Source organism: Seohaeicola nanhaiensis (assembly GCF_042654245.1).
GTDB classification, from domain to species: domain Bacteria; phylum Pseudomonadota; class Alphaproteobacteria; order Rhodobacterales; family Rhodobacteraceae; genus Seohaeicola_A; species Seohaeicola_A nanhaiensis.
The window spans coordinates 110,617-335,821 of sequence record NZ_JBHSGI010000034.1; the positions used below are offsets into that span (position 1 = coordinate 110,617).

At 66.6% G+C, this 225,205-nt stretch carries 216 protein-coding genes, 3 tRNA genes, 1 other RNA gene and 2 riboswitches (2 of these 222 running past the window's edge); of the genes, 109 read left to right on the plus strand and 111 right to left on the minus strand.

Annotated features, from left to right (window positions below):
- From ACFO5X_RS24510 to ACFO5X_RS24530, 5 genes are all read right to left on the minus strand, one after another.
- Positions 1-356: the beginning of a DMT family transporter gene (locus ACFO5X_RS24510; protein WP_380722578.1), read on the minus strand. Its footprint begins 538 nt before the window's first position; only the first 356 of its 894 coding nucleotides appear in the window; its start codon is at positions 354-356; its stop codon lies off the left edge, out of view.
- 28 nt (positions 357-384) lie between these two features.
- Positions 385-1,254: a DMT family transporter gene (locus ACFO5X_RS24515; protein ID WP_380722581.1), complete on the minus strand. Its 870-nt coding sequence runs from the start codon at positions 1,252-1,254 to the stop codon at positions 385-387.
- A complete protein-coding gene (locus ACFO5X_RS24520; protein WP_380722583.1) occupies positions 1,251-1,532 on the minus strand; it encodes a putative quinol monooxygenase in 282 nt (93 codons plus the stop codon). Before ACFO5X_RS24520 ends, ACFO5X_RS24515 begins: the two co-directional genes overlap by 4 nt.
- Positions 1,523-3,085: a glutamine-hydrolyzing GMP synthase gene (gene guaA / locus ACFO5X_RS24525; protein ID WP_380722585.1), complete on the minus strand. Its 1,563-nt coding sequence runs from the start codon at positions 3,083-3,085 to the stop codon at positions 1,523-1,525. Before guaA ends, ACFO5X_RS24520 begins: the two co-directional genes overlap by 10 nt.
- Positions 3,086-3,176: 91 nt before the next feature.
- Positions 3,177-3,965: a delta-class carbonic anhydrase gene (locus ACFO5X_RS24530; protein ID WP_380722587.1), complete on the minus strand. Its 789-nt coding sequence runs from the start codon at positions 3,963-3,965 to the stop codon at positions 3,177-3,179.
- Positions 3,966-4,157: 192 nt separating this feature from the next.
- Between ACFO5X_RS24530 and ACFO5X_RS24535 the strand changes: the two genes are divergently transcribed.
- Positions 4,158-5,705 (plus strand): trimethylamine methyltransferase family protein, encoded by a 1,548-nt coding sequence (locus tag ACFO5X_RS24535; RefSeq protein WP_380722589.1) that lies wholly within the window; start codon positions 4,158-4,160, stop codon positions 5,703-5,705.
- A 2-nt stretch (positions 5,706-5,707) separates the two neighbouring features.
- On the opposite strand, the gene ACFO5X_RS24540 is transcribed toward ACFO5X_RS24535, so the two are convergent.
- A complete protein-coding gene (locus tag ACFO5X_RS24540; RefSeq protein WP_380722591.1) occupies positions 5,708-6,007 on the minus strand; it encodes a DUF6477 family protein in 300 nt (99 codons plus the stop codon).
- 262 nt (positions 6,008-6,269) lie between these two features.
- On the opposite strand from ACFO5X_RS24540, the gene ACFO5X_RS24545 reads away from it, so the two are divergent.
- Complete coding sequence (locus ACFO5X_RS24545; RefSeq protein ID WP_380723235.1) at positions 6,270-7,391, plus strand: DUF6456 domain-containing protein; 1,122 nt, start codon at positions 6,270-6,272, stop codon at positions 7,389-7,391.
- Between the two features lie 47 nt (positions 7,392-7,438).
- Positions 7,439-8,365: a hydrogen peroxide-inducible genes activator gene (locus ACFO5X_RS24550; RefSeq protein WP_380722592.1), complete on the plus strand. Its 927-nt coding sequence runs from the start codon at positions 7,439-7,441 to the stop codon at positions 8,363-8,365.
- On the opposite strand, the gene ACFO5X_RS24555 is transcribed toward ACFO5X_RS24550, so the two are convergent.
- Positions 8,362-9,261: a hypothetical protein gene (locus tag ACFO5X_RS24555; protein ID WP_380722594.1), complete on the minus strand. Its 900-nt coding sequence runs from the start codon at positions 9,259-9,261 to the stop codon at positions 8,362-8,364. The two genes, ACFO5X_RS24550 and ACFO5X_RS24555, sit on opposite strands and share 4 nt — an antisense overlap.
- 121 nt (positions 9,262-9,382) lie before the next feature.
- Between ACFO5X_RS24555 and lipA the strand changes: the two genes are divergently transcribed.
- A complete protein-coding gene (gene lipA / locus ACFO5X_RS24560; RefSeq protein ID WP_380722596.1) occupies positions 9,383-10,336 on the plus strand; it encodes a lipoyl synthase in 954 nt (317 codons plus the stop codon).
- Position 10,337: 1 nt separating this feature from the next.
- On the opposite strand, the gene ACFO5X_RS24565 is transcribed toward lipA, so the two are convergent.
- Together ACFO5X_RS24565 and ACFO5X_RS24570 are read right to left on the minus strand one after the other, a co-directional pair.
- Complete coding sequence (locus ACFO5X_RS24565) at positions 10,338-11,213, minus strand: cytochrome c (RefSeq protein WP_380722598.1); 876 nt, start codon at positions 11,211-11,213, stop codon at positions 10,338-10,340.
- 59 nt (positions 11,214-11,272) lie between these two features.
- Positions 11,273-11,758, minus strand: coding sequence for a c-type cytochrome (locus tag ACFO5X_RS24570; protein ID WP_380722600.1), 486 nt, complete (start codon positions 11,756-11,758; stop codon positions 11,273-11,275).
- Between the two features lie 96 nt (positions 11,759-11,854).
- Between ACFO5X_RS24570 and ACFO5X_RS24575 the strand changes: the two genes are divergently transcribed.
- Complete coding sequence (locus ACFO5X_RS24575) at positions 11,855-12,712, plus strand: LysR family transcriptional regulator (protein ID WP_380722602.1); 858 nt, start codon at positions 11,855-11,857, stop codon at positions 12,710-12,712.
- On the opposite strand, the gene ACFO5X_RS24580 is transcribed toward ACFO5X_RS24575, so the two are convergent.
- From ACFO5X_RS24580 to ACFO5X_RS24625, 10 genes are all read right to left on the minus strand, one after another.
- The gene (locus tag ACFO5X_RS24580) at positions 12,709-13,059 is read right to left on the minus strand and encodes a DUF6614 family protein (protein ID WP_380722604.1); all 351 of its coding nucleotides are present in this window, start codon (positions 13,057-13,059) and stop codon (positions 12,709-12,711) included. The genes ACFO5X_RS24575 and ACFO5X_RS24580 overlap by 4 nt on opposite strands.
- A gap of 66 nt (positions 13,060-13,125) precedes the next feature.
- Complete coding sequence (locus tag ACFO5X_RS24585; protein WP_380722606.1) at positions 13,126-14,418, minus strand: ArgE/DapE family deacylase; 1,293 nt, start codon at positions 14,416-14,418, stop codon at positions 13,126-13,128.
- 10 nt (positions 14,419-14,428) lie between these two features.
- On the minus strand, positions 14,429-15,082 hold the full coding sequence (locus ACFO5X_RS24590) for a 3-oxoacid CoA-transferase subunit B (RefSeq protein WP_380722608.1): 654 nt from the start codon (positions 15,080-15,082) through the stop codon (positions 14,429-14,431).
- The gene (locus ACFO5X_RS24595) at positions 15,066-15,761 is read right to left on the minus strand and encodes a CoA transferase subunit A (RefSeq protein ID WP_380722610.1); all 696 of its coding nucleotides are present in this window, start codon (positions 15,759-15,761) and stop codon (positions 15,066-15,068) included. Before ACFO5X_RS24595 ends, ACFO5X_RS24590 begins: the two co-directional genes overlap by 17 nt.
- A complete protein-coding gene (locus tag ACFO5X_RS24600; protein WP_380722612.1) occupies positions 15,758-17,098 on the minus strand; it encodes an aminotransferase family protein in 1,341 nt (446 codons plus the stop codon). The genes ACFO5X_RS24595 and ACFO5X_RS24600 overlap by 4 nt, the downstream gene beginning before the upstream one ends.
- Before the next feature lie 7 nt (positions 17,099-17,105).
- A complete protein-coding gene (locus ACFO5X_RS24605; RefSeq protein ID WP_380722614.1) occupies positions 17,106-17,876 on the minus strand; it encodes an amino acid ABC transporter ATP-binding protein in 771 nt (256 codons plus the stop codon).
- A 17-nt stretch (positions 17,877-17,893) separates the two neighbouring features.
- The gene (locus ACFO5X_RS24610) at positions 17,894-18,550 is read right to left on the minus strand and encodes an amino acid ABC transporter permease (protein WP_380722616.1); all 657 of its coding nucleotides are present in this window, start codon (positions 18,548-18,550) and stop codon (positions 17,894-17,896) included.
- A gap of 11 nt (positions 18,551-18,561) precedes the next feature.
- Positions 18,562-19,209: an amino acid ABC transporter permease gene (locus tag ACFO5X_RS24615; RefSeq protein ID WP_380722618.1), complete on the minus strand. Its 648-nt coding sequence runs from the start codon at positions 19,207-19,209 to the stop codon at positions 18,562-18,564.
- Between the two features lie 11 nt (positions 19,210-19,220).
- The gene (locus tag ACFO5X_RS24620; protein ID WP_380722620.1) at positions 19,221-20,012 is read right to left on the minus strand and encodes a creatininase family protein; all 792 of its coding nucleotides are present in this window, start codon (positions 20,010-20,012) and stop codon (positions 19,221-19,223) included.
- Positions 20,013-20,067: 55 nt separating this feature from the next.
- Entirely contained in the window at positions 20,068-20,853 is a 786-nt protein-coding gene (locus tag ACFO5X_RS24625) for a transporter substrate-binding domain-containing protein (RefSeq protein ID WP_380722622.1), read from the minus strand.
- 147 nt (positions 20,854-21,000) lie between these two features.
- Between ACFO5X_RS24625 and ACFO5X_RS24630 the strand changes: the two genes are divergently transcribed.
- The 10 genes from ACFO5X_RS24630 (at position 21,001) to ACFO5X_RS24675 (ending at position 31,456) form a co-directional block, all read left to right on the plus strand.
- On the plus strand, positions 21,001-21,954 hold the full coding sequence (locus ACFO5X_RS24630; protein WP_380722624.1) for a LysR family transcriptional regulator: 954 nt from the start codon (positions 21,001-21,003) through the stop codon (positions 21,952-21,954).
- A gap of 89 nt (positions 21,955-22,043) precedes the next feature.
- On the plus strand, positions 22,044-24,140 hold the full coding sequence (locus tag ACFO5X_RS24635) for a cation:proton antiporter (RefSeq protein ID WP_380722626.1): 2,097 nt from the start codon (positions 22,044-22,046) through the stop codon (positions 24,138-24,140).
- Positions 24,141-24,322: 182 nt separating this feature from the next.
- Positions 24,323-25,342, plus strand: a complete 1,020-nt coding sequence (locus ACFO5X_RS24640) for an ABC transporter substrate-binding protein (protein ID WP_380722628.1) — start codon at positions 24,323-24,325, stop codon at positions 25,340-25,342.
- A complete protein-coding gene (locus ACFO5X_RS24645; RefSeq protein ID WP_380722630.1) occupies positions 25,342-26,151 on the plus strand; it encodes an ABC transporter ATP-binding protein in 810 nt (269 codons plus the stop codon). Before ACFO5X_RS24640 ends, ACFO5X_RS24645 begins: the two co-directional genes overlap by 1 nt.
- Positions 26,148-26,963 (plus strand): ABC transporter permease, encoded by an 816-nt coding sequence (locus tag ACFO5X_RS24650; protein WP_380722631.1) that lies wholly within the window; start codon positions 26,148-26,150, stop codon positions 26,961-26,963. Before ACFO5X_RS24645 ends, ACFO5X_RS24650 begins: the two co-directional genes overlap by 4 nt.
- Positions 26,964-26,979: 16 nt before the next feature.
- On the plus strand, positions 26,980-27,693 hold the full coding sequence (locus tag ACFO5X_RS24655) for a GntR family transcriptional regulator (protein WP_380722633.1): 714 nt from the start codon (positions 26,980-26,982) through the stop codon (positions 27,691-27,693).
- Entirely contained in the window at positions 27,690-28,589 is a 900-nt protein-coding gene (locus ACFO5X_RS24660; protein WP_380722635.1) for an Ldh family oxidoreductase, read from the plus strand. Before ACFO5X_RS24655 ends, ACFO5X_RS24660 begins: the two co-directional genes overlap by 4 nt.
- Before the next feature lie 40 nt (positions 28,590-28,629).
- Positions 28,630-29,940 (plus strand): acyl-CoA thioesterase/BAAT N-terminal domain-containing protein, encoded by a 1,311-nt coding sequence (locus ACFO5X_RS24665; RefSeq protein ID WP_380722637.1) that lies wholly within the window; start codon positions 28,630-28,632, stop codon positions 29,938-29,940.
- Between the two features lie 32 nt (positions 29,941-29,972).
- The gene (locus tag ACFO5X_RS24670; RefSeq protein ID WP_380722639.1) at positions 29,973-30,851 is read left to right on the plus strand and encodes a DUF1684 domain-containing protein; all 879 of its coding nucleotides are present in this window, start codon (positions 29,973-29,975) and stop codon (positions 30,849-30,851) included.
- A gap of 209 nt (positions 30,852-31,060) precedes the next feature.
- A complete protein-coding gene (locus ACFO5X_RS24675; protein WP_380722641.1) occupies positions 31,061-31,456 on the plus strand; it encodes an Imm7 family immunity protein in 396 nt (131 codons plus the stop codon).
- A gap of 390 nt (positions 31,457-31,846) precedes the next feature.
- Here ACFO5X_RS24675 and ACFO5X_RS24680 read toward each other — a convergent pair whose 3' ends face one another.
- Together ACFO5X_RS24680 and ACFO5X_RS24685 are read right to left on the minus strand one after the other, a co-directional pair.
- Complete coding sequence (locus tag ACFO5X_RS24680) at positions 31,847-32,185, minus strand: hypothetical protein (protein WP_380722643.1); 339 nt, start codon at positions 32,183-32,185, stop codon at positions 31,847-31,849.
- Between the two features lie 707 nt (positions 32,186-32,892).
- Positions 32,893-33,831 carry a LysR substrate-binding domain-containing protein gene (locus ACFO5X_RS24685; protein WP_380722645.1) on the minus strand — a complete coding sequence of 313 codons (939 nt, stop codon included), beginning with the start codon at positions 33,829-33,831 and terminating at the stop codon, positions 32,893-32,895.
- Positions 33,832-33,943: 112 nt separating this feature from the next.
- On the opposite strand from ACFO5X_RS24685, the gene ACFO5X_RS24690 reads away from it, so the two are divergent.
- The 4 genes from ACFO5X_RS24690 to ACFO5X_RS24705 all read left to right on the plus strand — a co-directional run bounded on the left by ACFO5X_RS24690 (position 33,944) and on the right by ACFO5X_RS24705 (position 37,794).
- Positions 33,944-34,864 carry an SMP-30/gluconolactonase/LRE family protein gene (locus ACFO5X_RS24690; protein ID WP_380723237.1) on the plus strand — a complete coding sequence of 307 codons (921 nt, stop codon included), beginning with the start codon at positions 33,944-33,946 and terminating at the stop codon, positions 34,862-34,864.
- Positions 34,865-34,896: 32 nt separating this feature from the next.
- Positions 34,897-35,940, plus strand: a complete 1,044-nt coding sequence (locus ACFO5X_RS24695; protein ID WP_380722647.1) for a TRAP transporter substrate-binding protein — start codon at positions 34,897-34,899, stop codon at positions 35,938-35,940.
- An 82-nt stretch (positions 35,941-36,022) separates the two neighbouring features.
- A complete protein-coding gene (locus ACFO5X_RS24700) occupies positions 36,023-36,526 on the plus strand; it encodes a TRAP transporter small permease (RefSeq protein WP_380722649.1) in 504 nt (167 codons plus the stop codon).
- Positions 36,526-37,794 (plus strand): TRAP transporter large permease, encoded by a 1,269-nt coding sequence (locus ACFO5X_RS24705; protein ID WP_380722651.1) that lies wholly within the window; start codon positions 36,526-36,528, stop codon positions 37,792-37,794. Before ACFO5X_RS24700 ends, ACFO5X_RS24705 begins: the two co-directional genes overlap by 1 nt.
- Here ACFO5X_RS24705 and ACFO5X_RS24710 read toward each other — a convergent pair.
- Positions 37,791-38,684: an NAD-dependent epimerase/dehydratase family protein gene (locus ACFO5X_RS24710; RefSeq protein ID WP_380722653.1), complete on the minus strand. Its 894-nt coding sequence runs from the start codon at positions 38,682-38,684 to the stop codon at positions 37,791-37,793. The two genes, ACFO5X_RS24705 and ACFO5X_RS24710, sit on opposite strands and share 4 nt — an antisense overlap.
- Positions 38,681-39,442 (minus strand): SDR family NAD(P)-dependent oxidoreductase, encoded by a 762-nt coding sequence (locus tag ACFO5X_RS24715; protein ID WP_380722655.1) that lies wholly within the window; start codon positions 39,440-39,442, stop codon positions 38,681-38,683. The genes ACFO5X_RS24710 and ACFO5X_RS24715 overlap by 4 nt, the downstream gene beginning before the upstream one ends.
- 149 nt (positions 39,443-39,591) lie before the next feature.
- On the opposite strand from ACFO5X_RS24715, the gene ACFO5X_RS24720 reads away from it, so the two are divergent.
- The 3 genes from ACFO5X_RS24720 to ACFO5X_RS24730 are packed head-to-tail and all read left to right on the plus strand — an operon-like array spanning position 39,592 to position 42,602.
- Complete coding sequence (locus ACFO5X_RS24720; protein WP_380722657.1) at positions 39,592-40,566, plus strand: tripartite tricarboxylate transporter substrate binding protein; 975 nt, start codon at positions 39,592-39,594, stop codon at positions 40,564-40,566.
- A gap of 56 nt (positions 40,567-40,622) precedes the next feature.
- Entirely contained in the window at positions 40,623-41,102 is a 480-nt protein-coding gene (locus tag ACFO5X_RS24725) for a tripartite tricarboxylate transporter TctB family protein (protein WP_380722659.1), read from the plus strand.
- Between the two features lie 21 nt (positions 41,103-41,123).
- The gene (locus ACFO5X_RS24730; RefSeq protein ID WP_380722661.1) at positions 41,124-42,602 is read left to right on the plus strand and encodes a tripartite tricarboxylate transporter permease; all 1,479 of its coding nucleotides are present in this window, start codon (positions 41,124-41,126) and stop codon (positions 42,600-42,602) included.
- Here ACFO5X_RS24730 and ACFO5X_RS24735 read toward each other — a convergent pair.
- Entirely contained in the window at positions 42,599-43,000 is a 402-nt protein-coding gene (locus ACFO5X_RS24735; protein ID WP_380722663.1) for a hypothetical protein, read from the minus strand. The two genes, ACFO5X_RS24730 and ACFO5X_RS24735, sit on opposite strands and share 4 nt — an antisense overlap.
- A gap of 94 nt (positions 43,001-43,094) precedes the next feature.
- Positions 43,095-43,443, minus strand: a transfer-messenger RNA (tmRNA) gene (gene ssrA / locus ACFO5X_RS24740).
- Between the two features lie 170 nt (positions 43,444-43,613).
- Between ssrA and ACFO5X_RS24745 the strand changes: the two genes are divergently transcribed.
- The 14 genes from ACFO5X_RS24745 (at position 43,614) to ACFO5X_RS24810 (ending at position 58,826) form a co-directional block, all read left to right on the plus strand.
- A complete protein-coding gene (locus ACFO5X_RS24745; protein ID WP_380722665.1) occupies positions 43,614-44,399 on the plus strand; it encodes a DUF2182 domain-containing protein in 786 nt (261 codons plus the stop codon).
- 6 nt (positions 44,400-44,405) lie between these two features.
- Entirely contained in the window at positions 44,406-45,110 is a 705-nt protein-coding gene (locus ACFO5X_RS24750; RefSeq protein WP_380722667.1) for a DUF1326 domain-containing protein, read from the plus strand.
- Entirely contained in the window at positions 45,107-45,607 is a 501-nt protein-coding gene (locus ACFO5X_RS24755; protein ID WP_380722669.1) for a DinB family protein, read from the plus strand. The genes ACFO5X_RS24750 and ACFO5X_RS24755 overlap by 4 nt, the downstream gene beginning before the upstream one ends.
- A 44-nt stretch (positions 45,608-45,651) precedes the next feature.
- Complete coding sequence (acuI, locus tag ACFO5X_RS24760; protein WP_380722671.1) at positions 45,652-46,647, plus strand: acryloyl-CoA reductase; 996 nt, start codon at positions 45,652-45,654, stop codon at positions 46,645-46,647.
- Between the two features lie 248 nt (positions 46,648-46,895).
- Positions 46,896-47,312 (plus strand): universal stress protein, encoded by a 417-nt coding sequence (locus tag ACFO5X_RS24765; protein WP_380722673.1) that lies wholly within the window; start codon positions 46,896-46,898, stop codon positions 47,310-47,312.
- A gap of 44 nt (positions 47,313-47,356) precedes the next feature.
- Complete coding sequence (locus ACFO5X_RS24770) at positions 47,357-49,000, plus strand: BCCT family transporter (RefSeq protein WP_380722674.1); 1,644 nt, start codon at positions 47,357-47,359, stop codon at positions 48,998-49,000.
- 75 nt (positions 49,001-49,075) lie between these two features.
- Complete coding sequence (locus ACFO5X_RS24775; RefSeq protein WP_380722676.1) at positions 49,076-50,299, plus strand: aminotransferase class V-fold PLP-dependent enzyme; 1,224 nt, start codon at positions 49,076-49,078, stop codon at positions 50,297-50,299.
- Between the two features lie 50 nt (positions 50,300-50,349).
- Complete coding sequence (locus ACFO5X_RS24780; RefSeq protein WP_380722678.1) at positions 50,350-51,774, plus strand: cryptochrome/photolyase family protein; 1,425 nt, start codon at positions 50,350-50,352, stop codon at positions 51,772-51,774.
- Between the two features lie 58 nt (positions 51,775-51,832).
- Positions 51,833-53,041, plus strand: a complete 1,209-nt coding sequence (locus ACFO5X_RS24785; protein ID WP_380722680.1) for a class I SAM-dependent methyltransferase — start codon at positions 51,833-51,835, stop codon at positions 53,039-53,041.
- 12 nt (positions 53,042-53,053) lie between these two features.
- Positions 53,054-53,494, plus strand: a complete 441-nt coding sequence (locus ACFO5X_RS24790; RefSeq protein WP_380722682.1) for a TrgA family protein — start codon at positions 53,054-53,056, stop codon at positions 53,492-53,494.
- Between the two features lie 29 nt (positions 53,495-53,523).
- Positions 53,524-54,657, plus strand: a complete 1,134-nt coding sequence (locus ACFO5X_RS24795) for an NUDIX domain-containing protein (RefSeq protein ID WP_380722684.1) — start codon at positions 53,524-53,526, stop codon at positions 54,655-54,657.
- A 52-nt stretch (positions 54,658-54,709) separates the two neighbouring features.
- Positions 54,710-55,744 carry a cysteine synthase A gene (locus ACFO5X_RS24800; RefSeq protein ID WP_380722686.1) on the plus strand — a complete coding sequence of 345 codons (1,035 nt, stop codon included), beginning with the start codon at positions 54,710-54,712 and terminating at the stop codon, positions 55,742-55,744.
- A gap of 2 nt (positions 55,745-55,746) precedes the next feature.
- Complete coding sequence (locus tag ACFO5X_RS24805; protein ID WP_380722688.1) at positions 55,747-58,113, plus strand: DUF3772 domain-containing protein; 2,367 nt, start codon at positions 55,747-55,749, stop codon at positions 58,111-58,113.
- On the plus strand, positions 58,110-58,826 hold the full coding sequence (locus ACFO5X_RS24810; protein WP_380722690.1) for an alanyl-tRNA editing protein: 717 nt from the start codon (positions 58,110-58,112) through the stop codon (positions 58,824-58,826). Before ACFO5X_RS24805 ends, ACFO5X_RS24810 begins: the two co-directional genes overlap by 4 nt.
- A 74-nt stretch (positions 58,827-58,900) precedes the next feature.
- Here the strand turns inward: ACFO5X_RS24810 and ACFO5X_RS24815 are convergent, their stop codons facing one another.
- The 17 genes from ACFO5X_RS24815 to gyrA all read right to left on the minus strand — a co-directional run bounded on the left by ACFO5X_RS24815 (position 58,901) and on the right by gyrA (position 77,652).
- Positions 58,901-59,923 (minus strand): transketolase family protein, encoded by a 1,023-nt coding sequence (locus ACFO5X_RS24815; RefSeq protein ID WP_380722692.1) that lies wholly within the window; start codon positions 59,921-59,923, stop codon positions 58,901-58,903.
- Complete coding sequence (locus ACFO5X_RS24820; protein WP_380722694.1) at positions 59,920-60,786, minus strand: transketolase; 867 nt, start codon at positions 60,784-60,786, stop codon at positions 59,920-59,922. Before ACFO5X_RS24820 ends, ACFO5X_RS24815 begins: the two co-directional genes overlap by 4 nt.
- Positions 60,783-61,775 (minus strand): ABC transporter ATP-binding protein, encoded by a 993-nt coding sequence (locus ACFO5X_RS24825; RefSeq protein ID WP_380722696.1) that lies wholly within the window; start codon positions 61,773-61,775, stop codon positions 60,783-60,785. Before ACFO5X_RS24825 ends, ACFO5X_RS24820 begins: the two co-directional genes overlap by 4 nt.
- Positions 61,772-62,740 (minus strand): ABC transporter ATP-binding protein, encoded by a 969-nt coding sequence (locus ACFO5X_RS24830; protein WP_380722698.1) that lies wholly within the window; start codon positions 62,738-62,740, stop codon positions 61,772-61,774. The genes ACFO5X_RS24825 and ACFO5X_RS24830 overlap by 4 nt, the downstream gene beginning before the upstream one ends.
- Positions 62,737-63,579: an ABC transporter permease gene (locus ACFO5X_RS24835; protein WP_380722700.1), complete on the minus strand. Its 843-nt coding sequence runs from the start codon at positions 63,577-63,579 to the stop codon at positions 62,737-62,739. The genes ACFO5X_RS24830 and ACFO5X_RS24835 overlap by 4 nt, the downstream gene beginning before the upstream one ends.
- Entirely contained in the window at positions 63,576-64,592 is a 1,017-nt protein-coding gene (locus ACFO5X_RS24840) for an ABC transporter permease (RefSeq protein WP_380722702.1), read from the minus strand. Before ACFO5X_RS24840 ends, ACFO5X_RS24835 begins: the two co-directional genes overlap by 4 nt.
- 6 nt (positions 64,593-64,598) lie before the next feature.
- Complete coding sequence (locus tag ACFO5X_RS24845) at positions 64,599-66,164, minus strand: ABC transporter substrate-binding protein (protein WP_380722704.1); 1,566 nt, start codon at positions 66,162-66,164, stop codon at positions 64,599-64,601.
- A gap of 27 nt (positions 66,165-66,191) precedes the next feature.
- Positions 66,192-67,460 (minus strand): aminotransferase class III-fold pyridoxal phosphate-dependent enzyme, encoded by a 1,269-nt coding sequence (locus ACFO5X_RS24850; RefSeq protein WP_380722706.1) that lies wholly within the window; start codon positions 67,458-67,460, stop codon positions 66,192-66,194.
- Between the two features lie 245 nt (positions 67,461-67,705).
- Complete coding sequence (locus ACFO5X_RS24855) at positions 67,706-68,347, minus strand: TetR/AcrR family transcriptional regulator (RefSeq protein WP_380722708.1); 642 nt, start codon at positions 68,345-68,347, stop codon at positions 67,706-67,708.
- Positions 68,348-68,387: 40 nt separating this feature from the next.
- A complete protein-coding gene (modC, locus tag ACFO5X_RS24860; RefSeq protein ID WP_380722710.1) occupies positions 68,388-69,482 on the minus strand; it encodes a molybdenum ABC transporter ATP-binding protein in 1,095 nt (364 codons plus the stop codon).
- The gene (gene modB / locus ACFO5X_RS24865) at positions 69,482-70,174 is read right to left on the minus strand and encodes a molybdate ABC transporter permease subunit (RefSeq protein ID WP_380722712.1); all 693 of its coding nucleotides are present in this window, start codon (positions 70,172-70,174) and stop codon (positions 69,482-69,484) included. Before modB ends, modC begins: the two co-directional genes overlap by 1 nt.
- Before the next feature lie 8 nt (positions 70,175-70,182).
- Positions 70,183-70,947 carry a molybdate ABC transporter substrate-binding protein gene (gene modA, locus ACFO5X_RS24870; protein WP_380722714.1) on the minus strand — a complete coding sequence of 255 codons (765 nt, stop codon included), beginning with the start codon at positions 70,945-70,947 and terminating at the stop codon, positions 70,183-70,185.
- A 66-nt stretch (positions 70,948-71,013) separates the two neighbouring features.
- Positions 71,014-71,388 (minus strand): winged helix-turn-helix domain-containing protein, encoded by a 375-nt coding sequence (locus ACFO5X_RS24875; RefSeq protein WP_380722716.1) that lies wholly within the window; start codon positions 71,386-71,388, stop codon positions 71,014-71,016.
- A gap of 48 nt (positions 71,389-71,436) precedes the next feature.
- Positions 71,437-72,984, minus strand: a complete 1,548-nt coding sequence (locus ACFO5X_RS24880; RefSeq protein ID WP_380722718.1) for a DHA2 family efflux MFS transporter permease subunit — start codon at positions 72,982-72,984, stop codon at positions 71,437-71,439.
- A gap of 1 nt (position 72,985) precedes the next feature.
- Positions 72,986-74,113 carry an HlyD family secretion protein gene (locus ACFO5X_RS24885; RefSeq protein ID WP_380722720.1) on the minus strand — a complete coding sequence of 376 codons (1,128 nt, stop codon included), beginning with the start codon at positions 74,111-74,113 and terminating at the stop codon, positions 72,986-72,988.
- Positions 74,110-74,553 (minus strand): MarR family winged helix-turn-helix transcriptional regulator, encoded by a 444-nt coding sequence (locus ACFO5X_RS24890; RefSeq protein WP_380722722.1) that lies wholly within the window; start codon positions 74,551-74,553, stop codon positions 74,110-74,112. The genes ACFO5X_RS24885 and ACFO5X_RS24890 overlap by 4 nt, the downstream gene beginning before the upstream one ends.
- Positions 74,554-74,910: 357 nt before the next feature.
- The gene (gyrA, locus tag ACFO5X_RS24895) at positions 74,911-77,652 is read right to left on the minus strand and encodes a DNA gyrase subunit A (protein WP_380722724.1); all 2,742 of its coding nucleotides are present in this window, start codon (positions 77,650-77,652) and stop codon (positions 74,911-74,913) included.
- A 213-nt stretch (positions 77,653-77,865) separates the two neighbouring features.
- On the opposite strand from gyrA, the gene ACFO5X_RS24900 reads away from it, so the two are divergent.
- Entirely contained in the window at positions 77,866-78,135 is a 270-nt protein-coding gene (locus ACFO5X_RS24900; RefSeq protein ID WP_380722726.1) for an usg protein, read from the plus strand.
- On the opposite strand, the gene ACFO5X_RS24905 is transcribed toward ACFO5X_RS24900, so the two are convergent.
- Entirely contained in the window at positions 78,132-79,085 is a 954-nt protein-coding gene (locus ACFO5X_RS24905; RefSeq protein WP_380722728.1) for a radical SAM protein, read from the minus strand. The genes ACFO5X_RS24900 and ACFO5X_RS24905 overlap by 4 nt on opposite strands.
- A gap of 185 nt (positions 79,086-79,270) precedes the next feature.
- On the opposite strand from ACFO5X_RS24905, the gene zwf reads away from it, so the two are divergent.
- The 4 genes from zwf to ACFO5X_RS24925 all read left to right on the plus strand — a co-directional run bounded on the left by zwf (position 79,271) and on the right by ACFO5X_RS24925 (position 84,344).
- A complete protein-coding gene (gene zwf, locus ACFO5X_RS24910) occupies positions 79,271-80,737 on the plus strand; it encodes a glucose-6-phosphate dehydrogenase (protein ID WP_380722730.1) in 1,467 nt (488 codons plus the stop codon).
- Positions 80,734-81,405, plus strand: coding sequence for a 6-phosphogluconolactonase (gene pgl / locus ACFO5X_RS24915; protein WP_380722732.1), 672 nt, complete (start codon positions 80,734-80,736; stop codon positions 81,403-81,405). The genes zwf and pgl overlap by 4 nt, the downstream gene beginning before the upstream one ends.
- A gap of 4 nt (positions 81,406-81,409) precedes the next feature.
- A complete protein-coding gene (gene pgi, locus ACFO5X_RS24920) occupies positions 81,410-83,029 on the plus strand; it encodes a glucose-6-phosphate isomerase (RefSeq protein ID WP_380722734.1) in 1,620 nt (539 codons plus the stop codon).
- Between the two features lie 112 nt (positions 83,030-83,141).
- Positions 83,142-84,344, plus strand: a complete 1,203-nt coding sequence (locus tag ACFO5X_RS24925) for a calcium-binding protein (protein WP_380722737.1) — start codon at positions 83,142-83,144, stop codon at positions 84,342-84,344.
- A 1-nt stretch (position 84,345) separates the two neighbouring features.
- On the opposite strand, the gene ACFO5X_RS24930 is transcribed toward ACFO5X_RS24925, so the two are convergent.
- Positions 84,346-84,822 (minus strand): acyl-CoA thioesterase, encoded by a 477-nt coding sequence (locus tag ACFO5X_RS24930; RefSeq protein ID WP_380722739.1) that lies wholly within the window; start codon positions 84,820-84,822, stop codon positions 84,346-84,348.
- A gap of 99 nt (positions 84,823-84,921) precedes the next feature.
- Here ACFO5X_RS24930 and ACFO5X_RS24935 point away from each other — a divergent pair, with 99 nt between their 5' ends.
- The 4 genes from ACFO5X_RS24935 (at position 84,922) to ACFO5X_RS24950 (ending at position 88,295) form a co-directional block, all read left to right on the plus strand.
- Positions 84,922-86,541, plus strand: a complete 1,620-nt coding sequence (locus tag ACFO5X_RS24935) for a long-chain-fatty-acid--CoA ligase (protein ID WP_380722740.1) — start codon at positions 84,922-84,924, stop codon at positions 86,539-86,541.
- Positions 86,542-86,622: 81 nt separating this feature from the next.
- Positions 86,623-86,696, plus strand: a tRNA-Gly gene (locus ACFO5X_RS24940).
- Between the two features lie 225 nt (positions 86,697-86,921).
- Complete coding sequence (locus ACFO5X_RS24945) at positions 86,922-87,527, plus strand: MT-A70 family methyltransferase (RefSeq protein WP_380723239.1); 606 nt, start codon at positions 86,922-86,924, stop codon at positions 87,525-87,527.
- A 3-nt stretch (positions 87,528-87,530) separates the two neighbouring features.
- Positions 87,531-88,295 carry a BglII/BstYI family type II restriction endonuclease gene (locus ACFO5X_RS24950; RefSeq protein ID WP_380722742.1) on the plus strand — a complete coding sequence of 255 codons (765 nt, stop codon included), beginning with the start codon at positions 87,531-87,533 and terminating at the stop codon, positions 88,293-88,295.
- 3 nt (positions 88,296-88,298) lie between these two features.
- On the opposite strand, the gene ACFO5X_RS24955 is transcribed toward ACFO5X_RS24950, so the two are convergent.
- From ACFO5X_RS24955 to ACFO5X_RS25000, 10 genes are all read right to left on the minus strand, one after another.
- Positions 88,299-89,486, minus strand: a complete 1,188-nt coding sequence (locus tag ACFO5X_RS24955) for a DNA methyltransferase (RefSeq protein WP_380722744.1) — start codon at positions 89,484-89,486, stop codon at positions 88,299-88,301.
- Positions 89,487-89,601: 115 nt separating this feature from the next.
- Entirely contained in the window at positions 89,602-90,909 is a 1,308-nt protein-coding gene (locus ACFO5X_RS24960; RefSeq protein ID WP_380722746.1) for a T6SS phospholipase effector Tle1-like catalytic domain-containing protein, read from the minus strand.
- Positions 90,910-90,975: 66 nt separating this feature from the next.
- The gene (locus ACFO5X_RS24965) at positions 90,976-91,821 is read right to left on the minus strand and encodes a class I SAM-dependent methyltransferase (RefSeq protein ID WP_380722748.1); all 846 of its coding nucleotides are present in this window, start codon (positions 91,819-91,821) and stop codon (positions 90,976-90,978) included.
- A 12-nt stretch (positions 91,822-91,833) separates the two neighbouring features.
- Complete coding sequence (locus ACFO5X_RS24970; protein WP_380722750.1) at positions 91,834-93,864, minus strand: ASKHA domain-containing protein; 2,031 nt, start codon at positions 93,862-93,864, stop codon at positions 91,834-91,836.
- A 115-nt stretch (positions 93,865-93,979) separates the two neighbouring features.
- Positions 93,980-94,714, minus strand: a complete 735-nt coding sequence (locus tag ACFO5X_RS24975) for a hypothetical protein (RefSeq protein WP_380722752.1) — start codon at positions 94,712-94,714, stop codon at positions 93,980-93,982.
- Positions 94,715-94,849: 135 nt separating this feature from the next.
- A complete protein-coding gene (locus ACFO5X_RS24980) occupies positions 94,850-96,364 on the minus strand; it encodes an aldehyde dehydrogenase (NADP(+)) (RefSeq protein WP_380722754.1) in 1,515 nt (504 codons plus the stop codon).
- A gap of 79 nt (positions 96,365-96,443) precedes the next feature.
- Complete coding sequence (locus ACFO5X_RS24985) at positions 96,444-97,757, minus strand: TRAP transporter large permease (protein WP_380722756.1); 1,314 nt, start codon at positions 97,755-97,757, stop codon at positions 96,444-96,446.
- Entirely contained in the window at positions 97,750-98,247 is a 498-nt protein-coding gene (locus ACFO5X_RS24990) for a TRAP transporter small permease (RefSeq protein ID WP_380722758.1), read from the minus strand. Before ACFO5X_RS24990 ends, ACFO5X_RS24985 begins: the two co-directional genes overlap by 8 nt.
- A 62-nt stretch (positions 98,248-98,309) precedes the next feature.
- On the minus strand, positions 98,310-99,329 hold the full coding sequence (locus tag ACFO5X_RS24995; RefSeq protein ID WP_380722760.1) for a TRAP transporter substrate-binding protein: 1,020 nt from the start codon (positions 99,327-99,329) through the stop codon (positions 98,310-98,312).
- A gap of 118 nt (positions 99,330-99,447) precedes the next feature.
- A complete protein-coding gene (locus tag ACFO5X_RS25000; RefSeq protein ID WP_380722762.1) occupies positions 99,448-99,924 on the minus strand; it encodes a MarR family winged helix-turn-helix transcriptional regulator in 477 nt (158 codons plus the stop codon).
- A 155-nt stretch (positions 99,925-100,079) separates the two neighbouring features.
- Between ACFO5X_RS25000 and ACFO5X_RS25005 the strand changes: the two genes are divergently transcribed.
- From ACFO5X_RS25005 to ACFO5X_RS25040, 8 genes are all read left to right on the plus strand, one after another.
- Positions 100,080-101,018: a PDR/VanB family oxidoreductase gene (locus ACFO5X_RS25005; protein WP_380722764.1), complete on the plus strand. Its 939-nt coding sequence runs from the start codon at positions 100,080-100,082 to the stop codon at positions 101,016-101,018.
- Between the two features lie 11 nt (positions 101,019-101,029).
- On the plus strand, positions 101,030-102,352 hold the full coding sequence (locus tag ACFO5X_RS25010) for an aromatic ring-hydroxylating dioxygenase subunit alpha (protein WP_380722766.1): 1,323 nt from the start codon (positions 101,030-101,032) through the stop codon (positions 102,350-102,352).
- Positions 102,349-102,822, plus strand: coding sequence for an aromatic-ring-hydroxylating dioxygenase subunit beta (locus ACFO5X_RS25015; protein WP_380722768.1), 474 nt, complete (start codon positions 102,349-102,351; stop codon positions 102,820-102,822). The genes ACFO5X_RS25010 and ACFO5X_RS25015 overlap by 4 nt, the downstream gene beginning before the upstream one ends.
- Before the next feature lie 61 nt (positions 102,823-102,883).
- On the plus strand, positions 102,884-104,506 hold the full coding sequence (locus ACFO5X_RS25020; RefSeq protein WP_380722770.1) for an AMP-binding protein: 1,623 nt from the start codon (positions 102,884-102,886) through the stop codon (positions 104,504-104,506).
- Positions 104,503-105,669 (plus strand): thiolase family protein, encoded by a 1,167-nt coding sequence (locus ACFO5X_RS25025; RefSeq protein WP_380722772.1) that lies wholly within the window; start codon positions 104,503-104,505, stop codon positions 105,667-105,669. The genes ACFO5X_RS25020 and ACFO5X_RS25025 overlap by 4 nt, the downstream gene beginning before the upstream one ends.
- Complete coding sequence (locus ACFO5X_RS25030; RefSeq protein ID WP_380722774.1) at positions 105,666-106,913, plus strand: SDR family NAD(P)-dependent oxidoreductase; 1,248 nt, start codon at positions 105,666-105,668, stop codon at positions 106,911-106,913. Before ACFO5X_RS25025 ends, ACFO5X_RS25030 begins: the two co-directional genes overlap by 4 nt.
- Entirely contained in the window at positions 106,910-107,689 is a 780-nt protein-coding gene (locus tag ACFO5X_RS25035; protein WP_380722776.1) for a cyclase family protein, read from the plus strand. The genes ACFO5X_RS25030 and ACFO5X_RS25035 overlap by 4 nt, the downstream gene beginning before the upstream one ends.
- Entirely contained in the window at positions 107,686-108,411 is a 726-nt protein-coding gene (locus tag ACFO5X_RS25040) for an SDR family NAD(P)-dependent oxidoreductase (protein ID WP_380722778.1), read from the plus strand. The genes ACFO5X_RS25035 and ACFO5X_RS25040 overlap by 4 nt, the downstream gene beginning before the upstream one ends.
- Here the strand turns inward: ACFO5X_RS25040 and ACFO5X_RS25045 are convergent.
- From ACFO5X_RS25045 to ACFO5X_RS25070, 6 genes are read right to left on the minus strand one after another with little or no spacing between them, the layout of a single operon-like run.
- Positions 108,408-109,313, minus strand: coding sequence for a sugar kinase (locus ACFO5X_RS25045; protein ID WP_380722780.1), 906 nt, complete (start codon positions 109,311-109,313; stop codon positions 108,408-108,410). The two genes, ACFO5X_RS25040 and ACFO5X_RS25045, sit on opposite strands and share 4 nt — an antisense overlap.
- A complete protein-coding gene (locus ACFO5X_RS25050; protein ID WP_380722782.1) occupies positions 109,310-110,173 on the minus strand; it encodes an SMP-30/gluconolactonase/LRE family protein in 864 nt (287 codons plus the stop codon). The genes ACFO5X_RS25045 and ACFO5X_RS25050 overlap by 4 nt, the downstream gene beginning before the upstream one ends.
- The gene (locus tag ACFO5X_RS25055; protein ID WP_380722784.1) at positions 110,170-111,303 is read right to left on the minus strand and encodes a fumarylacetoacetate hydrolase family protein; all 1,134 of its coding nucleotides are present in this window, start codon (positions 111,301-111,303) and stop codon (positions 110,170-110,172) included. Before ACFO5X_RS25055 ends, ACFO5X_RS25050 begins: the two co-directional genes overlap by 4 nt.
- A gap of 12 nt (positions 111,304-111,315) precedes the next feature.
- Positions 111,316-112,236, minus strand: a complete 921-nt coding sequence (locus ACFO5X_RS25060) for a dihydrodipicolinate synthase family protein (RefSeq protein WP_380722786.1) — start codon at positions 112,234-112,236, stop codon at positions 111,316-111,318.
- Positions 112,237-112,250: 14 nt separating this feature from the next.
- Positions 112,251-112,844 (minus strand): LysE family translocator, encoded by a 594-nt coding sequence (locus ACFO5X_RS25065; RefSeq protein ID WP_380722788.1) that lies wholly within the window; start codon positions 112,842-112,844, stop codon positions 112,251-112,253.
- Positions 112,838-113,875, minus strand: coding sequence for an L-idonate 5-dehydrogenase (locus tag ACFO5X_RS25070; protein ID WP_380722790.1), 1,038 nt, complete (start codon positions 113,873-113,875; stop codon positions 112,838-112,840). Before ACFO5X_RS25070 ends, ACFO5X_RS25065 begins: the two co-directional genes overlap by 7 nt.
- Positions 113,876-113,988: 113 nt before the next feature.
- Here ACFO5X_RS25070 and ACFO5X_RS25075 point away from each other — a divergent pair, with 113 nt between their 5' ends.
- Positions 113,989-114,750, plus strand: a complete 762-nt coding sequence (locus ACFO5X_RS25075; protein WP_380722792.1) for an SDR family oxidoreductase — start codon at positions 113,989-113,991, stop codon at positions 114,748-114,750.
- A 104-nt stretch (positions 114,751-114,854) separates the two neighbouring features.
- On the plus strand, positions 114,855-115,745 hold the full coding sequence (locus tag ACFO5X_RS25080) for a phytanoyl-CoA dioxygenase family protein (RefSeq protein ID WP_380722794.1): 891 nt from the start codon (positions 114,855-114,857) through the stop codon (positions 115,743-115,745).
- On the opposite strand, the gene ACFO5X_RS25085 is transcribed toward ACFO5X_RS25080, so the two are convergent.
- Positions 115,746-116,450 carry an RraA family protein gene (locus ACFO5X_RS25085; protein WP_380722796.1) on the minus strand — a complete coding sequence of 235 codons (705 nt, stop codon included), beginning with the start codon at positions 116,448-116,450 and terminating at the stop codon, positions 115,746-115,748.
- Positions 116,451-116,562: 112 nt separating this feature from the next.
- Here ACFO5X_RS25085 and ACFO5X_RS25090 point away from each other — a divergent pair, with 112 nt between their 5' ends.
- From ACFO5X_RS25090 to thiE, 5 genes are all read left to right on the plus strand, one after another.
- The gene (locus ACFO5X_RS25090) at positions 116,563-118,344 is read left to right on the plus strand and encodes an IlvD/Edd family dehydratase (RefSeq protein ID WP_380722798.1); all 1,782 of its coding nucleotides are present in this window, start codon (positions 116,563-116,565) and stop codon (positions 118,342-118,344) included.
- 10 nt (positions 118,345-118,354) lie between these two features.
- Positions 118,355-119,092: an SDR family oxidoreductase gene (locus ACFO5X_RS25095; RefSeq protein WP_380722800.1), complete on the plus strand. Its 738-nt coding sequence runs from the start codon at positions 118,355-118,357 to the stop codon at positions 119,090-119,092.
- Positions 119,093-119,255: 163 nt separating this feature from the next.
- Positions 119,256-119,378, plus strand: a riboswitch (TPP riboswitch).
- 98 nt (positions 119,379-119,476) lie between these two features.
- Positions 119,477-121,279 carry a phosphomethylpyrimidine synthase ThiC gene (gene thiC / locus ACFO5X_RS25100; protein WP_380722802.1) on the plus strand — a complete coding sequence of 601 codons (1,803 nt, stop codon included), beginning with the start codon at positions 119,477-119,479 and terminating at the stop codon, positions 121,277-121,279.
- Positions 121,276-122,085, plus strand: a complete 810-nt coding sequence (gene thiM / locus ACFO5X_RS25105) for a hydroxyethylthiazole kinase (RefSeq protein ID WP_380722804.1) — start codon at positions 121,276-121,278, stop codon at positions 122,083-122,085. Before thiC ends, thiM begins: the two co-directional genes overlap by 4 nt.
- Positions 122,082-122,720 carry a thiamine phosphate synthase gene (thiE, locus tag ACFO5X_RS25110; RefSeq protein ID WP_380722806.1) on the plus strand — a complete coding sequence of 213 codons (639 nt, stop codon included), beginning with the start codon at positions 122,082-122,084 and terminating at the stop codon, positions 122,718-122,720. The genes thiM and thiE overlap by 4 nt, the downstream gene beginning before the upstream one ends.
- Here thiE and thiD read toward each other — a convergent pair.
- The gene (gene thiD, locus ACFO5X_RS25115) at positions 122,709-123,533 is read right to left on the minus strand and encodes a bifunctional hydroxymethylpyrimidine kinase/phosphomethylpyrimidine kinase (protein ID WP_380722808.1); all 825 of its coding nucleotides are present in this window, start codon (positions 123,531-123,533) and stop codon (positions 122,709-122,711) included. The two genes, thiE and thiD, sit on opposite strands and share 12 nt — an antisense overlap.
- 33 nt (positions 123,534-123,566) lie before the next feature.
- A riboswitch (TPP riboswitch) is annotated at positions 123,567-123,688 on the minus strand.
- A 370-nt stretch (positions 123,689-124,058) separates the two neighbouring features.
- On the opposite strand from thiD, the gene ACFO5X_RS25120 reads away from it, so the two are divergent.
- Genes ACFO5X_RS25120 through ACFO5X_RS25130 form a run of 3 tightly spaced genes read left to right on the plus strand, consistent with a single transcriptional unit; the run spans position 124,059 to position 125,746 of the window.
- Positions 124,059-124,544 carry a hypothetical protein gene (locus tag ACFO5X_RS25120; RefSeq protein ID WP_380722810.1) on the plus strand — a complete coding sequence of 162 codons (486 nt, stop codon included), beginning with the start codon at positions 124,059-124,061 and terminating at the stop codon, positions 124,542-124,544.
- On the plus strand, positions 124,541-124,852 hold the full coding sequence (locus tag ACFO5X_RS25125) for a hypothetical protein (protein WP_380722812.1): 312 nt from the start codon (positions 124,541-124,543) through the stop codon (positions 124,850-124,852). Before ACFO5X_RS25120 ends, ACFO5X_RS25125 begins: the two co-directional genes overlap by 4 nt.
- A 21-nt stretch (positions 124,853-124,873) precedes the next feature.
- Positions 124,874-125,746 carry a transglutaminase family protein gene (locus ACFO5X_RS25130; protein WP_380722814.1) on the plus strand — a complete coding sequence of 291 codons (873 nt, stop codon included), beginning with the start codon at positions 124,874-124,876 and terminating at the stop codon, positions 125,744-125,746.
- Positions 125,747-125,842: 96 nt separating this feature from the next.
- On the opposite strand, the gene ACFO5X_RS25135 is transcribed toward ACFO5X_RS25130, so the two are convergent.
- Both ACFO5X_RS25135 and ACFO5X_RS25140 read right to left on the minus strand, forming a co-directional pair.
- Positions 125,843-125,917: transfer RNA gene (locus ACFO5X_RS25135), tRNA-Asn, on the minus strand.
- 81 nt (positions 125,918-125,998) lie between these two features.
- Entirely contained in the window at positions 125,999-126,910 is a 912-nt protein-coding gene (locus tag ACFO5X_RS25140) for an MBL fold metallo-hydrolase (RefSeq protein ID WP_380722816.1), read from the minus strand.
- 106 nt (positions 126,911-127,016) lie between these two features.
- On the opposite strand from ACFO5X_RS25140, the gene ACFO5X_RS25145 reads away from it, so the two are divergent.
- Entirely contained in the window at positions 127,017-128,336 is a 1,320-nt protein-coding gene (locus tag ACFO5X_RS25145) for an ATP-binding protein (protein ID WP_380722818.1), read from the plus strand.
- Here ACFO5X_RS25145 and ACFO5X_RS25150 read toward each other — a convergent pair.
- Positions 128,333-129,457, minus strand: a complete 1,125-nt coding sequence (locus ACFO5X_RS25150) for an aromatic ring-hydroxylating oxygenase subunit alpha (RefSeq protein WP_380722820.1) — start codon at positions 129,455-129,457, stop codon at positions 128,333-128,335. The two genes, ACFO5X_RS25145 and ACFO5X_RS25150, sit on opposite strands and share 4 nt — an antisense overlap.
- A 326-nt stretch (positions 129,458-129,783) precedes the next feature.
- Here ACFO5X_RS25150 and ACFO5X_RS25155 point away from each other — a divergent pair, with 326 nt between their 5' ends.
- Complete coding sequence (locus tag ACFO5X_RS25155) at positions 129,784-129,948, plus strand: hypothetical protein (protein ID WP_380722822.1); 165 nt, start codon at positions 129,784-129,786, stop codon at positions 129,946-129,948.
- A 111-nt stretch (positions 129,949-130,059) separates the two neighbouring features.
- Here ACFO5X_RS25155 and ACFO5X_RS25160 read toward each other — a convergent pair whose 3' ends face one another.
- The 3 genes from ACFO5X_RS25160 to ACFO5X_RS25170 all read right to left on the minus strand — a co-directional run bounded on the left by ACFO5X_RS25160 (position 130,060) and on the right by ACFO5X_RS25170 (position 132,157).
- Complete coding sequence (locus tag ACFO5X_RS25160; protein WP_380722824.1) at positions 130,060-131,028, minus strand: glycosyltransferase; 969 nt, start codon at positions 131,026-131,028, stop codon at positions 130,060-130,062.
- Between the two features lie 295 nt (positions 131,029-131,323).
- The gene (locus ACFO5X_RS25165; protein WP_380722826.1) at positions 131,324-131,878 is read right to left on the minus strand and encodes a VPLPA-CTERM sorting domain-containing protein; all 555 of its coding nucleotides are present in this window, start codon (positions 131,876-131,878) and stop codon (positions 131,324-131,326) included.
- Between the two features lie 203 nt (positions 131,879-132,081).
- A tRNA-Ile gene (locus ACFO5X_RS25170) sits at positions 132,082-132,157 on the minus strand.
- Between the two features lie 148 nt (positions 132,158-132,305).
- On the opposite strand from ACFO5X_RS25170, the gene purM reads away from it, so the two are divergent.
- The 3 genes from purM to rnd all read left to right on the plus strand — a co-directional run bounded on the left by purM (position 132,306) and on the right by rnd (position 135,203).
- Entirely contained in the window at positions 132,306-133,352 is a 1,047-nt protein-coding gene (purM, locus tag ACFO5X_RS25175; protein WP_380722828.1) for a phosphoribosylformylglycinamidine cyclo-ligase, read from the plus strand.
- The gene (gene purN, locus ACFO5X_RS25180; protein WP_380722830.1) at positions 133,349-133,945 is read left to right on the plus strand and encodes a phosphoribosylglycinamide formyltransferase; all 597 of its coding nucleotides are present in this window, start codon (positions 133,349-133,351) and stop codon (positions 133,943-133,945) included. Before purM ends, purN begins: the two co-directional genes overlap by 4 nt.
- A 100-nt stretch (positions 133,946-134,045) precedes the next feature.
- Positions 134,046-135,203 carry a ribonuclease D gene (gene rnd / locus ACFO5X_RS25185; RefSeq protein WP_380722832.1) on the plus strand — a complete coding sequence of 386 codons (1,158 nt, stop codon included), beginning with the start codon at positions 134,046-134,048 and terminating at the stop codon, positions 135,201-135,203.
- Between the two features lie 114 nt (positions 135,204-135,317).
- On the opposite strand, the gene ACFO5X_RS25190 is transcribed toward rnd, so the two are convergent.
- Positions 135,318-137,780 (minus strand): penicillin acylase family protein, encoded by a 2,463-nt coding sequence (locus ACFO5X_RS25190; protein WP_380722834.1) that lies wholly within the window; start codon positions 137,778-137,780, stop codon positions 135,318-135,320.
- Between the two features lie 120 nt (positions 137,781-137,900).
- On the opposite strand from ACFO5X_RS25190, the gene ACFO5X_RS25195 reads away from it, so the two are divergent.
- Both ACFO5X_RS25195 and ACFO5X_RS25200 read left to right on the plus strand, forming a co-directional pair.
- Positions 137,901-138,773: an NAD(P)-dependent oxidoreductase gene (locus ACFO5X_RS25195; protein ID WP_380722836.1), complete on the plus strand. Its 873-nt coding sequence runs from the start codon at positions 137,901-137,903 to the stop codon at positions 138,771-138,773.
- 104 nt (positions 138,774-138,877) lie between these two features.
- Complete coding sequence (locus ACFO5X_RS25200) at positions 138,878-139,471, plus strand: hypothetical protein (protein ID WP_380722838.1); 594 nt, start codon at positions 138,878-138,880, stop codon at positions 139,469-139,471.
- A 67-nt stretch (positions 139,472-139,538) separates the two neighbouring features.
- On the opposite strand, the gene ACFO5X_RS25205 is transcribed toward ACFO5X_RS25200, so the two are convergent.
- Positions 139,539-140,114 (minus strand): lipid-binding SYLF domain-containing protein, encoded by a 576-nt coding sequence (locus ACFO5X_RS25205; protein ID WP_380722842.1) that lies wholly within the window; start codon positions 140,112-140,114, stop codon positions 139,539-139,541.
- 208 nt (positions 140,115-140,322) lie between these two features.
- Positions 140,323-141,321 carry a porphobilinogen synthase gene (hemB, locus tag ACFO5X_RS25210; protein WP_380722846.1) on the minus strand — a complete coding sequence of 333 codons (999 nt, stop codon included), beginning with the start codon at positions 141,319-141,321 and terminating at the stop codon, positions 140,323-140,325.
- 119 nt (positions 141,322-141,440) lie between these two features.
- Between hemB and ACFO5X_RS25215 the strand changes: the two genes are divergently transcribed.
- Positions 141,441-141,962 (plus strand): component of SufBCD complex, encoded by a 522-nt coding sequence (locus tag ACFO5X_RS25215; RefSeq protein WP_380722848.1) that lies wholly within the window; start codon positions 141,441-141,443, stop codon positions 141,960-141,962.
- Between the two features lie 33 nt (positions 141,963-141,995).
- Positions 141,996-145,448: a transcription-repair coupling factor gene (mfd, locus tag ACFO5X_RS25220; protein ID WP_380722852.1), complete on the plus strand. Its 3,453-nt coding sequence runs from the start codon at positions 141,996-141,998 to the stop codon at positions 145,446-145,448.
- Between the two features lie 6 nt (positions 145,449-145,454).
- Here mfd and ACFO5X_RS25225 read toward each other — a convergent pair whose 3' ends face one another.
- From ACFO5X_RS25225 to ACFO5X_RS25240, 4 genes are all read right to left on the minus strand, one after another.
- On the minus strand, positions 145,455-147,131 hold the full coding sequence (locus ACFO5X_RS25225) for a hypothetical protein (RefSeq protein ID WP_380722855.1): 1,677 nt from the start codon (positions 147,129-147,131) through the stop codon (positions 145,455-145,457).
- A gap of 52 nt (positions 147,132-147,183) precedes the next feature.
- Positions 147,184-148,380 (minus strand): multidrug effflux MFS transporter, encoded by a 1,197-nt coding sequence (locus ACFO5X_RS25230; RefSeq protein WP_380723243.1) that lies wholly within the window; start codon positions 148,378-148,380, stop codon positions 147,184-147,186.
- Positions 148,381-148,491: 111 nt separating this feature from the next.
- Entirely contained in the window at positions 148,492-149,145 is a 654-nt protein-coding gene (locus ACFO5X_RS25235; protein ID WP_380722858.1) for a DsbA family oxidoreductase, read from the minus strand.
- Entirely contained in the window at positions 149,142-150,662 is a 1,521-nt protein-coding gene (locus ACFO5X_RS25240) for a class I adenylate-forming enzyme family protein (RefSeq protein ID WP_380722866.1), read from the minus strand. Before ACFO5X_RS25240 ends, ACFO5X_RS25235 begins: the two co-directional genes overlap by 4 nt.
- Positions 150,663-150,727: 65 nt before the next feature.
- On the opposite strand from ACFO5X_RS25240, the gene ACFO5X_RS25245 reads away from it, so the two are divergent.
- The gene (locus ACFO5X_RS25245; RefSeq protein ID WP_380722868.1) at positions 150,728-151,351 is read left to right on the plus strand and encodes a helix-turn-helix domain-containing protein; all 624 of its coding nucleotides are present in this window, start codon (positions 150,728-150,730) and stop codon (positions 151,349-151,351) included.
- Between the two features lie 2 nt (positions 151,352-151,353).
- On the opposite strand, the gene ACFO5X_RS25250 is transcribed toward ACFO5X_RS25245, so the two are convergent.
- Both ACFO5X_RS25250 and ACFO5X_RS25255 read right to left on the minus strand, forming a co-directional pair.
- Positions 151,354-151,599 carry a forkhead box protein gene (locus tag ACFO5X_RS25250; RefSeq protein WP_380722870.1) on the minus strand — a complete coding sequence of 82 codons (246 nt, stop codon included), beginning with the start codon at positions 151,597-151,599 and terminating at the stop codon, positions 151,354-151,356.
- Positions 151,600-151,726: 127 nt separating this feature from the next.
- Positions 151,727-153,544: an extracellular solute-binding protein gene (locus ACFO5X_RS25255; RefSeq protein ID WP_380722872.1), complete on the minus strand. Its 1,818-nt coding sequence runs from the start codon at positions 153,542-153,544 to the stop codon at positions 151,727-151,729.
- A gap of 310 nt (positions 153,545-153,854) precedes the next feature.
- On the opposite strand from ACFO5X_RS25255, the gene ACFO5X_RS25260 reads away from it, so the two are divergent.
- Positions 153,855-154,628, plus strand: a complete 774-nt coding sequence (locus tag ACFO5X_RS25260) for a 3-hydroxybutyrate dehydrogenase (RefSeq protein WP_380722874.1) — start codon at positions 153,855-153,857, stop codon at positions 154,626-154,628.
- A 12-nt stretch (positions 154,629-154,640) separates the two neighbouring features.
- A complete protein-coding gene (locus tag ACFO5X_RS25265) occupies positions 154,641-155,621 on the plus strand; it encodes an aldose epimerase family protein (protein ID WP_380722876.1) in 981 nt (326 codons plus the stop codon).
- On the opposite strand, the gene ACFO5X_RS25270 is transcribed toward ACFO5X_RS25265, so the two are convergent.
- Together ACFO5X_RS25270 and ACFO5X_RS25275 are read right to left on the minus strand one after the other, a co-directional pair.
- The gene (locus ACFO5X_RS25270; protein ID WP_380723246.1) at positions 155,618-156,409 is read right to left on the minus strand and encodes a tryptophan 2,3-dioxygenase family protein; all 792 of its coding nucleotides are present in this window, start codon (positions 156,407-156,409) and stop codon (positions 155,618-155,620) included. The two genes, ACFO5X_RS25265 and ACFO5X_RS25270, sit on opposite strands and share 4 nt — an antisense overlap.
- A complete protein-coding gene (locus ACFO5X_RS25275) occupies positions 156,406-157,107 on the minus strand; it encodes a GntR family transcriptional regulator (RefSeq protein ID WP_380722878.1) in 702 nt (233 codons plus the stop codon). The genes ACFO5X_RS25270 and ACFO5X_RS25275 overlap by 4 nt, the downstream gene beginning before the upstream one ends.
- Before the next feature lie 111 nt (positions 157,108-157,218).
- On the opposite strand from ACFO5X_RS25275, the gene uxaC reads away from it, so the two are divergent.
- From uxaC to ACFO5X_RS25320, 9 genes are all read left to right on the plus strand, one after another.
- The gene (uxaC, locus tag ACFO5X_RS25280; protein ID WP_380722880.1) at positions 157,219-158,625 is read left to right on the plus strand and encodes a glucuronate isomerase; all 1,407 of its coding nucleotides are present in this window, start codon (positions 157,219-157,221) and stop codon (positions 158,623-158,625) included.
- Between the two features lie 31 nt (positions 158,626-158,656).
- A complete protein-coding gene (locus tag ACFO5X_RS25285) occupies positions 158,657-159,634 on the plus strand; it encodes a TRAP transporter substrate-binding protein (RefSeq protein ID WP_380722883.1) in 978 nt (325 codons plus the stop codon).
- Positions 159,635-159,704: 70 nt separating this feature from the next.
- Complete coding sequence (locus ACFO5X_RS25290; protein ID WP_380722885.1) at positions 159,705-160,232, plus strand: TRAP transporter small permease; 528 nt, start codon at positions 159,705-159,707, stop codon at positions 160,230-160,232.
- 1 nt (position 160,233) lies between these two features.
- Positions 160,234-161,514, plus strand: a complete 1,281-nt coding sequence (locus ACFO5X_RS25295) for a TRAP transporter large permease (RefSeq protein ID WP_380722888.1) — start codon at positions 160,234-160,236, stop codon at positions 161,512-161,514.
- 17 nt (positions 161,515-161,531) lie between these two features.
- On the plus strand, positions 161,532-161,843 hold the full coding sequence (locus tag ACFO5X_RS25300) for a cupin domain-containing protein (protein ID WP_380722890.1): 312 nt from the start codon (positions 161,532-161,534) through the stop codon (positions 161,841-161,843).
- 11 nt (positions 161,844-161,854) lie between these two features.
- The gene (gene kduI / locus ACFO5X_RS25305) at positions 161,855-162,679 is read left to right on the plus strand and encodes a 5-dehydro-4-deoxy-D-glucuronate isomerase (RefSeq protein WP_380722892.1); all 825 of its coding nucleotides are present in this window, start codon (positions 161,855-161,857) and stop codon (positions 162,677-162,679) included.
- Positions 162,676-163,419 (plus strand): 2-dehydro-3-deoxy-D-gluconate 5-dehydrogenase KduD, encoded by a 744-nt coding sequence (kduD, locus tag ACFO5X_RS25310; protein WP_380722894.1) that lies wholly within the window; start codon positions 162,676-162,678, stop codon positions 163,417-163,419. Before kduI ends, kduD begins: the two co-directional genes overlap by 4 nt.
- Positions 163,397-164,845 carry a mannitol dehydrogenase family protein gene (locus tag ACFO5X_RS25315; RefSeq protein ID WP_380722896.1) on the plus strand — a complete coding sequence of 483 codons (1,449 nt, stop codon included), beginning with the start codon at positions 163,397-163,399 and terminating at the stop codon, positions 164,843-164,845. The genes kduD and ACFO5X_RS25315 overlap by 23 nt, the downstream gene beginning before the upstream one ends.
- 108 nt (positions 164,846-164,953) lie before the next feature.
- Positions 164,954-165,715, plus strand: coding sequence for an HpcH/HpaI aldolase family protein (locus tag ACFO5X_RS25320; protein ID WP_380722898.1), 762 nt, complete (start codon positions 164,954-164,956; stop codon positions 165,713-165,715).
- A gap of 18 nt (positions 165,716-165,733) precedes the next feature.
- Here the strand turns inward: ACFO5X_RS25320 and ACFO5X_RS25325 are convergent, their stop codons facing one another.
- A complete protein-coding gene (locus tag ACFO5X_RS25325) occupies positions 165,734-167,278 on the minus strand; it encodes a helicase HerA-like domain-containing protein (protein WP_380722900.1) in 1,545 nt (514 codons plus the stop codon).
- Between the two features lie 437 nt (positions 167,279-167,715).
- Here ACFO5X_RS25325 and ACFO5X_RS25330 point away from each other — a divergent pair, with 437 nt between their 5' ends.
- Positions 167,716-168,384 (plus strand): invasion associated locus B family protein, encoded by a 669-nt coding sequence (locus tag ACFO5X_RS25330; RefSeq protein ID WP_380722902.1) that lies wholly within the window; start codon positions 167,716-167,718, stop codon positions 168,382-168,384.
- A gap of 56 nt (positions 168,385-168,440) precedes the next feature.
- Here the strand turns inward: ACFO5X_RS25330 and ACFO5X_RS25335 are convergent, their stop codons facing one another.
- From ACFO5X_RS25335 to ACFO5X_RS25350, 4 genes are read right to left on the minus strand one after another with little or no spacing between them, the layout of a single operon-like run.
- On the minus strand, positions 168,441-169,649 hold the full coding sequence (locus ACFO5X_RS25335; RefSeq protein WP_380722904.1) for a beta-ketoacyl-[acyl-carrier-protein] synthase family protein: 1,209 nt from the start codon (positions 169,647-169,649) through the stop codon (positions 168,441-168,443).
- A 17-nt stretch (positions 169,650-169,666) separates the two neighbouring features.
- Entirely contained in the window at positions 169,667-169,924 is a 258-nt protein-coding gene (locus ACFO5X_RS25340; RefSeq protein ID WP_380722906.1) for an acyl carrier protein, read from the minus strand.
- A gap of 34 nt (positions 169,925-169,958) precedes the next feature.
- Complete coding sequence (gene lpxD, locus ACFO5X_RS25345; RefSeq protein ID WP_380722908.1) at positions 169,959-171,050, minus strand: UDP-3-O-(3-hydroxymyristoyl)glucosamine N-acyltransferase; 1,092 nt, start codon at positions 171,048-171,050, stop codon at positions 169,959-169,961.
- 37 nt (positions 171,051-171,087) lie between these two features.
- Entirely contained in the window at positions 171,088-172,701 is a 1,614-nt protein-coding gene (locus tag ACFO5X_RS25350; RefSeq protein ID WP_380722910.1) for a L,D-transpeptidase family protein, read from the minus strand.
- A gap of 343 nt (positions 172,702-173,044) precedes the next feature.
- Between ACFO5X_RS25350 and ACFO5X_RS25355 the strand changes: the two genes are divergently transcribed.
- The gene (locus ACFO5X_RS25355) at positions 173,045-173,614 is read left to right on the plus strand and encodes a peptidoglycan L,D-endopeptidase MepK (protein WP_380722914.1); all 570 of its coding nucleotides are present in this window, start codon (positions 173,045-173,047) and stop codon (positions 173,612-173,614) included.
- A 70-nt stretch (positions 173,615-173,684) separates the two neighbouring features.
- On the opposite strand, the gene ACFO5X_RS25360 is transcribed toward ACFO5X_RS25355, so the two are convergent.
- The 7 genes from ACFO5X_RS25360 to ACFO5X_RS25390 all read right to left on the minus strand — a co-directional run bounded on the left by ACFO5X_RS25360 (position 173,685) and on the right by ACFO5X_RS25390 (position 180,237).
- Positions 173,685-174,449, minus strand: coding sequence for a helix-turn-helix transcriptional regulator (locus tag ACFO5X_RS25360; RefSeq protein WP_380722916.1), 765 nt, complete (start codon positions 174,447-174,449; stop codon positions 173,685-173,687).
- A gap of 83 nt (positions 174,450-174,532) precedes the next feature.
- Positions 174,533-175,867 carry a branched-chain amino acid ABC transporter permease gene (locus ACFO5X_RS25365; protein WP_380722918.1) on the minus strand — a complete coding sequence of 445 codons (1,335 nt, stop codon included), beginning with the start codon at positions 175,865-175,867 and terminating at the stop codon, positions 174,533-174,535.
- Positions 175,864-176,874, minus strand: coding sequence for a branched-chain amino acid ABC transporter permease (locus ACFO5X_RS25370; RefSeq protein ID WP_380722921.1), 1,011 nt, complete (start codon positions 176,872-176,874; stop codon positions 175,864-175,866). The genes ACFO5X_RS25365 and ACFO5X_RS25370 overlap by 4 nt, the downstream gene beginning before the upstream one ends.
- Positions 176,875-177,249 (minus strand): hypothetical protein, encoded by a 375-nt coding sequence (locus tag ACFO5X_RS25375; RefSeq protein WP_380722925.1) that lies wholly within the window; start codon positions 177,247-177,249, stop codon positions 176,875-176,877.
- A 2-nt stretch (positions 177,250-177,251) separates the two neighbouring features.
- Positions 177,252-178,076: an ABC transporter ATP-binding protein gene (locus ACFO5X_RS25380; RefSeq protein ID WP_380722931.1), complete on the minus strand. Its 825-nt coding sequence runs from the start codon at positions 178,074-178,076 to the stop codon at positions 177,252-177,254.
- Between the two features lie 85 nt (positions 178,077-178,161).
- On the minus strand, positions 178,162-178,944 hold the full coding sequence (locus ACFO5X_RS25385; RefSeq protein ID WP_380722933.1) for an ABC transporter ATP-binding protein: 783 nt from the start codon (positions 178,942-178,944) through the stop codon (positions 178,162-178,164).
- A gap of 102 nt (positions 178,945-179,046) precedes the next feature.
- The gene (locus ACFO5X_RS25390; RefSeq protein WP_380722935.1) at positions 179,047-180,237 is read right to left on the minus strand and encodes an ABC transporter substrate-binding protein; all 1,191 of its coding nucleotides are present in this window, start codon (positions 180,235-180,237) and stop codon (positions 179,047-179,049) included.
- Between the two features lie 168 nt (positions 180,238-180,405).
- Here ACFO5X_RS25390 and ACFO5X_RS25395 point away from each other — a divergent pair, with 168 nt between their 5' ends.
- Complete coding sequence (locus ACFO5X_RS25395; RefSeq protein ID WP_380722942.1) at positions 180,406-181,497, plus strand: PQQ-dependent sugar dehydrogenase; 1,092 nt, start codon at positions 180,406-180,408, stop codon at positions 181,495-181,497.
- Here ACFO5X_RS25395 and ACFO5X_RS25400 read toward each other — a convergent pair whose 3' ends face one another.
- Positions 181,498-182,502, minus strand: a complete 1,005-nt coding sequence (locus tag ACFO5X_RS25400) for a GlxA family transcriptional regulator (protein WP_380723248.1) — start codon at positions 182,500-182,502, stop codon at positions 181,498-181,500.
- Positions 182,503-182,662: 160 nt separating this feature from the next.
- On the opposite strand from ACFO5X_RS25400, the gene ACFO5X_RS25405 reads away from it, so the two are divergent.
- Entirely contained in the window at positions 182,663-184,033 is a 1,371-nt protein-coding gene (locus ACFO5X_RS25405; protein WP_380722944.1) for a class II 3-deoxy-7-phosphoheptulonate synthase, read from the plus strand.
- Positions 184,034-184,162: 129 nt separating this feature from the next.
- Here the strand turns inward: ACFO5X_RS25405 and ACFO5X_RS25410 are convergent, their stop codons facing one another.
- Complete coding sequence (locus ACFO5X_RS25410; protein WP_380722946.1) at positions 184,163-184,882, minus strand: PAS domain-containing protein; 720 nt, start codon at positions 184,880-184,882, stop codon at positions 184,163-184,165.
- A gap of 245 nt (positions 184,883-185,127) precedes the next feature.
- Between ACFO5X_RS25410 and ACFO5X_RS25415 the strand changes: the two genes are divergently transcribed.
- The 5 genes from ACFO5X_RS25415 to ACFO5X_RS25435 all read left to right on the plus strand — a co-directional run bounded on the left by ACFO5X_RS25415 (position 185,128) and on the right by ACFO5X_RS25435 (position 189,527).
- The gene (locus ACFO5X_RS25415) at positions 185,128-186,006 is read left to right on the plus strand and encodes a YicC/YloC family endoribonuclease (protein WP_380722948.1); all 879 of its coding nucleotides are present in this window, start codon (positions 185,128-185,130) and stop codon (positions 186,004-186,006) included.
- A 3-nt stretch (positions 186,007-186,009) separates the two neighbouring features.
- Positions 186,010-186,651 (plus strand): guanylate kinase, encoded by a 642-nt coding sequence (gmk, locus tag ACFO5X_RS25420; protein WP_380722950.1) that lies wholly within the window; start codon positions 186,010-186,012, stop codon positions 186,649-186,651.
- Positions 186,648-187,169, plus strand: a complete 522-nt coding sequence (locus ACFO5X_RS25425) for a gamma carbonic anhydrase family protein (protein WP_380722956.1) — start codon at positions 186,648-186,650, stop codon at positions 187,167-187,169. Before gmk ends, ACFO5X_RS25425 begins: the two co-directional genes overlap by 4 nt.
- A gap of 159 nt (positions 187,170-187,328) precedes the next feature.
- Positions 187,329-188,516: a trans-sulfuration enzyme family protein gene (locus ACFO5X_RS25430; RefSeq protein WP_380722960.1), complete on the plus strand. Its 1,188-nt coding sequence runs from the start codon at positions 187,329-187,331 to the stop codon at positions 188,514-188,516.
- Between the two features lie 3 nt (positions 188,517-188,519).
- Positions 188,520-189,527: a sensor histidine kinase gene (locus ACFO5X_RS25435; RefSeq protein WP_380722962.1), complete on the plus strand. Its 1,008-nt coding sequence runs from the start codon at positions 188,520-188,522 to the stop codon at positions 189,525-189,527.
- Here the strand turns inward: ACFO5X_RS25435 and ACFO5X_RS25440 are convergent.
- The gene (locus tag ACFO5X_RS25440; protein WP_380723250.1) at positions 189,524-190,435 is read right to left on the minus strand and encodes a LysR family transcriptional regulator; all 912 of its coding nucleotides are present in this window, start codon (positions 190,433-190,435) and stop codon (positions 189,524-189,526) included. The genes ACFO5X_RS25435 and ACFO5X_RS25440 overlap by 4 nt on opposite strands.
- 96 nt (positions 190,436-190,531) lie before the next feature.
- On the opposite strand from ACFO5X_RS25440, the gene ACFO5X_RS25445 reads away from it, so the two are divergent.
- The 7 genes from ACFO5X_RS25445 to ACFO5X_RS25475 all read left to right on the plus strand — a co-directional run bounded on the left by ACFO5X_RS25445 (position 190,532) and on the right by ACFO5X_RS25475 (position 198,663).
- Positions 190,532-191,764, plus strand: coding sequence for an acyl-CoA dehydrogenase (locus ACFO5X_RS25445; RefSeq protein ID WP_380722964.1), 1,233 nt, complete (start codon positions 190,532-190,534; stop codon positions 191,762-191,764).
- 194 nt (positions 191,765-191,958) lie between these two features.
- The gene (locus tag ACFO5X_RS25450; protein WP_380722966.1) at positions 191,959-193,710 is read left to right on the plus strand and encodes a class I adenylate-forming enzyme family protein; all 1,752 of its coding nucleotides are present in this window, start codon (positions 191,959-191,961) and stop codon (positions 193,708-193,710) included.
- Positions 193,707-194,999, plus strand: coding sequence for a 3-hydroxyacyl-CoA dehydrogenase (locus ACFO5X_RS25455; RefSeq protein ID WP_380722968.1), 1,293 nt, complete (start codon positions 193,707-193,709; stop codon positions 194,997-194,999). Before ACFO5X_RS25450 ends, ACFO5X_RS25455 begins: the two co-directional genes overlap by 4 nt.
- A complete protein-coding gene (locus ACFO5X_RS25460; RefSeq protein WP_380722970.1) occupies positions 194,999-195,778 on the plus strand; it encodes an enoyl-CoA hydratase-related protein in 780 nt (259 codons plus the stop codon). The genes ACFO5X_RS25455 and ACFO5X_RS25460 overlap by 1 nt, the downstream gene beginning before the upstream one ends.
- Before the next feature lie 23 nt (positions 195,779-195,801).
- Complete coding sequence (locus ACFO5X_RS25465; protein WP_380722972.1) at positions 195,802-197,112, plus strand: acyl-CoA dehydrogenase family protein; 1,311 nt, start codon at positions 195,802-195,804, stop codon at positions 197,110-197,112.
- A gap of 8 nt (positions 197,113-197,120) precedes the next feature.
- Positions 197,121-197,885: an SDR family NAD(P)-dependent oxidoreductase gene (locus ACFO5X_RS25470; protein WP_380722974.1), complete on the plus strand. Its 765-nt coding sequence runs from the start codon at positions 197,121-197,123 to the stop codon at positions 197,883-197,885.
- Positions 197,886-197,895: 10 nt separating this feature from the next.
- Positions 197,896-198,663, plus strand: a complete 768-nt coding sequence (locus tag ACFO5X_RS25475; protein ID WP_380722976.1) for an SDR family oxidoreductase — start codon at positions 197,896-197,898, stop codon at positions 198,661-198,663.
- A 79-nt stretch (positions 198,664-198,742) separates the two neighbouring features.
- Here ACFO5X_RS25475 and ACFO5X_RS25480 read toward each other — a convergent pair whose 3' ends face one another.
- The 5 genes from ACFO5X_RS25480 to ACFO5X_RS25500 form a co-directional block, all read right to left on the minus strand.
- Entirely contained in the window at positions 198,743-199,789 is a 1,047-nt protein-coding gene (locus ACFO5X_RS25480; protein WP_380722979.1) for an amidohydrolase family protein, read from the minus strand.
- The gene (locus tag ACFO5X_RS25485) at positions 199,786-200,664 is read right to left on the minus strand and encodes an acyl-CoA thioesterase (protein WP_380722981.1); all 879 of its coding nucleotides are present in this window, start codon (positions 200,662-200,664) and stop codon (positions 199,786-199,788) included. Before ACFO5X_RS25485 ends, ACFO5X_RS25480 begins: the two co-directional genes overlap by 4 nt.
- Positions 200,657-202,627: an acetoacetate--CoA ligase gene (locus ACFO5X_RS25490; protein WP_380722983.1), complete on the minus strand. Its 1,971-nt coding sequence runs from the start codon at positions 202,625-202,627 to the stop codon at positions 200,657-200,659. The genes ACFO5X_RS25485 and ACFO5X_RS25490 overlap by 8 nt, the downstream gene beginning before the upstream one ends.
- Positions 202,624-203,865, minus strand: coding sequence for a serine hydrolase domain-containing protein (locus tag ACFO5X_RS25495; RefSeq protein WP_380722986.1), 1,242 nt, complete (start codon positions 203,863-203,865; stop codon positions 202,624-202,626). Before ACFO5X_RS25495 ends, ACFO5X_RS25490 begins: the two co-directional genes overlap by 4 nt.
- A gap of 134 nt (positions 203,866-203,999) precedes the next feature.
- On the minus strand, positions 204,000-204,737 hold the full coding sequence (locus tag ACFO5X_RS25500; RefSeq protein WP_380722988.1) for an enoyl-CoA hydratase/isomerase family protein: 738 nt from the start codon (positions 204,735-204,737) through the stop codon (positions 204,000-204,002).
- A 137-nt stretch (positions 204,738-204,874) separates the two neighbouring features.
- On the opposite strand from ACFO5X_RS25500, the gene ACFO5X_RS25505 reads away from it, so the two are divergent.
- From ACFO5X_RS25505 to ACFO5X_RS25515, 3 genes are read left to right on the plus strand one after another with little or no spacing between them, the layout of a single operon-like run.
- Positions 204,875-205,480, plus strand: coding sequence for a glutathione S-transferase family protein (locus tag ACFO5X_RS25505; RefSeq protein ID WP_380722990.1), 606 nt, complete (start codon positions 204,875-204,877; stop codon positions 205,478-205,480).
- Positions 205,477-206,211 (plus strand): SDR family NAD(P)-dependent oxidoreductase, encoded by a 735-nt coding sequence (locus tag ACFO5X_RS25510; protein WP_380722992.1) that lies wholly within the window; start codon positions 205,477-205,479, stop codon positions 206,209-206,211. The genes ACFO5X_RS25505 and ACFO5X_RS25510 overlap by 4 nt, the downstream gene beginning before the upstream one ends.
- On the plus strand, positions 206,211-206,807 hold the full coding sequence (locus ACFO5X_RS25515; protein ID WP_380722994.1) for a 2-hydroxychromene-2-carboxylate isomerase: 597 nt from the start codon (positions 206,211-206,213) through the stop codon (positions 206,805-206,807). The genes ACFO5X_RS25510 and ACFO5X_RS25515 overlap by 1 nt, the downstream gene beginning before the upstream one ends.
- A 184-nt stretch (positions 206,808-206,991) precedes the next feature.
- On the opposite strand, the gene ACFO5X_RS25520 is transcribed toward ACFO5X_RS25515, so the two are convergent.
- From ACFO5X_RS25520 to ACFO5X_RS25570, 11 genes are all read right to left on the minus strand, one after another.
- On the minus strand, positions 206,992-207,696 hold the full coding sequence (locus ACFO5X_RS25520) for an ABC transporter ATP-binding protein (RefSeq protein WP_380723252.1): 705 nt from the start codon (positions 207,694-207,696) through the stop codon (positions 206,992-206,994).
- Positions 207,693-208,451 (minus strand): ABC transporter ATP-binding protein, encoded by a 759-nt coding sequence (locus ACFO5X_RS25525; RefSeq protein ID WP_380722996.1) that lies wholly within the window; start codon positions 208,449-208,451, stop codon positions 207,693-207,695. Before ACFO5X_RS25525 ends, ACFO5X_RS25520 begins: the two co-directional genes overlap by 4 nt.
- Positions 208,448-209,740 carry a branched-chain amino acid ABC transporter permease gene (locus tag ACFO5X_RS25530; protein ID WP_380722998.1) on the minus strand — a complete coding sequence of 431 codons (1,293 nt, stop codon included), beginning with the start codon at positions 209,738-209,740 and terminating at the stop codon, positions 208,448-208,450. The genes ACFO5X_RS25525 and ACFO5X_RS25530 overlap by 4 nt, the downstream gene beginning before the upstream one ends.
- On the minus strand, positions 209,737-210,693 hold the full coding sequence (locus ACFO5X_RS25535) for a branched-chain amino acid ABC transporter permease (protein WP_380723000.1): 957 nt from the start codon (positions 210,691-210,693) through the stop codon (positions 209,737-209,739). Before ACFO5X_RS25535 ends, ACFO5X_RS25530 begins: the two co-directional genes overlap by 4 nt.
- A 103-nt stretch (positions 210,694-210,796) precedes the next feature.
- Positions 210,797-212,041: a branched-chain amino acid ABC transporter substrate-binding protein gene (locus ACFO5X_RS25540; protein WP_380723002.1), complete on the minus strand. Its 1,245-nt coding sequence runs from the start codon at positions 212,039-212,041 to the stop codon at positions 210,797-210,799.
- A gap of 474 nt (positions 212,042-212,515) precedes the next feature.
- The gene (locus tag ACFO5X_RS25545) at positions 212,516-213,541 is read right to left on the minus strand and encodes a phosphotransferase family protein (protein ID WP_380723004.1); all 1,026 of its coding nucleotides are present in this window, start codon (positions 213,539-213,541) and stop codon (positions 212,516-212,518) included.
- Between the two features lie 8 nt (positions 213,542-213,549).
- Complete coding sequence (locus ACFO5X_RS25550; protein ID WP_380723006.1) at positions 213,550-214,200, minus strand: histidine phosphatase family protein; 651 nt, start codon at positions 214,198-214,200, stop codon at positions 213,550-213,552.
- A complete protein-coding gene (locus tag ACFO5X_RS25555; RefSeq protein WP_380723008.1) occupies positions 214,200-215,396 on the minus strand; it encodes an acetyl-CoA C-acyltransferase in 1,197 nt (398 codons plus the stop codon). The genes ACFO5X_RS25550 and ACFO5X_RS25555 overlap by 1 nt, the downstream gene beginning before the upstream one ends.
- 28 nt (positions 215,397-215,424) lie before the next feature.
- On the minus strand, positions 215,425-216,351 hold the full coding sequence (locus tag ACFO5X_RS25560; protein WP_380723010.1) for an SDR family NAD(P)-dependent oxidoreductase: 927 nt from the start codon (positions 216,349-216,351) through the stop codon (positions 215,425-215,427).
- A 30-nt stretch (positions 216,352-216,381) separates the two neighbouring features.
- Entirely contained in the window at positions 216,382-217,497 is a 1,116-nt protein-coding gene (locus tag ACFO5X_RS25565) for an acyl-CoA dehydrogenase family protein (protein WP_380723012.1), read from the minus strand.
- Positions 217,498-217,501: 4 nt separating this feature from the next.
- Entirely contained in the window at positions 217,502-218,683 is a 1,182-nt protein-coding gene (locus tag ACFO5X_RS25570; RefSeq protein ID WP_380723014.1) for an acyl-CoA dehydrogenase family protein, read from the minus strand.
- Between the two features lie 135 nt (positions 218,684-218,818).
- Here ACFO5X_RS25570 and ACFO5X_RS25575 point away from each other — a divergent pair, with 135 nt between their 5' ends.
- Positions 218,819-219,814: an NADPH:quinone oxidoreductase family protein gene (locus ACFO5X_RS25575; RefSeq protein ID WP_380723016.1), complete on the plus strand. Its 996-nt coding sequence runs from the start codon at positions 218,819-218,821 to the stop codon at positions 219,812-219,814.
- On the opposite strand, the gene ACFO5X_RS25580 is transcribed toward ACFO5X_RS25575, so the two are convergent.
- The gene (locus ACFO5X_RS25580) at positions 219,811-220,467 is read right to left on the minus strand and encodes a histidine phosphatase family protein (RefSeq protein ID WP_380723018.1); all 657 of its coding nucleotides are present in this window, start codon (positions 220,465-220,467) and stop codon (positions 219,811-219,813) included. The genes ACFO5X_RS25575 and ACFO5X_RS25580 overlap by 4 nt on opposite strands.
- 56 nt (positions 220,468-220,523) lie before the next feature.
- Here ACFO5X_RS25580 and ACFO5X_RS25585 point away from each other — a divergent pair, with 56 nt between their 5' ends.
- The 5 genes from ACFO5X_RS25585 to ACFO5X_RS25605 all read left to right on the plus strand — a co-directional run.
- The gene (locus ACFO5X_RS25585) at positions 220,524-221,345 is read left to right on the plus strand and encodes an enoyl-CoA hydratase-related protein (RefSeq protein ID WP_380723020.1); all 822 of its coding nucleotides are present in this window, start codon (positions 220,524-220,526) and stop codon (positions 221,343-221,345) included.
- A gap of 11 nt (positions 221,346-221,356) precedes the next feature.
- Entirely contained in the window at positions 221,357-222,358 is a 1,002-nt protein-coding gene (locus ACFO5X_RS25590) for an NADP-dependent oxidoreductase (protein WP_380723022.1), read from the plus strand.
- A 24-nt stretch (positions 222,359-222,382) separates the two neighbouring features.
- Positions 222,383-222,856 carry a MaoC family dehydratase gene (locus ACFO5X_RS25595; RefSeq protein ID WP_380723024.1) on the plus strand — a complete coding sequence of 158 codons (474 nt, stop codon included), beginning with the start codon at positions 222,383-222,385 and terminating at the stop codon, positions 222,854-222,856.
- 152 nt (positions 222,857-223,008) lie between these two features.
- Entirely contained in the window at positions 223,009-223,764 is a 756-nt protein-coding gene (locus tag ACFO5X_RS25600; RefSeq protein ID WP_380723026.1) for a LuxR family transcriptional regulator, read from the plus strand.
- Positions 223,765-224,208: 444 nt separating this feature from the next.
- On the plus strand, positions 224,209-225,205 hold the 5' portion of the coding sequence (locus ACFO5X_RS25605; RefSeq protein WP_380723028.1) for a flavin monoamine oxidase family protein. It continues 236 nt past the right edge of the window; the window shows 997 of its 1,233 coding nt (coding positions 1-997); its start codon is at positions 224,209-224,211; its stop codon lies off the right edge, out of view.

Consider the following 225,205-nt stretch of genomic DNA (forward strand, 5'->3'; position numbering starts at 1 on the left):
AAGACCAGCGCGGCGACGATGACCCCGAAGACCGCCGTGGCGGCGTTCAGGATCGAGGTGAGGCCGCTTTCGATGTGCAGCTGGCCCCAGGCCATCAGCGCGAAGGGGATCACGTTGTTGAGCAGGCCCATCACCAGGAAGGCGCCCCAGGTGGCCGCGTCGCGCGGGATCGGCAGGCGCATCCAGAGCACCGCGCCCCAGAGCACCAGCATCGCCCAGAAGGTGCGGTGCAGCACGGTGGTGACGAAGGGCAGTTCGTCCAGGGTGACGCGGACGGCAAGGAAGACGCCGCCCCAGATCAGGCCGAGCAGGAAGAGCTCGGCCCAGGCGCGGGGGGTGAGGATTTTCTGGTTCATGGGGCGCAGCTAGACCCACACGGGCGGGTCAGGCGACCCGGTTCCTGCGGGTTTCGACCAGCACGTTCAGATAGTTGGCGCCGAAGATCAGCACCGCGCCGACGATCACCCAGAGGTCGATCTGTTCCTTGTAGAGCAGCCAGGCAACGATGGCGACGGTCGGCAGGCGCACGAAATCGAAGGGCGCGACCACCGAAGCGGGGGCGATGTCGAGCGCATTGGCGAAGCAAAAATGCGCGATCAGCCCGGCGAGCGCGATGACGATCACGAAGGGCAGGGCGGTGGCATCGGGCAGGGCGATGTCGCCGTCGTAGCCGGCGCAGACGAGGCCGAGGATCAGCTGGAGGAAGGTCAGCCAGAACATGATGCAGCCGATGCTGTCGGTCCGGGTCAGGCGTTTGGTCGACATCGTGGTGATGGCAAAGAAGATCGCGGCGCTGGCGGCGGCGACGATGCCGATGCTGAGCGTGTCCGGCGTGGGACGGGCGACGATCAGGATGCCGATGAAGCCGACCAGCGCACTGAAAGCGCGCATCGGGGTCATCCGTTCGCCCAGCACCAGCGGCGAGAGCACGATCACCCAGAGCGGCATGGTGAATTCGAGGGCGAAGACCTGCGCGAGCGGCGCGACGGTAATGGCGAAGAACCAGAGGTTCTGGCCGGTGAAATGCACCGCGTTGCGCAGCATGTGCAGGCCGATCCGGCGGGTCGGCACCACCGACCAGCGCCGCGTCGCGGTGAGCACGGCCGAGACGATGACGAAGCCGACAAGGCTGCGATACATCATGATCTCGAAGGTATCGAGCGTGATGCCGGCCTCGCGCCCGGCGACGGCCATGGAGGTGAAGGAGACGATCGCGCCCATCATCCAGAGGGCGGCGCGCAGGGTCGGGCTCATGGTTCGAGTCCGGTGACGTCGTAGGTGCGGGGCAGGCCGGCGGTGACCTCGGCCCAGGGCGATCCGGCGGTGCGGGTCTGGTGGGAGTGGAAATCGGCCGGGGTGGCGAAGGCCTCGTCCACCAGCAGGCGGCCGGGTGTGTCGGGGCTTTCGATCACGTCGAAGCGCAGGCAGCCCGGCTCGGCGCGGGTGAGGCGGATGTGTTCGGGCAGGGCGGCCAGCACAGCCGCGCGCCGTTCGGGCGGCACGTCGACGTGGCCGGTCAGGATTACTCCCACTCGATCGTGCCTGGCGGTTTCGAGGTGATGTCGTAGGTGACGCGGTTGATGCCCTGCACCTCGTTGATGATCCGCGTTGCGGTTTCGCCCAGGAAATCGTGGGAGAAGGGGTAGTAGTCGGCGGTCATGCCGTCGACCGAGGTGACAGCGCGCAGGGCGCAGGCGAAATCGTAGGTGCGCCCGTCGCCCATCACGCCGACGGTGCGCACGGGGAGGATGGCGACGAAGGCCTGCCAGATGTCGTCGTAGAGGCCGTGGCGGCGGATCTGGTCGATGTAGACCGCATCGGCCTTGCGCAGGATTTCGAGCTTCTCCCGCGTGATCTCGCCCGGGCAGCGGATCGCGAGGCCGGGGCCAGGGAAGGGGTGGCGGCCGATGAAGCTGGGCGGCAGGCCAAGTTCGCGCCCAAGCGCGCGGACCTCGTCCTTGAACAGCTCGCGCAGCGGTTCGACCAGCTTGAGACCCATCTTTTCGGGCAGGCCGCCGACGTTGTGGTGCGACTTGATGGTGACCGAGGGGCCGCCCGAGAAGCTGACCGATTCGATCACGTCAGGGTAGAGCGTGCCCTGGGCGAGGAAGCGGGCGCCTTCGATCTGATCGGCGTAGTGCTGGAAGACGTCGATGAACAGCCGGCCGATGGTCTTGCGCTTGATCTCGGGGTCGCTGACGCCGTCGAGGGCGGAGAGGAAGCGCTCCTGCTCCTGGGCGTGGATGACTTGGAGGTTCATGTGATCGCGGAACATGCCGACGACCTCTTCGGCCTCGTTCAGGCGCAGCAGGCCATGGTCGACGAAGACGCAGGTGAGCTGGTCGCCCACCGCCTCGTGGATCAGGGCCGCGGCGACCGAGCTGTCGACGCCGCCCGAGAGCGCGCAGATCACCTTGGCGTCGCCGACCTGCTCGCGGATCCGGGTGACCATCTCCTCGCGGTAGGCGGCCATCGTCCAGTCGCCGGTGAAACCGGCGAGGCGGACGAAGTTCTCGTAGAGGCGGGCGCCGTTCGGGGTGTGGTGCACCTCGGGGTGGAACTGCACGGCGTAGAAATTGCGCGCGGGGTCGCCGGTGATGGCGAAGGGCGCATTCGGCGAGGTGCCGTAGACCTTGAAGCCGGGGGCGATCTTCGAAACGTGGTCGCCGTGGCTCATCCAGACCTGTTCGCGGTCTGCGGCGAACCAGCCTTCGAGCAGCGGCAGCCTGTCGGTGGCCGGGGTGACGAAGGCACGGCCGAATTCGGCGGTGCCGTGGCCGCGTTCGACATGGCCGCCGAGGTTGTGCATCATCACCTGCTGGCCGTAGCAGATGCCAAGGATCGGGACGCCCAGATCGTAGACCGATTGCGGCGGCATCGGCGCGCCTTCGGCAAAGACCGAGGAGGGGCCGCCCGAGAAGATCACCGCCTTGGGAGCGAACTCCCTGAGAAAGGCATCGTCCACGGTGTTGAACGGGTGGATTTCGCAATAGACCTTCAGTTCGCGCAGGCGGCGCGCGATCAGCTGCGTCACCTGGCTGCCGAAGTCTATGATGAGGAGGCGGTCGTGATGGGGCTGGCTCATGCCTCGCTGATTAGGCGCGCGCCGGGGCGGAGGCAAGAGGGATGCTGTGCCGCGCCCGGCGCAATGCGCCGCGTCTGATGGTCAGCGCCGCTCAGTTGATCGGAGAGAGCAGTTCGGGCGCGGTGACCAGCTGGCGCACGCCGTGGCTGTGGTTCTCGCCGAAGACATTGCCGCGCAGGCCCCAGGCGTAGAGCGACGAGATGTCGAGCCGCAGGCAGGCGGGACGCACGCTCCACGTCACCTGGAGCGGCGAGCAGACTTCCTGCGTGTATTTCGGGCCCGTGGTGGAGCCGCCGAAGACCACCGGCGTGCCGCTGCCTTCGGGCAGGGCGCGGGGCTGAGGATGGCCGTCGACTCGGCTGCCGGTATAGTTGAAGTCGGCGAAATCCAGCGCCTCCGGGTCGTTCACCAGCAGGAAGACCTGCGATTCGACGCGCAGCTGGGGGTTGGCGCAGGTGGCGGGCACGCAGGATTCGAGACCGGGGCCGGGGAAGACCTCGCAACTCGAATAGACCCAGTGCACCTCGATCGTGTCGCCGGGTTTGGCGCCGTGGAAGCCGCCGTGGCCATGCGAGGGGTCTTCCAGTTCCGCGGGTGTCAGCGCATCGGTGTCGTTGCACTTGTAGCCGCCATGTTCGCCCTCGCCCGCGAAGACGCTGAATCCCGGGCCCTTGTGTTCGGCATTGGTATGCGTGTGGATGTTGCAGAGGTTCATCGACGACGCGGGCGGCGCTGGCGAAAAGACGCGCGGATTGCTGCCTGCGCGCTGGGCGATGTCGCGCGGGGTCTGGGGGCCGAATCCGACGCAAAGTTCGCCTTCGGCATGGGCCGGCAGGGCCAGCACGGGGATAAGGAGCAGGGGAAGGAGGGCGCGGCGCATGGGGCGGATCCTTTCAAGAGGCGTTTCGCGCATAAAGAAGGCCCCAAGCCGTAAATTTCGCGCTAACGACGCGGGGTCTCCGGCACGCCCCAAATGTCGTATTTTCACCAGATGCGACGTAATCCTTCCCGGAGGCGGGGCGCGGCTGCGCTATTGCACGTGCCAGAGGCCGGTCAGAACGAGGGACGTGACATGTCGGATACAGCACCTACTCAGCGGCGCGCGCGCGGTGGCGGCGGCGCGGCCCGGCGGGCCGAGCGGAGCGCGGTCAGCTTCGAGACCGCGCGTTTCATCGAGCGCAACATCCCCAATTTCGAGGTGCTGAACGACGAGGCGCTGGAAATCATCGAATACAACGCCGAGACGGTGTTGCAGGAGGTGGGCGTCAAGTTCGTCAACAACCCCGGCGCGCTGGAGCTGTGGCGGGCGGCCGGGGCGGATGTGGATGACGAGCGGGTGCGGATTCCGCGCGGGCTGGCGCGCCAGCTGTGTTCGACGGCACCGTCGGTCTATACCCAGCACGCGCGCAATCCCGAGCGCAACGTGGTTGTGGGTGGCCGAAATCTGGTGCTGGCGCCGGTCTATGGCCCGCCCTTCGTGCGCGATGTCGACGGCGGACGGCGCTATGCGACGATGGCCGATTTCAACAACTTCGTGAAGCTGGGCTATATGTCCAAGTGGCTGCACCATTCGGGCGGCACGGTCTGCGAACCGACCGACATTCCGGTGAACAAGCGCCACCTCGACATGCTGTTCGCGCATATGACCCTGAGCGACAAGCCGTTCATGGGATCGGTGACCGAGCCCAGCCGGGCGCAGGATTCGGTCGACATGTGCGGCATCCTCTTCGGCGAGGACTTCGTGCAGCAGAACACGGTGATGACCTCGCTGATCAACGTCAACTCGCCGATGACCTTCGACGACGTGATGATGGGCGCGATGGAGGTCTATGCCAAGAACAACCAGGCCTGCATCCTGTCGCCCTTCATCGTCGGCGGCGCGATGGCGCCGGTGTCGGTCGCGGGCACCCTGACGCAGGTTCTGGCCGAGGTGCTGGCCGGCATCGCCTACAACCAGCTGGTGCGCAAGGGCGCGCCGGTGATTTTCGGGGCCTTCGTCGCCTCGATCGACATGAACAGCGGCGCGCCGACCTTCGGCACGCCGGAGGCGTCGCTGATCACCTACGGCGCGGGGCAGCTGGCGCGGCGGATGGGGCTGCCGTATCGCTCGGCCGGGGCGTTCTGCGGGTCGAAGCTGCCGGATGCGCAGGCGGCCTATGAAAGCGCCAATTCGCTGAACATGGGGCTGCTGGGGGGCGTCAACTTCATGCTGCACGCCTGTGGCTGGCTGGAAGGCGGACTGGTGAGCTCCTACGAAAAGTTCGTGATGGACGCCGATCAGCTGGGCATCCTGCACGGGCTGGCCAAGGGTGTGGGCGTCACCGAGAACGATCAGGCGATGGACGCCATCGCCGAAGTCGGTCCGGGCGGGCACTATCTGGGCTGCGCCCATACGCAGGCCAATTTCAAGAACGCCTTCTGGCGGACCAACCTGCTGGATTACAAGCCGTTCGAGACCTGGGACGAGGAAGGCGCACGCGACACGCAGGCGCTGGCGGCGATCAAAGTGCGGCAGATGCTGGACACCTATCAGAAGCCGGCCATCGACCCCGCGGTGGAAGAGGCGCTGAGCGCCTTCGTTGCCGACCGCAAGGCTTCGATGCCCGACGCCTTTATCTGAGATCAGCCCTCGGGCGAAGGGCGGGTCGCGGCGACAAGCTGTGCCTCGCCCATCATCGCGATCAGAAGATCGAGATGGCGGGAGAGCGAATAGCCGGCGTCGTCCTGGCGGCGCCGGTCATCCAGATCGCGTTCAAGATCCATCAGGCGCAACAGGGCGGAGGCCGGGCGGGGCAGGGTGGTGTAGCCGAGCAGCCGCCTGAGGTGGCGGTCGCGGGAATACTCGCGCGCCCCGATCCGCGCGGCGCGGATCAGAAGGCGGGGCCGGCGGAGCCGATTGAGTATCGTCAGGATATCCTGCATGGAACTGTCCTTTCCCTGCGTTTCGATCCTTCTCTCTATTGCACAACCATTCCGGGTGTTGCGGAACCGAACCGGACAGCGTTCGGCGGATTCAATTCAATTTATGCTTCTGCAAAGATGCTGGCGGGACCACGCAAATTAACCTTGCGGTAACCAAGTCTCCCCAAGGTTGTGGTTAACAATTCGTGAATTCAGAGGGATTTCAGGTCTGGATACGGAGCCGCATTTCGGGAAAGCGCCAGAGACAAGGGCGACGAGCCGGCTGGGCTGGGTTCCGGACGAGGCGCGCCGCTACCTTGCGCATACCGAGGGGCGGCTTTCGATCCGGGACATCGCCCGGTCGTCCGGCTGCCATGCCTCGACCGTGCTGCGCCAGATCCGCCGGATCGAGACGCGACGCGACGATCCGCTGATCGACGCCGCACTGACTCGGCTGGCGCGCTCGGTCTTGCCCTCTCACCGTTTGAGGAAAACTGCCCTGGGTGCGGGCGCCTATGAGACCAAGGATTTCTTTTCGATGAACATGCTGCAAAAAACCGGGACCGACGTGATCGATGCTGCCGTGCTGAATCGCGAGGCGGCACGGATCCTGCGCCGCCTTTGCGAAACGGGGGCCGTGCTGGCGGTGGCCGAGAACATGGAGAAGGCCGTTGTCGTGCGCGATGACGACGGCGGGGCGACCCTGCGGACGGCGGTGGTGGACACCGGCGTGGCCGAGGCGATGGCGTTGAAGGACTGGATCGCCTGCGAGAAGCCGGGGCGGGTGTCGCGCTATCGGATCACCGCGGCGGGCCGCGCGGCGCTGGGGCGGCTGCTGGCCGAACAGGAGAACCTGCGGCGCAGCGTGACCGAAGCGGGGTTTGCCGAGGCGCAGGGGGCCTATTGCGACCCGGGCGGCGACTGGGAGGCGAGCGGTGCGGGCGAGGGGGGGCCGCGCCGCCGGACCCGCTATGGCGTGGCCGAGAGTCCGCTGACGGCGCTGGCGCGGCGCAGGGATCGCGACGGGCGCGCCTTTCTGGACGATTCGCTGGTGCAGGCCGGCGAACGGCTGCGCGAGGATTTCGAGCTGTCGCAGATCGGGCCGAGGGTCACGCAGAACTGGGACCGGTTCATGACCGCGGGGGTGCGCGGCACGGGCCATGGCCAGGGCGCCGACCGGGGGCCGGCGGCGGCGCGCGATCGGGTGGCGCGGGCGCTGCACGACCTGGGGCCGGGACTGAGCGACGTGGTGCTGCGCTGCTGCTGCTATCTGGAAGGGCTGGAAACAGCCGAGCAGCGCATGGGCTGGTCGGCGCGGTCGGGCAAGATCGTGCTGCGCATCGCGTTGCAACGGCTGAAACGCCATTACGAGGGGCAGTCCGATCGTGAGCGGATGATCGGCTGATCATAGGCGGGACTGGCGCATTGTGCGATCCGCGATAAGATGCGGTTATGTCGTTCACCCTGCGCCAGCTCACTTATTTCCGCGCCCTTGCCGAACAGCGCAACTTTGGCCGCGCGGCGGCCGTCTGCAATGTGTCGCAACCGGCGCTGTCGGTGCAGATCCGGGCGCTGGAGGACATGATGGGCGGTGCGCTGGTGGAGCGGCGGGCGCGCGATGTGCTGCTGACACCGCTCGGCCGCGAGGTTCTGGCGCATGGCAAGGAGGTTCTGGACGCGGCGGCGCGGCTTGAGAACCTTGCCCATGCGCGCGACGGGGCGCAGCGGTCGCTGTCGCTGGGGCTGATTCCGACCATCGCTCCGTATCTGCTGCCGGGCGTTCTGGCCGCGCTGCGGGCGGGCGATCTGTCGCTGTCGGTGCGGGTGCGGGAATCGCTGACCGAACAGCTGCTGGAGGCGCTGCTGGCGGGCGAACTGGACGCAGCGGTTCTGGCGCTGCCTTCGGGCGCGGCGGGGCTGGTCGAGGTGGAGCTGTTCCGCGACACCTTCCTTCTGGCCGGAACCGGCGCGCGGCTGGCGGGGCTGGGTGCCAAGGCGCGGACGCTGTCGCCGGCGGATCTGGAACCCACGCAACTGCTGTTGCTGGAGGACGGCCATTGCCTGACCGATCAGGCGCTGGCGGCCTGCGGGCGGGAGAAGTCCGCGCCCGGGATCAACATGGGCGCCTCGTCGCTGGCCACGCTGTCGCGGCTGGTGGCGGCCGGGTTCGGGTTCACGCTGATGCCGGAACTGGCGGCCGAGGCCGAGCGCACCGCCGCGCCGGGGCTGGAGCTGCGGCGCTTCCCGACGCCCGAGCCGGCCCGCACCATCGGCCTGGTGCGGCGGGCGAGCACGCCTGGCGCGGGGTGGTTCGACGAGCTGGCCGCGCTGATCCGGGGCGTGGGCGAGGGGATCGTTGGGGCGACGCGCGCGGGTTAGGCGGCCTTCTTTACCGCCTTTTCGCTATCCGACTTCAGCCGCTTGCAGCTGGCGAGGAAGTCGGCGACCAGATCGATCAGCTGCATGATCTCTTTCTTCTCGGGTGAGGCCTCGATCTCTTTCTTCTGCTTCTTCAGGGCGTCCTGATAGGTCTTGTCGAGCTTGGTCAGCTTGTCGAGCATCCCGTCGGCGAGCTTGATCTTTTTGCCGGCTTCCTTCGGATCGCTGTCGGCGGCGGTCTGGGCGTCGTCATAGGCATCGGCGATGGCGTGGGCCAGCTTTTCGACCTGCTTTTCGCCCTTCTTGCGCGCGCCGGCTTCGAGGATCTTGGGCAGGTCGGTGCCCGAGGCCTTGGCCAGCGTCTTCTTGAGGATGACCTGCATCGTGGCATCTTCTTTGGCGGCGTAGAAGAGTTCGACGAATTTGACCGTGCCATAGACATTGGCGGTAGCGGTCAGCGAATCGACCTCGTCCTTGACGCTGGCGAGGAACTTCTCGGTCTCCTTCTTCGCGGCGCCGGCGGGTTTGTCCTTTTTCACCTCTTTCTCGGCCTTTTCGAGCCGGCCTTTCAGGTCATCGCGCAGCTTTTCGGCAGCGCCACAGAAGTCGTTGAGCGCCTTGACCTGAGCCTTGTGGTCGGCGGTGGCCTTTTTCCAGCTCTTGAAGGCCTTCGAGAAATCACCGCTGGCTTCGAAATCGGCCAGTTTCTTGCCTTTCTCGCCCTCTTCCACCGCCTTGGCGATCGCCTCGCGCACCTCGGACTCGCGGTCCCAGGCGGCGTTCAGGGCGGCAATCAGCGCCTTCTTGATCTTCGCGGCGGCGGGCTCTGTATAGGGATTGAATTTTGGCTGGAGCTTCTTGAAGTCGGTTCGCAACTTGTCGAGGTCTTTCGCCATCCGTCGCTCCCTGCCGTGAGGCCCCCTGTGCTGGGCGCAGAGCGGCTTTGCGCCGCTGGCGCTTTCGGGCCTGCGTGGTTATGTTAGGGTATCCTGGAGCACGAACCAAGGATTGATGCCCGTGCGCGACCTCAAGATTCCCTCTCAGCGTCACCCCGAAAAGGCGCATCGCCCCGATAACGTCCAGCCCAAGAAGCCGGCGTGGATCCGTGTCAAGGCGCCGGGCGGCAAGGGTTATGCCGAGACTGCCAAGATCATGCGGGACAACAAGCTGGTCACCGTCTGCGAAGAGGCCGGCTGCCCCAACGTCGGCGAATGCTGGAGCCAGGGCCACGCCACCATGATGATCATGGGCGAGGTCTGCACCCGCGCCTGCACCTTCTGCAACATCGCGACCGGCAAGCCGCCCGAGGCGCTGGACGCCTTCGAGCCGGGGCGGGTGGCGCATGCGGTCGAGAAGCTGGGGCTGAACCATGTGGTCATCACCAGTGTGGACCGGGACGACGTGGAGGACGGCGGCGCCGAACATTTCGCCCAGACCATCCGCGCGATCCGGCATCGCAGCCCCACGACGACCATCGAGATCCTGACGCCGGATTTCATCCGCTGCGATCCGAAGGTGCTGGACGTGGTGGTTGAGGCGCGGCCCGACGTGTTCAACCACAATCTCGAGACTGTGCCGGGGCTGTACCCCGAGGTGCGGCCTGGCGCGCGCTATTTCCATTCGCTGCGGCTGTTGCAGCGGGTCAAGGAACTGGACCCTTCGATGTTCACCAAGTCGGGCATCATGGTGGGGCTGGGCGAGGACCGGCAGGCTGTCATTCAGGTGATGGAGGACATGCGCGCCGCCGACATCGACTTCCTGACCATCGGCCAGTATTTGCAGCCGACGCCCAAGCACCACAGGGTGGACCGGTTCGTGACGCCTGAGGAATTCGCGAGCTACGAGAAGGTGGCCTACAACAAGGGCTTCCTGATGGTCTCGGCGACGCCGCTGACGCGGTCGTCATATCACGCGGGCGACGATTTCGCGCGGCTGCGGGCGGCGCGACTGCAGAAGCTGTCGCGCGCCTGAGTTACGGCACTGCCTTGATGTAGGCCGCGATGGCCGCCCGGTCCTCGGGCGGCAGGTTGGCGATGTTCTTGACGACCTGGGCCATCTCGCCCCCGGCGCTGTCGTAGTCGGGGGTGAAGCCGGTTTCGAGGTAATAGACGATGTCCTGCGCGGTCCAGGCGAGGTTCGCCGCGTTGATCGCGGGGATCGTGCCCTTGCCCGAGGGGTTCGGGGCGCCCTGCATCCAGCGGGTGGTGTCGAGCGCGCCAAGCGCGTTGCGCGGCGTGTGGCATTCGGCGCAATGCCCCAGCGCCTCAGCCAGATAGCGGCCGCGTTCGAGTTCGGGCGTGTCCGCGGGGCGGATCCAGTCATCGTTCAGGAACAGCAGTTTCCACAGGCCCAGGCTGCGGCGGATGGTGAAGGGGAAGGTCAGGTCGTGCGGCTGGCTCGCCACGTCGGAGGGCGGCAGCGTGTCCATGAAGGCCTTGAGATCGGCCACGTCCTGCATCGTCATGCGGGTATAGGTGCCATAGGGCAGCGCGGGATAGTAATGCGCGCCCCCGGGCGAGACGCCGCGTTTCAGGGCGTTGGCGAGGTCGAGCGTGCTCCACCCAGCGATGCCCTCGGGGGCGGGCGAGATATTGGGGGCGACGAAGGTGCCAAACGGGCTTTCCATGCGATAGCCGCCGGCGAGTACCAGCCGGGCCTCACCCTCTGCGCCCGGTGCGGCGTGACAGGCGGCACAGCCGCCGGCCCAGAAGACCATCGCGCCGTGCTCGGGGTCGCCTGTCAGCCCGGCGACGGCGTCTTCGCCCAGCGGTCTTGGGGCCGAGAGGATCCAGCCGGCGGCGGCGGCGATCACGGCCAGGGCGGCCAGGGTCAGGAGCAGTTTGCGCATGGTACCTCACAACGAAACGGGCGGCCCTGGAGCCGCCCGCCGGGTTCAAGGGTCAGACCTCAGTTCGATTTCGCACGATAAAGTTCGTGGCAGGCACCGCAAGACTTGCCGACCGGACCCATCGCGCCGCGCAGCGACTCGAGCCCGCCGCCGGCGGCGGCTTCGAGCGCGGTGGCCGCTTCGCGCAGGGCGCCGGCCTTTTCGCCGACGGTGCTGCCGGATTCCCAGATCGCGGGCAGGGCGTGGGTCACATCATCGCCCAGCGTCGCGTTGTCGGTGCCGGGCAGCCAGGCCGCCATCTGGTTCATCGAGGTGAGTTTGGCTAGGTTGCCGGCCGCGGCGCTGGCGGCGTCGGCGTTGTATTCCACCTCGCCCTTGGCCATCGCGCCCAGCTGGCCGAGGTTGAAGGCATAGAGGTTCATCGTGGCCTGACGCGCCTTCACGGCGGCCAGAGCCGCCTTGTCGACATGGCTGTCGCCGATTGCGGCGGTGCCTGCGAGCGCGGCCAGTGCAAGTGCGGCGATCACGGTCATCTTGGTCGTCATGAAAACAGTCTCCCTGGATTTCGACCCAAACAGGTTCAGTATACGTGTGAGAATTTAGAGATATACTGGCCAAAATTGCAAAGGGGCTGCCGGAAAGTGCACAACGCCAACTGGGATAACCTGCGATATGTACTGGCGGTCGCGGATCGCGGGTCGCTGAGCGCGGCGGCGAAGACGCTGGGCGTCAACCATGCAACGGTTTTGCGCCGTGTCGCGGCCTTCGAGGAAGAGCACGGCGGGCCGGTGTTCGAGAAGACGGCCTCGGGCTATCGGGTGCTGGCTGATCGCGCAAGAGTGATCGAGGCGGCGCGGGAAGTGGCAAATGCGATGGTCTCGGTCGAGCGTCTGATGGACGGCGCGCGGGCGCCGGTGCGCGGCGTGGTGCGGATCTCGTCCACCGATTCGCTGTGTCAGGTGGTGCTGCCGTCGTTCATGGCCCGGATGCAGGCGGCCCTGCCCGAGCTGCGGCTGGATTACTTCAGCTCGAACGCGCATCTGGATTTCGCACGGTTGCAGGCGGATATCGCGGTGCGCCCGGCCGAGCGGCTGCCGGACGAGCTGAGCGGCGAGACCAATGCGCAGCTGACCTTCCGCGCCTATAGCGCGCCGTCGCGACCCGGCGGGTGGGTCGGCATGGCGGGGCCGCTGGTGCGCTCGGCCCCTGCGGCCTGGATGGCGGCCAATGTGGAACCCGAGGCGATTGCGGGCGGGGCCGACAGTTTCGTGGTGCTGCGCGAGCTATGCCGCGCCGGAGTGGGGGTGGCGATCCTGCCGGTCTATCTGGGCGAGGGGGTGCCCGGGCTGGTGGCGCGGCCCGAGCTGATGGCGGACATCCGCGTGCCGGTCTGGGTGGCGAGCTATACCGAGCTGCGCGACGTGCCGCGCATCCGCATCGTGCGCGAGCATCTGCTGGCGCATCTGGCCGAACAGGCCGACCTGCTGGGCGGGCGCTAGATCAGCGCCATCCGCTCGGCCCGCTCGGGGTCGGGGAACGGACGGTAGAGGCCGAAATCGGCCTGTCCGACCAGCGCATTGACCGCGCGGTAGAGCGATTCGATGTGTTCGTCTTTCTGGCCCGATAGCCGAAAGGCGCGGTCGAGCTGGGAGAGGTCGTCAACTTCGATCTGGAGCAGGAAGTCGCGCTGCGTGCCGCTGGTCAGGTTCAGCTTGCGCCGCAGAAGCCGCCAGTCGGCGATGACGCCGCGCGACTTGAGGAAGGTCATCCAGTCATCCACCGCCTTGGCGAAGGCCAGCGCCTTGGCGTCGTGTTTGAGGTCGATCTGGCAGCTGTAGAGGTTCATCGGGCAGGCTCCGCCGGGGCTGACCGGCCGAGACTGCACCAAAGCGCGTTACTGTGAGGTGAACGCCTACAGAGTTTCGAGGCCGCACCAGTCGGCGATGAAAAGCGCGGTGGCCTGGGTGACGCGGCGCATGCTTTCGAGATCGACGCGTTCGTTGAAGCCGTGGATCGCCTCGGCGCGGGGGCCGTAGACCAGCGCGGGAGTGTCGGCGTAGAGGCCGAAGAAGCGCGCGTCGGTGGTGGCGGTGATCGCCACCTTGTCGAGGTCCGCGCCGGTTATGGCGCGGTGGGCGGTTTCCAGCGTGGAGATGGCGGTTTGCGCGGCCTCGCCGGTGTCTTCTCCCAGCGCGTAGCCCTCGGCCAGGAAGCCGTTGTAGACGATCTCGGGCAGGTTGTTGCGCAGGAAGGCGCTTTGCCGGGCGGCGTTGTTGAGCGTGGCCTCGATATCCTCGCGCGCGGCCTGCATGTCCTGGCCGGGGTAGAGGCCCATGCGCACGTCGAAGATGCACCATGCGGGGACCGAACTGGTCCAGTCGCCGCCCTGGATCTTGCCGACGTTCAGGTTCAGCGGGTGGTGCACATGGGCATAGGCGGCGGGCTTGGCCTGTTCGGCGTTCCAGCGCGCCTCCATCTCGTGCAGGGCGGCGATGAGCGGCAGGGCGGCCTCGATCGCGTTGGAGCCAGAGCCGGCATAGGCAACATGGGTGGGCAGGCCGCGCAGGTGGACCTGGAACCACATGACGCCGACCTGGGCCATGACCAGCGTTTCGGCGAAGGGTTCGGGGATCAGGGCGGCTTGAGCGGTATAGCCGCGTTGCAGGCAGGCCAGCGCGCCGTTGCCGGTGCATTCCTCCTCGACCACCGACTGCACGAAGACATCGGCCGCCGGGGCGAGGCCGCAGGCGCGGATCGCGTCGAGCGCGAAGAGGTTGGAGGCGAGGCCCGCCTTCATGTCGCCGGCGCCGCGGCCATACATCCAGCCGTCATCGACGCGCGGGTCGTAGGGCGGCGTGTCCCACATGTCGTGCGGGCCTTCGGGAACCACGTCCATGTGGCCGTTCAGGATCAGCGAGCGGCCCCTGGCGGTGCGGGCGCGATGGGCGCCGACGACGTTCACCGCGTTCTCGTAATTTCCGACGACGGGGGAGAAGCCGGGCAGGCCCTGTATGTCGGCGACGTCGATGGTCCAGCGGTCGGTGGCGAGGCCGCGGTCCTCGAAGGCTTGGGCCATGTAGTCCTGCGCGTCCTGTTCGTTGCCACGGGTCGAGGGGAAGGCCACGAGCTCGGACAGGAAGGCGGTCTGGTCGTCGAACAGGTGGTCGACGGCGTTGCGGAGGCGGGTCTGGGTTTCACTGTCCATTGGGAGGCCTTCAGAAAGTCGGGATTTCGCCCGGGGGCAGAGACAGGGGCGCGCCGGTGGCGGCGGCGACATCGGCGGCGGTCAGCCCCTCGGCGATCTCGCGCAGGGCAAAGCCCTGCGGGGTCACGTCGATCACCGCCATTTCGGTGAAGATGCGCGCCACACAGGCGGCGGCGGTGAGGGGCAGGGTGCAGCGGTCGACCAGCTTGGGACTGCCCGCGCGGTCGGTGTGGGTGGTCAACACCACGACACGGCGGGCCTTCTGGGCCAGCTCGATGCCGCCGCCGGCGCCGGGGGTGAACTGGCCGGGGATCTTCCAGTTGGCGAGGTCGCCGTTCTGGGCCACCTCGAAGGCGCCGAGCATCGTCAGGTCGAGCCGGCCCGAGCGCACCAGCGCGAAGGAGGTGGCGCTGTCGAAGAAGGCGCTGCCGGGCACGGTCGAGACATAGGCGCCGCCGGCGTCGATCAGGTTGCGGTCGGCGCGCTCGTAAGGCAGCGCCGGGCCGATGCCGCTGAGGCCGTTTTCGGTGTGCAGGCAGACGGGGAAGTCGGGCGGGATATGCCCGACGACGCGGGTCGGCAGGCCGATGCCGAGGTTGACCACCATGCCGGGCGCGATCTCTTGTGCGGCGCGGGCGATCATGCGGCTACGCGCGGCGGACAACGCCATACTCCTCGGTCAGGGCTTCCAGCGCGACGACATGGTCGACGAAGGGGCCGGGGGTGTGGATCTGGTCAGGCGGCAGGGCGCCGGGGGGGCCGATCTCTTCGGCCTCGGCGATCACCAGATCGGCGGCCATCGCCATGAGCGGGGCGAAGTTGCGGGCGGTGGCGACATAGGCGAGGTTGCCGAAGGTATCGGCGCGGGCGGCATGCACCAGCGCGGCATCGCAGCGTAGCGCGAGTTCGACCACGGCGGTGTCGCCGCCGATGTCGAGCCGCGGCTTGCCCCGGGTCAGGTCGGTGTCGCGGCCGATGTCGGTGACGATGGCCTTGAGGCCCGCGCCGCCCGCGCGGATGCGCTCGGCGAGGATCCCTTGGGCGCAGAATTCGACCTCGAGCGTGCCGGCGTTCATCATCGCCACCGCGCGGGGGTTCAGGCCGATGTGGGTGGTGATCAGCCGTTTGACCCGGCCCTGGGCCAGAAGGTGGTCGACGCCCATGCCGGTTTCGTTGGCGTCGTTCTTGATGACGGTCAGGTTGTCCTGGCCCTGGCGGATCAGCTCGTGGATCAGCGCGAAGGGGGTGCCGGGCACACCGAAGCCCGAGATCATCACCGTGGCGCCCGAGGGGATGCGGGCGATGGCGTCGGCCATCGCCGTGGTCTTGTCGGGGAGTTTCACGCCACCGGCTCCGCGCCGAGGCGGGTCTCGGCGGCGAAGGTGTCGAGCGAGGCGGTGAGCTTGGTCATCAGCTCGTCGATCTGGTCTTCGGTGACGATCATCGGCGGGCAGACCAGGAAGTGATCGCCCGAGGTGCCGCCGCGGGTGCGGCGGGAATAGATGATGAGGCCGCGTTCATAGGCGATGTCGACCAGACGCTGGAAGGCTTTCATCGAGGTGGGCAACGGCTCCATCGTGGTGCGGTCGGCGACCAGTTCGAAGGCGAGCAGCAGGCCCTTGCCGCGCACGTCCCCGATGAAGGGATAGCGGTTCATCAGGCCGGTGAGGCGCGATTTCAGCAGGTCGCCCATGCGGGCGGCGTTGTCGATCAGGCCGTTCTGTTCGATCTGGTCCAGCACGGCGAGGCCGGCGGAACAGGCGAGCGGGTTGCCGGCGTAGGTGTGGCCGTGCTGGAAGCCGCCGTCGGCCATGACGGCCTCGACCATGTCGCGCCGGGCGATCATCGCGCCAAGCGGGACATAGCCGCCGCCAAAGCCCTTGGAGATGGCGATGATGTCCGGCGTGGTGCCCCAGTGGTCGGCGCCCCAGAACCTGCCGGTGCGGCCGCCGCCGGTCATGACCTCGTCATGGATCAGCAGGATGTCGTAATGGGTGCAGATCTCGCGGATGCGTTCCATGTAGCCCGCCGGCGGCACCAGCGCGCCGGTGGAGGCGCCGCCGATCGGTTCGACGATGAAGGCGAGGACGGTTTCGGGGCCTTCCTCGAGGATCTTCGCCTCGAGCATGTCGGCGTAATGCAGGCCGGTGGCCGGGTCGTCGGGGTTGAGCCCGTCGAGATAGGCGCGGGGCGCGGGGATCTTGGGCATCGCCTGCATCATCGGCTCGAACGGCCGGGTCAGCGGGTCATAGCCGGTGATTGCCAGCGCGCCGAGAGTGGAGCCGTGGTACGACGGCATGCGCGAGATGACCTTCCAGCGGCTGGACTGGTCGATGGCGAGCTTGTACTGACGGGCAAGCTTGATGGTGCTTTCGGTCGCCTCGGACCCGCCCGAGACGAAGAACACCCGGTCGAGCCCCGGCGGGCAGAGTGCGGCGGTGCGGGCGGCCAGCGCCTCGGACGCCTCGGTCTGGAAGTGCAGGCGGTAGCCGAAGGTCGATTTCTCCATCTGCGCACGCATGGCGGCCAGCACGGCAGGATTGGAGTGGCCGATGTTGGACACCATCGCGCCCGAGGAGCCGTCGAGATAGCGGGTGCCGTCCTTGCCGTACATGTAGACGCCCTCGCCACGGTCGAGGAAGGGGCGGAAGGCGCTGGTCTGATAGAAGAGATGGGACATTTCAGGGTTACCGGTTGGCGTTCGCGAGATGCTTGCGCAGGAAATTCTGGGTGCGTTCGTTGACGGGGTTACGGAAGATCACCTCGGGCGGGCCTTCCTCGACCACGACGCCCTGATCCATGAAGAGGACGCGGTCGCAGACGCTTTCGGCGAAGCCCATCTCGTGGGTGACGATGATCATGGTCATGTGTTCCTCGGCCAGCTTCTTCATCACGAGGTTGACCTCTTCGACCAGTTCGGGGTCGAGCGCCGAGGTGGCTTCGTCGAAGAGCATGACCTTGGGCTTCATCGCCAGCGCGCGGGCGATGGCGACGCGCTGTTTCTGGCCGCCGGAAAGCTGCGAGGGGTAATAGTCGATCCGTTCGATCATGCCGACCTTTTCAAGCTGTTCCTCGGCCAGCTTGTCGGCCTCGGCGTCGGAGATGCCCTTGAGCATCTTCGGAGCGAGCTTGATGTTGCCGCGCACCGTGAGGTGCGGGAACAGGTTGAAGTGCTGGAACACCATGCCGATGTCCTGGCGGACCTGATTGATGTGTTTCTCGTACTGGCGGTGCGGCAGCTTCTTGTTGACCTGCGTGTCTTCCAGCCAGACCTCGCCGCCGGTCAGCGGGTCGAGATCGTTGATGGCGCGCAGCAGCGTGCTCTTCCCCGACCCCGAGGGGCCGATGATGGCGACGATCTGGCCGCGCTGGACCTGAAGGTTGATGTCCTTGAGCACTTCCAGCGAGCCAAAGCTTTTCTGGGCGTGGCGGATGTCGACAAAGGGTTTCTCGGTCATGGGGGGCTCCTTCGCGGTTACCGGCTGGCCTGGATGCGGCGTTCGATACGGCGCAGGACGGCTTCCATCGCAAGGTTGATGACATAGTAGAAGAGGGCGGCGACGAGGTAGAACTCGAAGGGCCGGTAGGTGCGGCCGATGGCGAGCTGCGCGGAGAGCGTGAGCTCGGCCACGCCGATCACCGAGACGAGGGCAGAGTCCTTGAGCAGGGCGATCATGTTGTTGCCGATGGGCGGGATCACGTCGCGCACGGCCTGGGGCACGACCACCTTGCGCAGGGTCTGGGTGCGGGAGAGTCCGAGGGTGCGCGCGGCCTCCATCTGGCCGCGGTCGACGGCGAGGATGGCGGTCTGGATCAGTTCCGAGTTGTAGACGGCGAAGTGCAGCCCGAGGCCGATCACGCCGGCGACGAAGGCGGGCAGATCGATGCCGATCTGGACGAGGCCGAAGTAGATTAGGAACAGCTGCAGCAGCAGCGGCGTGCCCATGAACAGCCATTCGAAGGCGCGCATCGGCAGGCGGACGGCCCGGGGCGCATAGAGCGCGATGACCGCGAAGAAGATGCCGCCGACGAAGCTGAGCAGCGCGGCCGCGACGGTGATCGCGATGGTCCAGAGCGCGCCGAGAAAGATGACGTCGAGATATTTCGGGACGACGGAGAAATCGAGACCCATGGCGCCCTCCCTCAGACGATCCGCGCGCGCCGGTCGAGCCAGGTGATGGCGCGTCCGGTGACGTAGATGATGATCATGTAGAGAACCCCGGAGATCAGGAACATTTCAAAGGGCTTGTAGGTCGATCCGATGAACCGCTGGGCGGTGTAGGTCAGCTCGACGACCGAGATGGCGGCGACCAGGGCGGTGCCTTTGATCAGCGCGTTGATGTTGACACCCAGCGGGCGGATCATCAGGCGCGCGGCCTGCGGCAGGATCACGTAGCGCATCGCCTGCCAGCGGCTCATGCCCAGGGTACGGCCCGCCTCGCGCTGGCCCTTGTCGATGGCGATGATCGAGCCGCGGATGGTTTCGGTCATATAGGCGCCGATGTTGACGCCGAGGCCGATCACGCCGGCCTCGAAGGCGTCGAGCTGGATGCCGATCTGGGGACCGCCGAAGTAGAGCAGGAACAGCTGGATCAGCGCGGGCGTGCCGCGGAAGAAGCTGACGTAGGCGGCGCCGAGGAAGCGGAAGACGGCGAGGCGCGAGAGCCGTGCGGCCGCGCCAAGCGCGCCGCAGGTCAGGCCGAGGATTGTGGTCAATACCGAGAGCTGGACGGTGACCCAGGCGGCCTCGATGAAGAAGGGATAGACCTTGAGGATGAGGGCAAAATCCAACGTCCCGGCCCCTAGTGGTGGTCGCGGCGCTGCAGGATCGGCAGCGCCCGGATTTCGCGCACCAGCGCGGTGGTTTCCTCGATGGCGGCCTGGAGGAACTTGCCACCGGTCTCGGCGTCGGCCACGGTGGGGTCGCCCATCGTGCCCTCGGGCGAGACCTCGGACCACCAGCGCATCAGCATGGCCTTGCCGCCGCCCTTGGCGAGGTCGAGGTTGAAGAACTTGCTGCCGGGGTTGTGCAGGTTTTGGTTGGTGGCCTTGGAGAGGTCCACGTGTTCGGGATGCAGGTGCATGTACATCGCCGCCTCGAACTCGCCCGCGTGGGCGATACCGCCGATGTCGGATTTGCGGTGTTCGTTGATGCGGTCGTTGCAGAGGTTCCAGTAGGACGCCGAGACGCAGATGATTCCGTCGCGGATCACCGTCTTTCGCGCGGCGAGGTCGAGCACTGGGTGGTTCGAGCCGTGCGAATTGAGCAGCAGGATGCGCCGGAACCCGTGATGGGCCAGCGAATGGGTGATGTCGGTGACGAAGGCGATCAGCGTTTCGGGCTGGATCCAGATGACGCCGGGAAAATCCTTGTGGTGTTCGTTGAAGCCATAGGCGACGGGGGGCATCACGAAGACCTCCTCGGGAGCGGCCTTGGCCACGCCGTTGGCCACCGCCATGCCCAGCACCGTGTCGGTGTCGAGCGGCATGTGGGGTCCGTGATCCTCGGTTGCCGAGACGTTCAGGATCACCACGCGGTCCTTGTCGGCGTCGCGCACGTCTTCCCAGGTCAGCTTGCCGTAGTCGGTCGTCATTCCCATCCCCTGTCGGAAGAGCCCGCCGGTTGATCCGGCGGACGTTTTTGTGGTCTCAGCGAATGTCGCCGCCGACCCATTTGTTGGCGATCTCGAGATAGGTGCCGTCATCCATCATGGACTGCAGCGCCGCCTGCATCGCCTCTTTCAGGGCAGGGTTGCCCTCGCGGATCGCGATGCCCGCACCGATGGCGTCGGTTTCGAGGTCGGGCAGGGCGACGAAGTCGTAGTTGCGTTCCTTCATCGCGAGAATGGCGGCGATCGAGTCGTTGATGATCACGTCGACGCGGCCATTTTCCAGTTCGAGCAGCAGCTCGGGCAGGCCCTTGTAGGTGCGGATGTCATAGCCCTGCTCGCGCGCCCATTCCTCGTGGGTTTCGCCCAGGGTCACGCCGACCTTGGCGTCTTTCAGCTGGGCTACGCTGGTGATGCCGCTGTCGGGCTTGGTGAAGATCGCGCGCTTGGTGGTGTAGTAGGGGCCGACGAAATCGACGACCTTGTCGCGCTCTTCGGTGATCGACATCGAGCCGACGATGGCGTCGTATTTGTTGGCTAGCAGGCCGCCGATGATCCCGTCCCAGGCGGTGGTCACGATCTCGACCTCGAGACCCATGCGCTTGGCGATCTCGGCGCCGATGGCCGGGTCGAAGCCGACGACCTTGTTTTCTTCGTTGACGAAGTTGAAGGGCGGGTAGGCGCCGCTCATGGCGATCCGCATCACGCCTTTTTCCTTCAGCGTGTCGAGTTCGTCGGCGGCGGCGAAGCTGGTGCTGCCGATGGTGGTCATGGCGGCAAATCCGGCCAGGATGGCGGATTTGAGCAGTGCCCTGCGCAGTGTCATCAGTGATCTCCCGTGTCGGTTGTTGCAGGTGGAGGCGGTGTGCCCCGATCGCGATAGGTGGGTCCGTTCGCTCGACAGAAAGCTTGCACAGGCCAAGTTCATTGGGCAAATAGATAATCGCAATCCCGATCATCGACGGAATCTATATTGAACCGCTACGAACAGCGCTTTGTCTGGAACCTCGACTGGAACCTTCTGCGCACCTTCATGGTGGTGGTGGAGCAGAAGGGGATTTCTCGGGCGGCCGATTTCCTGGGGCTGAAACAGCCGACGATCAGCAGCGCGCTGCGCCGGCTGGAGGAGACGACGGGGCAGAGGCTGGTGAATCGCAAGCCGAACCGGTTTCAGGTCACCGACGCGGGCCGGGTACTGTATGCCGAATGCGCGGCGATCTTCGGGTCGGTGGCGCAGCTGCCCGCGCTGATGGAGGCGGACCAGAAGGAACTGAGCGGGCATATCGGGTTCGTTCTGGCGAGCCATGTGGTGTCGCCGCATTTCGACGCGGTCCTGGAAGCCTATGCCAACCGTTATCCGCGGGTGACATTCTCGATGACGGTCGAGCAGAGTGGCGCGGTGGTAACGGACATCCTGCAGAACCGGGCGAGCTTTGGCATCTGCCTGATGAACGGGGGGCCGGGCGGGCTAGAGCGGCGGGTGCTGTTCCGCGAGTTCTTCGGGCTGTATTGCGGGCCGCGGCACCGGCTGTTCGGGCGCAACAACATCGCCATCGGCGAACTGGCGGACGAGCCGTCGGTCGCCTTCCAGACCGAGAACGACGGCGGGCCGCTGGTGTCGGTCGGGCGGCTGCGCGAGCGGGCGGGGCTGGCGGCGGGGCTGAACGGGCAGAGCTCGAGCCTGGCCGAGGTGCGGCGGATGATCGTGGCCAATATCGGCATCGGCGCGCTGCCGGTGCATGTGGCGCGCAAGGACGTTCGGCTGGGCGAGCTGTGGCAGGTGCCGCCCTTCTCGCAGCTGCCGATGGTGGAGATTTTCCTGGTGACCAACCCCCGGCGCAGCCTGCCGCCGCATGAGGTCGCCTTCCTGGAAATGATCGACGAGATGCTGGAACGGGTGCCGATGGAAGAGCGCACCTACCGCTGAGCGGAAGGCCGCCCCGGATCGATTTAATTTTTTGTTGATCGGGCGTTGCGGCCTGTTCAATCCGGCATGGCCGTCACATATTCGAGGGCATGGACATCGTTCTCGTACTCACGGTTTTGGCCTCCCTTTTCCTTGTCATCGCCGCGGCCGAGCCGCTGGCCGAGAAGTTGCGCATTCCGTACAGCGTGATCCTGGCGGTGCTGGGCATCCTGATCGGCGCGGGGGCCACGTTCTTTCTGCGCACGCCGCTGACGGATGCGCTGAATCCCGTGGCCGAGGCGATCCTGGGCCTGCCGATCCGGTCGAACGTCTTCCTGTATGTCTTCCTCCCGACGCTGCTGTTTCAGGCGACGATCGGGATGGACGTGCGGCGGATGCTGGACGACTGGGTGCCGATTTCCGTGCTGGCGGTTGTGGCCGTGGTGGTGGCCACCGTCTCGGTCGGGCTGGCGCTGTCCTGGACCAGCGCGCTGCCGCTGGCGGCCTGTTTCCTGATCGGCTCGATCGTGTCGACCACGGATCCCTCGGCGGTGATCTCGATCTTTCGCTCGCTCTCGGCGCCGCGGCGGCTGGCGCGGATCATCGAGGGCGAAAGCCTGCTGAACGACGCCGCGGCCATCGCGCTGTTCGGCTTCTTCATGGGCTTTGTCATGTTCGGCCTGCCGGACCCGACGCTGAACGACGCCTTTTCGCGGTTTCCGCTGCTGATCGTCGGGGGCGCGGTCACCGGGTGGGTGACGGCACGGCTGGCGCTGTGGGCGATGGGGCTGTTCTGGCAGTACGAGCTGGCGCAGTTGTCGGTTTCGGTCGCGCTGCCCTATCTGACCTATATCTTCGCCGAACAGAGCATCGGCGCCTCGGGCGTGGTGGCGGTGGTCGCGGCGGGGCTGACGCTGAACCTGGCGGGGCCGGGCCGGCTGCCGCCGACGGCCTGGGGCAACCTGCGGGATTTCTGGGATCTGCTGGCCCATTGGGCCGGGGCGCTGATCTTCATCCTTGCCGCGCTGCTGATCCCGCGGCTGCTGGAAGAGATCCGGCTGAGCGATTTCGGGCTGATCGCGGTGGTGGTGCTGGCGGCGATGGTGGCGCGGGCGGTGATCCTGTTCGGGCTGCTGCCGCTGCTGACCTTCATCCGGGTGTCGCCGCAGGTCGAGCGGCCCTACCGGGTGGCCATCCTGTGGGGCGGTCTTCGCGGCGCGGTGACGCTGGCGCTGGCGCTGGCGGTGACCGAGAGCCTGCGGGTGCCGGTCGAGACCAAGCGGGTGGTCGGCATCCTGGCCACCGGGTTCACGCTGTTCACGCTGATCGTGCAGGGGACCACGCTGCGCTCGGTGATCCGCTGGCTGGGGCTGGACCGGCTGTCGCCGATCGACCAGGCGCTGTCCAAGCAGGTGATCGCCGTGGCGTTGCAGACGGTGCGCGAGGACGTGGCGCGCACGACCGAGAACTATGAGCTGGGCCGCGACACGGTGCGCACCGAGGCCAAGCGGTTCGGCCAGCGGCTGGAGACGGCGGTGAAGGCGGCCGAGGACAGCGCCGAGATCGCCGACCGGGACCGCATCACGCTGGGCCTGATCGCGCTGGCGGGTGCCGAGCGCGACACGATCATCGCGCGCATCGCCGAGCATACGATTCCGGCGCGGCTGACCGAGCGGATCCTGTCCGACGCCGACCGGCTGATCGAGGCGACGCATTCCGGCGGGCGGACCGGCTATCGCAAGGCGGCGCAGCGCAGCATCTCGGCCGGGCGGTGGTTCCGGGTCGCCGACTTCCTGCACCGGCGGATGCGGCTGTCGGCGTTCCTGGCCCGGATCACGGCGGACCGGTTCGAGGTGCTGCTGTCGCAGCGGCTGATCCTGCGCGATCTGGACAGCTTCATCGACGGACGGATCCGGCGCATCCACGGGCTGCGGGTGACCGAGCTGCTGCACGAGCTGCTGCGGCGGCGGGCACAGGCGGTGGACGTGGCGCTGGAGGGGCTGCGGGCGCAGTATCCGGGTTATGCCGAAGAGCTGGAGCGCCGGTTCATCCGGCGCACGGAACTGCGCCTGGAAGAGCGGGAATATGCGGTGATGCGGGCCGACGGGCTGATCGGATCGGAGCTGTACACGGCGCTGACGCAGAGCATCGGCAGCCGCCGCGTGGCGGCCGAGGGTCGGCCCAAGCTGGACGTGACCGAGCGGTAGGGGCCGGATTTTGCCGCGCGAATGCGGACTGAAAATATCAGATTGCGAAACTGATGCATCAGTTGTAGCGTCGAGGAGTCGGCCGAGGTGGCTGCCTGTTCCTGCGCCCGTTCGGGCCCGGACAGTGCGGCCGGGGCGTGCCGGCACCGGACCTACACACCTGCGATCGAGGAGTTTCGCACATGCCGTCCATCCGCCGCCGTGATCTGCTGACCGCCGCCGCCTCTGTTGCGCTGGTGTCGTCCCTTGCCCTGCCGGCGCTGGCGCAGGCGCAGCCTGAGATCGAGTTCCTCTATTCGCCCTTCGCCGATTACGCGCCGTTCTTCGTCGCCAAGGAGATGGGCTTTTTCGACGAGTTCGGCGCCAATGTGACGCTGTCGCCGAAGGGAAATACTGCCGAGACGATCCAGATGCTGGCCTCGGGGAATATCCAGGCTGGCGGCGCGACCTGGGGCGCGGGGCTGTTCAACGCGCTGGATCGCGGCGCGACCGTGGCGATCATCGCCACCATGGCGCGGATGCCGGACACGGTGCCGTCGCCCTCGCCCTTCATGGTGTCGCAGAAGGCCTGGGACGAGGGGATCAAGTCGGTCGTCGATCTCAAGGGCAAGCGGGTGGGCATTCCGGGGCCGGGCGGCTTTGGCATGTTCTCGGTCGCCAAGGCGCTGGAGAAGGGCGGGCTGACAATCGAGGATGTCGAGGCCGTCTATCTGCCGCCGCCGGCCACCGCCGCGGCCTTTGCCAATGGCGCGCTGGAGGCCGGATGGAGCATCGAGCCCTTCGCTGGCCAGCTGGAAAAGCAGGGCCTGGGCCGTCGGCTGGTCGAGGATCATACCTTTGGCACCGAACTGGGGCTGATCGCCTTCAACCAGGATTTCGTCACTGCCAACGAGGACGCGGTGGTGCGCTTCATGGCCGGCTTCCTGAAGGCCGCGCGGCTGCTGGATAACGGCGGGTGGAGCGACGACAAGATCCTGGCGATCGTGTCGAAATACACCGGCACCGAACCCGACGCGCTGCGCGGGATCCCCTATACCATCCGTTCGGAAGACGGGGCGATCGACATGGCCTCGGTCCGCGAGCAGGAAGCGTTCTTCCGCAAGATGGGCGCGCTGGAATACGAGGGCGAGGCGGATATCGACGCGGTCTACCGGCTGGATCTGCTGAAACGGGCCAACGAGCTCGTCGCGGGCCAGAAGTAATGGCGCTCAGCCTGGCAGCGGCGCGACCGGTCGCGGCGGAAACGCCGGGGCCGGCCATCGAGGTCGACCGCCTGACCAAGGCGTTCTACGATCCCGAGAGCGACCGGGTGACGGTGGCGGTGTCGGACTTCAGCTTTTCGGTGGCGCAGGGCGAATTCGTCTGCATCGTCGGGCCGAGCGGCTGTGGCAAGACGACCGTGCTGCGGGTGCTGGCCGATCTGGAAACCAAGCTGAGCGGGGAGGTGCGGCTGCACAGCGCCACCCCGCCGGCGATGGTGTTCCAGGAAGCCTCGGTGCTGCCCTGGCTGACGGTTTCGGAAAACATCGCTCTGCCGCTGAGCCTGAAGGGCGTGTCGCGTGCGAAGCAGGCCGAGCGGGTGCGCGAGCTGCTGGCGCTGACCGGGCTGAGCGATTTCGCCACGGCGCGGCCCCAGCAGCTGTCGGGAGGGATGCGGCAGCGGGTTTCGGTGGCGCGGGCGCTGGCGGACGACCGCGAGATCCTGCTGATGGACGAGCCCTTCGGCGCACTGGACGAACAGACCCGGCTGGTGTTGCAGCAGGAGCTGCTGCGGATCTGGGAGACGACGCGCAAGACGGTGGTCTTCATCACCCACAGCGTCGACGAAGCTTTGACTTTGGCCGACCGCGTGCTGGTGATGTCGCCGCGGCCCGGGCGGCTGGTGGCCGATATGGCGGTGCCTTTCGAGCGGCCGCGCGACGTGGTCGAGATGCGGCGCGACAAGCGGTTCTGGGACATGACCTATGAGGTCTGGAACCTGCTGGCCGCACCGGCGGAGGAGGGACGATGACCACATCTGCGCGTGCCCTGACCGAGGACGAACTGCGCCGGCTGAAGGCGCCGGCGCGGCGCGAGAAGATCTATCGCTTTGCCTCGTATTTCAGCCCGCTGCTTCTGTTGCTGGTCTGGGAGTTGTCGAGCCGGCTGAACCTGATCGACCAGCGCTTCTTTCCGCCGCCGAGCGCGATAGCGGAAACGGCCTGGAGCATGATCGTCAGCCTGGAGCTGTTCGACCATATCGGCGCGACGCTGCGCCGGATCGGAGTGGGCTATGCGATGGGCGCCATTCCGGGGATCACGCTGGGGCTGATCCTGGGGCTGTCGCAGCCGGTGCGGCGGCTGCTGGGGCCGATCTTTGCCGCGCTGTATCCGGTGCCGAAGATCGCCATCCTGCCGCTGATCCTGCTGATCTTCGGGGTGGGCGATGCGTCGAAATTCGTGCTGATCGCCATCGGCGTGTTCTTCCTGACCTTCTACAACACGATGGGCGGGGTGATGCAGACGCCGCAGATCTACATGGACGTGGCCAAGAACGCGGGCGCGAGCCGGTTGCAGACCTTCCGCCGCTTCGCCTTTCCGGCGGCGCTGCCCAGTATCTTCACCGGGCTGAAGCTGGCGGCGGGGTCGTCCTATATCATCATCGCGGCTGCCGAGTTCCTGGGCGCGCGCAGCGGGGTCGGGTTCTTCATCTGGGCATCGTGGCAGACCTTCGCGGTGTCGCGGATGTTCGTCGGGATCGTGGTGATCTCGGTCATGGGGTATCTGACCATCCTCGCCATCGAGGCGCTGGAACGGCGTTTCGTGCCCTGGGCCAAGCATTGAGGCGGGAGAGCATGGCATGAACGTCAGATTGGCCCAGAGCGGCGCGGTGTCGGTGCCGGTGTCCGAACGCATCCACGGCGCGCTGCGGCAGGAGATCATGCGCTGCGAGATCGCGCCTGGCGCGACGCTGGACACGGCGGCCATCGCGCAGCGCTATGGCGTGTCCAAGACGCCGGTGCGTGATGCGATGCAGCGGCTGGCGGCCGAGGGGCTGGTGTCGATCCTGCCGCGCAGCGGATACCGGGTGGCGGCGATCACCTTTCAGGCGGTGCACGAGATCCTTGACCTGCGGGCGGCCATTGGTCCGCATATCGCGCGGCAGGCGGCGCGCCATGCGACGAAGGAAGAGATCGCCGCGATCCGCCGGATCGTTGGCGAATACGCGGCGCCGATGGACATCGGAACGATGCAGCAGGTGGCGCGGCGGTTCCATCTGGCGATTGCGCAGTGCAGCCGCAACCGGCGGCTGGTCAGCCTGTCGGAAGGGCTCTTCGACGAGCTGGAGCGGCTGTTGCGCTTTGCCATCGATTTCACGGTGAAGGCGGGCGAGCATTCGGACGAACACACCGCGCTGGTCGATGCCATCGAGGCGGGCGACGGCGCGCGGGCGGCCGAGATCGAGGCGGATCACATCGCGCACAGCCGGGCCTTTCTGATCGAGCGGCTGATGACTCTTGGCTATCTGTCCGAAGGCGAAATCCGCGCGGGTGCGCCGGGGGCGGGGCGATGATCGCGGCGGTGGAGGCCATCGCGCGGCTGGGCGCGGCGCTTGGCGGCGATCCGGCGGCCGAGCTGGCGGCAGCGGCGCTGGTCGAGGCGGATGTGCTGGGGCAGCCCCGGTTCGGAATCGCCATGCTGGACGAGTGGCGGCCGGATGCGCAGCCCCTGCCCAAGGAGACCGAACCGCGCGCGGTGCGCTGGGTCGATGCCAGCGCCTGTTTCGCGCCGGTGGCGGTGGCGGGGGCGACGCTGGATCTGGGTCTCGCGGCGCACCAGTTCGGGGTGGCGGCGGTGTTCCTGCGCGGCGTGCGCGGTTTCGGGCGGCTCGCGCCCTTCGTGCGGCATCTGGCGGATGACGGGCTGGTCGGGCTGGCCGGGGCGCAAAGCGCGCCCTTTGTCGCGCCCTTCGGTGGCACGGGGCCGGCGATCGGAACCAACCCGCTGGCGCTGGCCATGGGCACGGGCGCCGAGCGGGTGGTGATCGACCTGGCGACGGCCAGCATCACCATCGCCGAGCTGCGCAAAGCCCGCGCCGAGGGCACGCCCTTGCCCGAGGGCGCCGGTCTGGACGCGGCGGGGCAGCCCACGACAACAGCCGCCGAAGTCGCGGCGCTGCTGCCACGGGATGGCAAGGCCGGGTCGCTGCTGGGGCTGGTGGTCGAGCTGCTGGCCGGTGTCGCCGGCGGCGGGCGCGGCGATCCGGCGGGGCGGGGCGTGTTCCTGCTGGCCTTCGATCCGGCGGCGGCGGAAGGCGATATCGGCTGGCGCGACCGGCTGGCGGCTTTGCAGGGCGACTGGACGGGCGGCGGCGGGCACTGGCCGAAAGGCGGCGGCCTGCCGGAGGGGGCGACGCTGGACGCGGGCTTTGCGGAACGGCTGGACGCTTTCCTGGCCCGGATGGCCTGAGCGCGGCCGTGTCCTGGAAATTGAAGTGACGGTGAAATGAATGACGACTGAACATCCCTCCGCGCCCGTGATCTCGGTCACGCCGGCTGACGGCCTGATCGACGAACCGCGACGGATCGTGGTCAGCGGGCTGGCGCCGGACGAGCTGGTGGCGATCACCGCGCGCACCGCGCGGTCGGGCGGCAGCCGGTGGGACAGTCAGGCGACCTTCATGGCCGACGCGCAGGGGGTGGTCGATCTGACCCGCGACGCGCCGGTCGGGGGCGATTACGCCGAGGTCGCGCCGATGGGGCTGTTGTGGAGCCAGTATCCGGACGAGGGCGTCAGCCAGGAGATCTATGCCGATGACGTGATGCAGCCGCTGGTCACGTCCCTGACCGCCGAGACGGCAGATGGCGTGACGGCCGGGGCTGAGCTGGTGCAACGCTTTGCCGGGCCGGGGGTCACGCGGCGCGAACTGCGGGAAGAGGGGCTGGTCGGCACGGTGTTCACGCCAGCGGGCGAGGGACCGCATCCGGTGGTGATCGTGCTGAACGGTTCGGGCGGAGGGATCAACGAGGCGCGCGGCGCGCTCTTTGCCGCGCACGGGTATCAGGCGCTGGCGCTGGGGTATTTCAAGGCGCCGGGGCTGTCGCCCTATATCACGGGCACGCCGCTGGAGTATTTCGAGACCGCGCTCAACTGGGCGCGCCGCGAACTGGCGCCGCGCGACGGGTTCGTCGCGGTCAGCGGGCAGTCGCGCGGCGGTGAGCTGGCGCTGCTCTTGGGCGCGACCTATCCCGATCTGGTTTCGGCCGTGATCGCCTATGTGCCGGGCGCGATGGTGCATGGTGCCCAAGGGGCGGGCGATCCCGCGCGGGGCGACTGGCAGGGCATCACCTGGACGCTGGGCGGCAAGGCGCTGACCCACCTATGGCAGGACAACAAGGCCGTGCACTGGCACCCCTGGGCGGGCGACGCGCCGCCCGACCGGCATCATTCGGTGTTCTTCGAGGGGCTGAAGGACCGCGAGCTGGCGGTCAGGGCGCGCATTCCGGTAGAGAAGATCGCGGGGCCGGTGCTGCTGATCTCGGGGCGGGACGACCGCGCCTGGCCGTCGAGCCTGTATTCACGGATGGTGGTCTCGACCCTGGAGCGGCACGGGAACGTGCCGCTGGTGCGGCATCTCGATTTCGATGACGCGGGCCATGCGATCAACCTGCCCTTCGTGCCGACGACGCAGATCGTGCGCGCGCATCCGGTGTCGAAGGTGCCCTATACCAGCGGCGGCACGCCCTCGGGCAATGCCCGTGCCGACCTTGGGTCGTGGCAGGGCGTGCTGGCCTTTCTGCAAGACGTGACCGGCCGATAGGCCCGCAATACCTGGTCGAAAGGAAGACGGACATGACCACGAAGGAACACCTGGAAGGCCAGTGGCGCGAATGGCGCTATGCCCATGTGGCGACGATGTTCCGGCCCTATGGCTGGACCGCGCTGGTGGCGCAGTATTGGCTGGAGGAAGACGACCGCGACGTCGCCTTCGAGATGCTGCCGGGCCGCTGGTCGGTCGAGGGGGGGCGCGTGATGTTCACGCCGCCGGCCTCGGGGCCGACGCTGTCGGTCAACGGCGTCTATCCCGAGGGACCGGTCGAGATCATCCCCGGGCGCAACCAGACCTACGGGCATGGCGACAGCTTGCCGGTCTATTTCGGCGTCTGCGAGGTGGAGACCATCGTGCGCACCAAGGACGATGGCGCGCGGCTTTATGGCGTGCGGGTGCGCGATCCGCGGGTGGCGAGCAATCTGGAAGAGGCTGGCGTGACCGCGTTCGACTACGACCCGGCCTGGCGCCTTCCCGGCGTCTTTACGCCGACCGGGCGGGTCGAGCACGAGGCCGAGACGGTCGAGGCCGGGGTGCGCGAGTCGACGCCGCGGATGGGGACGTTCTCGTTTACGTATGGCGGCAAGACCTATGACCTGGTGGTGATCGGCAAGGACACCGCGACGGGCGTGCAGCCGGTGGCCCATGTGCGCGACAGGACCAGCGGGCCGATCACCTATGGCGCGGGCCGGGTGATCGAATTGCAGTTCGCCGACGAGGCGACGCAGCGGATCGACTGGATCGATTTCAACTATGCGGTGGCTCTGCCCTGCGCCTTCACCAATTTCGTGACCTGCCCGCTGGTCCCGCCCGAGAACCAGCTGGATTTCGAGGTTCTGGCCGGAGAGAAACGCCCGGCGCGGACGGTCGCGCGGACGATGACATACAAGGCGGCGGAGTGAGGGGGGCGCGTGTCGTCCGGGTTTTGTGGCTGGGACGTTCGAGCTAGGCGGTGCGGGTTTTGATCGGGGGCTGAGATTGGGTTGGGATGGGGGGAGGGTCGGGTAGGCGGACAAATCTGACGTTGAACTGAACAGAGCTAACTCATAAACGCGGACTCTATGGGGAGCAGGTCAGTGATAGATACGGATCCATTATAGGGAGGATGCCTGTGTTTGAATATCAGGGATGGGTGACGATTCTCGGAAGTTATGATGAAGACGGAGCGCCGGATGTTGGTATTGATGAAATATTTGAGCTCGTTAAGCAAGAAGTTGAACGTATCAAGCATTTTGAATGGGAGTTGGGCATGCGCTATTTTAATGGTTCCCCCCGTCTTTGGGTTATCGGCTTTAATAACCGGCCCGCTGGTCAGTGGGATGAAATTTTCTCGCTTTTTTCTCTGATATCAAAAATTGCTCCTAATTCTTACGGCCATCTTTCTTTCTATGATGACGAACTCGGACCAGGAAAGAGTGACAACTATTATACTTACGTTCTGCGAAAGGGGAGCATGACATTAGAGAAAGACCCCTTTCTGTCTCCCTTGTCAGAGAAAGTGGAGTGATTTGGCCGGTTGGATTGGCGAAAGTTGCGCTGTATCGAGCCAGGGGCGTCTGCCTTGCCAATGCCGCTAATCCCAAAACGTCGCGGATCCTCATCCCGAGGGGCTGATGGGGTGCCGGCTATTGTGGAAGCTGTTCCAATCGCCCATCGCGCGTGTGGTGTGTTGGGTTGCGAAGTCTTTGCAGGGTATGCACTGCACCTACAGCGTCCGGATGACACGCTCGATCATATCCTTATCCGGCATGCTGGCTGTGATGCTTCGGATGCCGGGTCTGTTATTGTGATGGCATCCGGGGTTTGCGGCTGGGACATACGAGCCGGGCGGCGCGGGTTTTGATCGGGGGCTGAGATTTGGTTGGTGGGGGAGAGTTGGGTAGGCGGGACGAAGCGGTCATTCAGATCCCGTTTGCCGGACGCTGCTGAGTTCTGAAAGGAGCGCGTCCAGCGCGCCGGGGGCGTTCGCTTCAAACTCCGCAACGGAAAAACGTCCACCGGCGGCGTTTGTCGCGAAAACATACAACTCGAAGCTTTCAGGGAAAACCTCAACCTCTATGCGGCCCGAATCCCAAAACAGACAGACAGTTGCCCAATAGCCTGTTTGTGCGGTTTCAGGAGGAAAACCGGCAATTCGCGCCGCCCTAACCAATCGTGCAGCCGTCGCCAAAGCCTCGGCAGAGGGCAGCGGCTCTTTCTTCCAGTCACATTCTATCCCGGCCCACGCGTCTGGCAAAGCAGATACCTTTTCAGACAAAGGTGAAGGCGGGTTGGCCCGTTGTCAACTTGGGCTTCCAGCGGTCATCTGACGGTTCCTGCCAAGTTCTCATGCGGGCGAGCATCGGGCAAGGTCGGCTCTGCGGACGAAGCGGACTTTACCAAGACTAGGGAAGCCACGACGGTTTTCTTGGAGCATAGTCGCTCCACGTTGATCGCAATTTTTCACTTAGGCCATCCCAGATGTGCTGGGGGATTTCGCGCGATTACTTGCTTTGAATGTCGTATGAGTCGCCGCCTTGGAGATAGTCCCAGAATACAATTAAATCATCTTCAGTTGGGATGAATTCCATCCACCCTCCGGCGATGAACCGATTGGACTTGTCGTATACGGAGACTCCGGAGAAATTCTCGACCTCCCCGTCTAGCCAATCGGTTCTATGGCCTTCAACGCAACTCTCTGACCAGTCAAAACGCACATCGTCAGCATATAGTTTGCGCGGCGAATTCAGGTAATGATTCAAGTCGGGCGAAAGCTGTTCCTTTGGGCTCCCTCCCGCCTTCGCCGCACTTCGCGCGAATGACGCCTTTGCCACTGCCGTATATTCTGGAGAACGACATCGCGCCGGCATTGGCGGGCAATTTACTCCCCGGGTGATCCGCCTGTCGGGTCACACGCGCTGTCCGTGAAGCCGGCTCCGGTTCGGCGATGCCTGACGTTCCCCCTCACCCCGTGCCCGGCGGGTGCACGAACAGGCGCTGTGCGGCCTCGGTGCGGAAGAAGTCGGCGCAGCAGCGGGCGAAGGTGGCGGCGTTGCGGCTGAGGCGGCCGCCCTTGCGGGTGGCGAGCACGATGCGGGGCACGTAGAGCTGGGGGAAAATCGGGCGGCAGGCGACCTCGAGGCCGGAATAGGTGCGGTCGGTCAGCGGCTTGATGTTGAGCACCGAGACGCCGATGTTGGCGGCGGCGCCGCTGCGCACCATCTCGAAGGAGGCGACGCGCTGGATGTCGCGGGGGCGCAGGCCGGCGCGTTCGAAGAGGCCGAGGACATAGCGGCTGGAGTGCGGCAGGTTCAGCAGCAGCAGCGGGCGTTCGGCGAGCTCTTCCAGTGTGACCCAGGGTTTCTGCGCCAGCGCGTCGCTGGCGGCGACCACCGCGTGGGGCGGGGCGTCGGCGAGGAATTCGAGTTCGAAATCCTCGGGCATGCCGTTGTCGTAGGAGAGCAGCAGGTCGACCATACCCGAGCGCAGGTGGTCCTGAATGCCGATCATGTCGCCTTCGCGCAGGTTCACCACGACGTCGGGGTGGCGGGTCTGCATGTCGCGGATGACCTGTGGCAGCACGTTGGGCGAGAGCGAGCTAAAGCAGGCGACCTCGACGCTGCCTTCGAGATGGTCGCCCTCGGTGCCGAGATCGCTCTGGAAGGCGCGCACCTCGTCGAGCAGGCGGATGGTGCGTTCGATGGCCTGACGCCCGTCCGCGGTCAGGGCGAGGCCGCTGGCGCGGTGGCGGACGAAGACCTGGAGGCCGAATTCCTCTTCGAACTTGTCGATGGCCATGAAGATCGAGGAAGCCGAGACGTTGAGCAGGCGCGCGGCGGCCGAGACCGACCCGGCGCGGGCGGCGGTGACCAGGTATTCGAGCTGGCGCAGGGAGGAGTTCATACAATCATTGTGCATCTGTAACGCAAAAATAGCAATTTATGTTCTTTTGGGCCGCGCCTAGGCTTGAGTCGGAGGAGTTCGCAGCCGAGGGGAGGAGGGGCGCGTGAACGAGATGCAGCCTGTAGCGATGCCCGGTGTGACCGTGACCTGCCTCTGGCCGGGGCCGAGCGCCCTGGGCGAGTGTCCGATCTGGGATCATCGGTGCGGGCGGCTTTACTGGATCGACAGCCTGGGGCGGCGCATCTGGTTCCGCGAGGCGAGTGGCGCGGTGGATGGCTGGGATCTGCCCGGGACCATCGGCAGCATCGGGCTGTGCCGCGGTGGCGGGCTGATCGCGGCGGTCGACAACCGGGTGGGGCGGGTCGATGGCGTGACGGGGGCCTTCGTCGCCCAGAGCGATCCGCTGCCGCTGGCGCCGGGGCTGCGGCTGAACGACGGCAAGGTGGATCGTGCCGGGCGGTTCTGGTGCGGGTCGATGAACACTGGGTTCGATGCGGCGACGGCCGAGCTGTTCCGGTTCGAGGCCGATCTGAGCTGGCATCGGGTGGATTGCGGTTTTGTCGTCTCGAACGGGATCGCCATTTCGCCGGATGACCGGACCTTCTATTTCTCGGACAGCCGGTCGGACCGGTCGTTCGCTTATGACTTCGACCTGGCGACAGGCGACCTGACCAACCGGCGGGGGTTTGTCGAGACCTCGGCCTATGCCGGACGGATCGACGGGGCGACGGTGGACCGGGCGGGCAACTATTGGGGCGCGCTGTTCGATGGCTGGGCGGTGGGGTGCTTTGACCCCGACGGGCGGCTGCTGCGCCGGATCGAGCTGCCGGTGCGCTGTCCGACGATGTGCGCCTGGGGCGGGGCGGGGCTGGACCGGCTGTATGTCACCTCGGCAACCTTCCTTTTGTCGGACGAGGAAAAGGCCAGCCAGCCTCTGGCGGGCGGGCTTTTCGAGATCACCGGGCTGGGCGTGACTGGCCTGCCCGAACCGGAATTCGGCGCTGACGGGAGCGGGGCCGGAACCGTCCCCTGAGCGGGACAGACGACCAATTGGGAGGAATGACAATGAAGATCGAAAGACTTGGAAGCATGGGTATGGCGCTGGTTGCGGCCGTCGTCATGCTGGCCGGGCTGGTGCAGATGGTGTCGGCCGAGCCGCGCGTGACCTTGCAGTTCGCGCATTGCTGCCCGGCGGAGCATACCTTCGGGGTCTATGCCCACCAGTTCGCGGATCGCGTGGCCGAGAATTCGGGCGGCGAGATCGCCATCGAGGTGCTGGACGGCGGCGTGCTGGGCAGCGAGCAGGCGATTGCGCAGAAGGTTCAGCTGGGCGTGGTGGCGATGGCCGGCATCACCTCGAACAACGTGGCGCAGTTGGCGCCGGCGCTGAACGTGCTGGTGCTGCCCTATATGTTCGACGGGGTGGACGACCTGACCGGCGAGGGCGGGCTGCTGCGCGCCGGAGCGTATCGCGATGCGCTGAACGAGCGGGTGCTGGCCGAGAGCGGCAGCCTGCGCGTGGTCGGCGGCTTCACCAATTCGTTCCGGTCGATCCTGGCGAAGAACCAGTGCATCGACACGATCGACGATCTGCAGGGGCTGAAGATCCGGGCGCCGAAGAACCCGGTGATGACGGCGATGTGGGACAGCTGGGGCGTCTCGACCTATCCTATCGCCTGGGGCGAGACCTTTGGCGCGGTGGCGACGGGCGTGGTCGACAGTTTCGACAGCCCGACCGACGTGGTGCTGGACATGGGCTTTCACGAGCACATCAAATACGTGACCGAGGCCAGCTATCTGCCGATGGCGGGCGTCGTGATCGTCAACAACGACATCTTCAGCGGGCTGAGCGAGGCGGATCAGGCGGTGATCCTGAAATCGGCCGACGAGGTCGACCAGTCGCACGCAGCCCATGTCGCAAAGAACGCCGAGCGGGTGCGCAAGGAGCTGAGCGAAAAGCATGGGGTGACCTTCTGCGAACTGAAGGACCCGGAGGTCTGGAAGGAAAAGGCGCAGGGCGCCTGGCCGACGCTGTTCGAACTGGTCGGCGGCGGCGAGGAATGGGTCGAGCAGACCCGGCACTACAAGGAAACCGGCAAGCTGAACTGAGCGGCGCGCGCCCCGTCCGGCTTGACGCCGGGCGGGGCGGTGCCCGAGGCTTGTCGGAAATCGAAGGCGGAGTGCCCCCAAGATGCTTGACCGTGTGTCCTTCGCCTTCAACCGGCTGGAGCTGGTGCTGGCCAACCTGAGCCTGCTGATCCTGGTGCTGGTTCTCGCGGCGCAGGTGTTCTTTCGCTATGTGCTGGGGGTCGGTCTGGCGTGGAGCGAGGAAATCTCGCGCTTTGCCTTCGTGTGGTTCGTCTATATCTCGGCGAGCCTTGCCGCGCAGCGGGGCACGCATATCCGGGTGACGGTGGCGACCGGCTGGGTGCCGGGGGGCGCGCGCGTGGCGCTGCTGGTGGCGGATGCGATCTGGATCGCCTTCAACGCCTTTGTCGTGGTGGCGGGGGTGCTGCTGTTGCAGCGGATGTTCAAGTATCCGTCCTATTCGACCTCTCTGTTCCTGCCGCTGGCCTGGGTCTACGTCATCATTCCGATTGCCCATGCGCTGATGATCCTGCGGATCGTGCAGCGGCAGGTGGAGTCCTGGCGCCACGGTGTGCCGGTCATCGCGGGCGAGGGGGAGGACGCCTGATGATCTTCGTCCTTGTCTTTGTCTTCTGCCTGCTGATCGGTGTGCCGATCTTTGCCGCGCTGGGGGTTCCGGCGCTGGTGGAATTGATGATGTCGCCCATTCCGCTCGCCTCGCTGGCGCACAGCCTGTTCGACGGGGTGGACAAGTTCCCGCTGCTGGCGATCCCCTGTTTCGTGCTGGCGGGCGCGGTGATGGCGCGGGGCGGCATCACCGACGATATTGTGAACGTCATGCGCTCGGTCGTGGGCCGGGCCTGGGGCGGGCTGGCGATTGTCACGATCCTGAGCTGCATGTTCTTCGCGGCGATCTCGGGCTCTGGCCCCGGCACGGTGGCGGCGATTGGCACGCTGCTGATCCCGGCGATGCAGCGCGACGGCTATCCGCGCGATTTCGCGGCGGCGGTGACGTCTTCGGGCGGGACGCTGGGGATCCTGCTGCCGCCGTCCAATCCGATGATCGTGTATGGCGTGCTGGCCAGTGTCTCGATTGGCGACCTGTTCCTGGCCGGGCTGCTGCCGGGCATCTTCATGGGGGCGCTGCTGATCGGGACAACCTGGTTCCTGTCGCGGCGTAACGGCTATCGGGGCAATCCGGTCCCCTTCGACCGGCGGGCCTTCCTGCGCTCGCTCTGGGTCGGGAAATTCTCGCTGGCCACGCCCTTCGTGGTGCTGGGCGGGATCTATGGCGGAATCTTCACGCCGGTCGAGGCCTCGGTCGTTGCTGTGGTCTACTCGGCGCTGGTGGCGGTGGTGGTCAAGCGCAACATGGGGCTAGCCGACTTCTGGGCGGCGCTGGGAGAGGCGAGCACGGTCTGCGGCGGGCTGGTCGTCATCATGGGCACGGCGGTTTTCTTCGGCGAGTTCCTGGCGCTGAACCAGATCCCGCAGAAGGTGGCGGGGATGCTGCTGACGGTGACCTCGGACCCGATCCTGATGCTGTTGCTGATCAGCGTGATCCTGATCATCCTCGGCATGTTCATGGAGACGCTGTCGACCATCATCATCCTGACGCCGATCCTGCTGCCGCTGGTGAAACAGCTGGGGATCGACCCGATCCACTTTGGCATCATCCTGGTGGTGACCAGCGAGATCGGCTTCCTGACGCCGCCGCTGGGGGTGAACCTGTTCGTGGCGAGCAGCATCGCGAAGCTGCGGATCGAGGATGTGGCGCGGCGGGTGGTGCCGTTCATCCTGACCATCATCGTGGGGCTGCTGGTGCTGATCTGGTTCCCGCAGATCAGCACCGTGCTGGTGGAGCTGAAACGCTAGGCCGGTATCAGCGCCTCGATGGTGCGCCTTGCGCCTTCGGTGAGGGGGACGGCCGTCCAGTCGCCCAGCAGGGCGCGCAGGGGGGCATTGTCGATGCCTTCGGGCGCGGCGCGGTGTTTCGGCGCGGCGCTGACGCGGGCCCCGGGACGGACCGCGCGGATCGCCGCGAGCACATCGTCGATGCTGTCGATCTGGATGGTCAGGTCGCTGACCACGGGTTGATCCGGCGTGGCGGCGAGGCAGCGCAGAAAAATCTCGACCACCTCGTCGACATGCTGGAAGCACATCGCGCCGGTGAAGGGGATCTCGTATTCCTCGTCCCTTGCGGCGGCCCGCATGGCGAGGCTGATGGCGGCGGTTTCTCCCTCGACGCGTTCGGGGCCGTAGACCACGTTCGGGCGCAGGCCGATGGAGGCGAGACCGTGGTCGAGGAAGTGGACCTTGGAGATATCCTCGCAGGCTGCCTTGTAGACGCCGTAGAGGTTCGCCGGACTGTGGAGCGGCCCGCGCGGGCGCGCGGCGAGCGAGCTGGTGTAGACGAAACGCCCGATGTCCAGCGCGCGGGCGGTTTCCAGCGCGTTGATGTGTCCGATCACGTTCACCTCGGCCCCCAGCACCGGGTTGGCGCGGCAGGCGGGGATGACGAGCGCGGCGAGATGGACGATGGCGGCGTGACCCTCGGCGGCGCGCAGAAGGTCCGCCTGCTGGCGGATATCGCCTGCGACATAGGTGGCGCCGGGGATGCGGGCCTGTGCGTCGGGGGCGCGCAGGTCGAAGACGGTGACGTCTTCGCCGAGGGCGACCAGCGCGCGCACCAGCGCGCGGCCGAGGAAGCCGGAGCCGCCGGTGACGAGGACCGGGCCGAGCGGGGCGTCGGGGCGGAAGGTCAAGACGCCATCCCCTGGCCGCCGTTCACGTCGAGCAGCTGGCCGGTGAGGAAGCCCGCCTCGTCGGCGGCGAAGAACAGGACGGCGGCGGCCACATCCTCGACCCGGCCCGCGCGGCGGACGGGGATCGAGTCGATGACGGCCTGCTGTTCCTGCGCGCTCATGCGCTGGTTCAGCAGGCTGAGGACGCGGGGCGTGTGGATCGCGCCAGGGCAGACGGCGTTGCAGGTGATGCCGTGAGGGCCGAATTCCTGTGCCAGTTGCAGCGTCATCGACTGCATCGCGCCCTTGGCGGCGACGTAGTTGCAGCCGGTGAAGAGGCTGCCGTAGCGCCCGGCCTTGGAGCCGAGGTTGATGACGCGGCCATAGCGGCGGTCGACCATGCCGGGCAGGACGGCGCGCATGGTGCGCACGGCGGCGGTGACGTTCAGGCCCATGACGCGGGCCCAGTCCTCTTCGGTTTCCTCGAAGAACGCGCGCGGGGTGTGCAGCGAGCCGCCGGCGTTGTTGACCAGGATGTCGAAGGCAAACCCTTCGCCGATCAGGGCAGAGAGCGTTTCGTTGAGGGCGGTTTCGTCCATCATGTCGACCTGGCGGAAGGTGACGCCGGGCAGGTCGGCCTGCGCGCGTTCGATCGCGGCCGCGTCGCGGTCGGTAATCACCACCTTTGCGCCCTCAGCCACCAGCCGTGCGGCGATGGCCTTGCCCAGCCCTTCAGCGGCGCCGGTCACCAGGGCGGTGCGCCCATCCACTCGTTTCATCTGTCCTCCCTGCCGGCCGGGGCCGGTTCCTCAAAAGATCCTTGAATAGTTCCATTATAGAAGACATAATCCCGGTAGGCAAAACTAAAGATGCGTGACCGGAGGAGTGTGGCGCGCATCGGAACGCTTGGCTCAAACGGGAGGACCACATGAATTTCAAGAAGAATACGGCCGCACGTCACGGTGCGAAGACCCTGCTGGCCGCGGCCGCGCTGGCGCTGGCCGCCGGTGGCGCGGTGGCGCAATCGAATCGCCCGGTGACGGTGATCGTGCCCTTTGCCGCCGGTGGCGGGACCGACATCACCACGCGGGCGATGCAGCAGGGGCTGGCGGAGTCGCTGGACGCCAACATCATCATCAAGAACACCGCCGGCGCGGGGGGCACCCTGGGCGTGGGCGAGGCGGCGCGGGCGCGGCCCGACGGGCGCACCATGGCGATGGCGCCGGTGGGTCCGCTGACCACCCAGCCGCATCTGCGTGAGCTGCCCTATGGCATCGACAGCTTCGACTATGTGTGCCTGGCCTATTCGGCGCCGACGGTGATCGCGGTGAAGAAGGACAGCGCATACAAGACGCTGGAGGAGCTGGTGACCTTCGCCAAGGCCAATCCGGGCGAGGTGACCTTTGCGGTGCAGGCCATCGGGTCGATCCCGCATATCGCGGGGCTGGCCCTGGCCGATGCGGCGGGGATCGAGATGACCTATCTGCCGGTCAACGGCGACGGGCCGGCGCTGAAGGCGCTGCTGGACGGGACGGCGGATGTCTTCATCCCGCATGTGTCCTTCTATACCAGCAATGCCGACCAGCTGAGCTCACTGGCGCTGTTGCAGAAGGACCGGCTGGCGGAACAGCCGGACCTCGTGACGGCGGCCGAGCAGGGCTATGCGCTGGACTTCCCGATCTGGGGCGGGCTGGTGACGCCCAAGGGCACGCCGGCGGAAGAGCTGACGCGGCTGGAAACTGGGTGCAAGGCAGCGGTGGATTCCGAGCCGTTCCAGGAGCGGATGAAGGCGGTGAAACAGCCTTCGGCCTATATGGGCTCGGCCGAGTTCGCGGCCTTCGTGAAGGACAAGTTCGACACCAACCGCAAGCTGCTGGACAAGGCAGGTCTGCTCTCGAAGTGAAACCGCGGCGCCGCTATGGGTGATCCCATGGCGGCGCGCAACGGGGAGGGGAGCGCATGCAGCAGGGTGGCGTGACGCCGGGACTGACGGGCGAGCGCATCGTTGCGCTGGTCATCGTGCTGACCACGGCGCTGTTTCTGTCGCTGACCTTTGGCGAGGTCAGCGCCTTTGCCCGCCAGAGCGCGGGACGGGGGCCCTATTTCTTTCCCCGGATCGTGCTGATCGCGCTGGTCTTCGCCGAGTGTTTCCTGCTGTGGTCGGTCTTTGCGCGCGGCGAGACGGCGGAGGCGCGCCCCGTCGGGTGGAAGTTTGCCGGGCTCGTGTTGGCGACGGCGGCCTATTGCGCGCTAATCCCCTGGGCGGGATTCCTGATTTCGAGCGTGCTTTATGGCTTCGCGGTGCCTGTGCTTCTTGGGCGGCGCGACGTTCTTCTGCTGGCGGTGGTCAGCCTGGTCTACAGCGTCGCGCTGTGGATGCTGTTCGAGCGGGTGTTCCTGATCATCCTGCCCGCCAGCCCCTTCGACATCGGATTCTGACAAGCGGCGAGGACGACGCGCATGGACATACTGCTGAGCGCCGGCGCCCAGATCGCCACGCCGATGACGCTGATCTGCATCGTGCTGGGCACGCTGTTCGGGGTGGTGATCGGGGTGCTGCCGGGGCTTGGCTCGGTCATCGGACTGACCATGGTGCTGCCCTTCACCTTTTCGCTGGACCAGTTCCCCTCGATCGCGCTGATGCTGGGGGTCTACTGCGGGTCGGTCTATGGCGGGTCGATCACGGCGATCATCCTCAACACGCCGGGCACGCCGCAGGCCGCCGCGACGGCGCTGGAGGGGTTCCCGATGGCCAAGGCCGGGCAGGCCGATCTGGCCATTGGCTGGGTCACGACCGCCTCGACCCTGGGGGGCCTGTTCTCGGTCTTCGTCTTCGTGCTGGCGGGGCCGTGGCTCGCGCGGTTTTCGCTGCAGTTCACGCCGATCGAGTACTTCGCCCTTGGTCTGTTCGCGATGACCTGCATCGCGGGCGTGTCCTCGGGGCAGCTGGTCAAGGGGCTGGTGGCGGGGGGCATCGGGCTGATGCTGGCGACCATCGGGGTTGATCCAGTGACCGGCGACATGCGCTATACCTTCGGGAGTTTCCAGCTGTCGGCGGGGATCGGGCTGATCCCGGTGATCGTGGGGCTGTTCGCCTATTCCGAGATGTTCCTGCGGGTGCTGGAGATCGACGACGAGAAACCCGACGCCTCGCATTTCCGGGTCGGGTTCCGGATGCCGCCCTGGAGCGCCTGGCGCATCCGGCTGGGGATATTGCTGCGCGGCTCGGTGATGGGGTCTTTCGTGGGCGCGCTGCCGGGCACCGGTGCAGCGACGGCGGCCTTCATCGCCTATTCCGAGGCGCACCGCACCTCGAAGCGGCGCGCGAACTTCGGCAAGGGAGAACCGGACGGGCTGGTCGCCTGCGAGAGCGCCAACAACGCGGTGACCGGCAGCGCGCTGGTGCCGACGCTGGCGCTGGGAATCCCGGGCGACCCGGTGACGGCGGTGATGCTGGGCGCGCTGGTCATTCAGGGCGTCGCGCCGGGGCCGCAGCTGTTCCAGCAGAACCTCGACCTGGTCTATGGCATCTTCCTGTGCCTGATCGTGGTGAACCTGGTGATGTTCGCCGCCGGCGCGCTGGGGGCCTCGGTCTTTACCCGCGTGCTGCGGATCCCCGAGCCGATCCTGGTGGGGCTGATCCTGATCGTCTCGACCGTGGGCGCCTATGGCGTGAACGGCAGCACGTTTGACATCTGGGTGGCCTTCGCGGCCGGTGTCGCGGGCGCGGTGCTGCGCTATTTCAACTATCCCTTGGCACCCATCGTCATCGGCATGGTGCTGGGCCCGACCATCGAGATGTCGCTTCGGCAGGGGCTGATCCTGACCGACGACAATATCCTGGCCTTCTTCCAGCGGCCCATCGCCTCGATCCTGTTCCTGCTGACGCTGGCGCTGCTGGTCTGGCCCGCGATCCGGGCGAGACGCGCGGCGGCCTAGCGGCCGAGCGAGGCGACCTTGGCCTCGAGCACCTGGAGGCGGGTCTCGATGCGCATCTTCTCGAACTGCTTGACGGCCTCGTCGGTGTATTTCTCGGATTCCTTGCGCGCCTTCTGCAACTCGGCGTCATATTCCTTGTTGCGCGCGGCGTCGCGCTTCTCGCGCAGTTCCATCTCGCGGACGGTGTCGTTGTAGGTGGACTTGACGGTGTCCTCGGCCTCGCGGCTCATCTTGGAATAGAGCGCGTCGAGCAGTTTCTCGATGTCCTTCTCGCTGGTCAGCGCATCGGCGAGGATCTTGATGCGATCCTCGTTGTAGCGCAGGCGCTTGAGCACATCGTCCATGGATTTGGAGAGGGCGGCCACATCTTTTTCGAGGGCTTTGAGATCCTTCGGCATCGGCAAATGTCCTTCAAGAACGGGTCCGCGGACCCCACTGGCAATAAGGGCCGAGCCTAGCGGCGGCGCGCGGGTCTGCCAAGATGGAAGGAAAGGTGCAGGCTTCTGTTGCCAGGTGCCTGCGGACCCCGCCTTACGCTGCTAAGCGCAAGGGCTTAAGGTTCGGTATTTCCAACCGCTTACGCGGCGAGAGCAACCGGAGCATTATTGTCGTTGGCAATTATGCTTTACGGACCGATAACGGTGGTACCTCACCGGGACAAAGCCATCCTCTTTACACGTTCGTCGATCCTGTTTCGGCCCCTTGATCCCCCAACGCAGGGATTTTGGTGGAGCCGCCGGGTACCGCCCCCGGGTCCGATCCGCTTATTACAGGCGCGTTTATGTCCATAGTCCCGAAGGACAGGGATCAATATAGGCGGTTCGGCGCGCGTTGCAATCGGGGGATGCCGAAAACCTGCGAGGATTTGGGACGGGCTGGTTGCAGCAAACCGGGCCGTTCCGTGGCGGGGGCGAATCGCTTCGCGGTTCGAGTGGACCTGCAGCAAACCCAATTTGGGTTGTTCCGGCCGAGATTTATTGCGACACCGCTGCGCGGGACGGGGAGCGGGGCATGATCTGGCGCAATACACTCTGGCTTGGCTTCTTCGGGGCGATCCTGCTGTCCTGGGTCCTGCTCTACGACATGAGCACAGGCATGGGGCTGGATCTGATCGGGCGGCCGATCAACGGCACGGCCGAGGCGATGCGCTGGATGGACCCGCGGATGGACATGTACATGCCGATGGCGCGGTTCTGGCCGCTGGCGGGCATGTGGGCGCTGATGATGGCGGCGATGATGTTGCCGACCATGATCCCGACGCTGAAGACCTACGAGGATCTGATGGAAAGCGCCAATGGCTCGCGCGCCGGCTGGCTGGGCCTGCTGGCCGGCTACAGCCTGGTCTGGGTTGGCTTCGCGCTGCTGATCGCGGCGGCGCAGCTGGCTCTGCTTTACGGCGGGGTGATCGACATGCTGGGCATCCCGCGCTCGCGTTGGGTCGCGGGCGGTCTGCTGTTGGCGGTCGGACTGTTCCAGTTCACCCGGCTGAAAGAAAGCTGCCACGGCGTCTGCCACAGCCCGATGGGCTATTTCCTGGGCCGCTGGCGCCCCGGCGCGGGCGGCGGGCTGCGCATGGGGCTGGGCCTCGGGGCCTATTGCGTCGGCTGCTGCTGGGGCTTCATGGCGCTGGGATTCGTCGGCGGGATGATGAGCCTCTTGTGGATGGGCCTCGCCACGGTCTTCATGGTGGTGGAGAAACTGCCGCAGATCGGACACTATGTCATAAGACCCATGGGCGTCGTGCTGGTCCTGGCCGGACTGGCGGTGATTGGTGCGCCCATCGTGATGGAAGGATAGAGACCCATGGCCACCAACAGACTGCCCGACGCCGACCGCCTGCCGGTCAGCCAGCGGATCGACAGCCGGATGCCAAATCCGAAGCGCCGCGAGGCGACGCCGACCAACTGGGCGATCAAGGGCGAGTTGTTCCTCAACTGCTCGTGCGAGGTCTTCTGCCCCTGCGTGGTGAGCCTCGGGGCGCATCCGCCCACCGAGGGGCATTGCCACGCCTGGATGGGGATCATCATCGACGAGGGGCACTACGAGGGCGAGGATCTCTCGGGGCTGAACGTCGGGCTGCTGGTCGACATTCCGGGGCGCATGGGCGAGGGCAACTGGAAGGTCGCGGCCTATGTGGACGAGCGCGCCAGCGGCAAGGCCTATAACGGCATCCTGCAGATCTTCAGCGGCCAGGCGGGCGGCACCACGGGCCTGTTCACCATGCTAGTGAGCGAGATCATCGGGGCCGAGCGCGCGCCGGTGCAGATCGAGCGCGACGGCAACAAGCGGCGGATCAACATCGGGCGGCGGATTCAGGGCGAGATCGAGATGGTTGCGGGCAAGGATCCGGATCATCCGGTGATGGTGTCGAATTCGAAATACTGGATGGGCGCGGATATCATCGTGGCCAAGGGACTGAAATCGCGGGTGCGCGATTACGGCCGGGTCTGGGATTTCGGCGGCAAGTCGGCCGAGATCTGCCCGATCGACTGGCACGGTCCGAAATGATCGACGCGGGCTTTGCGGTCGAGATGGCGCGGTACAACCGTTGGCAGAACAGCCAGTTGGACGGGTTTCTGGAGGCCCTGCCGGCGGAAGAACTGAGCCGCGACCGGGGGGCCTTCTTCGGGTCGATCCTGCGGACGCTGAGCCACCTGTGCTGGGGCGACCACATCTGGCTGTCGCGCTTTGACGGCGGCTCGCCGCCGCCGGTGGGCGCTGGCGAGAGCGTGACCTATGTGACCGATCTGGGCGGTTGGCGCGCGCTGCGCCAGACGCTGGATGCGCGCATCCTGGTCTGGGCCGAGGGGCTGTCGGATGCGGCGCTGGCGGGGGATCTGACCTGGCATTCCGGCGCGGCGGGGCGCGAGGTGACGAAGCCGCTGGGCCTGCTGACGGTGCATTTCTTCAACCACCAGACCCATCATCGCGGTCAGGTGCACGCGATGCTGACCGCGACCGGATCGAAGGCGCCGGTGAGCGATCTGTTTCTGATGCCGGCCTGAGGGCCTTCGGACAAAACGAAATCTTATCAAGGAGTACACAGGCGATGTTCAACGCTTTGGTGGTGGAGAAGGACGAGGAAAGCGGCAAGACCAGCGCCGGGGTGCGCAAGATGGGGCTGGACGAGCTGCCCCATGCCGAGGTCACCGTGGCAGTCGACTATTCCACGGTGAACTACAAGGACGGGCTGTGCATCGGTCCGGGCGGCGGGCTGGTGCGCAAGTATCCGCATGTGCCGGGCATCGACTTTGCCGGGACCGTCGAGGCCTCGGAGGACGACCGCTACAAGCCGGGCGACAAGGTGGTGCTGACCGGCTGGCGCGTCGGCGAGGCGCATTGGGGCGGTTACGCCCAGAAGGCGCGGGTCAAGGCCGACTGGCTGGTGCCGCTGCCCTCGGGTCTGACCACGCGGCAGGCGATGGCGGTGGGCACCGCCGGGCTGACCGCGATGCTGGCGGTGATGGCGCTGGAGGATCACGGGCTGAAGCCGGGTCACGGGCCGGTGCTGGTGACGGGGGCCGCGGGCGGCGTCGGCTCGGTGGCCGTGGCGCTGCTGGCCAACCTCGGCCACGAGGTGGCGGCGGTGACCGGGCGGCCGGAGACGGCGGACTATCTGAAGTCGCTGGGCGCGAGCCAGATCGTGCCGCGCGAGGAACTGACCGAGGTGACTCGCAAGCCGCTGGAGAGCGAGCTCTGGGCCGGATGTGTCGACGCGGTGGCGGGCGCGATGCTGGGGCGCGTGCTGAAGCAGATGAAATACGGCTCGTCCGTCGCGGCCATCGGTCTGGCCGGCGGGGCGGCCATCGAGGGCGCGCTGATCACGCCCTTCATCCTGCGGGGCGTCAACCTGCTGGGAATCGACAGCGTGATGCAGCCCTATGAAAACCGCCTGCGGGCCTGGGAACGCATCGCCGCCGACCTGCCGATGGACCGGCTGGAGGCGATGGTGCAGCCCGCGACGCTGGGCGATCTGCCGACGCTTGGGGCGGCGATCCTGAAGGGTCAGGTGCAGGGCCGCGTGGTCGTCGACGTCAACGCCTGACGGGGTTTGCGGCGGGTCGCGAGGCCCGCCGCGACACAGCATTTGCGACGGTGAATGTCGCGTCTAAACATTTATTTCTGCTCAAAGTTTGCATCTCCGGCCCGTTTGGGGCTAATGTGCCGCATAGAGGAAGCTGCGTGAGCCTGTCGCGCCGCTTCGGAAACAGCGAGAATTGTGCGCTGGCGATCGTCAAAAGGGCCGGTTCAACGGCCTGGTGCGGCGTCACGCACCATGACGGAGGGACAAACGTGTTTACCAGAATTATGACACCCGTCGACCTCGCCCATGCCGAGCGTATGGAGCGAAGTCTGCAGTGTGGGGCCGAGCTTGCCGCGCTCTGGGGCATTCCGGTGGTCTATGTCGGGGTCACCGCGCAGACGCCGGGCAGCGTCGCCCACAATCCGGAGGAATACGGCCGCAAGCTGGCCGCCTTCGCCGCGGCCCAGGCCGAGGCACGGGGCATCACGGCCGAAGCGCAGGCGGTCGTGTCGCACGATCCATCCACCGATCTGGATGATACGCTGCTGAAGGCGGTGAAGGACACCGGCGCCGATCTGGTGGTCATGGCGAGCCACGTGCCGGGACTGACCGACTATGTCTGGCCTTCGAATGGCGGCAAGATCGCGGGTCATGCCGCGGTCTCGGTGATGGTGGTGCGCGGGTAAGCGCGTTTCGCGAACAAGGGACATCAAAAAGAAGGAGGCCAAACATGGCCGAAACCACAAATGAACAGGGGATACCCGAGCCGGAGGGCGCGGCTGCGGTCATCGAGACCGACTACAGCATCGGACAGGACAATATCGACGGGCAGGTCGGGCCCTTCGGGTTCGACATCCACAACCCCGTCTTCCTGATCTCGGGCCTGTCGATCATCGCCTTCGTCTTCTACACGCTCGCGCTGCCGGAACAGGCGGGGGCGGCGTTTTCCTGGCTGTTCGGGGCGGTGACCAAGGGGTTTGACTGGTTCTTCCTGGGGGCTGCGAACATCTTTGTCATCTTCTGCCTGCTGCTGATCGTGACCCCGGTCGGCAAGGTGCGACTGGGCGGCGCAGATGCGACGCCGGACTACGGTTATGTCGGCTGGTTCGCGATGCTTTTCGCGGCCGGCATGGGCATCGGGCTGATGTTCTTCGGCGTGCTGGAGCCGGTTTATCACATGGCGATCTCGGAGCCGCTGGGCGTGCCGTCGCCGTTCGATGCCGAGGGCAATATCATCCCAGAGAACGTCGAAGCGGCCAAGCGCATGGGCCTTGCGGCGACGATCTTCCACTGGGGTCTGCACCCCTGGGCGATCTATGCGGTGGTGGCGCTGGCACTGGCCTTGTTCAGCTATAACAAGGGGCTGCCGCTGACCATCCGCTCGGCCTTCTACCCGATCCTCGGGGAACGGGTCTGGGGCTGGTGGGGCCATGCCATCGACACGCTTGCGGTCTTTGCGACGCTGTTCGGGCTGGCCACCTCGCTCGGCTTTGGCGCGCAGCAGGCGAATGCGGGTCTGAACCACGTCTTCGGCGTGCCGGTCGGGCCGACCGCGCAGGTGATCCTGATCAGCGGCATCACCGCCATTGCGCTGATCTCGGTGCTGCGCGGGCTGGACGGCGGCGTGAAGGTGCTGTCGGAAATCAACATCGGCATTGCCGCGCTGCTTCTGCTGTTCGTGCTGCTGGCCGGGCCGACGCTGCTGATCCTGACCGATTTCGGGCAGGGGCTGGTGGCCTACATCGGGTCGATCGTGCCACTGTCCAACCCGATCGGACGGGACGACACCGGCTTTGTGCAGGGCTGGACCTCGTTCTACTGGGCCTGGTGGATCAGCTGGTCGCCCTTCGTGGGCATGTTTATCGCCCGCGTCAGCCGCGGCCGCACGGTGCGCGAGTTCATCACCTGCGTGCTGATCGTGCCGAGCCTGGTCTGCGTGCTGTGGATGGCGGTCTTTGGCGGCGTGGCCATCGACCAGGTGCTGAGCGATCCGGCCACGAGCCAGGTCAAGGCGCAGGTGATCGATGCCTATAACCCGCCGCTGTCGCTGTTTGCGATGCTGGAGGGGCTGCCGCTGTCCAACATCACCTCGGTGATCGCGATTGTGCTGGTGATCGTGTTCTTCGTCACCTCGTCGGATTCGGGGTCGCTGGTGATCGACACGATCACGGCGGGCGGCAAGGTCGATGCGCCGGTGCCGCAGCGGGTGTTCTGGTGCGTCTTCGAAGGCGCGGTGGCCATCGTGCTGCTGCTCTCGGCGGGCGGTCTGCAGTCGCTGCAATCCATGGTCATCTCGACCGGATTGCCTTTCACGGTGGTGCTGCTGCTGATGTGCTGGGCGATCTGGAAGGGCCTGCGGTCCGAACCGCGCTGAGGCGATCACAAAAACGCCATCGAAAGGCGGCCCCGCAGCTTGCGCTGTGGGGCCGTTTCGTATTTCAGTGCTGCCATGACACTCGATATCGACTTCGTGCGGGCACAGTTTCCCGCGTTTTCCGAGCCTTCGCTGGCGGGTATCGCGCATTTCGAGAATGCCGGTGGCTCCTATGCCTGCGGTCCCGTGATCGAGCGGCTGACCCGGTTCTACCGGCAGCGCAAGGTGCAGCCCTATGGCCCCGCCGATCCCACCCGGCTGGCCGGGGAAGAGATGGACGAGGCGCGCACGCGGATGGCGGCGATCCTGGGCGTGGCGGCGGACGAGCTGAGCTTTGGCCCCTCGACCACCGCCAATACCTATGTGCTGGCGCAGGCCTTCCGGCAGTGGATGAAGCCGGGCGAGGCGATTGTTGTCACCAATCAGGACCACGAGGCCAACTCTGGGCCCTGGCGGCGGCTGGCGGCCGAGGGCATCGAGATCCGCGAGTGGAAGATGGACCCCGAGACCGGCCATCTGGATCCCGAGACGCTGGAAGACATCCTGGACGAGAAGGTGCGGCTGGTCTGTTTCCCGCATTGTTCCAACGTGGTGGGCGAGATAAACTCGGTGACCGAGATCACCGCCGTCGCCCATGCGGCGGGGGCCTTTGTCTGCGTCGATGGCGTCTCCTATGCGCCGCATGGCTTTGCCGATGTGGGGGCGCTGGGGCCGGATATCTACCTGTTCTCGGCCTACAAGACCTATGGGCCGCATCAGGGGCTGATGGTGATCCGCCGCGCCCTGGGCGAGCTGCTGCCGAACCAGGGGCATCATTTCAACGGCGGCTCGCTCTACAAGCGGTTCACACCCGCGGGGCCGGATCACGCACAGATCGCGGCCTGTGCGGGCATGGCGGATTACGTCGACCTGCTGGCCGATCATCACGGCGCGCCGGCGGGCAAGCCGTCCAAGCGCGGGACCTTCGTGCATGACGCGATGCGGGCGCGGGAGATCGAATTGCTGCAGCCGCTGCTTGATGCGGTCAAGGCGCGCAATGCGGTGCGGCTGATCGGGCCGTCGGATGCGCGGGTGCGGGCGCCGACGGTGACGCTGGCGCTGAACGGCAGCCCCGAGGCGGTGAACGCCGAACTGGCGCGGCGCGGGATCATGGCGGGGGCGGGCGATTTTTACGCCGGGCGCGCGCTGGCCGGTGTCGGGGCCGATGCGGACAAGGGCGTGCTGCGGCTGAGTTTCACCCATTACACCGCGCAGGACGATATCGACCGGCTGTTGAACGCGCTCGACGATCTGTTGTGATCCACCCGGGCGACCGGACCGTATCCTGTTGAGAATACAGGCGGGACGGGATGGCTGAGCAGACTCCGATACTTCTGTGGTTCCGGCGCGACCTGCGGCTGGGCGACCACGCGGCGCTGAGCGCCGCCTGCGAGAGCGGGCGGGCGGTGATCCCGGTATTCATCTTGGATGAGGAGACCGAGGGCTTGGGCGCGGCGCCGAAATGGCGGCTGGGCAAGGGGCTGGAGGTCTTTGGAAAGGCGCTGGCCGAAAAGGGCAGCCGGCTGGTGCTGCGCCGGGGCGCGGCGCAGGCGGTGCTGGATGCGCTGATCGAAGAGACCGGGGCCGGTGCGGTCTGGTGGTCGCGGCTCTACGATCCGGCCAGCGTGGCGCGGGATACGGGCGTGAAGGCGGCGCTGAAAGAGCGCGGGATCGACGCGCGGTCCTTCGGGGGGCATCTGCTGTTCGAGCCCTGGACCGTCGAGACCGGGCAGGGCGGGTTCTACAAGGTCTTCACGCCGTTCTGGAAATCGGTGCGAGGGCGCGATCCGGGTGCGCCACGACCGGCGCCGGGAAAGATCGCCGCGCCGGGCAAATGGCCGGCTTCGGACAAGCTGGAGGACTGGGATCTGGGCGCGGCGATGGACCGGGGCGGCGCTGTGGTGGCGCGGTTCGAGCGGGTCGGCGAGGCGGCGGCGCTGGAACGGCTGGAGAGCTTTATCGAGGAGGGTGTCAACGGCTATCGCGAACGGCGCGATCGGCCGGGTGTCGATGGCACCTCCGGTCTGTCGGGGTTCCTGAGCCTGGGCGAGATCAGCCCGCACCGGGTCTGGGCCGCGGGCAGCCGGGCGGCCGAGGAGGGCAAGCGCGGTGCCGATACATTCCTGAAGGAGCTGGGCTGGCGCGAGTTCGCCTATCACCTGATGCACCACACGCCGCGGATCCTGACGGACAACTGGCGCGAGGAATGGGACGCCTTTCCCTGGGACAACGATGAACGCCACAAGGAGATCCGCGACTGGAAGCAGGGCCGCACCGGCGTGCCCTTTGTCGATGCCGGGCTGCGCGAGATGTATGTGACGGGGCGGATGCACAACCGCGCGCGCATGGTGGTGGCGAGCTATCTGACCAAGCATCTGCTGACCGACTGGCGCGTCGGGATGCGCTGGTTCGAGGACTGCCTGACCGATTGGGATCCGGCGAGCAATGCGCTTGGCTGGCAGTGGGTTGCGGGGTCGGGGCCGGATGCGGCGCCCTATTTCCGCATTTTCAACCCCGAGACGCAGCTGGAGAAGTTCGACAAGAAGGGGCTGTATACGCGGGCCTGGATTGCCGAGGGGCAGGACGATCCGCCCGAGACCGCGCTGGCCTATTTCGAGGCGGTGCCGCGCAGCTGGGGCCTGTCGCCAGATGACGCCTATCCCGACCCGCTGATCGGGTTGAAAGAGGGGCGCGAGCGCGCCCTGCGCGCCTATGAGGGGCGCGCTGAGAGATGACTTGCCAGACGGGCGGATTCCGACAAGTCTTGGCCGATAACCACGATGGGGAGTGGGTATGATCCTGACGGAGACCAAAAGGCAGGCCAATCTGCCCCGTTACTTCGGGCCGGCCTTCGAGCGGCTGAAGAAGATCGAGAATGGCCGGCTGGACGTGCGGCTGCCGGACGGGCGGGTGTTTCGCGCCGAGGGGTCAAATCCGGGGCCGGTGGCCGAACTGGTGGTGCAGCACCCCGACATCTTCGCGCGGCTGGTGCGCGAGGGCGACCTGGGGTTCTGCGACGCCTATCTGGAGGAATGGTGGAGCACGCCCGACCTGCAGGCCTTCATGGATCTGGTGCATCAGGGCAATGACGAAATCTATGACGGCTTTCCCGGCATGGGGCTGCTGCGGGCCTATGAGCGCCTGCGGTTCTGGCTGAAGCGGAACCACCGGGCGCAGGCGCAGAAAAACATCGCCTATCACTATGATCTGGGGAACGATTTCTACCGTCTATGGCTGGACGAGACGATGACCTATTCCAGCGCTCTGTTCCAGACGGGGCAGGAAAGCACCGAAAAGGCGCAGATCGCAAAATATGCCAGCCTGATCGACCAGATGGGCGCGAAACCCGGCGATCACGTGCTGGAAATCGGCTGTGGCTGGGGCGGCTTTGCCGAATATGCGGCGAAGGAACGGGGGCTGCGGGTGACCGGGCTGACCATCAGCAAGGAGCAGTTCAACTATGCCTCGCAACGTATTGCGAATGCGGGACTTTCCGGAATGGTGGACTTCAAGCTGCAGGATTACCGCGACGAGCGGGGCACCTATGACGGCATCGCGAGCATCGAGATGTTCGAGGCGGTGGGGCAGAAATACTGGCCGGTCTATTTCGACACGGTTCGCGAGCGGCTGAAGCCCGGCGGCAATGCGACACTGCAGATCATCACCGTGGCCGACCGGCGCTGGGAGGCCTATCGCAAGGGCGTCGATTTCATCCAGAAGCACATCTTTCCGGGGGGCATGCTGCCAAGCCCGATGGCGCTGCGCCGCCAGATCGAACAGGCGGGGCTGGGCATCGTGCGGTCGGTCGAGTTCGGCAAGAGCTATGACATCACGCTGCGGCGTTGGCACGAGACTTTCAACAGCCGCTGGGACCAGATCGCGGAGATGGGTTTTGACAACAGGTTCAGACGGATGTGGAATTTCTATTTGACTTCCTGCGCCGCCGCCTTCGACAGTGCGACCGTCGACGTGACCCAGATCACGGTGTCGCGCCCCTCGTAAACTGGACCCCGGATGCCCGACGCCGCCCGCCTTGTCGCCGCCCTGAGCCTTGCGCTTCTGGCCTTCATCGTGTCCGGGCAGATCGTGCCGCTGATGCCCGAGGGCATGGACTTCGGCTATTTCACCTGGGTGAACGTGGGGATCGGGCTGGTCTGCGGCTGGGGGATCATGGGCAAGCGCGCCGGGCGCGGGATCACGAACGCCATCAACAACGGCATCACCGGCATGGTCGCCCTGGTGTTCTGGGGGCTGTTCGTGCAGGGCACCTACGAGATGATGCGCCTGGCGATGCGGCACCGCTATGACGGGCCGCTGGAGGCGATCGGTGCGATCTTCAAGATCGGCATCCAGTATGGCGCCACCATGCTGGTCACGCATATCGTGGTGACGCTGCTCGTGGGCGGGGTTCTGGCGGGGCTGGCCACCGAATACGCCTGGCGCACCTGGCGTTGAAATCGTTTTGAATCAGAAGAGTGTGAGCCGTGGCTGATCTGTTTTTCTATGGCACGCTGTGCCATGTTCCGCTGCTGGAGCTGGTCGCGGGACGCGCGCGCGAGGAGCTGGATCTGCATCCGGCGGTCCTGCCAGACCATGCTGCCTATTGGGTGGAGGGCGAGGCCTTTCCGCTGATCCGGGCCGAAGCGGGCGGCGCAGCTCGGGGCCTGCTGGCGCGGGGGCTGAGCGAGGCGGAGGTCGCGCGGCTGGCGTTCTACGAGGGCGGCTTCAGCTTTGACCTGACGCCGAAGACGGTGCATCTGGACGCGGGCGGCACGGCGCAGGCACGGTTCTTTCTGGCCCATGACGGGCTGTGGCAGGCGGGCGCGCCTTGGGATCTGGCCGAATGGCAGCGCCTGTGGGCCCCGGTCAACATGCGCGCGGCGGCGGAGATCATGGATTGGTACGGGCGGCTGACACCCGATGAGATGGCGCCGAGGTTCGGCCCGATCCAGCGGCGCGCGTTCTCGCAGGTGCTGGCGACGCACCGCCTGGCCGATCCGGTGCGGGATGTGGCGCGGGACGTGCGGGTGGCGGAACATCGGCGCGCCTATCTCAAGTTCTTCGCGGTCGACGAGATGGACCTGCAATATCGCCGCCACGACGGGCGGATGAGCACGGTGCTGAACCGTGCGGCGTTGCTGGTGGGCGAAGCCTCGGTCGTGATGCCCTATGATCCGAGGCTGGACGCGGTGCTGCTGGTGGAACAATTCCGCGCACCGGTCTTCATGGTGGGCGATCCCAACCCCTGGGTGTGGGAGCCGGTGGCGGGGCTGGTCGATGCCGGCGAGACGCCAGAGGAATGCGCCCGGCGCGAGGCGATGGAGGAGGCCGGGCTGACGGTGACGCGGCTGGAACCGGCCGGGAAGGTCTATTCCTCGACCGGGTCGTCTAGTGAATTTCTGAACCTTTACATTGGCATATGCGATCTTTCTCAGGTTCCGTCCGGCGGCGGTGGGTTGGTGTCCGAAGGCGAGGATCTGCGCAGCCGGGTGCTGTCCTATGACGAGCTGATGGCGGGCGTGGATGCCGAGGCCTTCCGCGACATGCCGCTGGTCACCACCGCGCTGTGGCTGGCAAGGCACCGCGACCGCCTGCGCGCCGAGGCCACGGGCGCTTGAGGTCGTCCCCAAGCGGGGCTACAGCTTGGGGAAACCGACCGAGGGGGACTTCATGCGCATCGCACGCGATCTGGCCGACGCCGTTGGAAACACACCGCTGATCCGGCTGCGCCGTGTCAGCGACGAGACCGGGTGCGAGATCCTCGGCAAGGCTGAATTCATGAACCCCGGCCAGTCGGTCAAGGACCGCGCGGCGCTGTTCATCATCAAGGACGCCATCGCGCGCGGCACGCTGAAACCCGGCGGCACGATTGTCGAGGGCACGGCGGGCAATACCGGCATCGGCCTGTCGCTGGTCGGGGCGTCAATGGGGTTCAAGACGGTGATCGTCATCCCCGAGACGCAGTCCGAGGAAAAGAAGGACATGCTGCGGCTGGCCGGCGCCGAGCTGGTGCAGGTGCCCGCGGCGCCCTATCGCAACCCGAACAACTACATCCATTACTCCCAGCGTCTGGCCGAGCAGTTGGCCCAGACAGAGCCGAACGGCGCGATCTGGGCGAACCAGTTCGACAATACCGCGAACCGGCAGGCGCATGTCGAGACGACCGGCCCCGAGATCTGGGAGCAGACCGGCGGCAAGGTGCACGGGTTCAGCGCGGCGGCCGGATCCGGCGGGACGCTGGCCGGGGTGGCCGATGTGCTGCAGCCCAAGGGCGTGAAGATCGCCCTGGCCGACCCGATGGGCGCGGCGCTGTACAGCTATTACACCACCGGAGAGCTGAAATCCGAGGGCGGCTCGATCACCGAGGGCATCGGACAGGGGCGGATCACGAAGAACCTGGAAGGCTTCCGGCCCGATTACGCCTATCAGATCCCGGATGCCGAGGCGTTGCCCTATATCTTTGACCTGCTGCGCGACGAGGGGCTGTGCCTGGGCGGATCCTCGGGAATCAATATCGCCGGGGCGGTGCGGCTGGCGCGGGATCTGGGGCCGGGACATACGATCGTGACGATCCTCTGCGACTATGGCTCGCGCTATCAGTCCAAGCTGTTCAACCGGGATTTCCTGGCCGAGAAGGGCCTGCCGGTCCCGTCGTGGATGACCCGCGCGCCGGCTTCGATTCCGGGCGTCTTCGTCGACGGATGATGATGCGTCGCCTTGCCCTGCTGGCGGTCCTGCTGGCGCTGCTCACCGGAGGTCCGGCCGCCTGGGCGCAGGACGGGCCGGATTACGAGGCCTGGGCGCGGATCGCGGAACAGGCCGAGACCGTCACCGAACGGGGCCGCGCCTCGGACGAGGCGATGGAGGCGCTGCGCGGGCAGCTGGCCGACTGGCGCGAACAGTTCCTGACCGCCGAGGGGCGCAACAGCGACCGGATCGCGACGCTGCGCAGCCAGATCGCCGCTCTGGGGCCGGCGCCGGATGTGGCGGCGGGCGCGGCGCCGGAATCCGAGGATGTGGCGGCGCGACGCACCGAGCTGAACGACCAGCTGGCCCGCCTGCGCGCCCCGGTGATCGCGGCGGAGGAGGCCTATCTGCGGGCCGACGGGCTGATCCGCGAGATCGACAGCCTGATCCGCGAACGGCGCACCGATCGCCTGCTGGAGCTGGGGCCGACCCCGCTCGATCCGCGGCTGTGGGGCGAGGCGGGCAAGGCGATTGCCGGAACGGTGAGCGCGCTTTACGACGAGGCCATCCGGTCGTGGCAGTCGCCGACGGGGCATGTGAAGTTCCTGTCGAACCTGCCGATCATCGCGGTCTCGCTGGTTCTGGGGCTGGTTCTCATCTTCCGCAGCCGGATCTGGATGCGCCGCCTGGTGCGGCGGATGCGCGACGCGACGCGGCGGGGCTCGGGGGTGTGGCGGCTGGTTGTGTCGCTGGGGCAGATCGTGCTGCCGCTGGGCGGCCTCTTGCTGCTGGTCAAGGCGACCGAGCTGACCGGGATGATCGGCCCGCATGCGTCGCCGCTGATCGACGGGCTGCCGGTCTGGGGCGCGACCGTGCTGCTGGTCTGGTGGCTGGGCGACGAGGTCTTCTCGCGCGCCGACGACGTGGCGACGGTGCCGCTGGAGCCGGCGCGCCGGATCGAGGCGCGGGTGCATGTGGGCATTCTGGCCCTGGGCCTTGCCGCCCACGATCTGGTGGTCAAGCTGGGTGGCAGCGAGCGATACTCCGACGAAGTGCTGACCGTTCTGGATTTTCCGGTGCTGGTGCTGGTCGGGGTGTCGCTGTTCCGGCTGGGTCTGATCCTGTCGAGCAGGCCGGCCCCGGCCGAGAGCGACGAGGACGGCTCCCTGAGCTATGCGCGCCGCCTGCTGTGGTTCATCGGGCGGGCGGCAATGGTCATCGGCGTGGTCGGGCCGGCGATGGTGGCAGTCGGGTATGGTCAGGCGGGGCTGGCGCTGGTCTATCCGGCGGTGGGCTCGCTGATCCTGCTGGGCGTGCTGAGCGTGCTGCAGCGGCTGATCTTCGATGTCTACTATCTGGTGACGGGCGAGCGCGACCACGAGCAGGGCGGGCTGATCCCGGTGCTGGCCGGGTTCGTGCTCATCCTGGCGGCCCTGCCGGTGATGGCGCTGATCTGGGGGGCGCGCACCGCCGATCTGACCGAGATCTGGGCGCGATTCCGCGAGGGCTATTCCTTTGGCGAGACGCGGGTGTCGCCCGGCGATTTCCTGACCTTCGTGCTGGTCTTCGTGATCGGTTACATGGCGACGCGGCTGTTGCAGGGGGGCTTGCGCAATTCGGTCCTGCCCAAGACGACGATCGACCCGGGTGGCCAGACGGCGCTGCTGTCGGGGATCGGCTATGTCGGGATCTTCGTCTCGGCCCTGATCGCGATCACCAGCGCGGGGATCGACCTGACAGCGCTTGGCTATGTCGCGGGCGCGCTGTCGGTCGGCATCGGTTTCGGCCTGCAGAACATCGTGTCGAACTTTGTCTCGGGGATCATCCTGCTGATCGAGCGGCCGATTTCCAAGGGCGACTGGATCGCCGTCGGCGGGCAGATGGGATACGTCCGCGACATCTCGGTGCGCTCGACCCGGATCGAGACATTCGACCGGACCGACGTGATCGTGCCGAACTCGGATCTGATCAGCGGGACGGTGACGAACTATACGCGCGGCAATACCATTGGGCGGGTGATCGCGCCGGTGGGCGTGGCCTATGGGACCGACACCAAGAAGGTCGAGCGGATCCTGCAGGAGATTGCCGCGGCGCAACCCATGGTGCTGGCCAATCCGCCCCCCAACGTGGTGTTCCGCGGGTTTGGCGCCGACAGTCTCGATTTCGAGATCCGGGCGATCCTGCGCGACGTGAACTGGTCGCTGAAGGTGCATTCGGACATCAACCACGATATCGCCCGTCGGTTCGCCGAGGAGGGGATCGAGATACCCTTTGCGCAGCGCGATGTCTGGCTGCGCAATCCCGAGGCGCTGCGCGTTCCGGCCGAGCCGGTGGGAGAAGCGCCTGCGCCGGCAGAGGAGAAGCCGGAAGAGGAGCCCAAGGCATGAGCACCGAACCTCTGTTCCTGACCGACGCCTATCGCCGCGAGGCGCCGGGACGGGTGGTGACAGTCGAGCCGGATGGCGCGGTGGTGCTGGACCAGAGCCTGTTCTACGCGACCGGCGGCGGCCAGCCCGGCGACAGCGGCGCGCTGGTCTGGGACGGCGGGCGCATGGAGGTGGCCGAGGCGGTGAAGCGCGAGGGCGGACGGATTGCGCTGCTTCCTGGCGAAGGCATGCCCCCGCCGGTCGGGGCCGAGGTGGTGCAGCATCTCGACTGGGAGCGGCGGCTGGCGCATATGCGGGTGCACACGGCGCTGCACCTGCTGTCGGTGGTGATCCCGCGCCCGGTGACGGGCGGGCAGATCTCGGCCGGCAAGGGGCGGCTGGATTTCGACATGCCCGACGCGCCCGAGGACAAGGAGGCGCTGGAGGCGGCGCTGAACGCACTGATCGCGCGCGATCTGGCGGTGGGCGACGATTGGATCACTGACGCTGAACTCGACGCCAATCCGGGGCTGGTCAAGACCATGTCGGTGGCGCCGCCGCGCGGTGCGGGCCGGGTGCGGCTGGTGCGGATCGGGAACGGAGACGACCAAGTCGATCTGCAGCCCTGCGGCGGCACCCATGTGGCGCGGACCGGCGAGATCGGCCCCGCTCGGCTGGGCAAGATCGAGAAGAAGGGGCGTCAGAACCGGCGCGTCTATCTGCACCTCGACTGACTTGTCACACAGTTATCGGGCGATTTTGAAGCGCCGTGTGAGGCGCGGCTGACGGACAGCCGCGCCCCGATGCCTCAGCCCAGAAACTCGCGCGCCACGGCGGTAAGACCCGGCGCGTCGAGCCGGTAATTGGCGTAGAGTGCGGCCGGTGGGCCGACCTCGACAAAGCGGTCGGGCACGCCGTGGCGCAGGAAGGGCACGCGGGGCAGGTCGACCAGCACCTCGGCCACGGCGGTGCCCAGACCGCCGGTGATGTTGCCCTCTTCCACCGTCAGGATCGCGCCGGTTTCGCTGGCCGCTGCCGCGATCTCGTCACGGTCGAGGGGCGCGATGGACCACATGTCGACCACACGCACCGATCGCCCCTCTGCGGCCAGCGTCTCGGCCGCGTCGAGCGACGCGCGGACGGTGGAGCCGGTGGCGATGATGGTGAGGTCGGCGCCCTCGCGCAGGCGCCGGGCCTTGCCGAAGGCAAGCTCGGGCACGGCGTCATAGACCTGCGGATCGCGGCCGCGCCCGAGGCGGATATACATCGCGCCGGGATGGTCGACCGAGATGCGCAGCAGCGCGCGCAGGTGGTTGGCGTCGGTGGCGCAGCAGACCGTCAGGTCGGCAATCGCGCGCATCATGCCGATGTCTTCGAGCGAATGGTGCGACGAGCCGTAAAAGCCCATCGACATGCCCGAATGGGTGCCGACGATGCGCACTTTCTGGCGGGGATAGGCGCAGTCGGTCTTGATCTGCTCGGCGCCGAGGATGGCCGCGAAGCTGGCGAAGGTGGCCACATAGGGGACGAGCCCGCAGGCGGCCATGCCGGCGGCGGCGGTTATCATGTTCTTTTCGGCGATGCCGAAGTCGAAGAACCGCTCGGGGTGGGCATCGCGGAAGTCGTTGGTGCGGTTGGCACTGGCCAGATCGGCGGTGGCGACCACGATGCGCGGGTCGGTCTGGGCGAGCTCTGCCAGTTCCTCGCCCAGCACGAACGCGGGCATTCCGGCGCGGGGCGTGCCGCGCACCGAGCGATGGTCCTTGAACCGGGTCTCGCCCGAGGTGGTGCCGCGAAAGATCTCGGCCTCGTTCTGCATTTCCGTGCTCATTCCGCGGGCTCCGGCACATAGGGTTTCAATCCGGCCTCAAGCTCGGCCATGACCTCGTCGTAGTCTTCGCCGACGAGGTTGCCGACGTGCCAGTCGAGGCTCATTTCCATCCGTTTCACGCCGCGCCCCTTCACGGTGTCGCAGATGATCGCCTGCGGGCGGCCGTTTCGCCCGTCGGGCAGGGCGTCGAAGGCGGCGGTCAGCGCGTCGAGGTCGTGTCCGTCGATGCGCTGCACGTCCCAGCCGAAGGCGGCGAAGCGTTTGTGGATCGGTTCGATGGAGTTGATGTCTTCGGTGTGGCCGTCGATGCAGAGGCCGTTGCGGTCGACCAGCGCGACGAGGTTCTGGGTGCCGTGGTGGCCGGCGGACATTGCCGCCTCCCAGATCTGGCCCTCGGAGAGTTCGCCATCGCCCAGCATCACGTATACGCGGTACTCCTGCTTTTGAACGCGCGCGGCCAGCGCCATGCCAAGACCGACCGAGAGGCCGTGACCGAGCGAGCCGGAGGAGAAATCGAGGCCGCGCACCTTCTTCATGTCGGGGTGGTCGCCGAAGTTCGACCCGAAGCGGGTGTAGGTGTCGAGATCGGAAGGATCGAAGAATCCGAGATCGGCCAGCACCGGGTATAGGCCGATTGCGGCGTGGCCCTTGGACATGATGAAGCGGTCGCGCGCCTCCCAATTGGGCCGTCCGGGTTCGATCTTCATCTGGCGGTAATAGAGCGTGGCGAGAATCTCGGCGCAGGAGAAGGTGGAGGAATAGTGGCCCGCCCCGGCGATCCGGGACAGGCGTACGGTTTCGGTGCGGATGAATTTTGCGCGGTCTTCCAGCACCGCGCGGGACACGTTTCGTCGGTCGGTCATGGAGTCGTTCCTCCTTCGGTTCCATGCGGGAAATGGCATGCGACCCGGGCATCGCCCAGGGGGCGCAGGTCGGGCGCCTCGGCGGTGCAGAGGGGCCGGGCGCGCGGGCAGCGGGTGGCGAAGGCGCAGCCGGGGGGCGGCGCGAGGGGCGAGGGCACATCGCCGGTCAGCACGGTGCGCTTGCGGTTGCGTTCGCGGCGCGGGTCGGCCAGCGGGATCGCCGAGAGCAGGGCGCTGGTATAGGGGTGGCGCGGCGTGGCGAAGAGGCTGTCAGCGGGGGCGATCTCGACGATCCGGCCCAGATACATCACGCCGATACGGTGCGAGATGTGGCGCACCACGCCAAGGTCGTGGGCGATGAACAGATAGGCCACGCCCAGCCGGTCCTGCAGGTCGCGCAGCAGGTTGAGGACACCGGCCTGCACCGAGACATCCAGCGCCGAAACCGGCTCGTCCAGCACCAGCATCCGGGGGTTGACCGAAAGCGCGCGGGCGATGCCGACGCGCTGGCGCTGGCCGCCGGAGAGTTCGTGCGGATAGCGGTCGATCATGTCGGCGGGCAGGCGGACCATCTCGAGCAGTTCTGCGCTGCGGGCGGCGACCTCGGTGCGGGGCAGGTCGAGCAGGCGCATCCCCTCGGCCAGGATGCGGGCGACGGTCATCTTCGGGTGGAGCGAGGACATCGGGTCCTGGAAGACGATCTGCAGGTCTCGACGGGCGGCGCGCATCGCGCGGGGCGAGGCGGTCAGCAGGTCGGTGCCGTCGAGGTCGATGCGGCCGCTGGTCGGTTCGATCAGGCGCAGCAGGCAGCGCCCGAGGGTGGACTTGCCGCAGCCGGATTCGCCGACAAGGCCCAGCGTCTCGCCGCGTTCGATGGCGAAGGAGACACCGGCGACGGCGCGCAGCACGCGCGGCGCGCGGAACCCCAGGACCGAGTTGCCGATCGGGTAATCCTTGCGCAGGTTCTCGACGGTCAGGACGGGGCTCATGGCGTCGCCTCGGTCAGGGCATGATGGCAGGCGGCGCTGGTGCCGGCGATGGGGCGCAGCTCGGGATCGGCCTGTGCGCAGAGGTCGGTGGCGCGGGGGCAGCGCGGGCGGAAGGCACAGCCCGTGGGGCGCGACCAGATCGACGGCGGGGTGCCGTCGATGGCGACCAGCGCACCGGCGGGCCGGTCGGGCGAGGGGATCGCGGCGATCAGGCCGCGCGTGTAGGGGTGGGCGGTTTCGTAGAAGACGGGATCGACCGGGCCTTCCTCGACGATGCGGCCGCCATACATGACCGCGATCCTGTCGGCCATGCCGGCCACCACGCCGAGGTCGTGGGTGATCAGCACGATGGCGAGGCCAAGCTCTTGCCGCAGCTTTTGCAGAAGTTCGAGGATCTGGGCCTGGACGGTGACGTCAAGGGCGGTGGTCGGCTCGTCCGCGATCAGCAGGGCGGGGTCGTTGGCCAGCGCCATCGCGATCATCGCGCGCTGGCGCATCCCGCCCGAGAACTCGTAGGGGTATTGATGCAGCCGCCGGCGCGGTTCGGGGATCGAGACGAGATCGAGCAGGGCGGCTGCGCGGTCGAGCGCGGCTCGGCGGGTCAGCGGCTGGTGCAGGCGGATCGCCTCGGCGATCTGGTCGCCGATGGTGATGACCGGGTTGAAGGCCGAGAGCGGGTCCTGGAAGATGCAGCCGATCTCCTTGCCCCGGAGGCGGCGGATCTCCTCACGGCCCATCCTGACCAGTTCGCGGCCGCGGAAGACGGCGGACCCTTGGATCCCGGCGCTGGGGGGCAACAGTTGCAGTGCGGCCATCATGGTGACGGACTTGCCCGAGCCGCTTTCGCCGACGATGCCCAGCACCTCGCCCTCGGCAACCGAAAGGGTGATGCCGCGCACCGCCTCGGCGGTGCCCTGCGGGCCGGCGAAGCGGACGCGCAGGTCGGTGAGGGACAGCAGGCTCATCGTGTGCCCCGCCGGTCGAAGAGGTCGCGCAGGCCGTCGCCAAGGAAGGCGGTGGCGAGGACGACCGTAAGGATGGCAAGGCCGGGGCCGGCGGCGATCCACCACTGGTAGAACTTCGAGGCGCCTTCCGAGATCATCGCACCCCATTCGGGCGAAGGCGGCAGCGCGCCGAGGCCGATGAAGGAGAGCGAGGCGGCGAGCAGGACGACCTGGCCGAAATCCATCGTCGCGTTGACCAGCGTCGGTGTCCAGCAGAGCGGCAGGACATGGACGGTGAGCACGCGCATCCGGCCCGCGCCGCCGGCGACGGCGGCTTCGACGTGTTCGCGGGATTTCACCTCCATCACCTGGGCGCGCATGAGGCGGGCGTAGATCGGCCACCAGACCACGATCATCGCAACGCTGGCATTGGCGAGGCCGGCCCCCAGAGTGGCGGCCACGGTCATGGCCAGCAGGATCGGCGGGAAGGAGAGGGTGACGTCGACAGTGCGCATCACCAGGCTGTCGACCCAGCCGCCGAAGAAGCCGGCCAGCGCGCCGAGGACCGAGCCGATGGCGACGGCGGCGGCGACCACGACGACGGCGATGGGCACTGACCACTGCGCGCCCCAGAGGGTGCGGGCGAGGACGTCGCGGCCCAGGGCGTCGGTGCCGAGCCAATGGGCGGCCGAGGGGGGCGACAGGCGCTTGCCGACCAGCGCGAGCGGGTCGGCGATGGGCCACCACTGCACGGTGAGCGCGGTCACCGCCCAGAACAGCAGGATTGCGATGCCAATCCGCGCGGTCAGCGGCAGGCGGGCGCGGCGGGGCCGGGCCGGGGTGTCGGCGGCCAGTGTCACCGGCCCACCTTGATGCGTGGGTTGGCCCAGGCATAGGCCACGTCGGTGACCAGATTGGCCAGCAGGAAGGCCACCGCGCCAACGATGGTGACACCGCCGATCGCCGGATAGTCGAGCGAGCGCGCCGCCGCCACGGCATAGGAGCCGATGCCGGGCCAGGAGAAGATCGCCTCGGTCAGGACGGCGCCGGTGATGAGATAGGCGAAGGTAAAGCCCAGCACGGTCAGCACCGGGATCAGCGCGTTGCGCAGGGCGTGGTTCAGCAGCACCACCCGTTCCGGCGCCCCCTTGGCGCGGGCGGTGCGGACATAGTCCTGGCCCATCTCCTCGAGCAGGGACGAGCGCACGAGGCGGGCGATGATGCCGGTGACGGCCCAGCCGAGCACGAAGGCGGGGAGCAGCAGGTGCGAGAGGCTTTGCATGAACAGGGAGACGTCGCCGGCCAGCAGGGAATCGACGGTATACATGCCGGTGATGCTTTCTGGCGGGCGCGTGCGGGCGTCGAGCCGTCCGGTGCCGGGTGTCAGGCCGAGGCGGACGGTGAAGATGTAGAGCAGGATCAGCCCGGACCAGAAGATCGGCAGCGACGAGCCGAGCAGGGCGAAACCGCGCCCGCCGATATCTATGACGCTGCCGGGAAACCGGGCCGAGAGGAGCCCGATGGCCATGCCGATGGCGGTTCCGACGATCATCGCCGCGATCACAAGTTCCAGAGTGGCGGGAAGACGCTCGGCGATATCTGTCGCGACCGGGCGGCGGCTGGTGAAGGAGGTGCCCATGTCACCCTTCACCAGATTGGTGATGTAGATGACGTATCGTTCAGGCAGCGAGCGATCGAGGCCCCATTGCGCCTTCACGGCCGCGACCACCTCGGTATTCGCCATCATCCGTTCGGGGACAAGGGCGGCCAGCGGGTCGCCCTTGGTCATCTGCGAGAGCAGGAATGCGACGCTGGCCACACCCAGGAGCAGGAACGGGATCACCGCCAGCCGCTTGAGGACATAGGCCAGCATCCCTGATTATTTCCGGGCGATTTCGGCCAGCGGCAGGTTGCAGCAGGCCGAGTAGCGCACGCCGGTGATGTCGGCGCGATGCGCCAGCACCAGATTGGGCGAGACGAGGGTGATGATGATGTTCTCGTCCATCATCGCCTGGCCGATCTCGGCATAGACGGCATCGGCCTCGGCGCCGGAGGCGGCCAACGCCTTGGCGTAGAGCGGGGCGATGCGGGGATCGACCGCCTTGTCGGTGTCCTTGCCGGCGCGGTTTTCCCACGGGCTGCCTTCATACATGCCGAAATAGGCGACATACTGGCCCGAACCGTAATAGTCGGGCGCGTAGTAGACGGCGGTGACGGGGATGCCATCGGGGCCGCTCAGGTTCTCGCGCCAGACGGCGTAGGTCTGGGGTTGCAGGTCGAGCTTGACGCCGACGGCCGAAAAGTCCTGCTGGACCTTCTGCATCATCACATTGATGTCGACGCCATAGACGTTGTCGTTGGGATACATCGCCAGCAGCGTCAGGTCGGTGACGCCTTCCTCGGCCAGCATCGCCTTGGCCTTTTCCAGATCCTGGCTGCGCGGGGTCAAGCCGGCAGTGCCGGGAAAGCCGTTGGGGATCGGCGCGGGCTGTTTCACGCCATTGCCGCCGACGGTGAAGTCGAGCATTCCGTCATAGTCGATGGCCAGCGCCAGTGCCTCGCGCACCTTCGGGGTCAGCTTTTCCGCGCCCTTGGCGGCGGGCGAAAGCGCGATGTAGAGGAAGTTGAACGAGGGCACGACCTGGGTGACCACATCGGCGTTGGTCATGCTGGAAGCGGTGTCGGGGTCGATCTGCATGGCGACGTCGATCTGGCCGCTTTCCAGCGCCTGGGCCTGGCCCACCGCGTCCTGGATCTGGCTGACCACGACTTCGGCGAAAAAGGGTTTCTCGCCCCAGTAGCCGTCATTGCGGGCGAGCCGCAGCTCGGCCTCGGGGGTGTATTTCACCAGCGTGTAGGGGCCGGATCCGGCCGAGGCGCCGAGGAACCAAGGTTCGGCCTGGTCCTTTTCAGCGGCGGTCTCGTCGGCAATCGCGCCGGCCTCCTTGGCCGCATCGGCGTTGACGATGCCGGCATAGGGGGCCGAGACCTTGAACAGGAATTCCGAGTTGGGCGCGTCGACCTTGACGACCACGGTTTTCGCGTCGGTCGCTTCGGCCGATACGAGGCCGTCCATCAGGAACGAGGGGCTGGCCTTGAGGTTCTTCAGACGCTCGAAGCTCCAGACCACGTCCGAGGCCTCGACGGGCGAACCGTCGGCAAATGTTGCGTCCTTCAAATGGAAGGTGAACTCGGTGAAGTCGGCGTTGTTCTCCCAGCTCTCGGCGAGGTTGGGTTTCAGCGTCTTGTTGTCAGGTTCCAGCGTGATCAGCGTCTCGTAGACGGCTGTCAGATAGAACTGGCAGGTGTCGCAGAAGGCGCGGGCCGGATCGAGCGAGTTGACGTCCATCGCCCTCCCGATCACCAGTGTCTGCGCGTCCTGCGCCAGGGCCGGAACCGGCAAAGCCAGCGCCAGTGCAAAGGCGGTCTTCCCAAGTCTCAACATCGTGTCGTCTCCCTGTTTTGGCGTGCGTTAGCGCGGCAGAAGCGCGGCGATTTTTGCCGAGGGCTGCACGCTGGCCCGGTTTCGCCTGATGTCGTCGAAGGCGATGGCGGTTATCTCGAGCGCGCGCTCGATATCGCCGGGCGTCATCGCCGCGTTGATGAACATGTTGTGGTAGGGGCTGAGCCAGGCGCCGTGGCGCATGGCGGTGTCCGAGAAACGATAGCCGAAGCGATAGTCGGGGTCGTCCTCGAACAGGACCATCGGCATGGTGACGGGGCCGGTGTGGCGCAGGCCAAAGCCGTATTCGGCGGCCTGCTGCACCAGACGCTGGCGGAACATGGTGCCGATCTCGCGGATGCGTTCGAGATAGTCGGTCTCGCGGATCAGGCGCAGCGTTTCCAGCGCCGCAGCCATCGGCACCGCCGAGAACCAGAAGGAGCCGGTGACAAAGATCGAACCGGCCGCCTTGCGGGCCTTGTCGTTGCCCAGCAGGCAGGAGATCGGCTGGCCGTTGCCCAGGACCTTGCCCCAGCAGGAAAGGTCGGGGTCCACCCCGATCTCGGCCCAGGAGAGATCGCGCGACAGGCGGAAGCCGGCGCGCACCTCGTCGACGATCAGCAACGCGTCGTGTTCGTCGCAGATTCGGCGCACGCCGGCGGCGTATTCGGCATCGGGCAGCGTCTGGTCGGTGAAGGTGTCGTGCCGGAAGGGCGAAGCGAAGACGCCGGCGAAATCGTCACCGGCCTGTTTCACGGCGTCGGCAAAGCTGTCGAGGTCGTTGTAATCGAAATAGATCAGATGCGCGCGGTCTTCGGGCAGGGTGCCGGCGGGGCGCGGCGTGTTCCACGGATGGGCGCCGTGATAGGCGCCCTTGGCCAGCAGGATCTTGCGCCGGCCGCGATGGGCACGCGCCGTCACCAGCGCCATCGAGGTCGCCTCGGCGCCGGATTTGCAGAAGATCGCCCAGTCGGCATGGGTGATCATGCCGGTCAGCGCCTCGGCCAGCTCCACCGCCACCGGGCCGGGGCCGGTCATGGTGTCGCCCAGCTCCATCTGGCGCAGGATGGCGGCCTGGACCTCGGGCTGCTGATAGCCCAGCAGGTTCGGGCCATAGGCGCACATGAAATCGAGGTATTCGTTGCCGTCGGCATCCCAGAGCCGGGTGCCCTGCGCGCGGGTGAAGAATTGCGGCGTGCTCTCGGGCATCAGCGCGACAGACTGGTGGCCCCACATGCCGTTGGGGATCACCGCCCGCGCGCGCTCCTGAAGGGCGCTATCCTGCGCGTTGCTCCACATGCCGCCTACTCCCGAGGGGTTTCGTTGCAAGCAAGGTTAGGCAGAGAAAATTCGGCTGGCAATATGGAGTTCATGCGAAGTTGGTGTGTGTTAGAGCGCGTCCATCAGCGTATGTTTTCCGCTGAAAATGCCGGATTTTTCCTTTAAACCCGGCGCGTTTGGCGGCAATCGAAGTTGTCGCGCCGAAGTGCGCGGGGCCAATGGAAGCACGGCCATTGCCAGGAGATGGTCGAGTTAGTGATGGTTTATTCGACTAATTTTCGGCGCGGCAGCGACTCGGGGAGATGCGTGCGCAGATAGGCGACGACCGCGTTCACGCTTTCCTCGAGATATTCCGGCGCGATGCGGCGGTGCTTGGTCCAGGAGATTGCCCAGATGCCGTCCATCAGGCCAATGGAGACGGCCAGCCAGTGGTCCAGATCGTTCAGGGAGGAACAGTCGAAATAGGTGCGGAATTCCTGCGCGCGGACCGAGGCGAGCGAGGCGTTGCCCTGCAGATCGAGGTTGCGCACCTCGGCGCTGACGCCCGCGCCCATGAAGAGATGCAGGGCGGCGGGATTGGCGTTGAGGTATTCCACCCCGCTTTCCTGCCGCCGGCGGATAATGTCCTGCCAGCGGTCCGGGGGCGGGGTCAGCGGGGTGCGCGCGCGTTCCGCCAGATCGGCGTGGTAGCGGGTGGCGAGCGAGGCGAGCACGGCGTTGCGGTTGGGAAAGAAGTGATAGACCGAGGGCAGCGGCACCCCGGCCTCCTCGGCGATCATCGCGAGCGAAAGCGTCGCGTCGCCGGTCCGCATCAGCACGGCGGCGGCGGCATCGAGCAGGCGCGCGTGCCGCAGGATGCCGCGCTTGCGCTGGGGCTGGCGCCCGGTTCTGTCGTCGGGTTTCATGGCCGTATCTGGGGCGAGGCGCGGCTTGGGTGCAAGCGGTTTAGTTGACGCGCGTGCCGGCGCCGATGTCGAGCGGGGCGACCGAGACGGTCTTGATCACCGCATGGGCCTGTACGCCCGGCGTAAGCGCCAGCGCCTCGGCCGAGCGGCGGGTGATCCGGGCGAGCAGGCGGCCCGCGCCGGTGTCGAGCGCCACGATGGTGCCGGGACCGTCGCCGGGACGGATGTCGTGGACCACGCCGGGCAGGATGTTGAGCGCGGAAAGACCCTGCGGGCGGTCGCGCGACAGGATCACCTCATGGGCGGCGATGCGGACGCGCAGGGTGGTGCCGGGGGGCTGGGCGACATGGGGCAGGAACAGCGGCGTGCCGCCGGCATCGAGCTCGGTCAGCCCGTCCGGGTGATGGGCCGCGACGGTGGCGGTCAGGATCGCCCCGGCCTCGCGCGCGCCGGTGGGAAGGACGGCGGGGTCGGCCAGCACATCGGCGACCGTGCCCTGGCCGATCACCCGGCCGTTTTCCAGCGCGACGATTGTGGTGGCCAGCCGCGCGACTTCGGAGGCGGAATGGCTGACGTAGAGGATGGGCACGTTCACCTCGTCGCGGAGGCGTTCGAAATAGGGCAGGATTTCCGCCTTGCGCGACTCGTCCAGCGCGGCGAGGGGTTCGTCGGCCAAGATCAGTCGCGGGGCCGAGAGCAGGGCGCGGCCGATGGCCACCCGTTGTCTCTCGCCCCCCGAGAGCGCGCCGGGACGGCGGTCGAGCAGCTGTGCGATGCCGAGGAGGTCGATGACGCGCCCGAAGGGTTCGCGCGGGGCGCCGCGGGGGGCGAACCATGCGCCGTATTTCAGGTTCTGGCGCACGGTGAGATGCGGGAACAGGCGGCTGTCCTGGAAGATATAGCCGATCCGGCGGCGGTGGGGCGGCAGGCGCAGCCTGCGCGCGGTGTCGAGCAGCACCCAGTCGCCGGCGGCGATGCGGCCCCTGTCCGGGGTCAGCAGCCCGGCGACGGCGTTGATGATGGTAGTCTTGCCCGAGCCGGAGCGGCCGAAGAGCACGGTCAGCCCGGGCGGCGCGGTAAAGCGGACGTCGAGGGTGAAGCCGGGAAAGGCGTGATGCAGGTCGATGTCGAGCATCAGGCCCCTCCGACGCGCGCGGCGACCCGGCGGCCGATCACCTCGGACAGCAGCAGCGCGCCCATGGCGACGATGACCGAGACGATGACCAGCTTGGCGGCAGGCCCTTCGCCGCCCGGTACCTGAAGAAAGGCATAGATCGCCGAGGGGATGGTGCGGGTCTGGCCGGGGATGTTCGAGACGAAGGTGATGGTTGCGCCGAATTCGCCCATCGCCTTGGCAAAGGCGAGGATCGCGCCGGCGACGATGCCGGGCAGGGTCATCGGCAGGGTGACGGTGAGAAAGACCCAGAGGGGCGTCGCCCCGAGGGTTGCGCCGGCCTGTTCCAGCCTCGGGTCCACCGCCTCGATCGACAGGCGGATGGCGCGCACCATCAGCGGAAAGGCCATGATCGCGGCGGCCAGCGCCGCGCCGGTCCAGCGGAAGGCAAGGACGATACCGGCCTCGGCGAGCAGGCTGCCGACCGGTCCGCGGGTGCCGAAGGTCAGCAGCAGCACATAGCCGGTGACAACCGGCGGCAGCACCAGGGGCAGATGGACCAGCCCGTTCAACAGCATCTTGCCCGGAAAGGTCCAGCGGGCCAGCGCATAGGCCACGAGGATGCCGGGCGGCAGGCTGAGCAGCGTGGCCCAGAAGGACACGCGCAGCGACAGCGCCACCGCCTTCCATTCCTCGGGGCCAAGCCAGTCCATGCCCTGTCCTATTTTGCCACCACCACGAAGCCCTGCCGCTCGAAGGCCGCCCGCGCCTCGGCTCCGCGCAGGTAGGCGAAGAACTCGGCTATGGCGGGCGTGTCGCGGTTGGTCAGTTCTGCGGCAGGATAGACGATTGGCGGATGGCTGTCCGCAGGGAAGGTGGCGACGACGCTTACATCGTCCTCTGCCGCTGCATCGGTGGCGTAGACGATGCCGTAGGGCGCCTCGCCGGTGGCCACCAGCGCGAGGGCGGCGCGCACGTTGTCGGTCTGCGCAACCTGCGGCGCGACGGCGTCCCAGAGTCCGAGGTGTTCGAGCGCGGCCTTGCCATAGATGCCGGCGGGCACGGAATCGACCAGCGCCATCGCCAGCCGGCCGTCACCCAGCAGGGCGGGAAGATCGGGGCCGATCCCGGCCTTCGGGGCGTCGGTGCTATGGGCGATGAGGACGATGGCATTGGTCAGCAGGTCAAAGCGGGTGCCGGGTTCGAGCAGGCCGTCGGCCTCAAGCCGGTCCATCCAGTCGGCATTGGCCGAGATGAAGACATCGGCTGGCGCGCCGGCCTGGATCTGGCGGGCCAGCGCCGAAGAGCCGGCGAGCGAGATCGACAGGTCATGCCCGGTTTCGGCCTCGAACGTCTGTTCGATCTCGGCCAACGCGTTGGTCAGGCTGGCGGCGGCGAAGACGGTGATCTGATCGGCCGAGGCGGCGGTGGCGCCGGACACAAGAAGGGCAAGCGCCGCAGCGAGGCGGCGGGGCGAACTGCGCATATCTGACTCTCCCAGATGGATATGGTCGAAGAAACATATCGCAAGCGGGTTCGGGGCGATCAAGCGTTATTTTCCATCGGACATATCCCTTAGAAGGGATTGCAGCGCGCCGATCTGGTCGGCGCCGGCCTTGGCGGTGATCTCCATAAGCTGGCGGTAGTGCGTCAGCACGGCCTCGCCCGTTTCGGTCAGGCGGGCACCGCCGCCCTGCGGACCGCCGCGCGCGGAGTCGACCAGCGGGTCGCGGAAGGCGCGGTTCATCTCTTCAACCAGCGACCAGGCGCGCTTGTAGCTCATCGACATGGCGCGCCCGGCGGCAGCGATCGAGCCGGTCTCGCGGATGTGCTCCAGCAGGTCGGCCTTGCCCGGCCCCAGCATCGCAGAGGTACCGAAGAGGATGCGCAGGCGCAGGCTGGGGCTGTCGGCGGCGGGCTCGGTCATGCAGGCGTTATGCCCCGCCGCCCTCCCGCCGCGCAAGGCCCGCGGCGATCAGTGCTCGGCCGAGGCGGCGGCAGGGCCTGGCGCGGCGGCGTGGCTGGGGCGGCGCAGCAGGAAGACGATGGGGAAGGCCGCGACGGTGAAGAGCAGCATCAGCAGGAAGTTGTCGATATCGGCGATCATCGCCGACTGCTGGCCGACGAGCCCGTTGACCTGTTGCATCGTCACCGGATCGTGAGCCAGCAGCCCCGGCACTCGGGCGGCGACCTGGGGCGCATCGGCGGTCAGGCGGGAGGCCAGTTCCTCGTGGTTGACCGTCATCATGCGGGCGAGCACCGTGGTCACGATCGAGATCCCGACGCCCGAGCCGACGTTGCGCACGAGGCTGAAGAGCGAGGTTGCGTCGCCCCGGTATTCCGAGGCCAGCGTCGCGAAGGTCAGCGTCGAGAGCGGCACGAAGACGAATCCGAGGCCAAAGCCCTGGATGACGCCCGAGAGGATGATCAGCCGGCTGTCCATGACGGTATCGAAGCCGGACATGATCCAGAGTGACCAGGAGGTCATGGCCAGACCGAAGGTCACCAGAATCCGCGCGTCGAACTTGGCAACCAGCCGGCCAACCAGGATCATAGAGATCATCGTGCCGACGCCGCGCGGCGCCATGACGATGCCGGTGGTGATGACGGGATAGCCGAGCAGGTTCTGCAACAGCGGCGGCAGCAGCGCGAGTCCAGAGAAGAGCGTGAGACCGATGATGAAGATGAACACCAGCCCCATGGTGAAATTGCGGTCGCCAAAGATCTTGAGTTCGATGAAGGGGTTTTCGGCGGTGGCGCAGTGGACGGCGAAGACCCAGAAGCCGCTGATGGAGACGAAGAGGTAAATCCAGATTTCCATCGCGTCGAACCAGTCGACGGCCTGGCCCCGGTCGAGCATGAGCTGCAGCGCGCCGATGGCGAGGGCAAGCATGGCGAAACCGAAGAAGTCGAAACGCCGCTGTTTCAGCCCGCCCTTGGGCATGAAGACCAGGATGCCGGCCAGCGCGATGATGCCGATGGGCAGATTGATCAGGAAGACGAAACGCCAGTTGAAGGTCTCGGTCAGCCAGCCGCCCAGCGTCGGGCCGATGATCGGACCGACCATGATGCCGGCGCCGTAGATCGCCATCGCCTGGCCGATCCGCTCGCGCGGGTTGATGTCGAGGATCACCGCCTGGGCAAGCGGGATGAGCACCGCGCCGAAGATGCCCTGAACGATGCGGTAGACGACCATCTCGGGAAGGCCGCTGGCGATGCCGCAGGCGAGCGAGGCGAGGGTGAAGCCGCCGATGGCGACGGCGAAGACCGTCTGCCGCCCGAAGCGGTCAGTCACCCAGCCGGTGACCGGCGTGGCGATGGCCGAGGCGACGATGTAGGAGGTCAGGACCCAGGTGATCTCGTCCTGCGCGGCGCCGAGGCTCGCCGCCATATGCGGTAGGGCGACGTTGGCGATGGTGGTGTCGAGCACCTGCATGATCGTCGCCAGCATGATCGTCGCCGTCAGCCAGCCGGGGTGGGCCACCTCGACCGCGGGTTTCGACAAGGCCGGCTGCGCGCTCATCTCAGTGGGTCAGCTTGTCGAGCCGCGAGGCGCCGGTGTCGACCGAGACCGTCGCGCTCATGCCGCCGCGCAGGGGATGGTCGTCATCGGGGGTGACGCCGATGCGCACCGCGACGCGCTGCACCACCTTGACCCAGTTGCCGGTGGCGTTCTGCGCCGGGATCAGCGCGAATTGCGAGCCAGTGGCCGAGCCGAAGCTTTCAACGGTGCCGTGCAGCTCGACCCCCGGATAGGCGTCGATCTCGATATCGACCGGCTGGCCGACCTTCAGCGTGGCCAGCTGGGTTTCCTTGTAGTTCGCCTCGATCCAGGTGTCGTCGCTTTCAACGATGCTGGCCATGGCGGCGCCGGGGGTCACGTATTGGCCGACGTTCAGGCTGGAGACCTGGCTGACGAAGCCAGTCACCGGGGCCACGACCTCGGCCTGCTCCAGGTCGCGCTGCGCGGCGGCGCGTTGGGCGAGGGCGGCGCGGACGGTCGGGAAGGAATCGGTTTCGATATCGGGATTGCCGCCCAGGGCGGCGATGGCGGACTGAACTCCCTGGCGGGCGAGGTTGACCTCGTTCTCGGCGGTGTAGACGGCGGCTGTGGCCTCGTCCAGCGCGGCGGAAGAGGCGACGCCGCGGCCGGCCAGCGCCTGCTGGCGGTCGAACTCGCGGTCGCTGACGCTCTTGAGGTGTTCCGCGGCGGCCAGCTTGGCCTTGGCGGTGTTCAGCGCGGCGCGCAGCTGGGCGACCGAGAGGCGGGCGGCGGCGAGGGTGGCGTCCGCCTCATCCAGCGCGATGCTGAACGGCTCGGGATCGAGCCGGAAGATGCGAGTGCCGGCCGCGACATTTTCGTTCTCGGCCACGTCCACGTCGATGATGCGCCCCGAGACATCGGAGGAAATGCTGACGATGGGCTGATGCACATAGGCGTTGTCGGTGGAGACGTAGCGCCCGCCGGTCAGCCAGACATAGCCGCCGCCCAGCGCCAGCAGCAGCGGCACGGAATACATCAGCGCCCGGCGCTTCCTGCGTTTCGGCGGGGCGGCTTCGGGATTGGCGGGGGCGGGGGCGGCACCTTGTGGCGCCGGTGCGCGAGCGTCCGTTTCGGGCGCCGGTTCCACCTTTTTGGTTGGGGCGTTCATGCGACCTCATCCTTCTTGTCGGAGGCGGCGGTTTCGAGATTGCCGACGATCTGCTGCAGGGCGCGCGTGAGGGCGTCGAGATCCTGCGGCGTGATGCCGTCCAGCGCGGTGGCGTAGACGGTCGCGGCGATCTCGTGCATTTCGGCAACAACGGGCAGGGCGGCCTCGGTGATGCGCACCAGCTTGGCGCGGCCATCCGACGGATCGCTTTCGCGACGTACCAGGCCCTCGGATTCCAGGCGGTCGATGATGTCGCTCATGGTCATCTGGCTGGCCTCGACCCGGGCCGCCAGCGCGACCTGGGACATGCCGTCGTTGCGGCTGAGCGCGCCGAGGGTGCGCCACTGCATCAGCGACAGCCGGTGTTCGCGGGCGCGCTTCTCGAACTCGCTCTTCATCAGGCGGGCCGCGTCGTGAAGCAGGAGTCCAAGGCTTTGCATGGGTTGAGACCTCGTTTTGCTACGGAGGTATATATTATAGGCCCGTAGGGGTTTCAAGCGAGCTTAAACGAAGCTGCCTGTGCAGGCCTGCACATATCCGGGGCGGGGGCTGTTGACGGCTCGGAGCAGTCTGCGCCGCGTTGCGGGGTTCCATCTGAAAGGAAAGGCAGCAGCGGACTCCTGCTTCCTCTTGCTTCAAATATCCTCGCCGAAGGCATCGCGCCGCAGGCGCGACGGGGGTGCGGGGGCGCAGCCCCCCGGCACGGCCGGGTGTTCATGTCAGGATTTTTGAAAGGAAATGCGATGCGCGGGGCAGGGCGGGCACGATAACGGCGGGGGCGCGCGCCCCCGCCGGAGTTATTCGGTGACGTCTTCCTCGTCGCCCTGTTCGGCGATCCAGGCGACGCTCACCACTTCCTCGCCGCGCGAGGTGTCGAGCACCTTGACGCCGCCGGCGCTGCGCGAGCGGAACGAAATGCCGTCGACGGGCACGCGGATCGACTGGCCGGTGGAGGTGGCCAGCATGATCTGGTCGTCCATCTCGACCGGGAAGGAGGCGACCAGCGCCCCCGAACGGTCGGACATCGAGAAGGCCTGCACGCCCATGCCGCCGCGGCCGCGCACCGGGTAGTCGTGGCTGGACGACAGTTTGCCGAGGCCCTTGGCTGTGATGGTCAGGATCAGGTTCTCGGCCGCCGACATCTGCGCATAGCGTTCCTGGCTGATGGTGGCATTGGCATTGGCGTCGCCGTCGTCCTCGTCCGGAACGGACTCGGCGTCGTCGGCCAGGCCGGCAACGGCGCGGCGCATCTTGAGATAGGCCGAGCGTTCGTCGGGCGTGGCTTCGAAGTGCCGGATCACCGACATCGACACGACACGGTCGCCGTTCGAGAGGCGGACCCCGCGGACGCCGGTGGAATCGCGCCCCTTGAAGACGCGCACATCGGTGGTCGGGAAGCGGATCGCCCGGCCGGCGTTGGTGACGAGCATGACGTCGTCGTCCTCGGAGGCGATGCGGGCGTTCACCAGGCTCACGTCGTCGGGCAGTTTCATCGCGATCTTGCCGTTGCGCATCACGTTGGTGAAATCACCCAGCGCATTGCGCCTCACGTCGCCGGCCGAGGTGGCGAAGACGATCTGCAGGTCGTCCCATTCCTCTTCCGGGCGGTCCACCGGCATGATGGCGGCGATAGACACGCCCTGCGGGATCGGCAGGATGTTGACGATGGCCTTGCCCTTGGCCGTGCGCCCGCCCTGCGGCAGGCGCCAGGTCTTCAACTTGTAGACCATGCCGTCGGTGGTGAAGAACAAGAGCTGGGTATGCGTGTTGGCGACGAAGAGGGTGGTCACCACGTCGTCGTCCTTGGTCTGCATCCCCGACAGCCCCTTGCCGCCGCGCCGCTGGCTGCGGAATTCGGCAAGCGGGGTGCGCTTGATCCAGCCGGACTGGGTGACGGTCACCACCATATCCTCGCGCTCGATCAGGTCCTCGTCTTCCATGTCGCCCGACCAGTCGACGATCTCGGTGCGGCGCGGGACGGCGAAGAGTTCCTTCACCTCCTTCAGCTCGTTCGAGATGATCTCCATGATCCGCTCGCGAGAGCCGAGGATTTCGAGGTATTCCTTGATCTTGCGCGCCAGTTCCTCGAGCTCGTCGGTCACTTCCTTGACGCCGAGCTGGGTCAGGCGCTGCAGGCGCAGGTCGAGGATGGCGCGGGCCTGCGCTTCGGACAGGTAATAAGTGCCGTCCTCGTTCATGCGGTGGGTCGGGTCGTCGATCAGCCGGATGTAGCCGGCGATCTCGGCCGCAGGCCAGCGCCGGGTCATCAGCTTTTCGCGCGCTTCCGCGGCGTCGGCCGAGGCGCGGATGGTGGCGACCACCTCGTCCACGTTGCTGACCGCGACGGCCAGACCGCAGAGGATGTGGCTGCGTTCGCGCGCCTTGCGCAGTTCGAAGGCGGTGCGGCGGGCGACCACTTCCTCGCGGAAGTCGATGAAGGCGGTGAGGAAGCCGCGCAGCGTCAGCGTTTCGGGCCGGCCGCCGTTGAGCGCCAGCATGTTGCAGCCGAAGTGCACCTGCATCGGCGTGAAGCGGTAGAGCTGGTTCAGCACCACCTCAGCGGTGGCGTCACGCTTGAGCTCGACCACCACGCGCACGCCGTTGCGGTCAGATTCGTCCTGCACGTGGGCGACGCCCTCGATGCGCTTTTCGCGCACCGCCTCGGCGATCTTCTCGATCATGCTGGACTTGTTCACCTGATAGGGAATCTCGTCCACGACGATCGCGTAACGGTCCTTGCGCAGTTCCTCGACGCGGGTTTTGGCGCGGATGATTACGCTGCCGCGCCCTTCGAGATAGGCCTTGCGCGCGCCCGAGCGGCCCAGCATGAGGCCGCCGGTGGGAAAGTCGGGGCCGGGGACGTAGTCGATCAGCTGTTCGCTGGTCAGGTCCGGGTCGTCGATCAGCGCCAGAGTGGCGTCCACCACTTCGCCCAGATTGTGCGGCGGGATGTTGGTGGCCATGCCGACGGCGATGCCGCCCGCGCCATTGACCAGCATGTTGGGGAAGCGGGCGGGCAGAACCGCCGGTTCCTTGTCCTTGCCGTCGTAGTTGTCGAGGAAGTCGACGGTTTCCTTGTCGATATCGGCCAGCAGGTAGTTCGCCGACTTGGCCATCCGCACTTCGGTGTAGCGCATGGCTGCGGCCTTGTCGCCGTCCATGGAGCCGAAGTTGCCCTGGCCATCCAGCAGGGGCAGCGACATGGAAAAGCCCTGCGCCATACGCACCAGGGCGTCATAGATCGCGCTGTCGCCGTGGGGGTGGTATTTCCCCATCGTGTCGCCCACCGGGCGGGCCGACTTGCGGTAGGGTTTGTCGAATGTGTTCGACGTCTCGTACATCGCGTAGAGGATTCGCCGGTGCACCGGTTTCAGCCCGTCGCGCAGGTCGGGAATCGCCCGGCTGACGATGACCGACATGGCGTAGTCGAGATAGGACGTGCGCATCTCGGATTCGATGGAGACGCTCGGGCCGCTGAAGACGGGGCGCTCGGGCGGCGTTTCGTCCATGTTTTCAGGCGGTTCTGGGGTATCGCTCACGTGCTCTGCCGATTTTTTATGCGTTGCTATATCTTGTGGAGCGACCTTATCAGAATACGCACATCCGGTGCAATGCCAAGCGTCCCGATGTATTGGCAGCCGCGCTAGTAAAGTGATAACACACTGTTTTTAATCATCTAAATGAAATCTGCCCTCGCCATGCCACAAATCCGGGGTAAACTGGAGTCACAGGCAACATTGATGAGGGTTCTCATGGGTGAGCGTGATACCGAGCTGATGCTCAAGGGCTACGGGCTGACCACGGCAGAGTTCTTTTACCGGATGCCAGACTACCGGAACGTGCTGAATACGTTCGTATGGCAGGAGTACGATCTGGCGCCGGATCATCCGCGATTGTTCGAATTCGTCGAGTTCTGGCAGCGCGAGATCGAGGGGCCGCTGCATTCGGTGCGGTTTACCCATCGCAAGCTGATCGGGCCGGGCGCCTGGCAGAACCAGGTCGGCGAGTTCCGCCTGCATTAGGCCGAGCAGCTGGCCCCGCCCAGCACGCAGAACTTGGCGCAATGCGGGTGGTTCAGGGCCACCGGGCGCGCGGCTTCGGCGAGCGTCGCGCCAAGTTCGAATTCGGGCGCATAGGGCAGGAGGGTGCAGGCCACCACGGCCGGCCCTTCCGTACCCTTGCGGCGGATCACCATGCGGGACGAGGCGCACATGACCGACTCGGGCGATTTGTTCAGGATGCCCCAGCAGGCGGTGGTGATCTCGGGCACTTCGGCGCGCAGGTCCATTTCGGGGAAGATCATGGTTTCACCGGGGGCCTGGGCGTCGATCTCAAACCTGTGGCGCGCGTAGAGTTGGGCGAAGCCGTCGCGCACCGTCTTCTCGTCCTCGTGCCACAGGCTGCGGCCGGCGACGGCCATGCGGATGCCGTGATCGCGCAGCCACTCCATCCCCTCGATCGAGCGGGCGAAACTGCCCGGGCCGCGTTCCTCGTCGTGGCGAGCCGGGTCGAAATGGTCGAGCGAGATGCGCAGCACCAGCCGGTCGCCGAAGTCGTGGACCAGGTCGCCAAGGCCGGCCTGAACGCGCGGGCGCATCATCGGCTGCATCGCGTTGGTCAGGATCAGCACGCGATAGCCGCGTTCCAGCGCCAGCCGGGCCATGGCGATCATCCCGGGATTCATGAAGGGCTCGCCGCCGGTAAAGCCGATTTCGGTCAGCGGCCAGTCCAGTGCCTCGGCCTCTTCGAGATAGCGGCGCACCTCGTCGAGCGTGAGGTAGACCAGCGCGTCATTGGTCGGGCTGCTGTCGATATAGCAGTGCGTGCAGGCGATGTTGCAGAGCGTTCCGGTGTTGAACCACAGCGTCTCGGGGCGGCTGAGCGGGACGGTCGCCCGCGCCGAGCCGTCGGCCGTTATGGCCGGGTCCTGAAACTTGCCGGCATTGGCCGGGGTCTGGTCGATATCCTTCATCGCGGGCTTCCAAATGGTGGCGCGTTTGCGAGATGTACCTTATGCCTGTCGCGAATGAAACGCCGCGCGCGCGCTGAGTGACAGAGAAGTGATGCGCGCTCGACAGCTTGGGGTGTTCGCGCTAACACCCGCAGGGGCAGGAAGCGGCCGTCCCATCGCGGCGGCCCGGAAAGGACTGGGACGATATGGTTTCACGCGTCATTCCCGTCGATCCGTTCGACCTCGTGATCTTTGGCGGAACGGGCGACCTGGCCCGGCGCAAGATTCTGCCGGCGCTGTTCCGGCGCTATTGCGCGGGACAGATCCCGTCCGAGGCGCGGATCGTCGGCGCGGCGCGGGCCGAGTATGACGACGCCGGCTATCGCGACTTTGCGGCCGAGGCGATCCGCGAGTTCGCGCCGGGCCGGACCTGCGAGGACGGCACGCTGGGGCAATTCCTGGAACGGCTGTCCTATGTGACCATCGACGCGCGGGGCGACACGGGCTGGGAGGATCTGGCCTCGAAGTTGCAGCCGGGGCGGGTGCGGGCCTTCTATTTCTCGGTGGGTCCGGGGCTGTTCGGCGATCTGGCCGACCGGCTGCACAAATGGGGCGTGGCCGATGCGGACTCGCGCATCGTGGTGGAAAAGCCCTTCGGCCACGACCTCGCCAGCGCGCGGGCGCTGAACCACACGCTGGCGGCGCATTTTCATGAAAGCCAGATCTACCGGATCGACCATTACCTCGGCAAGGAGACGGTGCAGAACCTGATGGCGGTCCGCTTTGGCAACATGCTGTTCGAGCCGCTGTGGAACGCGCAATACGTCGACCATATCCAGATCACCGTGGCTGAGACGGTGGGCGTGGGCGGGCGGGGCGAATATTACGACACCGCCGGCGCGATGCGGGACATGATGCAGAACCACCTGATGCAGCTGCTCTGCCTGATCGCGATGGAACCTCCGGCGCGCTTTGAGCCGGATGCGGTGCGCGACGAGAAGCTGAAGGTGATCCGCGCGCTGGACGAGGTTCTGCCGCATCACATCGTGCGCGGCCAGTATGACGCGGCCAAGGGCGCCGAGGGGGACTATCCTTCGTATCGCGAGGCGGTGGGCAACCCGCGGTCCAAGACCGAGAGCTATATCGCGCTCAAGACCCATGTGTCGAACTGGCGATGGGCGGGCACGCCGTTCTACCTGCGCACGGGCAAGCGGCTGAAGGCGCGGTCTTCGGTGATTTCGGTGATGTTCAAGGACACGCCGCATTCGATCTTCGGGGCCGAGGCGGGGCGGCATGCGAACGTGCTGACCATCCGGTTGCAGCCGAACGAGGGGATCACCCTGCAGGTGACGATCAAGGAACCCGGTCCCGGAGGGATGCGTTTGGTGGACGTGCCGCTGGACATGACATTTGCCGAGGCGCTGGGACCCGAGGGAAGCGATCCGCCAGATGCCTACGAGCGCCTCATCATGGATGTGATCCGGGGCAACCAGACCCTGTTCATGCGCGGCGACGAGGTGGAGGCAGCCTGGGCCTGGACCGATCCGATCATCGCCGGATGGGTGCGCCGGGGCGAGGTGCCCAAACCCTACGACAGTGGCAGCGTCGGACCGGGCGACGCCGATCTTCTGATACAACGCGACGGCCGGGAATGGCGGGGAATCGTTCCATGAATATCATCGACTATGCCGATCGGGACATGCTGGCGATCAATGTCGCCCAGGTGGTGGCGGGTCAGCTGGAATCGGTCCTGTTCAGCCACGAACGGGCCTCTTTCGCCGTACCGGGCGGAACCACGCCGGGGCCGATCTTCGACGCGCTCTGCGCCGCGACGCTGGACTGGAGCCGGGTGCACGTGATGCCGACCGACGAACGCTGGGTGGCCGAGGACGACAGCCGCTCGAACGCGCGGCTGATCCGCAAGCGGCTGCTGACCTCGCGTGCCGAGGCGGCGACGCTGGTGCCCTTCTACCGCGCCGGGCAGACGCCCGAGGCGGCGCTGGACGAGATCGCCGAGAGCATCGCGCCCTATCTGCCGCTGTCTGTGCTGCTGCTGGGGATGGGCGAGGACATGCACACCGCCTCGATCTTTGCCGGCGCGCCGGGCAGCGCCGAGGCGCTGGACGCGGCTGCGCCGCCGCTGGCCGTGGTCACGCCCGAAACGCAGCCCGAGACCCGCGTGACCCTGACCGCGCCGGTGCTGGACGGGGCGTTGTCCAAGCATCTGGTGATCTTCGGCGCCTCCAAGCGCGCGGCGCTGGAACGGGCGCTGACGATGCCACCGGAAGAGGCGCCGGTGCAGGCCGTGCTGACCGATATCACCGTACATTGGGCGGAATGAGATCATGACCAAGTGGGAAGACCTGAAACGGCTGCAGGCCGCCGCGGGGGCGCGTCATATCCTCGATCTGTTTGCCGCCGATCCGGCGCGGGCGAAGGGCTTTGCGGTGGACGCGCTGGGGATGCGGTTCGACTATTCCAAGACCAACATGGACAGCGCGCAGCGGGCGGCGCTGATCGCGCTGTGCGATGGCGCCGGACTGGCGGACCGTCGCGAGGCGATGTTCACCGGCGCGCCGATCAACGAGACCGAGGGGCGCGCGGTGCTGCACACCGCGCTGCGCAATCTCGACGGCGGGCCGGTGCCGGTGGACGGGCAGGACGTGATGCCCGGCGTTCTGGACGGTCTCGCCCGGATGCGGGCCTTTGCCGGCGCGGTGCGGTCGGGCAAGGCGCGGGGCGCGGGCGGGGCGCTGACGGATGTGGTCAATATCGGGATCGGCGGCTCGGACCTTGGTCCGGCGATGGCGGTGATGGCGCTGGCCCCCTATCACGACGGTCCGCGCTGTCATTTCGTCTCGAACGTCGACGGGGCCGATATCGCCGACACGCTGCGCGGGCTGGATCCGACGCGGACTCTGGTGATCGTCGCCTCGAAAACCTTCACCACCATCGAGACGATGACCAACGCACGCACGGCCAAGGCCTGGATGGAGGAGGGCGGCGGCGACCCCGCGCGCCAGTTCGCCGCGCTGTCGACGGCGCAGGACAAGACGGCGGCCTTCGGGATCGACGCCGACAAGGTCTTCGGTTTCGCCGACTGGGTCGGCGGGCGGTATTCCGTCTGGGGGCCAATCGGCCTGAGCCTGATGATCGCCATCGGCGCGAAGGCGTTCGACGCTTTCCTGCGGGGCGCGCAGGCGATGGACAATCACTTCCGCACGGCGGACTGGGGCGAGAACATGCCGGTTCTGCTGGCGCTGACCGGGCTGTGGCACCATCAGGTCTGCGGCTATGCGACCCGCGCCGTGCTGCCCTATGACCAGCGGCTGAAGCGCCTGCCGGCCTATCTCCAGCAGCTGGAGATGGAGAGCAACGGAAAATCGGTGGCGATGGATGGGACGCCGCTGGACGGGCCTTCGGGGCCGGTGGTCTGGGGCGAGCCCGGCACAAACGGGCAGCACGCCTTCTACCAGCTGATCCATCAGGGCACCGCAGTGGTGCCCTGCGAGTTCATGGTGGCGGCGGTGGGTCACGAGCCGGAGCTGGCGCATCATCACCGCCTGCTGGTGGCGAACTGCCTGGCGCAGTCCGAAGCGCTGATGCGGGGACGCGCGCCGGAAGACGCGCGCGCCAAGGTGGCGGGTGCGTTCGAGGGCGCCGAGCTGGAGCGGCAGGCGGCGCACCGGGTCTTCCCGGGCAACCGGCCATCGGTCACGCTGATCTATCCGCAGCTGACGCCCGAGATCCTGGGCCAGATCATCGCGCTCTATGAGCACCGGGTCTTTGTCGAGGGGGTGATCCTGGGGATCAACTCGTTCGACCAGTGGGGCGTGGAACTGGGAAAGGAGCTGGCGACCTCGCTGGGGCCGATCGTGGAGGGCGCCGAAAGTGCCGCGGGCAAGGACGGCTCGACCGCGGCGCTGGTGGAGTTCGTGCACCGACATGGCGGCGGGGCGACGTAGGCCGAAATCCTGCGAGGATTTCGGTCTGTTTTCCTTGTAGGAAAACGGCTAGGGCGCGCGGGCTGGAACCTGCTATAATACCCTCGTTCGATTGCAGACCTGGTGCGTTCCGATGGCCCTGACCGTGACCCATGCCAGTCCGCTGGCGAGCAGCTTCCAGCGCGTGCTGGTGGCGACGCTGCAGAACCCGGACAGCGTGTGGTTTCCAAGTGCAAGCGGGACCACGCTTACCTTCGTGGAACAGTTCGGCCCGGGGTTGGAGGTGGTGTTTCGCGGCGTCGGGCTTGGGTTGGACCGCAACGGCCTCCCCTTCGGCACGATCACCGGGTTCGAGATCGGCGCTGGTTTCGGCCCGCCGGATTTGACAGGCGGGGGCGTGGCGATCGACATGGGCGCGCTCTGGGCGCGGGCGCAGCGTGTGGCGGATTTCGATGGGCCGGCGTTCCAGCGGGTGCTCGACCTGATCGGAATGCGCGGTGTGACCGAGATCGGCTCGGCCGGTGACGACGTTTTCGACACCGGGCCGAAGGGTGATGTGCTGCGGGGCGGCGCGGGCGATGACCTGTTCCTGTTCCGCCATGTCGATCCGGCGCCGGGCGCGCCGCACCCGCCGGCGGATCTGCTGGTGGGTGGCCTGGGCGCACGGGATACTCTGGAGATCGCGCAAGTGGCGCTGGGGTTCGGCCAGTCCCTGGTGGTCGATTTGGCGCAAGGCCGGGTCGAGCGGGTGACCGAGGGCTGGCATGGCGGGCGCCAGCTGCTGGCCGAGGCGCGCGGGATCGAGTATGTGATCGGCACCGGGTATGGCGACAGCATTCTGGGCGATGGCGCGCGCAATCTGCTGCGCGGGCAGGCGGGCGATGACCAGCTGAACGGGCGCGCCGGGGCGGATGTTCTGGACGGTGGGTGGGGCGGCGACAGGCTGCTGGGCGGCGGGGGCAACGACCGCCTGCTGGGCGGCGCGGGTGCGGACCTGCCGAAGGGCGGCGCGGGGCGCGACCGGCTGTTCGGCGGCGGCCACGCCGACCGGCTGGAGGGCGGCGCGGGCGACGACATCCTGACCGGTGGCGCGGGGGCGGACGTCTTTGTCTTCGATGCCCGCAGCGCCGCACCCGGGCAGGGCGATGACGTGATCACCGATTTCGACGCCGCGCAGGACCGCCTGTTGTGGCGCGCGGACTTCCCGCCGCCCTTCGAGGTGGAGGTCACGATCATCGGCGCGGGCACGCTGATCAGCCATGCGGGCGGCACGATCACGCTGGCCGGCGTGCTGCTGACGGCGGAGGAGATCGAGATGCGGGTGGTTTACTTCTAGGCTAGGCTGTCTCGTCCAGCGCGCGGTCCATCTCGACGAATTGTGCGCGCAGCGGGTCGGGCAGCGCGATGCGCCCCTCGCCATCGGGCGTGCCGAGCACGACCACCGCGCTCATCCGGGCGCGCAGGTCGCCCGACCAGAGCTGCTGGTCCATCGTGAAGGAGGTCTGGCGGAAGGCGGCGACGCGGGCGGTGGCGACGTAATCCTCGTCGCGCAGCATCTCGCGGACATAGCGCAGGTGCACGGAGTGCAGCAGGATCCGGGGCCGCACGCCGTTGAAATGGCCAAGGCAGAAGCGGTCGAAATAGGAGACGCGCACCGCTTCGAACCACGACAGGTAGGCCTTGTTGTTGACGTGGTTCTGGCTGTCGAGTTCGGCAAAGCGCACGCGGTCGGCCATGGCCAGCGTCTGCGGCGTGTCCAGCCCGAAGGCGCGTTGTTCCTCCAGGGAAAGCGGGGTGTGATAGCGAAGCTCCATACCCTCTGCGCTAACCGCCAACCTCAATCACCGCAAGGGCAATCTTGCCATTCTCGGGCGTCCTTGGCAGGGTGCGCGCAACCGAACGGGAGGGATACGATGCTCGGACAGATGATGACCAAACCGCTGCTGATCTCGGCGCTGATCGACCATGCCGAACGTTATCACGGCGGCACCGAGATCTGGTCGGTCGAAACGACGGGCGGCACCGAACAGACCACCTGGGGCGGCATCGCGCAGAATGCGCGCCGGCTCGCCTCGGCGCTGACGGCGCTGGGGCTCGAGCCGCAGGCGCGCTGCGCGACGCTGGCCTGGAACAACCGGCGGCATCTGGAGATCTACTATGGCGTCTCGGGCGCCGGGATGGTCTGCCACACGGTCAACCCGCGCCTGTTCCCGGAACAGCTGGTCTATATCATGAACCACGCCGAGGACCGGGTGCTGTTATTCGACAAGACCTTCGTGCCGCTGGTCAAGGCGATCCGGGCCGAGCTGAAGACGGTCCGCCATTTCGTCTACATGGGGCCCGAGGATGCCGAGGTGTCCGCGGCGGTTCCCGACGTGCTGTCCTATGACGGGCTGGTGGCGGGGGGCGACCCCGGGTTCGCCTGGCCGGAGTTCGACGAGAACACCGCCTCGTCTCTGTGCTATACCTCGGGTACCACGGGCCACCCCAAGGGCGTGCTCTACTCCCACCGCTCGACGCTGCTGCATGCCTTCGCCTCGAACACGCGCGACGTGATCGGCTATTCGGCCTCGGACACGGTGATGCCGGTGGTGCCGATGTTCCACGTCAACGCCTGGGGCGCGCCCTATGGCTGTGCGATGTCGGGGGCGCGGATGGTGATGCCGGGGCCGGGGCTGGACGGCGACAGCCTGGTGCGCCTGATCGACACCCATAAGGTGACGCTGGCGATGGGCGTGCCGACGATCTGGCTGGGCCTGCTGGCTGCGGCGAAGAAGTCTGGGTCCAAGCTCGACAGCCTGACGCGCAACGTGATCGGCGGCTCGGCCTGCCCGCCGTCGATGATCGACACCTTCCGCGAAGTCTATGGCGTGGATACGGTGCACGCCTGGGGCATGACCGAGATGAGCCCGCTGGGGTCGGCCAACCAGCCGCTGGCCAAGCACCGCGACCTGCCCGAGGCCGAGCGCCGCGCGACCCGGCTGAACCAGGGGCGGCCGCCCTTCGGGGTCGAGCTGAAGATCGTTGGTGACGACGGTCAGGATCTGCCCGAGGACGGCAAGACCCAGGGCGATCTGATGGTGCGCGGCCATTGGGTGCTCGACAGCTATTTCCGGGCCGAGGGCGAGGATCTGCTGGCCGACGGCTGGTTCGCGACGGGCGATGTGGCGACGCTGGACGGCGACGGCTATCTGACCATCCGCGACCGGTCCAAGGACATCATCAAGTCGGGCGGCGAATGGATCTCGTCGGTCGAGCTGGAGGGGATCGCGATGGCGCACCCGAAGCTCGCCAATGCCGCCGTGGTCGGCGTGCCGCACCCGAAATGGGACGAGCGCCCGCTGCTGGTGGCGGTCCGGGCCGAGGGCGAGGATCCGACGCCCGAGGAACTGCTGGCCTTTTTCGACGGCAAGATCGCCAAATGGCAGGTGCCGGACGCGGTGGTCTTTGTCGATGCGCTGCCGGTCGGGGCGACGGGCAAGGTGCTGAAGCGCGAGCTGAAGGCGCAGTTCGCGGACGCGCTGACGGCCTGATTGCGGTCGGGTGCCTCTGGGGCCGGCGGTGCGGAAATCATCTTGCACCGGGCCGGCTCCGGATGGTATCCGGGCGCCAAGGCGGGTGTAGCTCAATGGTAGAGCGAGAGCTTCCCAAGCTCCAGACGAGGGTTCGATTCCCTTCACCCGCTCCAGACCTTCCCCCGAACGCGACACCGTCATGCACCGTACTGGCGCAACCTTGCCTTAACCGTAATCTGCTAGGCTGCGCGGGTGGAACAAAAGGGCAATCCCGGATTGCCTGACGCAAGATATTGCGATACCCATTTTGCAAGCAACAAGGGGGCGGCGCCGTGAGTGAGCAGGATGCAAAGGCCGATCTGAGAGCCTTTCTGAGCGGCGAGCGCTTTGGCACCGTCATGGCCGACCCGCCGTGGCGCTTTACCAACCGCACCGGCAAGGTCGCGCCCGAGCACAAGCGGCTGGCGCGCTATCCCACGCTGTCGCTCGAGGAAATTTGCGATCTGCCGGTGGCCGAGCATCTGATGGATGCGGCGCATTGCTATCTCTGGGTGCCGAACGCGCTGTTGCCCGACGGGCTGAAGGTGCTGGAGGCCTGGGGCTTCGACTACAAGTCGCACATCATCTGGGAGAAGATTCGCAAGGACGGCGGGCCGGACGGGCGCGGGGTCGGCTTCTATTTCCGCAATGTCACCGAGATGCTGCTGTTCGGGGTTCGCGGCAAGAACGCGCGCACGCTTGCCCCGGGGCGGCGGCAGGTGAACGTGATCCAGGCGGAAGAGCCGGACGGCGACATGATGAAGACCCGCAAGCGCGAGCACAGCCGCAAGCCGGATGAGCAATACGAGGTGATCGAGTCCTGCTCCTGGGGACCCTACCTCGAACTGTTCGGGCGCGGCGGGCGCAAGGGCTGGACGGTCTGGGGCAACCAAGCCGGTGACGATTACAAGCCGACCTGGAAGACCTATTCCTACAACTCGAGCGTCACCGCGGCGGCGGAGTGAGGCGTGGCGCCTGACCTTTGGGGACATCCCTCGGACGACGACGAGGAGGATGACGATGCCGGGCCGATCTCGCAGGGCAAGAACGCCGATCACGCGCTGATCATCGAGCGGAATTTCGACGCGGATCTGCGGCGGCGGTTCGAGTTCTTCAGCTATCGCAACGCGGCCGAGATCCTCGCCCGCAGTTTTCCCGAACAGTTCGCCGACCTGATCCGCGCGCTGCAGACCATGGCGGTCACGCGCGAGATGATCCGGATGCCGGGCGGCAGCAAGGGCCCGATCGCCAAGCATGTCGACACGCTGTTCCCCGAGGACTGGGTCGAGACGCGCATCGCCGCCGATCTGCATGTGCGGCTGCTGCACGCCAAGCGGACGACGCAGAACCCGGTGCTGCGCGAATATTCGCGGGAAGGCTACCTGGATGGCCACCGCATCGACTTCGTCAAGGGACGGGTGGCGCTGGATCTGGAGTGGAACAGCAAGGACCAGACCTATGACCGCGATCTTTACGCCTTTTCGGCCTTCTATGACGCGGGCGCGATTGATGTGGGCGTGATCATCACGCGCGGCTTCCGGATGGACACCGCCTATTTCCGCAGTCTGGGCAAGGTCCTGCGCAAGGATGGCAGCGAGGGCGGCGAGGAAGTCTATCGCAAGTTCGGGGCCTCGACGACCTGGATGGGCAAGCTGCTGTACCGGCTGGACGCGGGGCGCAACGGCGGTTGCCCGGTGCTGGCCATCGGGATCACGCCGGACAGCGTGACCTGACCGTCAGACGCGGCGCAGCAGGACGATGCGGTTGGTGTTGGTGCCCTTTGCGCCGTTGTCGACGCCCCAGCAATTGGCGGTCTTGGTGAAGTCCTGCGCGTTGACCATGACGCCCAGCGGCTGGAACGGCAGCCCCTGAACCGCCTGCCAGACGAGACGTTCCAGCAGGACGCGGCCGTTGCGCACCTCGCCCACCTCATAGGCGACATGGCCGCCGGGGCGCAGCAGGCGGGCCATCTCGGCCAGCACACGGGCGGTCATCGCGGTCCAGGCGGCTTCGCTGCGGTGCAGGTCGATGGCGACGGATTGCGCGTCGATCCCGGCGAACCAGCAGCGCAGCCAGTTGTCGGCAGCATAGTGCACGATGTCGAGGAAGGGCGGCGAGGTCACGACAAGGTCGACCGAAGCATCGCGCACGGCGATGTCCCAGGCGGGGCCGATGGTGAGCCGGTGATCGCCCCCCGGCGCCGCGCCGGCGCGCAGCAGGGCGGCGGTTTTCTTCAGGATCAGCGCCGTCACGTCGCGCACCGGCGGCGTGAGGCCAAGCCGGGCGTTGATCTTTTCCTGTGCGGCGACGGAAACTGCCTGATTGGGCGGCATCGAGCGGCCCGAGAAGAATCCGGGGGAATGGCCCGAGAGGCGATTGAGCGCGACCATGCGGATCCAGTCCGCCGCCGGGTCGGGCGCGGGATCGTCCAGCGGCGCGCTGTCGGCCAGCCAGAGGCGCAGCGCCTCGATCCGGCGCAGGGTCTCGGGGTGGTAGAAGGCAAGGAGGTCGGGGCGGGTGATCTCGCCCCTTTCCCAGTCGACGGTGGCGAGCGCGGTGGCGATCTGCCCGGCCGTGATCCCGCGCAGGCGGGGGCGGGTCAGCAGCGTCGAGAGCGGATTGATGTCGTTGCCGAGCGCGCGCCGGCCCATCAGCGCGGCCTGCACCGGCGTGGTGCCGCGCCCCATGAAAGGGTCGAGCACGGCCCCATCCGGCGCGGTCAGGCGCTGGATGAAGAATTCGGGCAGCTGCGCCTTGAAGCAGGCGCGATACGAGATTTCGTGGATCGGATGCGACCGGCGCTGTGCCGAGGTCCAGAATTCGTTGATAAAATAGGGGATGCCACCCTCGGTCTCGGTCCGGGTCGGCTGCCCGAAGCCGCGGAAGGCGCGCAGGTCGTCCAGCAGGGGCGGCGTGTCATACATGGGGATGTTGTGCCCGAGGCGGGGCGGCACGGCAAGGGCGGCGGGGGGCTCTGCCCCCGTCTCCCTTCGGTCGACTCCGCCGGAGTATTTCTGAAGAGAAGAAGCCAGGGGCGCCTCAGGACGCCGGCAGGTTCGGCGGATCGTACTCAGGCAGGGCGGTGCGGCGGGTGGCGACGGAGTCGTCGATCTCGTGGTCTTCGGGGATCGGGCGCGGCTCCATCAGGGGCAGATACCAGATCAGGCCGCGGCGATACCAGGCGGGAGTGCCGGGGGCGCGACGTTTGAGCGATTTCGGCAGGATTTCCAGCAGCGCCCAGGCCCAGGTGCGGGAAAAGCCGCCGGGAAAGATCGAGTCGTGCAGCGGGGCGAGCGGATCCGGGCGGGCGTAGGGCAGGCCGCCGGGGGTGGTCTTGCCCGGGGTTTCCCCCTGCAGGTAGGTCTTGCGCGCGCGCTGGCGCAGGGCGAGGCCGGGCGGCAGCGCGGGAGCGGGCGCGCCCTGGGCGGCGTCCTCGGCATCGGCCTGCGCCTCGGCGGCCTCGAAGGCATCGAGCATCCAGTTGACGGTGATCTTGCCGATGCCAGAACGATCCTCGGGCGGGCTGCCGCCGATGTCGCTGTGAAAGCCCGGGAACCAGCGCTGGCGTATGATCTGCCTGCGCCGGCTGCCGGGATTGCGGAAGTTGTTCCCGAAGTAGAGCGGGGTCGTGCCGTCACGGTCGCCTTCGGAGGGGTTCCACGCCTGCGCGCGGAACAGCGAGCGGCGTTCGTCCACAGCCAGCGCGTGCAGCACGATGCGCACCGAGACGTTGGAGTTGACGTTGGCGTGGGTGCCGAGTTCGACGGGGCTCTGGTATCGGGCGAGGTTGCGCCAGATCGGGTGGAAGCGCAGGATCGAGCTGACCGTGTCGAAGAGCAGCAGGGCGCGGATCGGTGCGGGCTCGGGGCGCAGGACGCGTTCGTATTCGCGCAGGGCCTGGAACACCCGGTCGGGATCGGCCCCGGCGGGCGCTTCGGACACCCGGCGATAGGCGCGGAAGACCGGAGTTATGAGGTGTAGCACCTCGGGGCGGACGAGGCCGAAGTTGTGGATGAAGCCGGCCAGCACCCGGACCGCATAGGCGCCGCGCGAGAAGCCGGCCAGCACGATGCGGTCGTCGTCGCGATAGCTGCGGCAGAGCACGCGGTAGGCCTCGAGCACGTCCTCTTCCAGACCGAGGCCGAAGGCGAGGCCGAAGAAGCCCTTCACCAGCTGGCGGGTGCGGCCGAAATACTGCGGCCCGTCATAGGTGCCGACGCCCATCACGTAATGGGCGATCTGTTCCTCGTCCTGCGCCACCGCCTTGTAGAGCTTGAGCACATTGGTCTCGCGGTCGCCGATCTCGTTGCCGGTGCCGTCGATGCAGATGACAATCCTGCGGGGCATGGTCTCTCCTCCGGTGGGCCGCGCCAGCATGACGCGGCCGCCGGGGATTTCAACCGTTGCGTGCGCCTAAGGGCGGCGGGCGCGGTAGAGGTTGATGCGCGCGGGCAGAAGCAGCGGATCGGCGCTGCCCATTTCGGCAAACTGAGCGCGGATCACCGCGCGGATGGCGTCGGCATCCTCGGGCGTGCCGTTGAAATGGGCGATGGTGCGCACGGCCGGGCCGACCTGCATCACGAGGCCCGCCGCCGCGTCAGCGTCGCCGGGGAGCGTCAGCCTGAGGTCGACCACATCAACCTCGGCCGCGAGCCCCGCGTCGCGGAACAGGCCCAGCACGCGGTCGGTGTCGTGGAAGGCGAGCGGGCCCGGCGCGTTGCGGTCGGTGCGGGGCGGGCGGCCCAGCCGGTCCATCGCGGCGACATGGGGGATGGTGAACCAGGGGTTGCGGTCGAGCGCGCCCCAAGCGGCGAAGGTCATTGTGCCGCCCGGTTTCAGGGCGCGGGCCATATTGGCGAAGGCGGCGGTGGGGTCGTCGAAGAACATCACGCCAAAGCGCGAGATCACCGCGTCGCGGTCGTCGGGTGTGAAGGGATGCACCTGCGCGTCGGCGTTGACGAAGGCCACATTGGTCAGACCGGCGGTGCGTTCCCGCGCGCGGGACAGCAGCAGGTCCGAGATATCGGCGGCCAGCACATGGCCCTCCGGCCCGACGGCGCGGGCGGCGGCCAGCACGCTGGCGCCGGTGCCGCAGCCGATGTCGAGCACGCGCTGGCCCGGTTGCAGTTCCGCGCGCGCGATCACCAGATCGAGCACCGGGGCCATCGCGGCGTCGAGCTGGTCTTCAAGGGTGATCCACTTCTGGCCGCCCGGGGACCGGCCCCAGTATTCGGCCTGATCGGCATTGGTTCCGGTCATATGTGGATCTCCCTATCCCCTGCGGCGGCGGCGTCCGCCCCCGCCACCCGTGTCGCCGCCCTGATTGAAGCTGACTTCGGGGAGGGTCACAAGGCTGTTCAGGATCGGGAAAGGCTCGACCGCGTTGGGGATCGCCGAGGCGTTCACGAAATGCTCCTGAAAGCGCGGTTCGATGGCGGTCTCGACCTTGTGGATGCCGCGCACGGTCGCTTCGATCAGGTCGCGCGCCTCGCGGTTCAGCAGAGCGATGCGGGCACCGGTGCCGGCGGCGTTGCCGGCGCTGGTGACCTTGTCCAGCGGCGCGTCGGGGATCATGCCCAGGACCATCGCGTGTTTGGGAGAGATATGCGCACCAAAAGCCCCGGCCAGCACGATGCGGTCCACCTTGTCGACGCCGAACTTGTCCATCAGCAGGCGCGCGCCGGAATAGAGCGCGGCCTTGGCCATCTGGATTTCGCGGATGTCGCGGTTGGTGACGGTGATGCGGGGGCCGCCGGTGTCGGTCGCGTCCCAGACGAGGTAGGAATAGGTCCGCCCGTCGAGGATGCAGCGGGCCGAGCCCGTCTGTTCCGGCGCGCCGATCAGGCCCGAGGCGTCGACGATGCCGGCCAGGCGCATCTCGGCGACCATCTCGATGATGCCCGAACCGCAGATGCCGGTGATGCCGGTCTTGCCTGCCTCGGCGGCAAAGCCCGGATCGTCGGACCAGAGGTCCGAGCCGATGACCTTGAAGCGGGGCTCCTTCGTGACCGGGTCGATTTCGACCCGTTCGATGGCGCCGGGCGCGGCGCGCTGGCCCGAGGAGATCTGCGCGCCCTCGAAGGCCGGGCCGGTGGGCGAGGAGCAGGCCAGCACCTTTTCGGTATTGCCCAGCAGGATTTCGGCGTTGGTGCCGACATCGACGACCAGCAGCAGGTCTGGCGACTTGTCGGGCGCCTCGGAGAGCGCGACCGCGGCGGCATCGGCGCCGACGTGACCGGCGATGCAGGGCAGCAGGTAGAGCCGCGCCGAGGGATGCAGGTCGAGCCCGACCTCGCGCGCGGTCAGGTTCAGCGCGTCCGAAGTGGCCAGCGCGAAGGGCGCCTGGCCGAGTTCGAAGGGGTCGATGCCGAGGAAGAGGTGGTGCATGACCGGGTTGCAGACCAGCACCATGTCCAGGATGTCGTCGCGGGTGATGCCCGCTTCGGCGCAGACCTGGCCGAAGAGGTCGTTCATGCCCTCGCGCACCGCCGCCGTCATCTCGGCGGCGCCGCCGGCATTCATCATCGAATAGCTGACCCGGCTCATCAGATCCTCGCCAAAGCGGATCTGGGGGTTCATCAGGCCGGAGGAGGCGACGACTTCGCCCGATTGCAGGTCGCAGAGGTGGGCCGCGATGGTGGTCGAGCCGAGATCGACGGCCAGGCCGAAGATCGGCGCCTCGCGGAAGCCGGGCCAGACCTCGATGATGCGCGGCTGCGGGCCGAGGTGGACGGCGCAGGTGACCTGCCAGCCGCCCTTGCGCAGCTTGGGCTGCAGGCCCTGCAGGACGGTCAGGTCGATCTGCACGTCCTTGATCTGCCATTGTTCCGCCAGCGCGTCGCGCAGGCGTTGCAGGTCGCCCGAAGGGTCGTGCATGTCGGGTTCGGCCACGGCGACATAGAACAGCTTGACCGCCGGGCTCATGGTGATCTGGCGCGCCTCGGCGCGTTTGCGCACGACCTGGCGGTGGACCTGGCTTTCTGGGGGCACGTCGATCACCACGTCGCCCATGACGCAGGCCTGACAGCCGAGGCGGCGGCCCTCTTTCAGACCGCGCTTGGACTTGTAGCGTTCCTCGACCGCGTTCCAGTCGGTCAGCGCACCGGGTTCGACGGTGACGCCGTGTTTCGGGAATTCACCATAGGACGGCGTGATCTGGCAGCGCGAGCAGATGCCGCGCCCGCCGCAGACCGAATCGAGATCGACGCCCAGCTGGCGGGCCGCCGTCAGCACCGGTGTGCCCTCCGGAAAGCGCCCGCGTTTGCCCGAGGGGGTGAAGACCACGAGGGGATCGTTGCTCATGCCGTGTTCCGAATCCTTTGACGTCGCCGGGCACCATAGCCTGCGCGCGGGCGGACGAAAGGCGGCGGGCGGCATATTCGCGCCGGCCAGCGGCATTTGCGGGCTTAGAAGGGGCTCAGAACAGCTTTTTGAAGAAGGCCTTGGCGTCTTCCATCAGGAACGCCAGCTTCTTGTCGGCGGCGACCTTGAGCGCGCTCTTGGCGCGCAGGTGCTGGCGGGCGATCTCGGTCTCGTGCTTTTCGGCCGCCGTCTTCAGCCTTCGGTAGGCGCTGGAGATGGCGGCGGGCTGTTTCTCGATCCCGGCCTCCATGATCTGGAGGATTTCCCCGCCCGTGGCGGCGCGAAAGCTGGGCGTGCTGACGAACAGCGCCTTGAGCGCGGCGAGCGTGGTCTGAATCACCGTGCTCATCGTCTGGAAGTTCTTTTCGTTCAGCGCGCACTTCTTCTTGACGAGGTCCATATAGGTCAGCCGTTCGCGCAGCTCGTATTCATAGGCCTTGAGCTGCTTGAGGTAGAGGTCGAGTTCCTTTTCGAATCCCGGCGTGTTCGGCCCCTTGGCGCGCGCGATCTTCTCCATCCGGCTTTTCACCTCGCCGCTGGGGTCGGGGATCGGGGGAAAGCCTTCGGTGATCGCGGCCAACACCTCTTTCTGGGTGCCGTTGAAGAATTTCTTGAGCGGCTTGTATTTGTTCTCGGCGATGCCGAGCAGCTTGCGTGCGCCTTCGATATCCTTGGGCGCGTTCCGCGCGAACCCGCGCACGAGGGTCACATTGTCGAGGATATCCTTCGCGCCGTTGAAATAGTCATAGGTCTTGGAAAGGGTCTCGATCCGGGACAGGGCGTCGGGCATGGCTTTCGGTCCAATCGTTTTGCGTTCCGGGGGCACAGGCGGCCCCCGGTCGGGAAAATGAATGGACGACAGTATGGACCGTCTGGCGCATGGCTCTGTGACCTCGGTTACAGACAGGCGCCAGACCGGCGATAATCAGCCGACAACGGCGTCGAGCAGCCCCTCGGGCAGGTTCTGGTAGCAGACCGGGCGCAGGAAGCGGCGGATCGACAGGGTGCCGACCGATGTGGCGCCGAAATTGGTCGAGGCCGGGTAGGGGCCGCCGTGCACCATCGCATCGGCCACCTCGACGCCTGTCGGGAAGCCGTTCACCAGCACGCGGCCGGCCTTGCGCTGAAGGATCGGCAGCAGGCGGCGGGCGGTGGCTGTATCGCCCTCGTCCATGTGCAGCGTCGCTGTCAGCTGGCCCTCGAAGCCCTTGGCCAAGGTCTCCATCTCTTCGGTGCCGCTGACGCGGACGACCAGGCCGAGCGGGCCGAAGACCTCTTCGCCCAGGGAATGGTCCTGAAGGTAGGTGTCGGCGTCGGTCTCGTAGAGGTTGGGCGAGGCCTGCCGGCCTTCGTCGTCGTGGGTCAGCAGCGGGCGCACGGCGTTGCGGGTGTCAAAGCGCGCCTTGCCGTCGCGATAGGCCTTGGCGATGCCGTCGGTCAGCATCGTCTGGGCCGCGACCTTTTCCAGCGCGGCCTTGGCGGCGGCGACAAAGGCGTCGCCCTCGGCGCCCCGGGCGACCACGGCGATGCCGGGGTTGGTGCAGAACTGGCCCGCGCCCATGGTCAGCGAACCGGCCCAGCCCTCGCCGATCTGCGCGCCGCGCGCCTTGACCGCCTCGGGCAGCAGGAACATCGGGTTCACCGAGCCAAGCTCGCCGAAGAACGGGATCGGCTCGGGCCGCTGGGCGCAGAGGTCGAACAGCGCGCGGCCCCCGGCGAGCGAGCCGGTGAAGCCGACCGCCTTGATCATCGGGTGCTGCACCAGCGCGGTGCCGACGTCGCGCCGCCCGCCCTGGATCAGCGAGAAGACGCCCCTGGGCATCCCGCAGGCGTTGATCGCGGCGTCGATCGCCTCGGCCACGATCTCGCCCGTGCCGGGGTGGGCCGAGTGGCCCTTGACCACGACGGGGCAGCCGGCGGCCAGCGCGGCGGCGGTGTCGCCCCCGGCGGTGGAGAAGGCCAGCGGGAAGTTCGAGGCGCCGAAGACCGCCACCGGGCCGATCGGCTGCTGGACCATGCGCAGGTCGGGGCGCGGCAGCGGCTGGCGGTCGGGCAGGGCCGGATCGTGGCGCAGGTCGAGATAGGCGCCGTCGCGGATATGGCTGGCGAAGAGGCGCAACTGGCCAGTGGTGCGGCCGCGTTCGCCGTTCAGACGCGCCTCGGGCAGGCCGGATTCCTGGGTGCCGATCTCGGTGATGGCGGCGGCGCGCTTCTCGATCTCGTCGGCGATGGTGTCGAGAAAGGCCGCGCGGTCGGCGCGCGAGGTGGCGGAGTAGGTCCAGAACGCCTCTTCCGCGGCCTCGCAGGCGCGGTCGACCAGCGCCACGGTGCCCACCGCGAAGTCGTGCGCCGGGCCGGTGGCGGGTTCCGAGGTGAAGGTCGTCTCGCCGCCCACCCAGTCGCCCGCGATCAGGTGCTTGCCAGTCGGTTGCCAGGTCATCGCGTCTCTCTCCCCATTGAACACGGTTGTTTCAGCGCCATTGATGCGCGATTGCCGGCGTCGCGGCAAGTCATCCGGCCTACATCTGGTTCGGCAGGAACAGCACGAGGCCGGGCAGCAGCAGCAGCAGGATCAGGCGCAGGATGTCGACCATCCAGAAAGGCGTGACGCCGCGGAAGATCGTCGCGGTGGTGACATCGCCGACAACGCCCTTGAGCACGAAGACGTTCAGGCCGACCGGCGGGGTAATCAGGCTGATCTCGGTCACAACCACGACGATGATGCCGAACCAGACCGGATCGAACCCCAGCGCTGTGACCAGCGGGAAGAAGATCGGCACGGTCAGCAGCAGCATCGACAGGCTTTCGAAGATGCAGCCGAGCAGAATGTAGACCAGGATGATCAGCGCCATCACCGCCCAGGGGCCGACGTCGAGCGCGGTCACCGCGGCGCGCAGCCCTTCGGGCAGGCCGGCGAGGTTGACGAAGTTCGAGAAGATCCAGGCCCCGATCAGCACCGCGAAAAGCGAGGCGGTGGTGACGGCGCTTTCCTCGAGCACTTCCTTGATGTCGCCCCAGCCGAGCCCGCCGCGGGCCAGCGCGATGAAGAAGGCGCCCGCGGCGCCCATCCCGGCGGCCTCGGTCGGCGAGAAGGCGAGGTTCAGCGGCCAGAAGTTCAGCGCGCCGTAGAGGCCGCCGATCACCAGGCCGAACAGCGCCAGCACCGCCCAGACGCCCTTGAGGGCACTCAGCCGCTCGCCCCAGGTGGCACGCGGTCCGGCCGGGCCGGCTTCGGGATTGCGCGCGACCGAGATGCGCACGGCGAGGAGATAGAAGAGGATGCCCATCATCCCCGGAATGATGCCGGCGATGAACAGCTTGCCGATCGAGGTTTCGGTCAGCAGGCCGTAGATCACCAGGATCACTGAGGGCGGGATCAGGATGCCGAGCGTGCCACCGGCGGCGATGGAGGCGGTCGAGAGCGAGTCGGCATAGCCGAACTTGCGCATCTCGGGCATTGCCACTTTCGACATGGTGGCGGCGGTGGCGAGCGACGAGCCGCAGATGGCGGCAAAGCCGCCGCAGGCGACGATGGTGGCCATGGCGAGACCGCCGCGGAAGTGGCCGAGGAAGGCGTTCGAGACCTGATAGAGCTCGCGGCTGATGCCGCCCTTGTTGACGAAGAGCCCCATCAGAATGAACAACGGCACCACCGACAGGCCATAGTCCTGGCTGGTGTCGATGATCAGCTGTCCGACCATCGAGATCGAGGCGCGGAAATTGGTCTGCCAGGCGAAGCCGACCATGCCGACCAACCCCATGGAAAAGGCGATGGGAATGCGCAGCAGGACCAGGACGAAGACGGCGGCAAAACCGATGGCGGATTCAATCATTGCGTCTCGTCAGCAGATGGGGGGCGAACCACAGAAGCAGGCCCCGAAGGATCAGGATGGCGGCGGTGGCAAGGGTCATGCCGCAGATGAAGTATTCAATGTAGAAGGTTGAGATCGCGAGATATTCCGTCACGTCGCCATAGTTCCTGTGGCGTTCGGCCAGATCGGCAACCCGCATTCCCGGCCACCACAGCATGGCGCCGCAGACCACGGCGACCAGCCCGTCGCGCAGCCGCTCCAGTCGGAGGTGGCGGAAGATCGGGTCGGCGAGATCGACGGTGATGTGCTGATCTCGGGCCGAAACGACGGGCAGCGCGGCAAAGACCACGATCGCCATGGCGATACGGGTCAGTTCTGTGGCGGCCTCGATGGGCGCGTTGATCGTCGAGCGCAGCACGACGTCGACGAAGGTCAGCGCCATCAGCAGGAACAGCGCGGCAGAGGCGACGGCGATGGGCGGCACCGTCAGGATGCGCAACAGCGGTTTCACGGCAGACAGGGTCCTTTCGGCCTGCGGAGGCCGGACGGCTAAACCCGCCCGGCCCGCCGGGATTACTTGGTTTCCTTGGCCATTTCCGACTTGACCATCTCGTAGGCGGCCTTGCCGTCGGCGCCGGCGGCGTCGATCTCGGCCAGCACCTTGTCGCGGATCTTGTCGCTGATCTTGGTGAAGGCGGCGATGTCCTCGGCCGAGGCCTCGCGGATCGAATTGTCGGAGGCGGCTTCGGTCGCGGCGCGACCCTCGGCATCGGCCTCATCCCAGACCTGACCAGCCAGGCGGCTGAGGGTTTCGCCAAAGACCTCGCTTTCCAGCTTGGCCTGAACCTCGGGCGACAGGCTGTCGAACTTCTCCTGGCTCATGATCAGCGCGAAGGAGCCGCGGTAGAAGCCGCCGGGCATCTCGTAGAGGTTCTTGGCCACTTCGGTCAGTTTGAAGCTCTTGCGGCCCTCGACCGGCATCGCCACGGCGTCGGCCGCGCCCGACGACAGGGTCTCATAGACCTTGGGCGCCGGCACCTGGATGCCGACGAGGCCCAGTTCGGTGCCCACGTCCGTCACCACGCCGCCACCCAGACGGGTCTTGAGGCCGTTCAGATCGGCCAGCGTCGTGACGTCCTTCGAGGTGTGAATCTGGCCGACGCCGTGAGTCATCAGGCCGATGACCTTGACGCCCTTGTGTTCGTCCAGCTTCTCGAACATCTCCTTGTAAACGCGCCAGTCGGCGACCGAGGCGGCCTCGGCGTTGCCGGTGAAGCCCGGCAGTTCGATCAGCTTGGTGGTGACGAAGCGGCCGGGCGTGTAGCCGTGGAAAATCCAGGCGATATCGGCGGCACCGTCCAGGATCAGGTCCATCTGGGCGGGCGGCGGCGCGAGGCCGTATTTGATCTCGCCGGTGACTTCGCCGCCGGTTGCGGTTTCCATCATCTCGATCAGTTTCGGGAAGAGGTTGGCGTTGATCCCGTGGGTGGGACCGGCCCAGCTGGAAATCGTCAGCGTCTCGGTGGCATGTCCGGCCGTCGCGACAAGCGCCGCCACGGCGACTCCGGACAGAAATCTGGTCAGTCTCGTCATTGGTCTTCCTCCCCTGGTGTGTTCGGCGCGGCTGTGGCGCCGCGTCCTGACTTATTTGTATGAGTTTTCATGTATCCGTAAATTCGGATTCTGAAAACATATTTTTTCACGTCCCGAGTCAGCCCTCCGTGCCGGTCTCGGGATCGAGCGTGCGGATCAGGGCATGCAGTGCGGGTTTGAGATGGGCGGCATCGCTGCCCTTGAGCCTTTGCAACAGTTTGGATTCGTGCTCGCGCGCCTCGCGGACCAGACGGGCCGCCAGGGTGCGGCCCTGGGGAGTAAGGTAGACGCGCACGCGGCGGCGGTCGGCGGGGTCGCCGCGTCGGCTGACGAGGCCGCGCTCGTCCATCTGGATGATGATGCGGGTCAGGCGCGACTGTTCGACCAGGGCAAAGCGGGCCAGTTGCGTTATCATCGAACCGTCTCGGTCGTGCAGGCAGGCGAGCACGCGCCATTCCGGCACCCGCAGCCCCTCGGCCCGGACCCGGGCGTGGAACTGGCCGCTGGCGGCGTCGCTGGCGGCGGCCATCAGGTAGAGCAGGTAATTGGCCACAAACTCGCCGGTGTCGGCGGGGGCGTCGGTGGTATCGGTCACGGCAGGCGCCTCGCGTCGGTGAGGGCGCATTGCAGCGGCGGCGCGGAGAAATGTCAATCCGTCGGTGAAGGGACGCGCAAAAACTGCTTGACCGATTTTATATGAAATTTCATATTATCGGGAACGGGGCGCTGCTCCGACGGGAGGGACAGCCAGTGACCTTATGCACCGCCACCCTGACTCGGCTTGTGCCGCTGACGGCGCAGATCACCGAATTCACGCTTGAGGGGGACGACCTGCCGCCCTTCGCGCCCGGCGCCCACATCCGGGTGGAGCTGCCCGATGGCGACACGCGGGCCTATTCGCTGATCCGCATGACGGCGGCTGACGCGGCGGTTGCCAGCTATACCATCGCGGTGCAGCGTGAGGACGGCGGCAAGGGCGGCTCGCGCTTCATGCACGGGCTGCGCGAAGGGGTCCAGCTGCGATTTGCGCCGCCGAAATGCGACTTTCCGGTCGACACTGGCGCCCCGGCCGTGCTGCTGGCCGGGGGGATCGGGGTGACGCCGCTGATCTCGATGGCCGCCGCGCTGGACGAGGCGGGGCAGGCGTTTGCCTTTCACTATGCCGCCCGCAGCGCCGGGGTCATGGCCTATCGCGACGCGCTGGCCGCGCGGTTCGGCGACCGGGTGCATCTGCATTTCGACGACGATGCCTCGGCACTGAACCTTGAGGCGGTGATCGGCGCATTGGGGCAGGCAAACCTCTACATCTGCGGGCCGCGCGGCCTGATCGACACGGCGCGCACCCGGGCCGAGGCGGCGGGCATCGCCGCCGGGCGGGTGCATGTAGAGCTGTTCGACACCCCGGCGCCTGTCCAGGGAGAGACAGGGTTCGAGGTGGAGCTGTCCAGCAGCGGACAGGTCTTCACCGTCGCGCCCGGCCAGTCGATCATCGACGCGCTGGAGGCGGGCGGGGTCGACGTGCTCTACGACTGCCGTCGCGGTGACTGCGGCATCTGCCAATGCGGCGTGATCGAGGGGGTGCCCGATCACCGCGACGTGGTGCTGAGCGCCGAGGAGCGCGCCGCCGGGAACGTCATGCAGATCTGCGTCAGCCGCGCGAAGACGCCGCGGCTGGTTCTGGACCTCTGAGGGAGAGCGCCATGGGACAGTACGACACCCCCGAAGCCATCGCCGCGCTGGTGCAGCCGCGCCAGGTGCACCGCGATGTCTATACCAGCCCAGAGGTGTTCCGGCTTGAGATGAAACACCTTTTCGCCAATGCCTGGGTCTTTGTCGGCCACGAGAGCCAGACGCCGAAGCCGGGCGACTATTTTGCAACCTCCATCGGCGACCAGCCGGTGATTCAGGTGCGCCATTCGGACGGCGAGGTGAAGGTTCTCTACAACCGCTGCCCCCACAAGGGCACGAAGATCGTCATCGACCGGCAGGGAAATACGGGAAAATTCTTTCGCTGCCCCTATCACGCCTGGTCGTTCAAGACCGATGGCTGCCTGCTCGCCATCCCGCTGAAGAAGGGCTATGAGGGGACCGGTCTGGAAGAGACGCCCTCGGGGCATGGCATGAAGGCGGTGGGCGCGGTGCGGAACTACCGCGGTTTCGTCTTCGCGCGGCTGGCCGAGACCGGGATCGGGTTCGACGAGTTCTTTGGTGACAGTCTGTCGTCGCTCGACAACATGGTCGACCGCTCGCCCGCCGGGCGGCTGGAGGTGGCGGGGCCGCCGCTGCGCTATCTGCACCATTGCAACTGGAAGATGCTGGTCGAGAACCAGACCGACACCTGCCACCCGATGGTCGCCCATGAAAGCAGCGCCGGTACGGCGGTGAAGCTGTGGAAGGAACTGGGCCTGCCAGAGGATGCGCCCAAGCCCCCGGCGATGGAGATCATCGCGCCCTTCATGTCGCCGTACGAATTCTTCGAGAACATGGGCATCCGCACCTGGCCGAACGGGCATGGGCATACCGGGGTGCACCATTCGATCCATTCGGATTATTCCGCGATCCCGGGGTATTACGAGGCGCTGTGCGCGTCATATGGCGAGGAGAAGGCCAGGGCGGTGCTGGCCGAGAACCGGCACAACACGGTCTATTTCCCCAACATCATGATCAAGGGACCGATCCAGCAGCTGCGGATTTTCATTCCGCTGGCGGCGAACCGCACGCTGGTCGAAAGCTACATCTACCGGCTGGTCGATGCGCCGGACGAACTGCTGGCGCGGACGGCAATGTACAACCGGATGATCAACGCGCCGACCTCGATTGTCGGGCATGACGATCTGGAAATGTACGAACGCGCGCAGGAGGGGCTGGAGGCGGACGGCATCGAATGGGTCAACGTCCAGCGCCTGTATGAAGAGGACGAGGATTTCGACGCCGAAGCGGTCGAGAATGGCACCACCGAGCGGCAGATGCGCAACCAGTTCCACGCCTGGGTGAAGTTCATGACGATGGGGGCCGGGCGATGAGCGTGAGCCGGGAGGACCTGATCGACTTCGTCCACGACGAGGCGCGGATGCTGGACGAGGGGCGCTATGACGACTGGCTGGCGCTCTGGCTGCCGGACGGCCACTACTGGATGCCGCTGGACTACGGGCAGAGCGATCCTTTGCTTGTGACTTCCTACCTTTACGAGGATCTCTTCATGCTGAAGCTGCGGGTCGAGCGGCTGAAGGGGGCGCGCACCTTCAGCCAGAAGCCGAAAAGCCGGTGTCATCACGTGCTGTCGCGGCCCTTCGTGGATCGGATGGAGGGTGACCGCTTCGAGACCTGGACGCAGATGCACTACGTCGAGACGCGGCTGGACGAACAGCAGCTGCTGGCGCTGACCGCGCGCCACGAGCTGGCGCTGGTGGACGGTCGGCTGCGGATCGCGAACAAGCGGGTGGATATCCTCAACTGCGATGCCGCGTTCCGGAATATCCAGCTGTTGCCTTGAGTTGAGAGCGCCGGGGCTTTGCCCCGGACCCCAGGATATTTGAAGCAAGAGGAAGAGCAGGGTGGAGGCGATTGGGTTTGGCGCAGACGTTCACACGGTCTATGAGGCTTTTGCCGCGGTGGCGGCGCGCTGGCCGGAGCGGGCGTTTCTGAACGTCCTGCCGGAAACGGCTGATCTTTATGGGATTTCGGCGGATGAAATCTCTTATGGCGCGGCGGCGGAGGAGGTGGACGCTCTGACCGACAAGCTGCGCGCGGCGGGTTTCCGGCGCGGCCAGCGGATCATGCTGCTGCTGGAGAACCGCCCGGCGTTCTTTATCTGGTTCCTCGCGGCGAATGCGCTGGGAGTCTCGGTTGTGCCGGTCAATCTCGACCTTCGGGCGGCGGAACTGGCCTATATGGCGGGCCACGCCGAGCCGGTGCTGGCGGTGGCCATACCGGCGCGGCAGGGGGACCTTGAGATGGCGGCGCGCGAGGCGGGGATTGTCATGCCGGTGGTCGGCGTGGAAGACAGCCTGCCCGGGCCGCGAAGCGGGGGGGCCATCGCCCTGCGCGATGGCGAGGCCGAGGCGGCGCTGCTTTATACGTCAGGGACCACGGGCCAGCCCAAGGGCTGTGTCCTGACCGACAGCTATTTCCTCGAGATGGGGCGCTGGTATGCCGGGGCGGGCGGGCTTTGCGCGCTGAACGCCGAGGGCGAGCGGATGATCACGCCGCTGCCGGTGTTCCACATGAACGCGATGGCGACCTCTTTCATGGGGATGCTGGCGGTGGGCGGTTGTCTGACGGTGCTGGACCGCTTCCATCCCGCCACCTGGTGGGACTCGGTCCGGGAAAGCCGAGCGACCTGCCTGCATTATCTGGGTGTGATGCCGTCGATCCTGATGAAGGCGGCGGAAGGTCAGAACGATCGCGCGCAGACTGTGCGATTCGGCTTTGGTGCCGGGGTCGACCCCAAGCTGCACGCGCCCTTCGAGGAACGCTTCGGCTTTCCGTTGGTCGAGGCCTGGGCGATGACCGAGACCGGCGCCGGTGCGGTGGTGGCGAACAACCTGGAGCCGCGGCAGGTCGGGGTCAGCTGTCTGGGCCGCTTCGCGCCGGATATCGAGGCGCGGATCGTGGATGAGGCCGGGGCCGACGCCGATACCGGCGAGCTGCTGGTGCGCCGGGCGGGGGAAGACCCGCGGCGGGGGTTCTTCGCGGGCTACTTCCGCAATGATCAGGCCACAGACGAAGCCTGGGCCGGCGGCTGGTTCCATACCGGCGACATCGTGCGGCGGGCAGGGGACGGGTCGATCTTCTTCCGGGACCGCAAGAAGAACGTGATCCGCCGGTCGGGCGAGAATATCGCGGCGGTTGAGGTGGAATCGGTGTTGATGCGGCATCCCGCCGTGGCGGCGGCGGCGGTGGCGGCGGTGCCCGACGCGCTGCGCGGCGACGAGGTCTTTGCCTGCATCGTGCCGGCGGCCGGGGGATCGGAGGCGCTGGCACGGGAGATCGTCGCGTGGTGCCTCGGCCAGCTCGCCTATTACAAGGCGCCGGGCTATGTGGCGTTTGTCGAGGCGCTGCCGCTGACGGCGACGCAGAAGATCCAGCGCGCGACGCTGAAGGCGCAGGCGGCGGCGCTGGTGGAAGACCCGGCCACGGTGGACACCCGCGCGATGAAGAAGCGGAGCCCGGCGTGAGGCGCGCGCCCTACGATGGCGTGGTGCTGACCTGCCCGGTGACGGTACCCTATGTGCGTTATTCGCAGGAAAGCGCGCATTGGTGGATCGCGCGCGGGCTGCGCGGCGCGCTGGACGCGGCGGGGATGGCCCCGCGCGAGGTGGACGGGTTTTCGGTCTCGTCCTTCACGCTGTTCCCGGATACGCCGGTGGGGCTGACCCAGCATCTGGGCCTGACGCCGCGCTGGCTCGACACCGTGCCGATGGGCGGGGCGAGCGGGGTGGTGGCGCTGCGCCGGGCCGCGCGGGCGGTGCAGGCGGGCGATGTCGACGTGGTGGCCTGCGTGGCGGGCGACGCCAACCATATCGACAGCTTCCGCCGCCTGCTGTCGGCCTTTTCACGGTTCTCGCAGGATGCCACATATCCCTATGGCTTTGGCGGGCCGAACGCGACCTTCGCGCTGATGATGGACGCCTATATGCAGGCTTATGGGGCGGAGCGGGCGGATTTCGGACGCATTGCCGTGGCGCAGCGGCAGAATGCGCTGAAGAACCCCGATGCGCTGATGAAGACACCGTTGAACCTGGATCAGTATCTGGCGGCGCGCCCGATCGCCGAGCCGATCGCGCTGTTCGACTGCGTGATGCCCTGCGCGGGCGCCGAGGCGTTCCTTGTCATGCGCGAGGAAGAGGCGCTGCGCCGCGGGCTGCCTTTCGCACGGGTGCGCGCGACCATCGAGCGGCACAACGCCTTTCCCGAGGATCCGGTGCAGCTGCGCGGGGGCTGGGCGGTGGATGTGGACGAGCTGTGGTCGATGGCGGGCTGCGGGCCTGCGGACATGGATCTGGTGCAAACCTATGACGATTATCCGGTGATCTCGATGATGCAGTTCGAAGACCTCGGGTTCTGCGCCAAGGGCGCGGGCGCGGCCTTTGTGCGCGCCCATGATCTGACGATCACGGGCGATCTTCCGCACAATACCTCGGGCGGGCAGCTGTCGGTCGGGCAGGCGGGGGCGGCTGGCGGCTATCTCGGGCTGGTCGAGGCGCTGCGGCAGGTGACCGGGCGGGCCGGGCCGACGCAGGTTGCGGGCGCGCGGCGGGCGCTGGTCTCGGGGTTCGGCATGGTGAACTACGACCGCGGCGTCTGTTCCGCGGCGGCGGTGCTGGAGGGGGCGTCGTGACCGTGCCGCTGACCCTGCCGCCGAAGAAGGACCCGCAAAAGCGCACCCGCGTGCCGACGCTGCCGCCAGCCGCGCGCTCGCGGGCGGCGCTGGGGCTGACGGCGGCGGCGGCCGAGGGGCGGTTCGCCTTGCAGCGCTGCGCGGATTGCGGGGCGGTGCAATATCCGCCGCGCGACTCCTGCCAGCAGTGTCTGTCGGTCGATCTGGCCTGGGCGGCGATGCCCTCCGGCGCGACCGTGCTGGCCGAGACGCGCATCCATGCCTCGCCCGATCCCTATTTCCGCGAGCGGCTGCCCTGGCGGATCGGGACCGTGCAGCTGGATGCCGGGCCGGTGGCGGTCTGTCACCTGCATGGCGACGTGGGGCGCGGGGCGCGTGTGCAGATGGCGCTGAAACTCGACAAGGCCGGGCAGGGCGTGCTGATCGCGCTGCCGGCGGAAAGGACCGAGGCGATGGAGGACGACCCCACCCTGCGCGCGCTGACCGCGCATCCCCGGCACCGGCGGGTGCTGATCACAGACATGCGCGCGCCCGAGGCGCTGCCGCTGGTGCGGGCGCTGCTGGCCGAGGGGGCGGCGCGCGTCTTCGTGGGCGAGGCCGAGAGCTGGCGGCGCTGGCCGGGCCGCGCGGCGTTCGAGGCGCTGGAGCGGGTCGAGATCGTGCCGCTGGACGTGACCGACGCCGCCTCGGTCGCGCGGCTGGCGGGCGAGATCGGCGGCAAGACCGACATCCTGATCAACACCGCCCGCCATGTCCGCCCCGGCGGGGTGGTCGGGCAGGATACGGTGGCGGCGCGCGACGGGATCGAGGTCAACGTACTGGGGCTGATGCGGCTGGCGCAGGGGTTCGGTCCGGCGATGGCCGGGCGCAGCGAGGACGGCACCAATGCGGCGGTGGCTTTCTTGAATATTCTGTCGGCCCATGCGCTTGCGCCCGATCCTTCATTTGGTGCCTTCGCTGCGGGTCAGGCCGCCGCGCGCTCGCTCTGCCAGACGCTGCGGGGCGAATTCGCGCCGGCGGGGCTGCGGGTGATGGCGGTTTACTGCGGCCCGACGGAGGATGAGTGGCACCAGCCGCTGCCGCCGCCCAAGGTCTCGCCCGCCGCGCTGGCGCGGGGCGTGGTCGAGGCGCTGGTCGAGGGGATCGAGGACAGCTTTGTCGGCGACGTGGCGCGCGACGTGGCCGAGCGCTGGCGGCGCGACGCCAAGGTGCTGGAACGCGAATTGGCGGGAGGCGGGGCATGAGCGTGCTGGCGGAGATGGTCGCGGCGATGGCGCGCGGCGCGGTGCGGGTTGTGGATCTGACCCACACGTTGGACCCGGACTTTCCGGTGATCGTACTGCCGCCGGAATTCGGCCAGTGCGCGCGGTTCCGGATGGAGGAGGTCAGCGCCTATGACCATCGCGGGCCGGCGTGGAAATGGCACAATCTGACCCTGAACGAGCACACCGGCACGCATTTCGATGCGCCGATCCACTGGATCTCGGGGCGAGACGTGCCCCACGGTGCAGTGGACGAGATCGACCCGGCCGCCTTTGTCGGCCCGGTGGTGGTGATCGACTGCACGGCGGGTGCCGCGCGGGACGACGATTTCAAGCTGACGCCCGAGATCATCGCGGCGCATGAGGCCGAACATGGCGCGATCCCTTGCGGCGCCTGGGTGCTGATGCGCACCGACTGGTCGAAACGGTCGGGGGCCGACTATCTGAACATGGCCGAGGACGGGCCGCATTCGCCGGGTCCAACTCCGGCGGCGATCCGTGCGCTGCTGGCGCGCGATGTGCGCGGGTTCGGCACCGAGACGGTAGGCACCGACGCCGGGCAGGGCGCGCATTACGACCCGCCCTATCCGGCGCACTACCTGCTGCACGGAGCCGGAAAGTTCGGGCTGCAATGCCTCAGGGGCCTCGACCAGCTGCCGCCGACCGGGGCGGTGCTGATCGCCGCGCCGCTCAAGATCAAGGGCGGCACGGGCAGCCCGCTGCGGGTGCTGGCGCTGGTGCCGGGGGACGCGGCATGAGCGGGTATACGGCAATCGTGACCGGCGGCAGCCAGGGCATCGGCGCCGATCTGGCGAAGCGGCTGCTGGAGCGGGGGTATCGCGTGATCTCGATCGCGCTCAACGCGCCGGACTGGACGCATGAGCAACTGGAGAGCGTCGAATGCGATCTGCTGGATGCCGGCGCGGTGGCGCGGGTGGCGGCGGACATTGCGGCACGCCACGAGGTGACGCATCTGGTGCACAATGCCGGGCTGATCTGGCCGAACCTGGTGGAGGACGCCCGGCCGGAGGATATCGCCGGGCTGGCGCAGCTGCATCTGGGCGCGGCGCTGACGCTGGTGCAGGCGGTGCTGCCGGCGATGAAGGCGCGCGGCTTTGGCCGGGTGGTCTTCAACGCCTCGCGCGCCGCGTTGGGGGTGCCGACGCGCACCGCCTATTCGGCGACCAAGGCCGGGATGATCGGCATGGCGCGCACCTGGGCGCTGGAACTGGCGCCGCATGGGATCACGGTCAACGTGGTCGCGCCGGGGCCGATCCAGACCGACAATTTCTGGGGCATCGTGCCGAAGGGCAGTGCGCGCGAGGCCGAGCTGGCGCGGCGCATCCCGGTCGGGCGGCTGGGCACAGTCGAGGATGTGTCGAACGCCTTCCTGTTCTTCTGCGATCCGGCAAGCGGGTTCGTCACCGGGCAGACGCTTTATGTCTGCGGCGGCGCCAGCGTGGGGACGATGCAGCTTTAGACCTTGTCGAAGATCGAGCGGACCAGCGCGCCGCGTTCCTGAATAACCTGAGCAGCCAGCGCCATCGCGCGTTCGGCCGCCGTTTCGATATCGGCGCCGGTCAGCCGGGCGGCCAGCCAGGCCGCGCCAAAGCTGTCCCCGGCGGCGGTGCTGTCGACCTGCCGGACGGCGGGCGGTGTGAAGCTGTGCAGATCGCCTTCCGAAAGGATATGAAGCGCCTGGCCGCCGTTCTTCACGCAGACCTCGCGCGCGCCCAGTGCGGCGTAGCGGTCTGCGGTCGCCGCGGGCGAGCTGTCGCCGAACAGGCCGGTTTCCTCGTCAAAGCTTGGCAGCACCGTATCGGCGACCGAGGCGCCGAGGGTCAGGCCGGCCTTCATCGCCTCGGCATTCTCCCACAGGCGGGGGCGCAGGTTGGTGTCGAAGGCGATGTGGCAGCCCTGCGCCCGCGCGCGCGCCAGCGCGGCGCAGAGCGCCTCGCGGTGGGCGGGCGTCAGTATCGCGAGCGTGATGCCCGAAAGGTGGATGCAGCTGCGACCCGCCAGCGTGGCGTCGAGCCAGGCCTCGTCCGCCGCTAGAAGCCGCGCCGCCGACTGGCCGCGCCAGTAGGAAAAGCTGCGCTCGCCCTCGCGCAGGCTGATCATGTAAAGCCCGACGGTGCGGTCGGGGATCCGGCGGATGGCGCTGGTGTCGATCCCTTCGCCCGTCATGAAGGCGACCATCTCGTCCGAAACCATATCGGTGCCGACGCAGGTGCCATATGCGACACTCCAGTCGTCGGGCAGCAGGCGGCGGGCATACCAGGCGGTGTTGAAGGTGTCACCGGCAAAGCCCTTGCGCAGCGCACCATCCTCGCGCGGGGCGAGTTCGATCATGCATTCGCCGAGCGCCAGAAGAGAGGTCACAGCTCGACCCGGTGTTCGGCCTGACCGGTGACGCCGGGCGCGATTTCGAAGGTCTTGCCGGCGGCGCGGTCGGCGGCGCGCTGATCGTCGCTGAGGTTCTGCCAGGCGGAGGTGACCAGCATCCGGTCGAGATTTGGCCCGACGAAGGCGGGGCAGGTCGACTGGCGGGCGGGAATCGGATGGGTCTGCATGAGCTCGCCCTTAGCCGAATGGCAGGTGACTTTGCCATGCCCGTAATGCGCGCACCAGAAATTGCCCTCGGCGTCGATCACCGCGCCGTCCGGGCGGAACTGGTCGGCGGGCAGGTCGAGAAACAACTCGGGCGCGCCCTTGGGCCAGCCGTTGATATCGTCCAGGCGCTGGCGCATCACCTTGCCGGTCGGGGTGTCGGCGAAATAGGCATAGCGGCCGTCGGGGCTGAAGCACTGAGCGTTCGTCACGGTGATGCCGGTGTAAAGCTGGCGCAGTTCGCCCTTGTAGTAGCGGTAGAAGGACCCCGCGCCACGTTCCAGTGTCTTGCTCATCGTGCCAATCCAGAAGCCGCCCCAGGGGTCGGCACGGCCATCGTTGGACCTTGTGCCGGGATTGTCGGCCTCGAGATCGCAGAGGTGTTCGATTTCACCGGTCTCGATATCGAAGACCAGCAGCGCGCGTTCGTGCGCCACCAGCAGGCGGTCGCGGTCGATCCATCCGGCGGCCGAGACATGGCCGTCGAACTGCCACATCCGCCGGTCGTCGCCGGCGCGGGCGTAGAGCCGGTGCGCGCCGATGTCGAACCAGAAGAACTCCTGCCGTTCGGGGTGCCAGAGCGGCCCTTCGCCCAGCTTGCATTCGGTGCCGTCGAAGATCGTCGCGCTCACAGCAGCCCTCGTCCGGCGAGGTTGCGCATCAGGGCGGCGGTGCCAAAGGTCCATTCCGGGCATTCGGTCGACAGGCGCACGGTGTTGCGCAGGGTGCCCAGCCGCGGCTCCGAGATGGTGACCACGTCGCCCGTCTTGTGGGTGAAGCCCTTGCCCGGCGCGTCGCGGTCCTGGATCGGCGCGAAAAGCGTGCCGAGGAACAGGAAGAAGCCGTCGGGATACTGGTGATGCCGACCGATGGTCTGGGCGACGATATCGGCCGGCTTGCGGCTGATCTCGCGCATCGAGGAATGGCCCTCCATGACAAAGCCGTCCGTGCCAGTCACCTTCAGGTCCAGTTCGGCGTTGTGAACGTCGTCCATCGTGTAGCCGTCGTCGAACAGCCGCAGGAACGGGCCGATGGCGCACGAGGCGTTGTTGTCCTTGGCCTTCCCGAGCAAGAGCGCCGAGCGCCCCTCGATGTCGCGCAGGTTGACGTCGTTGCCGAGTGTCGCGCCGAGGATCTCGCCGGTGCTGTTCACCGCCAGCACGATCTCCGGCTCGGGGTTGTTCCAGGTCGAGATCGGGTGCAGCCCGACATCGGCGTCAAAACCCACCGATGCCATCGGCTGGCATTTGGTGAAGACTTCGGCATCGGGGCCGATGCCGACCTCCAGATAAGGCGACCAGAGCTTTTCGGCCTGGAGCAGTTTTTTGACCTCCATCGCCTTTTCCGACCCTGGAACGATGCCGCGCAGGCTCTCGCCGATGACCGAGGCGACGCGGTCGCGGATCGCCTTGGCGCGGTCGGCGTTGCCGGCGGCCTGTTCCTCGATCACGCGTTCGACCATGGAGCGCGCGAAGGTCACGCCGCTGGCCTTGATCGCCTGCAGGTCGGGCGGGGCGAGCAGGACTGGCGCGCCATCCTTCCCGAGGTCCGACAACGCGCAGAGTGTTTCGCCCGGCGCCGAGCGCACGCGATCCGCGGGGGCGTCAGCCTCGAGCAGGTCGCGCAGCGTGGGCGTCTCGCGGCTGGTCAGGTCGACCACGCTGTCGCCGCGCAGGGCGACCAGCGCCGGGCCGATACCGGGGCGCCAGACGCGCCCGGTCAGCGTGGCGTTCGGATCGGGGTTGTCGAGGGGCAGGGGCATGGGCGGTCTCCTTCAGCGGCCCCAGCGCAGGACCAGCGGGTCGAGCGGGGTCAGCAGGTCTAGCAGCATGGCGCGGGTAGCGGGGTGCAGCGGGGCGATGGGGTGGCGGCAGAAGTCCGAGGCGATGACCCCGCCCGCCACCATCGCCGCCTTGGCGGCACGGAAGCCGCACTGGCGGTTCTCGTGGTTGATCGCGGGCAGGATGCGCGCGTAACCCCTTGTTGCGGCGTCCTTGTCGCCCGCAAGGAAGTCGCGCACCACCGGGCCGATCAGGTCGGGAATCATGGCGCTGGTCATGCAGCCCGTCGCCCCGGCGTCGAGATCGGCCAGCAGGGTGATGCCCTCTTCGCCGTCGAAGGGCCCCTCGATGGCGGCGCCCCCCGCGGCGATCAGCGCGCGGAGTTTGGCCGCCGCCTGGGCGCATTCAATCTTGAAAAGCTTCAGCGCCTCGATTTCCTGCGCCATCTTCACCAGCAGCGGCACGGGCAGGTCCACGCCCGACAGCGGCGCGTCCTGCAGCATGATCGGAATCCCGACCTCGCCCACCGCGCGGAATTGCTCGAAGGTCTGTTCGGGTGTGCCCTTGAGCAGCGCGCCGTGATAGGGCGGCATCATCATTACGATATCGGCGCCCAGGCTCTGCGCCTGTTTTGCGCGGGCCACCACGATGGGCGTGGCGAAATGCGAGATGGTAACGATCAGAGGCACGCGCCCTCCGATATGCTCGGCCGAGAGACGCATCAGGCGAAAGCGTTCCTCGTCCGAGATCAGGAATTGCTCCGAGAAGTTGGCGAGGATGCAGATGCCGTCGACGCCCTGGTCGATCATGCAGTCGAGCACACGGCGCATGCCGTCCTCGTCGACTTCGCCAGTATCGTGGAACGGCGTGGGGGCAACAGGCCAGACGCCGGAATATGTTGTAGGTTCAGTCATGTGTCAGCCTTTCTTCATCTTGTGGCCGAAACCAGCGCCAGCAGCACGACGCCCAACATGGCGGCGGCCATGAGGTAATTGATGCGGCGCTGGGTGGCTTCGGGCAGGTTCAGGCGGTGCAGCGCGACACCGGCCCAGAGCCAGCCTAGGTGGATCGGGATCCAGATCAGGTTCGAGACGATCAGCTTGGCGATGACCTCGGTGGTGAAGTTGTCGGGGTAGATCGGGAAGCCCGAATAAAACGCGGTATTGACCGCATAGGCCTTCGGGTTGATCGCCTGCAGCATAAGCCCGGCGGCGATGCCCGGGGCGGTTCGCGCCTCGATGAAGGCGAGTTTGGTGCCGGCAAAGGCGATCTTTGCGGCGAGATAGAGCAGGTAGGCGATGGAGGCGGCCATCAGCACCATGCGGATCACCGGCACGCCCAGCACGATGGCGGCAAGGCCCGAGATCACCGCCAGCGCAACAAGATTGGTGCCGATGAACAGGCCGATCAGATAGGAGAGCCCCGCGCGAAATCCGTAGGCCGCGCCGACGCCCGCAATCGACAGAACACCCGGCCCCGGTGTCACGATCAGCAGGAAGACGGCGAGCGCGAAGGTCAGCACCCGGCGAACTCCAGCTGCACCTTCATCGCGCGGCTGCGGTCCGAGGCGGTCTCGAAGGCGGTCTGGAAGTCGGACAGGGCAAAGCTGTGGGTCAGCAGGGGCGTGACGTCGATCAGCCCGCCGGCCATGAAGCGGACGGCGCTGGCGAATTCCTCGTGAAAGCGGAACGATCCGCGCAGATCCAGTTCCTTGGCGGTGATCATCATCATCGGCAGGCGCATGTCGCCGCCGAGGCCCAGCTGCACCACGATGCCGCGCGGGCGCATCGCGGGCAGGGCGGCGACCAGTGCGGGCTCGGCCCCCGAACATTCGAGGAGCACGTCGATCTGTCCCTTGCCGGCGGTATAGGGCGTCAGCGCCTCGGGCGTGACGGCGGTGTTCAGCACGACATCGGCCCCGGCGGCATGGGCGTAATTCAGCGCGCGTTCTGCGATGTCGGTGGCGATGATCTCGCCCGCACCGGCGCGGCGCGCGGCGAGGATCGAGAGCACGCCGATGGGGCCGCAGCCCGTCACCAGCACCCGGCGGCCCAGCAGCGGGCCGGCGCGGCTGACGGCGTGCAGGCAGACAGACAGCGGCTCGGCCATCGCCGCCTGCGCGGGGTCGAGGCCATCGGCGCGCACGCATTGGCTGGCCTTCGCCACCAGCACGTCGCGGAAGGCGCCCTGGATATGCGGGAAGGGCATGGCCGAGCCGTAGAAGGCCATGTTCAGGCAATGGTTCGGCAGCCCCCGGTGGCAGTAGTCGCAAGCGCCGCAGGGCCGCGAGGGCGAGACGGCGACAAGATCGCCCTCGCTCAGCCCGCTGACGCCTTCGCCCAGCGCAGTGACATGGCCCGAAACCTCGTGGCCCAGGATCATCGGTTCGCGCACGCGCACCGTGCCGAAGCCGCCGTGGCTGTAGTAATGCAGGTCCGATCCGCAGATTCCGCCGCGCGCGATGGCGATGCGGACCTCTCCGGGGCCGGGTGCGGGGTCGGGGCAGTCGCCCAGGCGCAAGTCCTTCGCGCCATGCACATAAAGCGCTTTCAAGTAGTGTCCTCCCCCAGGATCCACGCGCCGGAAGCGCCCTTGCAATACCCTAGAAATGGTATACCATTTTTGCAAGCGGCAAGGCGGTCAAGGCCCGACCAAGGGGAGGAAATATGCAGCTTTTCGATCTGACCGGGCGCCGGGCGCTTGTCACCGGTTCGTCGCTGGGGATCGGGTTCGCGCTGGCGCGCGGGCTGACGCAGGCGGGAGCCTCGGTCGAGCTGAACGCGCGCAATGCCGACCGGCTGGCCGGAGCGGCGGAATCGCTGCGGCGCGAGGGGGCGGAGGTTTTCGAACTGCCGTTCGACGCGACCGATCACGCGGCGGTGCGCGCGGCGGTCGAGGGGTTCGAGGCCGAGCATGGCGCCATCGACATTCTGGTAAACAACGCCGGGATGCAGCACCGCGCGCCGCTGGAAGAGTTCCCGCCAGAGGCCTTCGAGCAGCTGTTGCAGACCAATGTCGCCAGTGTCTTTCACGTCGGGCAGGCGGTCGCGCGGCACATGATCGGGCGCGGCGCGGGCAAGATCATCAACATCGCCAGCGTGCAGACCGCGCTCGCCCGTCCGGGCATCGCGCCCTATACGGCGACCAAGGGCGCAGTGGCGAACCTGACCAAGGGCATGGCGACCGACTGGGCGCGCAACGGGCTGAACTGCAACGCCATCGCGCCGGGCTATTTCGACACGCCGCTGAATGCCGCGCTTGTGGCGGACCCGGCCTTTACCGAATGGCTGGAAAAGCGCACCCCGGCGGGGCGCTGGGGCAAGGTCGAGGAACTGGTGGGCGCCTGCATCTTCCTCGCTTCGGACGCGTCGGCTTTCGTCAACGGGCACACGCTGTTCGTAGATGGCGGCATCACGGCCAGCCTTTAGAGAGGGCACATGGCGGACAAACCGGACATCGCCGATGCCGGCCGATCGCGGGGCCCACTGGAACGGGCTGGACCTCGCCGAGGCGTTGGACAAGGGGAAGTGACATGCTGACGGCCGAGCAGAAACGGTTCTATGCCGAGAACGGATATCTGAAGGTGGAGAACGCGGTGACGCCCGAGCAGCTGACGCGGCTGCGCGAGATCACCTACGGCCTGATCGACGCCTCGCGCACTGTCACCGAGAGCAACGCGGCCTATGACCTCGACAAGGGCCATACAGCCGACACCCCGCGCCTGACGCGGATCAAGCTGCCGCACAGGCAGGACCCGTATTTCTGGGAGGTGCTGCGTGACTCACCCTTGACCCAGGTGCTGAACGAACTGCTGGGTCCGGATACGGTGCTGCTGACCTCCAAGCTCAATACCAAGGCGCCGGGCGGCGGACGCGCGGTGGAGTGGCATCAGGACTGGGCCTTCTACCCGCATACCAACGACGACCTGCTGGCCTTCGGGCTGATGCTGGAGGATGTGGACGAGGCCAATGGCCCGCTGATGGTGATCCCGGGCACCCACAGGGGGCCGATCCTGAGCCATCATGCCAACGGTGTCTTCGCCGGCGCGATCGACCCGGACGATCCTCTGTTCGAGAGGGATCGCATCGTGACGCTGACCGGAAAGGCTGGGGACATGACGGTGCACCACGTCCGCACCCTGCACGGCTCGGCCCCCAATACCAGCGACCGGGCGCGGTTGATCCTGTTCTATGAACTCGCGGCGGGCGATGCCTGGCCGCTGCTGGGCACCGGCGCCTATTACACCCGGCTGGACCAGCAGGCCTTCTGGCGCGATCTGGAAGAGCGGATGGTCACCGGCCAGCCCTGCCTGACGCCACGGGTCGAGCGGGTGCCGGTGCGCCTGCCGCTGCCGCCGGCGCCCGACACCACCTCGATCTTCAGGACGCAGGAAAGCGCCGGGGCGCGCAGCGCCTTCCGCTAGTCATTCCTTTTCGATCCGCCGGGTGGCGGGGCTGGCCAGAAGCTCGACAATCGCGCCTGGCACCTTGAGGCCCTGGGCGACGCGCGCATCCAGCGCCTCTTCCAGCTCGCGCACCACGGCCAGCCTGGCGATCACCGCGTCGATGCGGGCGAAGGGCACCACGACCACGCCGTCGCGGTCGGCGACGATCATGTCGCCGGTTTCGACCTGCTGGCCGCCGACCTGCACCGCAAAGCCCACCTTGCCCGGCCCCTTGGCGAAGGGCGAAGAAGGGATCAGCCCGGTGCACCAGGCGGGCAGGCCGACCGCAACGATACCGGCGTAGTCGCGCATCGGGCCATCGGTCACAAATCCCGCGCCCCCGGCGTTCTTGAGCATCCCGATCACCCGGTCGCCTGCCGCCGCGCAACCCTGATGGCCCGCCGCCGAGGAGACGAGAATATCACCCGGCCGGATATGGGCCAGCGCCGCCTGGGTGGCCAGGATGTCGGCCGGGCCGTTGTCGGCAGTCAGCGCCGGGCCGGCGGCGACAAAGGGCAGATCGCGGCCGTCGCCCAGCGGCTTGATATTGGCCGCCATCGCCCCGCCGCCGCCCAGCGCATCTGCGACAAAGCCGGTCGGCACACCCTGAAAGGCGGCGATCTGCGCCTCTGTCGGGCGGGGCAGGGGGACACGGATGGTCAGGAGGGGCGTGTCTTCGATCATGGGAAATCCTTTATGGAGTGGCGGGGCACAAGATGGCTCTTGAATTTGGTATACCAAATTGAGAAGCTGCCTCAATCCTTCCGAGGCCGCTTCGAGACGAGGAACCATCACTATGACAAATACCCGTGCAGGCAAGAGATTCCGGTCGCAGGAGTGGTTCGACAATCCGAACAACCCCGGTATGACCGCGCTGTATGTCGAGCGCTATCAGAACCAGGCCTATACGCGGGGCGAGTTGCAAGGGGAAAAGCCGATCATCGGCATCGCCAATACCGGCAGCGACATCGCGCCCTGCAACAAGATCCACGTCTTCCTGATGGATCGCATCAAGGCCGGCATCCGCGACGGCGGCGGCATTCCGATGGAATTCCCGGTGCATCCGATCCAGGAGACCGGCAAACGGCCGACCGCGGCGCTGGACCGCAACCTGGCCTATCTGTCGCTGGTCGAGGTGCTGCATGGCTATCCCATCGACGGCGTGGTGCTGACCACCGGCTGCGACAAGACGACCCCCGCCATGCTGATGGGGGCGGCGACCGTCGACATCCCAGCCATCGCGCTGAACGGCGGGCCGATGCTGGACGGCTGGTGGAAGGGCAAGCGCGCCGGATCGGGCACCATCGTCTGGGAAAGCCGCCGTCTGCTGAGCGAAGGCAAGATCGACTACGAGGAATTCATGTCGCGCGTCTGTGCCTCGGCGCCCTCGCTCGGGCATTGCAACTCGATGGGCACGGCCAGCACCATGAACGCCATGGCCGAGGCGCTGGGGATGTCGCTGACCGGCAACTCGGCCATCCCCGCGCCCTTCCGCGAGCGGATGAACATGGCCTACGAGACCGGCAAGCGGATCGTTGCGATGGTCTATGAGGATCTCAAACCCTCGGACATCCTGACCCGCGAGGCCTTCGAGAACGCGATCATCGTCAACGGCGCCATCGGCGGCTCGACCAATGCGCCGCCGCACCTTCAGGCCATCGCGCGCCATGCCGGGGTGAAGCTGAACGTGAAGGACTGGGAGACCATCGGCTTCAAGGTGCCGCTGTTGCTGAACATGCAGCCGGCGGGCGAATACCTGGGCGAAAGCTTTTTCCGCGCCGGCGGTGTGCCGGCGATCATGGGCGAGCTGCGCAAGGCCGGGCGGCTGCACGACGGGGTGATGACCGCCACCGGCAAGACCATGGGCGAGAACCTGGAAGGCTGGGAGAGCCGCGATCTCGACGTGATCAAGACGGTCGCCAACCCGCTGCGCGAGAATGCAGGGTTTCTGGTGCTGTCGGGCAATCTGTTTGACTCGGCGCTGATGAAGACCAGCGTGATCTCGGCCGACTTCCGCAAGCGCTTCCTGTCGACGCCTGGCAAGGAGGGCATCTACGAGGCCCGCGCGGTGGTCTTCGAGGGGCCGGAGGATTACCACGACCGGATCAACGATCCCGATCTGAAGATCGACGAGACGACGATCCTGTTCATTCGTGGCGTCGGATGCGTCGGCTATCCCGGCTCGGCCGAGGTGGTGAACATGCAGCCGCCGGATGCGGTGATCAAGGCGGGGATCAACCACCTGCCCACGGTCGGGGACGGGCGGCAGTCGGGCACCTCGGAAAGCCCGTCTATCCTGAACGCCTCGCCCGAGTCGGTGGTCGGCGGCGGGCTAGCCTACCTCAGGACCGGCGACATGGTGCGGCTGGACCTCAACGCCAGCCGGATGGACGCGTTGGTGGACGAAGCCGAGTGGCAGGCCCGAAAGGACGCCTGGACCCCGCCGGAGATCCACAACCAGACCCCCTGGCAGGAAATCTACCGCACCCATGTCGGCCAGCTGGCCGATGGCGGCTGCCTGGAACTGGCGACCGCCTATCAGAAGGTCGCCCGCGACCTGCCCCGCGACAACCATTGAAGGACGCCTCATGAGCAAGACTATCATCATCACCGGAGCGGGCAGCGGCATCGGCCGCGCCTGCGCCGAAACCTTCCTGGCCGATGGCTGGCGGGTCGGGCTGATCGGCCGCCGCGCCGGGGCGCTGGAAGAGACGGCGGCAGGCGATCAAAATGCGCTGGTGCTGCCCTGCGACGTGACCGACGAGGCGCAGGTGGACGCGGCCTTCGACAAGGCGATGGAGGCCTGGGGGCACCTCGACGCGGTTTTCAACAACGCCGGGGTCAGCCTGGCCGGCGCGCCGATCGACGAGATCGCCGTCGACGACTGGCGGCGGGTGATCGACATCAACCTGAACGGTGCCTTCCTGGTGGCCCGCGCCGCCTTTGGCCGGATGCGCCACCAGAGCCCGCAGGGCGGGCGGATCATCAACAACGGCTCGATCTCGGCCCATGTGCCGCGCTGGGGCTCGGTGGCCTATACTGCGTCGAAACATGCGATCACCGGGCTGACGCGGACGATCTCGCTGGACGGGCGGCCGTTCAACATCGCCTGCGGCCAGATCGATATTGGCAACGCCCTGACCGAGATGGCGCGCAAGATGACCACGGGAATGCCGCAGGCCGATGGCTCGATCGCTGTCGAGGCGGTGATGGATGTGAGCCATGTCGCCTCGTCGGTGCGCTACATGGCCGGGCTGCCGCTCGAGGCCAACGTGCAGTTCATGACGGTGATGGCAACCAACATGCCCTTCATCGGACGCGGCTGAGGCCGCGCGCGCCCGTTCCGGGCGCGAAGCCGCGCGGGGCGCGCGGCTGCCTCCGGCGGAGGTATTTTTCGAACCAGAGAAGCGGCAGGCGCCGCGTGATCCCGGGGGCGGGCCGTGGCCTGCCCCTGCGGTTGACAAGCGCGCGCGGCGCGCGCAGGGTGTGCGGACTCACCTGGGGGGTCCCGACAAGGGGCTGAGATACTGATCGTGCCGCAAGGCGCAGCGCAGTGACCCGATGAACCTGATCCAGTTCATACTGGCGTAGGGATGGTGCACCGGCCGCGCGGCGCTTGCCGATACGTCACAGACGTATTCCGTTCGGTCTTCCTCCATTCGAACGCGGAACTGGGTCTCCAACGCTTTGAGCTCTGGAGGCTCCGACCGATGAAAGATCTGACACCCACCGTCACCACCGGGCCCTTGCCCGGCTCGCGCCGCGTCTGGCACCGGGGCGTGCTGCACCCCGACATCCGCGTGCCCATGCGCGAGATCGACCTGCATCCGACTGCCGGCGAACCGTCGGTGACGGTCTATGACAGCTCGGGGCCTTATACCGACCCGGAGGCTGATATCGTCCTCGACCGCGGCCTGCCGCGTCTGCGGGAGGCCTGGGTGGCTGCACGCGGCGATACCGAGACCTACGCGGGGCGGCATGTGCGGCCCGAGGACAACGGCTTTGCCGATGGCGCGCGGCTGGTGCCCGAGTTTCCGGTGCGCCATGCGCCGCGCCGGGCGGCGAACGGGAGGGCCGTGACGCAGATGGCCTATGCCCGCGCCGGGATCGTCACGCCGGAGATGGAGTTCGTCGCGATCCGCGAGAACATGGGGCGGCAGGCGGCGAAAGAGGCGCTGCTACGCGACGGCGAGAGCTTTGGCGCCGAAATTCCCGATGTCATCACGCCGGAGTTCGTGCGGGACGAGATCGCGCGGGGGCGGGCGATCATCCCTGCCAACATCAACCACCCCGAGGCCGAGCCGATGGCCATCGGGCGCAACTTCCTTGTCAAGATCAATGCCAATATCGGCAACTCCGCCGTGACCTCGTCGATGGCCGAGGAGGTGGAGAAGATGGTCTGGGCGACGCGCTGGGGCGCGGATACGGTGATGGACCTCTCGACCGGGCGCAACATCCATAACATCCGCGACTGGATCCTGCGCAACAGCCCGGTGCCCATCGGGACCGTGCCGCTCTATCAGGCGCTGGAGAAGGTGGGCGGCATCGCCGAGGAACTGAGCTGGGAGGTGTTCCGCGACACGCTGATCGAACAGGCCGAGCAGGGGGTGGATTATTTCACCATCCATGCGGGCGTGCGGCTTCACATGATCCCGATGACGGTGAACCGGGTGACGGGGATCGTGTCACGCGGCGGGTCGATCATGGCCAAGTGGTGCCTGCATCACCACCGCGAGAGCTTCCTCTACGAACATTTCGATGAAATCTGCGATATCGCAAGGGCTTATGACGTGTCGTTCAGCCTGGGCGACGGGCTGCGTCCGGGCTCCATCGCCGATGCCAACGACCAGGCGCAATTCGCCGAGCTGGAGACGCTGGGCGAGCTGACGCAGATCGCCTGGGCCAAGGACTGCCAGGTGATGATCGAGGGGCCGGGCCATGTGCCGATGCACAAGATCAAGGCGAACATGGACAAGCAGCTGGCGGTCTGCGGCGAGGCGCCGTTCTATACGCTGGGGCCGCTCACCACCGACATCGCGCCGGGATACGATCATATCACCAGCGGCATCGGCGCGGCGATGATCGGCTGGTTCGGCACGGCGATGCTCTGCTACGTGACGCCGAAGGAGCATCTGGGGCTGCCGGACCGGGACGACGTGAAGGTGGGGGTGATCACCTACAAGATCGCGGCCCACGCCGCCGATCTCGCCAAGGGCCACCCGGCGGCGCGGATCCGCGACGACGCGCTGAGCCGCGCGCGGTTCGAGTTCCGCTGGGAGGATCAGTTCAACCTGAGCCTCGACCCCGAGACCGCGCGGTCGATGCATGACGAGACCCTGCCCAAGGAGGCGCACAAGGTCGCGCATTTCTGTTCGATGTGCGGGCCGAAGTTCTGCTCGATGCGCATCTCGCACGACATCCGCGCCGAGGCCCAGAAGGCGGGCATGGCGCAGATGGCCGAGAAATTCCGCGAAGGCGGAGAACTTTACCTGCCGCTGGAGGACAAGGCATGACCCAGACACCCGCAACCCTTCTGGCCGTACTGCGCGCCAGCCCGCCGCTGGTGCAATGCATCACCAACTATGTGGCGATGAACATCGCCGCCAATGTGGTGCTGGCGGCCGGGGCCAGTCCGGCCATGGTCTCCGACGTCGAGGAGGCCGAGGAATTCGCCCGCATCGCCGGGGCGCTGACGGTCAATATCGGCACGCTGTCGCCGGCCTTCGTGGCGGGGATGCGCGCGGCGATTGCCGGCGCGCAGGCGGCGGGTCGGCCCTGGGTGCTGGATCCGGTCGCCTGTCAGGCAACGGGCTATCGGCGCGATGTCTCGGCAGAGTTGGTCCGACTGCGCCCGACGATCATCCGGGGCAATGCCTCGGAAGTGCTGGCGCTGGCGGGCGAGGCGAGCCGGGGGCAAGGCGTCGATGGCCGCGATCCCGTGGCCGCCGCCGAGAAGGGCGCGCGCTGGCTGGCCCATGAGACCGGCGGCGTGGTGGCGGTGACGGGCGAGGTGGATTTCGTCACCGATGGCAGCCGCGCGGCGCGGATTTCGGGCGGTTCGCCCTGGATGCCGATGAACACCGCGCTTGGCTGTTCGCTGACCTGCCTCTGCGGGGCTTATGCGGCGGTGGCCGAGGATCCCTTCGACGCCACCGTCGCCGCGCTGGCGCATTTCGCGGTGGCAGGGCAACGCGCCCATGAGGGCGCCACGGGGCCGGGCAGCTTTGCGCCGCGTTTCCTCGATGCGCTGCAGGCGGTGACACCCGAGGCGCTGGCGGGTGAGGCGGTCATCCGTGCCGAAGAGCCCGTTCCGGCATGAAGCCATCGTTCGACCTCTCGCTCTACCTCGTGCTCGATCCCGGCCTCTGTGCCGGGATCGGGATGGTCGAGACCGCGCGCCGCGCCGTGGCGGGCGGGGCAACCATGGTGCAGCTGCGCGACAAGGAGGGCGGCACGGCGGCGATGGTCGAGACCGGGCTGGCCCTGAAGGCCGCGCTTGCTGGTTCAGGCGCGCGGCTGATCGTCAACGACGACGTGGCGGCGGCGGTCGAGATCGGCGCGGACGGTGTGCATATCGGCCAGGGTGACATGAGCGTCATCGAGGCGCGGGCGCTGATTGGCCCGGAAATGCTGCTGGGTCTCTCGGTCGAAACGCCGGACCTGGCGGCGCGGGTCGACCCCGCGATGGTCGATTACGTCGGCGCCGGCCCGGTCTTTGCCACGCCAACCAAGACCGACCACAAGACGCCCGTCGGCTTCGACGGTCTGGCGGCGCAGGTGGCAGCCTGTCCGGTGCCTGCGGTGGCCATCGGCGGGCTGAAGGTAGACCATGTCGCACAGACCTTGGCGGCCGGGGCGAAGGGGCTCGCGGTGGTTTCGGCGATCTGCGGGCAGCCGGACCCGGAGGCTGCCGCCCGCCGCCTCCGGGCCGAGATCGACCGCCTAACGCGCTGAGGGCCAGAGTGCATGGAAATGGTGCACCGGCCCGTGGCCCTGACCCACGTCCAGCCGGTCACTCGCCGCCAGCGCGCCGTGCAGATAGGTCTTGGCCCGCCGCACCGCCTCTTCCACGCCATGGGCCGGCAATAGCGCGGCGATGGCCGAGGACAGGGTGCAGCCGGTGCCGTGGTCGTTGGTCGTGGCAATGCGCGGCGCGGGCAGGGCGGTGGTGCCCTGCGGTCCGAACAGCAGGTCGGTGCTGTCGTCGCTGCCTTCCAGATGGCCGCCCTTCAGCAGCACCCATTCCACACCCAATGCCAGAAGATCGCTGCGCGCCGCCTGCATGGAGTCCGCTGTCCAACGGTCGCCGCGCCCCAGCAGGACCGCCGCCTCGGGCAGGTTCGGGGTGACGACGGTGGCCAGCGGTACCAGCAGCGCGCGCAGGGCGCCCACCGCCTCGGGGTCGAGCAGGGCATGGCCGCTTTTCGCGATCATCACCGGGTCGAGCACGATGTTCTTTGCGCCGTGGTGCCTGAGCCGGTCAGCCACCGCCGCGGCGATGGCGGCATTGGCGATCATGCCGATCTTGACCGCATCGATCCGCACATCCTCCAGCACGGCGTCGATCTGGTCGGCCACAAACGACGGCTCCAGCGCCACGAAACGGCGCACACCTTGGGTGTTCTGCGCGACCACGGCGGTGATCGCGGAACAGGCGTAGGCACCTAGTGCCGAGAAGGCCTTGATATCGGCCTGAATGCCCGCGCCGCCCGACGGGTCGGTGCCCGCGATGGTCAGCACATTGGCGATGGCGAAATCTGGGGACATGGCGGCCTCGTCTTGTGGGGCCGGCAAGGGAAGAGAGTCACGCGGTCCCGTCCCTTCGCCGGCATGATCCGGATCAGGTTCAAAGGGTCACTGCGCTGCACCGGATGGTGCGATCAGAGTCTCAGCCCCTTGTCGGGACCCCCCTCGGTGCTGCCATGGTATCAGGCCGGGCGGCGGGTTCAATGCCGGGTTTGCCGCGCGCGCCGGCTGCGCGCTAGCGTTGGCGAGTTGCATCGGAACTGCCCGAAAACCGGGCTGTCCTCAGGAATTTCGGACAATTTTCAGTTTAGAGGCCGGAATTGCAGATAAAGCCAGTGCCAGCCATAGCAATTGTCCCCCGGCATCTCCATCTCTGCAAGGCATCATCACGCAGGATCGCCTGCGCGGACGAAGTACGAGAATTCCCGGACATATCCAGCAGGCGCGCGCCGCGGACAATGTCCTGAAAAACCGACCCGCTGCAGAAGTGCTGCGGGTCTTCCCCCTGAAACGCCACCGCTTGTTCACAAACCCCCGGGAGGGCACATGACCCCCAAGATCCGAACCATTGCGATATTTCACAAACCTTTCAAACTCCCCACCCTCAACGAAACCCTGCCGGCCGGGGAATATGAGATCGAGACCGAGATTTCCGATGCCGTCGGTGTTCTCAGTTCCCCAGACTGGACCACGAAGGTGCAGGTCAAGCTCCAGCCTCGGGCGCAGTATCCCGGTTTGTCGCGTACCCTGACGGTTGCGCTGGTCGATCTGCAGCAGGCGATGGCAAAGGACAAGCAGACCAACCGCGATCTGGTCGACTACTTTCTGGAAGAGATGCTGGCCGATCCGCTGATCCGTCTTGTCATGCAGGCCGACAGTGTGTCCGACTCAGAGGTGCGCCACTATAACGCCCAGGCGCGCCGGGTGGCGTCCAGGGGCAAACCCGCAACAATCGCCGGGACCGCCGGCAAACCGCGCGAGGCGGTTCAGACTGGTGCATCGGTCGCCTGTGCCGCGGGCATGAAAGCATGAGCGCCGCACCGGTGGATCTTGACGGCCGGCGCCGCGGCGAGGGCCGCCTGAAGGTTATTCTGCGCCGAAAGGCGGTCAATTCCGGCTATTCGCCGAAGATGGGGTGCGATCGTCTGGAAGCGGAAATTGATGCGCGACTTGCGCGCGGTCCGGCGCTGGACTGGGCGCAGGCGCTGGATGCAGTTCGCTTTTTGCTCGATCAATACGCCGCCGCTCCCGAGGCGAGGGCCCCGCAAACCCGACGACTGATAGACCGCGCTCTGGGCGACCTCGCCCGTCTGAAGATTCCGGCGCAAAGCACGTTATGATACAGTGGTGAGAAGAGAGAGATGCCGCGCATCAGTATAACACACGAGACGACCTACCGCTATCGCAGCCCGGTCCGGCTGGATCCCCACCGGATGATGCTGCGCCCGCGCGAAAGCCGTGACCTGCGGCTTGTCGCCTTCGATCTCGATATCGCGCCCGCGGCCCGTGTGGTCTGGTCCCATGACGTGGCCGGCAATGCCATCGCGCTTGCCACCTTCGAGACTGAGGCCGAGGTACTGTCGATCCGCTCACGCGCCTTCGTCGACCTGACCGCGCCGGTCTGGCCCGTCTTCCCGATCGCGGCCGAGGCGATCTCCTATCCCTTCCGCTACAGCGACGAGGATATCACCGACCTGGGGGCGCTGACGCTGGCCCAATATGCCGACGACGCCGGCCGCCTGCGCGATTGGGCCAAGGGTTTCGTGATGTCCCGGCCGACCGACACGCTCTCGCTGCTCAAGGACCTGTCCAACGGCGTCGCCGCCCGCATCGCCTATCAGAGCCGCGAGACCGAGGGCACCCGCGGCCCGCTCGAGACGCTGGATCTGGGCGAAGGGTCCTGCCGCGACTTCGCCGTGCTCTTCGCCGAGGCGGTCCGAACGCTCGGCTTCGGCGCCCGGCTGGTCTCGGGCTATCTCTTCGATCCCGCCGCCGACCGGATCGGCTCGGCCGGATCGGGATCGACCCATGCCTGGGTCGAGGTCTTCGTGCCCGGCGCGGGCTGGATCCCCTTCGACCCAACCAACCGCTCGGTCGGCTCCGCCAACTTGATCCCCGTTGCCGTCGCCCGCCGGATCAGCCAGGTCGTCCCCGTCGCCGGCAGCTTCCACGGCAACGACAACGACCCGCTGGACATGGAGGTCGCCGTCGAAGTGCGCGAGGTGGAGGGGTGAGGCCGGGCAGGCGCCAGCCTGGAATTGACCCAAGCCCGAATTTCCCCGACCCGCCGGGTCTTGGCAGGCCGCACAACATGAACTACGTGGGGATATTGGCTCCGGCGGTAGGGATCGAACCTACGACCAATTGATTAACAGTCAACTGCTCTACCGCTGAGCTACGCCGGAACGGTCTGGGCGATATAGCAACCCGGTTTTGCGGCGTCCAGTGCGTTTTGGGGAGATTCTGGATTTTTCCTCGGGTCGCGGTCAGAGGTGGGTGAAGGTGGCGGTGGAGGCCAGGTCTCCGACCGGGGCGACAGTGGATTTTCCCGTAAGATCAACGAGGTGGGCGAAGACGTTGCGCTCGGCGGCAGGGATCAGGGCGGCGGGGGTCTCGGTGTAGATCCGCTCGGCCAGGGCGCGGGCGGTGGCGGGGCCGGATTCGAGCGCGGCGAGAATCTGGCGCTCGCGGGTCAGGCGGTGCTCGATCAGCCAGTCGAGCCGTCCACCCGGATCGGCGATGGGGCCACCGTGACCGGGGTGGAAGGCGCGCCAGTTGTGGGCGCGCAGGCGGCGGCAGGACTCCATGAAATCGGTCAGGTCGCCGTCGGGCGGCGAGACCAGCGAGGTGGCCCAGCCCATGACGTGGTCGGCGGTCAGGCAGAGGTCTCCCCAGCCAAGCGCGATATGGTTGCCGATATGGCCCGGCGTGTGAATCACCTCGAGCGACCAGCCGTCGCCTTCGACCCTCTCGCCATCGGCGAGCGTCACGTCGGGCCGGAAGGCGGTGTCGACGCCTTCGCCGCCGCCGGCGAGCCCGGCCTCGGCCAGGCGCGTCATCACCGGGCTGCGTCCGGCATGGGCGGTGCCGAAGGCCAGGATCGGCGCGCCGGTGCGCTGCGCCAGGCTGGCGGCCAGCGGCGAGTGGTCGATATGGGTATGGGTCACCAGGATGTGGCTGACAGACTGACCGGGCTCCAGCGCGGCGAGAATCGCCTCGAGATGGGGCAGGCTGGCCGGGCCGGGATCGACCACGGCGATCTCGCGCGTTCCTATGAGGTAGGTGTTGGTGCCGCGATAGGTCATGGGCGAGGCATTGGGCGCCACGATGCGGCGCAGGCCGGGTTCCAGTTCGATGGCCTTGCCCACGGGCGGATCGAAATCGTCGGGAGGGGTCATCGGCGGGCTCCTTGCTGCAGTCCGCGCCAGCACTACAGACTTTGGCGGGGGCTTCAAACAAAACTATCGGCTTCCGCGCGCGCGGCGCTGCGGCTAGGGTCGCGCCATGTCGTTTCGCTGGCTCAAGACCTATATGCCACGCAGCCTGTATGGGCGGGCGACCCTGATCCTTGTCCTGCCGGTGCTGGTGCTGCTGCTGGTGGTCTCGATTGCCTTTTCCAACCGGCATCTGGACGATGTGAGCCGGCAGATGAGCCGCGTGGTGTTGCGCGAGATCACCTTTGTCAGCGATCAGGTGGCCGGCGCTTCGGACCCGCAGGCCGCGCTGGCGATCCTTCAGCCCGAACTGGATGTCTTCGAGATGAAGGTGCGGCGGATCCCGCCGGACGAGCCGACCCCTCCCGATCTGATCTATTGGTATGACGTCTCGGCCAGCGCGGTGCGGCGCGAGTTGCGCAGCAGCCGGCTGGACGTGCCGTCGATCCGGCTGCCGGACAACCGCGAGGTGACCGTGGTCACGCAGGCGGGCGACGAGCGGCTGGAATTCGTGTTCAACCGCCGCCGCCTGACCGCGGCGGCGCCGCATCAGCTGATCGTGACGATGGTTTTCTTCGGCGTGCTGATGACCGCGATCTCGTTCCTCTACATGCGCAACCAGCTGCGTCCGATCACCCGGCTGGCGGCGGCGGCGCAGGCCTTCGGGCGCGGGCAGGTTGTGCCCTATTCGCCCTCGGGCGCGGTCGAGGTGCGCGCGGCCGGGCGCGCCTTTCTGGACATGCGGGCGCGGATCGAGCGGCAGATCGAGCAGCGCACGCTGATGCTGTCGGGGGTCAGCCACGACCTGCGCACGCCGCTGACCCGGATGAAGCTGGAATTGGCAATGTTCGACGAGGCCGAGGCTGCGCCGTTGATCGGCGACGTGGACGAGATGCAGCGCCTGATCGACGAGTTTCTCGACTTTGCCAAGGGTACCGCCGAGGGCGAGCCCGAGCCGGTCGACCCGCAGGCCCTGGTGCGCCAGGTGGTGGCCGACGCCACCCGCGCGGGCCGTGCGGTGACGCTTGTCGAAAGCAGCGGCGAGGGCGAGGTGATGCTGCGTCCGCTGGCGATCCGCCGCGCGGTCGAGAATCTGATCGGCAACGCGGTGCAATATGGCAGCAAGGCCGAGGTGTCGGTGACGCTGACCGACAAGTCGCTGCGCATAAGGGTCGAGGATGACGGTCCCGGGATCGCGCCGGATCAGCGGAGCGAGGCGCTGAAGCCCTTCTCGCGACTCGATCCGTCGCGCAACCAGAACAAGGGCGGCGGGGTCGGGCTGGGCCTGGCCATCGTCAACGACATCGCCCGCGCCCATGGCGGCGTGTTGCGGCTGACCGAGAGCGAGCGTCTGGGCGGGCTGCGCGCCGATATCGTGATCGGGCGCTAGGTGTCGCGCAGCAGCCGCTCGACGCTCCAGCGGCCGACCGCCTGAACCATGTCGTCGCGCCCCGACAGTGGACCGGGCCGGAACAGCGCCGAGGCGAGCGCGCGCTGCTGGCCCTCCAGCACGCCGACATCCTCGCGCGCGACCTTCTCCCAACGGTCATCATAGGCGCGGGCGCGGGCGGCAAAGCCGGGCAGGGCGGTCGTGCTCTCGGGGAAACAGCCGCCGATATGCAGGCGCGACCGGTCGGCGGCCACCGGGGTGACGTTCAGCCACCACATGCTGTCCTGCGCGACGGCGAACTGGCAGGTGGGATGAATGACGGTGAAGTAGGTGCCCTGCCGCGCGTCCTCGTCCAGCCCTTCGATCATCGGCAGCGGTTCGACGCTGCGGTCCATCGTGGCGATGCTGGTCGTGCTCAGCACCTGCATGCACAGCCAGTCGCCCCGGGTCGGGATTGGCCTTTGTGTCTGCGCGCCCACGGTGTTCCGGTGGACGATTCCGGTGTGATAGGTCTCCATCGCGTTTTCCAGCAGCAGCTTCCAGTTGCAGGCAACGTCGATCTCGAACTCCCAGGTGCAGCGCATCAGGTCGAGACGGTGCGAGGCCATGCGTTGGGGCAGGTCGCCCAGATGGTCGAGTAGCGGCGGCGCGGCGCGGTCGAAACTGGCGAAGACAAAGCCGTTCCAGCTGTCGAGCGCCAGCGGCACCAGCCCGTTCTCGGTGCGGTCGAACCCCTCGGCGTCCTGCATGTCGGGGCAGCCGTAGAGCCGCCCGTCCGAGAAATAGCTCCAGGCGTGGTAGGGGCAGACCACGCGCCCGCCGGTATTGCCCTGACCCTCGAGCAGGATCGATCCGCGATGGCGGCAGAAATTCGCGAAGCAGCGCAGCACGTCGTCCTGTCCCCGGATCAGGACAATCGGGCCGCCGGGCGTGTCGAAGGCGCGATAGTCGCCCCTGGCGGCCAGTTGATCTGTGCGGCAGAGGAAGAACCAGTCGCGCAGGAAGATCTTGGCGCGTTCGGCGGCGAAGATCTCGGGCGAGGTATAGATCTCGGCCGGCATGGATTTCGCGACCTTCAGCGGCGCCAGCGCTTCGGTCCAGTCGAGTGTCTGCAGGGGCATCTGGGTATTGTCCGGTCCGGTCCCGCGCGGGCTGTCCTGGGGATTGAAGCGGGGCGCACCCGGTCTGTCAAAAGCTTTCCGACACCGGCAGTGTTTGGCGCGGGCGCGTGGCGCAGGTTGCGGCACATCGCCCGACCGTGCGCGGCGAATCAGCGCAATCCTTTGGGACGTCGGGGCAATTGATGATCTGGCGCGTGTAAAACAGGGCGAGGAACACTCATTGTCTCGCGAACCGGATGCAATCCGCGCCTCAGGACGCGTGTTTCCTCGCTTTACCGGAATTCGTGGTAGGATTTACCCGTTGGTTACCAGTTGAGGATTTTGAGATGAACAAGCGTGTTGTCGTCACCAGGCTCATCGAGGAAGTGAAATACCTCCGGTTTCGCGGCACCCGCGACGAGACCATCCGCTGTCACCTGATCGAACAGGGCTGGGCCTTCGGCGCGGTTCAGGAAGCGCTATCGGGCGCGCTGGACCGCGACATGCGCTGACCTGCGGTTTGCGCACGGCAGGCTCGGTTCTAGACGGGCACGCCGGGTCTGAATGGCCTGTGGGTCCGCGGGCTGGAACGGCGATCCGGTCAGCCCTGGGTCCGATACGGTCTAGATCATTCGGAACAGCTGTTCGATGCGATGCGTCCAGTCATGCTGCGAACGGATGTGGGCGACGTTGCGCTCGCGGATCTCTTGTAACCGCGCCTTGTCGCGCGACAGGTCGAGGATGAAGTCGACCGCCTCTTTCGGATCATCCGGCGCCTCAAGGGTTGCGTCCTGCCAGCCGATCAGCGTGTCCGCCTCGGGCGTCACGGGGCGTCTGCCGACGACGGCACAGCCCGCGGCCAGACATTCGAACCAGCGCTGCCCCACGATGGAGAATGGAAAGCGCGACTGGTGGGTTGACCACGGATCGTAGGCCAGGGCGATCGCCGAGTTCTGAGCGATCTTCCAGAATTGGCGGCGGTGTGCGTGGAAATCGAGAATCGAGCGGATTTCCGTATGGTCGGTATGATACAGGAGACCGTCGCTGTCCGGGCCGTTCAGCGCGACCGACAGTTCGGCAATCAGGCTTTCGGGCTGCCTGCCATAGGCCAGTGCCGTAACAGGTCTTTCGGCATGCATGCCGTTGACCAGGCTGCTGTCCACCCCAAGCGGCAGGTGAAGCACGATCTTGCGGTCATTTGGCGAAAACCTGTCGATGGCCTCCTGAAACGGGATGGCGAGGTGATCGCAGACACCGGCCAGCGAAAACTGGCTGGACAGGGCCGACTTCATCCGCCGCGCCCTATCGTTGAAGAAATCGGGAACCGTCCATGCATCGAAAATATAACAGACGACCGTGGCGCCCCTTGCGCGCAGGTCGTTCAGACACTTCCGGTGAAGGCCAAGCCGGCTTGCCCGGATGGCGGAAAAGAAGGCGATGGACGTGCTGAGGTCACCCTTCGGCAGGGGTGCGTTCGGAGACAGGAGCTGCCCGCCGAATGCGCGGACCAGAACATCCTCCATCTCGACCACGCAGCACATCGCGGGCGAACGCTCGAAATCCCGTTCACTGACAACAAGTACATTCTTCATTCAACAGGCCCCCACCGGGATTACTGAATATGTTAGCGACTTTTGCAACGCCAAACTTGCGATTCCTGCCTGCGCGGCCCGCGGGAAGACCTTCGAGCGATGCGGAAATGGGCTCTGGTCCGCCGAGTCCGGATCGATCCCGGGTCGGCGCAGGGGAGGTCAGGGCCAGCGCGGTGGACGGCACGTGGTGTCCGCACAGGGGAGGCGCGCGGTATGGAAGGGATGGATACCAGCAAGACGACCGTCACCAAGACGCCTGTCCTTGGGTTGACGAGGGTAGCGAAGACTTCTTGAACTAGGATCGACGCTTTCTCAGCAGGCTCATTATACCGGCACCAGCCAGTAGAAGCGACGCAGACGAAGGAAGCGGAACAGGCATCGGTGCGGTTTCGAAAAAGAAATCCGCTGACCTCGCGTGAAAGTGCTCGCCATTTACAGAGCCGGAAACAGGCCCATCCTTCAGATATTTCAAATATCCCGTATGGTATTCTATCAAAAAGTAACCACCATAGGTGTATCCCGAAAAGCCTTCAGGACTCACATAAGGAGGATAGCTGGGTATCATGCTGCAATCCAGCTCTCCGATAAAACATGTGAAACTGGTGAAGTTGTCTGAATCATAAGAAATGCTTACATGGCGCCACTGCCAATCCGTCATCGCCATGATGTCGAAATTAGGCGAAAAAACCGCATCTTGATAGAAGGTTTTCATGAGACCAGGTGTGACTGGTTCCGCCGTGTAATTGAACAGGACTACTTTATTCAACCGCGCCATGAACTCTACAGAGACCGGCGCGGCCTGCGCGGACGTGGTGAAGAGCAGCGCGAAAAGCGGAGCAAAGAACTTCATGTGTTAACCCCCCGGCAAAACGCGATCAGTCTGGCTGGCGGTTCGATTCGGGGCAACGGCTATTCCAGCCGCTGAGCAGGGCCATGAGTGAAGCCAAAGGTCGGAGTCTGTTTGACCGATGGATTGCGGTTTTGATAGCGAATGCCGCCGGCGGCCCGGTCGTGTGACAGGCCGGCCCGGCAACAGGGCAGACTCTGGCGGAATGGTAGGCCCGGAGGGACTCGAACCCCCAACCAAAGCGTTATGAGCGCTCTGCTCTAACCGTTGAGCTACAGGCCCGCCGAGGCGAGCAATACGGCAGCGGCGCGCCCGGGGTCAAGCCGCCCCCGTCTGGACCTTCGGCAATCGCCGATCTGCCCCACTGGAAGGCGGTTGCGGTTTGCGTTAAGGCAGACGGCGATCACCGCGGCAGAAGGAATCCCCCGAGATGAGCGAAGGCAGGAACGGCGTCACCTATGCCGACGCGGGCGTCGACATCGACGCGGGCAACGCGCTGGTCGAACGGATCAAGCCCGCCGCCAAGCGCACCAACCGCCCCGGCACGGTCAGCGGTCTTGGCGGGTTCGGCGCGCTCTTCGATCTCAAGGGCGCAGGCTATGTCGACCCGATCCTCGTCGCGGCGACAGATGGCGTCGGCACCAAGCTGCGCATCGCCATCGACACCGGCCATGTCGACAGCGTCGGCATCGACCTTGTCGCCATGTGCGTCAACGATCTGGTCTGCCAGGGCGCCGAGCCGCTGTTCTTCCTCGACTATTTCGCCACCGGCAAGCTTGAGACCGAAACCGCCGCGCGGATCATCGAGGGCATCGCCGAGGGCTGCGTGCAGTCCGGCTGCGCCCTGATCGGCGGCGAGACGGCCGAGATGCCGGGCATGTATCCCGCCGGCGACTTCGACCTCGCCGGTTTTGCCGTGGGCGCGATGGAGCGGGGCAGCGACCTGCCGCAGGGCGTGGCCAAGGGTGACGTGCTGCTGGGTCTGGCCAGTTCCGGCGTGCATTCGAACGGCTATTCGCTGGTGCGCCGGCTGGTCGCCATCTCGGCTCTGGACTGGACCTCGGACTGTCCCTTTGGCGCGGGCAGCCTGGGAGAAAACCTGCTGACGCCCACCAAGCTCTATGTCCGCCCGGCGCTGGCGGCGATCCGCGCCGGCGGCGTCCATGCGCTGGCCCATATCACCGGCGGCGGTCTTACCGAGAACCTGCCGCGCGTCCTGCCCGAGGGGCTGGGCGCCGAGATCGAACTCGACGCCTGGACGCTGCCCGGTGTTTTCGGCTGGATGGCGGGCGTCGGCAATATCTCGCAGCCCGAGATGCTCAAGACCTTCAACTGCGGCATCGGCATGATCCTGGCCGTGGCCGCCGACCGGGCCGAGGCGCTGGCCGCGCTGCTGCGGGACGAGGGCGAAACCGTCTTCACCCTCGGCACCGTGACCGAAGGGCAGGGCGTTTCCTATCGCGGGACGCTCGGGTGAGTCACAAGCGCGTCGCGATCCTGATCTCGGGGGGCGGGTCGAACATGCTCGCCCTGCTGGACAGCATGACGGGCGATCACCGCGGCCGGCCCTGTCTGGTGCTGTCGAACGACGCCAAGGCCGGAGGGCTGGCCAAGGCGGCGGCGCGCGGGGTGGCGACGGCGGTGGTCGATCACCGGCCCTTCGGGCAGAACCGTTCGGCCTTCGAGGCCGAACTGATGAAGCCGCTGCGCGAGGCCGGCACGGATATCGTCTGCCTTGCCGGGTTCATGCGGGTGCTGACCGACGGGTTCGTCTCGCAATTGCAGGGACGGATGCTGAACATCCACCCCTCGCTGCTGCCGAAATACAAGGGCCTGCACACCCATCGCCGCGCGCTCGAGGCGGGCGACGCCGAACATGGCTGCACCGTTCACGAGGTGACCGCCCGGCTGGACGATGGCCCGATCCTGGGGCAGGCCCGGGTGCCGATCCTGCCCGAGGATACGCCCGAAGGGCTGGCAGCCCGCGTTCTGGTGCAGGAACACCGCCTGTATCCGGCCGTCCTGCGCCGCTTTGCGGCTGGCGACCGCCGGCCGCTTATGCTCGATTGAGCCGCATGGTGCGACCGGTTTGCATCGGCGCGGCTTTCGCGTATGACTGCGCCTTGCCGTGGGCAGGCGGCATTCAGATACGGAACAGCACCGGGACCCCATGAAGACGCTCACGACAACCGAAGATCTGGCTGCCTTCTGCGCCGCCGCCGCCGCCCATCCCTATGTCACCGTCGACACCGAGTTCCTGCGGGAACGCACCTATTACTCGAAGCTGTGCCTGGTGCAGCTGGCGATGCCGGGCACCGACGATTCCACCGCCGTGCTGGTCGATCCGCTGGCCGAGGGGCTGTCGCTGGAACCGCTCTACGAGCTCTTCCGTAACCGCGATGTGGTCAAGGTCTTCCATGCCGCGCGGCAGGATCTGGAGATCTTCTGGGTCGACGCCCAGGTCTTTCCCGAGCCGCTGTTCGACACCCAGGTCGCGGCCATGGTCTGCGGCTTTGGCGAACAGGCCGGATACGAGACGCTGGTGCGCAAGATCGCGCGCGGCACGGTCGACAAGACCTCGCGCTTTACCGACTGGTCGCGCCGGCCGCTGTCCGAGGCGCAGAAGGCCTATGCACTGGCCGATGTGACCCATCTGCGCAAGGTCTACGAATTCCTCGCGGCCGAGCTGGAAAAGACCGGGCGCAAGCACTGGGTCGAGGAAGAACTGCAGATCCTGACCAACCCGGCCACCTATGACAGCAACCCGGACGAGGCCTGGCTGCGCCTGAAGACGCGGACCAATACGCCGCGCTTTCTCGGGGTGGTGCGCGAACTCGCCGCCTTCCGCGAACGCCACGCGCAGGAGAACGACATCCCGCGCAACAGGGTCTACAAGGACGACGCGCTGATGGAGCTGGCCTCGGCCAAGCCGAAGTCCGAGGCCGACCTGTCTGGTCTGCGCCTGCTGCTGCGCGAGGCGCGGCGCGGGGCGATCGCCGAGGGCATCCTCGCCGCCGTCAAGCGCGGTCTGGAGTTGCCCAATGACGAGCTGCCCCAGGTCGACCGGTCGCGCGAGCGGATGCAGGTCAACCCGGCGCTGGCCGACCTGCTGCGCGTGCTGCTCAAGGCCAAGACCGAAAGTTCGGGGGTGGCCGCCAAGCTGATCGCCTCGAGCGCCGATCTGGACGCCATCGCCGCCGGCGAACGCGACGCCCCGGCGCTGACCGGCTGGCGGCGCGAGGTCTTCGGCGCCGACGCCCTGCGCCTCTGCGACGGCAAGATCGCGCTGGCGGCGAAGGGTCAGACCGTGCGCACGGTCGAGCTCTGACCTGAGGTCCACGCGCCTTGGGATGCGTGGCCAGCGGGGGCTCTGCCCCCGTCTCCCTGCGGTCGACTCCCCTGAGGTATTTGATAACCAGAGAAGCCAGGGGCGCGGGGCGTCCTAGCGGCGTGGCACCAGATGTGTGATTCCGACCGAGGCGGCGCGGGCGAGGTTCACGTCGAGCGACATCGGGATATACTCGCCGCGCCGCCAGAGCTGCGCCAGATCGTCGTAATGGCGTGACAGCGGGTGTCCGGACTGGCCGGTCGAGATGATGAAGACCGAACTGTCGGGGTCGGTGAAGTCATAGACCCCGCGATAGCCCGCCCCGTGGACATTGGTGAAGGGGTCCGGATCCTCGCCCGAGGTGCGCCCGCGCAGCAGCGTGTTGTCGCCGCCGCTGGTCGACTGGTGGATGTTCACGAAGGTCTTGAGCAGCGGGATCTCGCCCAGCACCGGGTGGTCGTGTGTCGCCTGATGCGCATCGCCCCAGCGCAGCGATTCCAGCGCCGTGCCGTAATGTTCGGCGATCCAGATCAGCGCGTCGTCGAGCGCGATCCGCGCCATGTCGGTGCAGGTCTCCTTCGGCGCGCTCTGGATCACGTCGCACCAGATGCCGGCGCCGTCGACATTCTTGAACACCCGCTCGATGAAGATCGGTTCCAGATGTTTGAATTCGGTCGCCAGCGGCCCCAGCTCGTCGCGGATCAGCCGGTCCTGCAGGGCGCGCATCCAGGCGGCGTAGATCAGCGGCTCGGGCAGATGCTCGTTCATCTCGCCGTTCCAGTCGGCCAGCAGGGCCAGCGTGATCTGGCGCTGGCGCTCGGGCGTGCCCTCGGGAGCGGCCTGGCCGGTGAACCAGAGATCCGCGCCGACCAGCGGCAGCAGGGTGCGCGCGGTGAAGGAGACGGGATCGAGCTGCGCCTCGATCAGGCTGTCGCGGGTATGGACCTGGCGCGATTGCATCAGCCGCTGCCAGCGGTTGATCCGCTGGGTGTCGCCCCAGGTGAAGGAGATGTGGTTGGGGAAGGGCCGTTCGAGGATCTTGTTGTTGGTATTGCCGAGGATGCCGCCGCGCGGATTGACGAATTCGGGGTTCGAGGCATAGGGCATCCGCCCCATCCACCGGTTTTCGGCGCGCCATCCCTGGCTCGGCATCCGGCCCTGGCTCTGATGCCGGGGGTCGCGGCGGGGAACGGCGCCGATCATCTTCATCGCGATGCCGGTCTGGTCGGCCAGCATGAGGTTCTGCGAGGGCGCGATATAGCCCTCGGCGGCAGCGATCGCCTCCTGCACACTTGAGGTGTTCATCACCGCGATGGCGGCCGAGAGCGTGGTGTCGTTCGGGCTGAGCGCGGTCCAGGCCAGCGACATGACGTGACCGGGCGGCGTGACGGCGTCCAGGTTGAACTGGCTGCCGGGCAGCACCGGGCCGTTCTCGGTCCAGCGCAGGGTCAGGGTGACGGGCGCGGCGTCCTTGATCTCGATGATCGAGGGACGCGAGATGAAGTCCTTGTAGCCCTGAGGTGTCAGATATTGCTGCGGATTCTCGGGGTTCAGCTTTTCGACATAGAGGTCCTGATCGTCGAGATAGGAAGAGGTGACGCCCCAGCCGAGTTTCGCGCTGCGCCCGGTCAGCACCACGGGGATGCCGGGGATGGTGCCGCCGATGACCCCGCCCGCCGCCAGCTCCAGCCGGGCGAGATACCAGACCGACGGGGCGGTAAAGCCGAGGTGGGGGTCGTTGCCAAGCAGCGTGCCGCCCGAGGCCGAGCGCGACGGCGCGGCGGCCCAGGCGTTCGAGGCGCCCGCCAGCCCGCGCGGCGGCACCGGCCAGAGCATGCCCGGCGGCGGCGAATCTTCGGCATAGCGCGGCGCGCCCGGGGCGAGGCTGGCGTATTCGGGCAGGGCGGCGATGCCGTTGCCGGGTGCGTCAGGCAGGATGTCGGCGATCCGCTTCCGATCCTCGAGCGTGAGCGAGACCCGTGCGCGCAGAACCTCTTCGCCCAGGTGGCCCGAAAGCTGCAGCGCCATCAGCTTGACGATGGCCAGGGAATCGCCCGGCTGCCAGGGCGCGACGGGGGTGTTGAAAAGGAACATCTCGGGCGCGCCGCGCCCCAGCGCGTTGTCGTTGATCTCGGCCAGGCGAGCGTTGACGCCGGCGGAATAGGCCTCGAGCGCGGCACGGGTCCGGTCGTCCTGCGCCGCGACCGAGCGCATGGCCAGGCGGTAGATGTCGAGCCGGCGCATCAGCGAGTCGGTGTTCAGCGTGCGCGCGCCGAAAACCTCGGACAGGCGGCCCTGCGCGGTGCGCCGCATCATCGTCATCTGCCACAACCGGTCCTGCGCGTGGGCGTAGCCGAGGCCGAAATAGACGTCGGCGTCGCTGGCCCCAAAGACATGGGGCACATTGGCATTGTCGCGCACGATCTCCACCGGTGCGGAGAGCCCCGTGACCTCGACCGTCGCGTCATAGTCGGGCAGCGACTGGCTGGCGAAGTAATAGACGCCGATCACCGCCAGCACGACCAGCCCGATCAGGCCCGCCGCAATGCGAATCAACCAGCGAAACACCACTGCCATGTTCTGTCCCTGTCGCGTGCTGCCGGGGCGCCTTTTAACGGCGAGAGATGATTGGACCCGGACGGATTGCCTGTTATTGAAACTTGGACATTAAGTGAAGTCGAACATGGGGGAAAGCGGATGGCAAAGCTGGCATTTCTGGGTCTTGGGGTAATGGGCTATCCGATGGCCGGACACCTGAGCAAGGCCGGTCACGACGTGACGGTCTATAACCGCAGCGGCGCAAAGGCGCAGAAATGGGTCGCCGAATTCGGCGGCAGCGCCGCCGCGACCCCGCGCGAGGCGGCCAGTGGCGCCGATTTCGTGATGGCCTGCGTCGGCAATGACGACGACCTGCGCTCGGTCTGCCTGGGCGAGAAGGGGGCCTTTGCCGGAATGCGTTCGGGCGCGGTTTTTGTCGATCACACCACCGTTTCGGCCAAGGTCACGCGAGAGCTTTATTCGGCCGCCGATGCAAAACAGGTGAGCTTTGTCGATGCGCCGATTTCGGGCGGGCAGGCGGGGGCCGAGAACGGCAAGCTGTCGATCATGTGCGGCGGCGACAAGGGCGCCTATGACCGGGCCGAGCCGGTGATGGCCGCCTATGCCCGCATCTGCCGCCGGATCGGGGAGAGCGGCGCGGGTCAGATGACCAAGATGTGCAATCAGATCGCTATCGCCGGTCTGGTGCAGGGCCTCAGCGAGGCGCTGCATTTCGCCGAGAAGGCGGGTCTGGACGGGCGCGCGGTGGTCGAGGTGATCAGCCAGGGTGCGGCCGGCAGCTGGCAGATGCAGAACCGCTACGAAACCATGCTGGACGATCATTTCGAACATGGTTTCGCGGTCGACTGGATGCGCAAGGATCTGGGCATCTGCCTGGATACGGCAGACGAGAACGGGGCGAGCCTGCCGGTCACGGCGCTGGTCGACCAGTTCTACAAGGACGTCCAGAAGATGGGTGGCGGACGGTGGGATACCTCCAGCCTGTTCAAGCGGCTGCGCAAGATGGGGTGACCCTCACGGGTTCGTGAGGGTTTGTGACTCAACTTTCTTCGAGGACGGGGCGTTGGGCTCCTGTCAAAGGCGGGGATGCCCGTCGGAAAAGAAAAGGAAGCACAATGAAACTCTTCATGACCACGGCAGCCATCTCCGCTCTTCTCGCCACCGGCGTGATCGCCGAAACCACGTCGCGGGGTGCCGACGCCCCCACCGCCCAGGAAACCGTGGGCACCGAGCTGAAGGCAGACGCCGCCAAGTCGACGCCCGAAGCTTCGCGCGGTGCCGGCAATCCGAGCTCGGAAGAAGTTGCGAAAGACCCCGCCGTTCCGGCGGTCGATCAGGTGGCCACTGGCGAGACCCCGGATGCCTCGCGTGGCGCCGAGGCCGTTCGCAGCGAGGACGTGGCCAAGGATACCAACGCCGCCGCGACCACAGGTGTTGTTGTGGCTGTCCCGGCTGCCGACAAGGACGCCGACACGGACAAGACCGCTTCGCGTGGTGCGGACAATCCCACCAGCGAGGAAGTGGCCGAAGGCAAGGCCGACGCCAATGTCTACAAGACCAAGGACAGCGAAGTGGAAGCTTCGCGTGGTGAAGATGCCGTGCGTGGTGAAGATGTCGCGGGCGACCAGCCGTCGACCAATCCCTCGGAAGCATCGCGTGGCGCAGATAATGCCAGCGGTGAAGAGATCACGACCGGCAACGACAGCTGACGCGACCATCGCGTGCTATAACGCAGAAACGCCGGGCTTCAGCCCGGCGTTTTTTTGTTTCGCGCCCTCAGGGAATGATGCGCGTGTATTTGATGCCTTCCAGCGTCGCGCCAATCCGCAGTCCGGCCCGTCCGAAGACGGCGGCCAGGACGGGCGAACGCAGCGTCGTCGTATCGGTGGCGATCGAGTCGCCCTTATCCGAGAAGACATATTCGATGTCGCCGCCGGCAACCCAGCCAGAGGAGCGGCGGAAATCGGCAAGCGCGTCCTCGGTCATGAAGAACAGGACATGGGCATATTGCTGCACGCCGATCTGAAAACCGGCGCTGGCCTTGGCGGTCGAGTAATAATCCACCGAGACGCCGTTCACGCGCAGCGCGCCGCGCCCGTATCCGGCGCCGAGCCAAAGCCCGCCTTCGGTCACCAGCGGCATGACCAGCAGGCCTGCGGCCTTCTGTGCCAGACCCCGGGTATTGGGATAGAGCGAATACATCTCGCTCAGCGTCGCATCGACACGGGCGTCGATCTTCGAACCGTAGGTGCTGCCCACGCCGTTGCCGCAAGCGGCGGTGACCGAAAGACCCGCGAGGGCGGTCAGGGTAAAGCCGCGACGGGAAAGCCGCAAAGAAGAATTTGTGCTCATGGGTTCACTGCCTGATTGACTGCAATATCTGGTCGGTTGCTCCGGCCTTGCCCCGAGATATACGCGGAACTGTGGACAATGTCACGCTTGAACGGTCCATTCTCGGCGCGAACCTGCCGCGCTTCAGCGTCACGGTGTATGGCAAACTGGCGCGAGCAATCAGAGGTTGAGTGGGCCGCCGCGGCGGGCGGCCCGCCTGGCGAGCCGTTCAGCCGTTCAGCAGACGCGCCGCGGCAGGGGCGAAATAGGTCAGCACGCCGTCGCATCCGGCGCGTTTGAAGCCCGCGAGGCTTTCCATCATCACCCGCTCGCCGTCGATCCAGCCGTTCTGTGCGGCCGCCTGGATCATCGCGTATTCGCCGCTGACCTGATAGGCGAAGGTGGGCACGCCGAAGCTGTCCTTCACCCGGCGCACGATGTCGAGATAGGGCATCCCGGGTTTCACCATCACCATATCCGCCCCTTCGGAGAGGTCGCGTTCGATCAGCCGCAGCGCCTCGTTCGAATTGGCCGGATCCATTTGATAGGTCTTCTTGTCGCCCCTCAGCGCGCCGGTGGCGCCGACCGCATCCCGGAACGGTCCATAGAAGGCGGATGCATATTTGGCGGCATAGCTCAGGATCATCACGTTCTGATGCCCGCCGGATTCCAGCGCCGAACGGATCGCGCCGATGCGGCCGTCCATCATGTCGGACGGGCCGATGATGTCGGCCCCGGCCTCGGCCTGGGCCACGGCCATCTTCACCAGCGCCTCGACCGTGCGGTCGTTGACGATCTCGCCGTCGACGACAAAGCCGTCATGGCCGTTGATGTTGTAGGGGTCGAGCGCCACGTCGGTCATCACCGCCATCTCGGGCACAGCCGCCTTTATCGCACGGATCGCCCGGTTCGACACGTTGTCCGGGCTCCAGGCCATCGCGCAATCCTCGGTGCGCTGCTCCAGGGGGGTGTAGGGAAAGATGCAGATCGCCGGAACGCCCATGTCGTAGGCCTCGCGCGCCGCCGTGGCAACGCGGTCGACGCTGCGCCGCACCACCCCGGGCATCGACACCACCGGTTCCTCGATCCCCTCGCCTTCGCGCACGAAGACCGGCCAGATCAGATCGTCAGCCGACAGCAGCGTTTCCCGCACCAGCCCGCGGATCGCCGGCGATTGCCGCGCACGGCGCAGGCGGGTCATCGGAAAGGGCGCGACGGTCGGTTTCATGGTACGGTCTCCTTGCACAATCCGGCTTTGGGTGGCATGGAATGCGAACCCTCACAAGAGCGACAATTGCCGCAAGGGCGCCCTCGGCGAAACGGCGGACAGAGACAAGGGCCTCGCGTTTGAACTGGTACACCTCGATTTTCGAGCTGATCGACATGCGGTCCTTTTCCAACCTGTGGTTCTGGATCGCGCTTGCGGTTTTCTGGTCGACCACCAGCCACTGGGTGCTGGGCGTGCCCTTCGACATGGTGCAGCGCGCGCGCCGTCACGGCGGGCAGGCCGAGGCCGACCTCGCCGACATCGCGCGGGTCAACGTGAACCGGCTGCTGTTCATCGCGCGCATATCGGGGCTGTGGATCCTGGGCTTTGCCTGCTTCGTGCTGACCATGCTGGCGCTGCTCGGCTTCTGGTACGGCGTGGAATTCGCGCAGGCGCTCTTTCTGCTGGCCTTTCCGATGTCGCTGGTCGGGCTGCTCAGCCTTTCGACCGCGCAGCAGATCGAGACCGAGGAATCGCAGGGCGAACAGCTGTGCCGCCGCCTCACGCGGCACCGGCTCAAGGTGCAGCTGATCGGCACGGCGTCGATCTTTGTCACCGCCTTGTGGGGCATGTATCAAAACCTGAACGTCGGGGTCCTCTGACCCCGTCGTCCTGAACCTGCTGGACGGCTTGCCATGACATCCGCCGAACATATCGCCGTTGGCGGCGCGCCCGAAGGCTTCGACGCGCGGCTGGTGCTGAACGAACTGGCGCGGACGGGGCGCCCCGTGCTGCATGTCGCGCGCGACGACAAGCGGCTGGCCGCGATGCAGGCGGCGCTGGCCTTCTTCGCGCCCGAGGTTCCGGTGCTGACCTTTCCCGGCTGGGATTGCCTGCCCTATGACCGGGTCTCGCCCCATGCCGACATCTCGGCCGCGCGGATGGCGACACTGGCGGCGCTGGTGCATCAGCTGCCACAACAGTTCATCCTGCTGACGACGCTGAACGCGGCGACCCAGCGGGTGCCGGCGCGCGAGATCCTGCGCGAGGCGGCCTTCACCGCGCGCGTCGGCCATCGGATCGACGAGGCGGGGCTGCGCAGCTTCCTTGTCCGCATGGGCTTTTCGCAAAGCCCGACGGTGATGGAACCCGGCGATTATGCCGTGCGCGGCGGCATTATCGACATCTATCCGCCGGGCGAGGGCGGGCCGGTGCGGCTCGACCTCTTCGGCGACACGCTGGACGGCGCACGCCGTTTCGATCCGGTGACCCAGCGCACCACCGAAAAGCTGAGCGTGGTCGAGCTGGCCCCGGTCAGCGAGGTCATCCTGGACGACGCCGCAATCACCCGGTTCCGCCAGAACTACCGCATCGAATTCGGCGCGGCGGGCACCGACGATCCGCTGTACGAGGCGGTCAGCGCGGGCAGGAAGCACGCGGGCATCGAACACTGGCTGCCCTTCTTCCACGAAAAGCTGGAAACCCTGTTCGACTATCTGCCGGATGCCACGGTGACGATGGATGACCAGTCCACGCCGACCCGTCTGGCGCGCTGGGACAGCATCGCCGACCAGTATGAAACCCGCCGCATTGCGCTGACGCAGAAATCGCGGATGGATTCCGTCTACAAACCCGCGCCGCCGGGCCTGCTCTATCTCGACGACGCCGCGTGGGAGAAGGCGGTCGCCGACCGCCGCGTGATGCAGTTCAACCCGCTGCCGCAGGCCAGCGGCCCCCGGGTGATCGACGCCGGCGGCCGGATCGGGCGCAACTTCGCCCCCGAGCGGCAGCAGGAAAGCATCAGCCTCTTCGGCGCGCTGGCCACGCATATCCGCAAGCGGATGGTGGCGGGGCCGGTCGTCGTCGCCTCGTACTCCGAGGGCGCGCGGGAACGGTTGGCCGGGCTGATCGAGGACGAGGGGCTGGCCGAAACGATCCTGATTCCGAACGGGACCCGGATCGGCAAGCGCGGGCTCTATCTGGCGGTGTGGGGTCTGGAGCACGGGTTCGAGGCGCAGGGCCTGACGGTCATCGCCGAACAGGACGTGCTGGGCGACCGGCTGATCCGCAGCCAGAAGAAGAAACGCCAGGCCGAGAACTTCCTGACCGAGGCGCAATCGCTGACGCCGGGCGATCTGGTCGTGCACGTCGATCACGGCATCGGGCGCTATCAGGGGCTGGAGGTGATCACGGCGGCCGGCGCGGCGCATGAATGCCTGCTGCTGGAATATGCCGAGAACGCGCGGCTGTACCTGCCGGTCGAGAACATAGAACTGCTCAGCAAATACGGCCACGAAGAAGGCCTGCTCGACAAGCTGGGCGGCGGGGCCTGGCAGGCCAAGAAGGCCCGCCTAAAGGAACGCATCCGCGAGATGGCCGACCGGCTGATCCGCGTGGCCGCCGAACGCGCGCTGCGCACGGCGCCCGTGCTGGAACCGGAGCATCACGCCTGGGAGGCCTTCAGCGCGCGCTTCCCCTACGAGGAAACCGACGACCAGCTGCGCGCCATCGCAGACGTGCTGGGCGACCTCGGGCAGGGTTCGCCGATGGACCGGCTGGTCTGCGGCGACGTCGGCTTTGGCAAGACAGAGGTGGCGATCCGGGCCGCCTTTGTCGCGGCCATGTCGGGCGCGCAGGTGGCGGTGATCGCGCCGACCACGCTGCTGGCCCGCCAGCACTATGCCAGCTTTGCCGAACGCTTCCGCGGCTTCCCGGTGCAGGTGCGACAGCTGTCGCGCTTTGTCCCCGCGAAAGAGGCGCAGATCACCCGCGACCTGATGGCCAAGGGGCAGGTGGATATCGTGGTCGGCACCCATGCCCTGCTGGCCAAGGGCGTGCAGTTCAAGAATCTCGGCCTGCTGATCATCGACGAGGAACAGCACTTTGGCGTGGCCCACAAGGAACGGCTCAAGGCGATGCGCACCGATGTGCACGTGCTGACGCTGACCGCCACGCCGATCCCGCGCACCCTGCAACTGTCGCTGTCAGGCGTGCGCGACCTCAGCATCATCGGCACGCCGCCGGTCGACCGTCTGGCGATCCGCACCTATGTCAGCGAATTCGACGCGGTGACCGTGCGCGAGGCGCTGCTGCGCGAACGCTACCGCGGCGGGCAGAGTTTCTACGTGGTGCCGCGCATTGCCGACCTGCCGGAAATCGAGACCTTCCTCAAGGAACAGGTGCCCGAAGTCTCGGTGGTCGTCGCCCACGGCCAGATGGCCCCGGGCGAGCTCGACGACCGCATGAACGCCTTCTACGACGGCAAGTTCGATGTGCTGCTGGCGACGACCATCGTGGAATCCGGCCTCGACATCCCGACCGCCAACACGATGATCATCCACCGCGCCGACATGTACGGGCTGGCGCAGCTCTACCAGATCCGCGGCCGCGTGGGCCGGTCCAAGACGCGCGCCTATGCCTATCTCACCACCAAGCCGCGTGCCAAACTGACGGCGGCGGCAGAGAAACGGCTGCGCGTGCTCGGCTCGCTCGACACTCTGGGCGCGGGCTTCACGCTGGCCAGCCAGGATCTCGACATTCGCGGCGCGGGCAACCTGCTGGGCGAGGAACAGTCGGGCCAGATGCGCGACGTGGGATACGAACTGTATCAGTCGATGCTGGAGGAGGCGATTGCCAAGATCCGTTCGGGCCAGATGGAGGGCCTGTCCGAGGTCGACGACCAGTGGGCGCCGCAGATCAACCTGGGCGTCTCGGTGCTGATCCCCGAAGACTACGTGCCCGATCTGGACGTGCGTCTGGGCCTTTACCGGCGACTGTCCTCGCTGACCACCAAGGTCGAGCTGGAAGGCTTTGCCGCCGAGCTGATCGACCGTTTCGGCAAGCTGCCGCGCGAGGTGAACACGCTGCTGCTGGTCGTGCGCATCAAGGCGATGTGCAAGCGTGCTGGCATCGCCAAGCTGGACGGCGGCCCCAAGGGCGCGACGATCCAGTTCCACCAGGACAAGTTCGCCTCGCCGCAGGGGCTGGTCGAGTTCATCCAGGACCAGCGCGGCATGGCCAAGGTCAAGGACAACAAGATCATCGTGCGCCGCGACTGGGCGACCGAGGCCGACAAGATCAAGGGCGCCTTCGCCATTGCGCGCGACCTGGCCGAAAAGGCCGGTACGCGCGGCAAACCTGCGAAGTAAGGCGGATCAGGCGGGCAGGGCGAAGGGCTTCATCGCCGCCTGCGCACAGAAGCACGAGGCGCCGACACGGCTGTCGGCGCGCGCCAGCGCCAGATCCAGCCGCAGCCGGATCTGCGCGCGCTCGGCGCTTTCGCCGCGTCTCTCAAGACAGTCGTGCAGGCCCTTGAGACTCCACACGTTATCGGGATGCACAGTGGCCCGCGACAGCTGCCCGCCCAGCCCCAAATCCTCGCGATAGACCGCCTCGGCCTCGTCGACGCGGCCCTGTTCAAACAGCAGCGCCCCCAGCGCGTGGCGTGCCGGCTGCATCCATCCCCAGGGCTCGTCATAGGGCAGCGCATCCTCCAGCGCGACCGATCGGCGCAGGTGATCGAAGGCGCGGTCATGTGCACCTTTGCGGTATTCAATTTCGCCCCGCACCATTTCCTTCGCGATTTCAAGCAGATCGGTGACCTTGTTGTTGTGGAGCAGTCGCGTGTCCGGCACCTCGGACGCGGCCTGCAGGAACAGCTGTTCCTCGCGCTCGGCCTGATCTACCCGGCCCAGCGCGGCATTGCCGACGGCCCGCGCGTAATAGGTCATCACTGTCCAGCAGCGGTAGAGCGCGCGGTCCTGCGGAGGCTCCAGCCGGATCGCCTCCTGCCACTTGCCGAAACGGATCAGCACATGTGGCTCCATCCCCATGAAGCTTTCGAAGAAATCCGCCATCGGCGGGCTTTCGATGCGCAGCATCTCTTCGGGTACCGTCGCGGCCATGCCCCGGATCGCGCGCAGCGCCGGTTCGATCTGCCCGAGGAACATCGCGCCATAGATGACGAAGTGGTAATTGTGCTGGCGATAGCCGGTGTAGAAATTGAACGCCCCGTTGCGATTGTAATACTTCAGGTCGGCCTCGATGGCGCGTTCGTTCCAGAACACCACGTCATGGTAATTGCCGCAGAGCACGTCGATGTGCGTCGGCATGTGGACGAGGTGGCCCGCATCCGGCACCAGCCGGCGCAGCACGTCGGCGGCCTTCAACGCCTTTTCCGGAAAGGGCGACATTTCCATCAGGTGGACGTAGAGATGCAGCAGCCCCGGATGGGCCATGCCGCCGGGCCGCGCCATCGCGGTTTCCAGCACCTGCCGCGCCTCTTCGGTGGCGGCGCCCTCGGCCGGGCAGGCGCGCGCCAGATCCCACATCTGCCAGGGCGTCAGCGTCAGCAGCGATTCCGCGAAAACCGAGCAGACGTCGAGATTGTCAGGATGGGCGGCATATACCGCGCGCATTTCGGCGGCAAAGGCGCGGTCCCAGGCCTCCATGTCGTCGGTCGTGTCGCGCTGCGGATAGCGCGCGCACAGCGCACGGATCAGCGCCGCCTCGATCGGGGTGGCGCTGTCGATCCGCGCCATCGCCGCCTGCGTCGCGTCATAGGCCCCGGCCAGCGCCTTGGCGCGGCCCCTGTCGTCATAGAGTTCCCACGGCAGGTTGTAGTTCGGCCCCGTGGCATAGGCGACGCCCCAGTGCGGCATAGCGGCCTGCGGGTCCAGTTCGGCGGCGCGGCGATAGCAGGCGATGGCCTCTTCGTGGTTGAAGCCGTAGGTCCAGTTCAGCCCACGGTCGAACCAGAGCTGCGCCGCCTCACTCGCAGTGGTGATCGGCCAGCCATAGCTGCCGAGATCATAGCCATAGTCGTCTTGCATCGCTGTCTTCCTTCTGCCGCGCGCGCATTTGACACCGGCGGCGGCACCAAGGTCAAACGGGCTTTCGCCGCTCGACTGCGGCCATGCGCAGCATCCAGGCCAGCGAGACCGCCGACATGATCAGGATGCCCAGCGCCAGCGGCCGGGGTGTCCCGTCAAAGGCCAGCCCCACCGGCACCGCCAACAGCGAGGCGAGCACCGTGGTGATCGCGCCAAAGGCCGAGGCGGCGGTGCCGGCGATATGCCCCAGCGGCTCCATCGCGATGGCGTTCAGATTGCCAAGGGCGGTGCCGGCCATGAAGAAGACACTGGCCTGCCAGAGGAGGAAGGTGGCGAAGGCCGCGACCGGCCCGAGATGCGCGGCCGAAAGCGCCAGCATCAGCGAGGACATCACGATCTGCATGGCCAGCGTCCAGGTCACCATCCGGCGCATCCCGAAGCGCACCACCAGCGCGGCATTCAGCAGGCTGCCCGAGGCCGAGATCCCGGCCACCGCGCAGAACCAGAACGGAAATTCGGCGGCGCGGTCGAAGGTCTGCTCATAAATCTGCTGCACCGAGGACAGCATCGACAGCAGGATCGCCATACACAGCGTCTGCACCGCGACCGAGATCCGCACCGAGGCATGCGAGGCCATCTCGCGGATCGCCATGAGGATCAGGTTCAGCCGCAGCGGCCGGCGCGCCGAGGGGGGCAGGGGCTCGGGCAGGCGGACATACATCCAGGTGATCGAGATCAGCGAGAAGACGACGAAGGCCAGGAAAATCGCCCGCCATCCCGCCAGCGCGATGATCCCCGCACCCATCAGCGGCGCGAAGGCGGGGAAGATCGCGAAGATCAGCATCGCAATCGACATCATCCGCGCCATGATCCGGCCCGAGTAGAGATCGCGCATGATCGCCAGCGCCACGACCCGCGGCGCGGCGGCGCCCAGGCCCTGAACCACCCGCGCGGCCAGCACGACCTCAAGGCTTTCCGCCACATAGGCGACCAGCGCCGCCACGATATAGACGGCCGCCCCGGCCAGGATCACCGGCTTGCGCCCCAGCGCGTCGGATACCGGCCCGACGAACAAAGTGCCCACGCCCAGACCCAGGAAGAACATCGTCAGGATCAGCTGCGCGCGGTTCGGGTCGGAGGGACTCAATTCGGCGCCGATGTCAGGCAGCGCGGGCAGCATCGAGTCGATGGAAAAGGCGATGGTGGCGAACATCATCGCGATCAGCGCGATGAATTCGGTCTGGCTCATCCGGGTCATGGGGCAGATTCCTTGGTCTCTGCGGCCCTTAGCATCGGGGCGGCGCAGGCACCAGACCGGGCAGTTCACTTAACGTGGTAAATTCCGTGCGACGGCGCGGACTCAGGCATCCGGCGCGCGGTTCAGCTGGTCCGAGATCTCGCCGATCACCCGTGACCACAGCTCGGGCGACTGCGCCCCCGGCACAGCGTGCTTGCCGTCGACGATGAAGGTCGGCACCGAATTCACGCCCATCTGCCGGGCCTCGGCGTCGCGCCGGACGATATCGTCGTGGTCGGCATCGGACTCGAGCAGTCGGCGCACCACCGAGGCGTCCATGCCGATGGAATCGGCGATATCGGCCAGCGTGTCGGTGTCGCCGATATCGCGGCCCTCGGTGAAATAGGCGGCAAACAGCGCGTCGACCGCCTCCAGCTGCTTGGACTCGATCCCGGCCCAGTGGATCAGCCGATGCGCGTCCAGCGTATTAGGCGAGCGCTGCATCGCCTCGAAATTGATCTCCAGCCCGGCCGCCTTGGCATGTTCAACGACCGGCGCATAGGCGCGCACCGCACCCTCCTTGCCGCCGAACTTGGCTTCGAGATAGGCGCGCCGGTCCATGCCGCCGCGCGGCATCTCGGGGTTCAGCTGGAAGGGATGAAACTGGATTTCGAAGGGGTTCGACGGTGCCTGCGCCAGCGCACGGTCCAGATGAGTCTTGCCGATATAGCACCAGGGGCAGATCGGGTCGGAGAGGATGTCGAGCCTGACGGTCATGTTGCGGCCTTTTCGAAATGGGCCCGCAGTGCGCGGCGCAGCAGCTTGCCGTTGGCCCCGGTGGGCAGCTCGGGCAGGTGGATGAAGGCGCGCGGCTGCTTGTAGCGGGCGAGGTTTGCCTCGGCAAAGGCCTTGAGTGCCGACTCGTCCAGCGGTTGCGGCGCGGTGTAGAAGGCGGCAATCACGCGGGCGTCGGCCTTGACCTCCACCTCGGTCACGCCGACCTGGGTGATGCCGGGGAAGGCGGCCAGCGCGGCCTCGACCTCCAGCGGCGAGACGCGGTAGCCGCCGGCGTTCATCATGTCGTCGGCGCGGCCCAGATAGGTGATCTGCCCATCCACCGCCATCGCGCCCTGATCGCCGGTCAGGAACCAGTCGCCGGACATGCGGGCGGCGGTCTCCTCCGGCGCGTTCAGATAGCCCAGCATCAGTCCCGGGTCGTCACGATGCACGGCGATGGTGCCTTCCTCGCCCTGCGGCACCGGCCCGTCACTACCCAGGATCGCGACACGGCGGCCCTTCTGTGGCTGGCCCAGCGCATCGCCGCGCGCGGGATGAGCGGGGCTGGACGAGATGAAGGTCGAACATTCGGACATCCCGAAAGCCTCATACAGCCCCTTGCCGCCGGTCGCCTTTTCCCAGGCCAGGTGGAGGTCGCGCGACAGTTTCTCGCCCGCCGACAGCCCGTGGCGCAGGGCGGGCAGGTCAAGCTGCGGCTGCGCCTTCAGGATCTTGCGATAGACGCCGGGGGCGGCAGCAAAGATCGTCGCCCCGCTGCGCTTCAGCAGCGCCGGCAGCCGCGCGGGATCGGTCCCGGGCTCGGCGATCAGCGCGGTGGCCCCGGCGGTCCAGGGGTCCATCAGCCCGGTGCCCAGCGTATAGGTCCAGTTGAAGGCGCCCGCGTGCAGCAGGCGGTCATTGGCGCTCAGCCCGTACCAGCCGTCGAACATCATTTGGCGCGCCCAGATCGCGCGATGGGCATGGGCCACGGCGCGCGGCCGCCCCGAGGTGCCCGAGGTATAGACGATATAGCCCAGCCGGTTCGGGTCGCCCATGTCGAAGGGTGCGGGCGGCATGGAGCGCATTGCCCGCAGCTCTTCCACCGTGATCTCCCTCGCACCGGGCGCGCTGGCGACGGCGGGGTCGCGCAGCACGGCGGCGGGGGCGAGGTCGGCGATCATGCTGGCCGTCTCGCGCTCGGTCAGCTGCGACGAGGTGGGCACCGGCACTATCCCGGCTGCAATCGCGCCCAGATAGGCGATCGGGAAGTCGACCGTATTGCCCAGCCGCATCAGGACGATCTGCCCCGGCGCGATGCCGGCCTCGTAGAATCCGGTCGCCGTACCTCGCACGGCGGCGAGGATGGCGGAATAGGTCCAGTCGTCGGACCCGGCCTGCGATAGCACCGACAACGCGATCTTGTCGGGCGTCGCGCGGGCGCGGCCAAGCACATGCGCCGCCATGTTGAACGGCTTCGGGGCAGGGGGCGGGGGGCCTTGGTCGAAGATCGAAAGCATGGCGCAACCGCTAGCCTGACGCGGGGGCCGTTGCAAGGCTTGGGGCGGCTGCCTATAGAGTCGCCATGACCATGCGCGATCCCAAATCCCTGATCCGTATCGCCCGCGAATCCGGCGAGTCCAGCGAAGTCGAACCGCTGGACCTCGGCGCACGCGTGCGCCAGCTGCGCAAGGATCGCGACTGGACGCTGGAACAGGCGGCCAAACAGGCGGGCCTCGCGCGCTCGACCCTCTCGAAAATCGAGAACGGTCAGATGTCGCCGACCTATGACGCGCTCAAGAAGCTGGCGACGGGGCTACAGATTTCGGTGCCCCAGCTCTTCACTCCGCCGGAACGCGCGCAGGCCAACGGCCGCATGGCAGTGACCCGCGCCGAGGATGGTCAGCCGGTGGCGACGGTCACCTATGAACACAGCCTGCTGGCCGAATCGCTGACCCGCAAGAAGATGCTGCCCTACCGCGCCCGCGTCCGCGCCCGCGCGATGGAGGAATTCGACGGCTGGGTCCGCCACGACGGGGAAGAGTTCCTTTACGTGCTGACCGGCGTGATCCGGCTGTACACCGAATTCTACGAACCGGTGGACATGCGCCGGGGCGACAGCGCCTATTACGACGCCGCCATGGGCCATAACGTGATCTCGGTCAGCCCCGAGGATGCGACGATCCTCTGGGTCACGTCGCTCAGCTGAGGTTACTGCAGGCTGTGGGCGCGCTGCGGCGGCGCCAGTTCGCTGGCCAGCGTTTCGATATAGAGGAAATCCTCGATTTCCTCGCGCGCCTCGTTCAGCGACAGATTGTGCGAGCGTGCCAGATAGGCCTCGAACGTCCGGCGGTCATGCCGCACCCGGTTCATCGTGCCGGTTTCGAGATACGGAAAGCGCGCGCGCATCAGCGGCGACCAAATTTCCCAGTCCCTGGTAATGTCAGACCATTGCATGCTGACACATCCCTGTTGTCCATCCCCGCAATCAGCATGACGCAAGGAAAAGCGTTTTGTCAAAAACTCCGATGCGGGGCGCGTCGACTGACCGGATCTCAGGCAATTTTCCACCTGTCCGACGGGATCAATCGGCCTGAAACCACCAGACTTCCGGCAGAAACCCCGGCCGGTCGCCGTAAATCGGCGTTTTCGCGGGGTAGTGGAAGTCTCGGCGGTGGGCGATTCGGTCTACCGTGTCGTACCACAGCGGGATGACATAGCGCCCGGCCATCAGCACCCGGTCAAGTGCCTGGACCGCCGCGGTGAAGTCCTCGGGCGTGGTGGCGGAGAGCATGGCGTCAATCATCGCCTCGGCCGCCGGAACGTTCATGCCCATCAGATTGCGCGTGCCCGGGGCTGTCACGCCCTGGCTGCCCCAGTAGAGCCGCTGTTCGTTTCCCGGCGACAGCGACATGTCGCGCCGGTAGGTGGCAATATCGAAATCGTATTCCGTCTCGCGCGCGACGAATTGCGCATTGTCGACCCGGTCGACGCGCAGCGCGATCCCCAGCCGGTCGAGCGCCCGCGCATAGGTGTCGGCAATCGACTGGTTGCGCGTGTCGCCCTGCCGCAGCAGCACGGTCAGCTCCAGCGGGCGCCCGTCCGGCATCACCCGGCGGCCCTGTTCCACCGGCAGCCCGGCCTCGTCCAGCAGCGCCGAGGCGATGCGCAGGTTACCCCGATTGCGCAGTGTCCCGTCCGCCACCGGCAGCGCATAGCCTTCCATCGCGCCGGGCGGCAGGCTGTCGGCGAAGGGGGCGAGCAGGGCGCGCACCTTGCCCTCGGCCGGGCCGGGGCGCATCCCGAGGTCGGAGTTGTCGAAATAGGACCCGATACGTGGCTGCACGCCCCCGGTCACCGTCTCGTTCATGAATTCGAAGTTGAAGGCCTGCAGCAGCGCCTCGCGCACACGCCAGTCATCCAGCGGCTTGCGGCGCGTGTTGAAGACGAAGCCGGTCATGCCGGTCGGGCGGCCGTGGCGGATCTCTGACTTGATGACCTCGCCGCGCTGAACGGCGGGGAAATCGAAGAGGGTGGCCCAGCGTTCGGCATTCTCTTCGCGCAAGACGGACAGGTCGCCCGCCTTGAAGGCCTCGAACAGCACTGTTGAATCGGCGAAGAATTCCAGCTGGATCTCGTCGAAGTTCATCGTGCCGCGCCGCAGCGGTAGATCCTTGCCCCAATAGTCGGGATTACGCTGCAGCATGACCCGGCGGCCCGCTTCGTACAAGGCAACCGTATAGGGTCCGGAGCCGATGGGGATTTCCGACAGCGGCGCCGAGGCGAAATCGCGTCCCTCCCACTGCGCCTTCTTCAGAACCGGACGCAGACCCGCGATCAGCGGCAGTTCCCGGTCATCAGTGTTGAAGGTGATCCGCAGGCTGCGCGGCCCGGTCGCCGTGATCGAGGCGATCTTCGGGGGCAGGGTGCGATAACGCATGTGCCCCTCGCTGCCCAGCATCTCGAAGGACCAGATCACATCTTCGACAGTGACGGGCGTTCCGTCCGAAAATCGGGCCTCCTTCCGCAAGGTAAACTCTACCCACGACCGGTCCGGCGGCGTCTCGACCGATTCGGCCAAAAGCCCGTACAGCGTGAAGGGTTCGTCCAGCGACTGGCTCAGCAGGCTCTCGTACCCGAGGAAGCGCCATTGCCACGGTGGTGTGCCCTTTATGACGAAGGGGTTCAGAGAGTCGAACCCGCCGGTATTGCCGAAAACGATGCGCCCGCCCTTGGGGGCATCGGGGTTGGCATAGGGCAGCGACACAAAATCCGGTGGGAGCGCGGGCGCCCCATACATAGCTATGCCATGCGCCGATTCTGCCACCGCATCGCAACCCAGCCAGACAAGCGCAACCGTAGCGAGAACGGTGCCTGTCCGGCGGAAAATATCTGCTCGCATTTTGGCAACAATCCCGCTCTGCCCTTGTATTATTGGCCCTCAACGTATCGAGGGATTCTCGTCTTTTCAAACTTTTAGCTTGGCCAGTGCGTTGGAAGGCCTTATAAAGGGGTCACTGCTCGATAGGTTTCTTGCCTGTATGAAACCTGCCTCAATAACTTAACGCCCGCCTTGTGCGGGCGTTTTTTTATGTGCGAAGCCTTGCGATGAAACCTGCCGGCTGGGCCGCTGTATTAGGTGATTTCCCGTTTATCTCGCACTTGCAGCGTGGCACTGTAAAGAGCGCGCGTGCACCAGAAAGGGGACCAACGTGACTCTCAAAGGAAAAACCGCAGTTGTGACCGGATCGAACTCTGGCATCGGTCTCGGGATCGTCAAGGCGCTGGTCGAGGCGGGCGCCGATGTCGTGCTGAATTCCTTCACCGACCGCGACGAGGATCACGCTCTGGCCGAGGAGATCGGCAAGGCGCATGGCGTCAAGGCGCGCTATATCGCCGCCGACATGAGCAAGGGCGACGACTGCCGCGCGCTTGTGACCAAGGCAGGAAGCTGTGACATCCTCGTGAACAACGCCGGCATCCAGCATGTCGCGCCGATCGACGAATTTCCGGTCGACAAGTGGAACATGATCCTGGCGATCAACCTCAGTTCCGCCTTCCACACGACCGCGGTCGCGCTGCCGATGATGCGCAAGGCGGGCTGGGGCCGGATCGTCAACATCGCCTCGGCGCACGGCCTGACCGCCTCGCCATTCAAGTCGGCCTATATCGCGGCCAAGCACGGGATTGTCGGCCTCAGCAAGACCACCGCGCTGGAAACCGCCGGCCAGTCGATCACCTGCAACGCGATCTGCCCGGGCTACGTGCTGACCCCGCTGGTCGAGGCGCAGATCCCCGACCAGATGAAGACCCACAACATGGGCCGCGACGAGGTGATCAAGAAGGTCATGCTCGACCGCCAGCCCAGCCGCGAATTCGCCACGGTCGAACAGATCGGCGGCACCACCGTCTTCCTCTGCTCCGAGTCCGCCGCCCAGATCACCGGCACGACGATCAGCGTCGATGGCGGCTGGACGGCGATGTAAACCCGCTTTGCGATGCGCAGACCGGCCGGCCAGGCGCCAGATGGCAGCACCGTCGAACAGATCACCCTGTCCGGCGGCGGCCTGACCGCGCAGGTGCTGACCTGGGGCGCGACGGTGCAGGGCCTCTGGATTGAAGGTCTACCGCAGTCGCTTCTGCTGGGCAGCCCGCGGCTAAAGGCCTATTTCCACGACCTCCTCTATTTCGGCGCCGTGGTCGGGCCGGTGGCCAACCGGATTTCCGGCCCGGGCTTTGCCCTTGACGGACGCGACTACCGGCTGGAAGCGAACGAAAAGGGCAGGGTGGTGCTGCACGGCGGTGCCCGGGGCACCGGCCAGCGGAACTGGCGGGTTGCCGATCTCGGACCTGACTGGTGCCATTTGGAGATCGACCAGCCCGACGCCCTGCACGGCTTTCCCGGTCCGATCGCGATATCGGTGCGCTATGCGCTGGAAGACGGGGCGCTGCGGGTCGAGGTGACGGGGCGGAGTGAGCGACCGGCACTCTTCGCGCCGGCCTTTCACGGCTACTGGAACCTTGACGGATCGCCCGACATTGGCGGGCATCGCCTTCAGGTCAGTGCCGACACCTATCTGCCGGTGGACCCCGACCTGATCCCGTGGGGCAACCCCGCGCCGGTGGCGGGAACAGACTTCGACTTCCGCGCGCCTCGGGCCATTCCCCGCGACATCGACCACAACCTTTGCCTGTCAGCGTCCCGCCAGCCCCTGCGGCCGGTGGCGCGACTGGAGGCTGGGGCGATGGCAATGACGGTTGAAACCACCGAGCCGGGCCTTCAGGTCTATGCCTGCGGCGGGACCACCTCGGGCGACTGGCCCGGCCATCAGGGCGCGCCCTTCGGCACCTGGGCTGGGGTGGCGCTGGAGCCGCAAGTCTGGCCCGATGCGGCCAACCGGCCAGACTTCCCGTCGCCCCGTATCGAACCCGGAACACCCGTGGTTCAGGTCTCGCGCTTCGTGCTCGACCGCCGCTAGGGGCCGGGCATGACCTCGCCGCCAGCATCTTCGGTCAATTCGTTGCGGAACTCGAACAGCTCGGGAAAGAAGACATACGCGGTTGTCGAGGCTAGATAGTCGCGGAAGAACGTCCCGCCGGTGCCCTTCGCGCGGATGCCGATCTGGCGGCGCACCATCAGGATGTGATTGTGCCGCCACGACTGGAACCGGCGGTCGATCTCGAAGGCGTTTTCGGCCAGCTGGAACAGCGCGTGCCGGGTCCAGCGGTCGCGGTAGACGTCGAGCAGGGAGACTCCCTGCCGCTCGAAACAGTCGAAGAAGACGCGCCGCAGCGTGCGGGGATGTTCGGCAATCAGCCCCGGCCACATTCTTTCCGTCCGCGCGCAATACTCGGGCCCCGCGGTTTCACACAGGCCCATCATCACCTCGACCTGCCGGAACTGACGCGATTGCATCCCCGAGGCGCCTGTCAATTGCCCACGGAACTCGGCGAAATCGGCAGCGGTCATGGTTTCCAGAACCGTCCAATGCGCCTCGGCCAGCTTCAGGATCTCGGCGATCCGCCGCATCAGCCAGTTGGCCTGCGCCAGATTGTCGGCGTCGATCATTGCCACGATGCGCCCGAGGTCGAAGATGATGTGCTTGAACCACAGCTCCAGCACGTGGTGCACCGTGATGAACAGATGCTCTTCGGGATGGTCGGTCACCTGCCGCAGCGAGGACAGCAGGGTGTCGAGTTGCAGATGATGGGAATAGTCAAAGCCCTGCGCGTCCATCCGCCGTTCTCCCTCGCCGGATGACCTCAGGCGCTGTCGTCCTCGAAATAGGCGGTGTGTTCGGCCCGCAGCCCCGGCAGCACGTTGTGGATATTGCCGAGATGCGCGCGCATCCGGTCCTCGGCGGCATCGGCATCGCCGGTTTCCAGCGCCTCGACCAGCGCGACATGTTCGCCCAGCACCCGCTTGCGATGGCTGACCGACAACGTGAGGAACCGCGCGCGGTCCATATGCGCCTTGTGTTCCAAAATCAGTTCCCAGACATGCACATGCCCGGCGATGCGGCAGAGGATCTGGTGGAAGGACTCGTCCTGAACGTGAAACGCGCGCCGGTCGGGGTTGTCCAGCGCTTCGACCTGCCGGGCCAGCGCCTCGTGCAGTTCGGCAATATCGGCCTCGCTGCGGCGCGCGGCGGCCAGGCGGATGCATTCCACCTCCAGTGCGGTGCGCACGAAGGCGGCGTCCAGCACCGCGCGTTCCGAGATCTTCGAAATCAGCGTCGCGCGCTGCGGGCGGATGGTCAGGAAGCCCAGCTTGGACAGTCGGAAAAAGGCGTCGCGCACCGGCTGGCGCGAGACGTTCAGCTGTTTTGCCACCTCCGCCTCGGACACCTTGGTGCCCGGCGGCAGCTGCAAAGAGATTACGGCGGAATAAAGCGCGTCGAATACCTGATCGGTCGCGGTTTGCGACTGAGGGAGCGATATCGGGGCGATGTCAAAGTCCTGCATTTCGGTCCCCGTGTGCCATGACGCTTCGTGCGTTGCTACTAGATTTTGAGCTTTGACACAACTGTTAGAGTAGCATATCAGTTTGACCTACATCAGACTCGCAGGTCCGCCGTGCCGCTTACCGATCCCGATCGCCTGTTTCCCGTCGAACCCGCGTTGCGCGGGCTGGCCCGAGAGCTTTATCGTTCCGTCGCCGACCTGCCGATCGTCAGCCCACACGGCCATTGCGATCCGCGCTGGTTCGCCGACAACGCGCGTTTCCCGAACCCGGCCGAACTGTTCGTGATCCCCGATCACTATGTCTTCCGGATGCTGGTCAGCCAGGGCGTGCCGATGGATGCGCTCGGCGTGCCCCGAACGGACGGCGGGGCGGTGGAAACGGACCCGCGCGCGATCTGGCGGCTTTTCGCGCGCCACATTCACCTGTTCCGCGGCACGCCCTCGGCGCTGTGGCTCGATCATTCCTTCGAACATGTCTTCGGGCTGGACCGGCCGTTGTCCGAGGCCACCGCCGACGCGTATTACGACCACATCGACGCCTGCCTCGCGGAGGACGACTTCCGCCCCCGCGCGCTGTTCGACCGTTTCGGGATCGAGGTGCTGGCCACCACCGAAGGCGCGCTGGACGATCTCGCCGCCCATCGCGCGATCCGCGCCAGCGGCTGGTCGGGCCGCGTGGTGACGACCTATCGCCCCGACGCGGTGGTCGATCCCGAGTTCGAAGGCTTCCGCGCCAATGTCGCGCGCCTGGGCGAGATGACGGGCGAGGACACCACCAGCTGGACCGGATACCTGGACGCCCACCGCGCCCGGCGCGCCTATTTCCGCGACTTCGGTGCCACGGCCACCGATCACGGCCACCCGACCGCGCGCACCGAAAACCTGCCCCCGCAAGAGGCGGCGGCACTGTTGGGCAAGGTTCTGTCGGGCGATTTCACACCCGAAGAGGCCGATGCCTTCCGCGGCCAGATGCTGACCGAAATGGCGCGGATGAGCCTGGAAGACGGGATGACGATGCAGATCCACCCTGGATCGCGCCGCAATCACCATGCCGGCGTCTTTGCCAGCCACGGGCGCGACAAGGGCTTCGATATTCCGGGCCGCACCGACTATGTCGGTGCGCTGAAACCGATGCTGGACGCGGTCGGGATGGAGCCCGGCCTGACCATCATCCTCTTCACGCTCGACGAAACCGTCTATGGCCGCGAACTGGCGCCGCTGGCCGGTGTCTATCCGGCGCTGCGCCTCGGGCCGCCCTGGTGGTTCTTCGACAGCGCCGAGGGGATCAGACGGTTTCGCGAGATCACCACGGAAACCTGCGGCTTCTACAACACCGTCGGATTCAACGACGACACGCGCGCCTTCTGTTCGATCCCGGCCCGTCACGACGTGGCCCGGCGGACGGACTGCGCCTATCTCGCGACGCTGGTCGCGACGGGACGTCTCGGGGAGAACGCGGCCCACGAGGTCGCGCAAGACCTGACGTATCGCCTGGCAAAACAGGCATACCGGCTCTGAAAGGGCCACCACTCCAGGGAGGAGAAGGCAAATGAAGAAACGGCACATATTGACGGCACTACTGGCATCGGTCGCACTGGCCGGGGCCGCAACGGCCTGCGAACGCACCCTGCGCTCGGCCGATACGCATCCCGATGGCTATCCGACCGTCGAGGCGGTCAAGGCCATGGGCAAGATGCTCGAGGAGAAGACCAACGGGCGTCTTTGCATCGAGGTCTTCTTCGGCGCGCAGCTCGGCGAAGAGAAGGATGCCATTGAACAGACGCAGTTCGGCGTCATCGACATGGCCCGCGTCTCGCTCGGGCCCTTCAACAACATCATCGAGGAAACCCAGATTCCCTCGCTGCCCTATATCTTCCGCTCGCCCGACCACATGCGCAAGGTGATGGCCGGCCCGGTCGGCCAGCAGATCAAGGACGCCTTCACGCAGCATGACCTGATCGGCCTGACGTTCTATGACGCGGGCTCGCGCTCGTTCTACAACAGCCAGAAGCCGATCCATTCGATGGCCGACCTGGCCGGCATGAAGTTCCGCGTCATGCAGTCCGACATGTTCGTCGACATGGTGTCGGCGCTTGGCGCCAACGCGACCCCGATGCCCTATGGCGAGGTCTATTCCTCGATCCAGACCGGCGTCATTGACGGGGCCGAGAACAATCCGCCGTCCTATGAATCCTCGGGACACTACGAGGTCGCCAAATACTACACGCTCGACCAGCACCTGATCGTGCCGGAAGTGCTGGTGATGTCGAAGAAGACCTTCGACAGCCTCAGCGCCGAGGATCAGGCGGCGGTCAAGGAAGCGGCGAGCGCCTCCAACGCGGTGATGCAGGACCTCTGGAACAAGCGCGAAGAGGCCAGCATGGAAAAGGTCAAGGCAGCCGGGATCGAGGTTGTCACCGACATCGACAAGACGCCCTTCATCGAGGCGATGGCCCCGGTCTACGAGAAATACGTGACTTCGGACAAACTGAAGAAAATGGTCGAGGACATCCAGGCCACCGAGTGACCTGACGCGACCCGAGCCGCGGCGGCAGGTCCGCCGCGGCATCTTTGGACAACCGGAGAGGAGCGCGCCCGTGCGCGAATTCATCACGTCCGCCGCCCGCGCGACCAGCGCCCTGGCGACGCTATCGCTGTGGCTGGCCGGGATCGGGCTGTGCGCCATGACTGCCGCCATCGCCGCGCAGGTCTTCTGGCGCTACGTCCTGAACAATTCGCTGATCTGGACCGAGCCGGGCTCGGTCATGATCATGGGCTGGTTCATCTTCCTCGGCGCCGCCGTGGGCATCCGCGAGGGATATCACCTGTCCTTCGACGTGCTGCTTTACATCCTGCCCGAAAAGGCAAAGCCCTGGCTGCATTCGCTGAGCGACATCGCGGTGGGCGGCTTTGGCGCCGGGATGGTCTGGTATGGCTGGGAGCTGGCCGAGAAGGTGGCCGGCAACAAGATGGCCTCGCTCGGCATCTCGGATGCCTTCAATTTCGCCCCCGTCGTGGTCGGCGGCGGGCTGATCGTGATCTTTTCACTGGAACGCATCCTGCGCCGCGCCGCCGGTCTGCACACCGCCCGTTTCGGCGATCCCGAACCGGTGGAGGAGTTCTGAGATGGAGCTCTATGTTCTGTTCGGAACCTTCGTGTTCCTGCTCGCCATCGGCACACCCGTCGCCTTCTGCCTGGGCGTTTCCTCCTTCGCCACGGTGATCTACCTCGGCCTGCCGCCGGTGGTGGTGTTCCAGCGGCTGAATTCCGGGGTCAGCGTCTTTGCCCTTATGGCGATACCCTTCTTCATCTTCGCCGGAGACCTGATGGTGCGCGGCGATATCGCCCGGCGGCTGGTCGCGCTCGCCGGGGCGATGGTCGGCCACCTGCGCGGCGGGCTGGGACAGGTCAACATCACCGCCAGCGTCATGTTCGGCGGCGTCTCGGGCTCGGCCGCGGCCGATGCCTCGGCGGTTGGCGGGCTGATGGTGCCGCAGATGAAGGCGCGCGGATACGGCGTTGACTACGCGGTGAATATCACTGTTGTCGGCTCGATCATCGCGCTGATGATCCCGCCCTCGCACAACATGATCATCTATTCCATCGCCGCCGGCGGCAAGATCTCGATCGCCGACCTGTTCACCGCCGGCATCATCCCGGGCCTGATCCTTGCCCTGTCGCTGATGGCCGCCGCCTGGTGGGTCGCCTCCCAGCGCGGCTATCCGACCGAACCCTTCCCGGGCCTCAAGCGTCTGGGGGACCTGTTCCTGAACGCGTTGCCTGGGCTGTTCCTGATCCTGATCATCTTTGGCGGCGTCCGTTCCGGCATCTTCACCGCCTCGGAATCCTCGAACATCGCCGTGGTCTATGCGATGCTGGTGACCTTCCTCGTCTACCGCTCGCTGTCCTGGCACGACTTCGTCGAGGCGACCAAGGCCGCCGTACGCACCACCGCCATGGTGCTGATGGTGATCGGCTGCGCCAATGCCTTCGGCTGGCTGCTCGCTTATACCCGCGTCCCGGCTCTGCTGGTGGAGGCGATGTCCAACCTTTCGGACAACCCCATCGTCATCCTGCTGCTGATCAACCTGGTGCTGCTGATCCTCGGCACCTTCATGGACATGTCGCCGCTGATCGTCATCACAACACCAATCTTCCTGCCCGTGGCCGTGGCCTTCGGCGTCGACCCGGTGCACTTCGGGGTGATCCTGATCCTGAACCTCGGGATCGGGCTCTGCACACCGCCGGTGGGGGCCGTGCTCTTCGTCGGCTGCGCCGTGGGGCGCATACCGATCCAGGACGCGATCCGCACCATCTGGCCGTTCTATTCCGCCGCCTTCGTGACGCTTATGCTGGTCACCTATATCCCGAGTCTGTCATTGTGGTTGCCATCCCTGTTCCATTGACGTCAGGAGCCTCTGCCATGCCCCAAAGCTTTCCCTCGGTCTCGCCTGAACCCGGCGTGACGCGCCAGGTCATGTCCGACCACCCCGATCTGATGGTCGTGTCCTTCCGCTTCGAAACCGGGGCGGTCGGCTCGCTGCATTCCCATCCGCAGATTCAGGCGACCTATGTCCTGAAAGGCCGGTTCCGGGTGACCGTGGACGGCAAGGACCGAGAAGTCAGCGCCGGCGACAGCCTCGTCGTGCCCTCGAACGTCGTGCATGGCTGCCAATGCCTCGAAGCCGGCGAGCTGATCGATACCTTTACGCCCCGACGGGACGAATTTCTGTGAAGGAGACCCGCGTGACCCATGTCGAAACCCGCTATGCCCTCGATCCGGTGTCGGCCCGATCGCTCGATACGCAAGGGCTGCGGGATCATTTCCACGTGGGCGGGCTGTTCACGCCGGGACAGATCTCGCTGGTCTATTCGCATTACGACCGGCTGATCCTGGGCAGCGCCGTGCCGAAGGGCGGATCGCTCGTGCTGGATCGCGTGGCCGAAACCGGCACGCCTTCAGTTCTGGATCGCCGCGAGATGGGCGTCCTGAACATCGGCGAGACGGGCCAGATCTCGGTCGCGGGCCAGACCCATGCGGTTGGTCCCGGCGAGATCCTCTATATCGGCATGGGCGCCGGGCCGGTGACCTTTTCCGGGGCAGGGCGGTTCTATATCCTCTCCGCCCCGGCGCACCGCACCTGCGCAACGACGCTGGTCACCGCCTCCATGGCCCGCCGGGTCGAGCTGGGCGCGAGGGCCACCGCAAATGAGCGGGTGATCCTGCAATTCCTGCACCCAGAGGTGGTCGAGACCTGCCAGCTGGTGATGGGCTATACCCGGTTCAAGGAAGGCTCGGTCTGGAACACCATGCCGGCCCATACCCATGACCGGCGGATGGAGGCCTATCTCTACTTCGACATGGCGCCGGAGACCCGCGTGTTTCACCTGATGGGCCAGCCGACCGAGACGCGCCACATCGTCATGGCCAATGAACAGGCGGTGATCTCGCCGCCCTGGTCGATCCATGCCGGGGCGGGAACGGGCGCCTATGCCTTCTGCTGGGCAATGGCGGGGGACAACATCGACTTCACCGACATGGACATGGTCGCGATGGAGACCCTGCGGTGAGCATTTTCCGGCTGGACGGAAAACGCGCGCTGGTGACGGGGGCCAACACCGGCATCGGGCAGGCCATCGCCCTCGGTCTGGCCGAGGCGGGCGCGCATGTGCTGGCCGCCGGCCGCTCTTCCTGCGACGAGACGGTCGCGCGGATCGCGAAACAGGGCGGCAGCGCCGAGGCGGTGACGCTGGATCTGGCCGACCCCGCGGCCGCTGCGGCCCGGCTGGGGGACTTCGGCGACCTCGACATCCTGGTCAACAATGCCGGGATCATCCGCCGGGCGGACACGGTCGATTATTCCGAGGCCGACTGGGACGACGTGATGGACGTGAACCTCAAAGCCGTCTTCCTGCTCTGCCAAGCCTTTGCGAAGGCCGCCATCGCGCGCGGGCAGGGCGGGCGGATTGTCAACATCGCCTCGTTGCTCAGCTTTCAGGGCGGCATCCGCGTCCCGGCCTATACCGCGTCCAAACACGGGGTCGCAGGTCTGACGAAGATCCTCGCCAACGAATGGGCGGCGAGCGGCATCAACGTGAACGCCGTCGCCCCCGGCTACATCGCCACCAACAACACCGAGGCCCTGCGCGCGGATCCCGCGCGCTCGGCCGACATTCTCGGGCGCATCCCGGCCGGACGCTGGGGCGAGCCGAACGACATCGCCGGCGCGGTGACCTTTCTCTGCGCGCCGGCCGCGAATTACGTGACCGGCGCCATTCTCAACGTCGATGGAGGCTGGCTTGCCCGATAGACTGACGCGGCGAACGCCCAAACCGAAAACCGGCATGGTGCACCTGGGCCCCGGCGCCTTCTTCCGGGCGTTTCAGGCGATCTATACCGCCGACGCCATGGCGGCGCGCGGCGGCGACTGGGGCATCCTCGCCGTCAGCCTGAAAAGCCCGACGGCGCGCGACCAGCTTGGCCCGCAGGAGGGCGCCTTCACCGCCGTGGAACTGGGGCCGCAGGGCCGCAACGCCCGCATCGTCGAGTCGGTGACCGGCGTGCTGGTCGCGCCCGAAGACCCCGGGGCGGTCATCGCCGCAATGGCCGATCCGGGTGTGAAGATCGTCTCGCTGACGATCACCGAGAAGGGTTATTGCCACGAGCCCGCCACCGGGCGGCTGAACCGCAGCCATCCCGAGATCGTCCACGACCTGGCCCATCCGGACTTGCCGCAATCGGCCCCCGGTTTCCTTGTCGCGGCTCTGGCGCGGCGCAGGGCGGCGGGGATGCCGCCCTTCACCGTGCTGACCTGCGACAACCTGCCGTCCAACGGGCACCTCGCGCAGGGCATCGTCATCGACTTCGCCCGCGCCATCGATCCGGATCTCGCCGCCTGGATCGCAGCCCATGTGCCCTTTCCGGCGACGATGGTCGACCGGATCACGCCCGCGACCACCGAGGCCGATATCGACGCGCTGGCACAGGCCGAGGGCTATCTCGACCCCGCCTGCGTGATGCACGAACCCTTCCGTCAATGGGTGATCGAGGACGATTTCGCCGATGGCCGCCCGGCCTGGGAGGTTGCGGGCGCGCAATTCGTGCGGGATGTCGAGGCGCATGAGACGATGAAGCTGCGCTGCTTGAACGGCACCCATTCCGCGCTGGCCTATCTCGGCTATCTCGCCGGATATCAGACCATCGCCGAAACCGTGGCGGATCCGGCCTATGCCGCGCTGTGCCACAAGCTGTGGCACGACGAGATCCTGCCCACGGTGCCCCGGCCCGAGGGCGAGGATCTCGCGGCCTATTGCGCCGCGCTGCTCGACCGCTACCGCAACCCCGGGATCCGCCACCGCACCTGGCAGATCGCGATGGACGGCAGCCAGAAGCTGCCGCAGCGCATTCTGGGCACGGTCCGCGACGCGCTGGCGGCGGGCCGGGTGCCGACCGGTCTCTGCCTCGTGGTCGCGGCCTGGATGCGCTATGTCGGCGGCATTGACGAGACCGGCGCGCCGATCGACGTGCGCGATCCGCTGGCGGGCGCGCTGCGCGCGGCCTCCGGCAGCGCGGATACGCCCGAGGGCAAGGTCGCCGCGCTGCTGGGCGTGACGCAGGTCTTCGACCCCGCGCTGGCCGCCGACACCCGGCTGCGCGCGGGCGTGACCGACGCCTATGTCCGGCTGGCCGGACAGGGCGCGCGCGCCACGGTTGCGGAATGGACCGGCGCCGCCTGAACCGGGCCAGAGCCACAATTTCTGCTGCGCCCCGCGCCGGCACGTGTATCACTGGCGCGGCGGGCCGCAACGACGCCCGCCGCGCCAGACCGCAAGAAGGAGACTGCGATGGACCTGCCCAAGAATGCCTTCAAGGCCGCACTCAAGGAGGGCCGGCGGCAGATCGGCTACTGGTGCTCGATCCGCGACAGCGCCACGGTCGAGATGCTGGCAAATTGCGGCTATGACTGGCTTCTGCTCGACACCGAACACGCGCCCATGGGCGGCACCGACACCCTGCCGCTGATGCAGGCGGCGGCGCCCTATCCGGTGTCCTGCATCGTCCGCCCGGCCTGGAACGATACCGTCGAGATCAAGAAGATCCTCGACTGCGGCGCGCAGACGGTCCTCGTGCCCTACGTCCAGAACGCCGAGGAAGCCGAACGCGCGGTGGCGGCGATGCACTATCCGCCGCGCGGCGTGCGCGGCGTGGCCGGGGCGACCCGCGCCAGCCGCTACGGCACGGTCAAGGATTACGCCAAGCGCGCCAGCGAGGAGATCTGCCTGCTGGTGCAGGTCGAAACCGTGGCGGCGCTGGACCAGATCGAGGCGATTGCCGCCGTCGATGGCGTGGACGGCATCTTCATCGGCCCCGCCGATCTGGCCGCGTCGATGGGCTATCCCGGCGAAAGCTCGCACCCCGAGGTGCGCAAGGCCGTGGTGGACGCCATCAAGCGCATTCGCGCCGCCGGACAGCCGCCGGGGTTCCTGTCGCTCGACATGTCCTTCTGCCGCGAGGTGGCAGAGGCGGGCGGCCAGTTCATCGCCGTGGGGGTCGACAACGCCAGCCTGCGTCAGGCGGCGGTGACGCGCCGCGAGGAATGGCGCTGAGCCCGAAGGGGGCGCGTCTCAGCGCCCCTTGAACAGCCCGCCGAGGATCCCCCGCACGATGCGCCGCCCGGTGGTGCCTTTCAGCTCCTTGATGACCGCCTCGGTCATGGCGCTGCCGAAGGTGTCGGGCGCCTTGGGCGACCGCCGCGAGGTGGACCGCGTGACCCGGCCGCCCGAATAGCGGCGGCCGGCGTTGTATTCCCGCGCCGCGGCCTCCTGTGCCTCGGCGGCTTCCTCGGCCTCGGCCGCCTCGCGCGCGGCGCTGTCGGCCCGCTGCGCCAGGATTTCGTAGGCCGACTCCCGGTCGAGCGTTTTGTCGTATTTGCCCGCCAGTGCCGACGCCTTCATCAGCGCCGCCCGTTCCGCCGGGTCGATTGGCCCCAGCTGCGAGGAGGGGGGCCGGATCAGCGTGCGCTCGACCATGCCGGGGATCCCCTTCTTCTCCAGCATGGAGGTCACCGCCTCGCCGGTCCCGACCTCGCGGATCGCCTCTTCGGTCGAAAAGCGCGGGTTGTCGCGATAGGTCTCTGCCGCGAGCCGCAGATCCTTGCGATCCTTCGCGGTGAAGGCGCGCAGGGCATGCTGCACGCGGTTGCCCAACTGGCCGAGGATGTCTTCGGGCACGTCCGCCGGGTTTTGGGTGCAGAAATAGACGCCGACGCCCTTGGACCGGATCAGCCGCGCCACCTGTTCCACCTTGTCGACCAGCGCCTTTGGTGCACCGTCGAACAGCAGATGCGCCTCGTCGAAGAAGAAGACCAGTTTCGGCTTCTCGGGGTCGCCGACCTCGGGCAGTTCCTCGAAGAGTTCCGACAGCAGCCACAGCAGGAAGGTCGAATATAGGCGCGGCGAGGCCATCAACGTGTCGGCGGCCAGCACATTGACGATGCCGCGCCCTCCCGCGTCGCAGCGCATCAGATCGCTCAGCGCCAGTGCCGGTTCCCCGAAGAACGCGGTGCCGCCCTGGTTGTCCAGCACCAGCAGCCGCCGCTGGATCGCCCCGACCGAGGCCACCGCCACATTGCCGAACCGCAACGACAGCGCCGCGCGGTTCTCGCCGATCCAGACCAGAAGCGCCTGAAGATCCTTCAGATCCAGCAGGGGCAGCCCTTCCTCGTCGGCCACGCGGAAGGCGACGTTCAGAATTCCCTCCTGCGCCTCGGTCAGTTCCAGCAGCCGCGACAGCAGCAGTGGCCCCATTTCAGCGACCGTAGTGCGCACGGGATGGCCCTGTTTCCCGAAGAGATCCCAAAAAGCGACCGGAAAAGCGGCATATTGATAATCGTCGAATCCGATCTTCGCAGCCCGCGTCGTGAAGGCCTCGTGCAGCTTGCTCTGCGCCGATCCGGCCTTGGCGATGCCCGACAGATCGCCTTTCACATCCGCCAGGAAGACCGGGACGCCAGCGGCGCTGAACCCTTCGGCCAAAATCTGAAGCGTAACCGTCTTGCCCGTCCCGGTGGCCCCGGCAATCAGCCCGTGGCGGTTGGCGTAACCCAGCATAAGGCCTTGTTTTTCCCCGTAATCCGGTCCGCCGCCCCCGATGAAGACCTTGCCGTCCATATACCCCGTTCCTTTGCCCCGGATTTACTTCCGAGGCAGCATACTAATTTAACCTTTGGCTGCGATAGTGCTTTCTGTCCGTGGGGCAGGGCCGTGCCCTGTCCTGCGGATTTCCTCCCTGTCAGACTGGCCGCGCCCTCGGGCGCGGCTTTTTTGCGCGGCGCTCCTGATCATTCAAATCTCGGTCAGGCCTCACGTTTTTTTAGTGATGGCTGTTGACCCGTCAATTTGCTTTGCGTAACCTGACGGGAATAACTAAGTCGGCCAGTCCGACGGGGAGAAACGACTTCGAGGGGACCTTAACGGGTCCCCTTGTTCATTTGGGTTATGCGGCATCGACGTCGGCAGAAATCCCCTGCTCCAAACCGTATAAGACCTGACTTGCGCGGCAGCCTGTGTTAGAGCAACCGCAAAACCAATAAGCAAACAGGATATCCATGTTCAGAACGATTTGCTCCCTGTCCACCGTGGCGCTGCTGGCGCTGAGCGGCGCCGTGCAGGCCCAGACGGCGACAACCGGCAGCACCGCCGAGACCAAACCCGAGGCCGAGGCGCCCACGACCCAAGCGCCCGCCGCGACCTCCGAAGCCCCTGCCGCGACCACCGGCGAAGGCCAGCTCGACCTTGGCAAGGACGTCACGGAGGGCCCGGAGCTCGGTCAGCGCTATTCCAAGGAGAAATTCGACGACTGGGATCTGGCCTGCGTAAAGACCGACCAGGAAAAGGACCCCTGTTCGCTGCTGCAGGTGCTGCACGACAAGGAAAACACGCCGATGGCCGAGTTTTCGCTGTTCCGCATCGCCAACGGCACCCAGGCCGTCGCCGGGGCCACCATCATCGTCCCGCTCGAAACGCTGCTTCCCGCCCAGCTGACGATCTCGATCGATGGCGCGCCGGGCAAGCGCTATAACTACTCGTTCTGCAACCCCATCGGCTGCGTCGCGCAGATCGGTCTGACCGAGGCTGACATCGCCGCCTTCAAGAAGGGCAAGATCGCCACGATCTCGCTGCGCCCGGCACCCGCGCCCGACACGGTGGTGACCGTCGAGATGTCGCTCAAGGGCTTCACCGCCGGCTACAACGTCGTGGACGTGGTCGAGAGGTAAGCGCTCACGGTTTGGATGCATGGCCCGGGCACCCCGCCCGGGCCATTTGCTTGCGATCAGACCCGGCGCAGCGCAATCACCGCATTCAGACCGCCAAAGGCAAAGGCGTTGCTGATCGCGATATCGACCTTCGCCTCGCGCGCCGTATTCGGCACCACGTCCAGCGCGCACTCCGGGTCGGGTTCCTCGTATCCGATGGTGGGCGCGATCACACCGTCGCGCAGCGCCATGATGCAGGCCAGCAGCTCGACCGCGCCGGTGCCGCCGATCAGGTGTCCGTGCATCGACTTGGTCGAAGAGATCATCAGCTTGTCCGCCTGCGGCCCGAAGACATCGGCCACCGCCGCGCATTCGGTCTTGTCGTTGGCGGTGGTGCCGGTGCCATGGGCATTGATATAACCGACCTCGCTCCGGTCGATCCGCGCATCGGCCAGCGCGCCGGCCATCGCCCGCGCCGCGCCCTGCTTCGAGGGCATCACGATATCGGCCGCGTCCGAGGACATGGCATAGCCGATCACCTCGCAGAGGATCTCGGCGCCGCGCGCGCGGGCGTGCTCGTATTCCTCGAAGACGAAGATCCCGGCGCCTTCGCCCTGCACCATGCCGTTGCGGTTGAGCGAGAAGGGGCGGCAGGCGTCCTTGGACATCACCCGCAGGCCCTCCCAGGCCTTGACCCCGCCAAAGCACAGCATCGACTCCGACCCGCCGGTCACCATCGCCGGCGCCATGCCCGAACGCACCATCGCGAAGGCCTGCGCCATCGCATGGTTGGACGAGGCACAGGCGGTCGAGACGGTGAAGGACGGCCCCTTGAGGTTATATTCCATCGACACGTGGCTGGCCGCCGCGTTGTTCATCAGCTTCGGGACCACGAAGGGATGGACCCGGTTCTTGCCTTCCTCGTAGACCGCCCGGTAGTTGTCGTCCCAGGTCGACACACCGCCGCCGGCGGTGCCCAGCACCACGCCCGACCGGGCCGCGACATCGCCCTGGAACTCCAGCCCCGACTGGGCAATGGCCTCCTGCGCCGCCGCCAGCGTGAACTGGGTGAACCGGTCGTAGAGCGTCATCTGCTGGCGGTTGAAGCGGCCCTCGGCCTCGAAGCCGCGGACCTGACCGCCGATGCGGATGGCCAGACGCTCGACATCGCGAAACTCCAGATCGCCGATCCCGCAGCGCCCCTCGCGCATCGCCTCCAGCGTTTCCGGCACCGAATGACCCAGCGCGTTGATCGTTCCGGCGCCGGTGATGACCACCCGTTTCATGGCAACGGTCCCATCGATCAGCCCTTCCGGGCGACCAGACTTTCGATGCCGCTGACAATCGCGGCAACGCTGGAAATGTCGAAATCGCCCGATCCGGGCTCGTTCGCGTTGAAGGGAATGGAGATGTCGAACTCTTCCTCGATGGCGAAGATGCTTTCGACCAGCCCCAGGCTGGAAATGCCCAGCTCCTCGAGCGTGCTGTCCGGGGTCACGTCAGCAGGGTCAAGCACGGCCTGTTCGGCGATGATCGCGATGACCCGGTCCTGGATGCTCAATTCCGCCTCCATCCTCTGCTGGCTCGCCGCTCCATTACTCGGTCCCCTCGTCTTTGAAAACTGCCTTTTTCAGCGCCGCAATGTCGCGGGCAAGGCGGGGCAGGCGGCGGATCACCTTGTAAGCCTCTGTAAAGGCATCCATCTTGACCGCCGGGTAACCCATCATCACACGCCCCTCGGGGACGTTCGACAGGATCTTGGTGGCTCCGGCGGCAATCACCCTGTCACCCACCATCAGATTGTCGCCAACCCCGGTCTGACCACCCAGCACCACGTTGTTGCCGATGACCGAGGACCCCGCGATGCCGGCCTGCGCGCAGACCAGACAGTCGGTTCCGATGCGCACGTTGTGGCCGACCTGAACCAGACTGTCGATCTTGGTGCCCGCGCCGATGAAGGTGTCGCGGATGGTCCCGTTGTCGACGGTGGTATTGGCACCGATCTCGACATCGTCGCCGATGGTGACCGCGCCCAGCGAATGGATCCGCAGCCAGGCCTGCGGTTTGGTCTCGCCTTGGTCGCCCAGCGTGGCGCGGGCCATCTCGACACCCGAGATCTCGGGCGTGACAAAGGAGAACCCGTCTCCGCCGATCCGCACGCCCGGCTGCGCGACGAAACGCGCGCCGATGGTGGCGCGCGCGCCGATGCTGACCATCTCGCGCAGCAGGGCCTTCTCGCCCAGGCTCACATCCGCCCCGATTGCGCAATGCGGCCCGATCACCGATCCCGCGCCAATCCGCGCGCGAGGGCCGATGACCGTCAGCGCACCGACCGACACGCCCTCGCCAATTTCGGCGGTGGGGTCGATGACGGCGGAAGGATGAATGCCGGACGTGAACCCCTGACCGGGGTCCAGCAGCGCGGTCACGCCGGACATCGCCAGCCGCCCGCGCGGCGCGAAGATCGCCGCTTTCAGCCCCAGCGCCTGCCAGTCTGCGCCGGGCGAGAGCAGGGCAACCCGTGCCTTGCCCTTGGGAATATCCGCCTGAAAGCGCGCGACCATCGCCATGGCCAGATCGTCGGCGTCCGCGGTCGCGGGCTCGGCGGCGCGCTCAATCCGCAACGCCACGTCGCCAACTGCTTCAGCCCCGATGGCGTCCGCGATGTCCTGAACAGAATACGTCATGCAAGCGGCCCTCTGCTTGTCGCTTCGGGCCGCAGACTTAGCCCTGAACCGAAGGCAGCGCCACCCCGGCGCGTTGCAGCGCATCCCAGATCTTGCCGTCGCGGCCATAGACGTCGCGGCGGAACTCGGTGCGCCCGCGTGCGTCGATCTCGGCGGTGCGATAGATCAGATGCACCGGCACGTGCTGTTCCAGATCGACCTTGGTCTCGCGTCCCGATTTCAGGATGTTCTGGAAAAAGCTCTGCGGATCCTCGGTCTGGACCGCCAGCAGCGCATAGGCAAAGTCGAACGGGTCGGCCAGACGGATACAGCCGTGCGAATAGGCGCGCACCTCGCGCGAGAACAGGTTCTTTGCCGGCGTGTCGTGCAGATAGATGTTGTTCGCGTTGGGGAACATGAACTTCACCTTGCCCAGCGCGTTGGCGTCGCCCGGTGCCTGGCGCATGTCGAAGGGGAAGTTGCGCGTGCTGAACTGGGTGAAATCCATGTTCGCGCGGTCCACCCGGCGGCCCCGGCTGTCGGTGATGATCAGATGCCGTGCGGCGTTCGGATTGTTCTGCAGTTGCGGCAGATATTCCTTGACGATGATAGAGCGCGGCACATGCCAGCTCGGGTTGATGATCATGTGCTCCATCTCGTCCGAGAATTCCGGACTGCGTCGGTCGCCCTGATCCATGCCGATCACCGAACGGGTCTCGAAGGTCACCCGGCCGTCATCGATGATCTTGGCGGTGAAATCGGTCATGTTCACCAGGATATGGCGCTTGCCGCGCGGGATGTTCATCCAGCGCTCGCGCTCCAGCGCGACGACGATGGATTTCAGCCGGTCATCGGCCGAGATGTTGATCTCGTCCACCGTTCCGGCCCCGGCCACACCATCCTCGAGCAGGCCATGGGCGTGCTGGAACACGCGCACCGCTTCTTCCAGCGCCGCGTCATAGTCGCGCGACACGCTGCGCTCCATGTATCCCATCGCGATCAGGCGGTTGCGCATCGCCACCACCGCGTCGCCGCTGTCGCCCGGCTTCAGGCTGTTGGCGGGAACGGTCGGGCCCCAGCCGCCCGCGGCGATCAGACGCTCGAAGCGGATCTTCTCCTTCATCAGCTCGCGGTATTCCGGGTTGTGCGGCGCGAGGCTGGCGAAATAGGCGCGCGGGTTGTTTGTCGACAGGCCCTTCAGCAACTCGGTGCCATCCCGGCGCGGCACTTCGCGCAGGATTCCGGCATCGATCTGCGAGGGAACCAGAATGCCCGAAGAGATGTCATGCGCGTAATGCAGGAAGGCCAGCGACAGCGCGACCTCGACCATGCCGATATCGCGCGTCGTATGTGCCGCCTTCATCTTGTTCAGCAGCCCGGCGGCATCGTAGCGCGAGGCCGGCAGACCATGCTTGTCGACATCGGCGAGGGCGGCCATCAACGCAGCGCGGCGGGCGGTGAAAACCTCGCCCTCGCCGGTCCAGAGCGGTGCGTAATTCGCCTGGCGATAAAAGGCGGCAACCTCGTCGTCCTGCGCGGCCGCTTCGGCGACTGCCTGTTTATAGGCGGTCACCTGCGCCTTTGCGGGCGTGGTGGGCACACCAAAGCTCATCGCCGCAAGCGCGATCACGGCGCAAGTATGGGTGGCGGTCCATCGCATCTTCACGAACATTCTGTTGTGCCCTCTAAATCTGGTAGTTGGTCTATATCACATGTCCCTTAACAGAAAAGTTAGGAAATCACGGGATGGTGTCCACTCACTATTCCGCCAGATCCGGGATTAGTTGCGGCAGGGCGATCTGTGGCAGGCGAAACGGCCACAGTGTGACAAATTTGCGCTCATGCGCAAGAATTTGCCGAAACTTGGGCGTGTCTAAAACTCGGACGATTCCGCTGTTGGCGCAGGATTCTCGCCGTGCCATAAACTGTGCACATCTGTGGGGATGGATGAACCGAACTGGCGCGTAACATCGCGCCTGGGCAGGATAAAACACCAGCGTACGGGACGACGCAGCATGATGGACAGCAATAATCCGGGTCTTTCCCGGCGTGCCCTACTGGGCGTATTCGCAGCAACAGCAGTATCCGCAGCACCAACGTTTTCAAAGGCAGCCGGGTTCCTTCGGGGCGGCGGCGATGTCCGAAAGGTCCGGATGTATTCCGGCCGCACGGGCGAACGTCTGGACATGGTCTATTGGGTCGATGGCCAATACATCAAGGAATCGCTGAACGAGATCACGCATTTCATGCGCGACTGGCGGACCGACCAGACGAAGACGATCGACCCGCGCACGATCGACATCATGGCCGCAGCGCACAACCTGCTGGATGTCAACGAACCCTACATGATGCTTTCGGGCTATCGCTGCCCCGAAACCAACGCGATGCTCCGCTCGCGCTCGCGCGGGGTTGCCAAGAATTCGCTGCACATGCGCGGCCAGGCCGCCGATCTGCGGCTTGCCTCGCGCTCGGTCAGCCAGATGGCCCGCGCCGCCATGGCCTGCAGCGCCGGTGGAGTCGGCAAATACTCCCGCTCGAATTTCGTGCATATGGATTGCGGCGTCGTGCGTCACTGGGGCGCCTGAAGAGACTTGCGCCGCCGTCCCGCGGCGCATCCCTTTGCAACGGGCCCGGCAAGCGCCGGGCCTTTTTGTTTCAGGCCGTCAGCAGGTTCAGCGAGGCCGCCTTCTTCACCGCATGGGCGGTGGTCTGGGCATCAAGCGAATCCCGCGCCATCCGCAGGTGTTTCTCTACCGTCGCAATGGACAGACCCATGATGGTCGCGATGTCCTGAGTCGTCTTGCCCAGCGAATACCACTCCAGCGACTCGCGCTGGCGCGTGGTCAGCGGCCGGCGCAGGCCGGTGCGGGGCAGGGTGCCTACCCGCAGGTGCATCAGGTTGCAGAGCAGAACGATATCCGCCCCGACCCGTGCCCAAAGCGCATTTGCCGCCTCCTGATCCATGCCGTTCGAGGGGCTGAAGCCGATCACCCCTTTCATGCCCGGCACCACATCGTTCAGACTGCCCACGAAACCGGCGCTGAAGCCGAATTGCAGGTTCAGCTGGGCAATCCGCATCTGCTGCGCGCTCGGCGGCTTGCCGTATTGCACGATCGCTTCGGGCCAGCTGACAAAGCCGCTGTTGCGTTCGGCCCAGTCATAGGTCGGCGAATGCAGATAAAGCTCCTCTCCCAAGTAGATATCCGCATATTCCCGCGGCCCGCGATGCAGGATCAGCGCATCGCGCGGCTCGCCGATGATCCCCCGTTCGGGAAACCGGGTGGCGCCATAGATCATGTTGTCGAACCCATAGGCGCTCAGCGCATCCGCGAAGATCTCCCAGACAGCGGGTATCGTCGTGGCAGCGATGATGTCGGCGGTGACGGCAGTCAGCGCGCGCGGCCCTGGCACGTCCTGCATATCCTGATCCGGTTGTATGTCCCCATCCGGGTCAAGACTGCGCGCATTCCCAGCGTGGCGCAAGCGTTGATGGCACGCCGGCACTACTTCTCGGGAATCAGGCCCCTTGGACTGAATCGCAGCACCAGCAGGAGGACCAGCCCCATGGTAAACAGCCGCATATGCGCCGCGCTGCCCATCAGGTGGGTCTTCAGCCAATAGCCCTCGGGCATCCCCGAGGTGACCAGCTGCATCAGCCAGATCCCCCAGGGTTCGACCTGCACCCAGAGATACCAGATCAGGAACCCGCCCAGCACCGCGCCAAAGTTGTTGCCCGACCCGCCGACGATCACCATCACCCAGATCAGGAAGGTAAACCGCAGCGGCTGATAAGTGCCCGGTGTCAGCTGGCTGTCCACCGTGGTCATCATCGCGCCCGCCAGCCCGCAGATCGCCGAGCCGAGCACGAAGATCTGGAGGTGCCGCCGGGTCACGTCCTTGCCCATGGCCTCAGCCGCGACCTCGTTGTCGCGGATCGCCCGCACCATCCGGCCCCAGGGGCTTTTCAGCGCCATCTGCGCCATCCACAGCAGGATCAGCAGCACGACGAGGAACATGAAGAAATAGAGCAGCTTGACATAGACCGTCGACCCCTCGACCGGATCGAACCCCCAGGAGGCCGCCGACGCGACAAAGCCCGGATCGGCCTGCAGGTCGATTTCGTAGGGCACCGGGCGCGGAATACCGACCACGTTCTTGACGCCCCGGCTCAGCCAGTCCTCGTTCTTCAGAACGGCGATGATGATCTCGGCAATCCCCAGCGTCGCGATGGCGAGGTAGTCCGACCGCAGCCCCAACGCGGTCTTGCCGATCAGCCAGGCCGCGCCCGCGGCCAGCACGCCGCCGAACAGCCAGGCCAGGACCATGATCAGCCCGTAGTCGCGATAGTTCTCGCCGCCCGGATTGATGCCGCCCAGGTTGCCCTGCAGCGCCGGGTTGATCGCCTCCACCGCCTCGACCGCCGGGTCGAGCACGGCGCGGAAAATGAAGAACCCCGCCACCAGCACAACCGTGACGATCAGGCTGCGCTTCAGCCCCTTCTCCATCCGCTTCATCACCAGAACCGCGCCGATGATGGTGGCGGCGCCTAGCGCCAGCCCGGCGAGGATGCCAAGCCCCCCGGCCGACCATGCCTCTTTCACCGGCGGCATGCCGACCAGCACGGCCGCCAGCCCGCCCAGCGCGACGAAACCCATGATCCCGACATTGAACAGCCCGGCATAGCCCCACTGCAGGTTGACCCCGATCGCCATGATGGCCGAAATCAGGCCCATGTTCAGGATCACCAGCGCCGAGTTCAGTCCCTGCTGAACCCCGACCAGCGCGATCAGCCCGGCCATGATGACAAAAAGGCCGACGTTCCGGATGGTGTCGTTCATACCGATTTCCCCTTGAACAGGCCGGTGGGCTTGAACAGCAGCACGATCAGCAGGATCGCGAAGGACACCGCGAACTTGTAATCCGTGCTCATCAGCTGGACGAGGCTGTCAGGCTCCCATCCGCCGGGCGCCAGATAGCCCAGCACCTTCTTCCAGGCATAGGTCACCGTCACTTCCGAAAAGGCGATGACGAACCCGCCGGCGATGGCCCCCAGCGGGTTGCCCAGCCCGCCAACGATGGCCGCCGCGAAGATCGGCAGCAGCAGCTGGAAATAGGTGAAGGGCTTGAAGGTCTTGTCGAGGCCGTAAAGCACGCCCGCCACCGTGGTCAGCGCGGCGATGATCAGCCAGGTATAGGTCACCACCCGCTCGGGGTTGATGCCGGATAGCAGCGCCAGATCCTCATTGTCGGAATAGGCGCGCATCGACTTGCCGGTGCGCGTCTTGTTCAGGAACCAGAACAGCAGCGCCACCGCGATCACCGTGGTCACCACCGTGATCCCCTGCGAGGTGCGGATCGACAGGCCTTCCTCGAGGCCTGTCCAGGCCTTGAAGTCCCGCGCCGAGATGATGAACCGCTCGCCATCGGCGAATTGCTGGTCGTCCGGCCCGATCACGAAGCGGACGATGCCGTTCATGATGAACATCACGCCCAGGCTGACGATGACCAGGATGACCGGCTTGGCCTTCTGCTGCCGGTAAAAGCGATAGACCATCCGGTCGGTCGCCAGCAGCAGCGCCATTGTGGCTAGGATCCCGAAGGGCAGGGCCAGCAGGGCGGTGGGCATGACACCCAGGTGAATGCCCTTGGACTGCATCCACCAGGTCACCAGGATCGTGATCATCGCACCAAAGGCCATCGTGTCGCCATGCGCGAAGTTCGAGAACCGCAGGATGCCATAGATCAGCGTCACCCCCAGCGCCCCCAGCGCCAGCTGGCTGCCATAGGCGACACCCGGGATCAGAACGTAATTCGAAACGGCGATCAGCGCGTTCAACGGGTCCATTCAGCTGGTCTCCAGGGTGCAGCGGCCGGTATGCGTCTGGGCCGAGGGAGTCATGAAATTGCCATGCAGCGACAGGAAGGCGGCGCCATTGGCGAAGATCGAGAGCAGGCCAGCGGCTCCGGCATCGGGGTCGATGTCGCTCGACACGAAATGCCGCGCGGTCTCCGAGCTGTCGAATTCGGTGAAGGTGCCCAGCGTCTCGTCTTTCATCACCAGCACCCAGCCGGTCGGGGCAGGGGCCAGCGAGGCGCTGAAGGGCGCATCCGCCCCGCAATCCGAGGTGCCGCAGCCCTTGTCGAAGGTGCAGGTGAATTGCTCGGCGGCCAGCATGGACGGCATCAGAGCCAGAGCGGGCGCGAAATATCGCAGGCGCATCCTCATCCCCCCAGGAAACTCCGCCGGACTTCCGCGTCTTCAAGCAGCTCCTTGCCCGAACCCGTATGCGCGTTCCGCCCCTGCACCAGCACATAGCCTTTGTCGGCGATCTCCAGCGCCTGCCGGGCGTTCTGTTCCACCATCAGGATCGGGATGCCGGTTCGGCTGACCTCGATGATCCGGTCGAAGAGTTCGTCCATCACGATGGGCGAGACACCGGCGGTCGGCTCGTCCAGCATCAGCACCTTGGGCTTGGTCATCAGCGCGCGGCCCACCGCAACCTGCTGGCGCTGCCCGCCGGACAGTTCCCCGGCCGGCTGGCGGCGCTTGTCCTTCAGGATCGGGAACAGGTCATAGACCTGCGCCATCGTGTCCCGGAAATCGTCGGTGCGGATGAAGGCGCCCATCTCCAGGTTCTCCTCCACCGTCAGCGAGGTGAAGATGTTGCTGGTCTGCGGTACGAACCCCATACCCTTGATCACCCGGTCCTGTGGCGACAGGTCGGTGATGTCCTCGCCGTCCAGCCTAACGTGGCCGCCGTGCAGGTTGAGCATCCCGAAGATCGCCTTCATCGCCGTCGACTTGCCCGCGCCGTTAGGGCCGACGATCACCGCAATCTCGCCCCTGTCGACCGCGATGGTGCAGTCGGTCAGGATGTCCGGCCCCTTGCCATAGCCGCCGGTCATCGCCTCGCCCACCAGGAACGGGCCGCCCGGCGCGGCGCGGGCGCTGCCACCCCTGCGAAATTCGGCCTCGCCCCCGGCGCGCGGATTGGCGATGGTGAAATCCTTGTTGCCGCGGTCGTCCTGATACGGATTGCCGCTCATCCCCGCGCCCCTTCTTCCTCTTGCCGCAAATATCCTCGGGGGGTCCGGGGGGCAGACAGCCCCCCGGCCTCCGTCGCCCGCGCGCTCACGTGCCCACCTTGTCGCGATGCTTGAGCCCGGTGCCGAGATAGGCCTCGATCACATGCTCGTTCGCCTTGATCTCGGCCAGCGTGCCCTCGGCCAGCACCTTGCCCTCGGCCATGCAGATCACCGGATCGCAAAGCCGTTCGATAAAATCCATGTCGTGCTCGATCACGACGAAGGTATAGCCACGCTCCTTGTTCAGCCGCAGGATGGCGTCGCCGATGGTGTTCAGCAGCGTCCGGTTCACCCCGGCGCCGACCTCGTCCAGGAAGACGATCTTCGCGTCCACCATCATCGTGCGCCCGAGTTCCAGCAGCTTCTTCTGCCCGCCCGAAATTTCGCCCGCCTTCTGGTCGGCCAGATGCGAGATGGTGAGGAAGTCCAGCACCTCGTCGGCTTTTGCCCGCAGCGCGCGTTCCTCCTCGGCGATCCGCTTGCGGCCGAACCAGGTGTTCCACAGCGACTCTCCCGACTGGTTGCCCGGCACCATCATCAGGTTCTCGCGGCAGCTCATCGAGCTGAACTCATGCGCGATCTGGAAGGTGCGCAGCAGCCCCTTGTGGAACAGCTCATGCGGCGGCAGGCCGGTGATATCCTCGCCCGCCATGGTCACCTTCCCCGAGGTCGGTTGAAGAACCCCGGCGATCACGTTGAAAAGCGTGGTCTTTCCTGCGCCGTTTGGCCCGATCAGCCCGGTGATCGAGCCTTCGGCGATCGACAAAGTGGCACCGTCGACCGCATGAAAGCCGCCAAAGTGCTTGTGCACGTCATGGACGTCGATCATCGCGTCCCCCTGTCATGCCGCCATTGTCCGGCGGTCATATTATGGTTGTTGCCGGGGTCCCCGGGCGCATGGCCCGGGACCCCCGTGTTTCAGGTCCCGCGATCAGCGGAAGCGGACGGTTTCGTTCTTGCCGTCCTTGACCTCGATCTCGCGATAGCTGCCGGCGCTTTCGCCGGGTCCGATCAGCTCGACCGCCGAGGCGCCGACATAGTCGATGTCGCCGCCGGCCTTGATGATCTCCAGCCCCTTGGCCAGGTCGCCGGGATAGATCTTTTCGCCCGGTGCGTTGGCCACTTCCAGGATCTTCGGCCCATAGGCGGCCGGATCGGTCGAATTGGCCGCCTGCATGGCGAAGAGGAACAGCGCCGCCGCGTCATAGGACTCGGGCGAATAGGGCGAGGTCACGTCAAAGGCGCCGCCGGCCAGTTCCTTCAGCTTCTCGATGCCTTCGCCGCCCGAACCGGCGATCTGGCCGAACGAGCCGTCGAGGTCGGGACCGATGGTCTTGGGCAGGTTTTCCCCGATCATGCCGCCGGGCAGGCCGAAGGTCTCCCAGGCGCCGGCGTCCAGCGCCGCCTTGATGACGCCCGCGCCGCCCTGATCGAGATAGCCCGCGACAACCAGCAGATCGCCACCGGCCGCGGCCAGCGCGCCGACTTCGGCGGAATAGTCGGCCTTGCCGTCCTCATGCGCCGCATAGATCGTGACCTTGCCGCCCGCGGCCTCGAAGTTCGACTTGATCGCGTCGGCCAGGCCCTTGCCATAGTCGTTGTTGGTATAGGTCAGCGCGATCGACTTGATGCCGCGATCCATCAGGATATCGGTCATCACCTGGCCTTCGCGCGCATCCGACGGCGCAGTGCGGAAGAACAGGTCCTTGTCGTCGACCGTGGACAGGCCCGGCGAGGTGGCCGAAGGCGAGATCATCACCATCCCGTTCGGGATCGCCACGTTCTGCAGCACCGCGCCGGTGACGCCCGAGCAGTCGCCGCCGATGATGCCGTTCACGCCGTCGGCGATCAGCTTTTCGGCGTTCGAGGTGGCCAGGCCATTGTCGATACAGCCGGTGTCCGCGCGCAGCGCCGTCACCTTGGCGCCATCCAGCAGCAGGCCGCTGTCATTCACTTCCTTGATCGCCATTTCCGCAGCCGAGGCCATCGGAATGGTCAAGGATTCAATTGGTCCGGTAAAGCCGATCAGAATGCCCAGCTTGACCTCCTTGCCATGTGCCTCGGCATGGGCCGATCCGGTCATCAGCGCGGTCGCGGCAGTGGCCAATAGCAGCTTTTTCATGCATTTACTCCCTGGTTGGAACATGAATGTTCAGAGTCAAGCCTAGGCAAGCTTTGCACAAAAGGGAAGAGCTTCGATATCGGGCTGACGCTGGATCACCAGCCGGTGACGCCGACTTGTGCAGCCAGTCTCAGTCCCTATCTCGAAGGTTCAAGCCGGAGTTTCCCAATGCGTTTGCTGAGCTGTCTCATTTCCATTCTTTCCCTGGGTCTTCCCGCCGCTTTGGCGGCGCAGCCGCTCGCCGACCAGGTGACCCTGACGCGCATGGCGGACGGGCTCAAGGAACCCTGGGCGGTCGATGTGCTGCCGGACGGAGGGTTTCTGGTGACCGAGCGCGAAGGGGCGATGTGGCATTTCACCAACAACGGGCGGCACCGGCTGTCCGGCGTTCCCGAGGTGCGGGCGCGCGGGCAGGGCGGCCTGCTCGACGTGACCGTCGCCCGCGATTTCGACCGGACGCGCGCGCTGTTCCTGACCTATGTTCTCCCGCAGGAGACCGGCGGCAGCACCGCGCTGGCCGTGGCCCGCCTGTCGGAGGACGGGACCGCGCTCGAGGATGTGAAACGGATTTTCGCCGCCCGGCCCGCCGGCAGTTCCGGCCACCACTTCGGTAGCCGGGTGGTCGAGGCAGCGGATGGCACGCTGTATGTCACGCTCGGCGAACGCGGACACGGGCCCTCGGCGCAGGATCTCGCATCGCACAACGGGTCCACCGTGCGGATCAACCGCGACGGCACCGTGCCCAAGGACAATCCCTTTGTCGGCCGCGCCGGCGCGCTGCCCGAAATCTGGTCCTACGGCCACCGCAACGTGCAGGGCGCCGCGCTTGATCTCGACGGGCGGCTGATCACCTCGGAACATGGTGCCAAGGGCGGCGACGAGATCAACCGCTCGATCCGCGGCGCCAATTTCGGTTGGCCGGTCATCAGCTATGGCGTGCATTATACCGGCGCAAAGATCGGCGAAGGCACCCGCAAGGAGGGGATGGAACAGCCCGCCTTCTACTGGGATCCCTCCATCGCGCCCTCTGGCCTGATGGTCTATTCCGGCAGGCTCTGGCCCGAATGGAAGGGCGACGTCTTCGTCGGTTCGCTCAAGTTCGACTACATCGCGCGCCTGAACGGCGAGCCGATGCAGGAGGCGGAACAGCTGAAGGGTCCTGAAACTCAGCGCGTCCGCGACGTGATCGAGGCGCCGGACGGCAGCATCTGGTTCCTGTCCGTGGGGCAGGGCGCCGTCTATCGGATGACGCCGCGGTGATCAGATCGACAGCCGCGCCGCGTGGCTGCCGCGCTCGCGATAGGGCGTCGTGTCGTAATGGGCGCGATAGCACTTCGAGAAATGCGACGGCGAGGCAAAGCCGCAGGCCAGCGCCACGTTGATCACGCTCATGTCCGTCTGCATCAGCAGGTTTCGGGCCTTCTGCAGCCGCAGCTCCATGTAATACCGTTTGGGCGAACGGTTCAGATAGCGTCGGAACAGCCGTTCCAGCTGCCGGGTCGACATGCCGACATCGCGGGCAAGGGTTGCCGGGCTGATCGGCTCCTCGATATTGGTCTCCATCATCTGGATGACCTGGCTCAGCTTGGGATGGCGTACGCCGATCCGGGTCGGAACCGACAGACGCTGCGTATCCTGATCGGTGCGGATCGAGGAGTAGATCAGCTGGTCGGCCACCGCATTGGCCAGATCCTCGCCCTGCTGGTCGGCGATCAGCTTCAGCATCAGGTCGATGGACGAGGTGCCGCCGGCCGTCGTCATCCGGTTCCCGTCGATCACGAAGACCGACTTGGTCAGCTGGACCTCTTCGAACTCCTCGGCAAAGCTGTCGGCGTTCTCCCAGTGGATCGTGGCACGCTTGCTGTCCAGCAGCCCCGCCTTGGCCAGCGTGAAGGCGGCGGTGCAGAGCCCGCCCACCACAAGCCCCCGGCGCGCCTCGCGCCGCAGCCAGTTCAGCAGCCGCTTGGTCGTCGCGTCCTGAATGTCGATGCCGCCGCAGACCAGGATCGTGTCCTCGCGCGTCAGTTCGGCGAAATCGCCGTCGACCTGAAACACCACGCCCGCCGAACAGCTGACCGGCTTGCCATCCTCGCTGACCAGCCGCCAGGAATAGAGCTTCTGATCCGCCATGCGGTTGGCGATCCGGAGGCTTTCCAGAGCGGCGGAAAAGCTCAGCAGCGTGAAGTTGTCGACAAGAACGAAGACGAACTCTCGCGTCTTCGGAACCGGCGCCATGGCCTTGGCCACCTGACGGTGCTCTTTCATGGTGCGGACCCCCTTGGCGCCGCGCGCCTTTGCCGAAGCGAAGCGCACCAGCATTTTCAGAGCTTTTCAGCGACGTCAAGTGGTCGCATTTCGGATATGGCCAGTCGTCGCGCGGTTTTGTATAACACGGTCCTCACGACTGTGCAGAAAGGGTGTGGCAATGGGCGACTGGCAAAAGACGAACTGGCGGAACAAACCGCGGGTGCAGATGCCGGATTATCCCGATGCCGGGGCTCTGGCCGCGGCCGAGGCGCAACTGGCGAAATATCCGCCGCTGGTCTTTGCCGGCGAGGCGCGCCGCCTGAAGAAGGCACTTGGCGCGGCTTCGGAGGGCCGGGCCTTCCTGCTGCAGGGCGGCGACTGCGCCGAAAGCTTTGCCGAATTCTCGGCCGACAACATCCGCGACACCTTCAAGGTGATGCTGCAGATGGCGATGGTGCTGACCTATGGCGCCAAGGTGCCGGTTGTGAAGGTCGGCCGCATGGCGGGACAATTCGCCAAGCCGCGCTCCGCGCCGACCGAAGTGCTGGGCGGGGTCGAGCTGCCCTCCTACCGCGGCGACATCATCAACGATCTCGACTTCACCCCCGAAGCGCGGATCCCGAACCCGGCCAAGATGCTGCAGGCCTATACCCAGGCCGCGGCGACGCTGAACCTGCTGCGCGCATTTTCGACCGGTGGTTTCGCCGATATCCACCGCGTCCACTCCTGGACACTGGGCTTCACAGACGGCGAGGATGCGGAACGCTACCGCGAGATGGCGGGGCGCATTCAGGACTCGCTCGACTTCATGGCGGCGGCGGGCCTCAGCGGCGAGAACACGCACGAGCTGCATACGGTCGACTATTACACCTCGCACGAAGCGCTGCTGCTGGAATACGAAGAGGCGCTGTGCCGGATCGACTCGACCACGGGGTTGCCGGTGGCCGGTTCGGGCCACATGATCTGGATCGGCGACCGCACGCGGCAGCCGGACGGCGCGCATGTCGAATTCTGCCGGGGCGTGCAGAACCCCATCGGTCTGAAGTGCGGCCCCTCGACCACGCCGGACGACCTGAAAAAGCTGTTGGCCAGGCTGAACCCGACGAACGAGGCCGGGCGGCTGACGCTGATCGCGCGCTTTGGCGCCGGCAAGGTGGGCGACCACCTGCCCAAGCTGATCCGGACCGTGCGCGAGGAGGGGGCGAAGGTCCTGTGGACCTGCGACCCGATGCACGGCAACACGGTCAAGGCGGCCTCGGGCTACAAGACGCGGCTGTTCGACTCGATCCTGCGCGAGGTGCAGGAGTTCTTCGCGATCCACAAATCCGAAGGCACGGTGCCCGGCGGCGTCCATTTCGAGATGACCGGCAAGGACGTGACCGAATGCACCGGCGGCGTGCGGGCGATCACCGACGAGGATCTGGGCGACCGCTATCACACCGCCTGCGACCCGCGCCTGAACGCCAGCCAGTCGCTGGAACTGGCCTTCCTGGTGGCCGAGGAACTGTCGAATCTGCGCGCCGATCGTGCGGCCCGGGCGGCGATCTGACCGCCTGAACGCAACGTCTGGAAGGCGTCCCAGCTAGGACGCCTTTCAAGATATTGATTCTAAATTTGAATTTCCGAGTGACGGTTCAGGACGCCTTTTCGCGTCGCCCTGAGGTTCGGCCCGGGCCGATCACTCCGTGGTCACCAGCCGCAGATGCGGGGCGCGGCCGCGCAGGCGGGTCTTGGGTTCGGCCAGGCCGGGCAGCGACACCGGGCCCTGGGGCGGGGGGAAGGCGCCCGAGGGCACGGGACGTAGCGGCTCGGCCGCGGGGTCAGCTTCATAGCGTAGCCCCGACACGGGACGGAACTGGGTCGAGGTGACATCGAACCGGTTCAGCGCGCCGTCGTCGTCGCAATCCGAAACCACGACCCCGAGCGCCCGGTTGATATCGCCCAGATCGTTCTTCAGCGGCAGAAGGATCATCTGCGCGCTGATCGGGCGGCGGCCATAGCGCGGCTCGCTGGTCAGACTTAGCTCGGCCACGGCCGGCGTCTCGAACACATGCTCCAGCGCGGCTGCGACATTGGCGCGCGAGATCGGCGCAAACAGGGCGCTCACGGGCATCCCCCGCACCTCCATTCCGCATAGCAGCGACAGGTGCTGGCCGGCGAGGCGGAACCGGGCGATCCCGGGCGCGACATATTCCAGGATAAAGGCGTATTCGAGCAGGTTCTCCAATCCGCGCGGGTCGATCTGCGACCGACGGGGGATGCCCGGCCCGTCGCGTAGCGCCGACCAGTAGGCCTCGGCCTGACGGATCGGCGATAGGCCCGGGCCTCCCCGGAACCGCTTGAACGTCACAACCTTCTCGGCGTCGGGACCGGCAGGATTGCCATGGTTCGTGATCATGATCATCTCCAAAGGGTGCCCGGCCGGGAGACCGACGCGTCACCCGCTTCGAAACATTTACTTCATATTGGTTAGCTGAGTCTTAATATGGCACATTTGAGTCATTCCGCGCATAAAACCTTTACCATTGGTTAACGTGGCAGAGGTGGTGCGGGGTTGCCCTTGGGCGCCAAAGCGCTTTAGGTGCCCCTGCGCGGCCGGACCCGTGCGGGATGCCTTGGACAGGGAGCCAGATGATCGTTTCTATGACCGGATTCGCCTCGGCCAAGGGCGCCTTGGGCGCCTATGGCTGGGCCTGGGACCTGCGCAGCGTGAACGGCAAGGGGCTGGATCTGCGGCTGCGCGTGCCCGACTGGCTGGACGGTCTCGAGGGCGCATTGCGCACCGAGCTGTCGAAATCGGTCACCCGGGGCAACATCACCCTCTCGCTGCGAATAGGCCGTGACGAGACGGCGGGCACCCTGACGCTGAACACCGCGACCATGGGCGTGGTTCTGGACGCGCTGCACGAACTTGAGACCGAGGCGCTCGCGCGCGGCATGACCCTCGCCCCGACCACCGCGGGCGAGCTGCTGGCGCTGCGCGGCATGCTGGAACCCGGCACCGGCGCCGAGGACACTGCCCCGCTGGTCGCGCGGCTGATCGCCGAGTTTCCGGCACTGGTGGCCGATTTCGTCGCCATGCGCCGTGAAGAGGGCGCCGCGCTGTCCAACATCCTGACCGAACAGCTGGCCCAGGTCGAAACGCTGACCGCCCGCGCCGCCGAACTGGCCGAGGCGCGCAAGGCGGCCAGCGCCGAGGCGTTGAAGACCAACCTGGCCCGCGTTCTCGACAGTGCCGGCGGCGCCGATCCCGACCGGGTCGCGCAGGAACTGGCGCTGCTGGCCGTCAAGGCCGATGTCACCGAGGAGATCGACCGCCTGGGCGCCCATGTGCGGGCCGCCCGCGGCCTGCTGCGCGATGGTGGCGCGGTGGGGCGCAAGCTCGATTTCCTGATGCAGGAATTCAACCGCGAGGCCAACACCCTCTGCTCCAAGTCGCAGTCGAGCGAACTGACGGCGGTGGGGCTGGAACTGAAGGCCATCATCGACCAGATGCGCGAGCAAGTGCAGAACGTGGAGTAAGGGATGGCGGAACGGCGCGGTCTTCTGATCATCCTGTCCAGCCCCTCGGGCGCGGGCAAGTCGACGCTGGCCTGGCGGCTGCGCGAATGGGATCCCTCCATCGCCTTTTCGGTCAGCGCGACCACCCGCGCGCCGCGCCCCGGTGAACGGGACGGGCGGGAATACCACTTCGTCACCGAAAGCGCCTTCAAGACCCAGGTGGCCGAGGGCGGGATGCTGGAACATGCTCATGTCTTCGGCAACTTCTACGGCTCGCCCCGCGCGCCGGTCGAGGCGGCGATCAGCGCCGGGCGCGACGTGCTGTTCGACATCGACTGGCAGGGCGCACAGCAGATCCAGAACTCGGCCCTGGGGCCGCATACGCTGTCGATCTTCCTGCTGCCCCCATCGATTGCCGAGCTGAAACGACGGCTGGTTTCGCGCGGGCAGGACACCGAGGACACCATCGCGCGGCGGATGCAGAAAAGCTGGGACGAGATCAGCCACTGGGGCGGTTACGACTTCGTGCTGGTCAACGACGACCTGGACGCGACCGAGGACAAGCTCAAGACCATCGTCACCGCGACGCGCCTGCGCCGCCTGCAGCAACCGGGGCTGACGGACCATGTCCGCGCGCTCCAGACAGAATTCGAGGAGCTGTCATGACCCTTTACGCCCTGGGCCGCCACACCCCCCAGATCCATCCCGACACCTGGATCGCGCCCGACGCCAACCTGATCGGCCAGGTGGTGATGGAAGAGGGATCCTCGGTCTGGTTCGGCTGCACCATCCGTGCCGACCACGAGGTGATCACCATCGGCAAGGGGTCGAACGTGCAGGAGAACTGCGTCATGCACATCGACGCGGGCTTTCCCCTGACCATCGGCGAGAACTGCACCATCGGGCACAAGGTGATGCTGCACGGCTGCACCATAGGCGACAATACCCTGGTCGGCATGGGCGCGACGATCCTGAACGGCGCGAAGATCGGGAAGAACTGCCTGATCGGCGCCGGCGCGCTGGTGACCGAGAACAAGGAAATTCCCGACAATTCGCTGGTGATGGGCGCCCCCGGCAAGGTGGTGCGCGAGGTCGACGAGAAGGCGCTCGCGCGGATCATCCTGGGCGCCAAGCACTATCAGGAGAACATGCGCCGTTTCCGCGACGAGATGCGCGCGCTCTGATCCCGGCCGGGGCAGGGGGCTCTGCCCCCGCCGCCTGCGGCGGCCCCCCCGAGGTATTTGGAAACCAGAGAAGGGCAGGGCCGCGGCGCCATCCACAGGCTTGCCGGGCGGGCGCCGGCGGCCTACACCTCGCGCGACTCTGTTCGAAAGGTTCCGTCCATGAAGAATTCGCGTGGCTCGATCGTCCGCCCGTATCCGCTGCCGGAAAGTGCGAGCCGCCCTGTGGTGACGCCGCTGTCGCCCTCGGTGGTCTATGCCTCTGACACGCCCGATGCGCTGGATGCGCAATACGAGGGACGGGTGCACGGCTATACCTATTCGCGCGAAGGCCATCCCAACGCCGATGTGGTCGGGGCCAAGCTCGATGCGATGGAAGGCGTCGGCGGCGGGGTTGTCACCGGCTCGGGCATGGCGGCGGTCTCGGCGGTGCTGCTGGGGTTGCTGAAAGCGGGCGATCACGTGATCGGCGGCAACCAGCTTTACGGCCGCTCGCTGCGGATGATGAAGGAGGACCTGCCGCGCCTCGGGATTGCCACCTCGATGGCCGATCCGGGCGACGTGGGTGCCATTGCGGCGGCGATCCGGCCCGAAACCCGGCTGATCCTGGTCGAGGCGGTGTCGAACCCCACGCTGCGGGTGGCCGATATCGACGGACTGGCGAAGCTGGCCAGGGAGCACGGCATCCTGCTGGCCGTCGACAATACCTTCACCACGCCGCGCGCCTTCCGCCCCTTCGAACATGGCGCGGATATCGTCATCCATTCGATCACCAAGCTGCTGGCCGGGCACTCCGACGTGATGCTGGGCTGGGTTGCGGCCAAGGACCCGGCGCTGGCGCAGCGGCTGCGCGTCTTCTCGGTGACCGCCGGGCTGACCGCCAGCCCCTTCGACTGCTGGCTGGCCGAACGCGGGATGCTGACCTTCGATCTGCGCTTCGAGCGGGCGCAGGCCACCGCCGTGGCGCTGGCCGACCGTCTGGCGACCCTGCCCGGCGTGAAACGGGTGATCTATCCGATGCGCGCCGACCACCCCGACCACGCCCGCGCGAAGGCGCTGCTGCAGGGGCAGGGGTGCAACATGGTGAGTTTCGAGCTGAACGGCGGGCGCGAGGCGGCCAATGCCTTCACCCGTGCCGCCGACGGGCTGAGCTTTGCCCCGACGCTGGGCGATGTCGGCACCACGCTGTCGCACCCGGCCTCCTCGTCCCACCGGGCGCTGACGGTGGAGGAACGCGCCGCGCTGGGCCTCTCCGAAGGTTTCTTCCGCGTCTCGGTCGGCCTGGAGGAGCCCGAGGCGCTGCTCGCGGTCTTCACAGAGGCGGTGGCCGCCGCCGTGCCCGGGGCCTGAGCCATGGCGGAGATCGCGGGAGACCTGCTCGAAGCTTTGCCGGTGCCGGCGCTGCTGATCGGCCGGGACGCCCGCATCGCCGCCGCCAATGCCGCGGCCAGGGCGCTGTTCGGCCAGAACATCGTCGACCGCCACCACGACGCCATCCTGCGCCAGCCCGACATGGCCCGCACCATTGCCGCCAGCATGGCCGACGGCCAGCCCCGGCAGGTGCGGATGCCCGGCAGCGAGGGCGCGCAGGCGACCCTGTGGGAGGCCTCGTGCCGCCCCGCCGGCACGGCCGGGGCGCTGCTGGTTACGCTGCTGGACGCGACGCCTCTGGAACAGGCCGTGCAGATGCGCCGCGATTTTGTCGCCAACGTCAGCCACGAGCTGCGCACGCCGCTGACCGCGCTGCTGGGCTTCATCGAAACCCTGCGCGGCGCCGCCTCGCGCGATCCTGCGGCGCGCGAGCGGTTTCTGGGCATCATGGGCAACGAGGCGAACCGGATGAACCGGCTGGTCGGCGACCTGCTGTCGCTCAGCCGGGTGGAATCGCAGGAACGAATCCGCCCGAAGGATGCGGTGGATCTGGGCGCGCTGCTGACCGACGTGCTGAAGGCGCTGAGACCGCTGGCCGACGATTCGAAGGTCGCCTTCGACTTCACCCCGCCACAGGTCGCGGTCACGGTGCCGGGCGACGCCGACCAGCTGCGGCAGGTCTTCACCAACCTGATCGAGAACGCGATCAAATACGGCAGTTCCGGCGGGCTGGTCACGGTCACGCTGACCGGCGATAGCGAGGCGCGCGTCAGCGTGTCCGACAAGGGCCCCGGCATCGACCCGGTGCACCTGCCGCGCCTGACCGAGCGCTTCTACCGCGCCGATACCCATCGCAGCCGGATGCTGGGCGGCACCGGGCTTGGCCTCGCCATCGTCAAGCATATCGTGAACCGCCACCGCGGGCGGCTGAAGGTCGAGAGCGAGCCGGGGCAGGGCGCGGTCTTTACCGTGGCGCTGCCCTTCGCCTAGCGCGGCAGCGGATCCTCGGGTTCGGCCTGTCCGGCCAGCCAGTCGCGGAAGGCGGCCAGCGAGGCGTCGCGCGCCCGTGTCTGCGGCCAGACCAGCCAGTATGCGCCGCGCGCCTCGACCGCCGGCCCGCAGAGCGCGACCAGCCGGCCGGTGGCGACCTCTTCCTCGACCAGATAGTCGGGCATGAGCGCCACGCCCAACCCGTGCAGGGCGGCCTGAGTGATGGTTGAGAATTGGTCATACATCGTGCCGGGCAGGGCGCGGGCGGGCCGCGCTCCCTTGGCGGTGAACCAGTCGGCCCAGGCGTTCGGCCGGGTCTGGATGTGCAGCAGCGGCAGTTTCAGCAGGGACGCCGGGTCGGGCACCCCGCGCCCCTCGATCAGCGCCGGCGCTGCGACGGGCAGCAGCGCCTCGTGCTTGAGCAGCAGGCGGTCGGTGCCGGGCCAGTCACCAAGGCCATAATGCAATGCGGCATCAAAGGGTTCCGATGCAAAGTTGAAGGGCGCCAGCCGTGTCGACATGTTCAGTGTGACGCTTGGGTGCAGCCGGGCGAAGGCGGGCAGGCGGGGCATCAACCAGCGCATTCCGAAGGTCGGCAGGATCGCCAGGTTCAGCGTTCCGCCCATCGGCGCGACCTGCAACCGCAGCGAGGCATTGGCGATCTGCATCAGCGCATTGCGCACCTCGGCGACGTAATCCTGCGCTTCGGGAGTCAGGGTCAGCCGCTTTTGGCCACGCTCGACCAGTTCCATCCCCATCTGGCGTTCCAGCGCCTGCAGCTGCCGGCTGACCGCGCTTTGCGTCAGCGACAGTTCTTCCGCCACCGCCGAGGCACTGCCAAGACGGTCGAGCGCTTCAAGCGCCCGCAACGAGGAGATCGAGGGCAGGAGTCGGCGGGGCGCGAGCATGTATGCCATTAACTCATGAATCCGTGCAAAAGTCTTGCTGTTTTTTCGGCCGTTCAAATCCTAGACTGCGGCAAATCCCAAAAGGAGGAGTCTGAGATGAACGCCCCAAGCACCCCGAAGCCCGCGCTCAAAGCCAAGGACGCGCCCGATCTGGGCCGGTTCGAATGGTCCGACCCGCTGCGCCTGGACGACCAGCTGAGTGAGGACGAACGGATGATCGCCGACTCCGCGCGCGCCTATGCACAGGAAAAGCTGATGCCGCGCGTGACCAAGGCCTTTGCCGAAGAGGGCGTGGAGCCGGAAATCTTCCGCGAGATGGGTGAGATGGGCCTGCTGGGCGTCACGGTCCCCGAGCAATACGGCGGCATCGGCGCGGGTTATGTCAGCTACGGGCTTGTGGCGCGCGAGGTTGAGCGTGTCGACTCGGGATATCGCTCGATGATGTCGGTGCAGTCCAGCCTTGTGATGTATCCGATCTATGCCTACGGCTCGGAAGAGCAGCGGATGAAGTATCTACCCAAGCTCGCCAGCGGTGAATTCATCGGCTGTTTCGGCCTGACCGAGCCTGACGCCGGCAGCGATCCGGCCGGAATGAAGACCCGCGCGGTCAAGGCCGAGGGCGGCTACCGGCTGACCGGCTCGAAGATGTGGATCTCGAACGCGCCGATCGCGGATGTCTTCGTGATCTGGGCCAAGTCCGAGGCGCATGGCGGCAAGATCCGCGGCTTCGTGCTGGAGAAGGGCATGAAGGGGCTGAGCGCACCGAAGATCCAGAACAAGATGTCGCTGCGAGCCTCCGTGACCGGCGAAGTCGTGATGGACAACGTCGAGGTCGGCGAGGATGCGCTGCTGCCGCATGTCGAGGGGCTGAAGGGTCCGTTCGGCTGTCTGAACCGCGCACGCTATGGCATCAGCTGGGGCGCGATGGGCGCGGCCGAGGCATGCTGGCACGCAGCGCGGCAATACGGGCTGGACCGCAAGCAGTTCAACAAGCCGCTCGCGCAGACGCAGCTGTTCCAGAAGAAGCTGGCGGACATGATGACCGAGATTTCGCTGGGCCTGCAGGCATCCTTGCGCGTCGGCCGGCTGATGGACGAGGCCAAGGCCGCGCCGGAGATGATCAGCATCGTCAAGCGCAACAACTGCGGCAAGGCGCTGGATATCGCGCGCATGGCCCGCGACATGCACGGCGGCAACGGCATCAGCCTCGAATTCCAGGTGATCCGCCACATGGTGAACCTCGAGACGGTGAACACCTACGAGGGGACGCATGACGTGCACGCGCTGATCCTGGGCCGCGCGCAGACCGGGCTGCAGGCATTCTTCTAAAGGCTATGGGCGGTTCCTTCGGATGGGGGAGCCGCCTTTGTCACCATCCTATAATCGCATAATCAGTATTATGTTAATATCCGATATGCGGAAACATATTCCGACAAGCGGCATTGGCACCCCCGGCAATCCGTTCTAACATTTTCCCGAGGGAGAGTCGCGGGCCGCACAGGCCTCGCTGCCGAGGGAGGATCATGAATGGCCAGGCGCTTGGGCCCGACATACGGGCACGTCCGGGGTTTGCCCCTTTGACCGGCATGACGCTGGCGCAGGCCGTGACGCATGTCACCACAACCAATCCGCTTTACGCGGTGACCGAAGCCGACATTCGCGGACAGCGCTACAAGACCTTCGCCAATATTCCCGGCACGACGCGCGCGCTGCTGCAATGGTCGGAAACGCCGCAAGCCGGGTTTGACGACTATCTGGTTTTCCACGACGAGCGCTGGAGTTACACGGCCTTCTGCAATGACGTGCGCCGCACCGCCGACGCCTTGCAGAAGATCGGAGTCACCCAGGGCACGCCGGTCGGCATTGCCATGCGCAACTGCCCCGAGCTGCTGATCCTCTTCATGGCCATCAGCTCCATGGGCGCCGTGGCGGTCTTTCTGAACGGCTGGTGGACAACGCCCGAGCTGGATTATGCGCTGAAGGACAGCGCGGCAAAGCTGGTCTTTGCGGATGGCGAGCGCATCCGTCGCATGACGTCGCTGATCGAACCGCTGGGGCTGCACCTGATCGGCGTGCGCGACGGCGCCGAACTCGCGCCGTCGTTCGACGCCTTCAAGGCCACCGGATCGCATGTGAACTGGCCGGCGCAAGCCCTTGATACAGATGACGATATGGCCGTCATGTACTCCTCGGGCACGACCGGTCATCCGAAGGGAGTCGTGCTGACCCACCGGGGCGCGATGACCGCCGTCTTCACCTGGCTGATGCAGGGTGAACTGGCCGCGCTGGTCACCCCGCCGCCGCCGGATGCGCCCCCTGCCCTCAGACCCTGTTTCCTCGTGGTTACACCGCTGTTCCACGTCACCGCCTCGCATCCGATGTTCCTGCTCAGCCTCGCGGCCGGCGGCAAGCTGGTCGTGATGGACAAATGGGATGCCGACAAGGCCGTCGACCTGATCGAAAGCCTGCAGGTCACGCGCTTCCTTGGCGTTCCGACGCAAAGCGCCGACCTGATCCATGCCGCAGCCCGCAAGGATGCGGCGCTGTCCTCGCTGATCTTTGTCGGCGCCGGCGGCGCCAAGCGGCCCGCGGCGCAGGTCGAAGGTCTGGCGCGGGCGATCCCCTCGGCGCAGATCGCCACCGGCTGGGGCATGACCGAGACCAACGCCAATGGCATCGGCATGGCCGGCCCGGACTATGTCGCGCGCCCCGGCGCCTGCGGCCGGCTCTATCCGCCGGTGCAGGAGTTGCGCTTTCTGGACGATCAGGGGCGCGATGTGCCGTCCGGAGAGATCGGAGAAATCACGGTAAGAAGTCCTTCCAACATGCGGTGCTATCTCAATAAACTCGAGGCGACGGCCGAAACCATGCAGGACGGCTGGCTGCGCACCGGCGACCTGGGCTTCATCGACGCCGATGGGATCGTCACTATCGTCGACCGCAAGAAGAACATCATCATCCGCGGCGGCGAGAATATCGCCTGTCTGGACGTCGAAGGCGCGCTGCACCGCCATGTCGCGGTGGCCGAGGCCTGTGCCTTTGCCATCCCTCACGACCGCCTGGGCGAGGTGGTGGGCGCGGCCGTGACGCTGCATCCGGGCGCGCGCGTCAGCGAAGAAGAGCTGATCGCCTTTTTGCAAAATCAGATCGCAAGGTTCAAAGTGCCCGAGCGCATCTGGCTGCACACGAGCGCCCTGCCCCGTGGCACCACCGACAAGCTGGACCGGCGCAGCATCCGAACCGCCTGTCTTGAACAGATGAAGGAGACGACATGACCGCCCCGAACACAAGCGACACCGCCAATTACATTGCCGAGGCCGGCAAGGCCGCCTGGGAGGTGCCGGGCCTGGACGAGTCGACCCCGCGCCGCGAGATCAGGACCGTCGGCATCATCGGCGCCGGCACCATGGGCGGCGGCATCTCGATGAACTTCGTCACCGCCGGCTTTCCCGTGACCATCGTCGAGACCAAGGCCGAGGCGCTGGAGCGCGGCCTGGGCGTGGTGCGGCGCAACTTCCAGAACAGCGCCGACAAGGGCCGCTTTCCGCAGGACGAGGTCGAGGCGCGGATGGGCAGGTATGACGGCAAGCTGTCGCTCTCTGATCTGGCGCAATGCGATCTGGTGATCGAGGCGGTATTCGAGGACATGGACCTCAAGAAAAAGATCTTCACCGAACTCGATCGGGTGATGAAACCGGGTGCGATCCTGGCGACCAACACCTCGGCCCTGGATATCGACGAGATCGCCAGCGTCACCAAACGGCCGCAGGACGTGATCGGCCTGCACTTCTTTTCGCCCGCCAATGTCATGAAATTGCTGGAAATCGTGCGCGCACGCGAAACGGCGGACGATGTGGTGGCGACCTGCATGGATCTGGCGAAGAAGATCAACAAGATTGCCGTGCTGGTCGGCGTCTGCCCTGGTTTCGTGGGCAACCGCATCCTCTTTGCGCGCCAGCGGCAGGCGAACAAGCTGGTCTATCGGGGTGTGATGCCCTGGGACGTGGACGCGGCGCTGAACACCTTCGGCTTCAAGATGGGGCCGTTCCAGATGTCCGACCTGGCCGGTCTCGACATCGGCTGGTCGAAGGGCGCCAAGACCGAGAACCCGATCCGCGACGCGCTGTGCGAAATCGACCGGCGGGGCCAGAAGACCGGCGCGGGCTATTACGACTATGACGAGAACCGCAAGCCGATCCCCTCGGACGTGACAGCCAGGATCATCCGCGACATCACCGGCGCAGAGCCGCGCAAGATGGAGCCGGACGAAATCACCGAGATCTGCATCTATCCGATGATCAACGAGGCGCTGAAGATCCTCGAAGAGAACAAGGCGCAGCGCCCCTCGGATATCGACGTGGTCTGGCTGAACGGCTACGGCTGGCCCGCCGACAAGGGCGGCCCGATGTGGTATGCCGATACCGTCGGCGCACCCGAGATCCTGGCGCGGATGGAGGCGTTGGGTAAAGAAGATCCCGCCTTCGCGCCGGCGGAACTGCTCAAGGATCTGGCCGCAAACGGCGGAAAATTCACGGAAATCGATACAGGAGGCCTGAAGGTCTGATGGCTTACGAATTTATCAAGACCGAGACGCGCGGACATATCCTGCTGGTCACCATGAACCGGCCCGAGGTCTACAACGCCGTCCACCTGCCGATGCATGAAGAGATGGCGGCCTGCTGGGATGCGTTCGCGGCGGACGAGAACCTCTGGGTTGCCGTGCTGACCGGCGCGGGCGACAAGGCCTTCACCGCGGGCAACGACCTGAAGGCGACGGCAAGCGGCGGCACGAAAAAGGGCCTGCCGGACAGCGGATTTGCCGGGCTGTCCTCGCGTTTCGACCTGGAAAAGCCGATCATCGCGGCAGTGAACGGGTTCGCCATGGGCGGCGGGTTCGAGACGGCCCTGTCCTGCGACATCATCCTGGCCTCGGATCAGGCGAAATTCGCCCTGCCCGAGGTCAAGGTCGGCTTCTTCGCCTCGGCCTCGGGCGTACAGCGCCTCAGCCGCTACATCGGCCGTCTGGCCGCGCAGGAGATGATGATCACCGGCCGCACGATCCTCGCGGACGAGGCGTTGCGGTTGGGCTGTGTCAACGAGGTGGTGCCGCATGCCGAACTGATGGACCGCGCAATGGCGCTGGCCGAACAGATCTGCACCGTGTCCCCCTCTTCGGTGAAGGCGACCAAGCGGATCCTGAACAGTATGGCGGTCGCCGACGGTCTGCCCGAAAGCCTGATGTTTTCGCGCGAGGTGCAACGCGATCTGGCCCAGACCGAAGACTTCAAGGAAGGCGTCCAGGCCTTTGTCGAAAAACGTAAACCCGAATGGAAAAACCGCTGAAACGGTGAAAGGAAGACGCTGATATGTCGATGGCGAAACACCCCCCTGAACTGAACGACCTGAGGATGTCCGAAAAGGCCCGGCCGCTGCTGGATGCCGTGGTCAAGCACATCACCGAGAACGTCGACCCGATCACCGAGGAATTCTACCGTCTGGGCGAAGGCCGCGCCGACCGCTGGTCCTATGCGCCGGGCCAGCTGGAACTGCTGCAGACCGCCAAGGACAAGGCGCGCGCCAATGGTCTCTGGAACTTCTTCCTGCCCAACGCCGAAACCGGCGAGGGGCTGAGCAACCTCGACTACGCCTATATCGCCGCCGAACTGGGCAAGAACCCGCTGGCCTCGGAAACGCTGAACTGCTCGGCGCCCGATACCGGGAACATGGAGGTTCTGGAACGCGTCGGCACGCCGGAACAGAAGGAAAAGTGGCTGAAGCCCCTGCTCGCCGGCGAAATCCGCTCGGCCTTTGCGATGACCGAGCCGAATGTCGCCTCGTCGGACGCAAAGAACATCTCGACCTCCGCCGTTCTGGAAGGCGACGAATGGATGATCAACGGCGAGAAATTCTATATCTCGGGCGCGGGCGATCCACGCTGCAAGATCATGATCACCATGGTGAAAACCTCACCCGACGCCGAACCCTCCAAGCAGCAGAGCCAGATCCTCGTGCCGATCGACGCCAAGGGCGTCAAGATCATCGGGCCGATGCGTGTTTTCGGCCATGACGACGCGCCCCACGGCCACATGCACATCAAGTTCGACAACGTGCGCGTGCCCAAGGAAAACATCCTGCTGGGCGAAGGCCGCGGCTTCGAGATCAGCCAGCTGCGTCTCGGGCCGGGCCGGATCCACCACTGCATGCGCTCCATCGGCGCCGCCGACAAGGCGCTCGACATGATGATCGACCGCGCCATCAGCCGGAAGGCGTTCGGCAAACGCATCGTCGACCTGGGCAAGAACATGGAGACGATCAGCCGTGCGCGCATCGACATCGAGGCGATGCGGATGATGGTGCTCAAGGCCGCCCGCGCGATGGACGTGCTGGGCAACAAGGAGGCGCGCATCTGGGTCTCGGCGATCAAGGCGATGGTGCCCGAACGGGCCGCGCAGATCATCGACCAGGCGATGCAGGTTCACGGCGCCGCAGGCCTGTCGCAGTGGTTCCCTCTGGCCGAGATGTATGTCGGCCAGCGCACCCTGCGCTTTGCCGATGGACCGGACGAGGTGCACCACAACGTGGTCGCCCGCGCCGAGGTCAAGTCCTTCGAGAACTCCAACGACCGCAAGGCCCGTGTGCGCGGCGCGAGCGGCGGACGCATGTTCGAGGGGCCGTGATGGCGGGCATGTTCGATCTGACGGGGCGCGTCGCACTGCTGACCGGCGCGTCCAAGGGCATGGGGCTGGCGATGGCGACCGCCCTCGCCCACCATGGCGCAAAGGTGGTGATCTCGGCGCGCAAGCAGGATCAGCTCGATCTGGCGGCGGCCGCGATCAACGACGAGGTCGGGGCCGAACGTGCCACCGGCATCGCCTGCAACATCGGCTACAAGGACCAGCTTCAGGCGCTGGTCCTGCGCACCCGCGCCGAAGTCGGTCCGATCGACATCGTGGTCGGCAATGCCGGGGTCAATCCGTATTACGGGAAGACCTCGCAGATCCCCGATGATGCCTACGAGAAGACCATGAAGGCGAACGTGCAGGCCAATCTCTGGCTGGCCCAGCTTGCCGTTTCCGACATGGTGGAAAAGGGCAAGGGATCGATGATGTTCACCTCCTCCATCGGGGCGTTCAAGCCTTCCGAGATGCTGGGCACCTACGGCATGTCCAAGCTGGCCCTGATCGGTCTGGTGCGCAACCTCGCGGCCGAGTTCGGCCCCGCGGGTGTGCGGTTCAACGCGATCTGCCCGGGGCTGATCAAGACCGATTTCGCCCGCGAGCTTTGGGACAATCCCGAGGTCGAGACCCGGATCAAGAAGGACATCCCGCTGCGCCGACTGGGCGAACCGGACGATTTCGGCGGCCTCGCCGTCTATCTCGCCTCGGACGCCAGCCGCTACATGACCGGTCAGGCGCTGACCGTCTGCGGCGGCTCGAACATGTGGACCTGAGGAGACAGGCATGGAACTGAAGGACAAGATCATCGTCGTGACCGGCGCCGCCAGCGGCATCGGGCGGGCGATGGCGCTGCGCTTTGCCGCCGAGGGCGCCCGGAAGGTCGTCTGCGCCGACATGAACCTCGCCGGCGCCGAGGCCACCGCCAGCGAGATCGGCGGCGTTGCGGCCGAGGTCAATGTCGCGCGCGAATCCGAGATTGCGGGGCTGATCGACCGGGTGGAATCCGAAGTCGGCCCAATCGACCTGTTCTGCTCGAACGCCGGCATTCTCGTCGCCGGCGGCGCCGAGGTGAAGAACGACGACTGGCAGCGGATCTGGGAGGTCAACGTGATGTCCCATGTCTGGGCCGCACGTTACCTGATCCCGCGCATGGTCGAACGCGGCGGCGGCTATCTGCTGAACACCGCCTCGGCCGCCGGGCTGCTGAACCAGGTCGGCTCGGCGCCCTATGGCGTGACCAAACACGCCGCCGTCGGCCTCGCCGAATGGCTGGCGCTGACCCATGGCGATCAGGGCATCAAGGTCTCGGTGCTCTGCCCGCAGGCGGTGCGTTCGGAAATGACCCGCGGACACGAGGACGGCGTCGCCTCGATCAACGGGATGCTCGAGCCCGAGGTCGTGGCCGAGGCCTGCGTCCAGACGATCCGGGCCGAGACCTTCCTCGTGCTGCCCCATCCGGAAGTGCTCGGCTACATGAAGAACAAGGCCGAAAACTATGACAAGTGGATCGGCGGGATGAGGAAGCTCAACCGCGTCTACGGCAAGCTCTGAGCCCCCATCCGGCGCCGGGGGGCTGTCTGCCCCCCGGACCCCCCGAGGATATTTTCCGCAAGAGGAAGCTGCAGGGAAGTCAGAGGGAATAGACCCGTCGTGCGGTGCCGGCGAAAAGCGCGTCCTTCTCGGCCTCGGAACAGGTGGCGGACAGCTTCTTGAAGGCATTCCACAGCACCGGATAGCTGACCGAGACCCGATCGACCGGGAAGTTGCTTTCGAACATCGCCCGGTCCGCGCCGAAGAGCCCCAGCATATGGGCATACCACTTGCCCTGCAGCGCCACGATCTCGTCCGAGGTGGCCGGCCGCGCCGCCTGATGAAAGCCCCAGCCGTTGTCGGGCATCAGGAAACCGCCCAGCTTCACATGGACGTTCGGACAGGCGGCGATGGCCTCCATGTCCTTCTGCCAAGCCGGAAAATACGCGTCACGTTTCCCCGCAAAGCGGCCGACACCCAGCGGGCCGCCGAAATGGTCGAGGATCAGCGTGGTTTCGGGCACCGCGCGCGCGAGGTCGAGATAGTCGGCGTTCTGCGGGTGGAAATGCCAGGTGTCGAAGGTCAGGCCCCGCTCGCCAAAGCGTTTCAGGCCGCGGCGAAAGGCCGGATCGGCGTATTGGCCCGCGTCGCCCCGGCCCGGGATCACCAGTTTCTCGGGCTCGATATCGCGCGCGCCGGCAAAGCGGACGCCCTTGACCAGCCCCTGCCCCGCCTCCAGATGCGCGTCGATGGCGGCGTCCAGCAGGTCGGGTGGCAGGCGCGGGTCGATGCTGACCACCATCCCCGCGATCTTCGACTGACCCGGCCCGGCACTCGCCGCCATCTGCGCCACCCGCCGCGTTTCGCCCACCGATTGCAGATGCGCGGGGGCGTCCTTGTCCCAGTAGCTGCGGCATTCCATGAACATGGTCGCAACGACATTGTGCCCCGACCCGGTGTCGCGCCACAGCGCTTCCATCTCGTAGACCGCCGGCGCCTCGGGCGTGCCATGGACCCAGAGGTGGTGATGCGGGTCGATGATCTCGCGCGCGGGGTCGAGGATCTCCTCCTGCACCTGCGCAAGCCAGTCGTCGCGCAGCTCCATCCCCGCGACCCAGCCGGGATAGCGTCCGCCGCTGGCGTTCATCCCCGCTCCTCCCTCGGCTTGAAGCGGCGCACCAGCCCCTCCTGTGCAACCGAGGCGACCAGCTGGCCATCCTCGGTATAGATCGTCCCGCGGTTGAAGCCGCGCCCGCCGCCCGAGAAGGGGCTGTCGAGCGAATAGAGATGCCAGTTCTCGAAGCGGATCGGCGCATGGAACCACATCGCGTGATCGAGGCTGGCGGTGAGCACGCCACCGGTCAGCCAGCTGAGCGCGTGGGGCCGCAGCGACGAGCCCAGCAGCTGCATGTCGCTGGCATAGGCCAGCAGGCAATGCTGCATCATCTCGGACTGGCCACGCGCCGCCTCCATCCGGAACCAGAGGTCGTTGCGGTCGTCCAGCACCTTGGGCGCGAACAGATCCTGCGGCGTCACTTCGCGGATCTCGATCGGGCGCGGGCGCAGGAAATCGGGGCGGTGCTTTTCCTTCAGCTTCTCCGCCAGCGGCGCGCGCAGCTCGGCCTGGGTCGGCAGACCCTCGGGGCCGGGCACGGCAGGCATCGGGTGCTGGTGGCTCCACCCCTCCTCGCCGTCGTGGAAGGAGGCCGAGAGGTTCAGGATCTGCTTGCCATGCTGGATCGCCACCACCCGCCGCGTGGTGAAACTGCCGCCGTCGCGGGCGCGGTCGACCGCATAGACCACCGGGATCTTCGGATCGCCGGGCCGGATGAAATAGGCGTGCAGCGAATGGCAGACTCGGTCCGGCACCGTGCGATAGGCCGCCATCAGCGCCTGGGCAATGACATGGCCGCCGAAGATGCGCATGGTCGTCTCGCCCCCGGCTCCGACGCCGCGGAACAGGTCGACCTCGAGCTGTTCGATGTCGAGAAGGTTCAGAAGTTGTTCTGCAGGATCAGCCAATTGCAGGCCCTTCCTCGCGTTGTCTGGCATAGGCGATGAAGGCGTCGAAGCTGCCCGGGTTCGCCATGCTGTCGCGGTTGACCACCTTCGCCGGATCGCCGCCCAGCAGCAGCTTCTTCACCGGCACCTCCAGCTTCTTGCCCGAGAGCGTGCGCGGCACCTCGGCGATCCCGACGATCTCGTTCGGGATGAACCGGGCAGAGACGGCGGTGCGGATGGCGTCGTTGATCTTCGCCTTCAGCGCCTCGTCCAGCGCCACACCGGGCGCGGGCACCACGAAGAGCGGCATGAAACTGTCGCGGCCCAGGAACTCCAGATCGACCACCAGCGAATCCATCACTTCGTCCAGCCCTTCCACCGCCTGATAGATCTCGGCCGAGCCCATGCGCAGGCCCTTGCGGTTGATCGTGGCATCCGAGCGGCCATAGATGACCGAGCCGCCCTCGGGCGTGATCTCGATCCAGTCGCCATGACGCCAGATACCGGGATAGGTGTCGAAATAGCTATCGTGCAGGCGCTGCCCGTCGTCGTCGCCCCAGAACCGCAGCGGCATCGAGGGCAAGGGTTCGGTGCAGACCAGTTCGCCGACCTGTCCGATCAGCTCCTTGCCGTCTTCGTCGAAGGACCGCACCGCATTGCCGAGAAAGCGGCACTGCATCTCGGCCATGCGCACCGGCATCAGGGGGTTGCCGCCGACAAAGGCGCCGGCCAGATCGGTGCCGCCCGAAATCGGGGCCAGCCAGACATCGGGCTTCACCGCCTCGTAGATCCAGCGGTAGGCGTCCTCGGAGAGCGGCGAGCCGGTGGCGCCGATCGAACGCAGGTGCGACAGATCCACCGCCTCGCCCGGCCGGATCCCGGCCTTGAGACAGGTGGCAAAGAACGCCGCCCCGGCGCCGAGATAGGTCAGCTTGCGGTCGGCCGCAAACCGCCAGAGCGCCAGCAGATCAGGCTGGTTCGGGGCGGAGTCGAACAGAGCGACGGTCCCGCCCCGCGCCAGCGGTGCGAACTGAGAATTCCACATGATCCAGCCCGAGGAGGTCATCCAGCAATAGCTGTCCCGGTCGGTGATGTCCTGATGCAGCGACTGCTTGGCCATCTCGACCGTCACGCCGCCCTGCCCGTGCACGATGGGCTTGGGGTTGCCCGTGGTGCCCGAGGAATAGACGATCCACAGCGGCGCATCGAAGGGCACCCGGACCGGCTGGAACTCCGCCGGCTCGGCGATCATCTCGGACCAATGCACCGCGCCCTTTGGCAGGTCGCCCACCACCGGCAGCCAGACCAGATGCTCCACCGAGGGCAGGCCATCGGTGATCGTCGCCAGCACCTCGCGCCGGTCGATCCGCTTGCCCGCGTGCACATAGCCGTCCTGCGCGATCAGAACCTTGGGTTCGATCTGGCGGAACCGGTCCAGGATGGCGACATGGCCCATGTCGGGCGCGCAGAGCGACCAGATCGCGCCCAGGCTCGCGGTGGCAAGGCAGGCGATGATCGCCACCTCGGTATTGGGCAGGATCGCGACCACCCGGTCGCCCTGCCCCACGCCCATCGCCTTCAGCCGGGCGGCGGTGCTTGCCACCCGGGCGCGCAGCTCGGCCCAGGTCAGCTCCGTGTCGCCGAAGGTTTCCGAATGCACGGTTAGCGCGGTCTTGTCCGGGGTCTGTCCGCCCGCGCGCAGCACCACCTCGGCAAAGTTCAGTGTGACGCCCGGAAACCAGACCGCGCCGGGCATCCTGCGTTCGGCCAGCACGGTGCCGACTTCCCCGGGCGCGCCGATCTCGAAATAGTCCCAGATCGACCGCCAGAAGGCGTCAAGGTCGCTGACGCTCCATTCCCACAGGTCCTGATAGCTGGCGAAGGTCAGCCCGCGCTCGGCCTTCAGCCAGCGCATGTAGGCCGCCATGGTCGATCCCTCGACCCTTTCGGGCGACGGCGTCCAGAGGATCTGCCGCCCGCTCATCCGACCAGCGCCCCATGCACCAGCGCCTTCAGTTCCGCCCGGCAGGGATAGGTGCTGGACGGCGACAGCTGGGTGAAGAAGACCACCGACAGATCCAGCACAGGGTCGATCCAGAACATGGTCGAGGCCATGCCGCCCCAGCTGAAATCGCCGACGCTGCCCGGCACCCGGACGCGGCCGGGGTTGATCACGACCGATCCGCCCAGGCCAAAGCCCATGCCCTCCATCGGCTGTTCGGCGAAGCTCCTCGGCCCCATCGAGGCGATATCGCCCGGCAGATGGTTGCGCATCATGAAGGACAACGTGCGCGGACTGAGGATCCGCGCGTCCCCGGCGCTACCGCCCCGGCGCATCATCTCGACGAACTTCAAGTAGTCGTCGATGGTCCCGACCAGCCCGCCGCCGCCCGACTGGCAGGCGTCGCGCTCGAACGACGACCGTCCCGCCGCATCGGCCAGGCGTAGCGTCTCGCCATCCTCCGACCGCGCGTTCAGCGCGATGGGGTTCCCCGCCAGCGGCGTATAGAGCGAGGCGAAACGGTCGCCGGTCCCCTCGGGCACGACAAAGCCGGTCTCGGCCATCCCCAGCGGCTCGAAGATATGGGACTGGAAGAAGTCGCCCAGCGACTGCCCCGAGGCCACCTCGACCACGCGCCCCAGAATGTCGATGGCCACCGAATATTCCCACCGCGATCCCGGCTGGAAGGCCAGCGGCAAGGCTGCGGTCAGCTCCGCCATCTCGGCCAGCGATGCATTGGCCGCGCGGAAGTCGATCCGCCGCTCTTCCATCAGCTTGCCCAGCGGCCCCGGGTTGAACGCATAGCTCAGCCCCGCCGTATGGGTCAGCAGATGGTGCAGCGTCGGCGCAGGGGCGGGTTCGGTCTGGTCGACCCGCGTGGCGCCCGGCACCAGGGCCTGCATGTCCCGAAAGGCCGGGATGAACTCGCTCACCGGTGCGTCCAGATGGAACAGCCCCAGCTCGGCCAGCATCATGATCGCGACCGAGGTCACCGGCTTGGTCATCGAATAAAGCCGCACCATCGTGTCGCGCTCGAACGGCAGCGCCGCCTCGACGCTGCGCTCGCCGGTGGCGTTGAACCAAACTTCCTCGCCGCCGCGCGCGATCAGCACCGAGCTTCCGGCGAATTTGCGTTCATCGACATAACGGTCCATCCAGGCGTTGATGCGCTCAAGGCGGTGGCGGTCGAAACCCTTGGTTTCGGGGCTGGCGCTGGTCATCTGCGTTCCTTTTCTGTCGTCCTGTCGGTGCGCCGGGGCATCTGGGCGCAGGCCGTTCCGCCCGAGCCTGGCAATGCCGCGGCGCAAAGGTTTTCGTCCAGGGCGCCCTCCGGCGCCACCCGATGTTCCGTCCGTCATGATGCCCCCAACATCCGTTTCATGGCCGGCCGCGTTTCCGCGGTGAACCAATCCCCCTGCGGCGCCTCCAGCGCCGCCCTGATCCGCGCCACCGCCGGTGCGCGGATCTGCCGTTTGACCGAGGCGAAGGTGCCCGGAGGCAGCGCCGCCAGTTCCGCTGCCTTGGCCAGCGCATCGGTCTCCACATCCTCCGAGACCGCATCGACAAAGCCCTGCGCCAGCGCGTCAGCGGCGCGCACCGGCTGGCCGGTCAGCATCAGCCGGCGCAGCACATCCGGGCTCAGCGCGTCGCGCGCGATCTCCATCGGCCCCACCGGGAAATCCGCGCCCACCCGCACCTCGGCCAGACCGAACTGGGCGCGCGGCGCGGCGATGCGCCAGTCGGCCCCCAGCACGAAGAAGAACCCGCCGGCAATCGCCGCACCGTTCAGCGCCGCAACCACCGGTTTGGGGAAGGTGTAAAGCGCCAGGAAATCCTCGTTCAGCGCGCGCACGATCTCGCGCTCGCCCGCGCTGTCGAAGGCCTGCGCCTCCTTGAGGTCGAGCCCGGCCGAGAATACCTTGAACGGGCTCGCCAGGATCACCGCGCGCACGCTGTCGTCGCGCGCCAGTTCCTCCAGCCGCGCGGCGAAACGGTCCAGGAACGCCGCGCTCAGCGCATTCACCGGCGCGCGGTTCAGCACCAGCCGGCTCACGCCCCCACCCAGATCCTCGCAGTCGATCGTCTCGGTCATGGTCCTCTCCCCCCTTCGCGCGGCCTTGACCGAATTGACTTGCGCCAGACCCCGATCATAGGGTCATGCAGACCACGGCACGCAGCGCGAAACTGCCACGCAAGGGTCAGTTGCGAAAGCGAAAAACGGAGACTCCCATGAAACTTTACTTCGCCCCCGACACCCGGGCCGTCCGCATCGCCTGGCTGCTGGAAGAGCTGGGCCTTCCTTACGACCTCCACCGCATGACGCTGGGCGACAAGGCGATGCGCTCGCCCGACTATCTGGCCATCAACCCCATGGGCCGTGTGCCGACGCTGGTCGACGGCGACGTGACACTGTCGGAATCCGGCGCCATCGTGGAGTATCTGCTGGCCCGTCACGGCAACGGCCGGCTGGTGCCCCCCGTCGAAAGCCCCGCCTTCGCCGATTACCTGCAATGGCTGCACTTCGCCGAGGGCATGATCATGCCCCAGATCAACGTGATCATGGTCGAAACCGTCTTCCTGCCGCCCGAGAGGCGCAACGAGGTCAACGTCAAGCGGGCGCTGAAGCTGCTGAACCAGATGCTGGGCGCGGTGAACGCGCATATGGAGGGCCGCGACTATCTGGCCGGCGACTTCTCGGGCGCCGACATCATGTGCGGCCACGCTGTGCTCGTCTCCGAACGGCTGGGCGCCGATCTCTCGGACAAGCCGAACCTGCCGCCCTATATCGCGCGCCTTGCCGCGCGCCCGGCGCTCCAGAAGGCCCGCACGCTGTGAGCGCGCCGGTCGCGCTGGTGGTCGGCGCCGGCGACTACATCGGCGCGGCCATCGCCAGGCGCTTTGCGCGCGGCGGCTACACCCTCTGCCTCGCGCGCCGCAACGGCGACAAGCTCGCCCCGCTGATCGACGAGATCGCGGCCGCCGGCGGCACTGCGCATGGCTACACCATGGACGCCCGGCGCGAGGACAGTACGGCCGAGGTCTTCGCCCGGATCGAGGTCGAGGTCGGCCCGCTTGACGTGGTGATCTTCAACGTCGGCGGCAACGTGCGCTTTCCGGTGGCCGAGACGACCGAGCGCGTCTTCCGCAAGGTCTGGGAAATGGCCTGTTTCGCCGGTTTCCTCACCGGCCGCGAGGCAGCGCGCCACATGGTGCCGCGCGGGCGCGGCTGCATCTTCTTCACCGGCGCCAGCGCCTCGATGCGCGGCAATGCGGGCTATGCGGCCTTCGGCGCGGCCAAGGCGGGCCTGCGCTCCTTCGCGCAGAGCCTCGCCAGGGAAGTCGGCCCCGCCGGCATCCACGTTGCCCATCTGGTGATCGATGCCGGGGTCGACACCGCCTTCGTGCGCGAAAGGATCGCCGCGGCGGGCGGCGATCCCGACGCGATGCCGCCCGACACGCTGATGAACCCCGACTCGGTGGCCGAGGCCTATTGGGCGCTGCACCAGCAGACACGCGACGGCTGGACCTTCGAACTCGACCTGCGCCCCTTTGCGGAGAAATGGTGATGATCGACTTCTACTACGATTTCGGCAGCCCGAACGCCTGCCTCGTCCACCGCGTCCTGCCCGCCCTTGCCGCGCGGCATGGCACCGGAGTTGCGTGGCGACCGGTCCTGCTCGGCGGCGTCTTCAAGGCGACCAACAACCAGAGCCCGATCACCGCCTTCGCCGGGGTGACGGGCAAGAATGCCTATCAGGCGCTGGAAATGCGCCGCTTTATCGAACGCCACGGCCTGCTGTTCCGGATGAACCCGCATTTCCCGGTCAACACGCTTCTGATGATGCGCGGCGCGGTCTTCGCGGCGGGCAAGGACTGGGAGGCGGCCTATATCGACGCGATGTTCGACGCCATGTGGGTCGCGGGCGAAAGGATGGACGACCCGCCCACCGTGATGCGCGTGCTGCAGACCGCCGGTCTGCCGGCGGAGGAGATTGCCGCGGCCACCCAGGAAGCCGGCGTCAAGCAGGGGCTGGTCGCGGCAACCGAGGCGGCGGTCGCGCGTGGCGTCTTCGGCGCGCCGACGATGTTCCTGCGCGACGAGATGTTCTTCGGCAAGGACTCGCTCTCCGATCTCGACTGGCGGCTGGGACAGACCACCTGAGACACCGCGCCGGAAAGCGAGTGGGGGCTCTGCCCCCGTCTCCCTTCGGTCGACTCCCCCGGGATATTTCAGGCAAGAGGAAAAGCAGGCCTGCTGCTTCCTCTTGCCATAAATATCCCCGCCGGAGGCCATCGCACGGAACGCGCGATTTCCGGCGCCGGAGGCGGCGGGGGCCGTAGGCCCGTCAGACCTCCAGCCACTCCTTGCGCACGTCCTCCCGCGCCTTCAGCTCCTGCGGGGTGCCCTCGAAGACCACCTGGCCGTGGCCCATGACATAGACCCGGTGCGCGATGTCGAGCGCGATGGAGAGCTTCTGTTCCACCAGCAGCGTCGCGATGCCCCGCCGGGCGATCTCCTGCAGCAGCGCGGCGACCCGCTGGACCATCTGCGGGCTCAACCCCTCGGTCGGCTCGTCGATCATCACCAGATCCGGGTCGCCCATCAGCGTGCGGCACATGGTCAGCATCTGCTGCTCGCCGCCCGAGAGCACAGAGGCCTCGACATCGGCGCGGTTCTTCAGGTTCTCGAAGAGGTCGAACATGTCCTGCATCGACCAGCGCCCCTGCCCGTCCTTCTGGCGCGGCTTCAGCCCCAGGATCAGGTTCTGCCGGGTGGTCAGCCCCGGAAAGATGTCCCGGTTCTCGGGCACATAGCCGATGCCCAGGTTGGCCACCTCGAAGGCCTTCTTGCCGGCGATCTCGGCCCCCTTGAAGCGGACCGACCCCTGCGGCGGCACCTCGCCCATGATCGCCTTGCAGGTGGTCGAACGCCCCACCCCGTTGCGGCCCAGAAGGGCGACGATCTCGCCCTCGTTGATGGTGATGTTGACGCCCTGCAGGATATGCGACTTGCCATAATAGGCGTGGAGATCGGTGACTTCGAGCATCAGTGTTCGGCCTCCAGCGCCGCGCCAAGATAGGCTTCCTGAACCTTCGGGTCGCCGCGCACCTGTTCGGGCCGCCCGGTGGCGATGACCTCGCCATAGACCAGCACCGAAATCGTGTCTGCCAGGCCAAAGACCACGCCCATGTCGTGTTCCACCATCACCAGCGTCTTGTTCTCGGTCACCTTGCGGATCAGGTCGACGATATAGTCGGTTTCCGAATGGCTCATGCCGGCCGTCGGCTCGTCCAGCATGATCACATCGGCGCCGCCCGCGATGGTGATGCCGATCTCGAGTGCGCGCTGCTCGGCGTAGGAGAGCACGCCCGCCGGCAGATCCCGCCGTGCGGTCAGGTTGATCTGCTCCAGGATGCGGTCCGCTCCCTCGGTCAGATCGCGCGAGCGGCTGACCATGTTCCAGAACGAATACCTGTAGCCCTGGCTCCACAAGAGCGAACAGCGGACATTCTCGAAGACGCTCATCTTCGGGAAGATATTGGTGATCTGGAACGACCGCGACAGGCCCATCCGGTTGATCTCGTAGGGGGCAAGCCCGGCCAGATCCTGTCCGTGCAACCGGACCGAGCCGCTGGTCGGCGCGAACCGCCCGGTGATCAGGTTGAACAGCGTCGACTTGCCGGCGCCGTTCGGGCCGATCACCGCATGGCGCTCGCCCCTGGCGATCTTCAGGTCGACGCCGCGGATGATCTCGGTGCGCCTGAAGCTCTTGCGCAGGCCGGACAGTTCAAGAGCGGGGGTCATGCGGGCCTCCTGTCGGGGGTATTGGCGCGGTGCCAGGCGCTGCGCAGATCGGGGGCGGTCATCCGCGCGATCCAGAAACCGCCTGCCGCGGCGATCAGCGCCAGCGCCCAGGGCAGGACGGAATGCGTGTCGAAGACCGTCCAGAACAGCGTGATCTCGGTATCGCCCTCGACCGCGTGGCGGACGTGGAAGACCAGTTCGAGCAGGGCGGACAGCCCCAGAAGGCCGATGCCGGCCGGGATCACGGTCTTGATATAGGGCACGATCAGCGTGTGCAGCTTGCCCAGCTTCCAGGCCGGGACATGCATCATCAGCACCCCCGCCAGGCCGCCCGGGAAGAACATCACCGTCGCCACGAAGAGCGCGCCGACATAGAGCTGCCAGATCTCGGTCTGCAGGCTCAGCACCGACTGCAGAAGGGTAAAGACAATCGCCCCGATGATTGGCCCGAAGAAGAAGCCGACCCCACCCAGGAAGGTGATCAGCAGGATCGCCCCCGACTGGGTCAGCGACAGGTTCTCGCCGGTCACGATCTCGTAGTTGATCGCGAAAAGCCCGCCTGCGATTCCGGCGAAGAAGCCCGAGGCGCAGAAGGAATAGAACCGCACCCAGCGCGCCGAATAGCCGAGGAATTCGGCCCGTTCGGGGTTGTCGCGCACGGCATTGGCCATGCGCCCCACCGGCGTGCGCGAGAAGAGATACATCAGGATGGTCGACAGGATCGTCCAGAAGGCCAGCACGTAATAGACCTCGATCTGCTTCAGGAACTCGATCCCGAAGACCGGCAGGCCGTAGGTGCGGTCGCCGCTCACCCCTTCCTCGCCGCCGAAGAAGACGACGATGATCACCGAACAGGCCGCGATCAGCTCGCCGATGCCCAGCGAGATCATCGCGAAGACCGTGCCGGCCTTGCGGGTCGAGAACGAGCCGATGATCGTCGCCAGCCCCAGCCCGAACAGCCCGCCGAAGATCGGCAGCACCGGCAGGGGCAGCGGCAGGTTGTTCTGCTCCACCATGTTCATGATGTGCATGCACATGAACCCGCCCACGCCCATATAGACGGCGTGGCCAAAGCTCAGCATGCCGCCCTGCCCCAGCAGCATGTTATAGGCCAGGGCGAAGACGATCAGGATCATCATCTGGTTCATGATGGTCAGCGCGCTGTTGGACTGGAACACGAAGGGCATCACCAGCAGGAAGGCGATCCCGAGGATCCAGGGCAGAAGCTGCGGCAGCGCCAGCCGCGGGGCCTGGGTGACGGTTGCGGTCTTGTGAGCGGTATCGGTCATGCGTCACGCTTCCCGAACAGGCCATAGGGGCGGAACACGAGGATCAGCACCATCAGAATATAGGGCAGGATCGGTCCGATCTGCGGCAGAGTGAGGGTCCAGAGATCGCGCAGGGCGCTTTCGCTCAGGTCTTCCGGGCGCTCCATGCCGAAGAAGGTCAGGATCGAGGCGAATTCGAAGTTGTACGAGGCCGCGAAGGTGGTCAGCCAGCCGATCAGCAGCGAGGCGACCAGCGCCCCCCAGAGCGATCCCAGCCCGCCGATCACGATGGTCACGAAGACGATCGAGCCCAGCACGAAGGCCATGCCCGGGAAGGTGCCCAGCACCGGCCCGGCGATCACCCCGGCCACCCCGGCCAGCGCGGTCCCCACGCCGAAGACGCCCATGAAGACCAGCGGCACATTGTGCCCCAGCGCCTCGACCGTGCGCGGATAGCTAAGCGCCGCCTGGATGATCAGGCCAACCCGGGTGCGCGTGATCACGTAAAGCAGCGCCAGGAAGATCGCGATCGAGATGAACAGCATGAAGACCTTGTAGGCCGGCACCGCACTGTTCCCGACCGAGAACAGGGCGAAGTTCAGAATCTCGGGTTCCTCGAAGGGGACGATGTTCTTGCCCCAGAAGAACTGCACAATCTCCTCGATCAGCAGCGCCAGGCCAAAGGTGAAGATCAGCTCGGGCACATGGCCATACTGGTGCACCCGGCGCAGGCCGTATCGCTCGACCAGCGCACCCAGCACGCCGACGATCAGCGGCGCGACGATGAGGCCCGGCCAGAAGCCGAAATACAGGCTGATCTGATATCCGAAATAGGCGCCCAGCATGTAGAAGCTGGCATGCGCGAAGTTCAGGACACCCATCATCGAAAAGATCAGGGTCAACCCGCTCGACAGCAGGAAGAGCAGCAGCCCCGTCACCAGCCCGTCGATGAGATTGATAACAACCAGGTCCATCGGCCACCACTCCTTGGTCGAATGTCAGGTTATGTAAATGCTTGAGGGACGCAGACCCATGCGCCCGTGGCGCATGGGCTGTCGTCTCGGGAGGACGCCGTGGTTACGGGCGTTCCATCTTGCAGGTGGTCGCGCTGTCCATGCCAGCCATCGAGACCGTGGACTCGACGACCACGCCAAAGCCCGACCCGTCATAGTCGAAGGTCACGCCGTCGTTGGTGTGCTTGGCGATATGCATGTCCTGAATGACCTGGTGGTCTTCCGGACGCATGTACAGCTTGGTGCCCCAGATGCTTTCGTATTCCAGGCCTTCCAGCGCCTTGCCCACGGCGACTACGTCGGTTGCGGTGCCGGCCTTCTCCATCGCGGCGGCCAGCATGCCGATCACGTTGTAGATTCGGGTCTGGTCGACGTTGCCATCGGGATACTTGGCCTTGTAGGCCTTGTAATAGGTCTCGGCTTCGGGGGTCGGCGGCGGGTTGACCTGGCCTTCGGTCACCAGACGGATCACGTCCTTGCCGGACTCGCCGAAGGCCGCGGTGATGCCGCTGCCGGCCGCGTAGTAGGTGAACAGCGGACCGGTATAGCCATTGGCCACCAGCGCCTTGCCCAGGCCCAGCATGTCGGCGCCCCAGTTGCCGGTGATGACCGCATCGGCGCCCGATGCCGTGATCTTGCGCGCATAGGGGGTGAAGTCCTTGACCTTGCCGATCGGGTGCAGCTCGTCCCCGACGATCTCGATGTCCGGGCGCTTCTCCTTCAGCATCGAGTTCGCGGCGGCGGCCACGGCCTTGCCAAAGGAATAGTCCTGACCGATCAGATAGACCTTCTTGATGCTCTCGTCCTTTGCGATCACATCGGTCAGCACGTCCATCTTGATGTCGGCGTTGGCGTCGAACCGGAAGTGCCAGAAGTTGCAGTCATCGTTGGTCAGCGCCGGATCGACCGCGGAATAGTTCAGGAACAGGACGCGGTTGTCGGGATTGCGCTTGTTGTGCTTCTCGATCGCGTCGGTCAGCGCATGGGCCACGCCCGAGCTGTTTCCCTGCGCGATATACTTGTAGCCTTGGTCGATGGCGACCTGCAGCTGGATCAGCGAATCCTGCGGGCTGGCCTTGTTGTCGAAGCCGTCGACCTTGAAGGTGGTGCCATTCAGGATGCCGCCCTTTTCGTTCACGACCTGATCGGCCGCAAACTGATACTGATGCAGACCATTCGAGCCGGTGGATGCAAAGGGCCCCGAGATCGGATCGATGAAGGCGATCTTGACTTCTTCGGCGCAAAGCGCGGTAGCGCTGACCGACAGGCCAAGCGCAAAGGCGACGCCGAAGCGTGTTTTGTTGAACATATTTTCTCCTCCCAAAACGGTAGCCCGGCGTGCTTTTTCCACGATTACTCAGGCTTGGGCCGAGCCTTGCACATCAGCCACCAATGTCAAGCGTCGCGAGACCCCGGTATACCGATTGCCGACGACAGAGTTCGGGGCGGACGGACAGCGAGAGCCAGCCGGGGGTCGTCGAGCCTGTCCATAAGGCTTCCCATTAGCCTGCGTGAAGATTAAAAACGATCCATAGACCTATGTATTCAAATGCTCTTTTCTAGAAAAATTGTCACGGAAGAGCGTCGCTCAACGCGATAGCAAGGCGCGGCACGAGCCGTCGGTTCGTGCCGCAAGACACTCTTCGCACCCCGATGAAAAGCTTCTGGATGCGGCCTTCTGGCCGCCCGGAAAGCTGCCTTCCGAAGGCACCTTTGCCTCCGGCGAGTTTCCGCACAGCAAAATGGGTTTCCGCGCTTCTCGCTGATTCTGCCGGGGCGGCCCTTATCGCCCCAGCGCATCCAGCCCGTGCTGGGCGAAGACCGGCACATAGGCCCCGATCTTCAGCGCGCGCTCGGGGTTCGAGGCATTGCCATCCAGCGCCCGCTTCAGCACGCCCTGGATGATCCCGGCCATGCGGAAAAAGCAGAAGGCGGTGTAGAACCCGAAGTTGTCGATCCCCGGCAGCCCCCGGCGCGCGCAATAGGCGGCGATGAACTCCTCGTCCGTCGGCAGCCCCTGCGCCGCCCGGTCGACGCCGGCCAGACCGCGGCCATCGTTGCCGCTCGGCATCTGCCACTGCATGATGACCGAGGCGAGGTCCGCATAGGGATGCCCGATGGTGGACAGCTCCCAGTCTAGGACCGCAAGGCAATCGGTCCCCTCTTTCGCGAAGATCATGTTGTCGATGCGGTAATCCCCATGCACCAGCGTGCGCTGGCCGTCGTCGGGCGGCATGCGCTCCACCAGCTCCTGCATCAGCTGATCCATCGCCGGGATCGTCTCGGTTTCCGAGGCGCGATACTGCTTCGACCAGCGGCCCACCTGCCGCTCGAAGTAGTTGCCCGGCGGGCCGTAATCCGACAGCCCCACCGCGTCGATATCGACCATATGCAGCTCGGCCAGCACCCGGTTCATCTCGTCCATGACCTTGCCCCGGTCTTCGCGCGGCAGCTCGTCCAGCGTCGGCAGGCGCAGGTTCCGCCCGTCCACATGCTCCATGATGTAGAAGGCCGACCCGATCACCGAGTCGTCCTCGCACAGCAGATACATCTTCGCCACCGGCACCTTGCTGCCCGCCAGCGCGCTCTGCACCCGAAACTCGCGGTCGACCGCATGGGCCGATTTCAGCAGCACTCCCGGCGGCTTGCGGCGCAGCACGTAATTCCGCCCGGGCGTCTTCAGCAGGAAGGTCGGATTGGACTGCCCCACATCGAACTTCACCGCCTCGATGGGCCCTTCGAACCCCGGCAGGTTCTGCGTCAGATAGGCGCCCACCGCAGCGGTATCGAGCGTTTGCGTATCAGCCATGCGGCACCTCAGCTGTAGGTCAGCAGCCCGGCGCGCTCTTGCGGCGCCAGATGCGGGGTTGCGTTGAATTCACTGACGAAAAACCGCGATCCGGAAAACACGAACCGGGTCATCGAGGTATTCTTGATCTGGAGGTTCAGCTCCATCATCATCGGTTTCGGCGCCTGCAGGGCGGTCGCGACCAGCTGGCCGATCACCCCGCCCGAGGACACCACCAGGACGCGGCGCGCGGTCGTATCGGTGGCAAAAGCCATCGCCGCAGCGATCCGGCCCGAGAAATCGGCCCAGCTTTCCTTCGCGCCGACGCAGCCGCCCTCCTGCCAGTCGAGAAGGGTCTCGCGCAGGGTGCGGAAATGGGTCTTGCGCTCGCCCTTCACCGCAGGCGGCACATCCCCGTTGAAGCGCACATTCAACAGGTCGTGAAAGTCGTATTCGTTGAAGCCCGGATGCTCTTCCGGCGCGGCGTCGAACCCCATCGAGCGCAGCGTTTCCTTCTGCCGCTCCAGCGTTCCGGTCACCAGCCGGTCGGGCACCCAGCCCGCATCGCGCAGCGCCTGCCCGGCGAGGCGGGACTGTTCGTGCCCCACCTCGGAGAGCTTGTCATAGTTGTCCGCCCCGAAGGAGGCCTGACCGTGACGGACAACCAGAAGTTCAGCCATCAGAGAACTTCGAACAGCCCGGCCGCGCCCATGCCGCCGCCCACGCACATGGTGCAGACGACATATTTGGCGCCGCGCCGCTTGCCTTCGATCAGCGCGTGACCGACCATGCGCGCGCCCGACATGCCATAGGGGTGCCCGATCGAGATCGCGCCGCCGTCCACGTTCAGCAGCTCGTCGGGAATGCCCAGCTTGTCTCGGGAATACAGCACCTGGCAGGCAAAGGCCTCGTTCAGCTCCCACAGGCCGATGTCGTCCATCGTCAGCCCGTGCGCCTTCAGCAGCTTCGGCACCGCATAGACCGGGCCAATGCCCATCTCGTCGGGCTCGCAGCCCGCCGCCATCACGCCGACATAGCGACCCAGCGGTTGCAGGCCCTTCTTCTCGGCCACCTTCGCCTCCATCAGCACGGCCGCCGAGGCGCCGTCGGACAGCTGGCTGGCATTGCCGGCGGTGATGTATTTGCCTTCCTTCACCACCTGGCCGCCCTTGAACACCGGCTGCAGGCCCGCAAGGCTCTCGGCCGAGGTGCCGGGGCGGTTGCCCTCGTCCTTGGACAGCGTAACCTCATGCTCGCTGATCGCGCCGGTGGCCTTGTCCTGCATCTTCATGATCGTGGTCATCGCCACGATCTCGTCGTCGAACCGCCCGGCCTGCTGGGCCTGATGCGTGCGCTCCTGGCTCTGCGCCGCATAGGCGTCCTGTGCCTCGCGGCTGACGCCATAGCGTTCGGCCACGATCTCGGCGGTCTCCAGCATCGACATGTACAGCGCCGGCTTGTTCTGCTTGATCCAGAGATCGCCCGCGGTGCGCATCTCGGGCGTCTGCACCAGCGAAATGCTTTCGACACCGCCGCCGATGGCGACATCCATCCCGTCCATCACCACCTGCTTGGCCGCGGTGGCAATCGCCATCATGCCGCTGGCGCACTGGCGGTCCAGCGACATGCCGCCCACGCTCACCGGCAGGCCCGCGCGGATCGCCGCCTGACGGCCGATGTTGCCGCCCGAGAATCCCTGCTGCAGCGCCGCGCCCAGGATCACGTCCTGCACCTCAGCGCCCTCGATTCCGGCACGCGCTATGGCATTGGTGATCGCGTGGGCCGCCAGCGCCTGCGGCGTGGTGGCGTTGAAGGCGCCACGATAGGCCTTGCCAATCGGGGTCCGGGCGGTGGAAACGATAACTGCGTCGCGCATCTGTCTGGTATCCTTCTCGAAAAGGGCTTCAGCCCCAGTTCAGTTTCATCCCCTGCGCCTCGGCGGCGTTGCGGGCATATTTCTGCGTTTGGGCGAAGGCCTGCGTCAATTCCTCCTGGCCTTCGGTATCGGAGATCGTGGCAAAGGCGGCGGCCACCCCCTCGGGGGACAAATCATCGCCGGTGAGCGTGGTGCCCGGGGTTTCATAAACCTTCGTCACCGCGAAGGCCCCGGCCCCCGCGCCCAGGATCACCCGGCTGGGCGCGTCCTCGGAGACGAGATACAGCAGCCCCGGCGTGATCGTCTCGGGCGCCAGCAGCGCCAGCGCATCCTCGGGCATCAGGCTTTCGGTCATCCGCGTCGCGGCGGTCGGAGCCAGCGTGTTGACGCGGATGTTGTCCTTGGCGCCCTCGATGTGCAGCACGTTCATCAGCCCCATCATCGCCGCCTTGGCCGCGCCATAGTTGGCCTGCCCGAAGTTGCCGTAAAGGCCCGAGGACGAAGAGGTCAGCACCACGCGCCCATACTGCTGTTCGCGCATCAGCGGCCAGCAGGCATGGGTCACGGTGGCGCTGCCGATCAGGTGCACGTCCACCACCTTTCGGAAATCGGCCATCGTCATCTTGGCAAAGGACTTGTCGCGCAGGATGCCGGCGTTGTTCACCACGATATCGACGCGGCCCCATGCGTCCTTGGCGCGGGCGACCATGTCGGCCACCTGCTCCTCGTTCGCCACATCCGCGCCATGCGCCATCGCCTCGCCCCCGGCGGCGCGGATCTCCTCGACCACCCGCTGAGCGGCGCTGTCACTGGCGCCCGAGCCGTCGACCGAGGCCCCCAGGTCGTTCACCACCACCTTCGCGCCCCGCGCGGCCAGTCCCAGCGCATGGCTGCGGCCCAGCCCGGCACCGGCCCCGGTGACAATGGCGACACGGTTGTCGAAACGAATGGTCATGGTTCAGCTGTCCCTTGCAAGCTCTTGATTTCAGAAGCCGCGCAGGCGGGCGACCTGTTCGGCATGATAGCCGTAATCGCCCAGCCATTCGGCCCCGACACGGGCGCGCTTCATGAAGAATCCCATGTCGAATGCGTCGGTCATACCAATCCCACCATGCATCTGCACCCCCTCGATGACCGCATGTTTCGCCGTCTCGGTGGCGCGCGCCTTGGCAAGGCTCACAGCCAGCGTGGCATTTGCCGGATCCGCATCCAGCTGACGCCCGGCATGCAGGATGGCCGAGGCGGTCACTTCGGTCTGGCACCAGAGGTCCGCCGCCCGGTGCTGCAAGGCCTGGAACTGGCCGATCAGCATCCCGAACTGCCTGCGCTCCTTCAGGTATCCGACAGTCATCCCGAAGGCCCCCGCTGCCAGTCCGCTCAGCTCCGCCGCCAGCGCCGCCTGCCCCGCCTCCAGCGCAGGTTTCAGCACTGCCATCGCGCCATCGACCTGGCCCAGCACATCCTCGCCCGTCGCCTCGACCGCGTCAAAGGTCACGCGCGCGGCGTCCCGGCTGTCGATCATCGCGCGCGCCTCGCGGGTGATACCGGCCCGCTCGCCCGGCAGATCGAACAGCGTCAGCCCGTCCCCGGTGCGCGCCAGCACCAGCAGGCGGTCGGCAAAGCCGCCGTCCACCACGAAGGTCTTGCGCCCCGACAGGCGAAACCCGTTGCCTTCGCGCCGCGCCTCCATCTGCGTGGCCTCGGGCGCGAACTTCGGCCCCTCGTCAATGGCCAGCGCATAGGTCGCCTCGCCGCTCGCAATTGCCGCCAGCGCCTCCGCCGCCCGTTTGTCCGACACCTGCCGCAGCGCCGTTGCCGCGATCACCGCCGAGGAGAGGAAGGGCGAGGCGACCAGCGTCTTGCCCATCTCGCCCGCGAGCAACCCGGCGGCGGCATGGCCCATGTCGGCCCCGCCCGCGCTCTCGGGCACCAGGATCCCGGCCCAGCCCATGCCGGCCATCTCTTTCCACAGACCCGCGTCATGCGTCCTGCCGGCATCGCGCAGATCGCGCAGGTGCTTCACCGGGGCGGCGTCATCCAGAAAGGCGCGCGCCGAATCCGCGAGCATCCGCTCTTCTTCGTTCAGAACCAGTTTTGCCATCGTCTTACCCCGGAAGTCCCAGCACGCGGCGCGAGACGATGCCCAGCATCACCTCCGACGTGCCGCCCTCGATGGAATTGGCCTTGGTGCGCAGCCAGTCGGCGGGGCGCGTCCCGTGCGGGCCGTCCCACTCCAGCGCGTCCGACCCGCCAGCCGCCATCATCAGCTCGTGCCGGTCCTTGTTCAGCTCGGTCCCGACGTATTTCAGCATGGCCGAGGCATCGCCGACCCCCTGCCCGCTTTCGGCCATGTCCTTGTAGCGTTCCAGCGTCAGCCCGATCGCCAGCGCGTCCACCTCGGCCTTGACCGCCGCCGCGCGCAAGCTGGCATCGGTCAGCCCGCCGGCTTCCTCGCTCAGCACCGCCCCCAGCGACCGCGCCCCGCTGCCGGTGGCCGAAATCATCGTGCGTTCATGCGTCAGCAGATATTTCGCCACGTCCCAGCCCCGGTTCACGGTGCCGACCACGCTCGAAATCCCCGGCGCGTGTTCCTTCGGCACCTCGACGTTGTCGAAGAACGTCTCGCAGAAGGGCGAGGCGCCGGAGATCAGCTTGATTGGCCGCGTGGTGACACCGGACGATGTCATGTCGAGCAGCAGGAAGGTGATCCCCAGGTGCTTCTTCGCCTCCCGGTCGGTGCGCACCAGCGCAAAGATCCAGTCGGCCTGATCGGCGTAAGAGGTCCAGATTTTCTGCCCGTTGACCAGCCAGTGATCGCCCTTGTCCTCGCAGCGGGTCTGCACGCTGGCCAGATCGCTGCCCGCGCCCGGTTCGGAATAGCCCTGGCACCAGCGGATCTCGCCCCGGCTGATGGGCGGCAGGAAATGCGCCTTCTGCTCGGGCGTGCCAAAGTGCAGCAGCGCCGGCCCCAGCATCCAGATGCCAAAGCTCTGCAGGGGCGAGCGCGCGTGGATCCGCGCCATTTCCTCGTGAAAGACCTTCTCCTGTTCGCGGCTGTATCCTGCGCCGCCGTATTCCTTCGGCCAGGTCGGCACCGTCAGACCGCGTGTGACGCAACGTTCCAGCCACAGCTTCTGGTCTTCGCTCTCGAAAACCCAGCGCTTTCCGCCCCAGCAGATGCTAGTCTCGGGGCCATCGGCGTCACGCATCGATTCCGGGCAGTTCGCCTCGAGCCAGTCGCGCAGCTCTGCGCGAAATCCGGCCAGGTCGTCGGTCTCCGGCGTCATGTCTCCCCCCATGAACTTACTTTCCGCATCGCAGAATTGCATTTCGATTTCCGATTGACAACCGGCTTTTGCGACGACCAGATTGGCCCCTGTTCCGCCGCGCGCCAGCGCGCGCCGACATTTGGGAGAGATCACATGAAAGCCTTGCTCAGCACCGCCCCGGGCGGTCCCGAGACCCTGCAACTCACCGAGATGGAGGCGCCGAACCCAGGCCCCGGTCAGGTTCTGCTGCGCGTCCATGCCACCGGGGCCAACTTCCCCGACACGCTGATCATCCGCGACCTCTACCAGTTCAAGCCGCCCCGCCCCTTCGCCCCGGGCGGCGAGATGGCCGGCGAGGTGCAGGCGCTGGGCGAAGGCGTCACCAACGTCAAGGTCGGCGACCGCGTGGTCGCACTCACCGGGCACGGCGGCTATGCGACCCACGCGCTGGCCGAGGCCAAGCGCCTGGTGCCGATCCCCGACGACATGCCCTACGAGGACGCCGCCTGCTTTTTCTTCACCTACGGTACCTCGCACCACGCCCTGAAGGACCGCGCGCATCTCAAGGCGGGCGAGACGCTGCTGATCCTCGGCGCTGCCGGCGGTGTCGGTGTCGCCGCCATCGAGCTTGGCAAGGCCGCCGGCGCGCGCGTCATCGCCGCGGTGTCGTCACAGGACAAGGCGGATTTCTGCAAGGCCGCCGGCGCGGATGAAACGCTGATCTACCCGCGCGAGATGGATCGCGCCGCGCAAAAGACCTTCTCGGCCCAGATCAAGGAGATCGCAGGCCCGGATGGCGTGAATGTCGTCTATGACGCGGTCGGCGGCAATTATGCCGAACCGGCGGTGCGCTCGCTGGCCTGGGAAGGCCGGTTCCTCGTCGTCGGCTTCCCGGCCGGCATCCCCTCGATCCCGCTGAACCTGACGCTGCTCAAGGGTTGCCAGATCGTCGGCGTCTTCTGGGGCGACTCGACCCGGCGCGATCCCAAGGGCCATGCCGAGAACGTCGCGGAACTGCTTGACATGTATGCCAAAGGCAAGATCAAGCCGCAGATCTCGGCCCGCTTTCCTCTGGACCGCGCCGCCGAGGCGCTGGAGATGCTCCAGGACCGCAAGGTCCTGGGCAAGGTCGTGATCACGATGGACTAGACCAGATGCGCGCAGTCGTTGAAGCTCTTCGCCCACATGGTCTCGCCCCGGATCACGATCCGGGTGATCGAACCGTTCTCGGCGCCGTTGAAATGGAACGCCTGCGCGCCGCTGGCAATCGCCATTGCGGCCCCGATCACGCCGCCATGCACCACCACCGCGACCCGCTGGTCGGCATGGCGCGCGGCGATGTTCAGAAGCCCCCGGCGCACCCGCTCGTGCAGCGCCGCCGTCGTCTCGCCATTGGGGATATGGCCCCATTCCTGCTCGGCCAGCGCGCGCTTGATCTCCGGCGCACCCTCGTCCGACTTGATCCGGTACATCCCGTCGTCCCAGTCGCCCAGCCGCACCTCGCGCAGGTCGGCCTCGACAATCGGCGTCAGCCCCAGATGGGCCGCCAGCGGCGCGGCTGTCTGATGCGTCCGGCGCAGCGTCGTCACGTAGATCGCTGCCAGCGGCTCATGGCGCAGCCGCTCGCCCACCCTGACCGCCTGTTCCTCGCCCTCGGGATGCAGCGCCGGATCGCCATGCCCGTCCACAAGCGGAAAGCGGTAATCATGCCGCGCGGCCTCGGTGCGGCCATGCCGGATCAAGAGCAGATCGGCCGCCCCGTCCGGCGGGGCATATTTCTTCTGATGGTATTCACGGGTCATGCGCGGTGGCCTTCTTCGGTTTTGCTGCCCATGCTCCTATCGGGAAAGGCCCTGACATGACAACACGTCACCTCGACATCGGCACGTCGCAGCTTCTGGCCAGCGTCACCGGCCATGTCGCCACGCTGGTGATGAACAATCCGGCCAAGCGCAACGCGCTCAGCGCCGATCTGGGCGCGGGCCTGGCCCGCGCGCTCGACCTCGCCGAGGCCGACCCCGACGTGCGCGTCGTCGTGCTGACCGGGGCAGAGGGCGCCTTCTGCGCGGGGGGCGACATCTCCACCATGGGCGACGCGCTGACCGGCGGCGCGCCCGATGTCGACGCGATGGTCGCCCGCCTGCGCCGCTCGCAAGAGACGCTGTCGCTGCGGGTCTACGAATTTCCCAAACCGGTGATCGCCGCCCTGCCCGGCGCCGCCGCCGGCGCGGGCATGTCGCTGGCGCTGGCCTGCGACCTGCGCATCGCCGCCACCTCGGGCTTTCTCGCCCCGGCCTTCGGGGCCATCGCCGCCTCGGGCGATTTCGGCGGCAGCTGGTATCTGACGCAACTGGTCGGACCGGGCCGCGCGAAAGAAATCTACTTCTCCTCCCGCCGCATCGGCGCCGAGGAAGGTCTTGCGCTGGGGCTGTTCAACAAGATCACCCCGGATGTTGATTTTGCCGCTGCCACAGCGGCTTACGCCGAACAGTTCGCGCAGCAGGCGCCCATCGCCCTGCGCTGCATGAAGGAAAACATCAACCGTGCCGCCACCGCCGACCTGCGCAGCGCGCTGGCGGCCGAGGCGACGGGCATGATCCGCACCCTGCTCAGCGACGACCACAAGGCCGCCGCCCAGGCCTTCTTCGAGAAACGCAAACCGAGCTTCAAAGGCTCGTGAAAGGAACCGGAATGACCAACCGCCAGATCGTCGTTGCCGAACTCCCCAAGGGCGCGCTGACGCCAGACCACTTCACCCTCAGCGAAATCGCGATGCCCGAACCCGCCGAGGGCGAGGTTCTGCTGCGCACCATCCTGATGTCGATCGACGCCGCCAACCGCAGCTGGCTGCAGGGCGCGACCTACCGCGATGCGGTCCACGCAGGCGATCCGATGCCCACCTACGCCATCTGCGAAGTCATCGACAGCCGCAGCCCCCGCCTCGCCAAGGGCGATATCGTCGCCGCCGAGTCGAGCTGGTCGACCTATGTCACCCGCCCCGCGCACAAATGCCAGAAGATGCCCGACGTGAAACCGCTGCAGCACCTGCTCTCGGTCTACGGCATCGCCGGCAAGACCGCCTTTCACGGCCTCATCACCGTCGGCCGCCCGGTCACCGGCGAAACCGTCCTTGTCTCTGCCGCCGCCGGATCGGTCGGCAGCCTTGTCGGCCAGATCGCCAAGGCGCTGGGCTGCCGCGTCGTCGGCATCGCGGGCGGCGCCGAGAAATGCGCCTGGGTCACCCGCGAACTCGGCTTCGACGCCTGCGTCGACTACCGCGAACCGGGCCTCGGCAAGGCCCTGCGCGCCGCCTGCCCCGATGGCGTCGACGTCTATTTCGACAACGTCGGCGGCCCCGTGCTGGAAGCCGCGCTCTTCGCGATGAACACCCGTGGCCGCGTCGTCTGCTGCGGCGCGGTCAGCCAGTATGACTCGACCGCCCCCAGCGGCCCGCGCAACCTGCCCGGGCTGGTCGTGGTCAAGCGTCTGCGCATGGAAGGCTTCATCGTCATGGACTTCGCCCAGGACGACGCCAAGGCGGTCAGGGCCCTGCAGACCTGGGTCTCGAACGGCCAGATCAAGGTTTTCGAGGATGTGGTCGAAGGGCTGGAAAACGCGCCGGCGGCGCTGATTGGCCTGCTGGCCGGCGAAAACCGGGGCAAGCGCATGGTCCGCGTCGGCCCCGATCCGTAACGCACCCAAACCCAGGAGAATATCATGGCAGCCATAGACGACGCGCTCTCGGCGCTTCAATCCAGGATCGGCACCGAGGTCGGTGTCGCCAACTGGATCACCATCGACCAGAAGATGATCGACGCCTTTGCCGATGTGACCCACGACACCCAGTGGATCCACGTCGACCCGGAACGCGCCGCGCGCGAAACCCCCTTTGGCGGCTCCATCGCGCATGGCTTCCTGACGCTCTCGCTCGGCAGCCGCTTTGCCTATGACTGCTTTCCGATGCTGCCGGGCCAGGTCATGGGCATCAATTACGGTTTCAACAAGCTGCGGTTCCTGTCGCCGGTCAAGGCCGGCGCGCGGGTGCGCGGCCGCTTCACCCTGCAGGAGGCAGTCAAGCGCAACGCGACCGACCTGTTGCGCAACAACCTGATGACCGTCGAGATCGAAGGACAGGAAACCCCCGCGCTGGTTGCCGAATGGCTGGGCCTCGCGGTCTTCGCGCCCAGCTGACCGCCCGTCATTTTCTGGACAAAACCGGCGCCCGAGGCTAGAGCTTGGGCGCCGCCGGAGAGAAGATCGATGTCCCCAACCCGCCGCCCCGTCTGTTGCATCGCATCCCTGCGTGTGCGCGGCCGGCGCGGCCTGCTGCAAAGCGGACACCGATGAACCTGCGCAATTATCTCCAGTTCCTCGCCAATGCGCCGACGCTGGAAGAGCTCTGGTCGGGGCATACCCAGAAGATGGGCGAATACGGGTTCGACCGGCTGATCTACGGCTTCACCCGCTTCCGCACGCAAAGCTCGCTGGGCGATCCTGAAGATTTCATCATCCTGTCCAACCACAGCCCCGACTATGTCGAAGGTTTCGTGCACGGCGGGCTGTACGCCCATGCCCCGATGCTGCGCTGGGCGCTTGAAAACGAGGGCGCGGGCAGCTGGCGCCAGATCGCGCAGCGCTTCGACCGGGGCAACCTCTCGCCGGCCGAGCTGAAGGTGATCGAATTCAACCTGCGCATGAAGGTGACGGCGGGCTATACCATCAGCTTCAAATCGGTCTCGGCCCGCTCCAAGGGCGCCATCTCGCTCGCCGCGCGCGCGGGCATGTTGCAGGACGAGGTCGACGCGATCTGGGAGGAACACGGGCGCGACATCCACCTGATGAACAACATCGCCCATCTCAAGATCCTTACCCTGCCCTATTCCCCGCCCAACCGCGGCCTGACCCGCCGCCAGCGCGAGGCGCTGGAATGGGTTGGCGACGGCAAGACCACGCAGGACATCGCCATCCTGATGGGGCTGACGGCGGCGACGGTGGAAAAACACCTGCGCCTCGCCCGCGAATCGTTGTCGGTGGAAACCACGGCGCAGGCGGTTCTGAAGGCTTCGCTGCACAACCAGATGTTCGTTCTCGAAGCCTGACATCCGTGTGCCAGGGGCCCCCTCCCAGCCTTTTCATTTCCATCAAATGACGCCGGGTAAGGAATCCATTACTTTCGCAATTGGCGGATTAATCGCAATATCGTGTTGTTCCGTGAGTGGTGGCTTTGGCCTGGGAACACCGGGAAAAGAACCTTGATATTACAAGGCTCTCTGACCTGTCCGGCCCGAACGCGTATTGATCCGCGTCAGGGCCGGAACCATGACGCGGCCCGATCCATCCCCATTGCGATGGGCCGCCCAGTCAGCCGGAGCCGGGCGTCCCGCCCCGGTTCCGGCACGACATTTCACGGGCCGGGAAATGCACCTTACAGCAAATGACGAATCCGCCAATTCCAGCGCCGCGCGGCACTGGTCCGCAAAATTCGCTTGGCGCAACGCGGCCCCGGGTTCACCCTGAGACAAGCGACCAGAGGAGGCACGGGCATGAGCGACGTGGATGTGGTGGTGGTCGGCGCCGGCGCGGCGGGCCTCGGCGCGGCCAAGGCACTGATCGCGGCGGGCCGCAGCGTCCGCGTTGTCGAGGCGATGAACCGGATCGGCGGGCGCGCCTGGACCACTTCCACCGACTTCGGCGTGCCCTTCGACATCGGCTGCGCCTGGCTGCACGCCGCCGACCGCAACCCCTTCTACCCCGAGGCGCAGGCCGCCGGCTGGACGCTGTTCCACCACGACATGGGACTCGACCACCTCTACTTCCGCGACCGCAGGGCTGAACCGCATGAACTGGCCGCCATCGCCGCCGCCGACGCCGAGCTGCAACGCCTGATCGAGGCGCATGACGGCACCAACGACCGGCTCTCCTCGCTGCTGGCCCAGGGCCACGCCCTGCGCGCGGCGGCCACCTTCTCGGGGCCGATGGACTTTGGCCAGGACGATGACGAGATCTCGGTCGCCGACTTCCGCGCGGCGGCGGATCTCGACCCCAACTATTTCACCCGCGAAGGGTTCGGCGCGCTGGTCGCGCTATTCGGGGCAAACGTCCCGGTGGACCTCGACACCCCGGTACAGGAAATCGACTGGTCCGGCCCTGGTGTCCGCGTCGAGACCGCGCGCGGCACCCTGCGCGCGCAGGCGGTGATCGTCACCGTCTCCACCGGCGTGCTCGCCTTCGAGGACATCCGCTTTCGCCCGCATCTGCCCGAGGCCCATGTCGAAGCCATCTTCGACCTGCCGATGGGCCTTTTGACCAAGATCCCGGTGGAAATCCGCGGCGAACGCCTCGGACTCGCGCCCTTCGACGACCTGCTGATCGAACGCCACGCCCGGCACGACGTGTTCTTCCTGTGCTTCCCCTTCGACACCGACCTGATGGTCGGCTTCGTCGGCGGCGATTTCGCCTGGGAGATCGAGGCGGCCGGCGAAGAGGCTGCCGTCGACTTTGTCACCGACCGCCTGGCCGACATCTTCGGCAGCGGGCTGC

Bases quoted from the DNA above. Each gene is read 5' to 3' on its own strand.
- ACFO5X_RS24515 (WP_380722581.1), bottom strand. From the start codon at position 1,254: ATGAGCCCGACCCTGCGCGCCGCCCTCTGGATGATGGGCGCGATCGTC.
- guaA (WP_380722585.1), bottom strand. From the start codon at position 3,085: ATGAGCCAGCCCCATCACGACCGCCTCCTCATCATAGACTTCGGCAGC.
- ACFO5X_RS24530 (WP_380722587.1), bottom strand. From the start codon at position 3,965: ATGCGCCGCGCCCTCCTTCCCCTGCTCCTTATCCCCGTGCTGGCCCTG.
- ACFO5X_RS24535 (WP_380722589.1), top strand. From the start codon at position 4,158: ATGTCGGATACAGCACCTACTCAGCGGCGCGCGCGCGGTGGCGGCGGC.
- ACFO5X_RS24540 (WP_380722591.1), bottom strand. From the start codon at position 6,007: ATGCAGGATATCCTGACGATACTCAATCGGCTCCGCCGGCCCCGCCTT.
- ACFO5X_RS24550 (WP_380722592.1), top strand. From the start codon at position 7,439: ATGTCGTTCACCCTGCGCCAGCTCACTTATTTCCGCGCCCTTGCCGAA.
- ACFO5X_RS24555 (WP_380722594.1), bottom strand. From the start codon at position 9,261: ATGGCGAAAGACCTCGACAAGTTGCGAACCGACTTCAAGAAGCTCCAG.
- ACFO5X_RS24565 (WP_380722598.1), bottom strand. From the start codon at position 11,213: ATGCGCAAACTGCTCCTGACCCTGGCCGCCCTGGCCGTGATCGCCGCC.
- ACFO5X_RS24570 (WP_380722600.1), bottom strand. From the start codon at position 11,758: ATGACGACCAAGATGACCGTGATCGCCGCACTTGCACTGGCCGCGCTC.
- ACFO5X_RS24580 (WP_380722604.1), bottom strand. From the start codon at position 13,059: ATGAACCTCTACAGCTGCCAGATCGACCTCAAACACGACGCCAAGGCG.
- ACFO5X_RS24585 (WP_380722606.1), bottom strand. From the start codon at position 14,418: ATGGACAGTGAAACCCAGACCCGCCTCCGCAACGCCGTCGACCACCTG.
- ACFO5X_RS24600 (WP_380722612.1), bottom strand. From the start codon at position 17,098: ATGTCCCATCTCTTCTATCAGACCAGCGCCTTCCGCCCCTTCCTCGAC.
- ACFO5X_RS24605 (WP_380722614.1), bottom strand. From the start codon at position 17,876: ATGACCGAGAAACCCTTTGTCGACATCCGCCACGCCCAGAAAAGCTTT.
- ACFO5X_RS24610 (WP_380722616.1), bottom strand. From the start codon at position 18,550: ATGGGTCTCGATTTCTCCGTCGTCCCGAAATATCTCGACGTCATCTTT.
- ACFO5X_RS24620 (WP_380722620.1), bottom strand. From the start codon at position 20,012: ATGACGACCGACTACGGCAAGCTGACCTGGGAAGACGTGCGCGACGCC.
- ACFO5X_RS24625 (WP_380722622.1), bottom strand. From the start codon at position 20,853: ATGACACTGCGCAGGGCACTGCTCAAATCCGCCATCCTGGCCGGATTT.
- ACFO5X_RS24635 (WP_380722626.1), top strand. From the start codon at position 22,044: ATGGACATCGTTCTCGTACTCACGGTTTTGGCCTCCCTTTTCCTTGTC.
- ACFO5X_RS24640 (WP_380722628.1), top strand. From the start codon at position 24,323: ATGCCGTCCATCCGCCGCCGTGATCTGCTGACCGCCGCCGCCTCTGTT.
- ACFO5X_RS24645 (WP_380722630.1), top strand. From the start codon at position 25,342: ATGGCGCTCAGCCTGGCAGCGGCGCGACCGGTCGCGGCGGAAACGCCG.
- ACFO5X_RS24650 (WP_380722631.1), top strand. From the start codon at position 26,148: ATGACCACATCTGCGCGTGCCCTGACCGAGGACGAACTGCGCCGGCTG.
- ACFO5X_RS24655 (WP_380722633.1), top strand. From the start codon at position 26,980: ATGAACGTCAGATTGGCCCAGAGCGGCGCGGTGTCGGTGCCGGTGTCC.
- ACFO5X_RS24660 (WP_380722635.1), top strand. From the start codon at position 27,690: ATGATCGCGGCGGTGGAGGCCATCGCGCGGCTGGGCGCGGCGCTTGGC.
- ACFO5X_RS24665 (WP_380722637.1), top strand. From the start codon at position 28,630: ATGACGACTGAACATCCCTCCGCGCCCGTGATCTCGGTCACGCCGGCT.
- ACFO5X_RS24670 (WP_380722639.1), top strand. From the start codon at position 29,973: ATGACCACGAAGGAACACCTGGAAGGCCAGTGGCGCGAATGGCGCTAT.
- ACFO5X_RS24685 (WP_380722645.1), bottom strand. From the start codon at position 33,831: ATGAACTCCTCCCTGCGCCAGCTCGAATACCTGGTCACCGCCGCCCGC.
- ACFO5X_RS24690 (WP_380723237.1), top strand. From the start codon at position 33,944: ATGCAGCCTGTAGCGATGCCCGGTGTGACCGTGACCTGCCTCTGGCCG.
- ACFO5X_RS24695 (WP_380722647.1), top strand. From the start codon at position 34,897: ATGAAGATCGAAAGACTTGGAAGCATGGGTATGGCGCTGGTTGCGGCC.
- ACFO5X_RS24700 (WP_380722649.1), top strand. From the start codon at position 36,023: ATGCTTGACCGTGTGTCCTTCGCCTTCAACCGGCTGGAGCTGGTGCTG.
- ACFO5X_RS24705 (WP_380722651.1), top strand. From the start codon at position 36,526: ATGATCTTCGTCCTTGTCTTTGTCTTCTGCCTGCTGATCGGTGTGCCG.
- ACFO5X_RS24715 (WP_380722655.1), bottom strand. From the start codon at position 39,442: ATGAAACGAGTGGATGGGCGCACCGCCCTGGTGACCGGCGCCGCTGAA.
- ACFO5X_RS24720 (WP_380722657.1), top strand. From the start codon at position 39,592: ATGAATTTCAAGAAGAATACGGCCGCACGTCACGGTGCGAAGACCCTG.
- ACFO5X_RS24725 (WP_380722659.1), top strand. From the start codon at position 40,623: ATGCAGCAGGGTGGCGTGACGCCGGGACTGACGGGCGAGCGCATCGTT.
- ACFO5X_RS24730 (WP_380722661.1), top strand. From the start codon at position 41,124: ATGGACATACTGCTGAGCGCCGGCGCCCAGATCGCCACGCCGATGACG.
- ACFO5X_RS24735 (WP_380722663.1), bottom strand. From the start codon at position 43,000: ATGCCGAAGGATCTCAAAGCCCTCGAAAAAGATGTGGCCGCCCTCTCC.
- ACFO5X_RS24745 (WP_380722665.1), top strand. From the start codon at position 43,614: ATGATCTGGCGCAATACACTCTGGCTTGGCTTCTTCGGGGCGATCCTG.
- ACFO5X_RS24750 (WP_380722667.1), top strand. From the start codon at position 44,406: ATGGCCACCAACAGACTGCCCGACGCCGACCGCCTGCCGGTCAGCCAG.
- ACFO5X_RS24755 (WP_380722669.1), top strand. From the start codon at position 45,107: ATGATCGACGCGGGCTTTGCGGTCGAGATGGCGCGGTACAACCGTTGG.
- acuI (WP_380722671.1), top strand. From the start codon at position 45,652: ATGTTCAACGCTTTGGTGGTGGAGAAGGACGAGGAAAGCGGCAAGACC.
- ACFO5X_RS24770 (WP_380722674.1), top strand. From the start codon at position 47,357: ATGGCCGAAACCACAAATGAACAGGGGATACCCGAGCCGGAGGGCGCG.
- ACFO5X_RS24775 (WP_380722676.1), top strand. From the start codon at position 49,076: ATGACACTCGATATCGACTTCGTGCGGGCACAGTTTCCCGCGTTTTCC.
- ACFO5X_RS24780 (WP_380722678.1), top strand. From the start codon at position 50,350: ATGGCTGAGCAGACTCCGATACTTCTGTGGTTCCGGCGCGACCTGCGG.
- ACFO5X_RS24785 (WP_380722680.1), top strand. From the start codon at position 51,833: ATGATCCTGACGGAGACCAAAAGGCAGGCCAATCTGCCCCGTTACTTC.
- ACFO5X_RS24790 (WP_380722682.1), top strand. From the start codon at position 53,054: ATGCCCGACGCCGCCCGCCTTGTCGCCGCCCTGAGCCTTGCGCTTCTG.
- ACFO5X_RS24800 (WP_380722686.1), top strand. From the start codon at position 54,710: ATGCGCATCGCACGCGATCTGGCCGACGCCGTTGGAAACACACCGCTG.
- ACFO5X_RS24805 (WP_380722688.1), top strand. From the start codon at position 55,747: ATGCGTCGCCTTGCCCTGCTGGCGGTCCTGCTGGCGCTGCTCACCGGA.
- ACFO5X_RS24810 (WP_380722690.1), top strand. From the start codon at position 58,110: ATGAGCACCGAACCTCTGTTCCTGACCGACGCCTATCGCCGCGAGGCG.
- ACFO5X_RS24815 (WP_380722692.1), bottom strand. From the start codon at position 59,923: ATGAGCACGGAAATGCAGAACGAGGCCGAGATCTTTCGCGGCACCACC.
- ACFO5X_RS24820 (WP_380722694.1), bottom strand. From the start codon at position 60,786: ATGACCGACCGACGAAACGTGTCCCGCGCGGTGCTGGAAGACCGCGCA.
- ACFO5X_RS24825 (WP_380722696.1), bottom strand. From the start codon at position 61,775: ATGAGCCCCGTCCTGACCGTCGAGAACCTGCGCAAGGATTACCCGATC.
- ACFO5X_RS24830 (WP_380722698.1), bottom strand. From the start codon at position 62,740: ATGAGCCTGCTGTCCCTCACCGACCTGCGCGTCCGCTTCGCCGGCCCG.
- ACFO5X_RS24840 (WP_380722702.1), bottom strand. From the start codon at position 64,592: ATGCTGGCCTATGTCCTCAAGCGGCTGGCGGTGATCCCGTTCCTGCTC.
- ACFO5X_RS24845 (WP_380722704.1), bottom strand. From the start codon at position 66,164: ATGTTGAGACTTGGGAAGACCGCCTTTGCACTGGCGCTGGCTTTGCCG.
- ACFO5X_RS24850 (WP_380722706.1), bottom strand. From the start codon at position 67,460: ATGTGGAGCAACGCGCAGGATAGCGCCCTTCAGGAGCGCGCGCGGGCG.
- ACFO5X_RS24855 (WP_380722708.1), bottom strand. From the start codon at position 68,347: ATGAAACCCGACGACAGAACCGGGCGCCAGCCCCAGCGCAAGCGCGGC.
- modC (WP_380722710.1), bottom strand. From the start codon at position 69,482: ATGCTCGACATCGACCTGCATCACGCCTTTCCCGGCTTCACCCTCGAC.
- modB (WP_380722712.1), bottom strand. From the start codon at position 70,174: ATGGACTGGCTTGGCCCCGAGGAATGGAAGGCGGTGGCGCTGTCGCTG.
- modA (WP_380722714.1), bottom strand. From the start codon at position 70,947: ATGCGCAGTTCGCCCCGCCGCCTCGCTGCGGCGCTTGCCCTTCTTGTG.
- ACFO5X_RS24875 (WP_380722716.1), bottom strand. From the start codon at position 71,388: ATGACCGAGCCCGCCGCCGACAGCCCCAGCCTGCGCCTGCGCATCCTC.
- ACFO5X_RS24880 (WP_380722718.1), bottom strand. From the start codon at position 72,984: ATGAGCGCGCAGCCGGCCTTGTCGAAACCCGCGGTCGAGGTGGCCCAC.
- ACFO5X_RS24885 (WP_380722720.1), bottom strand. From the start codon at position 74,113: ATGAACGCCCCAACCAAAAAGGTGGAACCGGCGCCCGAAACGGACGCT.
- ACFO5X_RS24890 (WP_380722722.1), bottom strand. From the start codon at position 74,553: ATGCAAAGCCTTGGACTCCTGCTTCACGACGCGGCCCGCCTGATGAAG.
- ACFO5X_RS24900 (WP_380722726.1), top strand. From the start codon at position 77,866: ATGGGTGAGCGTGATACCGAGCTGATGCTCAAGGGCTACGGGCTGACC.
- ACFO5X_RS24905 (WP_380722728.1), bottom strand. From the start codon at position 79,085: ATGAAGGATATCGACCAGACCCCGGCCAATGCCGGCAAGTTTCAGGAC.
- zwf (WP_380722730.1), top strand. From the start codon at position 79,271: ATGGTTTCACGCGTCATTCCCGTCGATCCGTTCGACCTCGTGATCTTT.
- pgl (WP_380722732.1), top strand. From the start codon at position 80,734: ATGAATATCATCGACTATGCCGATCGGGACATGCTGGCGATCAATGTC.
- pgi (WP_380722734.1), top strand. From the start codon at position 81,410: ATGACCAAGTGGGAAGACCTGAAACGGCTGCAGGCCGCCGCGGGGGCG.
- ACFO5X_RS24925 (WP_380722737.1), top strand. From the start codon at position 83,142: ATGGCCCTGACCGTGACCCATGCCAGTCCGCTGGCGAGCAGCTTCCAG.
- ACFO5X_RS24930 (WP_380722739.1), bottom strand. From the start codon at position 84,822: ATGGAGCTTCGCTATCACACCCCGCTTTCCCTGGAGGAACAACGCGCC.
- ACFO5X_RS24935 (WP_380722740.1), top strand. From the start codon at position 84,922: ATGCTCGGACAGATGATGACCAAACCGCTGCTGATCTCGGCGCTGATC.
- ACFO5X_RS24945 (WP_380723239.1), top strand. From the start codon at position 86,922: ATGGCCGACCCGCCGTGGCGCTTTACCAACCGCACCGGCAAGGTCGCG.
- ACFO5X_RS24955 (WP_380722744.1), bottom strand. From the start codon at position 89,486: ATGTATGACACGCCGCCCCTGCTGGACGACCTGCGCGCCTTCCGCGGC.
- ACFO5X_RS24960 (WP_380722746.1), bottom strand. From the start codon at position 90,909: ATGCCCCGCAGGATTGTCATCTGCATCGACGGCACCGGCAACGAGATC.
- ACFO5X_RS24965 (WP_380722748.1), bottom strand. From the start codon at position 91,821: ATGACCGGAACCAATGCCGATCAGGCCGAATACTGGGGCCGGTCCCCG.
- ACFO5X_RS24970 (WP_380722750.1), bottom strand. From the start codon at position 93,864: ATGAGCAACGATCCCCTCGTGGTCTTCACCCCCTCGGGCAAACGCGGG.
- ACFO5X_RS24975 (WP_380722752.1), bottom strand. From the start codon at position 94,714: ATGCCCGACGCCCTGTCCCGGATCGAGACCCTTTCCAAGACCTATGAC.
- ACFO5X_RS24980 (WP_380722754.1), bottom strand. From the start codon at position 96,364: ATGACCTGGCAACCGACTGGCAAGCACCTGATCGCGGGCGACTGGGTG.
- ACFO5X_RS24985 (WP_380722756.1), bottom strand. From the start codon at position 97,757: ATGATTGAATCCGCCATCGGTTTTGCCGCCGTCTTCGTCCTGGTCCTG.
- ACFO5X_RS24995 (WP_380722760.1), bottom strand. From the start codon at position 99,329: ATGACGAGACTGACCAGATTTCTGTCCGGAGTCGCCGTGGCGGCGCTT.
- ACFO5X_RS25010 (WP_380722766.1), top strand. From the start codon at position 101,030: ATGGGACAGTACGACACCCCCGAAGCCATCGCCGCGCTGGTGCAGCCG.
- ACFO5X_RS25015 (WP_380722768.1), top strand. From the start codon at position 102,349: ATGAGCGTGAGCCGGGAGGACCTGATCGACTTCGTCCACGACGAGGCG.
- ACFO5X_RS25035 (WP_380722776.1), top strand. From the start codon at position 106,910: ATGAGCGTGCTGGCGGAGATGGTCGCGGCGATGGCGCGCGGCGCGGTG.
- ACFO5X_RS25040 (WP_380722778.1), top strand. From the start codon at position 107,686: ATGAGCGGGTATACGGCAATCGTGACCGGCGGCAGCCAGGGCATCGGC.
- ACFO5X_RS25055 (WP_380722784.1), bottom strand. From the start codon at position 111,303: ATGCCCCTGCCCCTCGACAACCCCGATCCGAACGCCACGCTGACCGGG.
- ACFO5X_RS25060 (WP_380722786.1), bottom strand. From the start codon at position 112,236: ATGACTGAACCTACAACATATTCCGGCGTCTGGCCTGTTGCCCCCACG.
- ACFO5X_RS25075 (WP_380722792.1), top strand. From the start codon at position 113,989: ATGCAGCTTTTCGATCTGACCGGGCGCCGGGCGCTTGTCACCGGTTCG.
- ACFO5X_RS25080 (WP_380722794.1), top strand. From the start codon at position 114,855: ATGCTGACGGCCGAGCAGAAACGGTTCTATGCCGAGAACGGATATCTG.
- ACFO5X_RS25085 (WP_380722796.1), bottom strand. From the start codon at position 116,450: ATGATCGAAGACACGCCCCTCCTGACCATCCGTGTCCCCCTGCCCCGC.
- ACFO5X_RS25090 (WP_380722798.1), top strand. From the start codon at position 116,563: ATGACAAATACCCGTGCAGGCAAGAGATTCCGGTCGCAGGAGTGGTTC.
- ACFO5X_RS25095 (WP_380722800.1), top strand. From the start codon at position 118,355: ATGAGCAAGACTATCATCATCACCGGAGCGGGCAGCGGCATCGGCCGC.
- thiC (WP_380722802.1), top strand. From the start codon at position 119,477: ATGAAAGATCTGACACCCACCGTCACCACCGGGCCCTTGCCCGGCTCG.
- thiM (WP_380722804.1), top strand. From the start codon at position 121,276: ATGACCCAGACACCCGCAACCCTTCTGGCCGTACTGCGCGCCAGCCCG.
- thiE (WP_380722806.1), top strand. From the start codon at position 122,082: ATGAAGCCATCGTTCGACCTCTCGCTCTACCTCGTGCTCGATCCCGGC.
- thiD (WP_380722808.1), bottom strand. From the start codon at position 123,533: ATGTCCCCAGATTTCGCCATCGCCAATGTGCTGACCATCGCGGGCACC.
- ACFO5X_RS25120 (WP_380722810.1), top strand. From the start codon at position 124,059: ATGACCCCCAAGATCCGAACCATTGCGATATTTCACAAACCTTTCAAA.
- ACFO5X_RS25125 (WP_380722812.1), top strand. From the start codon at position 124,541: ATGAGCGCCGCACCGGTGGATCTTGACGGCCGGCGCCGCGGCGAGGGC.
- ACFO5X_RS25130 (WP_380722814.1), top strand. From the start codon at position 124,874: ATGCCGCGCATCAGTATAACACACGAGACGACCTACCGCTATCGCAGC.
- ACFO5X_RS25140 (WP_380722816.1), bottom strand. From the start codon at position 126,910: ATGACCCCTCCCGACGATTTCGATCCGCCCGTGGGCAAGGCCATCGAA.
- ACFO5X_RS25145 (WP_380722818.1), top strand. From the start codon at position 127,017: ATGTCGTTTCGCTGGCTCAAGACCTATATGCCACGCAGCCTGTATGGG.
- ACFO5X_RS25150 (WP_380722820.1), bottom strand. From the start codon at position 129,457: ATGCCCCTGCAGACACTCGACTGGACCGAAGCGCTGGCGCCGCTGAAG.
- ACFO5X_RS25155 (WP_380722822.1), top strand. From the start codon at position 129,784: ATGAACAAGCGTGTTGTCGTCACCAGGCTCATCGAGGAAGTGAAATAC.
- ACFO5X_RS25160 (WP_380722824.1), bottom strand. From the start codon at position 131,028: ATGAAGAATGTACTTGTTGTCAGTGAACGGGATTTCGAGCGTTCGCCC.
- ACFO5X_RS25165 (WP_380722826.1), bottom strand. From the start codon at position 131,878: ATGAAGTTCTTTGCTCCGCTTTTCGCGCTGCTCTTCACCACGTCCGCG.
- purM (WP_380722828.1), top strand. From the start codon at position 132,306: ATGAGCGAAGGCAGGAACGGCGTCACCTATGCCGACGCGGGCGTCGAC.
- rnd (WP_380722832.1), top strand. From the start codon at position 134,046: ATGAAGACGCTCACGACAACCGAAGATCTGGCTGCCTTCTGCGCCGCC.
- ACFO5X_RS25190 (WP_380722834.1), bottom strand. From the start codon at position 137,780: ATGGCAGTGGTGTTTCGCTGGTTGATTCGCATTGCGGCGGGCCTGATC.
- ACFO5X_RS25195 (WP_380722836.1), top strand. From the start codon at position 137,901: ATGGCAAAGCTGGCATTTCTGGGTCTTGGGGTAATGGGCTATCCGATG.
- ACFO5X_RS25200 (WP_380722838.1), top strand. From the start codon at position 138,878: ATGAAACTCTTCATGACCACGGCAGCCATCTCCGCTCTTCTCGCCACC.
- ACFO5X_RS25205 (WP_380722842.1), bottom strand. From the start codon at position 140,114: ATGAGCACAAATTCTTCTTTGCGGCTTTCCCGTCGCGGCTTTACCCTG.
- hemB (WP_380722846.1), bottom strand. From the start codon at position 141,321: ATGAAACCGACCGTCGCGCCCTTTCCGATGACCCGCCTGCGCCGTGCG.
- mfd (WP_380722852.1), top strand. From the start codon at position 141,996: ATGACATCCGCCGAACATATCGCCGTTGGCGGCGCGCCCGAAGGCTTC.
- ACFO5X_RS25225 (WP_380722855.1), bottom strand. From the start codon at position 147,131: ATGCAAGACGACTATGGCTATGATCTCGGCAGCTATGGCTGGCCGATC.
- ACFO5X_RS25230 (WP_380723243.1), bottom strand. From the start codon at position 148,380: ATGAGCCAGACCGAATTCATCGCGCTGATCGCGATGATGTTCGCCACC.
- ACFO5X_RS25235 (WP_380722858.1), bottom strand. From the start codon at position 149,145: ATGACCGTCAGGCTCGACATCCTCTCCGACCCGATCTGCCCCTGGTGC.
- ACFO5X_RS25240 (WP_380722866.1), bottom strand. From the start codon at position 150,662: ATGCTTTCGATCTTCGACCAAGGCCCCCCGCCCCCTGCCCCGAAGCCG.
- ACFO5X_RS25245 (WP_380722868.1), top strand. From the start codon at position 150,728: ATGACCATGCGCGATCCCAAATCCCTGATCCGTATCGCCCGCGAATCC.
- ACFO5X_RS25250 (WP_380722870.1), bottom strand. From the start codon at position 151,599: ATGCAATGGTCTGACATTACCAGGGACTGGGAAATTTGGTCGCCGCTG.
- ACFO5X_RS25255 (WP_380722872.1), bottom strand. From the start codon at position 153,544: ATGCGAGCAGATATTTTCCGCCGGACAGGCACCGTTCTCGCTACGGTT.
- ACFO5X_RS25265 (WP_380722876.1), top strand. From the start codon at position 154,641: ATGCGCAGACCGGCCGGCCAGGCGCCAGATGGCAGCACCGTCGAACAG.
- ACFO5X_RS25275 (WP_380722878.1), bottom strand. From the start codon at position 157,107: ATGCAGGACTTTGACATCGCCCCGATATCGCTCCCTCAGTCGCAAACC.
- ACFO5X_RS25285 (WP_380722883.1), top strand. From the start codon at position 158,657: ATGAAGAAACGGCACATATTGACGGCACTACTGGCATCGGTCGCACTG.
- ACFO5X_RS25295 (WP_380722888.1), top strand. From the start codon at position 160,234: ATGGAGCTCTATGTTCTGTTCGGAACCTTCGTGTTCCTGCTCGCCATC.
- ACFO5X_RS25300 (WP_380722890.1), top strand. From the start codon at position 161,532: ATGCCCCAAAGCTTTCCCTCGGTCTCGCCTGAACCCGGCGTGACGCGC.
- ACFO5X_RS25315 (WP_380722896.1), top strand. From the start codon at position 163,397: ATGGAGGCTGGCTTGCCCGATAGACTGACGCGGCGAACGCCCAAACCG.
- ACFO5X_RS25320 (WP_380722898.1), top strand. From the start codon at position 164,954: ATGGACCTGCCCAAGAATGCCTTCAAGGCCGCACTCAAGGAGGGCCGG.
- ACFO5X_RS25325 (WP_380722900.1), bottom strand. From the start codon at position 167,278: ATGGACGGCAAGGTCTTCATCGGGGGCGGCGGACCGGATTACGGGGAA.
- ACFO5X_RS25330 (WP_380722902.1), top strand. From the start codon at position 167,716: ATGTTCAGAACGATTTGCTCCCTGTCCACCGTGGCGCTGCTGGCGCTG.
- ACFO5X_RS25335 (WP_380722904.1), bottom strand. From the start codon at position 169,649: ATGAAACGGGTGGTCATCACCGGCGCCGGAACGATCAACGCGCTGGGT.
- lpxD (WP_380722908.1), bottom strand. From the start codon at position 171,050: ATGACGTATTCTGTTCAGGACATCGCGGACGCCATCGGGGCTGAAGCA.
- ACFO5X_RS25350 (WP_380722910.1), bottom strand. From the start codon at position 172,701: ATGTTCGTGAAGATGCGATGGACCGCCACCCATACTTGCGCCGTGATC.
- ACFO5X_RS25355 (WP_380722914.1), top strand. From the start codon at position 173,045: ATGATGGACAGCAATAATCCGGGTCTTTCCCGGCGTGCCCTACTGGGC.
- ACFO5X_RS25360 (WP_380722916.1), bottom strand. From the start codon at position 174,449: ATGCAGGACGTGCCAGGGCCGCGCGCGCTGACTGCCGTCACCGCCGAC.
- ACFO5X_RS25365 (WP_380722918.1), bottom strand. From the start codon at position 175,867: ATGAACGACACCATCCGGAACGTCGGCCTTTTTGTCATCATGGCCGGG.
- ACFO5X_RS25370 (WP_380722921.1), bottom strand. From the start codon at position 176,874: ATGGACCCGTTGAACGCGCTGATCGCCGTTTCGAATTACGTTCTGATC.
- ACFO5X_RS25375 (WP_380722925.1), bottom strand. From the start codon at position 177,249: ATGCGCCTGCGATATTTCGCGCCCGCTCTGGCTCTGATGCCGTCCATG.
- ACFO5X_RS25380 (WP_380722931.1), bottom strand. From the start codon at position 178,076: ATGAGCGGCAATCCGTATCAGGACGACCGCGGCAACAAGGATTTCACC.
- ACFO5X_RS25385 (WP_380722933.1), bottom strand. From the start codon at position 178,944: ATGATCGACGTCCATGACGTGCACAAGCACTTTGGCGGCTTTCATGCG.
- ACFO5X_RS25390 (WP_380722935.1), bottom strand. From the start codon at position 180,237: ATGAAAAAGCTGCTATTGGCCACTGCCGCGACCGCGCTGATGACCGGA.
- ACFO5X_RS25395 (WP_380722942.1), top strand. From the start codon at position 180,406: ATGCGTTTGCTGAGCTGTCTCATTTCCATTCTTTCCCTGGGTCTTCCC.
- ACFO5X_RS25400 (WP_380723248.1), bottom strand. From the start codon at position 182,502: ATGAAAGAGCACCGTCAGGTGGCCAAGGCCATGGCGCCGGTTCCGAAG.
- ACFO5X_RS25405 (WP_380722944.1), top strand. From the start codon at position 182,663: ATGGGCGACTGGCAAAAGACGAACTGGCGGAACAAACCGCGGGTGCAG.
- ACFO5X_RS25410 (WP_380722946.1), bottom strand. From the start codon at position 184,882: ATGATCACGAACCATGGCAATCCTGCCGGTCCCGACGCCGAGAAGGTT.
- ACFO5X_RS25415 (WP_380722948.1), top strand. From the start codon at position 185,128: ATGACCGGATTCGCCTCGGCCAAGGGCGCCTTGGGCGCCTATGGCTGG.
- gmk (WP_380722950.1), top strand. From the start codon at position 186,010: ATGGCGGAACGGCGCGGTCTTCTGATCATCCTGTCCAGCCCCTCGGGC.
- ACFO5X_RS25425 (WP_380722956.1), top strand. From the start codon at position 186,648: ATGACCCTTTACGCCCTGGGCCGCCACACCCCCCAGATCCATCCCGAC.
- ACFO5X_RS25430 (WP_380722960.1), top strand. From the start codon at position 187,329: ATGAAGAATTCGCGTGGCTCGATCGTCCGCCCGTATCCGCTGCCGGAA.
- ACFO5X_RS25435 (WP_380722962.1), top strand. From the start codon at position 188,520: ATGGCGGAGATCGCGGGAGACCTGCTCGAAGCTTTGCCGGTGCCGGCG.
- ACFO5X_RS25440 (WP_380723250.1), bottom strand. From the start codon at position 190,435: ATGCTCGCGCCCCGCCGACTCCTGCCCTCGATCTCCTCGTTGCGGGCG.
- ACFO5X_RS25445 (WP_380722964.1), top strand. From the start codon at position 190,532: ATGAACGCCCCAAGCACCCCGAAGCCCGCGCTCAAAGCCAAGGACGCG.
- ACFO5X_RS25450 (WP_380722966.1), top strand. From the start codon at position 191,959: ATGAATGGCCAGGCGCTTGGGCCCGACATACGGGCACGTCCGGGGTTT.
- ACFO5X_RS25455 (WP_380722968.1), top strand. From the start codon at position 193,707: ATGACCGCCCCGAACACAAGCGACACCGCCAATTACATTGCCGAGGCC.
- ACFO5X_RS25460 (WP_380722970.1), top strand. From the start codon at position 194,999: ATGGCTTACGAATTTATCAAGACCGAGACGCGCGGACATATCCTGCTG.
- ACFO5X_RS25465 (WP_380722972.1), top strand. From the start codon at position 195,802: ATGTCGATGGCGAAACACCCCCCTGAACTGAACGACCTGAGGATGTCC.
- ACFO5X_RS25470 (WP_380722974.1), top strand. From the start codon at position 197,121: ATGTTCGATCTGACGGGGCGCGTCGCACTGCTGACCGGCGCGTCCAAG.
- ACFO5X_RS25475 (WP_380722976.1), top strand. From the start codon at position 197,896: ATGGAACTGAAGGACAAGATCATCGTCGTGACCGGCGCCGCCAGCGGC.
- ACFO5X_RS25480 (WP_380722979.1), bottom strand. From the start codon at position 199,789: ATGAACGCCAGCGGCGGACGCTATCCCGGCTGGGTCGCGGGGATGGAG.
- ACFO5X_RS25490 (WP_380722983.1), bottom strand. From the start codon at position 202,627: ATGAGCGGGCGGCAGATCCTCTGGACGCCGTCGCCCGAAAGGGTCGAG.
- ACFO5X_RS25495 (WP_380722986.1), bottom strand. From the start codon at position 203,865: ATGACCAGCGCCAGCCCCGAAACCAAGGGTTTCGACCGCCACCGCCTT.
- ACFO5X_RS25500 (WP_380722988.1), bottom strand. From the start codon at position 204,737: ATGACCGAGACGATCGACTGCGAGGATCTGGGTGGGGGCGTGAGCCGG.
- ACFO5X_RS25505 (WP_380722990.1), top strand. From the start codon at position 204,875: ATGAAACTTTACTTCGCCCCCGACACCCGGGCCGTCCGCATCGCCTGG.
- ACFO5X_RS25515 (WP_380722994.1), top strand. From the start codon at position 206,211: ATGATCGACTTCTACTACGATTTCGGCAGCCCGAACGCCTGCCTCGTC.
- ACFO5X_RS25525 (WP_380722996.1), bottom strand. From the start codon at position 208,451: ATGACCCCCGCTCTTGAACTGTCCGGCCTGCGCAAGAGCTTCAGGCGC.
- ACFO5X_RS25530 (WP_380722998.1), bottom strand. From the start codon at position 209,740: ATGACCGATACCGCTCACAAGACCGCAACCGTCACCCAGGCCCCGCGG.
- ACFO5X_RS25535 (WP_380723000.1), bottom strand. From the start codon at position 210,693: ATGGACCTGGTTGTTATCAATCTCATCGACGGGCTGGTGACGGGGCTG.
- ACFO5X_RS25540 (WP_380723002.1), bottom strand. From the start codon at position 212,041: ATGTTCAACAAAACACGCTTCGGCGTCGCCTTTGCGCTTGGCCTGTCG.
- ACFO5X_RS25545 (WP_380723004.1), bottom strand. From the start codon at position 213,541: ATGGCTGATACGCAAACGCTCGATACCGCTGCGGTGGGCGCCTATCTG.
- ACFO5X_RS25550 (WP_380723006.1), bottom strand. From the start codon at position 214,200: ATGGCTGAACTTCTGGTTGTCCGTCACGGTCAGGCCTCCTTCGGGGCG.
- ACFO5X_RS25555 (WP_380723008.1), bottom strand. From the start codon at position 215,396: ATGCGCGACGCAGTTATCGTTTCCACCGCCCGGACCCCGATTGGCAAG.
- ACFO5X_RS25560 (WP_380723010.1), bottom strand. From the start codon at position 216,351: ATGACCATTCGTTTCGACAACCGTGTCGCCATTGTCACCGGGGCCGGT.
- ACFO5X_RS25565 (WP_380723012.1), bottom strand. From the start codon at position 217,497: ATGGCAAAACTGGTTCTGAACGAAGAAGAGCGGATGCTCGCGGATTCG.
- ACFO5X_RS25570 (WP_380723014.1), bottom strand. From the start codon at position 218,683: ATGACGCCGGAGACCGACGACCTGGCCGGATTTCGCGCAGAGCTGCGC.
- ACFO5X_RS25575 (WP_380723016.1), top strand. From the start codon at position 218,819: ATGAAAGCCTTGCTCAGCACCGCCCCGGGCGGTCCCGAGACCCTGCAA.
- ACFO5X_RS25580 (WP_380723018.1), bottom strand. From the start codon at position 220,467: ATGACCCGTGAATACCATCAGAAGAAATATGCCCCGCCGGACGGGGCG.
- ACFO5X_RS25585 (WP_380723020.1), top strand. From the start codon at position 220,524: ATGACAACACGTCACCTCGACATCGGCACGTCGCAGCTTCTGGCCAGC.
- ACFO5X_RS25590 (WP_380723022.1), top strand. From the start codon at position 221,357: ATGACCAACCGCCAGATCGTCGTTGCCGAACTCCCCAAGGGCGCGCTG.
- ACFO5X_RS25595 (WP_380723024.1), top strand. From the start codon at position 222,383: ATGGCAGCCATAGACGACGCGCTCTCGGCGCTTCAATCCAGGATCGGC.
- ACFO5X_RS25600 (WP_380723026.1), top strand. From the start codon at position 223,009: ATGAACCTGCGCAATTATCTCCAGTTCCTCGCCAATGCGCCGACGCTG.